The sequence below is a fragment of the Paenibacillus sp. 481 genome (genome assembly GCF_021223605.1).
In the GTDB taxonomy this organism is placed as follows: domain Bacteria; phylum Bacillota; class Bacilli; order Paenibacillales; family Paenibacillaceae; genus Paenibacillus_B.
This window is the reverse complement of record NZ_CP075175.1, coordinates 57672-288357: the sequence shown is the minus strand read 5'-3', so window position 1 is coordinate 288357 and position 230686 is coordinate 57672. Positions and strand designations below refer to the sequence as shown.

At 43.6% G+C, this 230686-nt stretch carries 199 protein-coding genes, 2 pseudogenes and 5 CRISPR repeat arrays (1 of these 206 running past the window's edge); of the genes and pseudogenes, 164 read left to right on the top strand and 37 right to left on the bottom strand.

Translation table 11 applies throughout. The annotated features are described in order from the left end of the window. On the bottom strand, nt 1-269 hold the 5' end (the start) of the coding sequence (locus KIK04_RS01095; RefSeq protein ID WP_332329990.1) for a FecCD family ABC transporter permease. 832 nt of this gene lie to the left of the window's left edge; 269 of the gene's 1101 nt are visible here — the first part of the coding sequence; it begins with the start codon at nt 267-269; the stop codon falls past the left edge of the window. Between the two features lie 165 nt (nt 270-434). On the opposite strand from KIK04_RS01095, the gene KIK04_RS01090 reads away from it, so the two are divergent. From KIK04_RS01090 to KIK04_RS01075, 4 genes are all read left to right on the top strand, one after another. Continuing rightward, entirely contained in the window at nt 435-1391 is a 957-nt protein-coding gene (locus KIK04_RS01090) for an ABC transporter substrate-binding protein (protein WP_232276519.1), read from the top strand. A gap of 170 nt (nt 1392-1561) precedes the next feature. Further along, on the top strand, nt 1562-3361 hold the full coding sequence (gene pepF / locus KIK04_RS01085; protein WP_232276518.1) for an oligoendopeptidase F: 1800 nt from the start codon (nt 1562-1564) through the stop codon (nt 3359-3361). 202 nt (nt 3362-3563) lie between these two features. After that, entirely contained in the window at nt 3564-5609 is a 2046-nt protein-coding gene (locus tag KIK04_RS01080) for a serine hydrolase domain-containing protein (RefSeq protein WP_232276517.1), read from the top strand. A gap of 224 nt (nt 5610-5833) precedes the next feature. Continuing rightward, nucleotides 5834-7927 (top strand): serine hydrolase domain-containing protein, encoded by a 2094-nt coding sequence (locus KIK04_RS01075; protein WP_232276516.1) that lies wholly within the window; start codon nt 5834-5836, stop codon nt 7925-7927. Between the two features lie 137 nt (nt 7928-8064). Here KIK04_RS01075 and KIK04_RS01070 read toward each other — a convergent pair whose 3' ends face one another. Continuing rightward, nucleotides 8065-9891, bottom strand: coding sequence for a helix-turn-helix transcriptional regulator (locus tag KIK04_RS01070; RefSeq protein ID WP_232276515.1), 1827 nt, complete (start codon nt 9889-9891; stop codon nt 8065-8067). Between the two features lie 198 nt (nt 9892-10089). Here KIK04_RS01070 and KIK04_RS01065 point away from each other — a divergent pair, with 198 nt between their 5' ends. Further along, entirely contained in the window at nt 10090-11763 is a 1674-nt protein-coding gene (locus tag KIK04_RS01065) for a PASTA domain-containing protein (protein WP_232276514.1), read from the top strand. 143 nt (nt 11764-11906) lie between these two features. After that, nucleotides 11907-13112 (top strand): macrolide family glycosyltransferase, encoded by a 1206-nt coding sequence (locus tag KIK04_RS01060; RefSeq protein ID WP_232276513.1) that lies wholly within the window; start codon nt 11907-11909, stop codon nt 13110-13112. A 255-nt stretch (nt 13113-13367) separates the two neighbouring features. Here the strand turns inward: KIK04_RS01060 and KIK04_RS01055 are convergent, their stop codons facing one another. Continuing rightward, on the bottom strand, nt 13368-14288 hold the full coding sequence (locus KIK04_RS01055) for a LysR family transcriptional regulator (protein ID WP_232276512.1): 921 nt from the start codon (nt 14286-14288) through the stop codon (nt 13368-13370). Between the two features lie 136 nt (nt 14289-14424). On the opposite strand from KIK04_RS01055, the gene KIK04_RS01050 reads away from it, so the two are divergent. The 5 genes from KIK04_RS01050 to KIK04_RS01030 all read left to right on the top strand — a co-directional run bounded on the left by KIK04_RS01050 (nt 14425) and on the right by KIK04_RS01030 (nt 20812). Then, the gene (locus KIK04_RS01050; protein ID WP_232276511.1) at nt 14425-15699 is read left to right on the top strand and encodes an amino acid permease; all 1275 of its coding nucleotides are present in this window, start codon (nt 14425-14427) and stop codon (nt 15697-15699) included. A 54-nt stretch (nt 15700-15753) separates the two neighbouring features. Beyond that, nucleotides 15754-16248: a DinB family protein gene (locus KIK04_RS01045; protein WP_232276510.1), complete on the top strand. Its 495-nt coding sequence runs from the start codon at nt 15754-15756 to the stop codon at nt 16246-16248. A gap of 66 nt (nt 16249-16314) precedes the next feature. Continuing rightward, on the top strand, nt 16315-17376 hold the full coding sequence (gene hisC, locus KIK04_RS01040; protein ID WP_232276509.1) for a histidinol-phosphate transaminase: 1062 nt from the start codon (nt 16315-16317) through the stop codon (nt 17374-17376). A 734-nt stretch (nt 17377-18110) separates the two neighbouring features. Continuing rightward, nucleotides 18111-19859: an ABC transporter substrate-binding protein gene (locus KIK04_RS01035; RefSeq protein WP_232276508.1), complete on the top strand. Its 1749-nt coding sequence runs from the start codon at nt 18111-18113 to the stop codon at nt 19857-19859. 38 nt (nt 19860-19897) lie between these two features. Continuing rightward, nucleotides 19898-20812 carry a patatin-like phospholipase family protein gene (locus KIK04_RS01030; RefSeq protein ID WP_232276507.1) on the top strand — a complete coding sequence of 305 codons (915 nt, stop codon included), beginning with the start codon at nt 19898-19900 and terminating at the stop codon, nt 20810-20812. Between the two features lie 139 nt (nt 20813-20951). Here the strand turns inward: KIK04_RS01030 and KIK04_RS01025 are convergent, their stop codons facing one another. After that, a complete protein-coding gene (locus KIK04_RS01025; RefSeq protein ID WP_232276506.1) occupies nt 20952-22097 on the bottom strand; it encodes a DUF418 domain-containing protein in 1146 nt (381 codons plus the stop codon). 143 nt (nt 22098-22240) lie between these two features. Here KIK04_RS01025 and KIK04_RS01020 point away from each other — a divergent pair, with 143 nt between their 5' ends. The 5 genes from KIK04_RS01020 to KIK04_RS01000 all read left to right on the top strand — a co-directional run bounded on the left by KIK04_RS01020 (nt 22241) and on the right by KIK04_RS01000 (nt 25931). Continuing rightward, a complete protein-coding gene (locus KIK04_RS01020; protein ID WP_232276505.1) occupies nt 22241-22603 on the top strand; it encodes a hypothetical protein in 363 nt (120 codons plus the stop codon). 192 nt (nt 22604-22795) lie between these two features. Further along, complete coding sequence (locus tag KIK04_RS01015) at nt 22796-23278, top strand: PH domain-containing protein (RefSeq protein ID WP_332329989.1); 483 nt, start codon at nt 22796-22798, stop codon at nt 23276-23278. Continuing rightward, a complete protein-coding gene (locus KIK04_RS01010; RefSeq protein WP_232276504.1) occupies nt 23265-24857 on the top strand; it encodes a PH domain-containing protein in 1593 nt (530 codons plus the stop codon). Before KIK04_RS01015 ends, KIK04_RS01010 begins: the two co-directional genes overlap by 14 nt. A 145-nt stretch (nt 24858-25002) precedes the next feature. Continuing rightward, nucleotides 25003-25566 (top strand): GNAT family N-acetyltransferase, encoded by a 564-nt coding sequence (locus KIK04_RS01005; RefSeq protein ID WP_232276503.1) that lies wholly within the window; start codon nt 25003-25005, stop codon nt 25564-25566. A gap of 11 nt (nt 25567-25577) precedes the next feature. Next, on the top strand, nt 25578-25931 hold the full coding sequence (locus KIK04_RS01000; protein ID WP_232276502.1) for a VOC family protein: 354 nt from the start codon (nt 25578-25580) through the stop codon (nt 25929-25931). A 211-nt stretch (nt 25932-26142) separates the two neighbouring features. Here the strand turns inward: KIK04_RS01000 and KIK04_RS00995 are convergent, their stop codons facing one another. Together KIK04_RS00995 and KIK04_RS00990 are read right to left on the bottom strand one after the other, a co-directional pair. Then, nucleotides 26143-30651 carry a S8 family serine peptidase gene (locus KIK04_RS00995; protein WP_232276501.1) on the bottom strand — a complete coding sequence of 1503 codons (4509 nt, stop codon included), beginning with the start codon at nt 30649-30651 and terminating at the stop codon, nt 26143-26145. Nucleotides 30652-30922: 271 nt separating this feature from the next. Continuing rightward, on the bottom strand, nt 30923-31897 hold the full coding sequence (locus KIK04_RS00990) for an aldo/keto reductase (RefSeq protein WP_232278536.1): 975 nt from the start codon (nt 31895-31897) through the stop codon (nt 30923-30925). A 183-nt stretch (nt 31898-32080) separates the two neighbouring features. Here KIK04_RS00990 and KIK04_RS00985 point away from each other — a divergent pair, with 183 nt between their 5' ends. The 7 genes from KIK04_RS00985 (at nt 32081) to KIK04_RS00955 (ending at nt 40922) form a co-directional block, all read left to right on the top strand. Further along, the gene (locus tag KIK04_RS00985; RefSeq protein ID WP_232276500.1) at nt 32081-32800 is read left to right on the top strand and encodes an SDR family NAD(P)-dependent oxidoreductase; all 720 of its coding nucleotides are present in this window, start codon (nt 32081-32083) and stop codon (nt 32798-32800) included. A gap of 579 nt (nt 32801-33379) precedes the next feature. Further along, complete coding sequence (locus KIK04_RS00980; protein WP_232276499.1) at nt 33380-34480, top strand: amidohydrolase/deacetylase family metallohydrolase; 1101 nt, start codon at nt 33380-33382, stop codon at nt 34478-34480. Further along, entirely contained in the window at nt 34458-35561 is a 1104-nt protein-coding gene (locus KIK04_RS00975; protein ID WP_232276498.1) for a DgaE family pyridoxal phosphate-dependent ammonia lyase, read from the top strand. Before KIK04_RS00980 ends, KIK04_RS00975 begins: the two co-directional genes overlap by 23 nt. Nucleotide 35562: 1 nt before the next feature. Continuing rightward, nucleotides 35563-36318: a 2-dehydro-3-deoxy-phosphogluconate aldolase gene (dagF, locus tag KIK04_RS00970; protein ID WP_232276497.1), complete on the top strand. Its 756-nt coding sequence runs from the start codon at nt 35563-35565 to the stop codon at nt 36316-36318. After that, nucleotides 36311-37327: a sugar kinase gene (locus KIK04_RS00965; protein ID WP_232276496.1), complete on the top strand. Its 1017-nt coding sequence runs from the start codon at nt 36311-36313 to the stop codon at nt 37325-37327. The genes dagF and KIK04_RS00965 overlap by 8 nt, the downstream gene beginning before the upstream one ends. Nucleotides 37328-37333: 6 nt before the next feature. Continuing rightward, on the top strand, nt 37334-38062 hold the full coding sequence (locus tag KIK04_RS00960; protein ID WP_232278535.1) for a GntR family transcriptional regulator: 729 nt from the start codon (nt 37334-37336) through the stop codon (nt 38060-38062). Between the two features lie 694 nt (nt 38063-38756). Beyond that, complete coding sequence (locus KIK04_RS00955; RefSeq protein ID WP_232276495.1) at nt 38757-40922, top strand: hypothetical protein; 2166 nt, start codon at nt 38757-38759, stop codon at nt 40920-40922. Nucleotides 40923-40996: 74 nt separating this feature from the next. Here the strand turns inward: KIK04_RS00955 and KIK04_RS00950 are convergent, their stop codons facing one another. After that, nucleotides 40997-41458 carry a hypothetical protein gene (locus tag KIK04_RS00950; RefSeq protein ID WP_232276494.1) on the bottom strand — a complete coding sequence of 154 codons (462 nt, stop codon included), beginning with the start codon at nt 41456-41458 and terminating at the stop codon, nt 40997-40999. Nucleotides 41459-42057: 599 nt separating this feature from the next. Continuing rightward, nucleotides 42058-42815: direct repeats of the CRISPR family, unit length 32 nt; unit sequence GTCGCTCTCTATGTGAGAGCGTGGATTGAAAC. Nucleotides 42816-43079: 264 nt separating this feature from the next. Between KIK04_RS00950 and KIK04_RS00945 the strand changes: the two genes are divergently transcribed. Together KIK04_RS00945 and KIK04_RS00940 are read left to right on the top strand one after the other, a co-directional pair. Beyond that, nucleotides 43080-43610, top strand: coding sequence for a DinB family protein (locus tag KIK04_RS00945; RefSeq protein ID WP_232276493.1), 531 nt, complete (start codon nt 43080-43082; stop codon nt 43608-43610). Between the two features lie 344 nt (nt 43611-43954). Further along, nucleotides 43955-44314: a CRISPR direct-repeat array (repeat unit 32 nt). A gap of 189 nt (nt 44315-44503) precedes the next feature. Then, on the top strand, nt 44504-44926 hold the full coding sequence (locus tag KIK04_RS00940) for a helix-turn-helix domain-containing protein (RefSeq protein ID WP_232276492.1): 423 nt from the start codon (nt 44504-44506) through the stop codon (nt 44924-44926). 409 nt (nt 44927-45335) lie between these two features. Here the strand turns inward: KIK04_RS00940 and KIK04_RS00935 are convergent, their stop codons facing one another. Beyond that, entirely contained in the window at nt 45336-45794 is a 459-nt protein-coding gene (locus tag KIK04_RS00935) for a GNAT family N-acetyltransferase (RefSeq protein ID WP_232276491.1), read from the bottom strand. An 850-nt stretch (nt 45795-46644) separates the two neighbouring features. Here KIK04_RS00935 and KIK04_RS00930 point away from each other — a divergent pair. From KIK04_RS00930 to KIK04_RS00915, 4 genes are all read left to right on the top strand, one after another. Continuing rightward, nucleotides 46645-46845 (top strand): aspartyl-phosphate phosphatase Spo0E family protein, encoded by a 201-nt coding sequence (locus KIK04_RS00930; protein WP_232276490.1) that lies wholly within the window; start codon nt 46645-46647, stop codon nt 46843-46845. Between the two features lie 3 nt (nt 46846-46848). Continuing rightward, nucleotides 46849-47088, top strand: coding sequence for a helix-turn-helix transcriptional regulator (locus tag KIK04_RS00925; RefSeq protein ID WP_232276489.1), 240 nt, complete (start codon nt 46849-46851; stop codon nt 47086-47088). Nucleotides 47089-47287: 199 nt separating this feature from the next. Continuing rightward, the gene (locus KIK04_RS00920) at nt 47288-47860 is read left to right on the top strand and encodes an SMI1/KNR4 family protein (RefSeq protein WP_232276488.1); all 573 of its coding nucleotides are present in this window, start codon (nt 47288-47290) and stop codon (nt 47858-47860) included. 63 nt (nt 47861-47923) lie between these two features. After that, the gene (locus tag KIK04_RS00915; RefSeq protein ID WP_232276487.1) at nt 47924-48112 is read left to right on the top strand and encodes a hypothetical protein; all 189 of its coding nucleotides are present in this window, start codon (nt 47924-47926) and stop codon (nt 48110-48112) included. A gap of 340 nt (nt 48113-48452) precedes the next feature. Then, nucleotides 48453-49208: direct repeats of the CRISPR family, unit length 32 nt; unit sequence GTCGCTCTCTATGTGAGAGCGTGGATTGAAAC. A gap of 171 nt (nt 49209-49379) precedes the next feature. Here the strand turns inward: KIK04_RS00915 and KIK04_RS24365 are convergent. Next, a pseudogene (locus KIK04_RS24365) lies at nt 49380-49667 on the bottom strand (transposase); the annotation flags it as partial. Nucleotides 49668-49907: 240 nt separating this feature from the next. Here KIK04_RS24365 and KIK04_RS00910 point away from each other — a divergent pair. The 9 genes from KIK04_RS00910 to KIK04_RS00870 all read left to right on the top strand — a co-directional run bounded on the left by KIK04_RS00910 (nt 49908) and on the right by KIK04_RS00870 (nt 63544). Then, nucleotides 49908-50375: a hypothetical protein gene (locus KIK04_RS00910; RefSeq protein WP_232276486.1), complete on the top strand. Its 468-nt coding sequence runs from the start codon at nt 49908-49910 to the stop codon at nt 50373-50375. Between the two features lie 49 nt (nt 50376-50424). Continuing rightward, nucleotides 50425-50853, top strand: coding sequence for an SRPBCC family protein (locus tag KIK04_RS00905; protein WP_232276485.1), 429 nt, complete (start codon nt 50425-50427; stop codon nt 50851-50853). A gap of 109 nt (nt 50854-50962) precedes the next feature. Further along, a complete protein-coding gene (locus KIK04_RS00900) occupies nt 50963-51394 on the top strand; it encodes a GNAT family N-acetyltransferase (protein WP_232276484.1) in 432 nt (143 codons plus the stop codon). 1085 nt (nt 51395-52479) lie between these two features. Beyond that, a CRISPR array of direct repeats spans nt 52480-52975; the repeat unit is 32 nt; unit sequence GTCGCTCTCTATGTGAGAGCGTGGATTGAAAC. A 240-nt stretch (nt 52976-53215) separates the two neighbouring features. Beyond that, on the top strand, nt 53216-54496 hold the full coding sequence (locus tag KIK04_RS00895; RefSeq protein ID WP_232276483.1) for a helix-turn-helix domain-containing protein: 1281 nt from the start codon (nt 53216-53218) through the stop codon (nt 54494-54496). Between the two features lie 646 nt (nt 54497-55142). Continuing rightward, nucleotides 55143-55382: an aspartyl-phosphate phosphatase Spo0E family protein gene (locus KIK04_RS00890; RefSeq protein ID WP_232276482.1), complete on the top strand. Its 240-nt coding sequence runs from the start codon at nt 55143-55145 to the stop codon at nt 55380-55382. After that, nucleotides 55348-55620 carry a helix-turn-helix transcriptional regulator gene (locus KIK04_RS00885; RefSeq protein WP_232276481.1) on the top strand — a complete coding sequence of 91 codons (273 nt, stop codon included), beginning with the start codon at nt 55348-55350 and terminating at the stop codon, nt 55618-55620. The genes KIK04_RS00890 and KIK04_RS00885 overlap by 35 nt, the downstream gene beginning before the upstream one ends. 831 nt (nt 55621-56451) lie before the next feature. Next, nucleotides 56452-57816 (top strand): NBR1-Ig-like domain-containing protein, encoded by a 1365-nt coding sequence (locus KIK04_RS00880; protein WP_232276480.1) that lies wholly within the window; start codon nt 56452-56454, stop codon nt 57814-57816. A gap of 47 nt (nt 57817-57863) precedes the next feature. Beyond that, nucleotides 57864-62897, top strand: a complete 5034-nt coding sequence (locus KIK04_RS00875; RefSeq protein ID WP_232276479.1) for an RHS repeat domain-containing protein — start codon at nt 57864-57866, stop codon at nt 62895-62897. 11 nt (nt 62898-62908) lie between these two features. Beyond that, a complete protein-coding gene (locus KIK04_RS00870; protein ID WP_232276478.1) occupies nt 62909-63544 on the top strand; it encodes a hypothetical protein in 636 nt (211 codons plus the stop codon). Between the two features lie 115 nt (nt 63545-63659). Here KIK04_RS00870 and KIK04_RS00865 read toward each other — a convergent pair whose 3' ends face one another. Next, nucleotides 63660-64772 (bottom strand): FRG domain-containing protein, encoded by a 1113-nt coding sequence (locus tag KIK04_RS00865; RefSeq protein WP_232276477.1) that lies wholly within the window; start codon nt 64770-64772, stop codon nt 63660-63662. 308 nt (nt 64773-65080) lie between these two features. Between KIK04_RS00865 and KIK04_RS00860 the strand changes: the two genes are divergently transcribed. Next, on the top strand, nt 65081-65743 hold the full coding sequence (locus KIK04_RS00860) for a helix-turn-helix domain-containing protein (RefSeq protein WP_232276476.1): 663 nt from the start codon (nt 65081-65083) through the stop codon (nt 65741-65743). Between the two features lie 114 nt (nt 65744-65857). Continuing rightward, complete coding sequence (locus KIK04_RS00855) at nt 65858-66766, top strand: phage/plasmid replication domain-containing protein (RefSeq protein ID WP_232276475.1); 909 nt, start codon at nt 65858-65860, stop codon at nt 66764-66766. Nucleotides 66767-67028: 262 nt separating this feature from the next. Here KIK04_RS00855 and KIK04_RS00850 read toward each other — a convergent pair whose 3' ends face one another. Beyond that, entirely contained in the window at nt 67029-67235 is a 207-nt protein-coding gene (locus KIK04_RS00850; RefSeq protein WP_232276474.1) for a helix-turn-helix domain-containing protein, read from the bottom strand. A 172-nt stretch (nt 67236-67407) separates the two neighbouring features. On the opposite strand from KIK04_RS00850, the gene KIK04_RS00845 reads away from it, so the two are divergent. From KIK04_RS00845 to KIK04_RS00795, 11 genes and pseudogenes are all read left to right on the top strand, one after another. Beyond that, nucleotides 67408-67674 (top strand): hypothetical protein, encoded by a 267-nt coding sequence (locus KIK04_RS00845; RefSeq protein WP_232276473.1) that lies wholly within the window; start codon nt 67408-67410, stop codon nt 67672-67674. Continuing rightward, nucleotides 67671-68447, top strand: coding sequence for a recombinase family protein (locus tag KIK04_RS00840; RefSeq protein WP_232276472.1), 777 nt, complete (start codon nt 67671-67673; stop codon nt 68445-68447). Before KIK04_RS00845 ends, KIK04_RS00840 begins: the two co-directional genes overlap by 4 nt. A 227-nt stretch (nt 68448-68674) precedes the next feature. Then, a complete protein-coding gene (locus tag KIK04_RS00835; protein WP_232278534.1) occupies nt 68675-69913 on the top strand; it encodes an IS110 family RNA-guided transposase in 1239 nt (412 codons plus the stop codon). A 91-nt stretch (nt 69914-70004) separates the two neighbouring features. After that, a complete protein-coding gene (locus tag KIK04_RS00830) occupies nt 70005-70751 on the top strand; it encodes a DUF7587 domain-containing protein (RefSeq protein WP_232276471.1) in 747 nt (248 codons plus the stop codon). Then, nucleotides 70748-71056, top strand: a complete 309-nt coding sequence (locus tag KIK04_RS00825; protein WP_232276470.1) for a hypothetical protein — start codon at nt 70748-70750, stop codon at nt 71054-71056. Before KIK04_RS00830 ends, KIK04_RS00825 begins: the two co-directional genes overlap by 4 nt. A gap of 271 nt (nt 71057-71327) precedes the next feature. Next, nucleotides 71328-71645, top strand: coding sequence for a hypothetical protein (locus tag KIK04_RS00820; RefSeq protein ID WP_232276469.1), 318 nt, complete (start codon nt 71328-71330; stop codon nt 71643-71645). An 83-nt stretch (nt 71646-71728) separates the two neighbouring features. Then, nucleotides 71729-71842, top strand: a pseudogene (locus KIK04_RS24360) (RHS repeat-associated core domain-containing protein); the annotation flags it as partial. A gap of 650 nt (nt 71843-72492) precedes the next feature. Continuing rightward, complete coding sequence (locus KIK04_RS00810) at nt 72493-72816, top strand: hypothetical protein (protein ID WP_232276467.1); 324 nt, start codon at nt 72493-72495, stop codon at nt 72814-72816. 158 nt (nt 72817-72974) lie between these two features. Continuing rightward, entirely contained in the window at nt 72975-73301 is a 327-nt protein-coding gene (locus tag KIK04_RS00805) for a hypothetical protein (RefSeq protein WP_232276466.1), read from the top strand. A gap of 175 nt (nt 73302-73476) precedes the next feature. After that, nucleotides 73477-73734, top strand: coding sequence for a hypothetical protein (locus KIK04_RS00800; protein ID WP_232276465.1), 258 nt, complete (start codon nt 73477-73479; stop codon nt 73732-73734). Nucleotides 73735-74114: 380 nt separating this feature from the next. Beyond that, nucleotides 74115-74402, top strand: a complete 288-nt coding sequence (locus tag KIK04_RS00795) for an SMI1/KNR4 family protein (protein ID WP_232276464.1) — start codon at nt 74115-74117, stop codon at nt 74400-74402. A gap of 587 nt (nt 74403-74989) precedes the next feature. Then, nucleotides 74990-75948: direct repeats of the CRISPR family, unit length 32 nt; unit sequence GTCGCTCTCTATGTGAGAGCGTGGATTGAAAC. A gap of 554 nt (nt 75949-76502) precedes the next feature. On the opposite strand, the gene KIK04_RS00790 is transcribed toward KIK04_RS00795, so the two are convergent. Beyond that, the gene (locus KIK04_RS00790; protein ID WP_232276463.1) at nt 76503-77204 is read right to left on the bottom strand and encodes a DsbA family oxidoreductase; all 702 of its coding nucleotides are present in this window, start codon (nt 77202-77204) and stop codon (nt 76503-76505) included. A 117-nt stretch (nt 77205-77321) separates the two neighbouring features. Between KIK04_RS00790 and KIK04_RS00785 the strand changes: the two genes are divergently transcribed. Genes KIK04_RS00785 through KIK04_RS00775 form a run of 3 tightly spaced genes read left to right on the top strand, consistent with a single transcriptional unit; the run spans nt 77322 to nt 80403 of the window. Further along, nucleotides 77322-77909, top strand: coding sequence for a TetR/AcrR family transcriptional regulator (locus tag KIK04_RS00785; protein WP_232276462.1), 588 nt, complete (start codon nt 77322-77324; stop codon nt 77907-77909). Nucleotides 77910-77929: 20 nt separating this feature from the next. Further along, nucleotides 77930-78616 carry a hypothetical protein gene (locus KIK04_RS00780; RefSeq protein ID WP_232276461.1) on the top strand — a complete coding sequence of 229 codons (687 nt, stop codon included), beginning with the start codon at nt 77930-77932 and terminating at the stop codon, nt 78614-78616. A gap of 17 nt (nt 78617-78633) precedes the next feature. Further along, on the top strand, nt 78634-80403 hold the full coding sequence (locus tag KIK04_RS00775) for a hypothetical protein (protein ID WP_232276460.1): 1770 nt from the start codon (nt 78634-78636) through the stop codon (nt 80401-80403). A gap of 128 nt (nt 80404-80531) precedes the next feature. On the opposite strand, the gene KIK04_RS00770 is transcribed toward KIK04_RS00775, so the two are convergent. After that, nucleotides 80532-81113: a TetR/AcrR family transcriptional regulator gene (locus tag KIK04_RS00770; protein ID WP_232278895.1), complete on the bottom strand. Its 582-nt coding sequence runs from the start codon at nt 81111-81113 to the stop codon at nt 80532-80534. Nucleotides 81114-81393: 280 nt separating this feature from the next. On the opposite strand from KIK04_RS00770, the gene KIK04_RS00765 reads away from it, so the two are divergent. From KIK04_RS00765 to KIK04_RS00750, 4 genes are all read left to right on the top strand, one after another. Beyond that, nucleotides 81394-82671, top strand: coding sequence for an MFS transporter (locus tag KIK04_RS00765; protein WP_442951125.1), 1278 nt, complete (start codon nt 81394-81396; stop codon nt 82669-82671). Between the two features lie 169 nt (nt 82672-82840). Next, nucleotides 82841-83902 carry an LLM class flavin-dependent oxidoreductase gene (locus tag KIK04_RS00760; RefSeq protein ID WP_232276459.1) on the top strand — a complete coding sequence of 354 codons (1062 nt, stop codon included), beginning with the start codon at nt 82841-82843 and terminating at the stop codon, nt 83900-83902. 70 nt (nt 83903-83972) lie between these two features. After that, nucleotides 83973-84911: an alpha/beta hydrolase gene (locus KIK04_RS00755; RefSeq protein ID WP_232276458.1), complete on the top strand. Its 939-nt coding sequence runs from the start codon at nt 83973-83975 to the stop codon at nt 84909-84911. A 242-nt stretch (nt 84912-85153) separates the two neighbouring features. Next, on the top strand, nt 85154-85660 hold the full coding sequence (locus tag KIK04_RS00750; protein ID WP_232276457.1) for a DUF1579 family protein: 507 nt from the start codon (nt 85154-85156) through the stop codon (nt 85658-85660). 128 nt (nt 85661-85788) lie between these two features. Here KIK04_RS00750 and KIK04_RS00745 read toward each other — a convergent pair whose 3' ends face one another. Continuing rightward, nucleotides 85789-86424, bottom strand: coding sequence for a TetR/AcrR family transcriptional regulator (locus KIK04_RS00745; protein WP_232276456.1), 636 nt, complete (start codon nt 86422-86424; stop codon nt 85789-85791). Nucleotides 86425-86745: 321 nt separating this feature from the next. Between KIK04_RS00745 and KIK04_RS00740 the strand changes: the two genes are divergently transcribed. The 4 genes from KIK04_RS00740 to KIK04_RS00725 all read left to right on the top strand — a co-directional run bounded on the left by KIK04_RS00740 (nt 86746) and on the right by KIK04_RS00725 (nt 91815). Then, nucleotides 86746-88152, top strand: coding sequence for a cytochrome P450 (locus KIK04_RS00740; protein ID WP_232276455.1), 1407 nt, complete (start codon nt 86746-86748; stop codon nt 88150-88152). Between the two features lie 219 nt (nt 88153-88371). Continuing rightward, entirely contained in the window at nt 88372-89562 is a 1191-nt protein-coding gene (locus tag KIK04_RS00735) for a dicarboxylate/amino acid:cation symporter (RefSeq protein ID WP_232276454.1), read from the top strand. A gap of 284 nt (nt 89563-89846) precedes the next feature. Beyond that, complete coding sequence (locus KIK04_RS00730) at nt 89847-90671, top strand: MBL fold metallo-hydrolase (RefSeq protein WP_232276453.1); 825 nt, start codon at nt 89847-89849, stop codon at nt 90669-90671. A gap of 319 nt (nt 90672-90990) precedes the next feature. After that, the gene (locus tag KIK04_RS00725; protein ID WP_232276452.1) at nt 90991-91815 is read left to right on the top strand and encodes an MBL fold metallo-hydrolase; all 825 of its coding nucleotides are present in this window, start codon (nt 90991-90993) and stop codon (nt 91813-91815) included. A gap of 88 nt (nt 91816-91903) precedes the next feature. Here KIK04_RS00725 and KIK04_RS00720 read toward each other — a convergent pair whose 3' ends face one another. After that, nucleotides 91904-93268, bottom strand: a complete 1365-nt coding sequence (locus tag KIK04_RS00720; RefSeq protein WP_232276451.1) for a glycosyltransferase family 2 protein — start codon at nt 93266-93268, stop codon at nt 91904-91906. 502 nt (nt 93269-93770) lie between these two features. On the opposite strand from KIK04_RS00720, the gene KIK04_RS00715 reads away from it, so the two are divergent. Continuing rightward, entirely contained in the window at nt 93771-94373 is a 603-nt protein-coding gene (locus KIK04_RS00715; RefSeq protein ID WP_232276450.1) for a hypothetical protein, read from the top strand. A 100-nt stretch (nt 94374-94473) separates the two neighbouring features. Here KIK04_RS00715 and dhaK read toward each other — a convergent pair whose 3' ends face one another. After that, entirely contained in the window at nt 94474-96240 is a 1767-nt protein-coding gene (dhaK, locus tag KIK04_RS00710) for a dihydroxyacetone kinase subunit DhaK (protein WP_232276449.1), read from the bottom strand. Nucleotides 96241-96670: 430 nt separating this feature from the next. Between dhaK and KIK04_RS00705 the strand changes: the two genes are divergently transcribed. Further along, entirely contained in the window at nt 96671-98302 is a 1632-nt protein-coding gene (locus KIK04_RS00705; protein WP_232276448.1) for an RHS repeat domain-containing protein, read from the top strand. A 107-nt stretch (nt 98303-98409) separates the two neighbouring features. On the opposite strand, the gene KIK04_RS00700 is transcribed toward KIK04_RS00705, so the two are convergent. After that, a complete protein-coding gene (locus KIK04_RS00700) occupies nt 98410-100356 on the bottom strand; it encodes an RHS repeat domain-containing protein (RefSeq protein ID WP_232276447.1) in 1947 nt (648 codons plus the stop codon). 309 nt (nt 100357-100665) lie between these two features. Between KIK04_RS00700 and KIK04_RS00695 the strand changes: the two genes are divergently transcribed. The 3 genes from KIK04_RS00695 to KIK04_RS00685 all read left to right on the top strand — a co-directional run bounded on the left by KIK04_RS00695 (nt 100666) and on the right by KIK04_RS00685 (nt 107730). After that, nucleotides 100666-105984: a polymorphic toxin-type HINT domain-containing protein gene (locus tag KIK04_RS00695; protein WP_232276446.1), complete on the top strand. Its 5319-nt coding sequence runs from the start codon at nt 100666-100668 to the stop codon at nt 105982-105984. Continuing rightward, on the top strand, nt 105968-106387 hold the full coding sequence (locus tag KIK04_RS00690) for an Imm8 family immunity protein (protein WP_232276445.1): 420 nt from the start codon (nt 105968-105970) through the stop codon (nt 106385-106387). Before KIK04_RS00695 ends, KIK04_RS00690 begins: the two co-directional genes overlap by 17 nt. Before the next feature lie 497 nt (nt 106388-106884). Beyond that, nucleotides 106885-107730 (top strand): replication initiation factor family protein, encoded by an 846-nt coding sequence (locus KIK04_RS00685; RefSeq protein WP_232276444.1) that lies wholly within the window; start codon nt 106885-106887, stop codon nt 107728-107730. Nucleotides 107731-107741: 11 nt separating this feature from the next. Here KIK04_RS00685 and KIK04_RS00680 read toward each other — a convergent pair whose 3' ends face one another. Then, on the bottom strand, nt 107742-107945 hold the full coding sequence (locus tag KIK04_RS00680) for a helix-turn-helix domain-containing protein (RefSeq protein WP_232276437.1): 204 nt from the start codon (nt 107943-107945) through the stop codon (nt 107742-107744). Between the two features lie 155 nt (nt 107946-108100). On the opposite strand from KIK04_RS00680, the gene KIK04_RS00675 reads away from it, so the two are divergent. From KIK04_RS00675 to KIK04_RS00650, 6 genes are all read left to right on the top strand, one after another. Then, nucleotides 108101-108367 carry a hypothetical protein gene (locus KIK04_RS00675; protein WP_232276443.1) on the top strand — a complete coding sequence of 89 codons (267 nt, stop codon included), beginning with the start codon at nt 108101-108103 and terminating at the stop codon, nt 108365-108367. After that, nucleotides 108364-109140 (top strand): recombinase family protein, encoded by a 777-nt coding sequence (locus tag KIK04_RS00670; protein WP_232276442.1) that lies wholly within the window; start codon nt 108364-108366, stop codon nt 109138-109140. Before KIK04_RS00675 ends, KIK04_RS00670 begins: the two co-directional genes overlap by 4 nt. Nucleotides 109141-109260: 120 nt before the next feature. Continuing rightward, a complete protein-coding gene (locus KIK04_RS00665) occupies nt 109261-110499 on the top strand; it encodes an IS110 family RNA-guided transposase (RefSeq protein ID WP_232276441.1) in 1239 nt (412 codons plus the stop codon). A 45-nt stretch (nt 110500-110544) separates the two neighbouring features. Continuing rightward, entirely contained in the window at nt 110545-111219 is a 675-nt protein-coding gene (locus KIK04_RS00660; RefSeq protein WP_332330026.1) for a polymorphic toxin-type HINT domain-containing protein, read from the top strand. 23 nt (nt 111220-111242) lie between these two features. Continuing rightward, nucleotides 111243-111581, top strand: coding sequence for a hypothetical protein (locus KIK04_RS00655; RefSeq protein ID WP_232276439.1), 339 nt, complete (start codon nt 111243-111245; stop codon nt 111579-111581). 524 nt (nt 111582-112105) lie between these two features. After that, nucleotides 112106-112951 carry a replication initiation factor family protein gene (locus tag KIK04_RS00650; RefSeq protein WP_232276438.1) on the top strand — a complete coding sequence of 282 codons (846 nt, stop codon included), beginning with the start codon at nt 112106-112108 and terminating at the stop codon, nt 112949-112951. Nucleotides 112952-112962: 11 nt separating this feature from the next. On the opposite strand, the gene KIK04_RS00645 is transcribed toward KIK04_RS00650, so the two are convergent. Further along, nucleotides 112963-113166 carry a helix-turn-helix domain-containing protein gene (locus KIK04_RS00645; RefSeq protein ID WP_232276437.1) on the bottom strand — a complete coding sequence of 68 codons (204 nt, stop codon included), beginning with the start codon at nt 113164-113166 and terminating at the stop codon, nt 112963-112965. A gap of 381 nt (nt 113167-113547) precedes the next feature. Here KIK04_RS00645 and KIK04_RS00640 point away from each other — a divergent pair, with 381 nt between their 5' ends. The 15 genes from KIK04_RS00640 (at nt 113548) to KIK04_RS00575 (ending at nt 125689) form a co-directional block, all read left to right on the top strand. After that, nucleotides 113548-115374: an NBR1-Ig-like domain-containing protein gene (locus KIK04_RS00640; protein WP_232276436.1), complete on the top strand. Its 1827-nt coding sequence runs from the start codon at nt 113548-113550 to the stop codon at nt 115372-115374. Nucleotides 115375-115393: 19 nt separating this feature from the next. After that, on the top strand, nt 115394-116179 hold the full coding sequence (locus KIK04_RS00635; protein ID WP_232276435.1) for a hypothetical protein: 786 nt from the start codon (nt 115394-115396) through the stop codon (nt 116177-116179). Nucleotides 116180-116324: 145 nt separating this feature from the next. Then, entirely contained in the window at nt 116325-116906 is a 582-nt protein-coding gene (locus KIK04_RS00630) for a hypothetical protein (protein ID WP_232276434.1), read from the top strand. A gap of 24 nt (nt 116907-116930) precedes the next feature. Next, nucleotides 116931-117056, top strand: coding sequence for a hypothetical protein (locus KIK04_RS24150; protein ID WP_269670984.1), 126 nt, complete (start codon nt 116931-116933; stop codon nt 117054-117056). 280 nt (nt 117057-117336) lie between these two features. Beyond that, the gene (locus tag KIK04_RS00625; RefSeq protein ID WP_232276433.1) at nt 117337-117864 is read left to right on the top strand and encodes an NUDIX hydrolase; all 528 of its coding nucleotides are present in this window, start codon (nt 117337-117339) and stop codon (nt 117862-117864) included. Nucleotides 117865-117903: 39 nt separating this feature from the next. Continuing rightward, entirely contained in the window at nt 117904-118464 is a 561-nt protein-coding gene (locus KIK04_RS00620; protein ID WP_232276432.1) for a nucleotidyltransferase family protein, read from the top strand. Nucleotides 118465-118535: 71 nt separating this feature from the next. Then, nucleotides 118536-119078 (top strand): GNAT family N-acetyltransferase, encoded by a 543-nt coding sequence (locus KIK04_RS00615; RefSeq protein WP_232276431.1) that lies wholly within the window; start codon nt 118536-118538, stop codon nt 119076-119078. Between the two features lie 18 nt (nt 119079-119096). Beyond that, nucleotides 119097-120581: an amidase family protein gene (locus KIK04_RS00610; protein ID WP_232276430.1), complete on the top strand. Its 1485-nt coding sequence runs from the start codon at nt 119097-119099 to the stop codon at nt 120579-120581. A 51-nt stretch (nt 120582-120632) separates the two neighbouring features. After that, a complete protein-coding gene (locus KIK04_RS00605) occupies nt 120633-121166 on the top strand; it encodes a DJ-1/PfpI family protein (protein WP_232276429.1) in 534 nt (177 codons plus the stop codon). Nucleotides 121167-121234: 68 nt separating this feature from the next. After that, complete coding sequence (locus tag KIK04_RS00600; protein ID WP_232276428.1) at nt 121235-121726, top strand: 8-oxo-dGTP diphosphatase; 492 nt, start codon at nt 121235-121237, stop codon at nt 121724-121726. Nucleotides 121727-121954: 228 nt separating this feature from the next. Next, nucleotides 121955-122407, top strand: a complete 453-nt coding sequence (locus KIK04_RS00595) for a GNAT family N-acetyltransferase (protein ID WP_232278893.1) — start codon at nt 121955-121957, stop codon at nt 122405-122407. Nucleotides 122408-122526: 119 nt separating this feature from the next. Further along, the gene (locus KIK04_RS00590; protein WP_232276427.1) at nt 122527-123708 is read left to right on the top strand and encodes an MFS transporter; all 1182 of its coding nucleotides are present in this window, start codon (nt 122527-122529) and stop codon (nt 123706-123708) included. Between the two features lie 192 nt (nt 123709-123900). Further along, nucleotides 123901-124977, top strand: coding sequence for a helix-turn-helix transcriptional regulator (locus KIK04_RS00585; protein WP_232276426.1), 1077 nt, complete (start codon nt 123901-123903; stop codon nt 124975-124977). A 248-nt stretch (nt 124978-125225) separates the two neighbouring features. Next, complete coding sequence (locus tag KIK04_RS00580; protein ID WP_232276425.1) at nt 125226-125525, top strand: hypothetical protein; 300 nt, start codon at nt 125226-125228, stop codon at nt 125523-125525. A 5-nt stretch (nt 125526-125530) separates the two neighbouring features. Continuing rightward, nucleotides 125531-125689, top strand: coding sequence for a VOC family protein (locus tag KIK04_RS00575; protein ID WP_232276424.1), 159 nt, complete (start codon nt 125531-125533; stop codon nt 125687-125689). 245 nt (nt 125690-125934) lie between these two features. Here KIK04_RS00575 and KIK04_RS00570 read toward each other — a convergent pair whose 3' ends face one another. After that, nucleotides 125935-126828 carry a MurR/RpiR family transcriptional regulator gene (locus KIK04_RS00570; RefSeq protein ID WP_232276423.1) on the bottom strand — a complete coding sequence of 298 codons (894 nt, stop codon included), beginning with the start codon at nt 126826-126828 and terminating at the stop codon, nt 125935-125937. A gap of 148 nt (nt 126829-126976) precedes the next feature. On the opposite strand from KIK04_RS00570, the gene KIK04_RS00565 reads away from it, so the two are divergent. The 4 genes from KIK04_RS00565 to KIK04_RS24355 all read left to right on the top strand — a co-directional run bounded on the left by KIK04_RS00565 (nt 126977) and on the right by KIK04_RS24355 (nt 132404). Continuing rightward, complete coding sequence (locus KIK04_RS00565; protein WP_232276422.1) at nt 126977-128902, top strand: beta-N-acetylhexosaminidase; 1926 nt, start codon at nt 126977-126979, stop codon at nt 128900-128902. A gap of 405 nt (nt 128903-129307) precedes the next feature. Further along, entirely contained in the window at nt 129308-130339 is a 1032-nt protein-coding gene (locus KIK04_RS00560) for a S41 family peptidase (RefSeq protein ID WP_232276421.1), read from the top strand. A gap of 313 nt (nt 130340-130652) precedes the next feature. After that, nucleotides 130653-131951 (top strand): helix-turn-helix domain-containing protein, encoded by a 1299-nt coding sequence (locus KIK04_RS00555; protein ID WP_232276420.1) that lies wholly within the window; start codon nt 130653-130655, stop codon nt 131949-131951. A 258-nt stretch (nt 131952-132209) separates the two neighbouring features. Continuing rightward, a complete protein-coding gene (locus KIK04_RS24355; protein ID WP_442951124.1) occupies nt 132210-132404 on the top strand; it encodes an aspartyl-phosphate phosphatase Spo0E family protein in 195 nt (64 codons plus the stop codon). 164 nt (nt 132405-132568) lie between these two features. Here the strand turns inward: KIK04_RS24355 and KIK04_RS00550 are convergent, their stop codons facing one another. From KIK04_RS00550 to KIK04_RS00535, 4 genes are read right to left on the bottom strand one after another with little or no spacing between them, the layout of a single operon-like run. Further along, nucleotides 132569-133681, bottom strand: coding sequence for a GerAB/ArcD/ProY family transporter (locus tag KIK04_RS00550; protein ID WP_232276419.1), 1113 nt, complete (start codon nt 133679-133681; stop codon nt 132569-132571). A gap of 22 nt (nt 133682-133703) precedes the next feature. Next, on the bottom strand, nt 133704-133943 hold the full coding sequence (locus KIK04_RS00545; protein ID WP_232276418.1) for a hypothetical protein: 240 nt from the start codon (nt 133941-133943) through the stop codon (nt 133704-133706). 28 nt (nt 133944-133971) lie between these two features. Beyond that, nucleotides 133972-135129, bottom strand: a complete 1158-nt coding sequence (locus KIK04_RS00540) for a Ger(x)C family spore germination protein (protein ID WP_232278892.1) — start codon at nt 135127-135129, stop codon at nt 133972-133974. Continuing rightward, the gene (locus tag KIK04_RS00535; protein ID WP_232276417.1) at nt 135129-136664 is read right to left on the bottom strand and encodes a spore germination protein; all 1536 of its coding nucleotides are present in this window, start codon (nt 136662-136664) and stop codon (nt 135129-135131) included. The genes KIK04_RS00540 and KIK04_RS00535 overlap by 1 nt, the downstream gene beginning before the upstream one ends. Nucleotides 136665-136824: 160 nt before the next feature. On the opposite strand from KIK04_RS00535, the gene KIK04_RS00530 reads away from it, so the two are divergent. The 12 genes from KIK04_RS00530 (at nt 136825) to KIK04_RS00475 (ending at nt 146739) form a co-directional block, all read left to right on the top strand. Next, complete coding sequence (locus tag KIK04_RS00530) at nt 136825-137151, top strand: DUF3221 domain-containing protein (protein WP_232276416.1); 327 nt, start codon at nt 136825-136827, stop codon at nt 137149-137151. Between the two features lie 47 nt (nt 137152-137198). Then, nucleotides 137199-137870 carry a ribose-5-phosphate isomerase RpiA gene (gene rpiA / locus KIK04_RS00525; protein WP_232276415.1) on the top strand — a complete coding sequence of 224 codons (672 nt, stop codon included), beginning with the start codon at nt 137199-137201 and terminating at the stop codon, nt 137868-137870. Nucleotides 137871-137976: 106 nt separating this feature from the next. Further along, entirely contained in the window at nt 137977-138435 is a 459-nt protein-coding gene (locus KIK04_RS00520; RefSeq protein ID WP_232276414.1) for a DIP1984 family protein, read from the top strand. A 450-nt stretch (nt 138436-138885) separates the two neighbouring features. Next, entirely contained in the window at nt 138886-139701 is an 816-nt protein-coding gene (locus KIK04_RS00515) for a MerR family transcriptional regulator (RefSeq protein ID WP_232276413.1), read from the top strand. 39 nt (nt 139702-139740) lie between these two features. After that, on the top strand, nt 139741-140760 hold the full coding sequence (gene namA, locus KIK04_RS00510; protein WP_232276412.1) for an NADPH dehydrogenase NamA: 1020 nt from the start codon (nt 139741-139743) through the stop codon (nt 140758-140760). A 128-nt stretch (nt 140761-140888) separates the two neighbouring features. Continuing rightward, the gene (locus KIK04_RS00505; RefSeq protein WP_232276411.1) at nt 140889-141707 is read left to right on the top strand and encodes a lipid II flippase Amj family protein; all 819 of its coding nucleotides are present in this window, start codon (nt 140889-140891) and stop codon (nt 141705-141707) included. A gap of 26 nt (nt 141708-141733) precedes the next feature. After that, nucleotides 141734-142099, top strand: a complete 366-nt coding sequence (locus KIK04_RS00500; protein ID WP_232276410.1) for a VOC family protein — start codon at nt 141734-141736, stop codon at nt 142097-142099. Nucleotides 142100-142271: 172 nt separating this feature from the next. Beyond that, the gene (locus KIK04_RS00495) at nt 142272-142592 is read left to right on the top strand and encodes a hypothetical protein (RefSeq protein WP_232276409.1); all 321 of its coding nucleotides are present in this window, start codon (nt 142272-142274) and stop codon (nt 142590-142592) included. A 209-nt stretch (nt 142593-142801) separates the two neighbouring features. Further along, nucleotides 142802-143851 carry a lytic polysaccharide monooxygenase gene (locus KIK04_RS00490; RefSeq protein ID WP_232276408.1) on the top strand — a complete coding sequence of 350 codons (1050 nt, stop codon included), beginning with the start codon at nt 142802-142804 and terminating at the stop codon, nt 143849-143851. A 195-nt stretch (nt 143852-144046) separates the two neighbouring features. Continuing rightward, complete coding sequence (locus KIK04_RS00485) at nt 144047-144763, top strand: DUF1361 domain-containing protein (RefSeq protein ID WP_232276407.1); 717 nt, start codon at nt 144047-144049, stop codon at nt 144761-144763. Nucleotides 144764-144789: 26 nt separating this feature from the next. After that, complete coding sequence (locus tag KIK04_RS00480; protein WP_232276406.1) at nt 144790-146334, top strand: hypothetical protein; 1545 nt, start codon at nt 144790-144792, stop codon at nt 146332-146334. 90 nt (nt 146335-146424) lie between these two features. Next, nucleotides 146425-146739 carry a nucleoside triphosphate pyrophosphohydrolase gene (locus KIK04_RS00475; RefSeq protein ID WP_232276405.1) on the top strand — a complete coding sequence of 105 codons (315 nt, stop codon included), beginning with the start codon at nt 146425-146427 and terminating at the stop codon, nt 146737-146739. Between the two features lie 81 nt (nt 146740-146820). Here the strand turns inward: KIK04_RS00475 and KIK04_RS00470 are convergent, their stop codons facing one another. Next, nucleotides 146821-147609, bottom strand: coding sequence for a YheC/YheD family protein (locus KIK04_RS00470; protein WP_232276404.1), 789 nt, complete (start codon nt 147607-147609; stop codon nt 146821-146823). Nucleotides 147610-147735: 126 nt separating this feature from the next. Here KIK04_RS00470 and KIK04_RS00465 point away from each other — a divergent pair, with 126 nt between their 5' ends. From KIK04_RS00465 to KIK04_RS00355, 23 genes are all read left to right on the top strand, one after another. Beyond that, entirely contained in the window at nt 147736-148995 is a 1260-nt protein-coding gene (locus KIK04_RS00465; protein ID WP_232276403.1) for an AMP-binding protein, read from the top strand. 52 nt (nt 148996-149047) lie between these two features. Then, the gene (gene sbnA / locus KIK04_RS00460) at nt 149048-150052 is read left to right on the top strand and encodes a 2,3-diaminopropionate biosynthesis protein SbnA (protein WP_232276402.1); all 1005 of its coding nucleotides are present in this window, start codon (nt 149048-149050) and stop codon (nt 150050-150052) included. Continuing rightward, nucleotides 150040-151056 carry a 2,3-diaminopropionate biosynthesis protein SbnB gene (locus KIK04_RS00455; RefSeq protein ID WP_232276401.1) on the top strand — a complete coding sequence of 339 codons (1017 nt, stop codon included), beginning with the start codon at nt 150040-150042 and terminating at the stop codon, nt 151054-151056. Before sbnA ends, KIK04_RS00455 begins: the two co-directional genes overlap by 13 nt. A 211-nt stretch (nt 151057-151267) precedes the next feature. Then, nucleotides 151268-152287 carry a serine hydrolase domain-containing protein gene (locus tag KIK04_RS00450; RefSeq protein WP_232276400.1) on the top strand — a complete coding sequence of 340 codons (1020 nt, stop codon included), beginning with the start codon at nt 151268-151270 and terminating at the stop codon, nt 152285-152287. Nucleotides 152288-152321: 34 nt separating this feature from the next. After that, complete coding sequence (locus KIK04_RS00445; protein WP_232276399.1) at nt 152322-152786, top strand: GNAT family N-acetyltransferase; 465 nt, start codon at nt 152322-152324, stop codon at nt 152784-152786. Between the two features lie 39 nt (nt 152787-152825). After that, nucleotides 152826-153794 (top strand): 5'-nucleotidase, encoded by a 969-nt coding sequence (locus tag KIK04_RS00440; protein ID WP_232276398.1) that lies wholly within the window; start codon nt 152826-152828, stop codon nt 153792-153794. A 21-nt stretch (nt 153795-153815) separates the two neighbouring features. Then, a complete protein-coding gene (locus KIK04_RS00435) occupies nt 153816-154328 on the top strand; it encodes a hypothetical protein (RefSeq protein ID WP_232276397.1) in 513 nt (170 codons plus the stop codon). 81 nt (nt 154329-154409) lie between these two features. Then, complete coding sequence (locus tag KIK04_RS00430; RefSeq protein WP_232276396.1) at nt 154410-155516, top strand: saccharopine dehydrogenase family protein; 1107 nt, start codon at nt 154410-154412, stop codon at nt 155514-155516. Between the two features lie 30 nt (nt 155517-155546). After that, on the top strand, nt 155547-155903 hold the full coding sequence (locus tag KIK04_RS00425; protein ID WP_232276395.1) for a nuclear transport factor 2 family protein: 357 nt from the start codon (nt 155547-155549) through the stop codon (nt 155901-155903). A 3-nt stretch (nt 155904-155906) separates the two neighbouring features. After that, nucleotides 155907-156497 (top strand): HD domain-containing protein, encoded by a 591-nt coding sequence (locus KIK04_RS00420; protein ID WP_232276394.1) that lies wholly within the window; start codon nt 155907-155909, stop codon nt 156495-156497. Beyond that, nucleotides 156494-157075 (top strand): class I SAM-dependent methyltransferase, encoded by a 582-nt coding sequence (locus KIK04_RS00415; RefSeq protein ID WP_232276393.1) that lies wholly within the window; start codon nt 156494-156496, stop codon nt 157073-157075. Before KIK04_RS00420 ends, KIK04_RS00415 begins: the two co-directional genes overlap by 4 nt. 314 nt (nt 157076-157389) lie before the next feature. Next, nucleotides 157390-158157: a glucose-1-phosphate cytidylyltransferase gene (gene rfbF, locus KIK04_RS00410; protein WP_232276392.1), complete on the top strand. Its 768-nt coding sequence runs from the start codon at nt 157390-157392 to the stop codon at nt 158155-158157. Between the two features lies 1 nt (nt 158158). Next, on the top strand, nt 158159-159223 hold the full coding sequence (gene rfbG / locus KIK04_RS00405) for a CDP-glucose 4,6-dehydratase (protein ID WP_442951123.1): 1065 nt from the start codon (nt 158159-158161) through the stop codon (nt 159221-159223). A 13-nt stretch (nt 159224-159236) separates the two neighbouring features. Then, entirely contained in the window at nt 159237-160466 is a 1230-nt protein-coding gene (locus KIK04_RS00400; protein ID WP_232276390.1) for a class I SAM-dependent methyltransferase, read from the top strand. Nucleotides 160467-160469: 3 nt separating this feature from the next. Then, nucleotides 160470-161375, top strand: a complete 906-nt coding sequence (locus KIK04_RS00395) for an NAD-dependent epimerase/dehydratase family protein (RefSeq protein ID WP_232276389.1) — start codon at nt 160470-160472, stop codon at nt 161373-161375. A 163-nt stretch (nt 161376-161538) separates the two neighbouring features. Then, nucleotides 161539-162003: a hypothetical protein gene (locus KIK04_RS00390; RefSeq protein ID WP_232276388.1), complete on the top strand. Its 465-nt coding sequence runs from the start codon at nt 161539-161541 to the stop codon at nt 162001-162003. Nucleotides 162004-162210: 207 nt separating this feature from the next. After that, nucleotides 162211-162996, top strand: coding sequence for a 5-oxoprolinase subunit PxpB (gene pxpB / locus KIK04_RS00385; protein ID WP_232276387.1), 786 nt, complete (start codon nt 162211-162213; stop codon nt 162994-162996). Next, nucleotides 162993-164225 carry a 5-oxoprolinase subunit C family protein gene (locus KIK04_RS00380; RefSeq protein ID WP_232276386.1) on the top strand — a complete coding sequence of 411 codons (1233 nt, stop codon included), beginning with the start codon at nt 162993-162995 and terminating at the stop codon, nt 164223-164225. Before pxpB ends, KIK04_RS00380 begins: the two co-directional genes overlap by 4 nt. Before the next feature lie 17 nt (nt 164226-164242). Beyond that, complete coding sequence (locus tag KIK04_RS00375) at nt 164243-165034, top strand: LamB/YcsF family protein (protein ID WP_232276385.1); 792 nt, start codon at nt 164243-164245, stop codon at nt 165032-165034. Between the two features lie 163 nt (nt 165035-165197). Continuing rightward, nucleotides 165198-166004: a class I SAM-dependent methyltransferase gene (locus tag KIK04_RS00370; RefSeq protein ID WP_232278891.1), complete on the top strand. Its 807-nt coding sequence runs from the start codon at nt 165198-165200 to the stop codon at nt 166002-166004. A gap of 144 nt (nt 166005-166148) precedes the next feature. Further along, nucleotides 166149-167171, top strand: a complete 1023-nt coding sequence (locus KIK04_RS00365) for a Delta(5) desaturase DesA (RefSeq protein WP_232276384.1) — start codon at nt 166149-166151, stop codon at nt 167169-167171. A 118-nt stretch (nt 167172-167289) separates the two neighbouring features. After that, nucleotides 167290-168426 carry a sensor histidine kinase gene (locus tag KIK04_RS00360; protein ID WP_232276383.1) on the top strand — a complete coding sequence of 379 codons (1137 nt, stop codon included), beginning with the start codon at nt 167290-167292 and terminating at the stop codon, nt 168424-168426. Further along, nucleotides 168423-169022 carry a response regulator transcription factor gene (locus KIK04_RS00355; RefSeq protein WP_232276382.1) on the top strand — a complete coding sequence of 200 codons (600 nt, stop codon included), beginning with the start codon at nt 168423-168425 and terminating at the stop codon, nt 169020-169022. The genes KIK04_RS00360 and KIK04_RS00355 overlap by 4 nt, the downstream gene beginning before the upstream one ends. A 97-nt stretch (nt 169023-169119) precedes the next feature. Here KIK04_RS00355 and KIK04_RS00350 read toward each other — a convergent pair whose 3' ends face one another. After that, complete coding sequence (locus KIK04_RS00350) at nt 169120-169683, bottom strand: SLOG family protein (protein WP_232276381.1); 564 nt, start codon at nt 169681-169683, stop codon at nt 169120-169122. A gap of 195 nt (nt 169684-169878) precedes the next feature. On the opposite strand from KIK04_RS00350, the gene KIK04_RS00345 reads away from it, so the two are divergent. From KIK04_RS00345 to hutG, 13 genes are all read left to right on the top strand, one after another. Continuing rightward, nucleotides 169879-170733: a DUF6612 family protein gene (locus KIK04_RS00345; RefSeq protein WP_232276380.1), complete on the top strand. Its 855-nt coding sequence runs from the start codon at nt 169879-169881 to the stop codon at nt 170731-170733. 204 nt (nt 170734-170937) lie between these two features. After that, nucleotides 170938-171579, top strand: coding sequence for a hypothetical protein (locus KIK04_RS00340; protein WP_232276379.1), 642 nt, complete (start codon nt 170938-170940; stop codon nt 171577-171579). 29 nt (nt 171580-171608) lie between these two features. Then, on the top strand, nt 171609-173054 hold the full coding sequence (locus KIK04_RS00335; protein WP_232276378.1) for an SWIM zinc finger family protein: 1446 nt from the start codon (nt 171609-171611) through the stop codon (nt 173052-173054). A gap of 11 nt (nt 173055-173065) precedes the next feature. After that, entirely contained in the window at nt 173066-174913 is a 1848-nt protein-coding gene (locus tag KIK04_RS00330; protein ID WP_232276377.1) for a HEAT repeat domain-containing protein, read from the top strand. Between the two features lie 196 nt (nt 174914-175109). After that, a complete protein-coding gene (locus KIK04_RS00325; protein ID WP_232276376.1) occupies nt 175110-176213 on the top strand; it encodes an AAA family ATPase in 1104 nt (367 codons plus the stop codon). Then, nucleotides 176210-178633: a DUF5682 family protein gene (locus KIK04_RS00320; protein ID WP_232276375.1), complete on the top strand. Its 2424-nt coding sequence runs from the start codon at nt 176210-176212 to the stop codon at nt 178631-178633. Before KIK04_RS00325 ends, KIK04_RS00320 begins: the two co-directional genes overlap by 4 nt. Before the next feature lie 2 nt (nt 178634-178635). Beyond that, nucleotides 178636-179859, top strand: a complete 1224-nt coding sequence (locus KIK04_RS00315) for a VWA domain-containing protein (protein ID WP_232276374.1) — start codon at nt 178636-178638, stop codon at nt 179857-179859. Nucleotides 179860-180053: 194 nt separating this feature from the next. Next, nucleotides 180054-181127, top strand: coding sequence for an undecaprenyldiphospho-muramoylpentapeptide beta-N-acetylglucosaminyltransferase (locus tag KIK04_RS00310; RefSeq protein WP_232276373.1), 1074 nt, complete (start codon nt 180054-180056; stop codon nt 181125-181127). 129 nt (nt 181128-181256) lie between these two features. Next, complete coding sequence (locus KIK04_RS00305; protein WP_232276372.1) at nt 181257-181844, top strand: GNAT family N-acetyltransferase; 588 nt, start codon at nt 181257-181259, stop codon at nt 181842-181844. Between the two features lie 231 nt (nt 181845-182075). Then, nucleotides 182076-183632, top strand: coding sequence for a histidine ammonia-lyase (hutH, locus tag KIK04_RS00300; RefSeq protein WP_442951202.1), 1557 nt, complete (start codon nt 182076-182078; stop codon nt 183630-183632). 151 nt (nt 183633-183783) lie between these two features. Next, nucleotides 183784-185472, top strand: coding sequence for a urocanate hydratase (hutU, locus tag KIK04_RS00295; RefSeq protein ID WP_232276370.1), 1689 nt, complete (start codon nt 183784-183786; stop codon nt 185470-185472). Nucleotides 185473-186080: 608 nt separating this feature from the next. Then, a complete protein-coding gene (gene hutI, locus KIK04_RS00290; protein WP_232276369.1) occupies nt 186081-187394 on the top strand; it encodes an imidazolonepropionase in 1314 nt (437 codons plus the stop codon). Next, entirely contained in the window at nt 187391-188380 is a 990-nt protein-coding gene (gene hutG, locus KIK04_RS00285) for a formimidoylglutamase (protein ID WP_232276368.1), read from the top strand. Before hutI ends, hutG begins: the two co-directional genes overlap by 4 nt. A 99-nt stretch (nt 188381-188479) precedes the next feature. Here the strand turns inward: hutG and ablB are convergent, their stop codons facing one another. Further along, nucleotides 188480-189361, bottom strand: a complete 882-nt coding sequence (gene ablB, locus KIK04_RS00280; protein ID WP_232276367.1) for a putative beta-lysine N-acetyltransferase — start codon at nt 189359-189361, stop codon at nt 188480-188482. A 356-nt stretch (nt 189362-189717) separates the two neighbouring features. Here ablB and KIK04_RS00275 point away from each other — a divergent pair, with 356 nt between their 5' ends. From KIK04_RS00275 to KIK04_RS00250, 6 genes are all read left to right on the top strand, one after another. Next, the gene (locus KIK04_RS00275; protein WP_232278890.1) at nt 189718-191076 is read left to right on the top strand and encodes an aspartate aminotransferase family protein; all 1359 of its coding nucleotides are present in this window, start codon (nt 189718-189720) and stop codon (nt 191074-191076) included. Nucleotides 191077-191356: 280 nt separating this feature from the next. Then, entirely contained in the window at nt 191357-192067 is a 711-nt protein-coding gene (locus tag KIK04_RS00270) for a CoA transferase subunit A (RefSeq protein WP_269670983.1), read from the top strand. A 227-nt stretch (nt 192068-192294) separates the two neighbouring features. Beyond that, on the top strand, nt 192295-192933 hold the full coding sequence (locus KIK04_RS00265) for a 3-oxoacid CoA-transferase subunit B (protein WP_269671041.1): 639 nt from the start codon (nt 192295-192297) through the stop codon (nt 192931-192933). A 130-nt stretch (nt 192934-193063) separates the two neighbouring features. Further along, a complete protein-coding gene (locus KIK04_RS00260) occupies nt 193064-194368 on the top strand; it encodes a peptidase (RefSeq protein WP_442951201.1) in 1305 nt (434 codons plus the stop codon). Next, nucleotides 194355-195719 carry a 4-aminobutyrate--2-oxoglutarate transaminase gene (gabT, locus tag KIK04_RS00255; RefSeq protein WP_232276365.1) on the top strand — a complete coding sequence of 455 codons (1365 nt, stop codon included), beginning with the start codon at nt 194355-194357 and terminating at the stop codon, nt 195717-195719. The genes KIK04_RS00260 and gabT overlap by 14 nt, the downstream gene beginning before the upstream one ends. A gap of 219 nt (nt 195720-195938) precedes the next feature. Next, on the top strand, nt 195939-197363 hold the full coding sequence (locus tag KIK04_RS00250; protein WP_232276364.1) for an aldehyde dehydrogenase family protein: 1425 nt from the start codon (nt 195939-195941) through the stop codon (nt 197361-197363). A 214-nt stretch (nt 197364-197577) separates the two neighbouring features. On the opposite strand, the gene murI is transcribed toward KIK04_RS00250, so the two are convergent. Continuing rightward, nucleotides 197578-198360 carry a glutamate racemase gene (gene murI, locus KIK04_RS00245; RefSeq protein ID WP_232276363.1) on the bottom strand — a complete coding sequence of 261 codons (783 nt, stop codon included), beginning with the start codon at nt 198358-198360 and terminating at the stop codon, nt 197578-197580. Nucleotides 198361-198365: 5 nt separating this feature from the next. Further along, a complete protein-coding gene (locus KIK04_RS00240) occupies nt 198366-200102 on the bottom strand; it encodes a proline--tRNA ligase (RefSeq protein WP_232276362.1) in 1737 nt (578 codons plus the stop codon). Nucleotides 200103-201234: 1132 nt separating this feature from the next. Here KIK04_RS00240 and KIK04_RS00235 point away from each other — a divergent pair. The 8 genes from KIK04_RS00235 to KIK04_RS00200 all read left to right on the top strand — a co-directional run bounded on the left by KIK04_RS00235 (nt 201235) and on the right by KIK04_RS00200 (nt 210707). Further along, on the top strand, nt 201235-201411 hold the full coding sequence (locus KIK04_RS00235; protein WP_232276361.1) for a gallidermin family lantibiotic: 177 nt from the start codon (nt 201235-201237) through the stop codon (nt 201409-201411). A gap of 78 nt (nt 201412-201489) precedes the next feature. Beyond that, nucleotides 201490-201666, top strand: coding sequence for a gallidermin family lantibiotic (locus KIK04_RS00230; protein ID WP_232276360.1), 177 nt, complete (start codon nt 201490-201492; stop codon nt 201664-201666). 220 nt (nt 201667-201886) lie between these two features. Further along, entirely contained in the window at nt 201887-202615 is a 729-nt protein-coding gene (locus KIK04_RS00225; RefSeq protein ID WP_232276359.1) for an ABC transporter ATP-binding protein, read from the top strand. After that, nucleotides 202612-203409, top strand: coding sequence for a DUF2705 family protein (locus tag KIK04_RS00220; protein WP_232276358.1), 798 nt, complete (start codon nt 202612-202614; stop codon nt 203407-203409). Before KIK04_RS00225 ends, KIK04_RS00220 begins: the two co-directional genes overlap by 4 nt. Nucleotides 203410-203421: 12 nt before the next feature. Further along, nucleotides 203422-204189, top strand: coding sequence for an ABC transporter permease (locus KIK04_RS00215; protein ID WP_232276357.1), 768 nt, complete (start codon nt 203422-203424; stop codon nt 204187-204189). A gap of 76 nt (nt 204190-204265) precedes the next feature. Next, entirely contained in the window at nt 204266-207448 is a 3183-nt protein-coding gene (locus KIK04_RS00210) for a lantibiotic dehydratase (protein WP_232276356.1), read from the top strand. Beyond that, nucleotides 207445-209328 (top strand): ABC transporter ATP-binding protein, encoded by a 1884-nt coding sequence (locus tag KIK04_RS00205; protein WP_232276355.1) that lies wholly within the window; start codon nt 207445-207447, stop codon nt 209326-209328. The genes KIK04_RS00210 and KIK04_RS00205 overlap by 4 nt, the downstream gene beginning before the upstream one ends. Then, nucleotides 209325-210707 carry a lanthionine synthetase C family protein gene (locus KIK04_RS00200; protein WP_232276354.1) on the top strand — a complete coding sequence of 461 codons (1383 nt, stop codon included), beginning with the start codon at nt 209325-209327 and terminating at the stop codon, nt 210705-210707. The genes KIK04_RS00205 and KIK04_RS00200 overlap by 4 nt, the downstream gene beginning before the upstream one ends. 148 nt (nt 210708-210855) lie before the next feature. On the opposite strand, the gene ablA is transcribed toward KIK04_RS00200, so the two are convergent. The 5 genes from ablA to KIK04_RS00175 form a co-directional block, all read right to left on the bottom strand. Beyond that, nucleotides 210856-212280, bottom strand: a complete 1425-nt coding sequence (gene ablA / locus KIK04_RS00195) for a lysine 2,3-aminomutase (RefSeq protein WP_232276353.1) — start codon at nt 212278-212280, stop codon at nt 210856-210858. Nucleotides 212281-212719: 439 nt separating this feature from the next. Continuing rightward, nucleotides 212720-213079 (bottom strand): DMT family transporter, encoded by a 360-nt coding sequence (locus KIK04_RS00190; RefSeq protein ID WP_232276352.1) that lies wholly within the window; start codon nt 213077-213079, stop codon nt 212720-212722. Next, complete coding sequence (locus KIK04_RS00185) at nt 213079-213408, bottom strand: DMT family transporter (protein ID WP_232276351.1); 330 nt, start codon at nt 213406-213408, stop codon at nt 213079-213081. The genes KIK04_RS00190 and KIK04_RS00185 overlap by 1 nt, the downstream gene beginning before the upstream one ends. A 17-nt stretch (nt 213409-213425) precedes the next feature. Next, on the bottom strand, nt 213426-213965 hold the full coding sequence (locus KIK04_RS00180; RefSeq protein ID WP_232276350.1) for a TetR/AcrR family transcriptional regulator: 540 nt from the start codon (nt 213963-213965) through the stop codon (nt 213426-213428). Between the two features lie 200 nt (nt 213966-214165). Then, a complete protein-coding gene (locus KIK04_RS00175) occupies nt 214166-215824 on the bottom strand; it encodes a sigma-54 interaction domain-containing protein (RefSeq protein ID WP_232276349.1) in 1659 nt (552 codons plus the stop codon). Between the two features lie 237 nt (nt 215825-216061). Here KIK04_RS00175 and KIK04_RS00170 point away from each other — a divergent pair, with 237 nt between their 5' ends. The 4 genes from KIK04_RS00170 to KIK04_RS00155 all read left to right on the top strand — a co-directional run bounded on the left by KIK04_RS00170 (nt 216062) and on the right by KIK04_RS00155 (nt 218843). Then, the gene (locus KIK04_RS00170; RefSeq protein ID WP_232276348.1) at nt 216062-216499 is read left to right on the top strand and encodes a hypothetical protein; all 438 of its coding nucleotides are present in this window, start codon (nt 216062-216064) and stop codon (nt 216497-216499) included. Between the two features lie 25 nt (nt 216500-216524). Continuing rightward, nucleotides 216525-217073 carry a GNAT family N-acetyltransferase gene (locus KIK04_RS00165; protein WP_232276347.1) on the top strand — a complete coding sequence of 183 codons (549 nt, stop codon included), beginning with the start codon at nt 216525-216527 and terminating at the stop codon, nt 217071-217073. A 21-nt stretch (nt 217074-217094) separates the two neighbouring features. Beyond that, entirely contained in the window at nt 217095-217559 is a 465-nt protein-coding gene (locus KIK04_RS00160; RefSeq protein WP_232276346.1) for a GNAT family N-acetyltransferase, read from the top strand. A 117-nt stretch (nt 217560-217676) separates the two neighbouring features. Continuing rightward, a complete protein-coding gene (locus KIK04_RS00155; protein WP_232276345.1) occupies nt 217677-218843 on the top strand; it encodes an epoxide hydrolase family protein in 1167 nt (388 codons plus the stop codon). Between the two features lie 2 nt (nt 218844-218845). On the opposite strand, the gene KIK04_RS24350 is transcribed toward KIK04_RS00155, so the two are convergent. Both KIK04_RS24350 and KIK04_RS24345 read right to left on the bottom strand, forming a co-directional pair. Continuing rightward, a complete protein-coding gene (locus KIK04_RS24350; RefSeq protein ID WP_442951200.1) occupies nt 218846-219010 on the bottom strand; it encodes a tubby C-terminal domain-like protein in 165 nt (54 codons plus the stop codon). 22 nt (nt 219011-219032) lie between these two features. Continuing rightward, complete coding sequence (locus KIK04_RS24345; RefSeq protein WP_442951122.1) at nt 219033-219200, bottom strand: tubby C-terminal domain-like protein; 168 nt, start codon at nt 219198-219200, stop codon at nt 219033-219035. A 400-nt stretch (nt 219201-219600) separates the two neighbouring features. Here KIK04_RS24345 and KIK04_RS00150 point away from each other — a divergent pair, with 400 nt between their 5' ends. Together KIK04_RS00150 and KIK04_RS00145 are read left to right on the top strand one after the other, a co-directional pair. After that, entirely contained in the window at nt 219601-220500 is a 900-nt protein-coding gene (locus KIK04_RS00150) for a serine/threonine-protein kinase (protein WP_232278887.1), read from the top strand. A gap of 38 nt (nt 220501-220538) precedes the next feature. Beyond that, nucleotides 220539-221225, top strand: a complete 687-nt coding sequence (locus tag KIK04_RS00145) for a 3'-5' exonuclease (RefSeq protein WP_232276344.1) — start codon at nt 220539-220541, stop codon at nt 221223-221225. 586 nt (nt 221226-221811) lie between these two features. Here the strand turns inward: KIK04_RS00145 and KIK04_RS24340 are convergent. Beyond that, entirely contained in the window at nt 221812-221982 is a 171-nt protein-coding gene (locus KIK04_RS24340) for a helix-turn-helix domain-containing protein (protein ID WP_442951199.1), read from the bottom strand. Nucleotides 221983-222836: 854 nt separating this feature from the next. Here KIK04_RS24340 and KIK04_RS00140 point away from each other — a divergent pair. From KIK04_RS00140 to helD, 4 genes are all read left to right on the top strand, one after another. Then, nucleotides 222837-224759, top strand: coding sequence for a P-loop NTPase fold protein (locus tag KIK04_RS00140; RefSeq protein ID WP_232276343.1), 1923 nt, complete (start codon nt 222837-222839; stop codon nt 224757-224759). 182 nt (nt 224760-224941) lie between these two features. After that, a complete protein-coding gene (locus KIK04_RS00135; RefSeq protein ID WP_232276342.1) occupies nt 224942-225769 on the top strand; it encodes an AraC family transcriptional regulator in 828 nt (275 codons plus the stop codon). Between the two features lie 97 nt (nt 225770-225866). After that, nucleotides 225867-226232, top strand: coding sequence for a cupin domain-containing protein (locus KIK04_RS00130; RefSeq protein WP_232276341.1), 366 nt, complete (start codon nt 225867-225869; stop codon nt 226230-226232). A gap of 587 nt (nt 226233-226819) precedes the next feature. Continuing rightward, entirely contained in the window at nt 226820-229237 is a 2418-nt protein-coding gene (gene helD, locus KIK04_RS00125; protein ID WP_232276340.1) for an RNA polymerase recycling motor HelD, read from the top strand. The last annotated feature ends 1449 nt before the right edge of the window (nt 229238-230686 follow it).

The window sequence follows — 230686 nt, the reverse complement described above, 5'->3', positions numbered from 1 at the left end:
TTTGTAATGATCAGATGTTCATTTGTGCCGTTAGGTATCAGATGAGCATCCCAGACTTGTTGCAAATTAAAGTTATAGTATCCGTACAATACGCTGGCCATCATGCACCCTAGCAGCATGACGAATCCTGCCAACAGTACAACTATTTTTGCACTCCGGCTTTGTAGTAAACAAACCACGACAGTTCCCCTCTCTAGCAGTTCGTTGCAAATATCTATATTGTAAAAATAGGATGAACGGTTGTCAACGCAAATGATAATCGTTGTCATGTATTGCCGAACGATATCGAACTTGAAAAAATATTGGCAAAAATTATATTGACAGATTTCCCCTCGTCGTATTTAATAGTGATTGAGATTGATTATCATTTTCTCATGTGAATATCCACATGTATCCACATGGACACTTTTATACTCTGAGGGGAGAACTGTAAAATGCAACGTAGAAACAAGTTTGTTAAACTAAGCTTACTCCTGATGTGTACAGTTATTGCGCTATTTTCCACAAATATTGGGGGCAACACGAGCGTAGAAGCTGCTGGTGGAGAGCGTGTTGTTAAACATGGAATGGGTCAAACGACAATCAAAGGAACGCCTAAGAGAGTAATCGTGCTGACTAACGAAGGCACAGAAGCAGTATTGGCGATGGGCGTTACGCCAGTAGGCGCTGTTACATCTTGGGAAGGCGACCCTTGGTATCCTCATATCGCAAAAAAAATGAAAGGCGTTAAGCCGCTTGGCGACGAGACGCAACCGAACTTGGAATTGATTTTTGCGTTGAAACCAGATCTTATTATTGGTAACAAAGCGCGTCACGAAAAAATTTACCCGCAATTGTCCAAAATTGCTCCTACTGTTTACGGTCCAGACTTGACAGGTAAATGGAAAGACAATTTCAACGTTTATGCGGATGCATTGAATAAGAAAGCTGAAGGTAAAAAAGCATTGGCTGCTTACGACAAGCATGTTGCAGATGTGAAGAAACAACTGGGCAAAAAAGTAAACAAAAAAGTTTCCATCGCTCGCTTCCAAGCTGCACAAGTTCGTATTTACCAATTGGATACATTCAGTGGTGTTATTTTGAAAGACTTGGGCTTGCAGCGTCCTGCTGCACAGAACAAAAACAGCTTTATTGAAAAGATTACAAAAGAGCGTATGGCTGATCTAGATGGCGACATTATGTTCTACTGGGTAGCTGAAAAGCCAGGTAGCACAGATGCAGCTAACAATGTAAAAGACTGGTTCAATGACCCACTCTTCAAAAACTTGAACGTTGCAAAAACGAAGCAAGTACACAAAATCAGCGAGTCGATCTGGAACTCTGCTGGTGGTATTATGGCAGCTAACTTGATGTTGGACGAGCTTGCTGGATTTTTCAAAAACGTGAAGTAATACAACTAATCTCTCTAAACAGAAAGCTATCCGAAACGTCATCAGGCGTTCGGGTAGCTTTTTTACTAGATTGTATTGTATCCGTTTTCAGTCTTGCCTAAATATGGTACGCTATTCGGGTAGAGGTTCATATTCATATGAAGGCGCGAACTAGAGAGGAGACTAACAAGATGCATAAGAGACTTACGAGAAGTGAAGTGCCAATAGAGGTTACTTGGCAATTAGAAGATATGTTTTCGTCAACAGAGGTATGGGATGCAGAGTTGAAAGCTTTGCTCAAAGATGTACACACGGTAACGCAGTACAAAGGTCAGCTTCATCAAGACTCCGCGACGTTGTTAGCTTGTCTTGAGAAATTAGTTGTTCTGAAGGAGCGCATTAGTAGAGCTGGGGCATATGGGCAATTGCGCTATACGGAAGACAGTACGAGTCCGGTTAATCAAGCGAACCATACTAAGGCGAAAGATGTGTTGGCACAATTAAATGCCGAGCTATCTTTTTTTAAATCCGAATTGTTAGCTTTACCAGCTGGAACGATTGAGCGTTACTTGGACGAGCAGCCAGAGCTGCACGTGTTCGGCAAGTTTTTGCGCGACAATTTGGCGACTAAAGCGCATCAGTTGTCTCCTGAAACAGAAGCGGCATTGGCAGCACTTGGTGGCGTTCTTAATGCACCTTACAGTATTTATTTAAAGGGTAAGCTATCCGATATGACGTTCGCGTCCGTTCAGGATGGAGAAGATAATGTGCGTCCCGTTTCGTTTGCATTGTACGAAGGGAATTATGCGATGTCGTCGGATACGAAGCTTCGTCGCGAAGCGTATCAATCGTTCTCGCAAACGTTGCACGTGTATCAAAATACGTTTGCCGAAACGTATGCAAACGAAGTAAAAAAACAAGTCGTCTTATCTAGACTTCGTAACTACCCGTCTGTAACGGAGATGCTGTTGCAAGATCAAGATGTTACGCTTGACATGTATAACAACATTTTGGATATCATTCAAACAGATTTGGCTCCTCATATGCGCCGCTTAATGAAGCTGAAACAGCGCGTGCTTGGCTTGGAGAAGATGACCTTCAGCGATTTGAAGGCACCGCTCGATCCAGCATACAGCCCGCATGTTAGCTACGAAGAAGCTTGTAGCCTAATTGAAGAAGCGTTGCAAGTGCTCGGTCCGGAATATACGGAAGTTGTGCAGCAGGCGTTTACGCAGCGATGGGTAGATTATGCGGACAATGTCGGTAAATCAACGGGCGCATTTTGCTCTTCGCCTTATGGTTCACATCCGTACATTCTCATTTCGTGGGCGAACAATATGCGTGGTGCTTTTACACTGGCGCACGAAGTAGGTCATGCTGGACATTTCGTACTCGCTCACCGCAATCAAAATGTGTTGAATGCAAGACCTTCGCTGTACTTTATTGAGGCTCCATCGACGATGAACGAAATGCTGCTTGCTCAGCATCTGTTGAATAAGTCGGACAATCCGCGCATGAAGCGTTGGGTCATTTTACAATTGTTGAATACGCACTATCACAACTTTGTCACGCATTTACTAGAAGGTGAGATGCAGCGCAGAGTGTACGATGCAGCGATGAAGGACGAGCCGATTACGGCGAAAAAGTTGTCTGCACTGAAAGGAGACATCTTGTCTTCATTCTGGGGCGATGCCGTCGAGATTGACGAGTATGCAAGTTTAACATGGATGCGTCAACCGCATTATTATATGCAATTATATCCTTATACTTATGCGGCAGGATTGACTGCTTCAACAGCTGCTGCAAGTTTAATTCGTGACCAAGGTCAACCTGCTGTTGACCGCTGGTTAAGCGCCTTAAAAGCAGGCGGAACGTTAAGTCCGCTTGAGCTGATGAAGCTCGCAGGTGTAGATATGGCCACTGAACAGCCGATTAAGGCTGCTGTACAATACGTAGGCTCCTTAGTTGACGAACTAGAGAAGCTGTATTAATAAAAGACTCGAACCTTTTTTCGCATAAAGGTTCGAGTCTTTTTGTATACATATAAAGGAAATAAATGTAATATTGTATTTCGTCATTCATCGACAGGGCAAACGGATTAGTCGTCTTTTTTTGTTTTGTACGCATTTTACTATTCGTTGAAATGAGGGAACGCACATGAGGGACTGTAGGAAGTCTAATCCTTTAAAGAGGGTGGGATTTATACTATTAACAACACTGCTGCTATTTTCACATTCACTGGGTACGCTGCCGATTGCCCATGCTGTAAGTTCGGAACGTGCAAAGGCAATTGAAGCGTCACCTCTCTCCAGTGTAACGAAGCCTGCACACAAGACTACGCATAAGGGGCCGACTGATCCGAAAGAGGTGGAGGCGTTTGCGGATCAATTGTTTAATAGACCCGAGTATAAAAAAGTAGCGGGTGGCGTCATCGTTATCGTCAATGACGGAAAAGTATTATTAAGTAAGGGCTACGGTTATGCCGATGGTGTCAAAAAAGTTCCAATGGACGCCAAACAGACGCTCTTGCATATCGGTTCTACGACAAAAGCACTTACAACTACCGTATTCATGAAGCTTGTGGAACAAGGGAAAGTGGATTTGGATCGCGACATTCATGCGTATATCGACTTTAAAATACCGAACGAAACGAAAGTTCCACTTACGGCAAGACATTTACTGAGTTATTCGTCAGGCTTTGATTTTGCAGACAAAGGAATCTCGAGAGCATTTGAATATGGTGATGCACCCGCTATTTCCTTGGAGCAGTTCGTGAAGCAAAATGTACCAACAGTTGTTCGTACACCAGGCACCAGTTATTCGTACGATAACTATGCTTTTATGCTGCAAGGTTATATCGTCGAAAAACTTACTGGGGTTCCTTTTTATAAATACGGCAATGAACATCTGTTAAAGCCACTGGGCATGACGAGCAGCAGCTTTGCAGAGCTTCCTGATATGCGTGCTAACATTGCAGTAGGCCATTTGAGCGGGAAAAGACTTCAGCCATTTCGCAACAATCCGGTAGACTTACCTACTGGCGGTATGCTTGCAACGGGCGATGATATGGCAAAGTTTATGCTTGCGATATTGCAGAAGGGGGTGTTTGGGAAAGCACGCATTTTAGAAGAGAAGTCTGTTCAACATATGATTACGCCAGCAGTAACGATTCATCCGTTAATAACCAATGCGGGACTTGGCTTTGAATCCTTTTATCATCCCACTCATAATGGGCAGCATGTGATCGGAAAAGGGGGAGATACACCAGGTTTCAGTTCATGGATGTGGCTCGTTCCCGAGCAGAACGCGGGAGCATTTATTATTTTTAATGAGGAAGATGAATCAGGACTGCGCTTGCGTTACACAGCAACAAAAGCGTTTATGGATCATTATTACCCACAGCATAAGCAAGAAACGGTTTATTTGAACCCAACAATGGAGCAATTAAAGCGATATGAAGGGCACTATCGAGATTTGCGTATCGGAGCGTTTCTTACGAATGTAACCGTTACTTTAGATAAGCAATTAAAAGTACAAACGGGAAGCAACATTCGCTTGTTCCGTCAGGTGGACGAGAGTCTGTTTAGTAGTATGGAAGGGGAATGGATCGGATTTAAACAGGCAGCCAATCATACGCTATCTTATTTGTATAATGGAAAGGCAAGTTGGGCCGAAAAAGTAGGGACTAAAGTCGATGTTTTCTCGGATATTGGGGATAAACATCCTTATGCTGGCTATATTTTTGCACTTAGTCGAATAGGGGGAGCACAGCCGAAAGCTGACGGGACGTTTGGTGCTACAGACGTGTTAACGCGTGCTCAATTTGTTCGTATGCTCGCAAAAGCGATAAATGAGGAACCATCCGCTTCTAAAGTAGATATAGAGGATATTAAACATATTCCCGAAGGACCATTTATTCAAAGCTTTATGGATCATGGCATTATTCCACACGTCACTAGCGGCAAATTTGAACCGCATAAGCAAATTACTCGGCAAGAGGCCGCACATATGCTGTATTCACTCCATAAGCTGATCGGCAAAAAGGCTGGGACAGCTAAACTTAGCGGGAACACAGATGATTGGGCGCTGGAAGCGGTGCAAACGTTAGTTGCTGAGAACATCTATGGGCCGGAAGTTAGCATACAGCCAGACGGAGCAGTTGATTTTAAATCCACGCAGCCTCTGCTGCGGCAAGAGGCTGCTGCGCTCATTACACAAAGTTTTGTCCCCATCCATTGAACGTTCATATCTGAACATATCAATAGCTGAAATGACTACCCCAGACAAATTGGCGCGATTGTGTACATGTAAGTCTCGAACCTTTCTTGGCAGATGGTTCGGGGCTTTTTTGTATCCACAGCAAGGCGATAAAATGTCATATGACATTTTATCACTCGTCGATATGACGGTTAGCATGATAACGTTTCAGCGAAGTTAACTATTCGTTGAAATGAGGAATGTACATGATGCACTATCGGAAGTCTAATCCTTTAAAAAAGGGTGGATGTATACTATTAACAACGTTATTGCTACTTACTAATGCTGTGGGGGCACTGCCGATTGCCCATGCTTCCAATTCGGAACGTGTACAGTCAATGGAAACGTTACCTGTTTCTAAAGCTTCTAAAATAACAAAGCCTGCGCAGAAAATCGTGCATAAGGGACCAACTGATCCGAAAGAAGTGGAAGCATTTGCGGATCGATTGTTCAGCAGCCCCGCGTATAAAAAAGTACCCGGTGGTGTCATCGTAATCGTCAATAACGGCAAAGTGGTGTTAAGTAAGGGCTACGGTTATGCCGATACTGCCAAAAAAATACCGATGGATCCTAAGAAGACGCTGTTGTATATCGGTTCTACGACTAAGGCACTCACCACAACCGTATTTATGCAGCTTGTGGAACAAGGGAGAATTGATTTGGATCGCGATATTCATAATTATATCGATTTTAAAATTCCGAACGAAACGAAAGTTCCACTTACGGCAAGGCATTTACTTAGTTATACGTCAGGCTTCGATCATACGGACAAAGGGATCGGTAAAGCATTTGAATATGGCAATGCGCCGTCCATCTCCTTGGAACAGTTCGTGAAGCAGAACGTACCGACAGTTGTTCGTACACCAGGCACCAGCTACGCGTACGATAACTATTCGTTTATGCTGCAAGGTTATATCGTGGAGAAGCTAACAGGTGTTCCTTTTTATAAGTATGGAAATGAACATTTATTAAAGCCGCTAGGCATGACGAGCAGCAGCTTTGCAGAGCTCCCTGGTATGCGTGCCAACGTTGCAGCTAGCTATAGTAATGGAAAAGAGCTTCCGCGATTCCGCAACAATCCGGTTGACTTGCCTACAGGCGGTATGCTCGCAACTGGAGATGATATGGCAAAATACATGATCGCGATGTTACAGGAAGGGAAGCTTGGGAAAGCACGTATATTAAAGGAGAAATCCGTGGAACAAATGCTCAAGCCAGCAGTAGCGATCCATCCTTTAATAACAAATGGCGGATTCGGGTTTGAATCCTTTTTTCACACTAATCATAATGGGCAGCATGTGATCGGAAAAGGAGGGGATACGCCGGGATTCAGTTCATGGATGTGGCTCGTTCCTGAGCAGAACGCAGGAGCATTCATTATTTTTAATGAGAGTGATCCTATGGTGTTGCGTGATACAGCTACGAAAGCGTTTATGGAGCATTATTACCCGCAGCGCAAGCAAGAAACGGTTTATTTGAACCCGACGATGGAGCAATTGAAGCGATACGAAGGGCAATACCGAGATTTGCGCGCCGGATTGGTCCTTACCAACGTCACCGTCACTTCAGATAAACAGTTAAAAGTGCAAACGGGAAATGACATTCAATTGTTCCGCCAGGTAGATGGGAGTCTGTTTACCAGCAAAGAGGGAGAATGGCTCGGATTTAAACAGGAAACAGATAGAACCATATCGTATTTGTATCGTGGAAAAGTAAATCCGGCAAGTTGGGCGCAAAAAGTAACAAACAAAAAGGTAGTTTACACAGATATTGGGGAGAAACATCCTTATGCTAGTTATATTGATGCATTTAGTCGGTTAGGTGGATTACAGCCGAAAAAGGATGGTACGTTTGGGGCTACAGATGTGCTTACGCGCGCGCAGTTTGTTCATATGCTGGCGAAGGCGATTAATTGGGCACCTTCCCACAAGGTGAGTATTACAGATATTAAACATATTCCCGAAGGGCCTTATATTCAGAGTTTAGTCGAAAGTGGTATTATTACGCGAATGAACAATGGTCGATTTGAGCCGAATAAGCAAATCACGCGGCAAGAGGCCGCGCATATGTTGTATACACTTCATAAAATGATTGGAAAAGCGCCTAGAACAGCTAAACTTAGCGGCAAAACAGATGATTGGGCGTTGGAAGCGGTGCAAATGCTAGTGGCAGGGAAAATGCATGGGCCAGAGGTACGTGTACAGCCAGATGGAGCGACTGACTTTAAATCCACGCAGCCTTTGTTACGGCAAGAGGCGGCAGCTCTTATTGTACAAAGCTTTGCTCCGATTTCTAAATGATGATTTGAATCTGAACACGTAACGACTGAAAAGACTGAAAAGACTGAAACGACTCAAAGCGGATACCCCTGTAATATGGTGTACTTTAGGGGGTATCCGCTTATTTAGAAGCCGTTTAGGAACGAATTACGAGCTGTTTAGGAAGTTGAAGAAAGAAGCTGTTCCTGTTCTGCTTTAGTGACAGCTTCCGAGCGATTACGGACGTGCAGCTTCGAATAAATAGATGAAATATAATTGCGCACTGTGCCTTCTGATAAATACAATTTACCCGCGATCATTTTATAGCGGTGCCCTTTTACAAGATGACCGAGAATCTCCAATTCTCGGTCTGTTAATTGATAAGGATTCGTGCCAGCGGGCCTTGAACTCCTATCAGCCAGCTGCTCGGTGAGACCGTTTTCTTTGAATAACTGGTCTGCGATGTCTCTAGAAATGATCGTGCCGCCTCGGTACACTAAGCGCACCGTATGTGCTAATTCTTCAGCTGGAATGGATTTCAGTAAGTATCCTTCTGCACCGATACTCATGGCTTGTTGGGCTAAGGCTGGGTTATCCATTGACGTAATCATAATAATACGTGTCTCTGGAAAACGCTCTTTTATGAAACGTGCAGCCGTAATGCCGTCCATGTCAGGCATGTGTACATCCATCAACACGATATGGGGCTGCTCTTGCTCACAGCGCTCAATAGCTGTCGGGCCGTCATGGGCTGTGAGGATGTTAAAATCTCGCTCAGCTTCCAGTAGGAGCCCTAGGCTCTCACGCATTAGAGGCTGATCATCTACTAGTAATATTTTGATTTCTTGCTTATTTAGATACGTTTGTTGCGGAATCACACATGTAATAATGGTGCCTTCATTTGGTTTACTATCCGTATACAGTTTACCTTGTAAGCTGTATAGCCGCTCTTGCATTGCGGACAGGCCGAAGCCATATTTCATTTCTTCCTGTCCGCTTCCGTTGTCTTGAACTTGTAACAAGAGTTGATTAGGTTCATAGTGCAACAATACGTTCACAGAAGTGGCCTGACCGTGACGAAGTGCATTGGTCAATGCTTCCTGCAAACATCGAGCGAGCGTATGCTTGACTGGATTATATACATCATAAGCCTCACCGATAATACGCAGTGATACTTTTGTCTCTGTATGATCCATAAATTGTTCGGTCAAGTGACGAAGTTGTTCATCTATCGTCGCGTCTTCTTCCGTTGCACGAATCTCATGCACTTGCCTCCGTACGTCTGCCAATCCGGTTCGTGTAAGTCGAACTAGACGTTCTACCTTTTCCTGACTAGCATCTGGCGCTGCTGTTGCTTTAATCGTTTCTAACCCCATGATAATGGAAGTAAACGTATGTCCAATCGTATCGTGGAGTTCTTTGGCCATGCGATTCCGTTCTTCCAAGACGACTAAGCGCTCAACTTGCGAAGAATATTGCTGTAAAATGGTATATTGCTCATTAATAATTTGAAGTTTCTGTTGTTTCTCTTCATTAGAGTGACGTAATGCACTAATTGCAAATCCGAGTGCGTATACGCACATCGTATTAAAAATACCGAGAAAAGTATGTACAGCGGGCTGCGAGTCTAATATTAAAAATTCAACGAATGGAAGTATGATTGTAGTAAGCGGCGCCACAATGAAATGTAGAGACTTCCGGTTAACATAATATCCGAGTGAAAGATTAATAGCAGTTAGCCAAAGTGGTGCCCCAAACTCATATGTCATAAATAAAGATACAATTCCGCTAACGAGCAATTCCGTAATGATATATTTTTCAACACCAAAGGCAACTAATGCAAAGAGGGGGATGAAAAATACGCTAATAATGCTTCCATAAGTAATCCAATTTATTTCGATTTGCTTATCAAAGTGTATATGTCCGAGAAAAGCACATACTGCTAGAAATCTAAAACTAAGCTGAATCCAGTCGAATTTGGACCAACTCTTTAAATAGGTGAACATAAACAACCCCCTGATATGTATTAAGCCTATTGTAACTGGTAATCGTTGTAATGAAAAGGAGTGAACTCCTTATATGTTTTTTGCGAGAATAGACTAATTTCGACATAAATTGATACCCTTTTCACGCGCTACCTTTGCAAAATAGGTGAATTTCCGGCATAATGACAGCATGAGTGTTCATGGAGAGGGAGAGATTTAATGCTCGCGAATATCGGAGATCGTTATGAAATCGTGAATGAACTTCATTCATTAGCCGAAGGAACTTTATATTTAGCCAAGGACGTGTCCTTGCAGCGTGATGTGTTTGTATACGTAATGGAAAAAGAGGGTGTACATAGCTCCGATGCGTTTAAGCATGCGTTTGCGCAAGTATCCCATTTTGCGAATCAACGCTTTTTTCATATATTAAATGCAGGCACAACAGCACAGGTGGCCTATGTCGTGTTCACGGCGTACTCAGGCATGCCATTATCCGAATATTTGTTACAACGTAAATTGAACGCCTCTGAAATGCTGACCATGCTATTTGACTTGGGCATTAGTATGCAAGATGCGATGGAAGCTAAAGTAAGTGGATTTTCGGTCGCTTCCAACAATTTGTGGATCACAGGCGACAATCACTTGTTAATTGTTGACTACTGGTCTTCCGCAACTGCGGATGAGCAAGGGGCCAAAGGAATTAGCCGACTATTGTACCAGCTTGCTACAAGACAGACTAGAGTTCCTGCTTCGCTCGACCTATTTATGGAGCGTTTGTCGTATGAACTGGATGATCTTCCTATGGATCAAAAGGAGCCCTTGCTGCAAGTAGCACGACGCGGCTACACAGGGGAATGTTCCTTGTTCGCTTTCATGCTTTCGCTGCGCGAAATTTTGGAACGTTCTGTACGTGGTGGCGGAGAAGTTGCACGGTCAAGTGCTGATGCAGGTACACCGATACATACAAGTACGAGTGCTGAACCGATGAATAGCGCTACACAGCAACCAGTTATCAATAAGCCAGTATCGAAGTCTGCATCGAAGCCTGTATCGAGGCCTTTGGAGGTAGAAGATACAGTAGATGACGAACCAGACGAACCGCAAGCGGCTGGGCGAAATCATAAACTGTGGATGATTGGCTCTGTTGCGGGGCTGTTTGCTGTAATCATTGCGGGCTTTATGTGGGCAGGTGCTTCTTCTTCGACGAAAGAAGCTACGTCGATGCCGACTGAACAATCAGTTGCTGGGGCAGAAAATAGTGCAAACAGTGAAGCGCAGCAAAATAATGAAAGTAATTCAGCTGAATCAACGTCCGGTCAAGGAGAGGGCGGCAGTGAGCCAAGTGAGCCTTCATCGGAAGTAGGGCAGGATCAAGGCTCTAATGAAACAGGTGACCAGCACTCACGTGAACCTGAGAGGCAGACTGAATCTGACAATCGAAATGAGTCAGAGCAACCGAACTCTAGCGGTGAGCAAAGTAGCGGCAATGGCAGTAGCACGGAAACGGACAGAACGCCAGTTCCTGGACGACCAGGTGCAGTGGACGACAATGCGCCAATCGAGTCTACTGACCCAACTGATCCAACAGATGCAACAGATCCAACGTCAACTCTAGATCCGAACGGCACAGACCCGACGACATCTGTTCCAGATACGCCTAGTGAACAAGGTGGAACTACCGCAACGAATGAAGTTGTGATGCCCAACTTAGTTGGACTTACACGCGATGAGGCAGAGAAACAAATTCGTGCCGCAGGCTTAAAATATGATTTTGAAATTAAGAACAGCGATGAGCAGCCAGCAGGTATGGTGTATCAGCAAGAACCAGCAGTCGATACAGCATTGAAAAAAGGTCAGAGAATTAAATTTTACGTGTCTCGCGAAAAAAAATAGCGAAGTAGAAAGAAGAAGTCGAGTCTCAAATGAGACCTCGGCTTCTTTTTTCGTGATATTTATGCAATTTTTAATTTGTTAAAAGTAATCTGTTATGCTATTATTTTCTATGGAATGAATTCTCATAATTGGAGGCGAAGAAGATGGCTCGTATTTTGTTTGTCAATATTCCTGCTGAAGGACACATTAATCCAACACTTGGGTTAGTCAAACAATTAGTAGACAACGGTGAGGAAGTTGTGTACCTTTGCACAGAGGAATACCGCTCTAAAATTGAACAGACAGGAGCACAATTTGTAGCTTATCCCTTTTCGTTTGATTCGAGTTTTGATCCAGCTGAGAGGAAGCATCCATACGAGTTTCCGAATATGGTGTTGCGCGGACTTGTCCGGCAGATCGTTCCTGAGGTACTCACGATCGCGAAAGCTAGTGAGTATGATTATGTAATCTATGACTCTTTAATGTGTTGGGGAGGTTCAATTCTTTCCGATAAACTAGGTATTCCTGTTGTCTCCTCCATTACTTCCTTTGCATTCACAGATCCTTTAACTGACATACAAACAGATGATTTCCCATCTAATGACGAAGCATACGCACAGCAGCTTTATGATGGCATCGTGGAACTGGCGTACCAGCTATCTCAGCAATTTGACGTTCCTACTCCTACGTTATCTGATATTACTGCACAATATGGAACGATGAAGCTCGTTTACACAAGTCGTTATTTCCAACCTCAAGTTGATCGATTAGATGACAGTTATATTTTTACGGGTTCGTCTATCGTGCCGCGTCATGATGCACCACCTTTTCCGTTTGAGCAGCTTCAAGCTCATGACCAACCAATTGTATACATTTCTATGGGCACTATTTTAAATAGAGATTTGAAGTTTTATGAACTTTGCTTTGCAGCATTACGGGATGTGCCCGTTCAAGTTGTGCTTTCCTCCGGTAAATATACGGATATGGAGCCTTTGGCGGATTGTATTCCTGACAATTTTACGATTGCGCCCTATGTTCCGCAGCTAGAAATGCTGCAACGAGCTGACGCCTTTGTTACGCATGCTGGAATGAACAGTACAAGCGAAGCCATGTACTACAGTGTCCCATTAGTGATGATTCCATTAACATCGGATCAGCCAGCCGTAGCGCATCGTGTGCAAGAGCTAGGTGCCGGTATTTCGCTGAATAGCAAGGAATTGACGCCGGAGATGTTGCGTGATGCCGTATTGCAAGTATTGAATGATCCCGCTTATAAGGAGCAAGCTCATGTGATTGGAGAGTCGTTGAAACACGCAGGCGGATACAAAAATGCTGCAGATGCGCTGTTGAGCTGTTTCGCAAAGGCTTAACGCAATTAGTCGGCGTCCGCGTGGCGAACGCAACATGTTCGTTGGTTGCTGCTTCGCCTCTTGTGTGAACTTTGACCATAGTGGCGGTTATGAAACGGCATCTCATAGGTATAGGGTGAGATGGTCGGTCGATGTGTAGATGGAAGTCGTATCACGGAGCCGCAGCTCGGGTATTTCCGAGCTGCGGCTTTTTCAATAGGGTAAGGGTGTTACCTAGATAGTTAGATAGATAGTTAGATAAGTCAATACATAATCTCATAATCGCTCATTATCATTTCGCGTAGTGCCAAAGTACTCCATGGTCATATCCATAAACCGAGCAAGCGTGGGCGACAACCATTTGTCTTTATGCCTTAACACTTGAATCGTAATTGGAAAGTCAGGGCCTACCCAATTCAGTGTTTTTAAGAGGCCTTCGTTAAGCTGGGTTGCCACACTCATTTGCGGGAGCAAGGTAATTCCCAGTCCAGCTATCGCACACTGCTTAATCGTTTCGATGCTAAAAAATTCAAGATTGGTGCAGCTTTTTACGTTTGCGGCATGCAAAGCCTGCTCTAGCATGATGCGATAGCTACAGCCAGCTTCCGTTGTAAGTAATGTCTCGTTAAGAAAATCGCTTGGTGCCACTCGCGCTTGCTGTGTAAGACGATGCTCCGGATGGACGACTAGCATCATTTGAATCTGCTCGATCGTTGTCTCGATCAAGGGCCCAACTGGATCGGTCTCAGTAGGGGACTCCATCGTAAAGGCGATGTCTAGAACACCTTCTTGTAGCATTCGGCGCAAATCGGGACAGATTCCGGTGCGAAACACAATTTGGACGCTTGGGTACCGTTCACGAAACATTTTTAAGAGCGGTGGAAGTCGGTATGTGCATAAGCTCTCCGGTGCACCAATTGTCAGGATGCCTGTCGGCTCTGTCTCGCCAGGCACATAAGCATAAGCCTCATCAGCAAGCCGTAACATGTTGTCTGCATAAGGCAGCAACCGCTGGCCGGCTTCAGTTAATAGGATGCGTTTGCCTAACCGCTCAAATAGCGGCGTCGCAAAGTGCTGTTCCAAGGCTTGAATTTGAGCGGTGACACTGGACTGAGCATAATTTAATCGTTCCGCCGCACGTGTAAAGCTTAGCTCTTTAGCAACGGCTTGGAACGTCTGCAATTGTTTGAGTTCCACCTTGTATCTCCTTTCAAACTACGTATCGGTTTTATCGATAGTTATATTCTTTTTTATCGTATGACACGATTATAACATTCGTGTACGCTAAATGAAGGTTATTTTTTACTACGGTATGAAGGAGTGATTGACTACAATGGAAGAACAACAATTGAAGCGTTCGATCGGCTGGGCCCAAGGGACAGCGATGTCAGTAGGCGCTGTATTAGGCTCGGGTATTTTAATTCTTCCGGCGATTACAGCGCAAGTAGCTGGTCCTGCTTCCTTAATAGCGTGGATAGTGATGGCAATCTTAGCGTTTCCATTTGCCCTAACGTTAGGGCGCTTAGCAACGCTTATTCCGAATGCAGGAGGTATTGCTGCTTACGCGCGTGCCGCCTATGGACCGATGGCAGGAAAAGCAGTAGGGTGGTTGTTTCTGGGGACCATTCCGATTGGAGCTCCAGTCGTGGCGCTCGTGGGTGCCAATTATGCAGGTACACTCTTTCAGCTGTCTCCTTGGGAAACGACCGGAGTAGCTGCGCTAATGTTAGCTGTATCGCTACTCTTAAATGCAAAAGGGATTCATTTTTCAGCTTCGATTCAAGTTATTATCGTAATTGTTATTGCGCTGTTAATCTTAGCGGCGATTATTGCAGCATTCCCCTTTGTGCGGCAGCAGTCGTTTACGCCATTTGTGCCCAACGGCTGGCTTTCGGTTGGCACATCTGCGCTACTCATTTTTTGGTGCTTCGTAGGTTGGGAAATGGTCACTCACTTAGCAGAAGAATTTCGAAATCCGAAGCGGGATATTGCCCTCAGTCTGCTGTTAGCTGCGGCAATCGTAGGCTTACTATATGTCGCTTTAGCCTTCGTTACAGTTGGAACGAAGGCATACGGAGCGAACGTGGGCGTTGCGCCGCTAAGTACGTTGGTAGGCATCGCATTTGGCCCAATCGCATCGAATTTCACAGCATTGTTGGCGATACTCGTGTCGTTTGCAGGGCTGCATACGAATATCGCTGGCTTTACACGCATGGTGTACGCACAAGCACGTGAAGGGGATTTTCCTAGCGTATTTGCGAGGTTGCATCCTACTAACCACACTCCGATTGTAGCGATATACAGCTTAGCTGTTATTTTTACGGCGATGTTAGCGCTCAATGGCTGGTTGGTGTTAGATCTGGAACAATGGATGAAGTGGCCGAGCGTCGTCTTTTTAACCCTATATATGGTTGCGATGTTGTCTGCGATTCCATTGCTTCCAAAAGGTGATGCGGGAAGATGGCTGGCGTTCATTGGTTTAGTCGTTTGTGTCGTATTGTATCCGTTCAGCGGTTGGGCGTGTCTGTATTCGCCATTGCTTGTAGGCGTTGGTTGGGCGAGTGCAAGAATTAGGCTTGCGCGTAAGGAATTGAAATCTACTTATTGATCGTCGGGCGCTCGCAAGATACACTAGGATCATCCTAAATATTGGAGGGCGCCTATGAGCAACGGTAAAAAAGAATTGCTGCTGGATCAGTTAGCTACTTGTCAAGATGATGAAAGTTGGTTTATGCCTTTAAGCCGTGCAGTGCAAGATTTATCGGTTGAGCAGGCGATTTGGCACGAGGGACGTTCCAGTCATTCGATATGGCAGCTTGTTCATCATCTCTATGTTTGGAACTCGGTGTGGCTGGAGCGTTTTCGGGTTAACGAAGTCGTAAGTACGGGTTATCGCAACGAGGAGACATTTGACGTCAAGGACATTTCTGAGGAGGCATGGCAAGCTGCCGTCAGCAAGTTGAATGACTGTCTCAGCGAGTGGAGAAGCGAGCTTGCAGCGCATGAGGAATCAAAGTTGGATGAAACGATTGATTGCTATGGTGAACTCGTTCCTTGGTGGCAATGTATTTCTAATCTATGTACGCATAACGTCTACCATATTGGGCAGATTATTCAGCTTAGAAAACAGCAAGGTAGTTGGAATGCACCATCATAAGGCAGGACGTCAGTTCATTCGATGATTTTCATTATATAGATGAAAATGGATAGGGAGTGCAGGTGTATGAGTAAATACTGGAGCGAACTAGCTAGTTCACTAACCCCTTATATTCCAGGTGAGCAGCCGCAGGATAAGAAGGTTATCAAGCTAAATACGAATGAAAATCCCTACCCTCCATCCAGTCATGTTCTGGATGCCATAAAAGCGGCGAGTGATAGCGATTTGCGCTTATATCCCGATCCGAATTGTACTACATTGCGACAGACGATTGCTGCTTATCATGGACTGCGTGAGCAGCAAGTTTTTGTCGGTAATGGATCAGATGAAATATTAGCACTCGCGTTTGCTGCTTTGTTCAAGTCCACAAGCCCGATTTCTTTTCCGGATATCACGTACAGTTTTTATAAAGTGTATGCACAGCTGTATAACTTGCGTTATGAGCTCATCCCGTTAGACGATGAGTTCAATATCCCGTTAGACCAGATTCATCGTCCAAATGGCGGCATCATAATTCCGAATCCAAATGCTCCGACTGGGAAGGGGATTGCTGTGGGCCGGATTGAACAGTTAGTAGCCGAACATCGAGAACAAGTCGTCATTATTGACGAAGCGTACATCGATTTTGGTGGTGAGTCAGCTGTTCAATTAATTAAACGTTATCCAAATGTGCTGGTTGTACACACGCTTTCGAAATCTCGCTCCTTGGCAGGGTTGCGTGTTGGTGTAGCACTCGGGCATGAGGAGCTTATTGAAGGGCTGAATAGAGTCAAGAATTCATTTAACTCGTACACCCTCGACCGGTTAGCAATTGCAGGAGCAGTGGCAGCGTATCAGGACGAAGCTCATTTTATACATCATATTCAAAAGGTAATCCATACACGTGAACGCACGGTTGCACAGCTGCGCACACTCGGCTTCAAAGTTATTGATTCACAAGCGAACTTTGTATGTATGACACACGTAGAGTTTGAGGCTGAAACGTTATACCTTGCTTTACGAGAGCGAGGTATATTAGTTAGACATTTTAATGAGTCACGTATACATAACTATTTGCGCGTGAGTATAGGTACAGATTCAGAAATGGATAGCTTTATTGAAGCGCTGACGCAGCTTTTACGTGTATGAGAGCGGCAATAAGTTAACCTAAAATAGGTCGATTAAGTGTTTATTTTAATTCTATATCTAAACAATAAACACTTAGAGGTCTTCCTTCTATGCCAGCATCTGCACCTTACAATTCGGTGTTTCATCATACACTGAAAGTGGGGCAGCGCCTCATAATCATGCCAACACAATATCGTACCTACACCTGTTAAGCTCATTAAAAAGATCGCACCGTTTGCCTACTCTTATAAGCTATATTCTCCGAATTTTTTGATGAAAACAATTAATTGCCTCGGGATGTATATGGTAGTCATGTTTCTATATGATGTCTGAATAGAATGGAATATAGCATGTTTCACATGAACGCTCAAATGATACGATTCAGGTTCTGCATATGCACGTAAACCATCGTATATATAGTTAGATATTATAATAATTCCGATATTCAGAGTAACTCAATATTTGTGAGCGCTTACTTTGGGGGAATCTTGTTTGTTTATTCAATTTCATGTATATATAACCTAAACTTCAAAGTGTTACTGTGCTAAAACTTTTTTTGTGAAACAGTATTTACAAATTAAAATTGCTCAAGTACATTAGTTGTTAACCAACATCTTCGAACCTAACATAAATTCTATCAACGTATGTAAGCTTTAACGCGTCACTTACATTTGTTTAATCATTTTCTAAACATAGATGATTAAAAGCAAGGCTCAACGTTTTGCAACTAACATGAATTTTAGGGGGAGAAGACAATGAAGAAAAGACTAACACTTCTCATTAGCATCACGCTGCTCATGTCTTTAATTGTATCGGCATGTGGTGGTGGCGGAGCACCGAAAGAAGCGGCTCCGAAGACTGAAACGAAAACAGAGCAAGGAGCGAACGATGCAGCTAAGACACCTGAGCAACAAGGTGAGCTTTTGACCGAGGGTGTATTCGCAGCAGCAGACAAAAGTAAGTCCCCAGCAGTAGCAGCCAACCGTAAAGATACCGTTATTATCGGTATGACGGCACCGGCCGGTGTTTTTAATCCTTTATTTGCAGAATCAGCTTACGATAAATACATCACACAAACCATTTTTGAACCATTAATGAAATTTAAAAAAGACGGGACCTTTACTGAAGGTCTAGCACAAAGTTATGCACTTTCAGATGACAAGCTGAAGCACACTATCAAGTTGAAAGAAGGCTTGAAGTTTAGCGATGGCACAGATTTAACTGCTGAGGATGTTGCTTACTCCTTGACAATCATTCACGATAAAGGGTACGACGGCCCGACTGACGCACTGACAGTTGCCAAGATTAAAGGCGGTAAAGAATACAAAGAAGGTAAAGCTAAATCGGTTGAAGGTATCAAAGTGATCGATCCACTTACTGTCGAAGTAACGACAGCTGAAGTAACTGCACTTGCATATGCATTCATTGCTGAAACGTATGTAATGCCAAAAGGATACTATGGCAAAGCTGATTTTGGAAAAATGAAAGAAATGTTCACTACTCCAATTGGTGCGGGTGCGTACAAACTGACTAAGTTTGTTCCAGGTCAAGAAGCCCAATTTGTAGCAAATGAGCATTTCCACTTAGGGAAGCCTCCAATTCAAAAATTGATTTATAAGTTTACTACGGATGAGACTAATATCCAGTTGTTGCAAACTGGTGAAACAGATATGGACTTCATCAGTGTTAACCAAGACAGTGTAGCGCAATTGAAAGATCTTGGTTTTGCTGATGTGACGATGTACCCGACTAACGGCTATGGCTATATTGGCTTTAACCATGCTTTAGATAAATTCAAAGACAAGCGCGTACGTCAAGCTTTGACCTACGGTCTAAATCGTCAAGAAATTGTTGACGCTGTATACTCAGGTTATGCGGATGTTATTAATATCCCGCAATCGAAGCTTTCGTGGGCTTACACAGACGAAGTAAATCCTTACGCATATGATTTAACAAAAGCGAAGCAATTACTGGATGAAGCTGGCTGGAAAGTAGGCGCAGACGGAATCCGTGAGAAGGATGGCCAGAAATTCAAAATTAATTTCGTGGCGACAACACCTAACCCAGTAAATGAAGCGATTATTCCAGTTGCACAAGCAAACTATAAAGAGCTCGGCATTGACTTTGTACCTGAACAGTTGGACTTTAATGCAGTATTGGAAGCACGTAAAAAAGGCGATTTTGACATGGTATTCTTAGCTTGGGGCTTAGATCCAGACCCACAAACAGGTCAAAATACGTTCAAGACAACTGGCTACCAGAACGATTATAAGTACTCCAACAAGAAGGTAGACGAATTGTACGAAAAAGCAGACAAAGAGCTTGATATTGAAAAACGTAAGGCAATCTATAAAGAGTTGTACAAAGAAATAAATGAAGATTTGCCGTACATGTTCTTGTATCAGCGCCGTGATATGTGGGGAACGAATGCCCGTATCCAAGGATTCGATATGTCTCCTTACCGTGACTTCACGAATGATGTAGGCGGTATTAAAATCAATTAATTCATCGTTGTACGCTACACAACATGGAGGTTGATTGAATGAAGGCTGACGCGGTGTTTGAAGGTGGAGGCGTTCGTGGAATTGCTTTCGTTGGCGCTATCGAAGTGTTTGAGCAGGCAGGCTATGAATGGGATCGAATTGCAGGAACATCGGCTGGCGCAATTGTAGCTGCCTTGCTAGCCAGTGGCTATCGTGCTGATGAGTTGAAGCGAATTATGTTTGAGCTTGATTATGCCGGATTGCTCGGCAGGTCATGGCTAAATCGGATTCCGCTCGCAGGGCCATTATTGTCCGTTCTGTTCAGACTAGGTATATTCAAGAACGATGTACTCGAAAGATGGATTGCCAAATTGTTGCACGCCAAAGGTGTCGATACATTCGCTGACTTGCCAGACAATAAGCTGAAAATTATCGCATCAGATGTCAGCAGCGGGAAAATGATTGTTCTCCCGGACGATTTGAAGCAATACGGACATACACCACAATCATGTACTATCGCGTCCGCTGTGCGGATGAGCACGACAATTCCGTACTTTTATCAACCGTATAAATGGAAGCCGGCAAAGAAGAAAAAGCCTCACTATGTATTGGACGGGGGATTGCTGAGCAATTTCCCGATCTGGATATTCGATGTACCTGGCAAGCCGCGGTGGCCGACTTTCGGCTTGCGGCTGTCAGAACAGAAGAGCCTCGCCAAACCGTACAAAATTGGCGGTCCGATTACGCTTTTTACCGCTATTTTTAGTACGATGTTGCGTGCGCATGACAAGCGTCATGTCGATCAGCATACGGAGAAGCGAACGGTGTTCATTCCGACAGAAGAGGTGTCATCGATCCAATTTGATCTAGCTGAGGAAGATAAAATGTATTTGTATGAGTCAGGCAAAACTTCTGCACAATCATTTTTGACGACTTGGAGCTTTGACAACTATGTGCGCTCGTTTCGAATGTAGGGATGCAGGTGTTCAAGTCGTTCATATGTAAATAAAGAAAGTCCCCATCAAGTGCTACTCGTACACAGCTAGTTGTGTGCGAGACTCGATGGGGATTTTCTTTTTCCAATCATGAGCTTGTTCGTGAGCTCCTTGTGTATTAATTCGAAATTGAACTTTTTGAATGTTTGGACGGAAGCTGTGACAACTGTCTCCAGACCCATTCCACAGGACCTAAAGAGAAATAGCGTAGCCATATGTGCGCAAAACCAATGAGCAAGCACGAAATGAAGGCCCACATCGCGATCGTAAAGGCAGAGCCATACATATTTCCAAGGCCAAATCCCCATCCATAAAAAAGGATCGAAGCAAGAATGTTTTGCAGCATATAACAGCTAAGTGCAGCCTTGCCTACTTCCTCAAAGCGGGCCCACAACCAAACTAAGCGCCCGGTTTCTACCATTTTAGCAATGAGTCCAATATAGCCTAACGCCAAGATCGGAGCAGCAACGTAACGAATAAATAAATCGGCATACGCTCCAGGAACGAACAGTAACAGGTTTAACGGTAGCCCGATTCCTATCCCCCAACGTAACATTTTCCTGCGTATGACTTGGCCGCGTTCATCTGGTGCGAAAGCCCCACTACGTACCAAGCGAATACCTAATAAAAACAAGCATATATTCATTGGTAGTATAATAATCGATTCTGTACGGTAAAACCAAAAGTTATTGAAGCGAAATTGAAGTTGCTCTAACCATGTACCTTCTTTAAACAATAACGCGACTTCATTTACGCCACTCGTGCCGCCACCAGCCGCCGTTGCAAGCACAACGTGTATCAAGAGCAACAGGAGCAGATGGATTCCGCCTGCGATGTACATTCCTCTTTTTACTGCGCGATCTCCACCTTTAACAATGTAGGCTACGATTATTGCTGTTACCGCATAGCTCATCAAAATATCATATTCCATGACGAGAAAGTAATGAATGGCACCATCAAGCAGTAGTAAAAAAGAGGTCCATAAATAGATGCCAGGCCATACTTGGCCTAAGCGTTCTGCTTTTCTACGTTTAAACTCCAACCCGATCCCAAACATAATGGTAAGCATGCCTAAAAATTTGCCATTCACAATGAACATCGTAAATGTACGCAGCGCATCGTCCACTGAAGTCCACCAAGCCTCCTGATTAAAAGTTAAGATGCTTCCGAAATCCCCCAAGCTGGCAAATAGCCAAATGTTCGTGCCTAGTGTTCCGAGAATGGCAAAACCACGTAGCACATCAAGTAGTCGAACTCTCTCCATCTTTAGCCCTCCTTTTTCCAATAGGTAAATTGTAGGACCTAACGTAACGTGATGTGCAAGCTTTTTTTGAAACAGGGGATCGGGTTTAGTTCAATCGTTTTAGGAAAAAATAAGTTGTATGAATCACATAAAGGAGCGTTTAAATGGTAAATCATAAACCCGTTATCCAAATGCAAGCTTTTATTAAACAGGTTGGAGAGGATATACAAGTTCACGAAGTTAGGTACCATCAATTGCATATTCATGAGATCGTAGTCATAAATGCCGAAGGTATAAAGGTGTCTGAAATTAGTAAAGAGATGGACGTTGTAATCCGTTATGGAGATTCTGACGGAATCGCAGCACCTATTGAAGGTCTTGAAGCTGGAAAATCACTGGAGCTAAAGGGTGTCTATTTAGAGCAAAATGGTGATGCATATCCATCTTTAGCAGCGGCTGGGCCGGTGTTGCATTACACTCATCAACCTATCGGATACATCGTATACAACGGGCAACGTTATGAATAAGTAGCTAAACAATCGCAGTGAACCGCTCTTGGAGCGGTTTTTTTGCGCGTCTATATATAATGAGAAGCTTATGGAAAGGGGAGTCCATGTATGCGATGTCCTTATTATTGTAGAAAAAGTGACAAATCTTATCTTTTACGATACGATAATATATTGTAAATATTTGATTGCTAAATATAGGGGGGACTTACCATGATTGACACAAAGCTTACACAGCGATTACACCCAGATTGGGTAAAATCTTCTCGATTGGCCTCGTTCATTTTTAATGGAGTTTGCCTACTCCTGTCTATTGCTTATGTAACCGTTGCTTACTTTAGGGAATGGTCGATGCTGCCTGGCTGGATTGCGCTAGGTCTATTTGCTGTTTCGTTTGCTTTATTTGGATGGGTAGTACCAAAAGTGGAGTTTCGCATTTTTGCCTTTGACGTGTATGAAGAGGAAATTGAGATTCAATCCGGTTTTATTTTTATTAGCAATGTACTTATTCCGATGGTGCGTGTACAGCATGTAGAGTTGGAAAGCGGCCCTATATCACGTATGTACGATTTGGCCGAGATTAAAATTGTGACGGCAGCGACAACGCATACGATAAAAGGTGTGAAGCGTGAGCAGGCTGAAGCATTAAAGCGTCGTATAGGGGATTTGGCGAAAGTGGTGGATGAGCATGAATAAGGAGCAGCGCCTTCATCCGCTCTATATTTTGTTCATTCTATTCGATTTTGTTAAAGCGCTGTGGCCAATTGCGGTTATTGTCGTGCTGCAGCGTCCAGATGTTGCGAGCATCCCTTGGTGGTGGTATGCGTGCATCGCAGGCGGTACAGTTGTGCTGCTCGGATATGGATGGATCAGATGGAAACGCTTCGAATATGTACTGGAAGCAGACAAGTTCGTTATTCGTAAAGGTGTACTGTTCCGTGAGGAGAAGGCTATTTACTATAAACGAATTCATTCGGTGAATACGGAACAGCCATTCTTTCAACGGCTGCTAGGTGTTATGCAGTTGAAAATTGAAACACCTGGCGGTAAAACAGAAGGTGATGGCGTACTGCCTGCTGTTACGATTGCCGAGGCGACGCGTTTGCAGCAATTGCTGCGTGAGCGATCGGAGGGAATGGCCGCTGCTGGCGGCTCTGCCGTCGCTGAGCACACGGAGGTTGAGGCGCACCCAGCGGGAGAGTTGGCGTCAGATGCTAGCTCTAATCGCGTTACAACAGCGTCTCATGCGGATTCCGGAAATGCGTCTCATGCACAAGCAGGAAATGATGCTCATGCGCAATCAAGACATGCTGGTCATACGCAAGCTCATGACCAGCGTCAAGCGCCTCTCGTGCAGCTAACGCTACGTAATTTACTTTTAGCCGCTGTGTCTACTGTCAATATCGGGCTCGTCATTACGTTTGCCTTAGGCGTGATTTCATTTGCGGATGATATTTTACCCGCGCATATTTATAAAGGGATCATTGATCAGCTGAACACGTTTTTACCGGGCTGGTGGAGCAAAGTGGCGATAGGCTTACTCGTCGCGTGGCTACTGTCAGCAGTGCTATTTGTGATTAAACATGGAGGCTTTACGGTTCGTTACGAGGGGCAGCAAATAAGTATAGCGTATGGCTTGCTGGACAAAAAGAAGCATTTGTTTGCGCCAGAGCGAGTACACGCCGTTGTTGTAAAGGAAGGCGTCGTACGAAAATGGCTCGGATATGCCTCTGTGGAGCTGCAAGTTGAGACTTCGACAAAGCAGGAGCGACTTATGCTCCATCCGCTAGTCAAACTTCATGAAGTAGCGGAACTTATGAAGCTTACGGTACCACAGTTTACGATGGATACGGTTCAGAACCGTCCGCCTACACGGGCATGGGCGTTCTACATCAGATACGATTTGTTGTTTGCGATTGCGGTGTGCTGCGGGTTGATTTGGTATTTCGGCTCGAACGCATTGTGGTCACTGGTGCTGGTGCCGCTCCATATACTGTACGCCCACATTTGCTATCGAGATGCGGGCACAGCGTTGACAGACCGACAACTGACGTTGCGTAACCGTCACTTAGCGAGAAACACGCACTATATTCGTCGCAAGCATGTGGTAGCATTGAACATAAAGGGTACGCCATTGCAGCGAAAATTACGTTTGTTCACGATTAACGTTCATTTATTGGGTGGCTCTTCAGGCACTAGCTGGACAGTGCCATATATGGAACAGCACGATGTAGAAGCGATTTGGAAATGGTATAGTCGTAGAAGCAGTAAATAAAGAACGGCGACACCAATGAATTCAAAGGGGAATTGAGGATCTGATCTGCCTATGAGGTAGAATCAGATCTTTTTTTATGTGGAATAGAGGAAAAGATTTCTATTTATTTGGTTTGTATTATAATAGTTCCTATGAGGAGGTGTCTATGGACACAGTAGACAAATGTAAGACATCAGGTGCACGGGGTGCATCTGATGCATCGGACGAGCAGGAGTTACTTATAAAGGCCGTTCAAAGCGAAGAAAAGCCCATTTTACAGCATTTGATGCAATTTTATTTTTATGATTTTTCTGAATATGTGTACTGTGACGTTGAAACAGACGGATGGTTTGGTGCTTATCCAGCATTAGATAGTTACTGGGAGGATAGCGGTAAGTATCCATTTTTCATCATGCAAAATGGGAAATATGCTGGGTTTGTATTCGTCAGGTGGGTGGAGAAATTAGTGCCGGAGAGCACAGAGCAACTTCAGCAGGGGCATTATTCGATTGCCGAATTTTTTGTGATGAAAAAGTATCGACGATCTGGCATCGGCCGTGTTGCTGCGGAATGGGTCTTTAATCAGTTTAAAGGGAATTGGGAAGTGTTCCAAATGGGGAACAACAAGCCTGCACATCAATTTTGGGTAGCTATTATTAACGATTATACGAATGGCAACTTCAGCGAGCGCACAGAGAATGGAAGAACGATTCAAACTTTTATAAGTTAGGGGATTTCATAATGGGACGTGTCGTATCGTTTGAATTAAACAGCCAAGATCCAGAGCGTGCGAATTCATTTTATTCTTCGGTGTTTGGGTGGACTATCCATCAACCGAATTGGGACTACTGGCCGGTTACAGCGAAGCAGGAAGGCGAAGCGGGCATCGACGGAGGCATTGCATTAGGGCCACCTGATTATCCGCACGGCGTCCGGATGATTGTACAGGTTGAATCTGTTGATGACGCACTTAAAAAAGCTGCCGAGCAAGGGGCACGTACGATTCGTGAAAAGATGGAGTTTGATGAGTTCTATCTTGCCTATATGGTTGACCCTGTTGGTTTGTGCTTCGGGCTGATTCAATACAAGAGCTAGTTGGACTTAGGAGCGTACAGCGCTAGGGGCAAGTGGATAGAAAGACATGACGAGTGATAGAAGGACATAGCGAGTGTTAGAAAGACATGACGAGCGATAAAAAGACATAGATAGTGTTAGAAAGACACGGCGTGTGCAATTAAAAAAGAGAGCGGGCAGATGGTATTCTGCACGCTCTCTTCTTGTGTAGCCGAGTTGTTATGCGTTAGAACTATTGCAACGATTGTAGCACACGGTACAAAATGATTGCTGCCTCAGCACGGTTTAATGTGCCATTAGGATTGAATTCATTTTTGTGCGTACCTTTGATGAAACCGTTGCTTACCGCATAGGCGATAGCAGCTTGGGACTGAGCTGAAATCTTGCTCTTGTCTTTGAAGCTGAGATTGCGATCGACTTTGTTCAGATCGGCTTTAAGTGCTTCTGCCAGCTTCGCGACGACTAGCTCACGCGTAATTGGTTGTGAAGCATTTGCTTCTTTGCTCCGCTGCTCCCAAGTGATTCCTGTTCCGAGCAAGCGGTCAAGCAGTGCTGTAAATTCAGCGTGTGTCACTTTGTCTTTAGGAGCGAACGTTGTTTCGCTGTTCTTTCCTTTGATTAAGTGATGAGTTGCAATAACTTCGATTTCGGCTTTAGCCCAGTGTGAAGTGACATCTGCGAATTGCTTCGTATATTCGGCAGCTGAGTAAGTGCCAAGCTGTGTCACTGTAAAGCGAACGAAATCTTTTTTCGCTCTTGAGCCTGGTACAGCGTATGTCCAATCGCCTTTAGCGGATTGTGTATATACGCCAACCTTGCGCGCATCTTTTACGTTTTCAAGCTTAATTGTTGCTTGCAGCGGTGTTTTGAGCTTAGCTTGCGTTCCGCGGATCGTTAACGCTTGCGATGTAAATTGCAAGTCAGCTTTGTTATCCGTGGATTTTTTGTGTAAGCCAAGCACAAGGGAGAACCCATCTGCGCTAATAAATTCAGAAATGGCAGCGCTAGGGATGTTGAGTTCAAATTCTCCTGCTTTAATGAGCAAGTCTTTTGTAGACTTTTCTACTTGCTTCGCTAATGCAATGAGCATACGAACATCAAGCTCTCCGTATTTGTCAAACTTCACTTCAGAAAAGTCGACTACGATATGCTTCGCGTTTTTGTCTTGCAATTGCGTGTGAATAGCCGCGCTATCCAGATCAACTTTCGCGTTCGTCTTTCCGTTTGACAGTTTTGATTCTGTTAACAGCCCATTGCGTAATTTCTGTATGATTGGTGAAGCGATTGTAGTAGCAGGTCCCGAAGAGGACCAAGATGATGAGCTACTGTCTGAATCTGAAGGCCGACTTGGAGCGCTTTTTACTGCAACCGTGATCGGTAGTGAAATGTTCGTACCGATTTCGGCTTTATCATTGAACAATTTAGCCTCGGTAACATCAAATTTGTATGCTCCTGCTGTGTTGCTCGTAAACTTAACATGGGCAATTGAGCCTTTACCTGTGTAACCTTGTTTCTTTAATTCCACAGAATATTGTAGCTGCTTCTTACCGTTGCCTAAATTAATCGTTTGATGCTTTTCAACTAATGAAACGCCTTGGTTGTATACAGCAAATTGAACGCTAGGCTTAATTTCATTAATGGTTAAGCTTGCATCAAATTCTAATTTGAACGAAGCTTTATAAACCGCATCTGTAGCTGAGAAATTCACGTCAACCCCGAACGGTGTACCGATGATTGTTTCGCTAGTTGAAGCAACTGCATCGACTTTTATGTTGTTAGGGTTGTAATTGAAATGAATAACTTGTGGTGCGAATTTCGAATAATCAAGTCCGTTTTCCGCAGCGTCATAAGATACTACATGGAACGTATTTGCACCAGATTTTAAAGGTACTCGTATTTTAAAGTTCCGGTTTGAGTCGATCGTGCCATTGATTTGTGTAGGAGTTCCATTAACATCTGCTATAGCAGCAATGCCCATGACTTCTCCTGGTTGACGCCCTTTAAATAAATCTAGCAATAATTCAGATGTGATTTTACCGGTAATAAAGCCTGCTTGTTGTGAGTCAAAACGAACTTCAGGTTTATCCAGTACGAACTGTGGTGCTTGACGATCAATAATGAATGGTACAGCTGAGTTGTTCAGTTTCGATCCACCAACAACTGGAACGAAGCTATATTGACCATCTACCAAGCTTTTTCCGTTCGGTAATGTGCCATTCCAATTCTGAAATAAGAATGCGTCAGGCTTGATCGGTGTGTTTTTTTCAATCATCGTTCCAACCACACCGTAGACGGCATGCTCCACGCTAACTGCCACTTTTTCAACAGGTTTATTTACTAAAATAGAAACGTTAGCTGTATCCTTCCTTTTATCACCATTTGGCGTGAATAAAGTAGGATCTATGCCTACAGAAACTGGCGGACGAGCATATTCTTTACCTACATACGCACTAACAGGTAGTCGCAGCTTGGTTACGCCAGTCGTTTCTGTCAAAGTAACGCTGCCCTCATAGATGCCTGTCGGAGCATTGTTAGGTACTTGAAGCCTAACTTTAAACGAAACTTGTTCGCCAGCTCTTACAGAAACTTGTTGTGTATCCGCTGTAATCTGGATACCAGCTGGGTTAGGAAATTGAGTCGAGATCTGATAAATTTGAGCTTTCTTGTTAATATCTTTAACGATAATTTCTTGTTCCAGCGTTTCGCCAGCAGCCAGTTGACCGAAGGACACACTGCCTGTAAAGTACTCGTCTTCAGCTCGCTCATACGTCGCGCCAGTAACCGATTTGGTTACGGCATTCGTAGTAGCTTTAGCCATGGCGATATCGCCAGCTAGCAAGATCTTCTCAATATCGACTCTTCCAGCACCTTGCTCTGTAACGGAATACTGCTTTTTAGTACGGTCGGAGATTTGTTTGGCGTTGTTCATCATCAACGCTTTTACTTCATCATTGGTGTAAGTATGTCCGTAAGTTCTCTTACCATGTTCCAGCAACAAAGCGGCTACCCCTGCAATATGTGGAGCTGCCATACTCGTACCTTGAGAATCTTTGTAGCCTTTTGACCAGTCAGGCTTAGTAACTGAGCCTGTTGCCCAAGCAGGAGCAGCAGAACGAATAGCTACACCTGGAGCTACAATATCTGGCTTAATTGTATAATCTGGAAGTGCTGGACCGCGAGAACTGAAATCCGCCATCAAGTCTTCCTCAAGCACATTACCAAATTTTAATTTTACTTGTCCTGATTGCAAAGCTTTTAATATTTGTGCACCTGATGCTTGCGTAATAGAGTAAGTAGGTACATAAGTAATATTTTCAGGACCTAAACTCATCTTAATTTCGCCTGCTTGGCTGTTGTACATAAGAAGTGCGGCGGCGCCTGCATCAGTAGCAAACTTGGCTTTTTCTTGGAAACTATTTGTGCCGCGTGAAACGAGAACAAGTTTACCTTTTACATCTTTACCTTTGTAGTCAGCTTCTGTGCCGAAGTTGGCATGAATAACTTCCAATTCTTTACCAAGCGCTAATTCTTGTGGATGGCTAGATTGCATGGCAAACAAATTACTTAAGTTATTCCCTAGAAAAATTGGCGTCTGCAGCGGTGGAGTTGATGCACCTACAGAAATCGCTTGATGCGCGCCACCTGGTGCACCTACAGTATAGCCATTCGGGCCAGCGTTACCGTTCGCAACAACCACTTTAACACCAGCCATTGCGGCATTGTTGACCGCGATCGAATTCGCTGTATATTGAAAGTTAGAATCAGAACCTAATGATAGGTTAATAACGTCTAAATTCAATTTAGTAGCGTGATCGATGGCTGCAACGATATCACTCGTCTTACCGCTTCCATGAGGGCCAAGGACGCGATAGGCGTACAAGTCTGCCTTAGGAGCGATACCACGAAGGGCTCCCTTTGGGTCATTTGGAATACTTGGATTACCTTGACCAACAATCGTGCCTGCCACGTGTGTACCGTGATCAGTTTCGTAAGGTCTGCCTTGAGCATTCGGTCCTTTACCTGCGACTGGCTCTGTCTCCATAGGATCGGCATCTTTGTCTACAAAGTCATAGCTGCCATCGGCTTTATATGCACCTTTTAAGCTAGGATGATTGTAGTCAACACCAGTATCAAGGACACCTACTTTGATACCTTTTCCTTCAATGTCTTTGCTCCACAATTTATTCGTACCAATATGTCCAGCACTTTGATCCATGTAAGGTTTTACAGTTGAAGTATCAACGGGCAGAGCTTTATATTCCAAGTCAGGATACACAGCCTTCACTCCAGGAAGTGAAAGAAGCTTATCAAGCTTATTTTCTGCGATTCTTACAGCAAATCCGTTAAACGCTTGTGAATATTCGTGCTCGATTTGAGCACCAAGATCTTTTAAGAGTGCGTCCTTAAAAGTGTCTTGCTCTTTAGCCAACTCCTCTTCAAAATTAACAGGAGCAGTCATGAAGCTATCCTTTGCTTTCGCTTCAGACACTTTAACGGGTTCTTGCTTCAACTCGACGATTACCGTGATAACTTTGTTCGTGTCCGTTAAAGGAACATAGTTTTTAGGTTCTATTAATTCGGATAATAAAGCTTGTTGGTCTAGCGGTTTTAAAAATTCAGGCTTAATTTGGGGTAGGTCCGTATTTGTTGACGGTTGTGCACCAGATACAGCAGGAAATAATAAAGATGCCGTCAATGAAATACTTAGTAAAGTTGCTAATGTTTTTTTAGAAGATGTCATTCCCAAGCAGTTGCCTCCTCAAAATGCTTAATGAAATTGATGGTCAACTTATGTAGGATCGATGGTGTAAGAGGGTGTCTCCTTTCCATTAAATATATAATAGATCATATACCAATGTATTCCTTTTGGTATATAGAGATATTCTAACTATAAGAGCTAGGTCTGTTATGAGTATAAATACCTATTTTTCTGATCGGAAAAAATAAAAACCTTGCCAAAGTAAGCAAGGTTTTGACGAATTATATATAATTTTGTCGAAACGTTATGATGTCTATGGAAGAGGGTTTCCACGAGAATATATATAGAGAGAATACCATTCTTCTCTCGTTAACGAAATTCGACCCGCGTCTTTACATGCACGGATGCGGTCAGGGTTCGCTGTTCCAATCACAGGCTGAATGCCTGCTGGATGGTACATGAGCCAAGACAACACGATCGCTTCCGGTGTTGTGTCTTTTTGCTCGGCCAACTGTTGTACCAGTTTGGCTGTAGCTTTAACGTTGTCCGGTTGGTCATCCAGCGTCCGACCGGAGTAAATGCCTTGCGCAAGCGGTCCCCACGCTTGCAGTTGAATGTTCTCCAAGCGGCAATATTCCAGCGTACCTTCAGGAAACGTGTCGTGTGCGGCAGCGTCGGTATTCACTTGCACGCCAGTGTCCAGCCAGCCGCTCTTAGCCAGGCTCATTTCGAGCTGGTTAATGACGAAAGGCTCATTGCTGTACGCTTGCAGCAGCCTTATTTGACCGGCGCTCATATTAGAGACGCCGAACCAGCGCACCTTGCCAGAGGCCTTCAACTGGTCGATTGCTCGTGCTACTTCTTCGGGGTCCATCAACGGATCAGGACGATGGAGAAGTAAGAAATCGATATAATCAAGCCCTAATCGTTGTAGAATCCCGTCCACACTGCGTAAGATGTGCGCCTCAGAAAGATCGTAACGGCCCGGTATACCTGGTGCTTCACTAGGGCGAATGCCGCACTTGGATTGAATGAACATCTGTTCTCTCCATTCAGGTCTTTCTTTAAGTAGACGGCCAAACACTTCCTCGGCCTTGCCTTTCGTGTAAATATCAGCATGATCGAACATATTGATGCCGATCGACAAAGCTGCTTCTACTGCATGGTGAGCTTGTACAACATGCTCCGCTGTTACAGGATCATGGTTCCAAGAGCCGCCAAGCCCCATACAGCCGAGTACGAGCTGGCTGACAGGAATGTTGCGGCGATTTAATGGGGTTGCTTTCATTGGCTTCACTCTCTCTTCTCCCTTAGTTTCTGCTAAACTAGCTAACGCTATCAAGCTACTTCAAGTTTACTATACATCTCTTATCTACGTCGAACACTATTTTACAAACATAATTGTTTACAAAGTTTAAAAACTAGATTACTATCTTGGTTATGGAATGAAATAAATCCCAAGGAGGTAGACATGAAAAATTTTATTATTTTTGGTGCAAGCAAAGGGTTAGGTGAAGCGTTTGTCAAAGGATTACCAGAACAGGGTGATCACGTATGGATCGTTTCCAGAAGTCGCCCGGACAGTTTGAACCTCAACAATGGTGTTCATAAACATTGGATCGAAGTTGACTTATCGTCATCTGAGGCAAGCAAGCAGATTGCGAATACATTGAATGGCATTACCTTGGATGTACTCATTTATAATGTGGGGATATGGGAGAGCAGAGGATTTACAGATGACTACAATTTTGAGGAAGATGCACCAGAAGAAATTGCAAATATCGTTCATGTAAATGTAACATCGGCCATTACTTGCATCCAAAAACTGTTGCCGAATCTTAAACAATCAGCTAACGGAAAGATCATCTTAATCGGCTCTACAGCAGGTCTTGACAACAGTAATTATACCCAAATCTCATTTGCCGCTTCAAAATTCGCCTTGCGTGGGATTTGCAATTCGTTACGGGAACATGTGAAGCAGGATGGAATAGGGGTAACGTGTATTAACCCTGGTGAAATTGCTACCCAAATTCCTTATGAAGAAGGAGTGGACAAAGTGTTAGCGGCTCATGGCGGTACACAAATCCCCCTTCAGGATATCGTTTCACTAGTAAAATGCGTCATAAACCTCTCAAAGGCGTCTTGTGTGAAAGAAATACATATGCCTACGATGCTGGATACGAATGCATAATGGACAGTGAGTGCAGAAAATATTTGTACATCTAGAATGGTATTCAAGCTGAACAATTAGCATAGAAACAGCGTGATCTAAGAACTTCGATCATGTTGTTTCTATTTTTGTATGTTTGGATATGTAGGTAGGAAAAAGCGGAGGAGATGAATGATGCCTATCCTGCCTCGATCCATTTTGAACAGACATCAAGGATATGTGACGAACCGTTCCGATGACATGAGGGATATGTCTAGCGTGAAAGCTAGCCTTGAGCCCCATATGCTTATGCAATTGCAGAGTGCGTTGGGTAATCAAGCATTATCGCGCCTAATCTCGCATAGCGGACCAGCGGATTGTATACGAGTTTTATTGGAGCTATCAAATAACAGCTGCTTAAAAGGATGAAACAGACTTGTGCTTAAAGTAGGAGTCTGTTTCTTTGCTTCTTTTTCATAACGCGATTTAAACATTATAACGTTATATTTACTAAGTAGATTTCGTATGCTATTCTACAGTTGTAAGCATTTCGAAAGTGAGCGGAACTAAAGCTCGAATAAGCATCAAAAATGCAAAGAAAATGGAGAGAGGAGGAAGCGAATGAATGATCGGTATGTCCTACACAATGTGAAGCGCGTGAACGAAGACGCAATCGATATCGTGATTGAAAATGGAAAAATTGCTGAAGTGACAGCGTCTGGGAGTGGACGTGGGCGTAGAGTAGTCGATTTTTCAGGCATGTACGTGTCGAGTGGATGGATTGATATACATGTGCATGCTTTTGCGAAACTAGCGCCGTACGGTGATGAAATCGACGAAATCGGAATCAAGCACGGTGTAACGACGATTGTGGATGCAGGAAGCTGCGGCGCAGATCGGATCGCGGAGTTGATTGCGAGCAGCGAACAAGCGAGAACGAATGTGCTTGCCTTTTTGAACATTTCGCGGATCGGTCTGAACCGAATCGATGAATTATCGAATCTAGAGTGGATAGATAAGCATCGGGTCGCACAGGCGGTGGAGCAACATAGAGATAAGATAGTTGGCTTAAAGGCGCGGATTAGTAAAAGTGTTGTCGGCGGCAACGGCATTGAGCCTTTGTTCATTGCAAAACTGCTGTCCAGAGCAGCGGATCTACCCTTAATGGTACACATCGGTTCCGGCCCTCCGTCGATTGAGGAAGTCGTTTCGTTGATGGACAACAGAGATATCATTACGCATTATTTGAACGGTAAGGCTAACAATCTTTTTGATGCAACTGGAAAGCCTCTGCAAGTGCTCAAGGATGCTATCGAGCGTGGTGTGCATTTGGATGTCGGCCATGGGACGGCAAGCTTCTCGTTTCGGGCTGCGGAAGCGGCTAAGCGACATGGTATTGGTCTACATACGATTAGTACAGACATCTATCGCGGTAATCGCTTGAACGGGCCTGTGTACAACATGGCGCACGTACTCTCGAAGTTTCTGTATCTCGGCTACTCGCTAGAGGAAGTGATCCTAGCCGTTACCTCCAATGCGGCAGACTGGCTTCGCAAGCCGGAACTCGGGCGTATACAGGCAGGCGACCCTGCTTATTTAACCCTCTTTACCCTTAATCGTGAACCCCTTGAACTTGTTGATTCTGAAGGGGATAAGCGAGTCACAGACATCAGCATACAAACGAAGGGAGTCGTTGTAAATGGCGAACTCATGGAATGCTAAATATGGACTTAAACGTGTCATTAATGCTAGTGGACGAATGAGTATTCTCGGTGTATCTGCACCGACGGATACGGTTATGGAGGCCATGAAGCAAGGTGGTCAACGTTATGTAGAGATAGCTGATTTAGTCGATAAAGCAGGAGATTATGTAGCGCGTATACTTGGCTCCGAAGCAGCCGTTATCGTCAATTCGGCTTCGAGCGGGATTGCCTTGTCTGTGGCGGCGCTCGTGACAAAAGGAAACCGCCGCAAGAGTGAGCGCCTCCACCAAGAGCATATTTCCCGCAACGAGATCATCATGCTCAAAGGCCACAACGTTCAATATGGTGCTCCTGTTGAAACGATGATTTATTTGGGCGGCGGCAAGGTCGTTGAGGTGGGCTACGCCAACGAAGGTCGTGCTGAGCATATTGAAGATGCGATCACGGAATGTACGGCAGCTATTTTGTATGTGAAGTCTCACCATGCTGTTCAAAAGAACATGATTTCGGTCGAAGAAGCATGGGAGATTGCGCAGCGTAATGGCGTTCCGCTGATCGTGGATGCGGCGGCGGAGGAAGATATTCAGAAGTATGTGAAATACTCGGATCTAGCGATTTACAGTGGGTCAAAGGCGATAGAAGGACCCACATCAGGTATTATTGGCGGCAAGCGCATGTATATCGAGTGGGTCAAAGTACAGTTGCACGGAATTGGCCGTAGTATGAAGGTCGGTAAGGAAACGACTTTTGGGCTTCTTCAAGCACTGGATGAATACGGTGTCAAAGAAGATAACAGCGAGCAAGAAAAAGCGGCACTCCAAACTTTGATGCCGTTGAATGAACTAGCAGGTGTCACGGTGACGATTGTACAAGACGAAGCAGGCCGAGCAATCTTCCGTGCGCGGATTCAAATTAACCCAGAGCAAGCGCATACAACAGCGACAGAAGTGAATAATGGACTGCGCGAAGGTGAGATTGCGATTTACACACGTGATTATGGGGTTAGACAAGGCTATTTCGATATCGATCCGCGTCCGCTTCAAGGCGATGATATTCAGGTTATTGCATCTACAATTCGTACATTACTAGGGGGAAACTAACATGTCTAATCTAACAAATCGTTTTTACAAAAATCGTGTCGCATTGAATGTATTAGCTAATAGTGTTGAAAATGCAAAAGGGATTTTCGAAGCAGCAGAAGGCTATGTCTTCGTCGGCGTGCTGTCGAAAAACTATGCAACGGTGGAAGAAGCGGTTACAGCAATGAAACAATACGGAGCGGAAATTGAGGATGCCGTATCGATCGGATTGGGCGCGGGTGACAATCGCCAAGCGGCTGTTGTTGCAGAGATTGTGAAACATTACGCGGGCAGCCACATTAACCAAGTGTTTACAGCGGTAGGTGCAACACGCGCTAACCTTGGTGGCAAAGAGAGCTGGATTAATAGCTTAGTGTCGCCGACAGGTCGCGTTGGATATGTGAATATTTCAACGGGCCCGTTAAGCGCAGCACAGGATGAGCCTGCTTTCGTGCCGGTTAAAACGGCGATTGCAATGGTGCGTGATATGGGCGGTAACGCGTTGAAATACTTCCCGATGAATGGGTTAAGCTGTGAAGACGAGCTTCGCGCTGTCGCACAAGCGTGTGCTGAAGCAGGGTTTGCTTTAGAGCCGACGGGTGGCATTGATAAAGAGAACTTTGAACCGATTGTTCGGATTGCGCTGGAAGCGAAAGTGCCACAAATTATTCCGCACGTCTATTCATCGATTATCGACAAAGAAACAGGCGACACGAATGTCGATGACGTACGTGAGCTGCTTGCGGTCGTGAAGAACTTGGTAGACCGCCATGGCTAAACGGGTCGCGGCATTTGGCGAGGTTATGATGCGGTTGCAAGTGCCAGGGCATGAGCTATTGTCGCAGGCGAACACCCTTAAGTACTCCTTCTCGGGCACAGGGGTAAATGTTACGGCGGCGCTTGCGCGCTATGGGCATGCAGGCTACCTTGTGTCCACCTTGCCAGCCAACGCGGTTGGCGATGCGGCAGCAGCGTACTTGCAGAAGCTAGGTGTAGCTGGCTCTTTTATGAATCGTGCTGGCAAGTATGTCGGCATGTACTTTTTAGAAAACGGATTCGGGGCGCGACCTAGTCGGGTGACGTATTCCAATCGATTGGAAAGTAGCTTCAATACGGCCCCAGAAGGTGCCTATGATTTTACTGCGATTGCGAGGAGCATCGATGTCGTTCATTTTTGCGGCATTACGTTGGCGATGAATGACGCTGTGCGGGGGCATATGAAAGCCTTTGCGCGCGCTGTCAAAGAGCAAGGCGGCACCGTCGTCTTCGACTGCAACTATCGTCCGACCCTGTGGGGTGAAGACGGCTATGAGCAGGCGCGAGCGCATTATGAGGACATGCTGCACTTGGCCGATATTGTGATGATGAACGAGAAGGACGCGATGTTCGTCCTCGGTATGAAGACAGACAAGCAGGAGCGGCACGAACAGCTTGTAGAGCTGATTCCAGCTGTAGCGCAAAAATATTCGATCTCGGTAATCGCGGGAACGCACCGTTCGATTAACAGTGATAATACGCATATGCTGCGCGGCTTTATGTTTAAGCAAGGCGCATTCGCATTTTCATCAACACTCACGTTTTCGGTCTATGATCGAATTGGGGCTGGAGATGCTTATACGAGTGGTATCGTACATGGTGAGCTGGAAGGTTTCTCCGTCGAGAAGACAGTCGAGTTTGCCGCAGCAGCAGGAATGCTGGCGCATACGATTGTGGGTGATACGCCGATGTCCTCAGAAAGTGAAATTTTACGCGCGATGACTGAGGCTGTGGGGGATGTAGAAAGGTAGTGAAGGATTCAAGTGTACGTATCTCGGAAAAAAGGTCCACTCTATTTACAAATTAAAAAAATATTAAAAGATCGCATCCTGCACGGGGAATATCCCTTGGAGTTGAATATCCCGTCAGAGCCACAACTAGAAGCTGAATTTCAAGTCAGTAAAATAACGGTTCGAAATGCGATCACCGAGCTTGTTCAGGAAGGATATTTGGAAAAGCGAAGTGGTAAAGGGACGAAAGTCATTCGAAATACGTCCATTTCCAAACTTTCTAAAGGGAAACGCTTTACGGAAGTGTTAGTGGAAGAACGGCACAAAATTCAAAAGCAGCTGCTGAAAGTCGCAGTTGTGCGCAGCGAAGAGGGAACAGAGCCGCATCGCTTATTCGGGGGTGATGTACTCTGTATAGAGCGTCTGTATCGCCTTGATGATGCACCGTATATTCATTACACGCACTATTTGAGTGCTAGCCTGGGGGATATCGTGACGTCGGAAATTTCGGACATGCAGCTTCAGTCTCTGTATGAGCTACTAGAAGAGCACGGGATTTCCCTCGAAAAATTCCGCGATGAGTTTGCGGTTGCTGTAGCACCTCTTCATGTGGAGAAGGTGCTGCAACTTAAGGAAGCAGCTCCGTTGTTGAAGCGCTCGCGCTATTCTTACGACGCATCTGGCAAGGTGATCGAGTATAGCGAAGGGTACTATAACACGGGAATGCAGCCGTATCTGGTTAATTACGATGCATAGCTGTTGTGGATGTGTGGTAGGAGGGTAGGAAATTGTACACCTACTCATGCTGTTAAGTCGCGTTGGACATGGTTGGACATGATTACGTCTCACTTTTGATTCTAACGGTCGCCACTGCCGTTATTTCTACGGATGAGATACGATTAGGAGATTAACGGTTCTGGCAGCGCTTATTGCAATGAAAACGGCCGAATTTTCTAATCCGTTCATCAAATAAGTTCTCTGACATCCGTTAGAAATCGAAACCGTGTAAATCGGGCCAAATAGCTTCTGTGGTAACCATTAAGAGCTGCTATTTACGCATCTGTGTGCAAGCAACAGTAAAGTGGGATGCGATGACCAGATGCCAATACCATGCCTAGACATATCATGCATTTCCAAATTCCTTCTGGCCACCCGTTCATGTGGGAGAACCCCAATCAAATGAATGATGAGATTCTAACATGAGGGTCATCATACGAATTATGAAAAAAAGCCCCATGTAGTCTGCTTTGAATGTGTTGCACGCTTGAGCCAAGGGTGTGTCTCAAATGGTCTGTTCAGACTTTTTGAGACACACCTTTTTTGTTGTGTTTATTTTGCTTGGAAAATGTGTGATTAGGTCAGATTCAACATATCAATTTGTATATTAATCTAGTCTTTTGAAATAGATGTATGTAGAGATATGATTCTACTTATAGGGAGGGTGATGAACATGAGTGATCAGAAGCCGACAACAAGAGTAGATAGTCATGCTATTGAGGATGGTCTATTTGGGAGTAAGGCGGATTCTACCCATTTTACAGAGTCTCTCTTAAATGCAACTGCGGTACAACCCGCGATACAATCCCTTAGTGGGTTGTATACATGGAGCGATCAGCAAGTCCGCGAGGAGCTGCGCCTTGATGTAGACGGGCGCTATCCGCAAATGGTGGCGAGTGGGACGACGATTTCCAATTTTAACGCGGCTGTTCACTGGATTGCGAAACTGTCGGCTGATGGACCAAATCGATGGGCAGGCATTATCAAAAATTACGGCAACCCCACATTCCCATACACAAATGTGCAAATAGAAGCAGCAGCGAGCGCATTTCCTGATCAGGGAACCGCAACAGCGGTATTTTTCGCAGGAAATCAGTCGGATCGAACGATCTCGTACCGATTTGAATCTCCTTATTTTCATCGCGTCCAATTTGAATTTGATGCTGAAGAGGGCACGACACCCGCAACGACCTTCCACACCCACTCGCTGGACAATCGACCTGCAACTTTGCCAAATGAGACTTTAACGATTTCGGATGTATTCAAGCGAGCGGGCTTTGATGTCAGCATATCAGAGGGAGGGAGTACGATTCCGCGGGAGGATGCTGGGGCGGATACGAAATGGACCTTTCAAGAACTGAACGATGCGATGCATGCGCATTGGTCACATTACAGCGACAAGCCTAACTGGTCGTTGTGGACTTTTTTTGCAGCCTCCGAGAGCAGGGAGTATGGGCGTTCCCTTGGCGGGGTTATGTTTGATAGCAGTGGTGCGAACCAACGCCAAGGTACGGCGGTGTTTAACAACTCTTTTATTGCAGAGCCACCTCCGGGCAGTCCTAATCCTGCGGCTTGGGTGCAGCGTATGCGTTTTTGGTGCGCGATCCATGAAATGGGGCACTCTTTCAATTTGGCACATTCTTGGCAAAAGCACTTAGGCAGCCCTTGGGCACCACCCGATGGTCCGCTCCGATCAGAGCCAGCAGCGTTAAGCTTTATGAACTATCCGTACAAGGCGGAGGTTGGTGGGTTGGTGCCATTTTTCAATCGCTTCGAGTATCGCTTTAGCGATCAGGAGCTGTTATTTATGAGGCATGCACCTGAGCGATTCGTTCAGATGGGGAATACGGATTGGTTTGTCGATCATGGAGCTCGTGGTGCTTATGATGCTGGTTGTTCTCATAGTGGTGGTCAACTGAATGCGGTTCACCATGATGCTTTTCGTTTAGAGGTAAGAGTTAACCGCGACACGCCTTTGTATGAATGGATGGAGCCGGTTGTGGCCGAGCTAAAATTAACGAATACGTCGGATCAGCCGCAGTTGGTCAAAAATGATCTCTTATCTGACCTAAGCGGGATGACAGTCGTTGTTAGAAGAGAGGGAGAGCAAGGCAAGAGGCTGCTCCCGCATGCGCAATATTGCAGGAAGCTAGAGCATAAAATTCTGCTGGCAGGTGAATCTCTTTACGATTCGATATTTGCATCCGTTGGTAATCATGGTTGGTTAATTGCGGAGCCGGGATTCTATACGATTCAAGTTGTGTTGTCGATAGAAGGAAAGTCTGTTGTATCCAACGTGCTGAAAATTCGCGTTGCTCCACCTACTGGGTACGATCAGCAATATATTGCTCAGGACTACTTTTCGGATGAGGTGGGGCGGATATTGGCTTTTGACGGCAGTCGGTATTTGGAGAAGGGGAACGACATCCTTCGTGAAGTAACGGAGAAGCTAAGCGACCGTGCGGTTGCTTTGCACGCGCATATCGCGCTCGCGAAGCCTTTGGCGTTCGATTATAAGTTGCTTGACTATACGGGTGATGCAGACACTCTAACGGCAAGAGGCGGCCAAATCAAACGATTACCTGCGCAGCCGGATGAGGCGCGTAAGCAATTTGATGCTGCTCTCACGCAGCAGCGGAAGCTTGCCGCTACGACTTTAACGCATATTGATTACAATGACTATATGCGAACGTACAGCAAATTTCTTGCTACGCAAGGGGAAGAGCAGAGTGCCGCAGAAGTGCAGAGTGTGCTTTATCAGACGCTTGCTGAGCGTAGTGTACGGGAGCCGGTGTTGCAGGAAATCGAACATAGACGTATGCGTTACGAGCAGGTTTAACAGTATTTGATATGTAGGGTTGTCTCGAAAGGGCGGATGACTTTTTCGGACAACCCCCGTTATTTTTGCAAGATTTAGCTGTTGCGCTGCCTATCCATTAACCAATTAAAAAGTAGTACTAAGTGGTAATAAAGCAGAGACGCGACACTAAAAGCAATGATATAAAATGGCGGTATGTTTACTTCCCCAAATGCTCTTCCAGCTATGAGATGCTCAAGGCATACAGGAATGATCCATAATAAAGCACCAATAACAGCGTAAAGTGTAACATCGAATATATACTTCGGTAGCCTCGATAAACGTACTTTATCCCCAATGATCATGTCTATAAGCACTGAACAAGGAAGTCCAATGAACACATAAATAGGCGTGATAACAGCGGAATATAACATGAAGTAGGTCAAATATGAAAAAGGATCTACATCTGACTGACGAGCATAATGAATACCTGCAATTGACGGGCAAAATAGGAATGCCGCAGCAAATGCTGTAAACAATCGAACCTTAAATTGTGAAATTCCAGCTCTTGCTTCCATTTTCTCTAACCTCCCACCCTTGTGAAATAAGAGTATAAGCTTTTTTTAGAGACATGATACAACCGAAGCTAGAACATTGAAGTATTTCTTCATTTAACCGTCCCCTTATTCATAAAATGATGATGAATGTTCTAAGGTGACTAAGCACTTTTGAATATAGTAATATTTCTTTGAGTTGTCAATATGTTTCAAATTGATGCATTTGAAGCGGTGGACTTAGAATCGTTCGAAGGTTAAAAAGCATTGCAAACGGTACGGTTGAAAAGTTGAATACGGTGGAGCTTGGGCCTGTTGTGGCTGATTTTTTTCAGTTTGTATTTATTCGCCTTACTTGTGCGCGATTTGATAATGTTATCGATCCTACCCATTTTCGAGATGTAACTAATCTGCGAGTATGTAGTATGATAAAATGAGGAAGAAAGAAGCTCTCAGGTGCGAATGTGTAGCTCACATGAAATCCCTAGGGGATTCGCACCAGCGCAGTGGCGCGGGTTGAGAGCGTTTTGGTGCTGTTTATTCATGTACAGATAGGCAATAAAAGCGGGATTCGCACTTTTGGGGCCGCGAAGCCTTATGTGGCGCGGGCTAAAAATGCCGCTGTCGCTCTCTATATGAGAGCGTGGATTGAAACTGAATGGGAGAACATGACCTTTCATAAAATTAAGGTCGCTCTCTATATGAGAGCGTGGATTGAAACCTGTCGCCCGAACTTGGTCATTGCGTCATGATCTCGTCGCTCTCTATATGAGAGCGTGGATTGAAACTCCTACAATTACTGGTGGATTGTTAAGAACATCTGTCGCTCTCTATATGAGAGCGTGGATTGAAACTGTCAGACGAAGATTATAAATGGAACTGAAGAATAGTCGCTCTCTATATGAGAGCGTGGATTGAAACGGCGGAACTGGCGCAGTTATTGGCAGCGCGTTCGGCGTCGCTCTCTATATGAGAGCGTGGATTGAAACTCCTTTGCTCGTGTTGGACCCGCAGCTGCAAATAGTCGCTCTCTATATGAGAGCGTGGATTGAAACGCTCCCCTGATTGGAGTTGAAATCATTGGAAAGTGTCGCTCTCTATATGAGAGCGTGGATTGAAACTATTGAATGGAGGATGTGGCAATGCAGATGTTAGTCGCTCTCTATGTGAGAGCGTGGATTGAAACTCACGCCTGGGCGCGGACTCAAAAACAACAGATGTCGCTCTCTATGTGAGAGCGTGGATTGAAACCAATGAAGTATTTGACTTCAACGTGTCGTTTTGTGTCGCTCTCTATGTGAGGGCGTGGATTGAAACGCAGCTGCTTACGCTCTGGGTAATAGATCACATTGGCTCTCCATACGAGAGCGTGAATTGAAACTAGAAGCACATAATTTTTCCTTAGTGCTTATATTAATTTAAGGGTCGTTGTAAAGAAACGCATGCTACTCGCATATATGCTTTAACTCATTTTTGGAAATAGTAATACAATTTAGAAGACGTAGCCCAAACGAAGGAGTGGGAGCGTTCTTTTTTTATGTACGAACACGCAGTTTAATTGGAACAAGCATTATAATTAGATTACACATCAAGAAAAATGAATATTAAGCATAAATATGCTCTAAAACGAGGAGGATGAACTAGGATGCTGCATGATTTACAAGGTGAAGCTAATATGTCTTCTATTGTGGGAATGTTATATTCCGCTGTAAAAGAGAATAGCCAACGCCTACAATTAATCACGCATGGCATGTTGCAAGAAGAAGTAGATTACAAGGGACTTAATAACAATTTCAATAGTACTGCTCAATTAATCAAACATATCATGTATGTTGATCTGAATTGGGTGTATAGAATAAAGGGACAACCACTTCCACAGTCACTAAAAGAACAATATGGCCCCATGATAGATGAAAATAATAGGCTTCCGATGGTCAAAGGAATGTCTTTGAACACACTTATGTCTAACTACGAAGGTGTATTAGGAATGTTGAGAGATTCTTGTACACAATTAACAGATACTGATCTAGATAACATTGTCATATTTGGACATGAAAATGAAAAGCAAGCAACCATACGGTGGGGCCTATGGCATATGGCTGACCATAGTCGCTATCACCAAGCTCAAATTAATCAGCTCAGAAAGTGGTATAGTGAAATTTTTTTGGCCAAATAAAAGGGGGAATCCCCCAAAATGAAACCTTTCTTCATGACACTAGCGGAGAACATACGGTTAATATTACATTAGAAAATTATCCATAAGTTATTTGAAAATGTGGGGTAATATTATGTATGACGTAGGGAGTGGTTTAACCTATGAATACACCCTTAAAATAGGGAGGACGAAGTTCTACGGTGCGAATGTGTAGCTCACATGAAATCTCTAGGGGATTCGCACCAGCGTAGTGACGCGGGTTGCGGGCGTTTTGGCTCTTTTTTTGATGGAAAAAGAGGTGCTAAAAAGTCGATTCGCACTTTTGGGGCCGCGAGGCCTTATGCGGTGCGGGCTAAAAATGCCGCTGTCGCTCTCTATATGAGAGCGTGGATTGAAACAATTCCCGTCAACTGACGCACAAAACGTTTCTATGTCGCTCTCTATATGAGAGCGTGGATTGAAACTCCCGCTTTATAGCATGTGTTGCATGCTAAGTCGCTCTCTATATGAGAGCGTGGATTGAAACAACAAAATCCTGTAATGCCTCACGAATTACTTCTGTCGCTCTCTATATGAGAGCGTGGATTGAAACAAGAATACCAATACGTAAAGTGCTGATGGAATCAAGTCGCTCTCTATATGAGAGCGTGGATTGAAACCAATCCTGTGTGATTAACTTATAGTGAAGATGTAGTCGCTCTCTACCTGAGAGTGCTTATTGAAACTTTAAAGTAATGAAAGAATCTTAACTCCTGATGGGGCACTCCACATATAAAAACAAGGACTGAAACAGCTACAAGAGGTTCCCTCTAAAGTAGCGCAATGAAACAAAATATGGATTTACAAGTATAAATATCAATGGTAATATCGAGAAAATGTGTTAATTTGGTATTTATTCGAGAGAAGGTGAGAACGTGGCGCGAAATACGACACCTTTGGGAGAGCTTATCCAGCAATACCGAGGCAAATCTGGCATGACGTTAGCACAATTGAAAAGCAAGATTAGTATTACAAAAGGAACTTTATCCAAAATTGAGAACGGTGAAACGAAGAAACCTGAATTTAAAACGGTTCAATCTATTTCATCCGTGCTAAATATCCCCTTTCATGAATATGTTGAAAAATACATCGAGCTTGAGCAAAAATCAGAATCGCTGATGGGAATTTTAGAAATTGCAATTGCCGCACTAGAAAACACCATAGTCATCCCCAAAATTGCAACAAAATTGCTTGAATCAGAAAAAGAAGATAGCTTAGAATTAGTGAAACAATGCCTAAAAACAACACTGTATACTTCTTTTCTACATAAGTCCAAAAATTATTTCTCCAAACAGTAATACTCCCAATTAATAAAATTAGACTCGCCGAAATGGGTAAAACAATAGCACCGAAACTTTTGCCAAATTCAATAGCTGCTATTAATACAGATAGTACGATTATTAATATTAATTTTTTCATAACAGTTTCACACCAGACTTAAAATATTCTATATGAAAATATAACATAAGTAAGATAGTTCTAAAGCATAGTTGATAGACTTATTGTCACAAGCAGCCAAAATACCCTCTATTCAATTGAATAAGGGGCATTGTTTACCAAAGTGGCATTTGGGAACGTTATTTACGTTTGTTTTGTATACGATATAAATCCTTATTGCACTAAAGCACCCCGTTAGTGAAACAAGAACGCTTATGAAACAATCGCGCCCTTTTATGGAAACTTGTTCCCTTTTTTATATGCTCAGACCTATTTTTCTGGTATGTACAACCGCATATAAAGATAACCATCCTCTATATCGTCTGTTATTTCAAAGCCTATGTTGCTCCAAAATTTTTGTGCGGTTATATTTTCTAGATTAACTGGTAAGGAAATCCTACTTGCATTGTATTCTTTCCACAAATATTCAACACAAAGCCTAGCCGCTGCTGTTCCATAGCCTCTTTTTTGAAAACGGCTATCTATCATAAAATTTATGATTTGGGGGTTATTTTCGCCAATATACATTAAAACATAGCCCACCATCACATTATCGGCATAAATTGCAAAGGGGCGTGAATCATCATAAAACACCCACGCTTCGGCTAAAGACCACGCTACAGGGTCTACAAAGTCCACATTGGTATCAGTTGCATGCAAGTTTAAACATTCTTTATAATTGTCCCCATTAATTTTTCTTAACTCCAACAAAGAAATATCTCCTTCCAAACATAGTTAATGATGTTTAATGTAAATAATTCAACTTTTGAAAAGTGGGATTAGAAAATAAATCTTAATACAACCTGGCAATCCTAGAACTTAATGCTCCAATTGATTTTGAATCAGTTCTCCTTGATAATAGTCATTCATATAGTCGCATTGAACTTTTCTCCTCATCAACCGAACCCGTTACCCATAAGAGCGAGATTCCTTATGTACCCAAACTTTCATTTCGGTTCAATCATTAATACAACAAAATGGACCGATTGTGGAATAACGAAAATGCACCCAAAGCAGTGTTTGGGGGCGTTTTTAAAACACTTACTACTAAAGAATCCACTAGTTTGAAGTTTGATTCCTTATTAATTCATCGACGTTACCTTCAACGCTTACAATATCATTTTTCACACCTCTTTTATAAATTTTTAAAAATATATTTAGTTTTCTTAATGTAATAACCTGCTATTTTAATTAAAGTATAACCTTCCCAAACCGTCGTTTGGTAACTATTTTTTTCTTAGCGTTGTAAACAGCTTAAATCTGACGTGACCACATAATAGATAAAATCATTTTTATATACATCTGAATCAAAAAAGTAATTGCTACTGCTTCATAAATCATTTGTAATTATATTAACATATTTAACAATTATTAGGTGATACCCTTTTTGGATTATTTAGTTATAGAGCTTTATAAACATTTACTTGACTTTTAATAAAACTTAAAGGGCGTCTTTTTTTATTTATCTAAATAAAACTTGCAACAAAAGTTTCGTCAAAATTTTGAAGAAATGCTGCCTACGAAACTATATTTATTATTTAAATTAACAAATTATTAAAGTATTAGTGGGGGTGAGCGCATGATTCCTACATCTCATGTTACCCGTTATGCCAGCGAAGATGATTCTCCACTACTCTCAAATATCAAACATCTTCAAGCACAGCTTGTGCAGGCAGTAGACGAGCATAAGAGTTTCACAGCCCATCCTGTTGTTCAGCTTAGTCAGGAACTCGATCGATATATTTTACAATTTCAAAAGCATGCTTGCGAAAGGAGGTGAAGCATGATGACGCATCGCAAATGGTTAATTCAATGTAGGGGATGCAAAACTCAAAAAGAAGTCGCAGCATTATCGGGTATTAACCGCAGCTCCTATTCGAACATCGAAACGGGGAGGCGAACGCCAAGTGTAATTGTTGCGCAACGAATTGGGCAAGCACTGGGCTTTAAATGGCAGAGGTTTTATGAGGAAATCAGCAGCTATGAGGATGCAAATGAAAAAGACTATGTTTACGGTCAATAAACACAGTCTCATAACGAATTTATCCAAATAAATGATAAGCCAGATTGCATGGCACTCTTCTATTGTTGTCTTACGCACAAACAACCAGCATGACTAACCTTCAAGCTTTGTAGCCCCATCACATACCCATGTACAACATTCATCTAAGTCGATTCGACAGGATAGAGAGACAACTACATATTCCGAATGGGGAATGATTGTGAATAGCGAATATCGGGTAACCGAAATCATAAACCGTTTAAAACAGCGTACAGCTTTAAGGGAAAGCCTACTTGTACCACATATTTTAGGTGAGTTGTATGTAGGTCAATTTACATTTGAGCCGCCTGCGACCAAGCGGGAAATGAGAGGATTTACGAATCGTTTTAAGATTCAGCTTGCGGATGAGTACGTCGAATTTCTGAAATGCTGCAATGGCGCAATCCTATTTGACATTGGGGAAGGGATGCGCACTGAGATATATGGATTAAGGATGCTTACCACATTTATAAGCACAATCTCTGAATATTGCCCTCATTTTCTACCTATTGCCTCGAATCCGAAGGCTAATTTCTTTGTGGACATGACAAGTCAGGCAGGCCATGTATTTTGGAATGATGGAAGCCCGAACTATGTTTGCTTAAAGATGAGCTTTGCTGAGTGGTTAGCGCATGTTGTCACAGCTAGTAAGTCTGATAATGGGTCTGATTTTTGGAACTGGAGTCCGAGACTACAGTGTAGGGGCATTTATGATGCTGTTCATTCAGCTTGTATGGAGCGGAAGCAATACTGATGGGAGTATGTAAATGGAAAATGAAAAAGACTACAAATGGTCGGCGTGATAACCTCTCAAATTGTGAAAAATTCAGTTGTATACACATCAGATGGTGTGTTGTATGAATCGGTATGTGTATGGAATCAACCAGCCATAGAGCATGAAAGTGATCGGATTTTCGACTGGAAGGGTTGGGGTGTGCCTACAGATTTCAAATCATTTTTAATGATTCAGATATGGGATTACTACGATAAGCTGAAGTTTAAATGAAAATAGGTGAGATGTAACGTTGCAATATGTTGCTTCAAATTCAAGCTTTATGATTTGCACTAGAGGGAGCTTTGGCTCTTTTTAGTGCATTTTCATGATAGGGTGAGGCCCAGTAGTGGTGTAGGTAACTTGTGAACAGTATGTATGGTAAAATAGGGGTGAAGATGTCCCGAGGTGCGAATGTATAGCGCACATGAAATCCCTAGGGGATTCGCACCAGCGTAGTGACGTGGGTTGCGGGCGTTTTGGCTCTTTTTTTGATGGAAAAAGAGGTGCTAAAAAGTCGATTCGCACTTTTGGGGCCGCGAGGCCTTATGTGATGCGGGCTAAAAATGCCGCTGTCGCTCTCTATGTGAGAGCGTGGATTGAAACTATGTCTTTGCCGTCCAACATCTTTTTTGCGTAGTCGCTCTCTATGTGAGAGCGTGGATTGAAACCTTTACCACAAGAAGAATGGGACATAATTGATGATGTCGCTCTCTATGTGAGAGCGTGGATTGAAACACAAAAACTCTGAAAGCAATGCCATCTTTTACATGTCGCTCTCTATGTGAGAGCGTGGATTGAAACTTCATGTTCGCTAATCCGAACGAATGGACTAAGAATCGCTCTCTATGTGAGAGCGTGGATTGAAACCGATCAGCTACCGCCCTTAAGAGCGGCTATTGCAGTCGCTCTCTATGTGAGAGCGTGGATTGAAACAGTTTTATATTCACCATCACCATAAAAATCAGTTGTCGCTCTCCATGTGAGAGCGTGGATTGAAACCTCCCATCCACCAGAGATTTGATCCTGCACCCATGTCGCTCTCCATGTGAGAGCGTGGATTGAAACCAAATTCTCAAAAATTTCATCTAACTCCTTATCGTCGCTCTCCATGTGAGAGCATGGATTGAAACACTACCCGATAATACAACAGGTCAAAGATTAATGTCGCTCTCTATATGAGAGCGTGGATTGAAACACCTCCTCCCATGGTAAAATTATCATGGCTTGAAGTCGCTCTCTATGTGAGAGCGTGGATTGAAACTGCTTTTTTGTAAGGTGTACCCATTACAGGCCATGTCGCTCTCAACATGAAAGTATGGATTGAAACATTAATCCAACACTTGTTTCAGGCTCGGAATCCGTTTGCAGCCGCCTTATCTCTGGCTTCCATTTTGCTATGGATAAATGAGGTTTGAAGACACTCGCTAGTGCAGCGGAGCGGATTGCAAAAAAGCCGCAGCAGGCAAGCTCGTTGCGGCTTTTTTTAATTGACGGATTGTCAAGTTAAGTGCGACAGTTCGACCATGAAGGCTTCGTAAGCAGACCTCCAGCCCAAACATTTACGTGGGCGAGAGTTGATGAAGCGGACAGCTTCTGCTAGTTCCTCGTAAGATACCATTGTAAGATCCATGACCGTTGGGGGGAACTCCCGTAGAAGGCCAATTTCGTTTTCATTGGAGCCTCATTGCCAAGATGAATAGGGATCTACCAAATAAATCTTGATGTCGTGGGCGTTCTCTAAAGCCGTATAACAAGCGATTTTTCCACGGTCGGTTGTTGCCGTCTGACCACGCTTCATTTCACATGCTATGGTGGAAAGATGGCATCCTAGCTCTCCGACCTATTGCTCGTTTCGACCAACCCAAACGATGTAGATTCTCTAGTTGTCCGCATTCAAGTATGCTAAGATGAGAATAGCTCATGTCGGATTTTCCTGTGAAAAATTGTGTTGTGGTATCTTCCAATCTACACGAATCCAAGCATGGGCTTTTTATGTTTCAAGAACAAGTAAAGGGGCATCTAAGATATGAGTTCTCAGTTAGATGGGGCATCATTAACTAACGCAGGTAAATATAATATGATTTCACTTTTGTGTATATCGATTATAGTCTTAAACTGGTTTATGAATATAGGATTATTTCGAGTATTTTACTCGGTACCGATGATCATCCACGTCATTCTTTTTTATTTTTCAAATCGTACCTTTCATAGAATGGAATATCAAAAGTCAAACGTAATGAAGCTGGTTAACTACGCTGTCTATGTATCTTTTTTGCTGTTTCATATTTTATTGCCTGATACTATGGGGACGGCTGGCTCAGACAGAGTTTTTTTCGGTTTAATCACAGATACGGAATTAATAGATACAGCTAGCGTTGCTGCAATATTGTTATTTGGTGTCAATTTTATTTTGCTGCTTGTACAAATTGTCTACAATTGGAGAATCGGGCGAAAGCTAAGGACAGAATTGTATAAAAAAGCTGGCCTACTATAGCAGCGCACGCAACGCGTATCTAAAATCGAAACCCGAGGAGGTTTTTGCTATGCCCGACATTGAACATCTTCAAATCGTGAATGTGACGCCATCGAAAATGTATGATGTGTTAACAACCGCTGAAGGCTTGTCAGAAGTATGGACGAATGAACTAACCGTTAAAGACCAGATCGGATTTATAAATGAATTTCATTTTGGAAGCAAGGATATTACGAAGATGCAAGTGATCGAACTTGTGAGAGACCGTAAAATCGTTTGGAAATGTGTAGAATCTGATCCTGAGTGGATGGGTACGTTTATTTCATTTGAAATCGAAGAAAAAAATAAGAAGTCTCATGTTACGCTGAAGCATACGGATTGGAGAGAGGTGACAACATTTTATCGATTTTGCAATTATAACTGGGCCATGTTTCTTTATAGTTTAAAGTCATATTGTGAAGACGGAGTAGGGCTGCCTTATCAGAAGCGTAAGTTCTAATTGGTTTTGGCAAAGACTCATAGGTTTAAATTGTAAACGGAATGCGCTGCGTGGAACGTTATATGAAATTAATGAAATGAACGTGAAAATATGAGATAGGGTGAGCGCTTTGAGTGAATCAACTATTCAACTTCGATGGGCAACGGCTACTGATGCGCAAGCTCTTGTTAAGCTGAATGATGAATTTAATGGAGTAGGGATTACGGAAGAAGAAGTTGCTGATAACTTATCTTATTCAAATGAGCTTGTTGCACTGGCCTTTATTAATGAGTTGCCAGTCGGATTCGTATGTGCGCAATATTACAAATCTATATGCTATTCCAGTCCCTATGCTGAAATTACGGAACTTTACATTCGGGACGGTGCACGACGAAGAGGGGTAGCAACATTGCTGTTAGGTTTTGTGGAAGAGGAGCTCAAGTTAAGAGGAGTTAAATCGGTGAAAGTGTTAACAGGAAAAAAGAATGGAAGTGCTATACGTACATACGAAAAATCCAATTATGTAAAGAAAGAGGAGCAAGTTCTACACAAAAAATTATGATTTCAAGTGAGTTAACTGATTGTTACTGAAACCTACGAGGTTTAGTGCTGCGCACACGTTCGCAATTTAACAATTGTCTAATGTAAATGAGGTGTTGCTGATTGGTTAGTGCATCAACATGGTTCAGTCCTTATGCATTTGAAGTGCTTGGCATACCACTTGGAATTTTATTGGGAACTTTGTCAGCGTGGTTATGCAAGAAAATAATGATAGGCCCCCTTATTCATCTTCTTATATCCGTAATTTGCTACTTGTTTATATGGATTTATTTTTATTCTGAAAATACAACTGAGTTTTTTGCGATACACATGAATAGCGTAGATGAATACATAATGGAGTTGATTTTTATTTGTATGACGTGGGTGTTATCTTACGCTGTGGTTACAAATAGTAAAATGAAGAATAAAAAGATTGCGGAACAATGAATGAAGGAGCTTTTTCCAAAAGACAAGCATGATGTTGAAAGAGTCAATAATTGAAACATACTGGGAGAAAAAAAGTTAATAGACCTATTACGAGAATAGCTAAAATGGCATCTGAATGGAAACAAGCTTATGTGTCTTCATAATAAAAGATACTTCTAGATATTTGCAGGACATCGCACATTTCTGATATTGTTTAATCCATCGATCTAAGGCAGATGCACTTCGTTCATATTCGACTATAATAGCTGCTTTCTTTTTTTTCATTTTCGTGCAATTGAACCATTTTATTGGTAAACTCCGTTGTGAATGTACGTCTTTCTCTTGGCGTAGTAGATCTGCTCCTTATTATATGGCTTTTGTTCTACTCCACTAGTCCTTCTTTTTTATGTCTAACTAAGTGTAGCCTGTCCAATGCTTTGAGGGTTCTCAGTAAGATTAGTATAGGAGCGGGGATGCAGAGTCAGGTTATTATGTTTACGGGTCATAGGCTGAAAGTGCGAATGTGAAGCTCACATGAAATCCCCGGGGTATTCGCACCAGCGTAGTGGCGCGGGTTACGGGCGTTTTGGGTCTATTTTTTGTGAAAAAATTGGTGATAAAAAAGAGATTCGCACTTTTGGGGCCGCGAGGCCTTATGTGATGCGGGCTAAAAATGCCGCTGTCGCTCTCTATATGAGAGCGTGGATTGAAACTGAGATCACTTTCAACCCTAGACGATGTTTGACTGTCGCTCTCTATATGAGAGCGTGGATTGAAACATCAATAATTTCCTCGGCTTTTTTTTGAACGTATGTCGCTCTCTATATGAGAGCGTGGATTGAAACACTGCGCATTCGCTTAAAGCAAAGTTCGCCTTCCGTCGCTCTCTATATGAGAGCGTGGATTGAAACAAAAATATGACTACGGATTTCAAAGGGACAGCATTGTCGCTCTCTATATGAGAGCGTGGATTGAAACAACAACCCATTACTTAAGTACATAGGTATATAGGTGTCGCTCTCTATGTGAGAGCGTGGATTGAAACTTAATCGTCGTCGCGAGAACACTAATGAAGTTACGTCGCTCTCTATGTGAGAGCGTGGATTGAAACGCCTTCTGCGAGTAGTTGATACGGTCTGTTTGTGGTCGCTCTCTATATGAGAGTATGGATTGAAACGCAAGTGCTTTATTTGTTATCACTATTGATTTAGGTCGCTCTCCATATGAAGCATCATCTATCAACAATAAATCATACATAGAGGAAATTTAAGCCCACAAATTCAATACAACTGTGATCTGGGGATTTTTCCCTCTCAAGTAGCGGAATGAAACAAAATATGGATTTACGAGAAAAAATGTCTATGGTAAAATTGAGTGAATATACAAATTTGGTATTTATTCGAGAGAAGGTGAGAACGTGCCCCGTAATACGACACCTTTGGGAGAACTAATCCAGAAGTACCGGAATAAAGATAAAATGACATTGGCACAATTGGAAAGCAAGATTAACATCACAAAAGGAAGTTTATCCAAAATAGAGAACGGCGAAACGAAGAAACCTGAATTTAAAACGGTTCAGGCCATTGCATCCGTGCTAAACATCCCTTTTCATGAATATGTTGAAATATACATCGAGATTCAGCAAAAATCGGACTCACTCCGGGGAATATTAGAAATCGCCATTACAACACCAGAAAACACCTCAATAGCCCCCAAGATTGCAACAAAATTCCTTGAAAATGAAAAGGAAGATAGCTTAGAATTAGTTAAGCAATTGTACTCCACGACAGCCTCCATCACAGACACTACTATCCAACTAGACTTGTACAATAGCATCATTGATTACTCCCGCGCTCATGGAATTATGCCATATATTGCACAAGGTATGTATCAGGTATATATGATTGAACGAAATGATTTTAGTAGGCTGAACAGTACGTATCATACAGGCAAGAATATTTTAAATTATGCTAATTACCTAAACAGCAACGAAAGAGTAGTTTTACATTATTGTCTAGCAGTACATGCGTATAGTCTGATGTTGTACGAAGATTCTATTCAGTTTAGTGAATACGTAATTGAACATACAAATAAAAATGAATACAAGGCAGCCACAATAAACAATATAATTTTTTGTTTTTACAATCTTAAGCGCTTTGAACAGAGTAATCATTACTTGGAAGAGTACAAAAAATTTAATTTCCCCTATATAGCGGACAATTCAAGGATGTTTCAAGGAATTTTGAATATGAAAACAGGAAATGGGGAACTTGCGTTAATTCAACTAAGCTCGTATTTAGAATGCGCATCAGAATACAATTTGGTTTATGTTGTTTCGGAATTAATGAACATCTATCTACAAAAATGTGATTTTGATACTGCACTTACCTTACTTAATTATGAATCGAAAATGGAAGAGTCTCTTGAAGATGCTCGCACGACACCTGATAAATGGGCTAGATTGGCTAGTTTTTATCAATTAGTGGGCAACGTGCTTTTGAGACTAGATACAAACAGAAGCTTTGATTACTATCTTAAAAGTGCCAAGGAATATTTAAAAATTGGAATTACAAATCATGCACTTGAGAGTTTAGCATTAATCAATACGGCCATCATTGAAGATAGTTCGCGTTTCAGTATTGAGATTGCAAGAAGAACAAATGAAATGTATTTTCAGATAATAAACAAAAAATATTAGAAAGGATTGGTTGGCATGAAAAAATTCTTGTCTAAGATGCCGATTCTTTTTGTAGTTGCTTTATCTGTTGGGTTAGCCACTGATATTATTGCTTTTACCGCTCCTTGGATATTACCTAAATGAAACTGATGAAAGGATTGGTTGGCATGAAAAAATTCTTGTCTAAGATGCCGATTCTTTTTGTAACAGTTTTATCAATTGGGATTGTCTCTGATATCATTGCCTTTACTTCTCTGTGGGTTTTGCCAAAATAAAACGTATAGGAAGGGTTGGGTGACATGGGGAAACTTTTGACGAAGTTGTCGATTATTTTACCCAGTATGGTGTTATTAACAGTCGTAATTATTGGGAATATTATGTTGGATGCTCCTTGGACACTTCCTAGATAAGTATTATTTTTTATGGAAGTAATATGTCTAATCTAATTTTTTATTACTGGTGAATGATAACTGTTTTTGCGAACATATTTACAAATTAAAGATGCCTCAAAAGGGCATCTTTTTTTGTTGGGTGTAATCTGAATTTGATCCAAATGGTTGTCAATTTTAAAACAAAAGTTTCATGGACACTCATACTGCTATTACCTACGAAACTATATTTATGATTGAAATTAACAAATTATTAAAGTATTGGTGGGGGTGAACGCATGATTCCTGCATCTCACTTTATTCGTTGTGTCGGCAGTAATGATTCTCCACAAATAGCAAACATCCAACAGCTAAGAGAAAAGCTTGTTCAGGCGGTAGACGAACATAAGAGCTTCACGGCTCAGCCTGTCGTTCAACTTAGTCAAGAGCTTGATGGTTATATCCTCGAATTTCAAAAGTATTCTTTACGAAGGGAGGTGAAAAATGATGAAGCATCGCAAATGGCTCATTCTATGTAGAGGATGTAAAACCCAAAAAGAAGTAGCGGTACTATCAGGCATTAACCGAAGCTCCTACTCGAACATTGAGACGGGAAGGCGCGATCCAAGTGTTTCTGTAGCAAAACGAATAGGACAAGTCCTTACTTTTGATTGGAAGCGATTTTTCGAAGAAAGTGAGATCAAGGATGAAAGAGAAAAGACTATGCTTACGGCTAATAAGCACAGTCTCCTTACAAAATTACCAACTCAATCATAATTCATTTTGCATGGAATAGGTTGTTTCCATTTTACACACAATCCACCATCACGGCTCAACTTCCAACTTTGTACACCCTGCAAATACCCGTGTAATTCCTATATAACAAACGATTGGATAGGATAGAGAGCGAACTAAATATTCCAAATGGGAAATGATTGTGAGGCGGTTATATTGCGTATCCAACATCATGAACCGCCTACAGCATCGTACATTACGAAGTGAGAGCTTGCTTGTGCCAAATATTTTTGGTGAATTATATGTTGGTCGATTTACATTTTACCCGCCTGCGAGCAAGAGGGAAATTAGAGCGGTTACTAATCGTTTTAAGATTCAGCTGTCGGATGAATACATCTGATTCCTGAAATGCTGCAATGGCACAATCCTATTTAATATTGGGGTGGGTATGTGTACTGAAATATATGGATACACAACACATCTCGAATGGTCTGTTCCATGTTGCTGTCGTTGAACAGGTCAACCTTTGAGATTGCACGTTTCTGACTTTAGAGTGAAATGAAACCATTCAAACGGGGCATTATCAGCGGGAGTTCCTTTGTGGGGATCTCTCAAGATAATGCCTTTTTATTGCTAATTAATGATGAGGTCACTTCCTTTTTCCTGTGGGATCTTGACGGTTTTTTGCCATCAGCTAACGCTGATTAAATTTCATTTTTATTATATCTTAGGGAATTAATGAAACTTCCTATATATTTTAATAGTGCTAATTAAATCTAATAAAAGGAGGAATTCATTTTGAAACCTAATAAAGGATAATTAGATGTAGAGCTAGCATCAAAGTTGAACAAACGAAAATGAGGAGAGTAGCCAATGAACACATTTTGGATGAAATGGATAAGTAGCTTTATGTTGGTTGTTTGTGTAGGTATGATTCCTAACGTTGTGCTTGCAGATTCTACACAGGCGCAGCAAACGGAACTCGTTAATTCTGAAAATGCTAACACCGCCCATGCAGCTCAAATCATATCGCATACAATTCCTGATCGAATGGTCGCTAGGGAGTTATATCCGGTGTCAGTAACGGTTAAAAACACAGGGAATCTGGAGTGGACAGAGAAGCAATGGTTCCGTCTTGGTGCGGTAGGTGACAGTGATCCTCTGTCGTGGCAAGGGAGAATAGTGATTCCGAATGATAATAAGATCCTAAGCGGCCAAACCTACACGTTTCATTTTACAATGCAAGCACCTACTCAGAAAGGTGTATATACGACCGATTGGAGAATGGTGCAGGATGCTGTTACGTGGTTTGGAGAAACGCTTACGTTGAATGTACAGGTTCTAGGTGCGGAGGAACCGATTGTTTCGCATACGCTTCCAACTGGGTTGCTCGTAAATGAGAAGAAATTGGTCTCTATTAAAATTAAAAACACATCAAATGAAATATGGACTACGGATCAATTGTCGTTGCAAGGTCAAGGGGCGGCAGCCTCCTTTCAAGCGGGACGAGTGAAGCCGCAGGCGGGCATTTCGATTAGGCCAGGGGAGTACTATACATTTGAATTTCCTGTTGTTGCTCCACAGCAATCAGGCATTTATCCGTTAGCTTGGCAACTTTTTAAGGGAAATGTAGCGATTGGACTGGCGTTGTCTACTTCCATTCAAGTGAGTGCCCCTATGATGACCTCGCAGTTGCTGTATGATAAAAACAATCAATTAACTGATGTCATTTCGTTAGACAAAAGAATGCATATGAAATATGATGCGCAGGGCAATATGATGTCAACATTAACGACGAAAAACCTCGTTCCGAATCATGATTTTGAGCAGCATGACCTACATTGGTATATGAGCAATCATATGAAGGTAGGGACTCATTTTGCTAATAAAGGATCGCAAATTCGTTTTCATTCTACGGAAGCAGTGGTGGGTACGACTTCAGAGAGTCCTATGATTGCGGTCACGCCCAATACTCAATATGTACTTAAGTTTGATTTCTTAAATCGATTGAGTAAAGGTTCTTTTTACGTCGATACGATCGAGTTAAACGAAAAAAATGCTGTTATTTATGACGGTATCGCAGTATTAGCTAACAAATACGGAGAGTGGAGTTCAAATTCGATCACGATTACCACGCAGCCTACTGCTCGAAAAATAATTGTGCGCGTTGTCGCGGATTCACAAGCAACAGGCGAGGCATTTGTTGATCAAATCGAGCTGCGTAGAGTCGTAAATTGAAATTGAATAAGTTCATGAGTTCATTATCATATGAAGGAGTACGTAAAGTGAAAAAATATATCTCTGTTATTCTCGCAATTGCACTCGTTCTGACCAGCCTACCGCTCGCTCCAGCAGAAGCAAGACAGGCTGCGAGCCGTACAGCGGCGAAGTCTTTGTCGTCTGTGACTCAGGCGGTCTATCCACCTTCTTTCAAGTTGAATTCAACCGATCAAACGATGAACGCAGACGATCTGGATAACCTGATTACGGTCACCTCTGTGACGTATCAGTTCGATGTCAACCGAGATTGGGTCCTTCAAGAAATGGCGAAGGGCTACCAGCTTCATCATATTTACCAAGGCTTAGAAAAGAAGCAGCAGGGCAACTCCTACGAGAAATTCATGACAGCTCAGTACCCCAACCTTCCACTAGATCCAGTAACCCTACACAACACGAACTTGAACCATATGAACAAAATAAAGAGTGTAACGGACGCGGTCTATGCCAAGGCGAAGGCTGTACCTAAACCTAAGCCTATTCTGGACAAGGCAAGCGCCAACTCTGTCACGGACCACGTGTACAGCTTGCAGGACGGGCTATTTAACACAAGTCCATATGATCAAATTGCACTCAAACAGAGAGCGCATAAGCCCGATCAAGCGCCTTATACCATCGGCTCGGACAATGAGCAAATCTCGACGATCGACGGTTCGCTGCAAGTATCCGCCACCGATTTGGTCATGTCCGGTGCTAATGGCATGGGATTTGCGCTTCGGAGAGTGTATGACAGCAGCCGCGCGAAGGATGATATCTACGTCACCAATGATACCAACAGCACGCGTCCTACTCCTGAAGATGAATTGCACGCGTTAGGAAAAGGGTGGATCTGGGATATTTCCTATATCCGAAATGCCTGGAAAGTGAATGAAGAGCGTTCCATTTACATCGCAGGTGTCGGCTCCTATCCCCTTGGCGATCCTCATGGGATCAATAAGCTATCGTTGCTCGGTTATCCTTATAAGGACTTGACGTTTGATACTGCAACCGAAGAAGAGAGATTGGTCACCAAAATAAGTGGTAAAAGACCAGATTCTGTCCTGAAGGATCATAAAAGTGGCATCAAACAATATTTTAGCTTAGACGGTAAGTTGGTTCGAATGGACGACAAGTTTGGCAACTGGGTCGAGTTTATGTATCAAGGGCCCTCTCTGGAAGAGGAGGTGCTTTGGTTTATTGTCAGTTCTTCCAAAGACGGAAAGGTTAATAACCAAATGTGGTTTGCTTACGATAAGATCAATCATACGGTGACAGTAAGCATGGATGATAAGAAGGTTATTTATAAGAAACGTAAAATCGGCGATGGGCCAAACGGAAAGTTTCGTGAACTGGAAGTGCTAGACGAGGTTATTGACCCTCTAGGTCGTTCAACGAAATACGGATATCGAGAATGGAATAACTTGCAGTTTAATCTGATGGAGAAGTACCGTTACGTAGGCCACCCTTCCGAGAAGCTTGAAACGTATGGACAGAACAAAGCGATCTTACTGACATCTATCGAGCATCCGACCAAAGCGCTCTCTCAATTTGGCATCCTCGGTGCATGGGAAAAGAGTATTGGGCCTTATGCGGTGGAACAAAGCATATATTATTCCTCCCGACACGTGTCGTACAGTTCGGCCTCCCAGACGAAGATGAACTCGACCGCGCTAACGTATAAAATACACGGCAGTTCCAAGTATGACGAAAAATATACGTTAACGACGACTGTAGATGATGGCTTGAAGTCAACGATGCACACGTATGAGCGACGGCCTGCTGGTTTCTATGAACCACCTAAGGTTTTTAATACTGAGGTGGTAAGTAAGGTAAACAACACGAACCAATCGAAGCGTGTCCAGTACAGCTATGAGAGAGAGAAGCCGAACCCAACGCGGATGGAGGAAAGCTTTCAGGACGGTGCTCTTCATGCACCTAAGAAGACGACCGTCCGACAATATGATACCGCCGATTGGGGCTTGGTCGTATCGGAAACGAACCCGCTTAACGTAACCAACCGCTACGACTATTCGTTGCCGGCAGCTACGATTTCCAAAAGGGTTGGACGCGCGTTACTAAGCAGTGTTCAAGCGCTGAATGCGCAGACACAGTTGGTGACCGAGTACAAGTATGATCCGAACCATGGCGAGATGACGCAAATGCTCAGCAAAAATAATCAAGGTGCGTTATTGCAGCAGGTTCAGCGGGAATACGACCCGAATGGAAATCCGATCACGGTTCGGATACGGGGAGAGCAACAGGATACCGTCGTCAAGCAGGAGTTTAGCCCACAATTGGGTGCTTTCTTCCCGACTAAGCAAACGGTGGATGTCAAGAATGCAGAGGGTCAGGTGACGACTATTGTGAAGGAGGCCGACTATAATCGGTTCACGGGAGATATGATCTCCTACACCGATGGCAACCGTCACGCGACAACGTCTACGTATGATAAACTAGGAAGAGTCATCGCGGAGAAATACCCAGACAATACCCAAACGACAATCGTGTACAATGATGTCCAGAACACGATTACCGTCACCGATCCACGGGGCCATGTCACCGAGAAGGCTTTTGATCCGATCGGTAACCTTATCCGGGAGACAAACGGTCGCGGCACGGCGCATCATACGTATGATACACACGGGAGACTGCTCCGCAAAGGGACAGTCACGGGAGCTGGGATCGATTATGTCTATGACGCTTGGGGCCGAGTCATCAAGGAAACCGCAGGTAGCCAAGTGAAGCAATACGAGTACAACGACATTGTGAACACGAAGGTCAGCATCGACGGAGTAGGCAACAAGATTCGAGAAACGTATGATGTGCTAGATCGTGTTGTAAAAAGAGAAGAGCTCAAGCCAGCAGGAGCAGTCGTACTGGCCCAGTACACGTATGACTTCGTAGGCAACGTCGTCTCGATGCTTGATGCCAAAGGCAACGAAACCAAATACGAGTACGATTCCTTAAGTCGCTTGACCGCTGTCATTGACGCCGATGGAAAAAAGGTGTCCTACACCTACAATGTAGCCGGAAATTTGGTTCAGATTCAGTATGCAGACGGAACCGTACTCAAGAAGAAATACGACGAAATCGGCCGCCTGATCGAGCAGATCGATCCGAAAAACTTGAGCAAGCGATTCTATCACGATGCGAACAACAATTTGGTCAAAAGCATCGACCGCAAAGGTCAGGTTCATCAGTTCGGCTACAGCAACCGTAACTTCCTCACGAGCAGCACGACGCCAATCCCAGAAGAAGGCGTTACGTATGCGTATGATGAGGGCGGCAATCGCATCGCAATGACCGATGCAACGGGGACGACGAGATATGCGTATTTTCCAACGGGAGAATTGCGAACGATCACGTATCCCGACCAAACCACGTTGAGCTATGAATACGAGGCGAGAAGCTTACGAACGAAGCAAAACGTAACGACGCCGACGTTTAGCTCGTCGATGACGGTGAACTACGGCACGATGTTTTCGCATCCAACGTCGTTGCAAGTCACCGATCGCAACAATTCGGCGCTAGCCACGATGAACTACACTTACGACAAATCCGAGACGAACTTAGCGAAGCTAAGCATGTCCAACGGAATCACCGAGACCTACACCTACGACGGCTTAAATCTAGCCCACATCCAACAGCATCAAGGCGCGACACCATTTGGGCAGTATCAATACAGCTACGACAACAATCGCAATATCACCAGCAAAAATGAAAACGGCACGCCGTTCACCTTCACCTATGACAAGCTCAATCGCATCCAGACGAACAGCCAGTTCAGTGAGACGTACACCTACGACGCACGTGACAATCGCAGTACGCTAACGACGGCCAATCCACCTGTGCAGAAAGGCGCCCAATACAGCTATGACTCCCGCAATCGCTTAACACGTGCAGTTATCGAAGACGGCAACGTTGTCACGTACCGCTACAACGGCGACGGCCTGATGGTCGAGCGCAGCCAAGCTGGCGAGACCACCCGCTACTACTACGACGACCGCAAAATCATCGTCGCGGAAGGCAAAGTCGAGCCTAGCGGAACCGTTACGATCACGTACGCCTATGCTCATGACCCAAAAGGCCGCTTACTAGCTCGCCAAGTCGCGAGCACCAATCAAATGCAATACTACGTGACCAACGGCCACGGTGATGTCACTGAAATTCGCGACAGCCAAGGAACTGTGCTGAACACATACACATATGACATTTGGGGCAAGCCGCTCACCGCGTCGGAGCAAGTGCCGAACATTTTTCGCTACTCGGGCGAGTATTGGGATAGCGCAACGAATCTTCAATACTTGCGTTCTCGTTGGTACGATCCGAGTATTGGGCGATTTACTACGGAGGATACGTATGAAGGTAAAGCTAACAATCCGTTAAGTTTGAATTTGTATACCTATGTTCACAATAATCCGCTTAAATATACAGATCCGACTGGAAGATGTGTTTGGGATGCTTGTATAGCAGAAGGTGCAGCGATCAGTTGGGGGGTTATAGCTGCTGCTGCAAGTGTCGGTGTTATAGCTGCATTTGTTGATGATTTTTTATTTGGTAATGAACCATATCCAGTTTCTCAAAATCATTCAATTCCTAAAAGTGCTGCACAAGCCAATAAGTTAGCGGATACTTTGACAGCGGAATTATCGAATGCTTCTGATTTAAGAGATTATGATAAAAGAAGAAAGAAAACAGAAGTTTATTTATGGGGAAATAATACTCCAAATAACTTAACACCTCGTTTATCCGATATTGAGGGATGCAGTACGAATGCTAATTGTGGATTATCAATGTCTTTATTGAAACCTAAAGAGGGCAGTTATGTTGTTTTTCATTTGCAAGATTTATTGTTAAGAGGATTTGAGGCATACAATGATACAAAAAAACATGTCACTGTACGGCCAAGAGGTAATGCAAATCAATCAAGTATCGGTTTACTTAAAGAATGGACTTCTTCACGCTTTGGTGTAACACTAAATGATTTTAATAAAGGTAAGAATAACTCACGGTACACCAAAGAATTGCAAAAGCTTATTATTGATATAGTGAAAAAAAGATAAGGGGGGATTGGATGAGTGATAACGGTGTTATAAACCACTTTTTAACCAATTTTAATTCAAATAACCTGCAAGACTTTTTGAAGTTATTTGAATTGTTACAACAAGCTTACCAAGAGCACGATGAACATGCTGATTTGTTGATAAACTTTTTAAGCTCACACGATGAAAAGTTAGTTTATCCACTCGTGTTTTATATATCAAATGAATATGACGTGGATAAATACTATGAACATTTTTCAAGTATGTTTGAAAACCTTCAGGAAAGTCAATTGAAACAAATCGAAAGAAACATTATCGAAAATACCCCTTTTCATAATGAGTTGAACCTTGAGGCTGTAAGACAATTATTGCAGCTTGGAACTCAAAGAACAGAAGATTGGAAAAGGATTTTGGAGTGTGAGAAACAATATGCAGAAAACAGAATGAGAGAACTGCAAAATCGTGCCCAACTCAATTATCAAGACTTAATTAAGTTTGGTAGACATTCTCTCATGGGAATGAGCTATCATCTCAAATATAAGTATCAAGTTGAGCAATCTAGTTTTAATATTTGGTTAGAAGAGAGCGATGAATACAAAGTAGTATTACAACAAGCTTTGGATGGGTATGTGGGCGAAATCAATGATATAATGAGTGCTTTAAAATAAGCAATTGTATTTGACTTTAAAAAATCATCCCAATTCACAGAAAAGTGAGTGGGATGATTTTTATGTTTATTAATTAAAATTTTTGATGAAACCAGTTTAATTAATAAAGGTTTTGTCAGGTGAAATTTTTCTTGATGTAAGAGGCTACATTATCATAATCTCCATAAATAAACTTTTCATTGATTCCGATGAAATCAAGTTTTTTATAGATTTGTTTTTTATTTTCAACTACGATAATTTTGTCCGGCCAAACTCTTTGTCGTGCTACTATTTGGGCATTATATACTACTTCAACGTAGTTTAAGTAAGTTTGATATATAAATAGTCCTTGTTGATTACGACCACGTTCAAAGGTCAAAATGGGAGCGTATTTGAAATTAGGCATGATATTAAACCACCATATAGGCTCTGTTAAGTCTAATATTTCTTTTAAAAACCTTTGAAGGTATATTGTATATAAAAAAACTTCATAAGAAATATTACTATACGCACTTTCTATCTGATTCAGTAGGTTTTTAGCTTCTTCACTATCATTCACAATATCAATAACATATTTCCGTATCTCCCATTTATATTCTCCTTTACAATAGGGAGTGAATCTTTTAGGAATAGTATTTTTTAAAAAGCCATTACCAAAATGGTAATGGTAATCTTCGTTTAGCGTTTTTAAGTATGTATAAAAAGGGTATGGTTTCTTTTTTTCAAACTCTAAAAATAACTTATACATATCAAGCAAGATATTATTTCTGTTATGAGCATATAATTCTAAAAGATTGTCATCTTCATACTTTGCTAAAATCTTTGTAATATCAACAAAATGATCTTCAAATAAATACACATAACCTCTTTCTTCGTCATATCTTTCACCAGTTGGATTTTTATAGTTTTGACATGCAAAATACAAGGCAACTAGTGGAGAAGTAGATACATCAATGAGGTTTGTAGGAATTCCATGATGTTGTGAGAAAGCAGTGAAATGTGTCCGTTCATCACTTGATAATTTATGCCAAACTTCACGTTTGAATTGATTTTGCATTTCCCTAAAAGGGTATATAGCATCTCCTCTTAATGCTGATGATGAGGTTTCATCGTAATTAGTTGGTTCTCCTCTAAATAAAAAATCTCTATATTTCCCATCTGTGAATAGTCGAATATAACTAGCTAAATCCTTCACAACTATTTCTTTAGGAACCGGAAGCCCCTTTAATTTACGTTTTGAGAATCTCATGTTAACCCCCAATATGCATTAGAAATATTAATGAATTTTGGATATAAAACAGCTACCTTCACTTTAATTATAATATCCACTAGAGACTAGTACTAATAATATAATTAATACATTTCATTGTCGTACGATGTTTGTTAAACCAATTGCTTTCAAGTGAATATAAATTGCCTTATATTAAGCTCGTGTCAACTACACTACGACTAACCATCGTAGTGTGGTTTTTTTGTGAAGATAATGTAAAATAATAGTTGACGACGATCGACGCCAGATGATATATTGTCATCAAATCAAGTTGCGGAGGGATACATATGATAGGTCTTGAATACATCGTCAAGTTATATCACATTTCATACGCAGGGTTATCTGAAAAGCTGGGGCTTACGCCATCTACGGTGAAAGATTGGATAAGTAAGCGTAGACGAATACCGACAGCTAAAATAGAAGCGCTGTCTAAGTTATTCAATATTGATAAGGAATACTTTCAAAAAGAATTAACTAAAATCGAAGAAATCGAACTTGAGTTAGATTACTTGAATCGGATCTCTAAACGGGATTCTATCGAAATAGTTGATACTACACCTGATGACAATGGAATTGAACAAGAGTATCTTAGAGAAATTGATGTGTATCAAGCAGAGAAACAAATGAAGTATGAAGAACTTAAGATTGAAACACTGAGCTTGAAGTTAAAAGAGGCACTGTATTATGAGCTTTTTGATGAAGAGAGAGGAGGTAAAGCGCTTGAGATATTAAATAACCTATCGGGTATTTTAAATGAATCTGCTTCAAAAAAGATGGATGATAAACAGCAACAAGAATGGTTTGATAAGCAGAGACGGAGAGTAAATGCATTGCGTTCAATGGTGTATCTGATGTCGTTGGGATTTTACGCATGGGACGAAGAGGAAGTAAACTTTCAAACAGAACTGCATGCGCTATTAAAGAAGTACGATTTGCTTTGGTCGGAGTAAGAAGGGATGTCGTCCATCCCACTTTTCTTATAACATATCAAATTACATCCAAGATTTTGGAATAGCATCAAATAAACATAAAAAATATATATCAAAATAGAAAGAAGGTTATAGATGTTCGATACGATAGTCCTTAAAGCTTCTGGAATCCCTTTAAACGAAGAATCCATTACACGACATACATCTATCTTATCCAAAGCTACTACGTATCTGAATCGTGATACTAGAGCATTACATACGAATTATGTCATGCATGACGAACAGATACCGTATATAAAGTATGCAGATATGAGTCACACAATAGAACTGCAATTATCTATTCCAAAGTTTTTATATGGTCATAATATAGCTCTCATAACGGAAACAGATATTCAAACATTCTTTAGTAAACTGCAAGAGCGTTTATATGAATTATTTTCAATTAAAGTTAATCATTTAGATTGGATCGTCAAACGAATTGACGTGTGTAGGAATTTTCAAGTAGATAAACAGGTTAGCGACTATATACGAATGTTAGGCAAGCAAAGGTTTGCTTATAAGAATACGAATCTCACTAACCAAGATGAAACGGTTACGTTCTCTAACAAAAGCAGTAGTATCATGTTCTATGACAAACAAAAAGAAGTGAAGGACAAAAAAGGATCTAGTGACCTTGTCAAACTAGCAAAAGGAATCTTACGGCTAGAAATTAGACCAAGCTATAACGATTTAAAAAAGTATTCACCTAAGAGAAAAGCAGTCGAACTCCTATGTCCTTCGTTTTCAGATGAGGTCATAAATAAAGCCCTAAGAAACGTTAAATATCCCTCCGAAATAATCAGCCTAGACTTAGCTTGGTTAAAGGAGAATAAAGAGGACATATCCAAAATTGAAATGTATCTAGGTTTTCAGACTTTGTTAATGATGTATGACGAATCAACGTTACGAGAAATATACACACCGTCAACGTTTGCAAATCGAAAGAGCTTAATAAAAAAAATGACAATTCCCCAAGGGAACTGTCTAAAGCCATTGATAAGTTAAAATACATATCTGCACTAATGGACACGTTATTTTGCCGATAACGATAAAAATCATAATATGCTAAATAAAGTATTGAGAACTCACTCTTTATATGAGTTGAAATGATACAGAAATCAAACGCTCGTCTTCTAAAAATGTTACGACATACGATACCCATTTATCGGTGGTGGGGGATAGTTTAAAGCATTTATAGTCATTGGAATTTACAAAAAGGGCTGTACATACCCAGCGACCGAATCATATTGAAAATAGACAGGGTTAGTTAATTATCTTCCAATACAAGAAGTTCGTGAAGTGGAACATCAAGTGTCTTACAAATCTGCTCTAGTGTATCAAAGTAAGCAGCATTAAGTTTATCAGAGCAAAGATGACTTACTGTGCTTGGTCGAACATTCATTCTACGAGCAAGTTCTCGTTGACTGATTCCACGTTGCTCAAGTATTTCTCTAAGGCGTAATCGAACTGGCATACGAATCCTCCATATTAGTTTACCGTTACAGGTAATTAAAAATCATAGAAATTATAACATGTATATTTCATCAAAACTATTGAATGTAACGGTATTCCGTAATAGAATAAGATAAATAACGGAATACCGTTACATTAATCTCAATTATCGTAACGGAGGGGGAGGAAACAGTATGAATCATCTAATCGAGAAGCTGGAACAGTTATATGCAAAAGAAGCTGTTCTTGATGAACGATTGTCAACTTGTCTTGCTTATCAAACTGCAATCTTAGATTTTACGATTCAAGAAGGTTATCGTTCTCATCGTACAGTTATAGAAGACATTATGTTCGCTGTTCATCGCGTTGAAATGGACTTACGCATGGAAAGTTGTCGCCTCAAGCTAGAAAAGGTACTCCTTTCAAGTGAGATACGGTCTACGGAAGGGGCAACAACATGAATGTTATCGGTTATGTCAGAGTTTCAACAAGTGGACAAGCCAAGGATGGTTACAGTTTAGAGTATCAGCAAGATGAAATTCGTTTGTATTGTCAGGAACAAGGTTGGAACTTGCTTCACGTATTCACAGATGAGGGTATCAGTGGAGCGAAGGTTGATGAAGATACCCTTGAGGTGGACAGAATTGGCTTCCAGAACATGCTAGAAGCTCTATCTAATCAATCCGTAGATGCTGTCGTAGTCCTCCATACAAGCCGTTTATGGCGGTCTGACATCGTGAAGGTTCTTGTCCATCGAGAGTTCAAAAAATACGGTGTAGATGTCAAAAGTATTGAACAGCCTACATACTCGATTTATAAGAAAGACCCGAATGATTTCCTCATCAATGGATTAATGGAATTGCTTGACCAGTATCAGCGTTTAGAAATTGCCCTCAAGTTAGGCAGAGGACGGAATAAGAAAGCACAGAAAGGCGGTTATGCAGGAGGGAGAGCGGCATTCGGTTACCAATCTCGTAGAGGGCATAAACGTATTGAAGTCCATGATAAACAGGCTCAAACGGTAAAAAGACTTTTTGAAATAAAAGAACAATTTCCGACATGGTCATTATCAGAACTGGCTTCACAACTTAACCAAGAAGGCTATACCACGCAACAAGGTAAATCTTTCACCAAAGTACAAGTTAAACGCATTTTAGATCGTAAAGAGTTATACCAAGGCTTATATCGCTATGGTGATATTCAAGCAGTGGGGGTTCACCAAGCCATTATATAAATGAAGCAGGAATAAACATTCGCTAACGTATCATTGCGGCTTTGTCCGCTCGAACTGAGGATGCGAGTTTATTCAATAAAGTTGTTTCAATACGGATTCATATTGGATGGTTACGTATGGGTTGGAAATCTGCTTACGTATCGTTGTGGCGGCGTTCACTTGAACGGAGGATGCAGTTCTAGCCTATCCATAACCATCCAAATCATAAAACTACGGAGGGATTGCCAATTATACAACCAGATAAATATATTTACATAGGAGTAGATTTACATAAACAACATCATACTGCTGTCATTATTGACTGTTGGGGTCATAAACTAGGTGAAATTAAATTCGATAATAAGCCGTCATCTTTTCCGTTGTTTGTGAAAGAAATGAAGAGGTATGTTAAAAAAGGAATGTCTGTCGTCTATGGCTTAGAGGATGTAGGCGGCTACGGCAGAGCATTAGCGGTTTACTTAACAGAGAATGGTCACTGGGTGAAGGAAGTGAACGCCAAGCTAGCTAATGCTAGACGTAAAAGCCATGTCACCGTTCAAAAGTCTGATAGTTGGGATGCGGAATGTGTAGCTAAGGTATTAAGAGAAGAATTACCCCATTTACCTGATGCGAAGCCTATAGATTTATATTGGGCAATCAGTCAACTTGTCACGCAACGGAAATGGCAAGCGAAGAACTTGTCAGGCTTGGTGGTGCGACTTCATCAACAACTAGGCTATCACTATCCAAGTTACAAGAAATTTTTTTCTGAAATAACGGGGAAAACCGCGTTAGACTTCTGGTATACGTATCCTTCACCTAGACATTTAACAGGTGTGAAGGTGGAACAGTTGGCCTCATATTTACGTCAATTAAGCAACAATGGTCTATCAACTAAAAAAGCGGAGCAAATATTATCTTTGGTCGTCAATGACGGTGATACATATCGTGATTTTCAAGACAGACGGGATTTTATGATCAGGCAATTTGTCCGTAATATTCGATTCACTCAAGATGAGTTGGAGCAAACGGAGAAAGAGATTAAAGAACTCATGCAGGAGCTTGGTTTTCAGCTTGAAAGTATGACAGGAATTAATGTGGTCACGGCTGCTGAGTTGGTAGCAGAGATAGGAGATATTCACCGATTTTCTACTGCTGACAAACTAGCACGCTTTTCAGGAATAGCCCCGATTATATGCGGTTCAGGGAACAAAGTAAAGAATCGTAAGAGTAAGCAAGGAAATCGAGTATTGCACGAAATTATTAAAGGTCTTGCCGCCCGTCAAATTATTACAGCAAAAAATACGAAAGTACCACGAAATCCATACTTCCACACGTATTATGAACAACGAATAGCAGCAGGAAAGACCAGACGACAAGCGATAGTTTGTATTATGCGTAAACTGGTCAACGTCATTTATTATTTGATGAAAACGAAAGCGGCTTATGTAATGCCGATAGTTAACGAGGAGAAAGTAGCAATTTAATAGAAGGTTATAGATGGGCGGTGATTAATAGAGTCATCGTCCATTTTCACAAAAAGTACGCTTTATAAACTAGGATACGTATGAAGGTAGTTTGGGAAGTACATTAAGCTTAAATCTATATACCTATGTGCATAACAATCCGTTGAAATATACTGATCCAAGTGGCTTTGCTCCAGTAGGACCTGGTAAAGGTTCGGTTTTTGATCAAAACCAATGGAAGTATTTAAGTAACCTTGCACAAAGGGGAACGGAAAGACAGTCGAAGTGGGCAAATAAGCAGATAAAAAATCAGTTATACTATAAATCACAAAATAACGCTCAGAAAGGCAGTACTATGGCTTTACCCGCGGCAGGTGCTGGTGGAGGAATTGCTGCTGGAGCATATGCTGCGGCTGCACGCATAGCAGGAACAATTGGAACGCTTTTATCAATAAGTGGAAGTTCATCTGAGAGAGAACGAGACCGTCAAAATATGGTCTATAGGGCGTTAACTCCTTCAGATGCAGCTTCTTTGGCTGCTGGTAAAGGAATCTCAGCAAGAAACCCTAAAGGTACAGTCTCAATAACAAATCACATCATGCAAAGTGATGCAAAAAATAGTCCTTGGATATCAACAACTAAGAGTCTTTCCGTTGCAACTGGTCGATATGGTTCTGGCAATGGCATAGTAAGTATTGATTTAAGAAAGGTCACAACTAAAGTAGTTTATGCACCATTGGAAATTCCTACAGACGGTAATATGTATGATGAAATGGCTCTTGAGATGGCGCAACGAGATCAAGAATATTTAATTCATATGTATATTCCGCAATCTGCGATAACGGGGTATGTAGAATGAGCGATGTGAATTTGTTGGAAAAAGATATGGAACCTTTAATTCAAAGAATTATCGTGGAATTAAAATTAGAAAAGACAATTGATGGCTCCGCACTTGCAAGCTTAAACGACAAACTAAGTGTATACAAAACACAAATTAAAGAACAGAACGTTATACCTCGTTCTTTCGTCGGAAAGCTGTTTTATTTGTTCAGCACTATGGTTTGGCACGCTCAATACGTGAACTACAGAGATGACATTATGTTAGAAGTTTTCCGATTAAGAACTTGTCTTCTAAGTGTATTTGACGAGTCAAATTTCGGATGAGTTAAAGTTTACCAAAATATATTCTACAGTGATCTAACTAAATACTAAAATATGTGTGCTGTTACATTAGGTAATTGAGAACCTTGATAGGAGATCTCTCCGAATCAAGGTTCTGCTTTGATATTCAATTATTTAACGTGTATTCTAAAATCGTATATGAGGTACATGATGGAAGTTATATGAATAATTAGGTGCGTGATTTTGAAGAGATAGATCACAAATATTTAATACATGGGCATATCTCACAATCTGCGATAACGGGGTTCGTACAATGAAAGAAAATAACCTTCTTTGTAATCTGGAAAAAGAAATCAGTCAGGTAATAAAAGTGATACTTTTAGATTTAAGACCTGAAAAAAAAGTAGAGGAAGAAAAGTTCAAACAGCTCTACAGCAAACTTGATGAATATAAAAAACAGATCAGTGGTGCCGAGCAAATACAGCGTTCAATTGCGACAAAGATATTTTACTTATTTAGCACTATGGTTGTAGAAGCGAAATATACTAATTATGACGACGAGATAATGAAAGAAGTTTTTCGATTAAGAGTTTATCTTTTAAGCTTTTTTGATGAAGATTCATTTGGATAAGAATAATTTGTGAGTTGCAATTATTTTATACCACATGTGAGTTCAACTTCTTGTGGTATTTTTTGATGTTTAATAGACTTACAGGACGTTTTATAAACTAGGATACGTATGAAGGTAAGCTAGGTAATCCTCTGTCATTGAATCTTTATGCTTATGTAATGAACAATCCGCTGAAGTATATTGATCCTTCGGGGCATGAAGCAGCGCTCAAGATTGATTGGCGTCAATTTCAACGAGAAAGTTTTCGAGTAATTGAAGGTGGGGCAAAAGGAGGAAGCAAGGGAGGTAGAGCGGGCGGTTTCCTTGGTGGTGTTCTAGGGGGATTTTTTGGGTCGTTGTTTAACCCAAGTCCAGCTGGGGAGAGCCAACAAGATATTAATAAAGATTTTTCTAAAATAAGTAAATTACCGTTATTATCACTACAAAGTGCTGAGAAGTATAGAAAGGATAAAACGGGGAGATATGTGTATCGAGCTTTGAATACAACGGATATGGGGAACTTAATGCAGGGTAAGGGAATACTATCTAAGCATAGAATCCCAAATATAGAATGGACCTTGCTTCAGCATATTACTTATACTAAGTCATCGTCTGGTGAAGGTAGGTCAATTGGATTTGATCCATGGATATCGACAACTAGGAACTTAGATTATGCAATGAAGCTAAATACAGTAGGTGATAAAAGGGGGGTTGTAGTAATAGATATTACAAAAGCAACCTCACGGCGTGAGGATCCATTCTTCGTATTTGATGGAGTTAATGAATATGCATCTGCTCTTGCAACTGGTGAAGAAGAATTGTCTTTTTATCAGTATATAAACCAATCTGCGATACAGGGGTATTTACCATGAATGAAGAACGAATAACTGAATTGGAAGGTATTCTTTATAAGCACATGATACTGTTTTTTCCGCATTTAAGAGTTCATAAAGAAGTATTAATGGATGAGCTCACAGCAATATCCCATTGTTTAAAAAAATTGTTTCCTTTAATCCATGGTCAAAAATATGTACAAAGAAGCCTAGTGGAAAAATTATTTTTGTTATATACAACACTGCAGGCTGAATCTGGCTATTTATCTAGTGAGGAATCTGCTAGAAGTAGTGAGTTAATTATTAGAGTACTGAATGAAGTTTGCGATATTATTAGTATCGAAAGCAGATATATGTAGTAAGGCTGTTGGATTGACAAAGATCTTGTGTATTTACCACATGCGTATTTTTAGGTGCATGTGGTTTCTTTTTTTCACTAATAGGATACGATTGCTGGTGAAGAAGAGCTGTCTTTTTATCAGTATATACACCAATTTGCGATAAAGGGGTATTTACCATGAATGAAGAACGTATAACCGAATTGGAAGGGATTCTTAAGAAGAATATGATTCCATTTTTTCCGCATTTAAGAGTTCATGGTGAAGTATTAATGGATGAACTTACAGCAATATCTGAATGTTTAAAGGAGTTATTTCATTTAATCCATGGTCAAGAATATGTAAAAAGGAGCCTAGTGGAGAGACTATTTTATCTATATACAACACTTCAGGCTGGATCTGGCTATCTATCTGAAGAAGAATCGGCTAAAAGTGATGAACTAATTATTAGAGTGTTGAATGAGGTTCGCGATATTATTAGTATCGAAAGTAGGTATATGAAGTAGTGTTGTTGAATTGACAAAGCCCTTGAGCATTTACCACATGCGTATTTTTAGATGCATGTGGTTTCTTTTTACTCTACGACAGTACGCTTTATAAACTAGGATACATATGAAGGGGAGATTTATCAGACCTGACCAGTCTGAAAAAATTAAAAGATCAAAAAAGAGGAGATAACACATGCCCGAAGAGATTGATGGAGCAAAAATAATAAAACGCACATGTCCGGGTAGCTTTGGATATGTTGAGTGGGAAAGTGGTGAAGAAAAAGAAATAAAAGTCCTAGCCATTTGTAATTACGATGACCAAGAAGAATGTTATCTATTTGCATGTGACGAACAGTTTAATGTGTTGGGAGATACACTGCACGCCTCCATTAATGAAGCAATGGAGGCTGCTTTACAACTATACGAACAAGAAAAAATTGAATGGCTATAGGTTAAATATAATAAAAAGAAACCTTGATTGCGTATACCTTTCAGGGTTTCTTTTTATTAATAATAATACTTATTAGCGTTTGCGTAAGACCTATTAAGAAATATTTGGCAGAAGATACCTTGCAATAAAAGTGAACTGTAACCCGTAAGGGGTTGCTTTTTTCCAGTGTCCATATTAAGGGTTGCAGTTCATCCAATGAATACAAATTACAAAAAAATACATGTATATTTGTGATAAGTACACACATTTAGAGCACAGCAGGTCTTTACGCTGTGATTTTGTAACTTGGCTTGATAGATTTATCATGTGCAATGTTCATACATTTTGGAGGTGGGGAGCAGTTAGGGATTAACTAATTTCCTGTTTAAGGGGGGATCGAATTGGAAAACGAAAAACTAGTACAAATAATTAGTGCAATTCATACTCAACTTGCGAAAAATCCTTTTGTGTACACATCAGAAGGTAAATTATATGAGTCTGTAGGTATCTGGAATCATCCAGCAACCGAGAATGAGATCGATCAATTTTTTGAAAGCAAAGGTTGGCTTGTACCTTCTGACTTCAAACATTTTTTAATGATTCATAATGGATGTACGATGTTTTCACATGCTGATGCAGGCGGAGGAACGCAAATTTTAAGTCTTGAGCAAATTGATCTTATTAAGTGAGAGATTGATGGGCTTCCGGATAGTTGGTATCCTATTGCATGCACAGATATCGTAGTCGGTGGAATTTACATTGACTCAGAAAATATAAGAGGAATGAGTTCCTCTATATTTATTTTCTGAATGCAATGCTTCATATTGAAGAGGCGATACCAATCAGACTTGACTTTACAACGTGGTTATGCCGACTGATTTTGTGCCAAGGTGATGAATATTGGGTCTGGGATTACTACGACAAGCTGGAGTTTAAATAAAAATTGGCGAGATTAAAGCTTCCATATCTTGATTTTAGACGCATGACAAAAAAGATGAGGCCTAGTTATGATGATAAATTTGAACTACAATATGATCATATAAACTTTTAGTCAGAGTTGTTGCGATTAAGCTGTCAAAAGCCTGTATGATAAATGGGAAAAGGTTTGAGGTGCGAATGTGAAGCTCACATGAAATCCCTGGGGGATTCGCACCAGCGTAGTGGCGCGGGTTGAGGGGATTTTAGTTCTGTTTTTATTGAAAAAATGGCTGCTAAAAATGAGATTCGCACTTTTGAGGCCGCGAGGCCTTATGTACTGCGGGCTAAAAGTGCCGCTGTCGCTCTCTATGTGAGAGCGTGGATTGAAACAAAAATCACCGGAGCCAAACAGTTAAGTTTTCGGGTCGCTCTCTATGTGAGAGCGTGGATTGAAACTGTAAATGCTGAAGTGGCGACCGAAATCCAAAAACGTCGCTCTCTATGTGAGAGCGTGGATTGAAACGAAAAAAATAATGAAAATGCGGTGTACATGGACAGTCGCTCTCTATGTGAGAGCGTGGATTGAAACATACTCACCTTTGGTTGGCACACACTCCCAGCCAGTCGCTCTCTATGTGAGAGCGTGGATTGAAACCTCGCGCTTGCCACCATTTAGCACCCAAACCGGAGTCGCTCTCTATGTGAGAGCGTGGATTGAAACCACTTCTTTCTGAAGTTTCTTGCCGAAATCTCCATGTCGCTCTCTATCTGAGAGCGTGGATTGAAACCACCAAGTAGTTTTAAATCGGCTTCTATCGCTGCAGTCGCTCTCTATGTGAGAGCGTGGATTGAAACTTCTCTCCCCTTGCCCGTAGGCTTAATTAATCTTGTCGCTCTCTATGTGAGAGCGTGGATTGAAACCCAAATGCGGCCAACGTCTTCCATTGCTCTGTAAAAGTCGCTCTCTATGTGAGAGCGTGGATTGAAACGACGTAGTGAGTTGGTTCCTTGTACGTGCCTTTGTCGCTCTCTATGTGAGGGCGTGGATTGAAACTGTTTTTGTCATACGCATCCAACATGATTTGTTCGTCGCTCTCTATGTGAGGGCGTGGATTGAAACATGGTGCGGTGAAATCTGTAAGGAGCTGCGTAGGTCGCTCTCAATGTGAGGGCGTGGATTGAAACACTCGCGATCGCTGGCGGCCACAATGGCACATCTGTCGCTCTCCATGTGAGAGCGCGGATTGAAACATCTCGATATTGAGTAGCGTCAATAATCGTAATCGTCGCTCTCTATGCGATGGCGTGTATTGAAACGCCGTTTCCGTTGTGCGTATTGGATCATAATGGGGAGCTCTCCATGTGAAGTCCCTTTTTCAACCATAAATTACACTCAGCAAATCAGACACAGCAGAAACGTATATACGCAAATTGAATACAGCTTTGAGCTGCAAAGATTCCCTCTAAAATAGCGCAATGAGATAAAATATGGATTATCAATAAGAATGCCGATGGAAAAATCGAATAAATATGTGAATTTGGTGTTTATTCGAGAGCAGGTGGGGGCGTGGCGCGTAATACGACACCTTTGGAGAGCTAATCCAGCAATATCGGCAAATATCGGCGCAAAGCTGATATAACTCTCACACAATTGGGAAGGCCAAACTTGTACCATGCGGGAAGCCCGAATGATGTCAGATTAGCGCTGATCATTGCGAAGTGGCTGAGTAGACCGAATAGACCGAAGAGAACAGCTAAAAGCGATTCGTCTGCGTGGAAAGCAAATGGTGGTTGTAGCTAGCTTAGCTATCCAGAGGCTCATACGAGCCTCTGCGCTTTAATCTAGCCTAAAATGATTAATTCATCATTTGTTAATTACATTGGCCATCCGAACAGGTTGCGCCACTATTGCCAACGATCTTAATTGATTTTGTTAATCCTGCTTCAGACGCTGCTTTTTCAATCGTTTGTTCAAATAAGCTTTGAGGTTGTGCACCTGAAATGCCGTAATTATTATTAATTACAAAGAACGGCACACCGCGAACTCCAATTTGTTGAGCTGCATATATGTCTTGTTCAACTTGATTTTCATAAAGATTTGTGGCCATCATTTGCTCTACATTTTCCATATTCAATCCTAATTCCAATGCAATTTCCTTTAGTACTTGAGGCTGACCAATCGCCTTATTTTCAGTAAAATACGCTTGCATAAGACGCTCATTATACGCGCTGTCTTTTCCTTCCTCTTTTGCAAGCTTCGCTAAGCGATGTGCTAAATTCGTGTTTGCTGCCAGCATGTTATCAAAATGGTATTCAAGTCCCACTTCCGCCGCGCGTGCCGCAACACTAACCGTCATCTTTTTAACTTCTGCTTCACTCATACTGTATTTACGTTCCAACACGGCGTACATTAACTCGTTCGTGTCTGTTGGGGTAGTCGGATCTAATTCAAAGCTTTTATATTCTACTTCAATTTGATCTTCATAGCCCGAGTCTTGGATAGCCTTTTCAAGCTGACGTTTACCGATATAGCAAAATGGACATACATAATCTGACCATACTTCAATTTTCATAAAGTTGAACCACCTTTTGTGCTATACTAAACCAACGAATGTTGCTTTAATATTATTTTATACACAATAAATTTAAGATACAACCAACAATATGAGCGATATGTTGCGATTAGCAAAATGAATCCCATCGCAGTCATTGTAGGAAAGGTGAGCAAAATGAGTGCGAAAGTAGGCAATCTACGTCATACGAGGACAAGAAAATCATTAATTGATGCTTTTATTGAATTAGCAAGTGAAAAGGATTTTGAGAAAATTACTGTACTTGATTTAACGGAACGAGCTTCGGTTAATCGAGCTACTTTTTATGCTCATTTTCAAGACAAGGTTGACCTTATTGACGCGGTTATTAGCGATTCAGCGACATCGATGCTCGAGAAGCGCACAGAAGAGAGGGTGCAATTCAATGTGCAATTCCTACAGCAACTTGTGTTGGCTGTTTGCGACTATCATCAACATTTAAAGGGGCAGTGTAAACGGAGTTATATGAGTATCGCTCCCTTATTAAAGGAAAAAATGTTAGAAGCGTTACAGTTATATCTGACTAAGAGTTTAGCCGACATCTATACGGAGTCGGAGCGTCAGTTATACGTACCTATATATGCAGCTATATTGTATGAAGCGGGACATTTATGGGGAACGGAGCAAGTCGCATATAATAGTCGTGAACTTGCCGAAAGAACAGCTAAATTAATCTTACCCTATTAGAAGGAGGCATCTGGGTAGACATGAAGTCGAAAGTTATTCTTTTTACGATAATGATTAGCTTGCTAGGACTCTTAACTGCTACCCTAACACCTACCAAGACCAAGCTAGAACGCTCGGATGCGAGTAAGCCGTCAATCAACACCACGACATCCAATAAAACGTGGCATGAAGTGAAGCCTTATTTTAGGGAGGTGCCCAAAGCCGAAGCACGCTATGAGGTGTCGAATCTAATCACGATTGATTATCCTTTAGCGAATAGAAGAAGTGAACCTTACGGTGAAAGTACATTGCACCATCAATTTGCGACGGTAGCCCAGTTTACCAAAACACCGTTTTGGCGGGATGATGAAGTTGTCTTTAAAGGGGAGTCCAGAGGGTTCTGGGATACGCCTCCTGCATATGCAAATTACCCCATAACGTTGGCTAGAAGCGACCAATTCGGCATCACTTATTTAGGTTCGTCAGCCCGTTTTCATGTAACGCCGACCCCAGTTCCCACTACGGATGTGACCATTACAGCAGGTGACAAAGAAGTGACTTTAACTTATGCACAAACCAATCGAAATTACTCCGCTTCCTCCTACAGTCAAATACATGCTAAAGCTTACAAAATAACGAGCGTAAATCAAACATCAAGCACAACTGTCCTATACGGGGTTAGTACGATTATGACATCGGTCTCTGATAGCCGATCCGTATACCACTAAGAGCGGAAGGGGTTAGGATGAAAAGGGTATTTTATATAAGTAGTGCCGCATGTATAGGCGCATTATTATTCTTTGCGACCGGAATTTCTCACCGTTCACCGGACACCACGTCAATTCGTCCTCACCACGAACTTACTGTTGATCTGCACAACATAGTCACTCATTCATACTACGAGAATCCCAATTATAGTCTGTTCAGTTCTGTCTCCATGACGAAGGAAAATCCTGATTTGTATACGCTATATTGGACGATAAAAATGATAAACCTTCGGGATAACAAGATGCTTGCTGAGCAGCGTGTACTACTAACCAAGCATCTAAGAGAAATAAACAAGAACGCTACTAACTTTGACTTCAATCAATTGATGATGCTAATGGAGTTAAATAATCAATTTAACATAACGGACAATGTGGACTACGCCTACAACTACCTTGTGCAACGGTATGACAGCAAGGAGGGATTGTTTATGTGGAGTAAACAGGAAGATTCCCTTCAATTGAAAATGGCTGCCACGTACAATGCCATAACATTATGCAAAGCGATCACATGTCAGTTTGATTTTTCAAAAGTGAAGGCCAAGCTAGTTAAGCTACTAGCAACAAAAAAGCTTAGTGACAACGTACATGAAGCTTTCCAGACTGAACTCATTTATCTCAAATTACTTCACGAATTAGAGTACCCATTTAATACGAATGCGAAGTTAAATAGCAATTTAATGGATTGGTTAATGACAATCAACGAGCAAGTAAGTCGACTAGATAACCAACTGCAATCCGTAATCCTATTGTCTTATCTCGATGAAATCAATCATCTATTTGGTACGAACAACCATGCTGACGAAATTGGAAAAATGCTGGAATCGCTTGACCCAAGCGTGATATATAATGGCATGATTATCGAACCGCAAATTTATTATGTATATACGAAGCTCTTACATGGAAGGATGATGGAAATTGACGATGACGCAATCGATACATATATAAAGACACAGATTTCAAGTGATTTTAAACGCAACTCCACCCCCAATATCAACTACGCACATAATTACTATGGAGTTCTTTTAGCAACTGAATACGCCAGAATCCATTTTAATAAACAAAAGATGATGAACTTGCTATCCGATAAATTAACCGATGTTCAATATTTGCAAGACATGTCTATCGAGGAACTCTATTATTTTTATCTTACGAACAAGCAACTTAACAACAACACACACCAAGTAACTCATATGCTAAAAGAACGATTTTTAACCAAGCTCTCCGCATACAACTCGAGCATTCCACGAAATGAAGCGTTTAGAGCTTCCCATTTGCTGTCACTTTCGTACGTGTTTTTTAAAAGCGAACATTTGCTCGACACCGGCTATATTCAAACCGTTAAACCGATCGTGAGTCACTTGTTACATGCAGAGATGATCACCAACTCGGACATTATTTTTGATATTGTAGAATTGAGTAGGTTTATTTCTGCTACAGATGAGAAGACGCTAATGGCACTCGTGAACCATGCTTTGGCTTCTTTGTTTGATTCTCGTAATGGAGGGTTCAAAAAGATAAATGAGGGAACGAACGAGAGTGATGTTGGAACAACGCATAAAATCGTTACGTATTTGTTAAAGCATTATAGCTACCACGATATCAATCAAACATACAAAATTAACGATTTTATAGCCAAAATCTCTAAAATAGGGCGCTTTGTGCTTATGCCATCGCATAACAGCACTGATTTACGTACGATGTATGACGCTATGCAGCTAGCCCATTATGCTGAAAGTCAAAAGGAATGATAGAAAAGGGAAAAGTGCTGGCCGTACCGATAGCTGGTACCTGTGGAATGATAGGCACCAGCTTAGGGGGTGAGAACCGTTTAGACTGTGAACAAGACCATGAGCAAGACCGTGAACAGTGTCTCGAATTACTTCAACAAGGTCAGCGTTACATCGATCGTATTTTGAACAAATGATCGATTCGGACGAGCTTTCAAAATGACGGATAGTCCAATTAGCGATGTGATTAACGCTTGTGCTAAAGCTTTTGTGTCGAGATCGGTCTTGAGCTCACCGGATTGTACACCTCGTTCAATCGTTTCTTGAAAAATGACCGCTAGGTACATTTGATGTTCCCTTGTAAGAACCTCGAATTTCTCATCATGAGGCGCAAGTTCGACCATGGTGTTAATACAAAAGCATCCGCGGCTGCGACTTTCTGCATATTGTTCAGCAACCACATCTTCAAAAAAAGCGCGAAATGCTTCTTTTACCGATGGATAATGTTGAAGCTTGGTTCGTATCTCGGCAGCCCGGGACATCGTGTATGTGCGCAGCGCGGCTTCAAACAATTCTTTCTTGTCTCCAAAGGCTGAGTATATGCTGGGCCGTGTAATTCCCATTCTAGAAGTTAAATCGCTTAATGAGGTTGCCTCATAGCCCTTCTCCCAAAATAGCTGCATAGCGGCATCTAGTACTTTTTCTTCGTCAAATTCGCGAGTTCTTGCCATCATAAATTCCTCTCGTTACGCTTAATTTTCCTCTTTATGTCCTTCTTTATTTTCGTACCAAACAGTACGTTATTATTTTATAATTAGCCGTTTATTTTGTCAAATGAAAGCGAGTAAACTTTGAAGAGTAAAGTTTGATTACGAGGATGCGACGAGTGAGCTCTAAAATTATGATTGACAATAATCGGATCGGCGCGTTATATTTGCTGAGCGAAATAACATACCGATCAGTACGTTATTTTGATCGACAATAAACAGGAATGGAGGCAAGATGCTCAAAATGGAAGAGGTTATACAAAAAGATACAGCCCGTGCCGATCAAAAGGCGAATGTGCCACAGGGGGCGTTGGTTACAACCGACTCCAGTCATAGTTCTGTTATGTCTCGCTATGTGACACTATTGTTTGCGATTGCCTGCGGGATGTCGGTTGCGAATATATACTTCGCACAACCCTTGCTCGATCATTTATCGAGGGAGTTCGGTATTGATCATGCCATCATTGGCATTCTGATTACGATTACGCAGATTTTTTATGGCTTGGGCTTGTTTCTACTCGTGCCGCTTGGTGATTTACTGAACCAGCGCCGCTTGATTATCGGTCAGATGTTACTATCCATGATAGCGCTAGTTATAGTAGGGACTGCCTCCACCAGTACGATTCTATTTGCAGGTATGGCTTTGGTAGGGCTGCTTGCCGTTGTCACACAGACTCTTGTGGCGTTCGCAGCGACAATGGCTGATCCTGCCGAACGAGGTCGTGTCGTAGGTGTCGTAACAAGTGGAATCGTTATCGGCATACTGCTTGCGCGAACCATATCAGGCGTATTAACCGATCTTGCGGGTTGGCGTTCTGTATATCTAGTCTCGGCTGCGGTCCTGTTGCTTATGGTGGGGGCTTTATGGAGAGTGTTGCCTAATGTTGAGCGTAAAATAACATCATTGTCCTACCCTCAGCTACTTAGGTCGGTGTTGATGTTGATTGCACAAGAACGAATATTACGTATCCGCGCTATGTTGGCCCTGCTCATTTTTGCGGCTTTCAACATTTTGTGGACGCCATTAGTCCTACCGCTTAGCGCGCCGCCCATATCATTATCGCACACTGCAATTGGGGCGTTTGGTTTCGTGGGAGTTGTCGGAGCGTTGGCGGCAGCAAGGGCGGGCAAGTTGGCAGATCGCGGATACGGACAGCGAACGACGGGCGTAGCATTATCCTTGTTATTGCTATCATGGTTGTTCATCAGTTATACCGAACAGTCGTTGTTCGCATTGATCGTGGGCATTATTTTGCTAGACTTGGCGGTGCAGGCCGTGCATGTCACGAATCAAAGTATGATCTTCACCTTGCATGCGGAGGCGCGTAGTCGGCTTACTGCGGGGTACATGATGTTCTACTCCATCGGCAGTGCGGCTGGTTCTATTACTTCGACCTACGTATATGCCCATTATGGATGGAGTGGGGTATGTTTGCTCGGGGCATTGGTGAGCGCTTTAGCACTTCTGTTGTGGGCGATGACCAGCCGCGTTACGGCTAATAAGGCTACTACTGCTGCATAACGTCAAATGGTTGATAGAAGATAGTTAATAGCTAATAGCTAATAGCTAATAGCTAATAGCTAATAGTTGATAGTTGGCAAATGTCTCGAATTAAAGATTTATGAAATTGAAGTGATTTGAATAGTAGAGCTGCTGACATAGAAAAATGTTGAAAGAGGAGAGATTGACCGTGGAAATAGGAATTACTTCGTTTGTAGATACAAAGCCGGATGTTCACACTGGTGAAGTGATCAGTCACGCACAGCGATTGCGTGAAGTAGTAGAGGAGATTATTCTTGCCGACCAGGTGGGGCTAGATGTGTTTGGCGTAGGTGAGCATCACCGGGAGGATTATGCGGCCTCTTCACCAGCAGTTGTGCTGGCTGCGGCTGCAACACAGACGAAACGGATTCGGTTGACCAGTGCAGTGACTGTGCTTTCTTCAGCTGATCCTGTGCGCGTGTTTCAGGATTTTGCTACGCTCGACGGCCTTTCAAATGGGCGAGCCGAGATTATGGCGGGTAGGGGTTCTTTTATCGAGTCGTTTCCGTTGTTTGGCTATGATTTGAAAGACTATGAAGAGCTGTTTGAGGAGCATTTGGAATTGCTTCTGAAAATACGAGCGTCTGAAAAAGTAACCTGGGAAGGCGGGCATCGACCAGCAATTAACGATAAGGGCGTATATCCGCGGCCTGTTCAGAATCCTTTACCCGTATGGGTTGGCAGTGGAGGCAATCAGGAATCTGCGATCCGTGCAGGTCTGCTAGGACTGCCGTTGATGTTGGCGATCATTGGTGGAAATCCCCTACATTTCGAACCACTCGTGCAGTTGTATAAGAAAGCGGCAGCACACGCTGGTCATGACGAATCGCAGCTGAAGGTGGGAGCGCATTCGATCGGATTTATCGCAGAGGATACGGAACTAGCGGCTGATACCTTTTTTCCATCTACTCAGTATGGGATGAATAAACTTGGCAAGGAGCGGGGCTGGTCGCATTATAGCCGTGCTAGCTTTGATGCCGCGCGCAGCTTTGATGGTGCGCTGTACGTTGGTGATCCGGAAACGGTTGCTCAGAAGATCATTCATCTTCGTAAACATGTAGGAGTTACACGCTTTATGATGTATGTCCCGTTAAGCACGATGCCGCATCATCAAGTGATGAGAGCTATTGAGTTGCTAGGAACTGAGGTAGCACCTCGGGTTCGTGAAGAAATAGCGAAGTGGGAAGCGGAGACGGAACATGGAGCATAAATCAATGGTGATGAATAAAACTGCACTGGAATCGGATACGAAAGTACATTCAATTATTGGAGGGATTCACATGGATTTTGAAAGTCGAGTATTGCCACAACTAAGGTCGGTATTAGCACAATTTCCTGGTTTTCAATTAGAGGAAAATATAGAGTGGAGCAGGAGCTTGTTATCGAATCCTCCTATTGAGAAGTCGGAGCACGTACATACAACAAGCCGGATGATTCCGGGCGCAGCAGGTGAGATGCTGGTCAAAATTTATGAGCCTGCCCAGCGAACGGGCACGAAGCTTCCGGCCATGTTGTGGATACATGGGGGAGGTTATGTGTTGGGGCACCCCGATATGGATGATGCGTTGTGCGAACGTTTCGTACAGGCAGCGAATTGTATAGTCGTATCGGTCGATTATCGACTTGCGCCTGAGCATCCCTATCCAGCTGCTATCGATGACTGTTATGCCGGCTTGACGTGGATGACGGACGAAGCGGAGTCGCTGGGCATCGATGTGGGACGGATCGCGATTGCTGGTGCAAGCGGGGGCGGCGGACTGACCGCAGCGCTTGCTTTAATGGCTCGCGACAAAGGTGGGCCAGCGCTTATCTTCCAAATGCCGCTGTATCCGATGATCGATAATCGCAATGTGACGGCATCGAGCCATGAGATTACGGCTCAGAATGCAACGTGGAACCGGACGAACAATGTGGAGGCATGGCGGATGTACTTAGGCAAGCATAGCGACGACAGCGTGATTTCCCCCTATGCGGTGCCGGCGAGAGCGGATAGCTTGGCGGGGTTGCCGCCGACGTATACGTGTGTGGGCCAGCTCGATCTGTTTCGAGATGAAACGATCGAATATGTAACGCGCCTTGCACAGGCGGGCGTAGATGTCGAATTCCACCTGTATCCTGGCTGCTTCCACGTCTTTGAGGTGTTCGTTCCGCAAGCGGAAGTGAGCCAGCGCGCTAGCCAAAGCTATATCGATGCGATGGCGAGAGCGCTTAATCCATAACATAAATACAGGAGCTGTCTCCAAAGGTCTGAAATTATCTGGGAGATAGCTGCTTTTTTAATGTTGTTCGATTAGAGATTACTAGTTAAACGGATTTATGGCACAGACACGGTATCCGTTTCTCCATTTCAGAAATTAGCATTTCCTAAGAAAACGTACAACCTGTTGTATGCTAATAGTGTGTAATCAGATTTTATGTCATGAAGAACGGCAACGGTTAGGCTCGAAAGGAGTGAAAAATAGTGACAAATCATAATCATTCCCCTTCCTCGCAGCATCCTCTCACGCCAGATCCTACGCTCATGCGTTTAAATGTGTTCGTAGGCAAATGGAATACAGAAGGACTTATTAAGGAAGGGCCGTCTGGGGCTACAGTAAGATTGAAGGCAACCGATACTTACGAATGGTTACCGGGTGGCTTTTTTCTTATTCACCACGTCGATGGTTATATGGGGGACGCTGAGGTTAAAGCCATCGAGATCATCGGCTATGATGCTTCTAGCCAGACCTACACAACGCACTCTTTTGACAACCAAGGAATCAACAACACCTATCAAGCGAATTTGCTCGACGCCGTATGGTCAATCGTAGGAAAAACGGAACGTTTTACGGGTATGTTTAGTGATGACGGAACTACTTTAACGGGCAGCTGGGAGCGCTTAAGCGAGAATTCGAACTGGGTACCTTGGATGGATATCAAATTGACCAAGGTTATCGAGAGTGATCATGCAGGCGTCATATGGGACTAATGTAACAAAGGAATTCGTTGAGAATTCAATAAGAAAGGACCTCAATAAATAGGAGAGGTCCTTTTTTCGTCTTCAATGTAGCTAAGCGGCTTTTTCATGTACTTATGACTAAAGAGAACTAAAGAGAGCTAAGGCTTGCCAACCATGCCGTAAAAAAGCAGTGTAGTCAGGTCTTGCAACAACGTTGGGTTCGTCCGCGAGTAGAATTCAGGCTTAGTGGCAGCTTCTTTAAACATGGAAATGTACAGCATAATCGATTCTGTAGATAGATTGTTGTTGAGCGCGCCTTCTTGTCTCCCTTGCTCAATTAGCTTGTGCAATAAAGGGACTACCCGTTGGTAGTATAGCTCCATATAATATTGCTGCAATGGTTCATATTGTGTCAAAACCACTTCTAAAAATGACATACTGAACATTTTGGCAGCTTCGTTGCGCTGAAAGATAAGCGTTTCTATTTTAGTGGAAAAAGGGCTGTCCTCATCCACTAATTGTACAAATTGCACCATTTCTTGTTCAGCATAATGAATAAAAGATTGAATGAATAGCTCGTCTTTACTCCCAAAATAGTTATAAACGGTGACGGGAGAGACGTTAGCTTTTTTTGCAATTTGAGCCATACTAACCTTTTCTACACCATGCTCTGTAAAAAGGGAAAAGGCAACTGTACGGATAGTCGCTTTTTTACGCTCCGTTCTGCGCTGATAGCCGTCTAATTCGGTATTCATATTCGTGTTTGTATCCGTATCGTCCAAGTTTGAACTCATCTATTATCCACCTTTTCCCACAATCTATATAAAAAATATACTAAACATTTTGAAATCAAACAATGAATGTTGTACAAAATGTTGTTGAAATAGGGATTCTTATTCCTTATAATGGAATCAAGATTTATGTTTTGAATAATATTAATTCATTTTATTCATTTCATTGAAGGGTAAGGTGTAATCATTATGCCTGATCAAAAAAATAGTACCAATACGACCAACACCAGCGCCAGCACCTACACGAACACCAACACGAGCACCAACACCAACGCGAACACCAGCACTTCATCCAATCCCTCAACTAGATTCGCAGCACGTTCGATGACGAATTCCACAGCTAACGCAGTAATACCAGGACCGCGTGGGTGGCCGCTCTTAGGATGGAGAGGCAACACACTCCGATTTTTTCGCCAGCCTTTTTCGTATTCCCAACACCTGTACCATACGTATGGTGAGATCGTATCGCTAGCACGAGGAAGTACGGCATCTCTCTTTGCTTTCGGGCCTGAAATGAACAATCAAATCTTTACGAACCCTGCACTGTATGAAGTCCGTCCCAATAAATTGTTTCGCGTGCCTCCAAACACACCATTAGGGAAAATAACGCGCAATAACTTACTTATGATGAATGGGGAAAAACATAAGCAGCAGCGGCGACTTATGCAACCTGCTTTTCATCGGCAGCAAATACAAAAATACGCGGAGGACATGGTGTCATTAACCGAGTCCATGCTGCACAGGTGGCAAGGGAAAGCTCACATCGATTTAAGGGACGAAATGAAGCAGTTGACCCAGCACATTGCGGTGAAGACGTTGTTCGGTCTGCATGAAGTCGGGGAGCTGAATCGTATTTCGGAGCTACTTGAACGCATGCAAAATTCTTTATTCCTGTCTGCGATCATTCCCTTCAACTTGCCGGGTATGCCGATCAAGGGCGCCAATCGTGCGGCGGGTGAAATTGACGCGTACTTGCAAGCATTAATTACGCGTAAGCGAGGCGAGCTTGAAGCGATGGATGTATTGGCTTCGTTAGTAAGGACGCACGACGAGGACGGCTACCAGTTGAGCGATGATGAGCTGATCGGTCATGCGTTTACGTTATTCGTTGCCGGACATGAAACGACGGCTAACGCCTTAACGTGGTCGGTCTTTCTGCTCAGCCAGCACCCGACCAAATTGGCCGCTGTGCTCGACGAGCTGGACAGCGTGCTCGGCGGCGCGGCGCCAACTTTGGAACAGCTTCCACGGCTGAAGCAGCTGGACTATGCCATTAAGGAGAGTTTACGTTTAATGCCGCCAGCTATCGTCGGCACACGTGTTGCCGCCGAAGCTTGTGAATTAGGCGGCTATGCGATTGCCCCAGGCTCAAGTATTATGTTTAGCTCGTTTATTACTCATCGTATCTCCGAACTATATGAAGACCCACACACCTTTAAGCCAGAACGATGGTCATCCATGACGCCCACACCTTATGAATATCTTCCGTTTAGTGCTGGCCCGCATATGTGTATAGGTGCTGGCTTTGCCTCACAAGAAATCAAGCTTGTACTCGCAATGTTGTTGCAGCGTTATCGCTTTGGTATTGATCCGAATTCGAACATTTCAACGGATGTGACGATGCGGCCTGTGCGCGGTATGCCGATGCAGTTGCTCCCAGTCGATCACAAACTGAACTATGTACAGGTAAAAGGGAATATTAATCAGCTGATAAAATTTAATGGTGGTTAAATAGAAGAAATCCCGATTAGCTTCGAGTAACAAGGTGCTAATCGGGATTTTTCGTTCATACGCATATTTAATGAAAGAGTTAGAAACCTTAAATTGGAAGTGTTTTTTTCAGAAATTTATGTTAATATCATTTTTGTACTCAATTGAAGTACATATGTGCACTGTGAAGAGACAAATAAGTGATTTTTCCATGAAAACAACAAGTAAGGAGATACAGTTATGAAACGAATTGGACTTTTTATGCGCATCGTGATCGCCATTGCGCTCGGAATTGGCCTTGGGCTGATTACACCGGACTGGTTTGTCCGTATTTTTGCTACATTTAATAATGTGTTTGGAGAATTTTTGAGCTTTATCATTCCGCTTATTATTGTAGGATTTATTATTCCAGGTATTGGGGAACTAGGTCGTGGGGCGGGCAAGCTCGTCGGTTTAACGGCTGGTATTGTGTACGCTTCGACTATTATTGCAGGTTTCCTAGCCTATGCAGTCGCGTACTTTACGTTCCCGATGTTCCTCAGCGCTACAGCTTCTGGTCATGCTGCGCAGAACCCGGGGCAGAAGTTGCTGGAAAGTTATTTCGAAATAGGGATGCCGCCGGTGTTCGACATTATGACAGCTTTGCTGCTAGCCTTTATGATCGGAATCGGGATTACGGTTGTACAGGCAGACGGATTAATGAAAGTTTCACTTGAACTAAAAGATATCGTGAGTAAAGTTATTTCTACGATTATCGTGCCGTTGCTGCCTATCCATATTGCGGGTATTTTTATGAATATGACGCAAGCGGGCGAGGTCGCCATGATTTTACAAGTGTTTATTAAGGTGTTCGCGATTATTTTGGTGCTGCATTTTGTCATTCTTGTCCTGCAATATTCTGTTGCTGGCGCACTAAATAAGCGCAATCCGTTCAGCATGCTGCGGATGATGCTGCCCGCTTACTTTACAGCGTTAGGTACGCAATCTTCAGCGGCAACGATACCCGTAACATTGAAGCAGGTTAAGCAATTAGGCACGGATGAAGAAGTCGCTGACTTTGTCGTTCCACTGTGCGCAACGATTCATATTACAGGGTCGACGATTACGCTGACGTCGGTGTCAGCAGCCATCTTGCTGCTGAATGGACAAGTCCTTTCGCTGGAAGTGATGCTGCCGTTTATTTTGATGCTAGGCATCACGATGATTGCTGCGCCGAGTGTTCCAGGCGGTGGAGTTATGGCCGCACTTGGTCTATTCACATCGATGCTCGGCTTTGACGAAGCGATGGTCAGCTTGGCGATTGCGTTGTATATCGCGCAAGACAGCTTCGGCACAGCGACGAATGTAACCGGAGACGGTGCAATCGCGCAAATTATTCACTATTTTAAGAAGAAGAGTAAGGTCACTGCTAAGCACAAAGCAGCTTCATAAAGCAGACTTACCGCTACAGGTTGAGAGCCAGGCGATGCATGATGCATTGCTTGGCTTTTTTTGTTGCCCATGTCGGAACTGGAACTGGCGAAAAGAGCAGCAGGCATGTGCCCACCATGCATAAAGCAGCTTCATAAGAACTACAAGTTGGCATCCAGATTCGACGCATACTTCGTCGCATCGGGCTTTATTTTATGGATAAATGAACCATTCAATAGGGAAATATAGTAAAATAGAGTTATAGTTTTATCTGTTTTCTATCACTTTTAGGGAGGAAGTAGCTTATGCAACAACATGTTTGTACGACATGCGGGGTGCAATACTCTTCAACTTTAGAACCCCCAACGAGATGTGCTATATGTGATGAGGAACGGCAGTTTATTCATTCAGAAGGTCAAGTGTGGACAACATTAGAACAGCTGCGTGATAGCAGTAAGTATTCGAATGAGATTGTCAATCTGGAGGCGGGGTTGTATCGAATGACGACGAAGCCGGAATTTGCCATTGGTCAATCGGCATTCGTCATTCAGAACGACGGTTTTAACCTTCTTTGGGATTGTATTACCTATTTCGATGAGCACACATTAGCAGAATTGAGACAGCTTGGTGGTATTCAAGCGATTGCACTTTCTCATCCACACTATTATTCAACTCAGGTCGAATGGGCGGAAGCGCTCGATGTTCCGATTTATATTCATATGGATGATCACAAATGGGTGATGAAACCAAGTGAACGTATTCAATTTTGGTCAGGAGAGACGCTTGAGCTGGCACCTGGCTTGACTCTGCACCGACTTGGTGGTCACTTTAAAGGTGGAACCGTCGCACATTGGGCAAATGGAAATGCTGGAAAAGGGGTACTCTTTACTGGTGATATTATTCAGGTGGTCGCAGATCAGGACTGGGTAAGCTTTATGTACAGCTATCCGAATCTTATTCCACTGCCCGCGAATAAAGTGGCGGAAATAGCTGCCAAGGTAAAGGCGCTGCCATTTGATCGCCTTTATAATGCCTTTCAGCGTGCTGTACAGCAACACGCGAATGAATCGGTACAAAAGTCGGCAGATCGATACATTGCCGCACTTGAAGGTCGCTTGTTTGTTACATAATCTCATATAAAATCCGACGTAGCGCTGCAACATTTGGGCTATAGCCGAAGTGTTGAACGGTATTTATTCATTCATATAAGACAACAAATGACATCCAATTTTTTTAGATTGCCGAGGCGGCGAAAAAAGAAAAAGGTGGATGTGCCCATCATGCATAAAGCAGCTTCATAGCCATTTTAAGTAGAAATCCAGGTAGGATGCACGTTGCATCGTATCTGGATTTATTTATATTAATAAATTGACCGACGGTGAGAAAAATATGGTAAAATGAAAATGTGGTACTATTTTACTTCTATCATAGCTTAGGGAGGAATTGCTTATGCAACGAAATGTGTGTATGACTTGCGGTATCCAATATGCTTCAACTACAGAACCGCCAACGAGATGTGTCATCTGTGATGAAGAACGGCAATATATTCCTGCAAGAGGTCAAGCATGGACAACGTTAGAGGAGATGCGTGATAGCAACCGTTATTCGAATGAGATTGTCAATGTGGAGGCTGGGTTGTATCGAATGACGACGAAGCCGGGATTTGGCATTGGTCAATCGGCATTTATTATTCAACACGATGGTTTTAACCTTATGTGGGATTGTGTTACCTATTTCGATGAGCACACATTAGCAGAGTTGAGACAGCTTGGTGGTATTCAAGCGATTGCGCTTTCTCATCCGCATTTTTATTCCACGCAGGTCGAGTGGGCAGAGGCACTTCAAGTTCCGATCTATATACATATTGATGATCAAAGATGGGTGAACCGACCGAGTGAACGTATTCAATTTTGGTCAGGTGAAACATTAGAGTTAGCACCGGGTTTGACGATTCACCGCCTTGGAGGTCACTTTAAAGGGGGATCCGTCGCTCATTGGGCAACGGGCAACGCTGGTAAAGGTGTGCTCCTCACGGGTGATATTATTCATGTCGTTGCGGATCAGAACTGGGTGAGCTTTATGTACAGCTATCCGAATCTCATTCCACTTCCCGCAAGTAAAGTGGCGGAAATAGCGGGTAAAGTGAAGGCGCTGCCATTTGATCGCCTTTATAATGCTTTCCAACTTGTTGTGAAGCACAACGCGAATGAAGCGGTGCAAAAGTCGGCAGACAGATACATTGCCGCGCTTGAAGGTCGTCTTTTCGATACATAATTACGATTTGATTACGATTGCTATCGACTAGAGCCTTGGAACGCCAAGGCTCTAGCTAGGTTGTACCCTTTTACTCGCAGTGTATGAATTACCTCGAACTTGACTCTACATTTCCAAGCCGTTTTACTTTGTTCCAGTTATGTTTATTTTTTTGCGTGAAATAGGAGATCGTTCCGTACGTATAGTAATAGACGTCAAGCAATCGATAAGTAGGAATTTCAATGATCGAAAATAGGGATACCTTCATATAATCAGAAAAACTTAGCCTGTATCCGTGCTGTGCCGCTGCATAGAATCCGACGTAGCGCTGCAACAATTGCGCTAAAGCCAGAATGATAAGCAGGCTAATTGTGAGTTCGTTGATCCCCTGGGACAGGAAAATAAATGGAAGCAGTAGGATCATGATTTTACCTGAAATACCAAGTACGACGAACTCCCACAACATAAACAGTGAGTACTTTACCCCGAGTTGTTTAAAGAAGGCTGCTTTATACATGTTCAGGCAATCAATTAATCCCTTTTGCCAACGAATACGTTGCTTTGTTAAATCGCTAAAGTTCTCAGGTACTTCTGTAAAGCAGACGGCTTCAGGTAGAAACACGAGTTTAGCTTGTTTATATTTTTCATGAATTATTTGTTGAATATGAACGGTCACTTCCATATCTTCGCCAAGCGATTTCTTGTAGCCATTTATCTCATAGACGAGTTCCCGCTTAAAAGCACCAAAGGCTCCAGACACGACGGTAAGCAGATTGAAGCGGGATTGGGTTACTTTTTTTACATAAAAGGCAGTTACATAATCGGCTACTTGATATTTTAATAGGCCCTTACCTTTAAATGTTGGCTTGCCATCAGCGTCATACATTTGCCCGACGTGGATCATGCCACCTGCGGCAATGATGTGACGATCATGGAAGCAGGTATTTATGTGGTGTAGGGCTTGACGCTCTAAGATACTATCCGCATCTAGTGTGATCAGGATGTCGCCAGTGGCATAGTCAGCGCCAGCATTAAGGGAATCGGCTTTGCCACCGTTATATTTATCAATCACAATAAAGTTCGGATATAAACTCGAACGGTAAACGCGCTTCACATGCTCGAAAGCCAGCATGCCAGAGGGTTGTTTATCTGTAACATAAAGTTCTAACTTTTGGTGAAGCAGGGGGAGAGTATCGTCTGTAGAACCATCGTTGATAATAATCACTTCGTAGCGTTCATAGTGAAGATTTAACATGCCTTTGATACAATTCGAGATCACCTTTTCTTCATTATAGGCGGGTATCAGCACGCTCATCGAAATTTGATCCAAGCTTTTATCTAATGATTGCGTTAACGCCGCTTTGTTGGCTCGTCTTGTTGTCCATGCATGGAAAAAGGTCGTCACGATGTAAAAGCCTTGAATGAGTAAAAACGAAACAAATAGAAGTACACCAATAATTAATACCGCATTCATAGATAATTCTCCTCTCTAAATCGGAAACTCTATTTATAGGATGGTATGATCGTATTCATTTAGATGCAGGTCATCTATGTGTTTAACACCCTCTTTCATGAATTATAAACTTATCATAAAATTATGTAATACAATATTTTACTTTAGAAAATGAAACTTAACCCATCATAGTCGAATGGTCATATTTGCACAAGTTAGGAAAGCGCTTTAATTAGGCTGGAAAATTGATTTTATGCAATCTTTAGCTTTCATTGGGTACAAGGGAACAGAGGGAAGATGAGCAGAGGTGCAGAGGAATGGAGTCGCTGAATCATTGTGTTATTCCATTGCTCAAGGTCGAATGGGCGTATAATATGGGGAATGGTTATGTTTTTCTAAATAAAGAAAGGGGCTTCACGCTAAGTAAGCGCAGATAGGATCGTGATGCTCGCGGAGTTGGAGCGATTGTGCGAGAAGATAGTGACGGTTTTTTGAATATGTATTCGTCGGGGAGACAGTATCTATGCTAAAAGAACGGTTGTTACAGCAGCCAAGCACCTATGAAGCTGAAGTGAAGTCCTATATCATGAATTACGGTGCAAAGCGTATCACAGGAATTATTTATTATCCAGGGAAAGAATATGAAGCTTTGATGTACATATATAGAAGTGATAAATCCCAGTATGGCGACCCGTTAGAGGCATTTGCTTCACTATGGACGAATGCACTTGTTGATACGGAGGAGTGGCATTCTTATTTCGAGCCGACGCTTGAATTTGGGCATGACATTTTTGAAAACTTTTTTAAAAAGGACGTTCGTACGTATACGTATAATGATTCCACGGTTGAAGACATGCGAGAATATATTTGTTATCGGTTGAAAAGAATGAAGGAGCTTGTACAGAAGTGTCGTAAGCGAGAACCGTTGGAAATTGATGATCCTATTTGTTATCCGACTGTGCGTGGCATATATGTGAATACTGTATTGGTCGATGAGACTAAATTTGAGCTTGTATTGCCGGCGCAGATTCTTGCAGGAGTAGAATTGAGTTATGATGCGAGCTGGGCGGGGTATAAGACATTGTTTTTAGAAACGGAAGCGGAATATATCTTTTTTACGGAGTAACCGAATGGGATGAGTTTAAGTAGATGGACTCGTTGTTAAAAAGTGAAATATTTGAAGCCCCTGACAACAGCATTGTCAGGGGCTTCGTCTATCCAATCATTTATTCTATAACTTGAGCCAACTCCGTGAAGATGACGCCCAGTGCAAAGGCCCCGGCGTCTGGGTAGCCCAAACTTCTTTCTCCAACCGTACCTGCTCGACCCATTCTTGCAACAATGGATTCCGTGTACTTCGCACCTTGTACCGCAGCTTCCGCAGCTTTAGCAGCTGCTGTCTTCACATCGTCTCCTGCTTTGGCACTTTGCTCCCATGCATCGGAGAACGGAGCAAGCGCATCAATCAACGTCTTATCACCAACTACAGCGCCTCTTCCAAAAGAGCGCTCTCCTGTGTCTTGAATACCTTTGACGACGGCCTGCATCATGCCGGCAAATTCGGTGACGCTCAGTTCGGTTTTGTCCCCAGCATATTTACTTGCCGCACGGAATGCCGATCCCCAGATTGGACCGGAAGCTCCACCACAGTGTTCCATAATGATCAGGGAACACTCATTTAGGAACTCACCTATACTATTCGCATGATGCTCCGTGATTTCGTGCCATTCTTGCTTCAATTGCTTGAAGCCTTTTGCTACGCTCATGCCAAAGTCGCCATCGCCTGCATGTGAGTCCAGTTCGCAGAAAGGCACTTCATTTTCAATAATAATCTCACTCATCTTATCGAGCAGATACATCAAATTGGGCAGCGTAAACGTATTATGCTCGATCTTTGCATATTTCTGATCCGTTTCGCAGCGATACGATACGCTTTGAGAATCCTGTTCCTCAAATGATGTCTCTTCATCAACATGCAGCGGGCGGAATGATCCCGTGATCTGAAGAGCAGGTGTATCACAGCTTGCCTCCAAATAATGCTTCAACTCATCGTCTAACTGAATAACCGACACAGAAGCTCCAGCCATGTCAATGCTCGTCATATAGTTGCCGACGAATACTTTAAAAATGGATACACCACTGCTGCGCTTCACTTCACGAACGACAGCGTTAGCAAGCAAATACAATTCTTGCAGCGGTGTTCCGCCGAACCCGTTTATAAGCAGGGCGATTTCTTGCTTCGAACTATCGGTTATGTTTAAGTCGCGGAACAAATCCGTGACCATTTTGTTCGCCAGCTCGTTGGCGGACGTCATTTTTTCTCGGCGAATTCCAGGCTCGCCATGAATGCCTACGCCATATTCAATTTCATCGTCATTCAGTTCGAACGTTGGCGTTCCTTTGGCTGGAACCGTACAGGAAGTGAGTGCAAAGCCAATGCTTCGTGTGTTATTGATTGCTTTCTCAGCGATTTCCTTGACTTCGCTTAATTCTTTTCCTTCTTCTGCGGCAGCACCGGCAATCTTATGCACCAAGACGGTACCAGCAACGCCTCTTCTTCCAACCGTGTACAGGCTGTCCTCGACAGCAATATCGTCATCGACTTTTACATAATCCACAAGCACGCCATCTTCGCTTGCAAGATGTGCGGCATTTTTAAAGTTCATAATATCGCCGCTGTAATTTTTGATAATCAATAACGTTCCTTTTTTACTAGCGGATGCTTTAATCGCCTGATAAATTTGAATTTGGGAGGGGGAAGCAAACACGTCTCCGCACACCGCAACATCCAACATCCCTTTTCCGACAAATCCAGCATGTGCAGGCTCATGCCCACTTCCGCCGCCGCTAATAAGCGTTACTTTGTTAGGGTTCATTTCTTTTTTATGTACAATTTTATATTTACTATTAAAATCCAATTCGGGATGTGCGAGCACGAGTCCGTTACACATTTCTCTGACGAGTGTTTCTGGCTTATTTATTACTTTTTTCATAAATAATCACCCTTTTCTTTTTACTTCTGTCAATTTTAATCTGCTCTTCTAAGGACTATTTAAGTATACAGGAATTTTAAGCGATATTCAGTAACGGGGTTCGGGGGTACACCGGGTAGAGTAGGTAACTCATAAATTGACTTTACAAACCGTTCATAACTACGTAACTTTATGTGAGGGGTTAACTCTAAAAAATGAGAAGCAATACCGTCAACTTATTTCTGTAAAGGACAGATAGGGATTGATAGAAGGGTGAGAATATGGGCTGGTAAAAGTGTCAGCAGGCACAAATGATTTGGTTGTGTCCAAGCTTGTATGTCGGGTGTATCTTTCTAGTGCTTGGTGTTATTCAAGCCTTCTCTGATTGAGGGAAAAGCAGAGGTACGGACTCAACAAAAATAATCCATTGAAGTGAAGGATGTCAAAACATATGAAAAGGTTTATCATTTCAACCATTGTATTTATAGCGCTAGTTACGAGTATGCTGTTTACGGATGATGTGGTGTGGTCGGCCCCTAATAACGGAAAAAATGTGTACAAAGCGAGCGCTGATTATAGTACGAAACAAGGGGATAACAATTGGTACTATCAAGAATGGAACGGAACGACATTTACGGATTTAAAATGGAATGAATCCGAAAAATTGTGGCGAGGAAACGGGCCTTTTCCATTTATTGAAACTAATTTATATCATCCTTCCACCAACGATATTGTTCGCAAATGGGTTGCTCCGAAATCAGGAATGGTACGGATAAGCGGCATAGTTAAGAAAAGTAACACGTCATGTGGTGACGGTGTCAAAGTTATGATACGTAAAAACAATAAAATTGTGTGGTCCACGGATCTTGAATACAATGACCTAACAGGTGTGTCAGCAGACCATGTAACACATATCGCTAAAGGTGACTCCTTTTATTTCATGGTGAATCAAAAAGCTGACGCGTATTGTGACGGAACGTTCTGGGACCCAACGATTACTTATGAAGAAAAGAAACTGATGAAGTATAAAGCTTCAGAAGGATTTAGTTCGATTCAAGGACAGAACAATTGGTACTACGAGGAGCGGGAAGGGGACAAGTTCTTTCCTTTGACTTGGGTGAAAGGAGAAGTCTTGTGGAGAGGTCTAACAGAGTTCTCAATGATTGGACATCACTGGCAGCATCCTGATACAAGAGACACGGTACGGACATGGTCAGCTCCAACCTCAGGCGTCGTGAAAATTACAGGACGGCTAGGCAAGAACAGCGCAGTATGCGGCAATGGAGTTGTTGCAACACTCTACAAAAATAATTACGCGGTGTGGTCGACGCCTCTCCTGTATAATGATCAGACGGGTTATCAGTTGGAGCATGATTTGACGGTTCGTGCCGATGATAGATTGCGATTTATGGTTTCCCAGCTTGACAAAGATAAGGATTGTGATGGTACGACATGGGACCCAGTCATTACATATTTAGATCCTCAGCTTAAGCTGACATATTCATCTATAGCTGGATTCGGCTCTGCGCAAGGGCAATCGAATTGGTACTATCAAGAAGGGAATGGCCAGACGTATACGGATATGAAATTTGATCCGAAAGAACAGGCATGGAAGGGGAGCCGCCCATACTCTATCCTTACATCTACAATGTATCATCCAGACCCTTCCGAAGCAGTCCGGAAATGGGTTGCTCCGAAGTCGGGAACTGTTCGCTTAACAGGGCGTGCTTTTAAGGACAACATCGGTTGTGGTAACGGTATACAAGCCATTATTTATAAAGGAAAGAACAGGATATGGGAGCCAACGCTAGCATTTAATGATAATAAAGGGGTTATGCTTAATGTGAATACGCCAGTAGCGGAGGGAGAGTCATTGCATTTTGTTGTAAATGCTATTGGAGCAGATAACGGATGTGACAGCACGTTCTGGGAAACGGAAATTGAGTATGTTTTATCATCAAAAACTTCAGGTTATTCCTATGATGCAGCTAATCGGCTCGAGTCAATTACGCTCCCGAATGGTCAGATCATTAATTTGTATTATGATGAAAACGGGAACTTGGTCCGGAGTGAGAAAGGCTGAGTATGTGGTTACAGTAAGCGAGGAGATCGGTACTCAGTAAATTTCGAGTGCCGATCTCCTCATTTTCAGGTTAATCAGTTGATGATGTCGTATTTACGGTACATCTCTTATTCATTTGCACGAATGGTTCTCAATACATTTCCATTAGGGTCATACTCATAATATTTTTGTTTGCCATCTGCTTGAATCCATTGAATTAATCGTCCATTCTTGTCATAAACATACTCGTCTACGAGTCTAGCTTGACTAATTTTTATATTTCTTAATTTAACAGCGCTGTCCCCATACCAGAACACTTTAAATTCTAGCGGCTGTCCTGCGTCTGCATTGTTTTGAAACTGAAGATCAAAATTTTGAAAATGATTTCTCGCCATGAACTGCTGACTATTGATAGTTTTAGAAGCTAGAATTTCGCCCGTTCCAGAATTATAAACCTCTAATCGCAAGAGGTTACCCTTTTTAACGTTGCTACCTTCCAGCATCATTGACCAGGTTACTGTCCAAGTTCCCTTACTCAAATTTTTCTCATATGGACCATAACTCATATATCCTGGTATTTTGTCCTGAATAGGATCAACGGACCAAACACCTTCAATGTTTTTACCTATTTGATGACTTATTGCTGGATCAAACATATTCCACACTTCACCAAACAAGCTTGGCGAGATGTATTTGATTTGAACATCTTTTAATTTGATATAAGCGTTACCGTACCAATATGTGCGAAACTCTAGTCTGTGACTGGTGTTAGTATGGTTAAATCTCAGCTTTAAATTTTTGAATTGTTGGGAATCAAGTTGTTGCCTATGAATTTCGCGAAATGCTAAGATCTCACCAGTCTCATAATCATATACTTCTAGCCTAGCTACTTTTTCATTATCTGCAACGTTATTGTCGATGAGAAGAGGCCAGCTAACTTCCCATGTGCCGACAGGTAAATCTCTGGCATAAGGACCAAAGTTCAAATGACCTTCTTTGTCTTGTTGAGTGTTTGCTGCCCAGCCATCTCCATCCACTCTCCCGGTATTATGCCCAATCGTAGAATCATTCATCTTCCAACTTTTTTGATAATTTATCTTTACCGTTTTCATTGTAGAAATATTCTTTACAGTTATTTTAGCATTGCCATACCAATATACCCTGAATTCCAAGCGGTGGCTGGGTGTTAGATTAGTAAACTTTAAGTCAAAGTATTGGGTGGTATTGGGTTGGGAAAATTGCTTTCGGCTTATTTCACGAGAGGCTAGAATTTTACCAGTCTCATAATCATACACCTCTAGTCGAGCCACTTTTGCATTATCTGCTGTATGATTGTCTATCATTAACGACCAGCTTGTCTCCCATGTTCCTGTTGCAAGATCTCTTACATAAGGACCATAATTCAAGTGACCTTCTTTATCTTGTTGTGGAGTTGCTGACCAGTTAGCGCCATCTTTTCTTCCCGTATTATGACCAATCCCATCATCTGTCATGTTCCATGTTTTCAACGTATCTACCTTCGTGATTTGATTGGCTGTGATATGCTTTAATTGTAAATTTACTTCGCCATACCAAAACACTCTGAATTCCAAGCGTTGATTCTGTCTACTTCTTTTAAATTTCAGATAGAAATCTTGATAGGTATTGCTAAGTGTAAACTGATTTCTCTCTATCTCTTGAAACGCTAACATTTCTAATGTATCCGGATCAAATACTTCTAGTCGAGCTACTTTTTTGTTGTCAATCTGATTGGTATCTACTTTTAATGACCATGTAGTAACCCATTCTCCTAAATTTAGATTATTTACATAAGGCCCGTAGCTCAGGAAGCCAGGTTTATCATTTTTGATAGTCGCTGACCATCCATCGCCCTCCGCTCGACCTGTTTGATGCCCAATGCTTGGATCCAGCATCTCCCATTTTTTAAAGTGTTCACTACTTGAACTTATTTCAGTGTAGTTCAGCTTCTGCTCAGATTGCTTACTGGCTTCAGCTTTGTGATGTAACACGAAGAACATAATAAACATAAAACAAATTAAGAGTGTTTTTTTTCTTGCCGTATAGTAGAAAGTCATATTTTTACCCCTTTTTAATGAAATAACCTTTTATAGATTAATCATTAAGTGGGAATTTGTCATGGATAATATTGTGATTAAGCTAAAACAGACAGTATGAATAATATTTATATGGATTTAATTATATATTGCAGGGGAAATGTAATAAAAATACATGGACATGTAGCCAACAAAAAAATATGATTCTATAGGGTCTAATAGTTAACAATATTAAATAAATAAACTAGAGGTGAACGTAAGCTGCAAGTACATTAGAAAGTCGGTTTCCATATGATTACGCAACACAGCTTACTTTAAAGGGAGAGAAAAATGAAAAAGTACATATCTGTCATTCTCGCGTTCATGATGGTGTTTACAAGCTTGCCACTAGCTTCGGCACAGCCACTATGGTCGGAGGATAACTCCACGTCAACGCCACGCTCGGTAACCGAGGCGGTTTACGATTCACAGCCAGCAGACTTAAAGCCGGAAGACATCATTACGATATCTTCGGTAGCAAATCAATTCAATGTAACAGGTGATTGGGTTTACGAAGAAATCAAAAAAGGGTATCGACTGCATCATATATACGAAGGTTTGCAGGAGAAGCAAAAAGGCGGCTCCTATGAGCAATATATGAAGCAATTATATCCAAATGTTATACAAAAACCGCTGGATGAACGGAATACAGGTGTTACATCTAGCGTGTATGGAGATTTGAATAAAGATGCTAGCGTCGAAGGAAATAGCAGCGTCACAAATGCTGTTTATCCGGTAACGAATAGCCGCAAAAAGCGTTCTGCATCTGGTGAATACGATAATATTGCACTTAAGCAGAAGCAGCTGAAATTCGATCATGCACCGTTCTCGATAGGTGATGTGAATGAACAGATTTCAACGGTCGACGGCTCGCTTCAGATTCAAAACACCGATCTCATTCTTCCAGGTCCTAATGGATTAGACTTTGAACTTCGCCGTGTCTATGACAGCTCCCGCGGTAAAGATGATACGTTTTACGACTGGTCGGAATATAAGCAGTCTACAAAGAGAACAGAAGAGGATTATCGTACTTCGTTAGGAAAAGGGTGGATGTGGGATATCCCTTACTTTAAAGAAGACGGGGATCAAAAGTTTATATACATACCCGGAAAAGGGACATTTGGAATAGCGGATAACTATGAAATATTAGGGTATCCATTCGGCGATTTAAGCTTTGGTCCAAGTTATGGAGAACCAGAAGGTACCGTGTTTGCTCTTACTGATGCGACCAAAGGATTAAGATATACCTTTAGTGCAGATGGATTTTTGAAGCAAATTAATGATAAACACGGAAACTTTACTGAATTTGTCTATGATGGATACAAGTTATTTATGGTTGCTACTTTCTCCAACCAAGATGTAGCCAGACAACAATACAATGTACTATTTATTAAAGATTATGATGACTATACGCTTGCGACTGCTTCATACAAAGACCCTGCAACGAATACATATCAAGAGCGAAAAGTTAAATATGTAAAAAATAAGATTAATATTAACGGTCGAGAGCATAACATTTTGAAAGAAGTCATTGATCCGGTCGGCCGCTCTACTAAATATTATTATGATGTAAGAAACACGATGTTCTTCAATATTTTGAAAGGATATGATATATTTACAGATTTTTCTGATAGAATGATGTATTGGGGTAAGAATACATGGGTAACGTTGGGTATGATCGAACATCCAACAAAAGCACAGACAAAGTTTGAAACGTCTGAAGTTCTCCGTGAAATTGGTGTTTACGCCCAAGAAGAACAAGTTCGGTATGAGGGACGTAAACGATTGTATAGTACAAATACCGGAGCAGAGGTTGCAGCAGACATTCAGAAATTAACTTTTCACCGGGATATCGGCCAAACATATGGAGATCAGTCCTTTAGCGTAAGTGTTGACGATGGCTTGACTCTAAGTAAATATAACTATTCTTTAGATTATAGAGAAGATTATCACAATTTAGATGACAGCTCGACGTACCAATTTCCTCCAGATTCCCCGTTGATGTATACGGATTCTGTAGAAGTTTCATCTAAACGCAGCAATGAAAGAAAAGTGACTGGCTATGGTTATGATACTTACTCTAATAGAGAGGAACGGCATACTAATCCAACTCAAGTTACTGAAACTAGCTATGGTCCGACTGGTGCATCACATTCAAAAGCGACGAGGTACACGTACGATGACTATGGATACGTACTGACGGAAACAAATTCACTGAACGTTACAAGTCATCTTGAATACGGCTATGCGGCGGGATATAAAAGATTAAAGAAAAGCACGGTTCCTGTTGGACCGAAGTCGAATTTAGTAACCGAATATGAATATGATCAAAAAACGGCGAGCGTGACGCAGGTAGCGGTACACAATGGTCAAGGTCAGCAGCTAAGTCAAGTCAATTATGACTATGATTTGCTTGGCAACCCGACAACGATTCAAATAAAGGGCGATGGCTCCAGAAATACGGTCGTTAAGCAGGAGTTCAATCAAGAACATAAGTATAGGTTCGTGAACAAGCAGACTGTTACAGTAACGGACGCAAACGGAAACGCTTCTGATATAGTGAGTCAGAATAAAATAATTCCTGAGACAGGTAACCTTTATCAATTTATAGACGGTAAAGGACAGGTTGTTACGTACAGTTATGATCATCTGAACCGAATTACGTCTGAAACGTACCATGACGGTACACAGACGAAAATCGTGTACGATGATGCTCAAAATAAAGTAACGGTAACCTCTCCAACCGGAGAGCAATCTGAATGGTTGTTTGATCCGTTTGGCCGTCTTATTAAAGAAACGAACGGACGGGGCTCTGCAAACCATACTTATGATGAATTTAATCACGTCATTGTTAAAGGAAATGCCAACGGTTCCTCTACACATTATAAATACGATGCATGGGGACGAGTCATTGAAGAGAAGCCGGGTCATTATGAGGCAACTCGCTTCTTATATGATGATGGAGCAAACACAAAAACGACGATCGATGGCGCGAATAACACGTTTAAAGAAACGTATGATGTACTAGGAAGATTACTGCTTAAAGAAGAAGTAAAGCCTGGTGGCAATGTCGAACTGGCTCGTTATGTGTATGACTATGCAGGTAATGTTACAAGCATGGCGGACGGCAATAACAATGTGACGAAGTATGAGTATGATGCTTTGAGTCGTCTAGTTGCTGTAACGGATGCCGAAGGAAAGACGACCAAATATAAATACAATTTGACTGGCGATATGGTCGAAGTGCAATATCCGGATGGAAATATCGTGCAGAAGAAGTACGATGAGATCGGACGATTAGTTGAACAGCTTGATCCGAAGCAGCAGAGTAAGAAATTGTACTACGATGCAAACGATAATGTAGTTCGTTCCGTTGATCGTAAAGGTCAGACACAGCAGTTCGAATATAACAATCGTGATTTATTGACAAGCAGTATAACAGCGGATGAGACGATCACCTATGCGTACGATGCCGCAGGCAAGCGACTTTCGATGAAAGACAACACAGGTACCACGAATTACAACTATCATCCGACAGGTGAACTGAAGACGATCACGTATCACGACGGTATTATGCTAAGCTACGATTATGAAGGACGCGGCTTGCGGACGAAACAAAGTGTATCAGCTGGAAGCTTTAATCTAACATCTAGCATTGACTATTTATTTGATTATCCAACACCAACCAAACTTTCAGTTATGGATGGAAGTGGGAATGCATTATCTCAGTTTACGTACGAGTTCGATCAACGTTCTAAATTTTTGTCCAAGCTTAGTGGATCAAATGGTTACACGGAGTCATATAAGTACGATGGTCTGAACATGATCGATATTCAGCAGCAATTGGGCGGAAACACATTTGGCCAATACACGTACAATTATGATAAGAACCGTAACATTGTTGGAAAAAATGATAATGGTGCAGGGTATCAGTATACTTACGATAAGCTGAACCGTATTCAAACAAACAGCCAGTTTAACGAGACGTATGCGTACGATAATCGGGATAATCGGAGTACCCTAACAACGGATCATACACCTGAAATTAAGGGTGGCAGTTACACGTATGATCAACGAAATCGTCTGACATCTGTTACAACAGATGAAGGTAAGACCGTTACTTATCGCTACAATGGCGACAACCTGATGGTCGAGCGTACGGAAAACGGTGAGACAACACGTTATTATTATGATGATAACGACAAAATCGTAGCTGAAGCTAAAGTAGAAAACGGTTCAGTTACCATTTTGGCAGGTTATGTGTACGATGCGAACGATGATATTTTAGCGCGTCAAGTTCCGGGTAAAGGCATGCAGTATTACATTACGAACGGACACGGCGACGTCACTGAAATTCGCGACGAGCAGGGTAATGTACTAAACAAGTACACGTATGATATATGGGGTAACCCATTAAATACGCCTGAGGAAAAAGTTCCTAACATCTTCCGCTACTCAGGCGAGTACTGGGATGCAACTACAGGCTTGCAATATTTGCGTGAAAGATGGTATGACCCGAGTATCGGTCGTTTTATTAACGAGGATACGTATGAGGGTGAAATAGATAGCCCGCTTAGTTTGAACTTGTATACGTATGTATTGAACAACCCGTTGATTTTTGTGGATCCAACAGGAAACGTAGCACAGTTTGCAAAAAATGCTTGGAACGGTGTGAAAAAGGGAGCAAGGGTAGCTGGAAGAGCAGCGGTAAGCACAGCCAATTTCCTAGTGCTGGATGATCTGCGAGTTATATCTGATCCGAACACCTCTATGGCACAAAAGGGTATGGCGATTGCTACTACTTTAATACCAGCTGGAAAAGTGCTTAAAGCAGGTAAGGCAGCTACAAATGTTTATCAGGCAAGTAAGGCTAAGAAAGCCCAGAAGGCTAAAACGGGATGTAATTGTTTCGTTGCTGGAACAATGGTTCTCACAGACGAAGGGGAGAAAAATATCGAAGACATTGAAGTCGGAGATAAGGTTCTCTCGAAGAATGAAGAGACTGGCGAGCAAGCGTACAAGGAAGTTACGCATCTGTATAGAAATGATAAGGAAATCATCTACGAATTGACCGTAGGCGACCAAGTCATTGAGACAACCGACAATCATCCATTCTGGGTGGAAGGTAAAGGTTGGGTGCTTGCGGCTGACTTACATGCGGGGGATAAGTTACAGCAGAGTAATGGAAATATCTTGACTATTGATAAGATTAATATCGTTAAGCACGATGAAATGGTTAAGGTCTACAACTTTACTGTTGCTGACTTCCATACTTATTTTGTAAGCGATTTGGGGATTTGGGTTCATAATATTAATAAGTTCTGCGGTTCAGCTTCCGACTTAGCAGATTTGGCTAGGAAATCCAAGAAAAATGATGGTTTACAAGGTGCGAAAGTTTCAGCCGACTTGATATATGATGCATCAATTGATTTTGTTGGTAAGGGAGCGAAAGTACAGAAGATTGATGGAGGAATGCTCTATACTAGCAAAGATGGGTTAAAGTCAGTTAGAACAGGGAAAAAGTATGGTAAGGGCGTGTATGAAGCCAACTTTGAATCGTTTGATAAGAGAGGGAACAGACTCACGAATTACCATGTTGAAATTGAGTAAATATTTATGGGGAGTGATTATATTGATAGTTCCAGTTTTAAAAAGAATTCTGTTGCGTGGTGAGCCTGAGATAACAGATGATTTTGTACTCCCTGCAAGTGCAGATATAGGAACTGCTGAGTCAGAGGGTGTTGAATACTTTTATTTTAGGATTATGACACCTAAGAGATTACTTTCAATTTTAGAAGAAGATAAGATACTGGATGGCAGAGCAACTTTCTTAGTGAATGAACTTGATTTGACACTGGTGGAAAAAGAAATAAATTTAATATTGGAAGATTGTGTGCGACCGACTTGGGATGAGGTGGCTAAGGCTATTAATCGTCACCTGAATTGGGAATATGATAACATCCAATACGAAACACTTGATGAAGCAATGGGAAGACTAAACAAAGATACCTGATTTATAAGATCTTGAGGGCGGCAATCCTCAAGGTCTTTCTTTTACCCCCACCCAGTGCCGAATGAATCGGGTGGCACGTTCCACAAGAACTTAACTCTCATCAGCCCTATATAATATTTTCCTTAAATGGCGGTACGTACGAGAGAGGTCAACAATTATACCCTAAATAACGTTATTGCGTTACGACATTCAGGTTGATTATGGTCAGATACCACCATGATTGACCTGTTTTTTGCTATCTTCGCTTTCTCGCAGTTTCTTCAAAATAAATTGCATCAATTTCCGTATTTAAAACGATGTATAGGGTGAGGGAGGAACAAAAAAATTCATTGCAACAAAATGAGAGGATGTTCCGATTGTTTATTGTGTAAGGGTCAAAAATTATTCTGGTAACGTGCCAGTTTACATAGAAGCAGGTAAGGAACGTTTTAGGCTAGCCACCTTGCCCTCTAATATAGTCCGAAATTCGTTAAAAAATTTCGGGTTGGGGGCTGATTATGGAAGACGTACAAGTTTCGATTGACCGAATTGTAGTAGATTTTACAGATGTATTTTGGGACTTCTTCAACCGATTTCATCTAGCTTTACGTACCCATTTTAATGCTAGCTTCCATTTGCAGGAGAAAGGGTTTAAGTATCATTTACATGTGAGAGATGGAAGTCATTACTTACATGTTTCCTATCAGCTTACGTTTGTTCCTAAGTCAAGAAAGAATTTGCTAAGAATTGAATGTCATCCTGATAGTTTAGTTCATTTCAAGTCATGGCTGTTGCCTTTAAAGAAAATATGCCGTGAAGTTTTGTTTGTTCGATGTGATGTAGCCTTCGACATTCCGTTATCCATAACTGAACTGTTTACACTATCTCTAACAGGGCGGAATATGCACACGTGGAAGGGGACTCGATATTCCAATCAGAAGCATCAACGACAAGTCGCAGGGTACTGTAGAGTTTACGATAAGAAATTAGAGAGAGCAGAGAAGCAAGGGAAGAAAATATCGGGAGAATTGACGAGGTTTGAAATTGTGTATGCACCTAAGGAGAAGATACCGCTCCACGTGTTGGTTCAGTATCCTCCCTCATTTAACAAATATTATTTGTGTTCTCGTTTGGTATCACTTGAGAAGCTAAAACCTAAATTGCTCGAAAGAGTTAATGGACTGATGAATGGTGAACTTGAGCAACGACAAGTAACTGGATATTACCGTAGGGAGATTGAAAAAGAAATGAGAACACGCCCTAGTCTTAATTTTGATAAAGTTGCGGCGGAGCAATGGGAAAATGCGATTGCAATTCCGTGTGCAATATTAGTCGGTGTTGTGAGTAAAGTACCAGTAGCGTAATCATATTTATTTCAATCTTCCATGACGATCAATTCATGAAGTTGAATATCGAGTGTCTTACAGATAACTTCAAAAGTGCTTAGATGCACTCTGTCAACTTCATTTGAACATAAATGACTAATCGTGTTAGGTCTTAGCCCTGTAAGTCGGGCTAGTTCACGCTGTGACATGTTCCTTTCTGCAAGGATTTCTCTTAGTTTAACAACGACAGGCATGTTTAACCTTCTTTCTTCGCACAATCTTCTTTTATTATACGAAGAATTAAACGATGATGAAAGTTATTGTATGTATCGCTTAGTAGATATATAATGTATTTGTATCTACTAGGCGTTACAATAATTCAGGTTATCGTAACGGAGGGGGAAACGGCATGAGTCACTTAATAGAAAAACTGGAACAATTGTATGAAAGAGAATCAGTTGTTAATGAGCGATTGGAAACTTGCATTGCATATCAGTCTGCTATCTTAGATTATACGATTCAGGAAGGATTTCGTTGTCATCAAACAGCAATCGAAGATATTCTATTAGCCGTTCATCGTGTTGAAATGGACTTACGAACAGAAGTTTGTCACCTCAAATTGGCGAAGGCATTAGTTTCTAGTGAAGTACGCTTTGCTAAAGGGGAAACAGTATGAAAGTCATCGGTTATGTCAGAGTTTCAACGAGTGGACAGGCAAAAGACGGTTACAGCTTAGCGTACCAACAAGATGAAATTTGCTCCTATTGTCAGGAGCAAGGATGGGACTTGCAGGACATCTTTACGGATGAAGGTATTAGTGGGGCAAAGGTGGATGAGGATGCTCTTGAGGTGGACAGAATCGGCTTTCAGAGCATGTTAACCGCCCTGTCTACTCGAACCTATGATGCTGTTGTTGTCCTCCATACAAGCCGTTTATGGCGGTCTGATATTGTGAAAGTGTTGGTTCATCGGGAGTTCAAGAAGTATGGTGTGGATGTAAAGAGCATTGAACAGCCGACTTATTCTATCCATAAGAAAGACCCAAGTGATTTTCTTATCAATGGTCTTATGGAACTGCTTGACCAGTATCAGCGGCTTGAAATCGCCCTCAAGCTAGGCAGAGGGCGTAACAAAAAAGCCCAACAGGGCGGTTATGCAGGAGGACGGGCGGCATTTGGCTATAAAGCCCGTAAAGGACATAAGTCAATTGAGGTTAATGATATGCAAGCCCAAGCAGTAAAACGACTCTTTGATATACGGGAACAGAACTTGAAATGGACGTTATCTGAAATCGCATTTCAACTGAATGAAGAAGGCTTTACGACACAGCAAGGCAAGCAGTTCACGAAAGTACAAGTCAAACGAATACTTGACCGCAGAGCGTTCTACGAAGGTCAGTATCAATATGGTGGCATTACGGCAACAGGACGACATCAAGCTATTTTATAGCGATTAATGAGGAAGAATGGACACGCTTACCCTTCAATGTATCCCTTCGGGAGAATACTAAACAGACGATGCGGCTATTCTTTTTCCCTAATCGCTATAAGAAGCTAAGGGGGAAATCATATGAAACATCGTAAAGAGCAGTTTATTTATGTTGGCGTTGATTTACATAAGCGGTCACATACGGCAGTTGTTATTAATTGCTGGAATGAGAAGCTGGAAATCATAGAGTTCGAGAACAAACCCTCTGCATTTCCAGCGGTAATTAGTAAGGTCAAGAAGCATGTTCAAGACGGAATGACTATCGTATTTGGGCTTGAGGACGTGGGCGGCTATGGAAGATCCTTAGCCGTTTACCTAGTCGAGAATCATTTCCTTGTCAAAGAAGTTAATGCCGCTTTATCTAACTGGAAGCGTAAAAGCTATGCTATGACGGAAAAGCATGACAGTTGGGATGCGGAGAATATTGCTAAACTATTGCTTGACGAATTAGATAGATTACCAAATGCCCACCCACAAGACGACTACTGGATTCTGAAACAGCTAGTGATGCGGCGGTATAGCTTGAGAGATACGCTTGTCATGCTCAAGAATCAATTACATACCCAACTAAGCTACAACTATCCCAGCTACAACAAGTTTTTCTCCGAAGTGGATGGGAGAACAGCGTTAGCCGTATGGCATGAGTATCCTTCACCGTATTTATTGGAGGGCATGACACTGGAAGATTTGGCGGAGTTTCTAAGGAAGAACAGTAACAATGTGTGTTCAACGAAGAAAGCCGCTCTTATTCTTGAAAGTGTGCAAGCAGATGGCAATACGAAGCGGAACGGACAGGAATATCGTGATTTCTTAGTCCGGAGTCATGTAAACCAAATTCGTGATGTTCACCGTGAGATGAACGATGTTGAGGACAATATTCGTCTCATTATGCAGAAGCTAGACTTCAAACTGAACACGTTTACGGGCATAGATAATGTTACTGCTTCGGCTATTGTGGCTGAAATCGGTGATATTTCCCGATTTACCAGTGCTGATAAGCTAGCCAAGTATGCAGGACTGACGCCAAGTCAAATGAGTAGTGGTGGCAGAGGTAAAGAGCGTAACCAGCGACAAGGAAACAGGACATTAAACAAGGTTCTGTGGGGGTTAGCGGTAAGACAAGTTCAGACGGCTAGAACGTCCAAGAAACCACTTAATCCTTTATTCCACGCTTACTATGAGAAGCGACTAAGTGAAGGCAAAAAGAAGAAGCAAGTCATCATCTGTATTATGCGAAAGTTAGTCAATATCATTTACAGCATGATGAAAAATAAAACGGAGTATAGACTCGCCCCTTTACCCGAATTGGCGGCGAGTTGATACTATGGTGGTAGCTTAAAAGTTGCCACCTTCTTTCTTCCCTGAATCAAGTTTATAACTAACGAAGGGGAGAAGAATATCGAAGACATTGAGGTCGGAGATATGGTTCTTGCTAAGGATGAGAATAACCCTGACGGTGAATTAGCTTATAAGGAAGTAACGAATCTTTACCGTAACCAACGTGATGATATAATTAAGCTGTATGTTGGGGAACAAATCATCGAGACGACAGATAACCACCCGTTCTGGGTTGAAGGTAAGGGTTGGGTCTTCGCAGATGAACTCCAGGTGGGCGATAAACTCCAAAAGGCTGACGGAAGCAATCTAACGATTGAAAAGCTTGAATTTATTATGCTAGATAAGCCAGTTACAGTATATAACTTTACGGTGGCAGATTACAACACGTATTATGTAACTGATCTGGGAATTTGGGTGCATAATACAGAGTGTAATGTATCAATTTCTAAATCAGCGGCTAGAACTGCTAAGAAGTTATCACCAGAAGCGAAAAAAGGTTATGATGCAGCAATTAAAGGTTTAGAGTCTGGAGATTTAAGGGGTCTACATGCACACGCACTTTCAGGAAAGAGGAAGGGACAGTGGGCAGTGGATATTAAAGGGTCTGGACGTAAACGTGGTGATGCTAGAGTAATTTACACTAAGGAATCTAATGGGGATATTAATGTAATTGAAGTGATAACAACCCATGATGATTATTGAGCATATGAAGTGGAGATGGTTTAATGAAAATGAGGCATGTTTTACTAGAAGTATATTGTGAGAATAATACTACTGAGCCCCCATTGTGTTGTAATGAAGGGCTAGGAAAGCCTGGGTATCATTGCCTAGCTGGAAATTGCCCTAATGTTAGCTATACACAGGCTCCTTTTGAATTGGCTTATGCAGGAGAGTATGGGGTAGTGCCGGATCCAGATGCAAGAGTAGGATTTGGGGGGGATATGTTTCCGATTGACAAAGATGAAGAGAAGGAAGTTAAGTTTAAAGAATTGTGGGAACGTATATGTAGGCAGAAGATTCAGGAGGCCCATGATGAATATATGAAACAAGTTAAAGAAATTTAACTAGAATCATTGCAATGTACAGGAACAGTTGAAAGACCTTGAGGGCGGAAATCCTCAAGGTCTTTCTTTTAACCCCACCCAGTGCCGAATGAATCAGGCGGCACGTTCCACAAGAACTTAACCCTCATCAGCCCCGTATAATATTTTCCTTAAATGGTGGTACGTACGAGCGAGGTATACAATTATACCCTAAATAACGTTATTGCATTACGACATTCAGGTTGATTATGGTCAGATACCACCATGATTGACCTGTTTTTTGTTATCTTCGCCTTCTCACAGTTTTTTCGAAATAAATTGCATCAATCTGTGTATTTAAAACGATGTATAGGGTGAGGGAGGAACAAAAAAATTCATTGCAACAAAATGAGAGGATGTCCCGATTGTTTATTGTGTAAGGGTCAAAAATTATTCTGGTAACGTGCCAGTTTACATAGAAGCAGGTAAGGAACGTTTTAGGCTAGCCACCTTGCCCTCTAATATAGTCCGAAATTCGTTGAAAAATTTCGGGTTGGGGGCTGATTATGGAAGACGTACAAGTTTCGATTGACCGAATTGTAGTAGATTTTACAGATGTACTTTGGGACTTCTTTAACCGATTTCATCTAACTCTACGTACCCATTTTAATGCTAGCTTGCGTTTGCAGGAAAAAGGGTTTAAGTATCATTTACATGTGAGAGATGGAAGTCATTACTTACATGTTTCCTATCAGCTTACGTTTGTTCCTAAGTCAAGAAAGAACTTGTTAAGAATTGAATGTCATCCTGATAGTTTAGTTCATTTCAAGTCAGGGTTGTTGCCTTTGAAGAAAACATGCCGTGAAGTTTTGTTTGTTCGATGTGATGTAGCCTTTGATATTCCGTTACCCATAACTGAACTGTTTACACTGTCTTTAACAGGGCGGAATATGCATACATGGAAGGGGACTCGATATTCTAATCAGAAGCATCAACGACAAGTCGCAGGGTACTGTAGAGTTTACGACAAGAAGTTAGAAAGAGCAGAGAAGCAAGGGAAGAAAATATCGGGAGAATTGACGAGGTTTGAAATTGTGTATGCTCCTAAGGAGAAGATACCGCTCCACGTGTTGGTTCAGTATCCTCCCTCATTTAACAAATATTATCTGTGTTCTCGTTTGGGATCACTTGAGAAGCTAAAACTTAAATTACTCGAAAGAGTTATTGGAATGATGAACGGTGAACTTGAGCAACGACAAGTAACTGGATATTACCGTAGGGAGATTGAAAAAGAAATGAGAACACGCCCTACTCTTGATTTCGATAACGTTGCGGCGGAGCAATGGGAAAATGCGATTGCGATTCCGTGTGCAATATTAGTCGGTGCTGTGAGTAAAGTACCAGTAGCATAATCACATTTATCTCAATCTTCCATGACGATCAATTCATGAAGTTGAATATCGAGCGTCTTACAGATGACTTCAAAAGTGCTTAGATGCACTCTGTCAACTTCATTTGAACATAAGTGACTAATCGTGTTAGGTCTTAGCCCAGTAAGTCGGGCTAGTTCACGCTGTGACATGTTCCTTTCTGCAAGGATTTCTCTCAGTTTAACAACGACAGGCATGTTTAACCTTCTTTCTTCGGATAATCTTCTTTTATATATACGAAGAATTAAACGATGATGAAAGTTAGGGGAATTCAGGTTTATAAAGGGTGAAGATTTAGAGTAGTATTTACTAAAATACCATACTTCGCAAGTGTAAAGTTTCTTAAAGACTTTTGGGGTTCCCAAGGGTCTTTTTATACATATCTCAGTAAAATAGGGCAGTGAAAATACATGGACCGCAGTTTAGTCTCATATTCACCATAGACAACAACCTTACAACAAAATATGATAGATAGGGCAACAATGAGAGACAAGGATGTGAGCATTTTGATAAGAAAAATAAGTAGTGTTTTAACTGTACTAATCCTATTGACGTCTACATGCTTTGTACCCGTCAGTATGGCTAATACGGCTGGTCAGTCCACGCAACGCATGTCGATTAACAATACGTTTGAAGCACATGACAATGACGCGCTGGCTATGCAAACCGAGATATCCTCTAATGTTGGGGGATACTTTCCAAACATACCACCTGAAGCTTTTACGGTTTACAAGGGGGATATGGAATTGACACCGCGCAGCGGTGAATTATTTTATCGTGTGGCTGGAACAGACACAAGCACGACCGAGAACAGCTTTATTTACTTTAAACTGTACGATCATTTACATTTGCCTGTCCAAGCTGGCACAAAGCTGAAATATTGGGTTTACCATGCGGGTGGCTCACATAGCGGCAAAATGGCGGTTGATCTTATTTTTAGCGATGGTTCGAATCTGCGGGAGGCCGCGCACGTAACAGATACTCATGGTAATCGACTTCACCCTGCACATCGTAAAGATCCGCTCAATCAATGGGTACAAGTTGAAGTAGATTTATCACCGTTAGCAGGAAGGTACATTCAGAAGGTGCTAGTCGCTTATGATGACGACGATGTCAACAATACAACAGGCAAATTCCGCAGCTACTTTGATGATTTATACATAGGTCCGGAGCAAAATGTATCCGCTAAAATCGTGTCGCATACGATTCCCGATAAGATGATAGTGGGAGAAACGTATCCTGTTTCGGTCACAGTTAAAAACACGGGTATGCCAGAGTGGACTGAGCAGCAAATGTTTCGTCTTGGCGCGGTGGATGATGGCGACCCGCTGTCAGTAACCGGGCGCATTGTTTTGCCTAACGACACCAAGGTGACATACGGAAATACACATACATTTCATTTTACAATGATAGCACCTCCTAAGAAGGGGGTCTATACGACAGATTGGCGAATGTTACAAGAACAGGTCACATGGTTTGGTGAGAAACTAGCCGTGAATGTACACGTTCTAAGTAAGGATGAGCCAATCGTTGCTCACACGGTTCCTACAGTAATACCAGAAGGGGGAAAGCGAACCGTTTCCGTCCAGATTCGTAATACAACGAAGGGTACGTGGAGCAGCGATAACATATCACTGCATGGACAAGGCGCGGCTGCATCTTTTCAAGCAGGAACAATAAAGCCACAGCTTGGCATCCAGCTCAAATCTGGTGAGGCCTACACGTTTGAATTTCCGATTACAGCGCCGCAGCAATTTGGTACATATAAGCTTGGATGGCAGCTTTACTTCGGGGATACATCTTTTGGACAAGCACTGCAAGTTCAAGTTCATGTGAGCCGTCCCGGACAGCAGACACAGTTTCTATACAATGCGAACAATCAGTTAACCGATATGTTAACGATGTATGAACGCATACATATGAAATACGATGCGCAGGGTAATCGGGTGTCCCGTGTCAAAACGAACAATTTGCTGCCTAACCATGATTTCGAACAACAGGAACTTCACTGGACGTTAAGTAGCTTTATGAAAATAGACGCTCACTCCAAGGACAAGGGAATGCAAATTAAATTCCATTCTACTAGTCCGGTTGTAGGTACAGCTTCTGAGAGTTTCGTGCTGCCTGTATCTCCAAATACGAAATATGTGCTCCAGGCAGATTTTTTGAATCTTTTAAAAGGTGGGATAGTTTATGTTGATACCGTGGAGTTTAATGAACGAAACGAATCTGTTTATGACGGTGCGGCTATTTTTTCAACTAGACAAGGTGAGTGGACGACAAATGCATTAACGATCACCACCCAGCCTACAACGAAGAAGGTTATTGTTCGAGTCGTTGCGGATTCGCAAGCAATAGGTGAGGCATATGCAGATAATGTTCAGTTCTATAGAGCGGAGAATTAAGTTGATTACCATAAAGAACATGATGTGGTACACAACGATATTCATTCTATCAATCTGTGTGATTTCCGTTAACAGCATGCAAGCATATGCGAGCAGTGGTTCACAATACCGTTACGACCAGAATGGAAATATAACCGAAGTATTTAACGGTGACAGCAAAATTAAATTCACGAGTGATAAGAATGGGAATACCATTAATCAGACCGTGTTGAAAAATTTCGTTGTGCCGCCTGTTAACTTGCTGCAGAACGCTAATTTTGCGCAAGTCAATCAAGAGTTGGTGAACAAATGGGAGAAGGCTATCTGGGGAACACCAACGACTAACTATCATACATACACCTATGAAAATCGGAATGTACAAAAGGTTTCTGCATCAAACATGTCCCTTCACCAGTATGTAGGAATAAAGCAGAGAGTACCTATTACAGCTGGTAAGCCTTATGTGGCGAACACCTCTGTTGGAATTGAGCATTTGCAAAACGCTAAAGTGCAGCTGTATTTAGACTTTCTCGGGCCCAATGATGAGTTCATTGGAGCAAACGTAATCGACCACCAAGCCCTAACGTATGGTTCGTTTATTACGCTGTCCACGTCAGGAATCGTGCCAGCAAAAGCGAAATCGGTAGTCATCTACGTCCTGATTCGCGCCGTTGACGATAATGCTGCTGGAATGATCGTGGTAAGAGGGGCCAACCTTTCATATGAACATTCTCGAAATGAGGTAGTGAACTATGATTTTCAGGCGGTCGCGCCTAATGGAAACGGAATGCCAGATATCTGGGAAATAGGATCTTGGGAAGCGTAAACTGCGAATATATTAACGGTTACTCATGGAAATAACAACATGCGGAAGCTTTCGGGATCAGGAATAAAAGCATATGGTCTTATTTCTGTTAACCAGCGATTAGCAGTAAAGCCTTCACAGCATTATCGTGCTAGTGGATTGTTCCTTGCAGAGTTTAAAAGATGCGTCAGTTCAATTATATTTGGATTTTATCGACAAGGATGGCAAGTGGATTTCGAATAATATAACAGAACACACACAGCCATCTAACGGAACTTTTATGACGTTCAACCTTACAGGTCAAGTCCCTGCGAACGCAGTAGCTGTTAAGGTTTACGGGATTCTTCGCTCACTAAAAGACGGCGCAACAGGTACGATGTATGTAGATGATCTGCATTTCGAGCATATCACAAGCAAAGAGAGGACGCATAACTCTTCATTTGAATCGTTCAGTAATGGTGACGAAATCGCGAATGGGTGGAAAAAAGAAAACTGGGGCGCGGCACGGGCTCATTTTCAAGTCCAAAAGTTTAATGATCGGATCGTGCAGTGTATTGAAGGAAAAGGAATTGGTCATAACGGAATTGCGGCAATCAGTCAAAGTGTCAAAATGACTCCCAATCAACCTTATTTACTCAAAGGATCATTAAACGTCTTGTCTCTAAACAATGCAAAGGTACAATTGTATATGGATTTCTATGATAAGAACGACAGGCATCTTGGGGTTAATATTATTGACCACCTATAGCCTACGGATGGCCATTACATTACTTTGCAGCAAGAAGGTGTCGTGCCTCCTGATGCAGCTCGTGCTATCGTGCATGCGATTGTTCGCGCTACCAAGGATGGTGGTGAAGGAGTCATTTTAGTAAATGAACTCAGTGTTGCTGCTCAATAACTTTGTATAGGTTAGATGAATGACTCTTTTGCGGTCTAAAGTACACCCCTTACTTCGACACTGAAGCACATGTTTCAGTCCGTTGTAAGGGGTTATTTGTTTAAATATGATATGGGTGTGGTTTCTTTTAACTTTTATATCGTTACTTCGTTCATCATAGCTGAAATTAATAGGGCGCTTGCCTTGCGGTAGATTTTGGAATCCTATAAACTATTCAACAATAGGACAATTTATCCTATTTATTAGCAGATCTTAAAGTCAGAAGGAGTTGAACTGCGGCGTGCACACAGAATCAGTCAAACTAATCGAACGCAATGGAATTACGGTATATCAAGAGCGCAGTGGGAAAGTGTACTGGAATCAGGAATCCAATGAACATGTCGTGATGTTAGCTAACAGAGCAGGGTATTTCATTTTAATTAAGCAGCTGAGAAAAGCGGTTGACTCCGTCGTTATCCAATTGCCTGGAGGCAAGGTCGAACGTGGAGAAAGCATCGAAATGGCTGTGCGCAGAGAGCTTGTAGAGGAGACGGGTTACGAGTGTGGAGCGGTTTACTATCTTGGTAAAATGTATCCAGCCTCATGGCGATGCAATGAAATTGCCCATGTGTTTTATACGGATGAAGTTCTGACGCGATCTGAACAGCGTTTGGATAACGATGAACAGATTGAAGTGCTAGAAATTGAGGTAGCGCAATGCTTGCAGCAGATACGAGACAACGAACTTCAAGATTCTGAGTTAACGTTCGCGGTGCTACAAGCGGGTTTGAGGGGATTTATTAGTAAGGAATTTTCTAATCTATTCTGATGACGGGTAGGGTTAATGGTATGGAGAGTGGGGCTGTACATGCTAGATTCAGGACTTGAAACGCGACTGCAACAATATGTACGAGAGCATGAACAACTTATGGAGGATTTACGGTTAGTAAGCAGCTTGAGTTTGTCTCAATGCTATATTGCGGCTGGATATATTCGCAATTACGTGTGGGATCGTTTGCACGGATATGAATATCGCGCGAAGCATGAGGACATTGACGTTGTCTATTTTGATTCGTATGAATTATCGGAACAACGTGATAAAGAAATCGAGAATGAACTCATTGCACACACCGGAAATGAGCAATGGTCGGTTAAAAATCAAGCGCGAATGCACGTGAAAAATGGAATGGAGCCTTATCAATCGACAGCGGATGCCTTAAGCAGGTGGCCAGAGGTTGTAACCGCCATAGGTGTTCGGATAAATGACAGGGAGCAAATCGAATGCTGTCATCCGCATGGCTTGGACGACTTGTTTAACTTGGTTGTACGACGGAGTCCGTTATTTCATGATCGAGCGTATTATTTGGAGCGCGTTCGTAAGAAAAATTGGAAACAGCAATGGCCAATGCTTACGATAATGGAAAACTAGACGAGCTAGACGAACTAGACCGAACTAGACCGAACTAAGTGAACCATCAACTAGCCAAGGAGTGATACATAGTGGACGTTAAGGTACGACTAACAGCGCCAGACGAAGCCTACAAAATTAAAAATATGTACCCTTTATATTTACATGATTTGTCCGAGCATCTTCAGAACCTTCCTAACGAGCATGGGATCTATGAAGAGAGTGATGATTATCGAACGTTAACCGATCAGTACGAAGTACAGCAAATTTGGTGGGATAAGCCGAATATTTTGTTTCCTTTTATGTTTACAGTAGATGAGCGACCAGCAGGGTTCGGTCTTGTGGCGACACCACCGCATTGTACCCCTGGCATTCAATATTTTGTGAACGAATTTTTTGTGTTGCGGCCATATCGAGGTAAGGGGGTAGCGCAGCAGGCAGCTGTACAGCTCTTTAATCAGTTTAAGGGAAAATGGGAGTTGTATACGAGTCCGGCGGAAGCAAACGGTAGAGCGCAACAATTTTGGCGGCGTACGTTAGCTGAGTATGGGGCAGGTAAGGTTGAAGAAACGCGGGGAAATACATTTGCAGGAGACAAGATCATATTTAGATTCCATAATACAGACGACACCTAGAGAGGGGATTTAGATTAGATGAACCTGAAGTTAGATGAGTGGATTATAGAAGCTGATATTTCGAGTATGCAGGTTGCTTTGGAGTCAGGTAGGTTGAGCTCGGAAGAACTTGTTACCGTTTACATGGAGAGGATTCGCAAATATGATTCAACCCTAAAGACGATATTGGAGCTTAACCCTGATGCACTTCAGATTGCAAAGGCGTTAGACCAGGAACGTAAGGAACAAGGAAGTCGTGGCCCTTTGCATGGTATTCCTATTTTGTTGAAGGATAATATCGATACTCACGATAACATGCATACGAGTGCTGGATCGATCGCGTTGGCGGAATCATTTGCCGCGGAAGATTCCTTTGTCGCTGCGCAGCTGCGTGCTGCGGGAGCTATTTTGTTAGGAAAAGCCAATATGACCGAATGGGCCAATTTCATGTCTCCTACGATGTGGGCAGGATACAGCTCGCGAGGCGGACTAGTGCTCAACCCGTACGGACCGGGTGAGCTATTTGTAAGCGGATCAAGCTCAGGTTCAGCGGCTGCGGTGGCGGCCAACTTAAGTGCAGCCGCAATTGGCACGGAAACAGCGGGCTCTATCATTTGCCCAGCAAGCTCCCACTTTCTGGTCGGGATTAAACCGACTGTTGGACTAGTTAGCCGCTCGGGAATTATCCCGATTACGTACAGTCAAGATACGGCGGGGCCGATGGCAAGAACCGTGAAAGATGCGGCCATTTTGCTAGGCGCGCTGACTGGAGTAGATGAGCGTGATGAACTTACCTTAGCTAGTAAGGATCGTTATTATACAGACTATACGCCATTTTTAGATGCTAGTTATTTGAAGCATGCCCGAATCGGGATTCCTCGATTTTATTACAGTAGCTTGGATGAGGAACGGCTTGTGCTTATGGAGGCTGCGATTGAAACGCTTCGTAACGAAGGCGCGACGATTATCGATCCGATTAGTCTACCGTGTGATGAAGTGAACTGGAGCAATCAAGTGCTGCGTTATGAGTTTAAGAAATATGTGAACGACTATTTAGCGAAGTTGCCCGAATCGGCACCCGTACATAGTATACAAGACGTTATTGCATTTAATGAACAGCATGCGGACGTTGCGTTAAAATATGGACAAGACATACTTATCTGGTCAGAGCAGACGAGTGGAACCTTATCGGAACAAGAATATTTGGATAGTTTACAGCAGAACTTGGAGTTCGCGCGAGCACAAGGAATGGATTATGTGTTGCAAAAATATGAACTTGATGCCCTCATGCTGCCTGGGAATTATAATGGAAGTGTACTTGCGGCAAGAGCGGGCTATCCTATCATAACCGTTCCGGCGGGGTATACCACGCAAGGGATTACTGACCCAGAAGGTGGATTTTCCACCAAAGGACCTTTTGGCGTAGCTTTCTCGGGTACGGCTTATAGCGAACCGACTTTAATCAAGATTGCATATGGATATGAGCAAGCGACCCTCCATCGCGTTCCGCCAACAATGGATTAGTGAGGACAACCGGAGTACCTTCAGCATGCATAAAGAATGGGGAATGAACCGATGAAAGCAACCGCCATTTTACTATATTCAAATTTTAGCGAGTACGAATTAAGTATCACACTGTCTGTCTTGGAGCAAGGAAAGAAGCGTATACAATTTGTAGGCTTAAATGATGAGATGGTCGTGGGCGAAGCGGGGTTAAGATGTGTTCCACAATTAAGTTTGCGGGACGCATATGTTGATCAATTTGATAGCTTTGTTATTTCAGGGTGTAACGACTTCGAACATATGGTAGAGCAGCAAGAGCTTTTTAACAAAATTAGTGAATTTTCTGGAAAAGGACACTTAGTGGCCGCAATTTCCAGTGCACCTTATCTACTTGCTAAGGCTGGCATATTGCATGGGAAGAAGTACACCGTTGGTTTGAATGAGGAACAAAGAAGCTTCTTAGGTGTGTTTAATGAAGAGCAGTATTGCCACGAAGGTGTTGTCCAAGCTGGAAATATCGTGACGGCGCGCGGGAGATATTACAAGCAATTTGCCTTTCAAGTGGCTGACTATTTAAATCTATCATATAGTAAAGATTGGTATTAGACATTTCTAATCGCATACAAAAAAAGGGCGGAAAATGTATTATTCAATAAGATGTGGAGCTGAATCATATGACGACAGAGATGAAATGCCAAATACTAACGATGTGTATGGTTCAACATGATGATAAAGTACTGCTACTGAACAGACCAGATAAGCTCGGATTTCCAGGATATATAGCACCGGGTGGAAAAGTTGATTTTCCAGAAAGTATCGTAGATGCGGCCATTCGTGAAGTGAAAGAAGAGACGGGCTTAACCGTTAAACATATTGTGTACAAAGGCTTGGACGAGTTTTGTGAGCCTAATGATGGGCTTCGTTATATGGTGTTTAACTATTTAGCGACATCGTTCGAAGGGGAGTTGCTCGAGTCGCCGCCAGAAGGTGAATTAAGCTGGATTCATATCGACGAAGCACTCTCGTTACCGATGCAAGATTGGTTTAAGCGCAGATTTCCTTTGTTTTTTACACCAGGTACGTTTGAACTTAGCAGCGTTTGGGATGGGAAAAAGAAAGAAACGATTAAAGAGACGATCAGACATTATGAAGAGTTGCTACCATAAGGTCCAGTATTCGAATCGGACATGTAGCGGACTGTGATTTTTGAGGTTCGTCGAACAAAGAGGATAACAGAGGTAACCCCCTACTCAGGTAAATACGGGGATTCTTATTTTTATTTCAAGCAAGCGGGTTATTGTCTAGCAAAAATGTTACCAGAATAGCGAGTATCCCGATGTTGTCACAAGACATATGTAGCTTGCTAACGATAGTAAGGAGTGGAACAATTGGAGATCGAAATTCGTCAACTGCAATCGGATGAAACGCCGCCCATGGATCTGCTCTTGTTAGCGGACCCTTCTACACGGATCGTGGAAGGGTATTTGAAACGCGGTCAATGCTTTGTGGCGGAAGGGGAAGGCTGCATTGTAGCTGTCCATGTATTATTGCCGACAAGACCAGATACGATTGAGTTAGTGAATGTGGCCGTCAGCGAGCGTCATCAAGGAAAAGGGGTCGGGAAACAAGTTGTGCGTGCTGCAATTGAAAAGGCGAAGCAACTCGGGTATGCCACGATCGAGGTTGGCACAGGAAATTCAAGTACGGGCCAGCTTGCTCTCTATCAAAAATGCGGATTTCGCATCGTCGGCGTAGATCTAGACTTTTTTACGCGACATTATGATGAAGAAATTGTTGAAAATGGCATTCCGTGCCGAGATATGATACGTCTTTCGCAAGATTTATAACTGTGACATAAACGATAATAAAATCCCTCCTGCGTCTGTCGGCTCCGTGTCGGGGCAGATGTTCTGTACCCGCTTCTTTACAATAAAAGACGGTATAGAGAAGGAGGGAAACATTAGCCATGCAACCACAGTGGACTATTTTTATGGCCGTCTTAATCGCTTATATTGGTTTAAGCGTGTTGAACCCGATTATGGCGCCGCTTATTCGAGCGTTGGGGCTTCAAGAAACGGATGCGGGGTGGATTGTATCCGCCTCATCTTTGATGGTGATGCTCAGCTCTGCTATGTGGGGAGCGTTAAGCGATAAGATCGGGCGGAAGCGCGTCATTTTAATCGGAATGACAGGGATGGTCATCAGTTATGGCATGTTTGGGTTCGCATCCCAAGAAGGGCTAGCTGGCGGCTTGCCGATTATTCCGTTATTTGTACTGTTGCTCATATCGCGCATTTTGCTCGGGGCTTCGTTTCCGGCTATTTTATCAGCTAGTCAAGCGTATATGGCGGATCTCACATCTGAACGAGACCGCTCCGCGGGAATGTCACTGATCGGCGCAGCCAATGGGATTGGCTTTGTAATCGGCCCAGCGTTGGCGGCGGTTCTTTCCGCAATTGGGTTTCTTGCTCCTATTTATGTAGCGGCTATTTTACCGCTGTTAGCATTAATAGGGATAGCTTTTGCGCTGCCTAATACAGTATCCGCAGGGCCTACGCGAGGGCGACAGCAGCAGCCGTTTCAGCGGCGTGCCGTAGCTCCTTTTCTAGTCGTCGCGACGGTATTTATGATGGCGCTCATTCAGATTCAAATGACCGCCGGTTTTTACTTTCAAGACAAGCTAGGCTTATCGACAGCACAGACTGCTCAAGCGGTAGGAGTAGCGCTGTTGTGCATCGGGATTATGATGGCGCTGGTGCAGCTTGTTATCGTAAGAGCCTACAAGCTGAGCCCCTTCCAGCTGCTGCGATTCGGGGTTCCTATTTTTGTTAGCGGAATCCTGCTGCTTATTAGTTACGACCATATCGGGGTGTATGCGGCGGCGTTTGCTTTGCTCGGAATTGGTGCAGGACTAGTCATTCCAGGCTTTACGTCGGGAGCTTCATTGGCGGTTGCGCAGCACGAGCAAGGTGCAGCAGCGGGGATGATTGCGATGGCAATCGGAATCGGCTCGCTCATCGGGCCGTTAAGCGGAACTTTTTTGTACCAGATTCGTCCCGAAGTACCGTTCTGGTTATTAATCGTCCTACTGACGTTATTAACGTGTTACATATGGAGCAGTCCATCCATTAAAAAGTGGAAGTCGTAACGGAAGCATAACGAAGTTAGCGCTATACAGTGTGCCCCTTTTGGATAACAAGTATCGTGGACATCGTTTACGATGAGCCTGCTTGTTAGCTGGAAGGGGAATTTCTGTTGATATGTTGTACGAACGACCGAGAAACATTATCATTTAGAAAGGGGAGTTGTCATTTTCGAGGAAGAGGAGCGTAGACATGACATGAAAGCTACAGACTTTCATCAACTGTATGATCAATTTTTTGATCATTTTCACATCGAGCGGCGTCCTGCGAACGAATTGAGCTATTCGAACCAACAGAACCAACAGAATCAAACAAATCAAGCAACTCAAGCAAATTCAATTACTCAAACCAAGGACCCAGTCCATCCATTCGCCGCAATGACCATACCTTCCTTTATGGGCCAAGGAACGATTCGGAGAATGGTGCCACGCTCTGATTTGGAAATCGTTATCTCCAACTATACGCTCCATAAAGTGAAACAGTTCAATATTCACGCCGATACGCCGATGATTGAACTAAACTTCTGTCTACAAGGGATGAGAAATGTACGCGCATGTGAGACCACGTACACATTTCAAGCGAATCGCTGCGCCCTACAGTTTATGGGGAGCTTTGACGCGCAGCTTGAATTCGACAATAGCGAGCCGATAGTAACGCTCGGAATCGGCATTCCCGTCACAACGTTCCAACATTTTATGGCATACACGAACGGTAGGCAAAGCGATGCGGTGTCCAAGCTGCTTGCGCAGCGCTCTTTTCATCTGTTAGAGCAGCCGATTGATCCCACAGCGTCGGTCATCGTAGAGCAGCTAATGAATCCTCCAGCTGGTGATAGCACGCGCAACATTTATATGGAATGCAAGGCATTGGAATTGTTGTCGCATTGCTTTGATACATTTATCCTCGATCGCCCGCCTATGAACGACTCACAGCGCTCTCTATTAAGCAGAACAGATCTTGAAAAAATAAAGGAAGCGCAAGTCATCTTGCTGCATCGCATGGCGAATCCGCCATCTTTGCTGGAACTGGCCAAAATGGTAGGTATCAACGATTTTAAGCTAAAAATCGGGTTCAAAGAAGTGTACGGCCACACCGTGTTCGGCTATTTGCGCGACAAAAGATTGGAAAAGGCTTGGCTGCTATTGCAGCAAGGGCAGATGAACGTGATGCAAGCAGCCGTAAGGGTCGGATATTCGAACCCTAGTCATTTTGCACAACTGTTCCGTGAAAAATATGGGGTGAATCCGAGTCAGCTCATACGTGGTTTTACATAAAATGTGAGATGGAACTATTCCGTTCGCTGATGTATGGCGGTTGAATGCAGTTGTAAGGTAGTCGCGGACGGAAGTTCCGCAAAGATAGGTATAAGCTTTAAAATGAGCTAAATAGCGGATCTACAGTCCGTATTAAGCGAGAAACCAATGAAGGGTGTATCCCTGTATACCTTGTATACTAAAGTCATATAAATGGTATAGAGATACCATTGTTTCGTTTAGAAATGACAGGACTTGGAGGGAACGTCATGTGGGCAACAAATGCACCGTGGGTATGGGTACTGTTTTATGCGATTTTGGGTGCGAATGTCATTGGTAGCGTTGTGGGTTTATTTAAAAAGAATATGCGACTGCTGTCGTCCTTGCATCTTGCGGTCATTGTGTCAGGTTTTGTCGTTGGATTTATGAATGCAATCGGGAGAACAGAGGGACAGACTGAATTGCAATTTTTTATGAATCAACTTATGCAAGGCTCCTTATGGGCCATTTATGTGCTGTTCTGCATCTTGTTTTCTATTATCTGGTGGATTCAATTTGTGAAAAAATAAGGAGTGTGGAGCAGGCTTTTGAACGTGCACTGCAAGCAGGCGCAACAATCGATCAAGGAATCGAGGTGATGCATTGGGGGGAGCGCCTATTTTATATGGAAGATCCGTTCGGAAACCCACTGTGCATCGTCGATCAAAGGACGATTTTTACCGGAAGCCAGTAATGCTCATGTTGTAGTACGTAGCGAACCTTTAACGAGTTAGCTGTGTACGCTTTTAGTGAACAGTCAATAGCCAATACATGAAAACAGGCCATATAACGACTCTAGCAGCTCTAAGTCGTTGTATGGCCTGTTCTTAACCGTTCACTATCGTTGACGGAGCGACGACTTGAACTCGTATGGTTAGTTCCTGTTCGCAGCAACCCCTGCTCGAAGTAGCTCCTTTTCGCAGTAGCCCCTATGTTGCTTCAGTCGCTTCGGTGTCGATCGATCGCATGGGTCTCCTGACTTGCTTTCCTTCGATCCTGCCGAATCATCGTATGTGTCTCTTCCAACTGCAAGACAGCATCGTTAAAATTACGGCTAATCATGGTCATATAGAGGATGTCAATCACATGCGCTTGGGCGATACGTGAACCAATGTCGCCCCGCTTCATGCCAGCCTCCGTCGCGGTCACCCACAGTCCGATGTCAGCCAATTGATGCAACGAATTGTTGCCGACTTGAGTGATGCTAATAACCGTGGCGCCATGTTCTTTAGCCATGCTGGCCACTTCCAGCGTTTCTCTCGTCTCTCCGGAGTAAGAGATAGCGACAAGTACATCGCCTGGCTCAAGCAGCACGCCCGAGAGCAGCATCACTTGTGGATCGTTGTATGCAAAGCTCCAACGATTGAGACGCATCCACTTGAACGAGGCATCCATCGCCACGAAAGATGAACTGCCAACGCCAAAAAAGGCTGTCTTATGGGCACCGAGCAGCGCTGCGACAGCTTGATCAACCAAATTGGCACATAGCACAAGTGCCGTATCCTCCAAGCATTGCTTAGCCCAATGGGTAAGCTGGCGTATCACTTGCGTAGAATCCATCCCAGAATGGATTCCTTCAAAAGATGCCGCGCCTTGCTCAGGATGGACGCGCGCGGATAACAAAGACAGCTTTAGCTCACGAAACCCGCTAAAGCCTGCGCGTTGGGCAAGGCGGGCTACAGTCGCCACGCTCGTGTGTGTGTCGGCGGCAAGCTGCTGGACAGAAATATGACCGATCCGTTGCTCATGTTCCAAAATATGTTGCGCCGCACGTTTTTCAGCTGGATTGAGTGTATCCAGCATGCCTTGCAGCAATAGTCGGGCATTTTTCATTCCATCACCTAATTTATAGAATCGAGTCTTGCGTAATAATTTTCCACGCCATATAATGATACGTGTAATAATATTACATTTACAGCCGTTTGTCTCTATGAATTTACTTAAATCGACTATTCCATAACTCATGGTGGAGGGAAATGTGATGAAGTTCAAGTTTGAAGGAGAAATAGGACCATTATTGCCAGGTATACAATTGTTGTCTCAAGAATTAGCTTTTACTTTAGCCGACGATGGCTTGCCCGTGCATGTGGAGCAAGTTGCTGGCGTGTTAGATATTAAGCTTGAGCAGGGGAAAGGCAGCATTCGATATGGTAAAAAACATGAGTTCTTCCGTGCGCTCGGTTTGTTTGTCCAGCATGCCGCGCACTCAGAATCGTTCTTGATCGAGCAGCAGCCGCAATTTGACGCGGTCGGGCCAAGCCTTGATTTATCCCGTAATGCTGTGCTGACGGTACATAGCTTTAAGCAATTAATTCGCACATTTGCCCTCATGGGATTGAACTCTATCGTGTTGTATATGGAAGACTTATATGAAGTCGAAGGTGAGCCTTACTTCGGTTACATGCGCGGCAGATACTCGTATGCAGAGTTAAAGGAAATCGACGACTATGCGGATCAGTTCGGGATTGAAGCGTATCCAGGTATCCAGACGTTAGCGCATTTAGAGGAGTTTTTGAAGTGGGATGCGGCGGTTCACTATCGCGACACGAAAGGTGCACTGCTCATCGATTATGCGCCTTCCTACGAACTGATTGAAAAAATGATTAAGGCGGCCTCGGCACCGTTCCGCAGCAACAAGATTAATATCGGGATGGATGAAGCAGAGGAAGTCGGTAGAGGTCGATTCTTAGACCGCTTCGGTCACAAAGAGCGGTTCGACATTATGATCAACCATTTGTCCAAAGTGTTGGAAATGGTGCGTAAGCTGCAATTAACACCGCTTATGTATGGCGACATGTTCTTGAAGATGGCTTCTGCCTCCGAAGCGGAGCACTATGTATTCGCGAATGAAATTAACATTTCGGAACATATGCTGAAGCACATTCCAGAAGATGTTCAATTGGTGTATTGGGATTTTTTCAATACGAATGAACAAAAGTATGCGCAATTGCTAGATACGTATTCGAAACTAAATCGTGGTGCATATCCGGTATTTCTGGGTGGCATCTGGACGTGGAACTGCTTCGGCACCAATTACGGACTTTCGCTGCAAGCATCAGATGCAGCGCTTAAAGCGTGTAAGAAGAAAGGCGTCAAACAAGTACATATCGCCATTTGGGGCGACGATGGATTTGAGAACAACCATTTTAATGCGCTGCTCGGCTTACAATTTTATGCAGAACATGCATACACGGGTGCGCATGATGTGGCGCAAGAAGTGTTGAATGAACGCGTTAAATTTTGCACGGGCATTGATGCATCTGCATTTATGCAGTTGAAATACTTAGATGAGACACCAGGTAGTGTTCCAGATAATGTGGAACAGAGCAACCCTTCTAAATTTTTGTTGTGGCAGGATGTGTTGTTAGGCCTGTTTGACAGACATATTGAAGGCTTGGAAATGAACGCGCATTATGCGAATTTGGAAACGGCGATTCAGCAGCAGCGCGACCAGACGGCCAAGCTGGATTATTTGTTTGAAGTGCCTGCACAGCTGTGCGGTGTCTTGAAGATGAAAAGCCAATTAGGCATTGAGATCAAGCGAGCTTATGATGACAAAGACTTGATTACACTGCGTCATATTGCGGAGCACGTGCTTCCAGAGCTGGCGAAAAAAGTGAACGATTTGCGAATCGCACACCGTACGCAATGGTTTACGATGTACAAGCCATTCGGATGGGAAGTGTTAGATATTCGCTATGGCGGTGTGCTCACAAGGCTGGATAGTGCGGGTGCCCGTTTGCTGGATTATGTAGCAGGTCGGATTGAGTCGATTGAGGAGTTAGAGCAGGAACGGTTGACGTTCAGCTATCGCAATCCTTCTAATGACAAAGGAGCGGGTTGGAGCAGCTACTACTTCAGAATCGCTTCACCGAATGTGTTTTTCCATGTCGTTCAAATTTTCTAGTTTGATGTCCATTATAAATTAACCTAATCCATTGAAGTCTCGTACCCAGTCTAACAAGGCGCTGGGGTACGGGACTTTTATTTATTTGCAGGATTTTTGCTAGGTTCCTCATTTGCTTTGATTAGATAGCCTCCTATTTTAACCTATAGTAGTCATATACATTCATCCCAACACCTGCTTATTTCTTCAATAAAAAACGAGCATCATATTCATATCTATCACGTGCAAAAATGAGCACAGAACATAAACGCTGGGAGAATAGCATTATGGCAACCAAACACCTCGTTATTATTCACGGTCGCTGTCCTCTCTTTTGCGTTCGAAAATGAAAGGGCTGAGATTGTATCATCTGCTCAATCCCTTAGCGTCAATTTCCACCCTTATTCAAAGTAGGAGCAGCATGAAATGCATAATAATGGTATGATTGAACTGTTTTTATTGCATGTGATCATACTTAAAATGGGGGAAGAAGCAATGGAATTGCAATTCGAACAAGTAAGTGATCTATGTACACGTTTGGCTGAACGTATTCAAACTATTTATATCTTTCCAGAAGTTGCAGACCAACTCGCTAGCCGGCTGATCCAGTTACCAGAAAGCGAGCACAAAGATTCATTTTCGAACATAACGCGGGAAGCGTTGTTCCTAATCATTAATCAAGAGCTGCTGGCCATAAGTGAGGATAAGCATTTAAGACTCATTAGCACCCCGGATTTTATGAAAAAAGAGGCAAGTGAAGAGGACGAAGCAGCTCAGGAAGCACGTGAACTTGCGGAAGCCATGCATCATAATTATGGGCTGTACCGTATCGAAAGACTAGAAGACAATATCGGCTATCTCGATTTGCGACGTTTTGCCTCCGCCCCACATGCGTCTGAAAGTATTGCGGCCGCGTTTACGCTCTTGCAGCATACAGATGCCTTAATTATTGATGTACGAAACAACGGCGGGGGATATCCCGACACCGTTGCCTTCATTTGCAGTTATCTTCTGGATTACCCTACACATTTGGAAACGTTCTATACTCGATCCGATGTAGAAACGATTCAAACTTGGACGGTTCCGATTCACCCTTCACGTAAGTATCCGCTTGAGAATCCTGTTTATGTGTTAACAAGTGGAAAGACGTTTTCAGCAGCAGAGCAATTTACGTATGACCTGAAAAATCTAAAGCGCGCGACCATTGTAGGCGAGCAAACAAAAGGCGGTGCTCATCCAGGTTCGATCCATCGAATGACGGATGACATTTGCATCGTTATTCCAAATGGTAGACCGGTTAGCCCCATTACGAATACGAACTGGGAAAAAGTTGGGGTTACGCCTGATATGGTGGTGAGCAGCGAGGATGCGCTCGACGTGGCGTATCAGGAGGCGCTGCGAGTCGTTCGCAGCAAACGGGATACGAAGCAGCAGAGCGAACAGCTGCTAGAGGCGTAAGACGTTCGATGTGGAAAATATGAACGTGGAGCCGTCACAATTTCCAATCGATGTGAAGCCTTTTTTCGAAAAAAAGCAGGAATAAGCGTTATATTGCAGCTGAAGAAGGGCGACGAACAGGTGAGTAAGCTGTATCGTTGCCTTCACACTGTATAACCGACAAATATCTTCATTTTCTCTTATGGAATACCGACAAAGATTTCAAGAGGTAGAACCGAGGACTCATTTTTTGTAAAAAAGAAGGGGAAATATTGATCTTGCCGAACATAATTAAGAGCAAGAAGTGATAATTAAGCATAAGGAGGGTTGGAGTATGCCGACGGCGTCGATGCAATCCATGACTCTTGGCGACCTCATCAAGAAATACAGACTAGATTCCTTTTTAACCCAATCACAAGTGCAGGAAATGTCGGGGATTACGACAGCGAGTATTTCACGAATTGAAAGCGGAGAGACGAAGCACTCTGACATTAAGACGATTAAGGCCATAGCTACAAGTTTGAACATTCCGTTTGATATATACGTCCCACTTTATATCAAGAACGAATATAAGCCCTACATACTTTTTGCACTTCTACAAGAATCGGTTAAAGTCACCACGGATCTATCCGTCATTCTTCATATTGCAACTCAGTTTCTGAATTCACCGCAAGGAGACAGCTTTGAATTAATGGAACAATTATTCACAGCAACAACGCTCTCAGTAGAAGATACCACGATTAAGCTTGCCCTATACAACTGTATGGTTGAACACGCTCGCAGCCACGGTATTATGCCTTTTATCGCGCAAGGCTTATACCAACATTACTTAATTGTACGCAATGATTTTTCTAACTTGGAATCAACTTTCCATACAGGCAAAGCCGTGCTTAGCTACGCTAATTTCTTAACGATGGAAGATCAACTGACCTTGCATGAGCAGTTAGCTGTGCATGCATTTAGTTTGATGGACTATGCTGAATCGATTCAACTAAGCAAATTCGTCGTTAAACATGATGCACGCAAAGGGGAGCGCAAAGCCAACGCGATCTTTAATCTGTGCAACGCCTACTACTATCTAGGTCAGTATGAAATGAGCCGTCGTTATTTGAATGAGTGCAGTAAATATCATTTTCTGCACATTACGGATAGTATTAAGCTTGTTAATGGTGGAATTAGTGGAAGAACAGGGGACATAGACAAAGGAATTCGTCAGTTAGAGCAGTATTTAACAAGCCCGTCTTCCTACAATCTCGTGTACGCGGTTATCGAATTGATGGATTTTTATATGGCCAAACAAGACTTTGAATCTGCAATACGTCTGTTGCAGTATGAAGCAGAGATCAAGGCTTCAATGGAAGGCGAGCACTTGTCACCTGAGCGGCGTGCGAGATTGGCTTACTTCTATATGCTCACAGGAAACGTATGGTTACATAACGGTGATGTTGACCAAGCATTTGAATACTACTTCAGAAGTTCTTCCGAATATGCGCAGATCTCACTAGAGAAGAAAGCCTTCGAAAGTTTATCTTATATTACACATGCAGCAAGTGAATCAGCTAACCTCAGTCATAAAGCGATTCAAATCCTACATCGGGCACTAACCTTATTAAGTATTAACAAAGCCATTTAAGTAGGGGGTGAGGTGGTTGCACAGGACGCCTAGTCATTCCCTACCCGCGCTCTATGTTGTGCAGGCAGACTTAAAATACCGTTCATCGAGAACCTATTTAAGACGCCGTGGCGTCTTTTCTTTTTCAAAAAATTATAAAATATTACATCTGTAGAATTTACGACAGAATTCTATGTAAGTTATGCTATGATTCCTTCAAGAACCATTTTATGGGTGAAATTTGTAAAATGATTGTTGTAGAAGTGGGGTGGAAAAGCGATGTGTTTGTTGCATTATGCGAGCGATGGTGAGGACGTATTAAGGTATAAGATTGATAGCCTTAGAAGTCAGTTAGCGAATGCGGTGAGCGAATATAACAGTTTTACGGCTGGACCAGTGGTCCAATTAAGCCAAGCACTAGACATTTATATTTTAGAATCTCAACAGAAACAATCTAAAAAAGGGAGGAAGTGAGCTGGGGTGAAAGCTCTTTGCCAAAGGCGATGCTAGCATGGAGGCCAAATGGATGTTAGAACGTAATATTATCGGATTAATCCCTCCATTATTAGGTGTATCTGATTCTAAAGTCACGACAAACACGGAGACTGGAACGATGTAAACGGCACAAGACCTATCTATTAGTTTCCAGTCTTTGTTGATTTTGCATGTAATCCCTTTTTGACTAGCGTGACAAGGAACAACACAATCGGAATTACAATCGTCGGTATGACCGCAGCAAATGGGAGTATCGTATATTCAAAATCGACAATATCAGTAGAGCTTTGGGAAAAGCTTTTTTCGCTTATTGCAAACAGCAGTAGAGCGATGGGTACATTAAGCCACTTTGATTGTTTAAGCGCAAATAAGTAGCGCAACCCCTTCACAACCACGTATTGAGCAATAATGACCTCAAATATGACAAACATCGTCCAGAACCCGATCGCGCTAATTTCAAAGCGTTCAATGTCATCTCCGATTCTAATCATGCTTAGTGAGGTGAAGTACGGATACGTTTTGATCGAGGACAAATAAGCGCCGACTGACCCCAGTGTTAAATAAGTAGCCGCAAATAAATAAACTCCTGATAATAGCAAAGCAAGAATCGAACTGCGTATTAACTTTTTTTGATGCTTCACATAACCAAATAAAGCGGCAAAGACAATGATTTTACTGAACGGAAATGCAAAGCTGAACAAAGTGGCGTAGACGATTTCATTGAATTTGCTTTGAAAAGCGGGCAGAAACGGGTTCGTGTCCACAATTTTGAAAATTAATAAGTTTAGGATGAGCAACGAAATGACCGTTACCGGTAATACGACTTGTACAGCTCTTGCAATTGCTTCAATCCCTAAATAAACGGCGTAAGTCGACACAATAAAGATAGATACGCTAAATACATAGCTCGGCGTGCGTGGCATGATTGCTGTCGAATAAAAAGCGGTTAACGCTTTGCTCGAAAGAATACAAAGCTGCGCTGTGTAATAGACCAACCATAAAGTAAACAATTTGGCGAGCCACTTGCCGACAATTTGTTCGGAATAATCGAAAATTTGCCTTCCCGGGTATTGGGTTTGAATATAAATAAGCATCGCCGCCAAGACGATTCCACCACATGTACCGAATAAAATGGACATCCAGGCATCGGCATCAATAATTTTAAGCTGAAGTAAATATAACGTGGAAAATCCAGACAAAAATGAAAAAATGAGATATCCGAGCTGTAACGCTGAGATGTGAATACGTTCCACCATGTGCTGTATAACTCCTTATCGTTCAAAGTCCTAATGTCTGATGAATGATGAAATCGGATACCGCTTGATACATAAGGCGATCGGCTTTCTCTGGAGTTGGGACAGGAAAGTCCGCAATGATCGCAAGCATATACACGATCCCCATAATCGAGAAGACGGCTACGATTTGTGCGGTTCGACGTTCTTGTTTTCGCAGCAAAAAGGGAATGCTCCAGCACGAGTAGGCGATAAAAATAGCTAATAGCACGCATAGCAGGCTCATGTGCTTCCTCCGTTCCATTTCATCATCGTTAATCAATGGTTCCCGTGTTCCATATCGTAAGATCGACGTTTACATGGACAGGCATCGTGGCAAATACGTCGTCCCAATTCGATTTTAACTGGTTCCACTTCGTCGGATGATGCTTATAAAATTGTTCGCTAAAGCCCAAATAATCGACCCTTGTCTGTTGTTGTGCTTTTTTAATGATGGCCGTTACTTGCTGCTGGACATAAGTTTCAATATGTTGCTCTAGCGTGGAAATGTCTTGCTGGCTAAGCGTATGTTTGTTGGCGATTTCATTAATTTGGCACAACAGATCAAAATCAATATCGATATGTGGGCGGTTGCGCACAAAATAGGGTCGGATGCTTCTTGATTTAATCGTTGACAATGACGTTATCGCCCCGAATGGTTTGGCGCCGTCTTTGATGACGCACGTGAATTGGACTTTATCGGTATCCCTATCCGTCAACAAGCGAGCCACGGCCGTTTCCTCACTATTTAGCCAGCCAATAAATTTGCCGTTTCTTAAAATAGATGTTCCTTCAAGCGCGAGCACATCTTCTGACTTTTCTTTAGGCTGATAGGCCACTAATCGGCCTGTTAAAAAGCCCTGCGTTGCGTTGGCATTCCGATTAATCATATCTTTAACCGAAATGCCGAGGCTTTTCCCGGTTTCATCCTGATTGCGAATCATACCGAACAGTTCGTTTACTAATAGATCTTTCGTTTCGGGCCGAACTTTCAGCATTTGTTCCGCTGTCCCGTCGCTAACGAGCATGAGGCTTGTGTTACGAATTTCACGATTGCGCTGCAAAAAGTCAACAATTTCAGGTAGCGAATGCTGTGCGGCTTCTTTGCCGATTACAAAAATACGATTATGAAACCAAAACAGCTTTTTGCTGGCGCGATTGCGTAAGCTCTGCGCGCTTTCCATCACAGAATTTCCATTACCTGCGCCCAGCCATTCCATAAGCCCATTGCTCTGGGCACTCGAGCCTTTACTGGCAGGTTGCAGCGCATATACGATGATACGATGTTTGTTCGTATTGGCATCCCAATCAATCCCCGTTGCCATGACAATCGAAACCTCATCTAACTCCCGCACATCGAGGGAACAGCCTGGCCCCACAACGAATAAGCAAAGGCACAAAGCGAGTTTAAGGCTCCAACTGCAACGAAACATCATGAAGACTCCTCTTCTTTTTGAAAATGGACCGTTTCTTCGGTATGAATATCCGAAAACGGTGAAGGAATATGTTTGGATTTACGTAATGGATAAGGAAATACAAATATATCATTGAGCCAGCTCTTCCAACGCACAGGTGCAATGGGCGAAAGAAATGGAATGCCGAATGAGCGCAGTGAGCTTAGATGCAGCAGCAAAAATAAGGCGCACAAGGCAACGCCGAACACCCCAAGTGAAGCGGACACGAACATAAACGGAAATCGCAGAATACGAAACGCAATGGCTGCATTAAAAGCAGGAATCGCAAAAGAGGCAATCCCGGTCGTTGCGACGACAATAACCATCGGTCTGGACACGATTCCTGATTGGACGGCTGCTTCGCCGATAATGAGCGCTCCAACAATACTAATCGTTTGCCCTACCGTGCGTGGTAAGCGGACGCCCGCTTCACGCAGCAGTTCAAACGCGATTTCCATAATGAGCGCTTCAATAAAGGTAGGAAAAGGTACGCCTGCTTTAGCCGCAGTAAACGTAAGCAGCAGCGGTGTCGGCAGCATTTCCTGATGGAAGGTGGTCAACGCAATATATAACGATGGCCCAAGTAAGGAAATGACTAAAGCGATCAGGCGCAACGCGCGCGTTAAGTTGGCAAAGATGTAACGCTCATAGTAATCTTCACTTGCTTGTAAAAAATCGGTGAACACCGAGGGGACGATTAACGCTGAAGGTGTCCCATCCACAAGCAGCACAATTCGGCCTTCATTAAGTGCGGCCACAATGCGATCGGGTCGTTCCGAGAGCGCAATTTGCGGGAAGGGGCTATAGACGTGATCTTGGATCACTTCTTCAAGCTGAGCGCTTTCGATCAGAGCATCCAGCTTCACCAGCTTCATCCGACGCTCCAACTCGGTGAGCACCTCACGATTGACGAGGTGTTGCAAGTATAACGCTTGCACCTCTGTTTTACTGTTACTGCCGATTTTGTATTTGACGGCGTGTAAATCAACAGATTTTAAGCGACGATACACCATAGAGAGATTCGTTTGAATCTGTTCGGTGAATGCTTCCCTAGGCCCGCGCACGACAGGTTCTATTTTCGACTCTTCAATTGATCGCGTCTTATAGCCTGGAATTTGCACGCCGAAAGCTTCTAGTTCCCCCTCTATACAACAGATAAAGCCAGCCTCCAATAGGTATGCCGTCATTTCATGAGGGGTTGAAAGTCGCTCGACACTGCCCATTGCTGACAAAAATGAGAGTACGGCCGACTTGCGGTCGCTGTCTGACATATGGCTGTCGTCTGCCGTCAGCTCGGTCAAATGTAGCAGCTGCTCGTTTACATATTTTTCATCAATCAGCGTATTCAAATAAGCCACACAACTAGCAGCCTCCCCTTGTTTCACGCCCAGTTCGCGCACAACAAAGTTCGCGTTATTGCGAAATAGATGAGCCAACATCTTTTTGTTATCCGCAACATGAACGCTTAACTGGGTATGTTCGGGCGTATCGTTATCGTCTGGCTGTTCAGGCATCCATTGCACCTCCCTCCAAATAATGTCTGACATAACGAATGTTCTTATTCATCAGATGCCGAACGCGGCGCTTGCCTCCCTAATAAAAGGACTGAAATGGGAGGGGATTTACTCGAAATAGCGAATATTTCAAACAAGCAGAGATGAGGTGATCCAACCGATGAAGCAATCGGAAAGAAAGCGAAAATGTGGAGCGGACGTGGAGTCGAATGTGGAAGGGATCATTTTTAAAATAGAAAAATCGAGCAATCGGATATTAGTGGTACAAGGTTTAAATGTGGAAAATATGCATATGAGCATAGATGATTTGCTACATAAAGCTGCCCAATATCCCGAGGCGTACTGGATCAGTGGAGTGGATTGTGAAAAATATAAGCTAGGTGATATTGTGAAAGTATGGTTCGAGCAGGTTGAGGAGTCATATCCAGCTCAAGCAGTCGCAACCTTGTATGAACTTGTAGAACGAACAAGAATGTGGGAAACTTAATCGTACGCAGGGTAACACTATACTTTATAGAATTAAGGTGAGTCAGAATGAATGCTAAACAGCTTGCTGCGGAAAAGGCAGTTGCATATATACAAGACGGAATGGTAGTCGGTCTGGGAACAGGCTCGACAGCGTATTGGGCTATACACAAAATAGCTGAGCGAGTTCATGCGGGGCTACATATACGCGCGGTGGCAAGCTCCGAGCAATCGGAACGCTTGGCGCTCGAATTAGGCATCCCCATTGTACCTTTTTCACAAATTGATGAAATAGACATCTCGATTGATGGTGCTGACGAAGTCGATACGGAGCTAAACCTCATTAAAGGTGGTGGGGGCGCCCTGTTACGGGAAAAGGTGCTGGCTGCCAATAGTAAGCAATTTATCGTGATTGTAGATGAATCGAAGCTTGTGAATAAGCTGGGCAAGTTCCCGTTGCCTGTTGAAATCGTACCGTTTGCTGCGAATCTGACGATAAATAAGCTAACAGAGCTGGCGGGCGAGGTTAACGTTCGATCGGTTCATGGGCGCGAGTTTGTGACGGATAACGGTAATTTAATTGTCGATTGTTATTTTCAAGAAATTGCGAATGCGAAGCAGTTGAATCAGCAGTTGAATTTGATTCCTGGAGTCGTGGATAACGGGTTGTTCGTCGGTATGGTGCAGCAAGTTATCGTTGGTTATGCCGATGGGACGGTAACGGAAATGGGAGTTAGTTGAGTCTTTTGAGTGATTTGAGTGATTTGATAACGAGTCTACTTTATGGTTAAATATAGAAGTAGACTTCGTTCGTCATTACATCTTCCCCAATGTAGGAGGGCTCATATTGAAACTTGCAGAAGCACTCGTTCATCGTGCCGATTATCAACGCAAAATACAACAACTGAAAAATAGATTAGAACGAGTTATAAAAGTTCAAGAAGGCGAGGAACCCGCAGAAAATCCGACGCTGCTCGTTGCCGAGCTTGATCGTACGGTGAATGAACTTACACTCATGATCCAGAAAATAAACAAAACAAACGCCTTAACGCCGTTTGATGCGCAGTTCAGTATTGCAGATGCACTGGCCGAGCGTGACAAGTTCATGCAGAAGCGCAATCTACTTAATGAAATGATCGAACATGCTTCTATTAAGCAAGATCGATATAGTCGCTCTGAAGTTAAGTTTTTCCGAACGGTTGATATTATTGATCTGCAGCAACAAGTGGATACGTTATCCAAGTCATACCGTGAACTCGATTTTAAAATTCAAGAAAAAAATTGGACGATAGATTTGCTCGATTAAGAGTAGCGACGATTAAAGCGATGGTAGCTAGACCAATAAAAACGAGCACGACCCGCCAACTGGGAAAGTTGGATGACGTAGATGCAGGGCCATATCTGCACCATTTATAAATTAGCCCAGTATTGTTACATATGCCACCGGCATAACGTAATTTGTACCTTTTAATGTAACTACCATGTGTTGGTTTATTGGTCATAGCGAGGGTGGGGAAGGGGAATATACGTATTCAATTTCGTTATTTTTCGTCGTCGATTTACTTCACATCAGACAGTTAAGCTATCGTGTAACCGTGAGACATCAAGCGCCATGCCTTGATGTCTTTTTTATTTTCTTTTTTTACTTGACTTTCCCCTTAACTGGAAAGTATACACTTTCATTAAGCGAAAAGCGAAGTGATATGCTGTGAAGCTTGAAAGTTGCTAAAATACAGCGGCTAGGAGAAAAGCACATATGTTCAAAATTAGCGAGTTTTCAAAATTAAGCAAGGTATCCGTTAAAGCGCTCCGCTTCTATGACCAGATGCAACTGCTGAAACCAGCTCATATTGATGACGTTACGGGGTACCGTTACTACGCTGCGGAACAATTATTGGAGCTTAACCGCATTTTAGCGTTTAAGGAGCTTGGTTTTACGTTGCAGCAAATCGTTCCGCTGCTGCAAGAACAAGTGAGCTTGGAACAAATTAAAGGCATGTTTAAGGTGAAAAAGGCAGAGATTCAGTCCGTGCTGCGCAACGAACAGGAGAAGCTTGCACGCTTGGAAGAACGATTGCAGCAGCTCGAAGCCGAACAGGAGATCAATCTTCAGCATGTTGTTCTCAAAGAAGTAGAACCTCAATGGGTAGCTTCTTTTCGCAGTAAGGCTACAATTGTTGACATTCCGCACTTATTTCAGCAATTAGACAGCGCGTTAGGGAAGCATGTGTCTAACGTTCAGCCACGCCTCGCTTTGCTACATGGCTGCGCAGCGTGCGATGAGAAGATGGAAATCGAAGTTGCACGTCCATTATCGCGTGAGATTAACATGCATGCGCCATTTACCGTGCAGTGCATCCCTCACCATCCGCTGATGGCGACGATTGTGCAGCGTTTGACGCATCGTTGTGAAATTAGCACGGCAAGTGCAAGCTTAGCGATGTGGATTGAAAAGAACGGCTATGTGTTAACAGCGGGCGAGCCACGACGAGAGCTCTATTTTTTCGAAGATGAGCACGCGATGGAACCGTTTATGACTGAAATTCAACTTGCAATTGAACCGAAAGCTTAATGGAACGTAAAGCTTAAATGGGGCGAAGGAGTGGGAACGATGAGTTTACTGTTTACACCGATTACGATTAATGGCTTAGCGTTGAAAAATCGAATCATGATGTCTCCGATGGTCACGAGCATGGCAACACCGGATGGGATAGCTACAGAGTGGCATACGTTGCACTATGGTGCACGTGCACTTGGACAGGTGGGCTTAATTATGGTGGAATCCACAGTCGTTGTCGATCCAGGGCCCAATAATTACGCTGGTGTTCTCGGGCTATGGCGTGATGATCATATTCCACAATTACGTGAGCTCGTACGTGTTCAACACTTATACGGATCTAAAGTAGGCATTCAACTCGTACACATCGGTCTCAAAACAGAAACCGAGCGCGAATCGGTTGCGCCTTCTGCGGTACCTTTCCAAAGTCGGATGCCAAAAGTATTAAATGAGGAAGAGATTCAAGATCTCGTTCAGGCCTTTAAGCATGCAGCCAGAAGAGCGGTTGAAGCGGGCTTTGACGTGATCGAAATTCATGCTGCGCACGGATATTTGGTGAACAATTTCCTTTCCCCGTATACGAATCACAGAGAGGATAAATACGGTGGAACTCGCGATAAGCGCTACCAGTTCCTGCGCGAAGTAATCGATGAAATTCGCAGCTTCTGGAGCGGTCCGCTGTTCGTACGTGTATCAGCTGTCGAATACGGGGAAGGGGGCAATACGGTAGAGGATCATATTTACTTTGCGAAATTAATGAAAGAGCAAGGTGTTGACCTGATCGATGTGAGCAGCGGGGGCGTGCTACCTATTGTGCCCCAATCATTCCCAGGCTATCAAGTGCCGTATGCAGACGCTATTCGGCGGGAGGCTGGTATCGCCACCGCTGCTGTAGGCCTCATTAAGAACGGTTTACAGGCGGAAGAAATTGTGCAAAATGGACGCGCAGACCTTGTAGCGATTGGCAGAGAGTTGCTTAATGATCCATTTTGGGCACGTACAGCTGCGAGGCAATTAGGGGAGACGATTGAGGCTCCAGGACCGTACGGGCATCATTGGTTCTCAACTCCATAATCGAATGCAGACTAAACGTCTGTTAAGCCAGAATGAGGTGTAAGCCTAGCGTTCTGGCTTTTTTTGGGATTATCATTGCCTTCATAATTCATGTGCTGGTAAAATTGGGATGTGACGAGCGTTGTAAAATGTGGAATAGGAGGTTTGGGGTTCTGTTCGATAAAATCATTCTTATCGCTGGATTGACGATGCTCATACATTTGGTAGAAACGTTATCCTATGCATTCCGACTCGCGGGTGTAAGGGTTGGGAAGATCGTCGTCGCCATTTCACTCACAGGCATTATCGTCCTTATTTCTCGCACTTCCAACTTAATTCAAGCGCCTCTAACGGGTAAAATGATTGATCACGCGATCGCGTACAACGACTTTAATATTGAACTCGTATTTCGGATATTTATTGGCTCGGCATCGGTGGGTACGTTACTTGCGTTGTTCTTGTTCCCATCTGCTGTTCGTTTAGCCAAGCGAATCATTACGCATTTGGAAGTGACGGGTTCTGTGCCCAGACTTATTTCTTCCGTCACAATCACGAAGGTGAGGCATGCCGGCCATCACTTGCGCAAACCACGCTTTAGTATGCTAAAATCATTGCGCCTGATGGGCATCCCTAAACGTTTATTAGTATTGAACTGCCTCGTGTCAGGCATTTATACCGTCGGCGTGCTCGCAGCGTTATATGCTTCGGTGTTGCAGCCTGAATTTGCTGTAGCCGCTTCCATGTCTTCAGGTGTCATCAATGGCGTAGCGACCATTTTGTTAACTATATTAATTGACCCACAAATGGCGTTGTTAACAGAGCGTGCGCTGCACGATGAGCGGGAAAAGCACCGACTCGGTAAAATTTTTGCGCTATTAATGTGTTCCCGTTTAGCGGGCACGATATTGGCGCAGGCTTTGTTCGTTCCAGCAGCAAGCTTAATAAGCTGGATCGTGGTGTATTTGTAATCAACTCATCTCAGGGAGGACTTACGATGATCAAAGGATTTCATCATGCGCAAATTACGATTCCAAAAGGAAAGGAAGAGGAAGCGAGAAGCTTCTATTGCGGCGTATTGCAGCTGGAAGAGCTACCTAAACCTGTTTCATTGCAAGGCAGAGGTGGATTTTGGGTGCAGGTAGGGAATAGTGAGCTGCATATCGGCACCGAAGATGGGGTGGATCGTACCTTGACAAAGGCGCATCTGGCGTACGAAGTGATGAATGTCGAGGCGATACATAACCGATTAGTAGAACACGGAATTGAAGTACTCGAAGCCGTTCCTATTCCAGGCTATGATCGTTTTGAATTTAGGGATCCGTTCGGAAATCGAGTGGAATGTATTCAGCGGCTCCATTAGTCAAAGAGGCGGGGGGATAGCTATTTTTCAACGAAAAATAATGGCCGCATCGATTTCAGGTACGTGCTTTGCCTTCATATTAGGACTGATTGTATCAGATCCATTTAGTGAGAAAAGGTTTGATACCATCCAAAGTTTCATATTTTCGTTTATTTCGTCTTTACCTGTGTATATGATGTTTAGCTTTCCAGTTATTCTCGTTTATGGCGTATTAACTTCGATGCTTAGCGATTATATCGGGAAACGGGTAGCGATGAAATGGAAAAAGAAAAATGCGGAGTTGTTCGTATCCGCGGCGCTGCATCTCGTATTTGGTCTTGTATTACTGTGGGTTAGCTTGATTGCTGCGCTATTATTTTTAATTACCGATATCCTGCTTAGAAGAAAGAAAACACATTATTCGTCGTTATCTGCGCTTATAAGTCTAGGCTTACCGGTATTCGTGTGGACCTTTTGTTTAGGGATTTTGTGGATTAATGAAAAATTTTGGTGATAATGGTTGCAAAAAACGACAAAAAGGCTGCCAAAAGAGCAGCCTTTTAATTTTTATATGAAATCAAGTGAAAATGGAGTGTTAAATTTAGGAATCTTCTATTATAATAAAACTTGTAAGGGAGGTGCATAGTCGATAAAAAGAAATACTCGTGGACAGGTAAATGTAAGCGCTGTCCTTATCTAGCCAAATTAGAGGAGGTAAATGACATGATTCAACAAACTTTTTGGAACAAACTCTCGTTAAAAGCAACACCACTGCTCGTTACAGGTGGAGTATTGCTAGGTTTAGCTGGTACATTGGCCGTGGCAGAAACAGCTTCTGCACACGGTTATATTGAAGCTCCTGCAAGCCGAGCTTATTTATGTAAGCAAGGAAATAACAACAATTGTGGACAAGTCCGTTACGAGCCGCAAAGCGTTGAAGGCAAGAAAGGCTTTCCGGCAGCTGGTCCAGCAGATGGCCAACTTGCAGGTGTAGGCCTGTACCCTGAGCTGGATGCACAAGGCACGAATCGCTGGCAAAAAGTGACGATGAACACAGGCCAAAATACGTTTAATTGGCATATCACAGCTCGTCATAGTACTTCACAGTGGAGATATTTTATTACGAAAACAGGCTGGGATCAAAACAAGCCGTTGTCACGTGATAGCTTAGAGCAATTTTGTAGCTATCAAGATGGTGGCAAACAACCAGCTGAAAAAGTAAGCCACAGCTGCACGGTTCCTTCTGATCGCAGCGGTTACCATGTGATTTTAGGTGTCTGGGATGTTGCAGATACGCCTAATGCTTTCCACCAAGTTATTGACGTGAACGTCATTAACGATGGATCGGGTGTAAAGCTTCCTTCTGTTCCTACTAATGTAGTTTCTCAGTCCCAAACGACTTCTAGCATTTCGCTTTCTTGGAGCGCTTCCTCTGCAACAAACGGCATTCGCTTGTATGAAGTATTCCGCAATGGTAGCTTAGTCGGAACAACTAGCCAAACGTCGTTTACTGACTCTGGTCTAGTGGCGAATACGTCTTACACGTATACGGTTCAAGCTGTTGATGGTTTAGGCAACAAATCGCAGGCATCCCTTGGAATTACAGCCAAAACATCGACCAATGGTGGCGGCACGACTACACCTGCTTGGGACGCGAATACCGTGTATACAAAGGGTAAACGAGTGCTCTACAATGGTGTTGTTTACGAAGCACAATGGTGGGTACAAGGTGAACTTCCAGGTAAATCAGGTGCGTGGAAAACAGTGAACTAATCGTGAGGTAAGAGACTGTACCATAGTCTAGTAGACTATGGACAGTCTCTTTTTTTTTTGCCACTACACCACACTCGCATACGATTGCAAAAGTTTCCTTTTTTCGATACAATTCGAAGAACCATTTGCGCTTTAGTCTTGTTGAGAGCTATTTTTGAAGGTGGCAAATAGAAAGGAAGGAGAGATTTTGTTAGGATGATCGGTCATGAACATCATAAATCTATCGTTAATAAGCTAAGTATCATAATCGGATTATATGTTGTGTCCATCTTTTTTGCTCAGGATCACTTTCTTGGCTATATGGTATGGAATATAATGCTCGCTGCGATCCCTTTTTATATGGCGGTACTTATTTATCGCAATGTAAGCAAAGGGGTTACAACAGAAGTGCGCCACAAAGTCGTACTTGCTATTTTGTCACTTATCTGGTTTTTGTTTTATCCGAATACCTCATATATCATTACCGATCTCATCCATATTCAAAGCCAGAAATTTATTGTAGTAAATCCGAATTACACCCCTTACTCCAACGAGGCACGATTATTGTTCAATCCGGACTTTGCACTTTGGCATCATATGTACACTATCGTTATGGGGGTCTTTATCGCTGTTGCGCTAAGCTTCGTTGCCCTTTATGTCATTCAACAATTGCTTGCGGACAAGTGGAATCGTACAATTGGCTGGAGCTTCGTCATCACGATGCAGCTTCTCAGTGGGTTTGCGATCTATTTAGGCAGATTTATTCGCTGGAACAGTTGGGACATCCTTACCGACCCTAGCAATATTTTGGTCATTATCACGCGTGACATACATCTGGAGTCAATCCAATTTACACTGCTTTTCGGCACTGCTAATTTGGTGATTTATATCATTTTGTATGTTTTGGTTCATCGTCCGATAGTAAGAACATAAGCGATACACGAACAGCATATATCGAAATGAAGGAATATCAAGCAACCATGGTGAGCGCATGCAGCAGCCATGGTTGTTTTTTGTATGCAAACAAAGACAAGTTGAGGCTCCTATATTTCTGTATAGGAGAGGCATTAACCGACGTTGCCGTTTATACATATGTTAGTAATGATCGATATTTGGAGGAGATAATCTATGTAGAAGCCCTATCCTGTATATCCATTTATCGGTTACCAGCCTCATTCGGTGAACTTGTAGCCATCCAAGGTGCCGCATTCCGTTCGGGCGTAAAGGGGAACAGAAACGAGATGAACATCAAAAATGTATGGGCAAAAAGAGGAACTTTAAAAGTTTCTAACCAATCTGAACTATTAATAGGTTTGAAGAAGAAGGTTCCAGTCATTGAGATAACTCAAACCTTAAAAGTGAATAACACCATTACGATACCGGAAAAAGTAACGCTAAAAGGGGCTACTACAGACACGAGAATCATATTTGAAGCAGGAATGGATGGTATTGAAGTCACAAATAACAATACCCTATCGGATTTATGTATAGAGGTATCGCCCAAGAACAGAGCCATTTTCAATTCATATAACCAAAAATCTATGGGAAATCTGAAAATCAAAAATGTAAAAACAATTGGAAGTGTACAGATTTTAGCGAAATCAAAAATCCAAAACGGACATATTGAAATGATAAATCTACATATTATTGAAGCTGATGTGCTGAATAGAATGGAAAGACCCGAGGGGTTCGGTGTATCGGTGATTCAAGGAGCATTAACGATTTGGAATCAACAACAATCAAAGGACTCCGTACTTTCGGTTTCCATAAATGGGATTCAGATAGGGGGAAAAGATAAACCGGTTTTAGGGAGCGGGATTTTCTTAAGTGGATATGGGCCTAATGCTTTGCCGAATCATAATGGGATTTTGACTGCCGATGTTATCGATACGGATGAAATTCACTCAACAGGAAAAATAAGATTGGGAATTTCCGACGTTATTTCTGGCGGTCTGTTTATCGTGCATGGTGTGAAGGTTAAAAACATGACGAATCGTGGGACAGTCACAACATATGGGGTTAATGATATGGTACTGGATAATTGGGGTGAAGTATCACAATGGATTGCAAAAAAGTCCATTACCTCGCATGGAGCAAGTGGAATTGGGTTTGTTAATTTTGGTAAAATAAGTGTTCTTACCATACAAAGTACGATAGAAACATTTGGTCAGGGAGCTCGTGGTTTTAATGCATACACGGGTGATATTGGAACGGCGTGTTTCAAAAAAGTGATTACGCACGGGGATGGCGCAATTGGTATTCAAACAAGCACACGGATTGATCGTTTAATCGTGAATGATGGTATCTTCACGTATGGAAATATAGGAGATTCGCTTGTTGAAGGTATCATAAAAAAAATTCCAGCTCAAGGACTGAGTATATTAAAAGGAACAAAAGCTAATTCTTTTGAAATTCATGGCGGTATTCACGTAAAAGGAAAAGATGTAGACATATTGAATATAGAAAATAATGCAGCTATAAAATCATTAATGGTCAAGGAATAGATTAAGGGTTACCTTTCGAGTTCCATGGTCACGAACGATCTCATTAGCACATTTAAAATGTCATAAGTGACGACAATGAGGATGGTCAAGATGAAACATTACAATAAACTTGTTAGAGATCGAATTCCACAAATTATTGAGGCGCAAGGTCAGGTGCACGACACGATTACGCTGGATGAGCAGCTATTTGTGAAGGCGTTGAAGGAGAAGCTTCAGGAGGAATTAAACGAATTTTTAGAGGCAGAAGAAGTGTTGGAGCTGGCAGATATGTTGGAAGTCATATATGCACTTGCGGCAGTGAAAGGTGTCTCCCGAGACGAACTGGAACGTTTGAGGCTGAAAAAAGCGCAGCAAAATGGTGGATTCGGTGATCGACTATTTTTAAAAACCGTGATGGAGAAGTAGTATCTCGTGTACCTGGTTTAGGAACCATCCATTAGGTTGATGCATATATGAGTATTAGAGGAAAAGGGGGGATTCCCCCCCTTACTTCTCTAAGCGGCGGTAGCGCATAATACGGTGGAACATGGTTTTGTCGGAAAGCTTGGCGAACGGTATGACTTCGGGATTCGTATTTACTTCTAAAATCCATGGATGCAGCTTCTTATCGAGGGCGATGTCAAAGCCAAGCTCACGCAAAAATGGATATGACTTATGCAACTGTCTTGCGGATAATAGGCAACACTCACGCAGCTTAGCAGTTGCCTGTTTGAAATCACGTACGTTACGTCCATGGGATAGGAGAACGGCTTTGACTGTTTTGATATCGGCACCTTGACTGCCGTTTGTCACTGCTTTGGATGGTTGCGCAACGCGTGCTAACATCCCCGTTAGCTGCCATTCTTGATTGCGATCGAGCTGTGTGACGACACGAAAGTCGAACAGACGCCCGTGATAGCGGAGCATATTAATGCCTTGTTGGACGAGGTATGATTCTTTGGAAGTACGAGGTCTTAAGGCTCTACGTAGTGCATTCCATGTTAGGCGTGAGTGGATTTTTTTGCCTGTGTGCGCCCAGTAGGGAGAACGTTTATTGCGCTTAGACGGCCGTTTCTCGACACGCATAACACCACGGCCATGCGAGCCGCGTTCAGGTTTCACATATACGATTCGATAATGGTTCACTAGTTTGCTAAGTGAAGAGTCGCTATATCGCAATGTGTAAGGGACGTAACGACGGACGTGGCTATTTCGGACAAGCACTAAGGTTTTTTTCCACTTGCTAGATACACCTTTTCTGCGACTTCTTGCTTGATAAGAAATCTTCGCTTTCACTCCATACACCACCTTTTTTTAAAATTATTCTATGCCTGTCATTGGCTGTACGATTGGGCCGTGGGCGGACAAATTCGCGAACTTTGCATAAGATGGGATGAAATCCGTTGAAAGCGGGGGAATGCCATGCCGAATACCGTTGACGATGCGCGGATTCATGCGAAGTTGCAGGAAGTCAAACAGTTATACCCGTGGTACAACGACTTGCTCCAAGCCTTGAGTCAAGGGGAGAACGTCGGCGCATGGTCGTCGATCCCGCTGCTTACCCATGAGCGGCTGCTGCCTTATTTTGACCAGACCGAGCAGCAGCAGGAGCCGAATTGGAATGTGTACCGCACCTCGGGTACAAGTAGTAACCGAAGAAAGGCGATCGTGTATGATCCAGATGATGAAGCAGCCTATGTGGAGCATAAGACTCGCTTATTCGGAGAGCTGTTGCACGATTTGAACGCCACACGGGCCATAAGCGATATGGGAACGGGGCATGCCGCTGCGACTGCGCAGGAAATTTTTGAACAGCTTGGCATCTCCTGTGTAGTCGTCCCTTTTCAGCAGCCGATTGACGAGCATCTGGAACAAATCACCCAATTTCGGCCGGACGTATTGTATACGATGCCGTCCATCTTAGATGCTTTGGTCAAGGCGGCTGCGCCCGATTTGAATTGGGGCATTCGCCGAATTATTTTAGTTGGCGAGCCTGCCTCACCAGCTTGGAGACAGCGAATTGCTGAACGGATGAGCATACGACCGAACGACATCGTAGATACGTACGGCAGTATTGAAGTAGGTACGATGGCCTATTTTGATTCGCAGATCGGGCGGTATGTACTGATGGACGGGTTATTAGCGGAAGGGATTACGCCTCAGCAAGCTGGCCTCAACGGGATTACGCTTCCAGTTGGGGAAGAGATTCTTGTGTTAACTTCCTTTGTGCGCCGTCGTTTTCCGGTACTTCGCTATGTGACCTACGATGTTGTGCGCGATCTGCGCACGGAGTTAGTAGACGGGCAATTGCAGACTACATTTGCCGCACTCGTGAAACGAATCGGACCAGAGCTAAAGCATGGTGAGAAAATTAGCGTTTACGATGTGGAGAATGCCGTGTTTCGACATGTGCAGCAGGCGGACGTCCGTATCTTGGTACAGGACAATCGATTACGCGTGTACATTCAATGTGTAAATCCGCTCGATAAGCACACGATTGAGGATATTCGCAGTGATATTCATGAGGCGATACCTGAGATCGGAGACATGATTCGTTCCCAACTGTTAGAGGAAATATGTATTATTCCGTTGAATTTAAACGACCCGCAACACCAACTTCGTTGGCAAATTCTCACCCCCTCTACTTCCGTAAAGCAAAAAAAGCTTTACATTCAACCCTAAACGATAGCGGAAAAATAGGAAGGATGCGATCGATTTGAGCGCTCACGAGCATATGATGTCGGTAATTGGCCACACACCGATCGTGAAGTTGCAGCGCATATTCAAAGATTCGCCATTTGAAACATATGTGAAGCTAGAAATGCTTAATCCTGGTGGCAGTACGAAAGATCGGCCCGCACGAGCAATGATTCTCGCAGCGTTGGAGGAGGGCCGGCTGCGCCCCGGTTCTGTCGTTGTGGAATCCAGCTCTGGGAACTTAGCCATCGGCCTAGCGCAAATTTGCAATTTGGTAGGCTGCCGGTTTATTTGTGTCGTCGATCCACGCACGACGACAACCAATTTGCGCATATTGCGCGCCTATGGCGCACGGATCGACCTTGTGCGCAAGCCTGATGCAGCGACAGGCGAATTCGTGCCTGCGCGACTGCGACGTGTGCGCCATTGGCTGCGCAGGCTGCCGAACGCTTTTTGGCCAAACCAATATGCCAACAGCCATAATGCCTTATCCCATCAGCAGACAACCATGACAGAAATCGCGGCTGATTTGCCGCGGATCGATTATTTGTTCTGCGGTGTTAGCACCTGTGGCACGCTGCGCGGCTGCGTAGACTATATCCGCGAACACGGCTTGCGGACCAAAGTGGTGGCCGTCGATGCCGAAGGCAGCGCTATTTTCGGCAAGCAGCTCAAGCAACGCCGCCTGCTGCCTGGACTTGGCGCGGGCATTCGGCCCTCGCTATGCCCAACAGAAGGTATTGATGAGCAGATAGATATTAGCGAGCTGGAGTGCATAGTAGGCTGTCGCAAGCTTGCTCGCATCGAATCCATTTTAGCAGGCGGCTCATCGGGTGGCGTGATTGCAGCTGTACACAAATATAGGGAGCGCATCCCAGCGGGATCTGTGTGCGTACTTCTGCTACCTGATCGGGGCGAGCGTTATTTGGAAACGATTTACGATGATGCTTGGATTGCGGAGCAGTACGGTCACTCCTTTCTGGCACGCGTACATGCGCAGCTCGAAGGTGAGGGAGGTGATGAGCAGCGATGCGTTATTTAAATGAGGCAGATATACAACGTATTGGCATTGATTGGAAGGCGCTGGCCGATGTGATCGAAGCTGTTGCAGGTGCTTATAAGCGTGGCGAATACGCGCAGCCGATTAAGCCTTATTTAAAGTTTGGCAGCGACAAAAATCGTATTATTGCGATGCCTGCCTATATTAGTGAGCCTATTCGTACGGCAGGTTTGAAGTGGATTGCGAGCTATCCAGACAACCTATTGAAAGGTTTGCCGCGAGCGAACAGTATTACCGTGCTGAACGATGCCGACACGGGTGTGCCTTCGTTGCTTATTAACGGCAGCTTAATCAGCACGATTCGTACAACTGCGGTAAGCGCAGCGCTGTTGCGCAAGCTTTTGCAGCAGTCGAAAGGAGACTTGGAGGGAGACTTGGAGGGAGTGACCGCGCGACAGGGGCGAGACTTAGAAGTCGCGGTCATCGGTCTTGGTCCGATAGGGCAAATGCATATTCGGATGGTTGCCAGCTTGTTCAGCGATCGCGTTGCTCGTATACGCGTCTACGATAAACGCCCCGTTGAACTGCATCAGCTATTCGATCACGAATTGCGGACAGCGGTCGCGATTGAAGTGTGCGAGACTTGGCAAGAGGCTTATGAGGATGCCGATCTCGTATTTACTTGCACCGCATCGAGCGAGCGCTATATTGACGTACCGTCAAAACAAGGCAGTATCCTGATGCATATTTCATTGCGTGACTATAAGCTGGAAGCGCTTGACGGAATTAGCACGTATATTGTCGATAGCTGGGACGAAGTGTGCCGTGCAGACACAGAGATCGAGCGACTCCATGTGGAGCGGGGACTTCGTCAAGAGCAGACCGTGACGTACAGCGATGTCCTATGTGGTGCTGCGGAACATCAAATAAGCTCACAGGGGCGCATCTTATTTACACCTATGGGCTTAGCGGTGTTCGATGTCGCCATTGCAGCATGGTACGGTTCGCAAGCAGAGCAGCGTAACATCGGGGTAAATTTGGATTGAACATGTAAGAAGTGACGTGAAGCGGCGACTAACCGCACATCATTCAGGCTTATCGGCGTAGGTGAAAAAGCCGCTTCACGCAATGATATCTGATGACATTCAAGATCGTAAGACTGAAAAATGTGTTTAAATTGGAGGAAGAATTAGGTTATGATGGACTTAGTGTCTGGTAATTTACGACATATACATACAAAAAGCGAGGGACGTACATATGTTAAGGCAGAAGATTGATCTGCAAGCAACTGAAATTGACTTTTCAGGTGTTGTGCTACTGCGTGATAAGAGTGGTGAAGGTGTAGAAGCCGCTTATGGCTATGCCAATCGAGCCGAACAAATCGCCAATACGATCCATACTCGATTTGGTATTGCTTCAGGCTGCAAATTGTTTACCGCGATTGGTATTTGTCAGTTAGTAGAGCGTGGATTGCTTTCATTTGATAGTCTGCTCGCGGACTGTGTACCGCATGATTTCCCGCAGTTTGGCAAGCAGATTACGGTTCATCATTTATTGACACACAGCTCGGGCATACCGGACTACTTTGATGAAGACGTCATGGGGGATTTTGAAGACCTTTGGAAGACAAAGCCCATGTACTTGATGAAGCAACCAGTTGATTTCCTCCCGATGTTTGCGGATTTGCCGATGATGTTTAAGCCAGGTGAACGTTTTCATTACAATAATGCTGGTTTTATTTTGTTAGGCTTAATCATTGAGCAGCGGACAGGCCTTGCTTTTTCACAATATATCAAAGAGCATATTTTTGCACCTTGTGGAATGGATGACTCCGGATATTTTTCACTAGATCGATTGCCGCAGCGGACGGCGATTGGCTACATCGACAACGAGGAAGACGGAACTTGGAGAACGAATGTGTATTCCCTTCCTATTACAGGTGGAGCTGATGGGGGCGCCTTTGTTACAGCAGCAGACATGATTAAATTATGGGAAGCTTTGTGTAGCTACAAGCTGTTAAGCCAAACGTATACGGACATGTTGTTAGCTCCACATATTCATCATGAGGATGACGAGTTCTATGGCTATGGGGTTTGGATAACGAAACAGAACGATGCTATTTATAAATGGCATGTAATGGGTTACGATCCCGGGGTATGTTTTCATGCGGCCATTTATCCGAGCTTGGGCAAAACGGCTGTTGTGATCGCTAATAAAAACGGTGGTGCTTGGACCCTTACGAAGGAGCTAGAAAAAAGCTTTACACACACAAACTAGATTATAAATATATGAATGATAAGGTGGATTTGCAATGGTTACGATTAATAAAGTAGAAATCGATCAATTACTAGAATTAAAAGCATTATATGAACAATTAGTAGAAAACGATACGAACTTGAACAAAATGACAGAAACGTACAAGCTTATGTTACAAAATCCTCATTATTATGTGCTAGGTGCGCAAATCGAGGATCAGTTAGTCGGTACCGTGATGGGCATCATTTGCTATGATTTGATCGGCGACTGCTTGCCATTTATGGTTGTGGAAAATGTTGTCGTATCGGACAAGCATCAAGGAGCTGGAATTGGCAAAAAATTAATGAATGCGATCGAGGAAATCGCTAATGAGCATCACTGTTCCTATATCATTTTCGTTTCCAGCGGCTTTAGAACGGATGCGCATAAGTTCTACGAGTCGCTAGGCTATTGCAAGGAGCCTGTGAAAGGTTTTAGAAAGCAGCTCAATGGCGGTGTGGTTCCTAAGCAAACGAGCTGATGTAGCGCGCAACGGTATGTGGAAAGGAGAGTGCAAAGCGTGCCTTACGACATTGAAGACAAATTTGTGATCGCGGTCGCTTCGAGTGCATTGTTTGACCTAACCGAGTCGGATCGTGTGTTTATGGACAAAGGGGAGGACGAATACCGGAAGTATCAACGGGAGCATGAACATCAGGTGCTACAGCCAGGAAATGCTTTTCCGCTTATTAAAAGGCTGCTACATCTGCATACCGGTGAAACGGAAGATCAACCTGTTGAAGTCGTGCTGCTATCGCGTAACGATCCCGACACGGGGTTGCGTGTATTTAAATCGATTGAGCATTACAAGCTTCCGATCAGCCGTGCTGTTTTTGTGACGGGAAATAATCCGTTTGCTTATATGGAGGCGTTCAATGCGACCTTATTTCTGTCCGGCAATCCAGCCGATGTGAAGGAAGCGGTTGAACAAGGGTTTCCTGCTGGCTGTATTTATCCGACGGATTACATTGATGACGACGAAGATAGTGAGCTGCGCATTGCATTTGATTTTGATGGCATTATTGCTGACGATTCAGCTGAATCGGTATATCAGCAAGGCGGGGCGTTAGATTCATTTCATCAGCACGAAAGGCTCAAGGCAGGAGAGCCCTTGCCGCCAGGTCCGTTGCTGCGCTTTTTTACCGAAATATCAAAGTTACAGCGTAGAGAACTCGAAAAGAACCGTTCCAATCCCGATTACAAGCCTAAAATTAGAGTAGCCATTGCAACTGCGCGGAATGCCCCAGCTCATGAAAGGGTCATAACGACGCTGCGGCAACTTGACATTCGGGTCGATGAAGCTTTTTTTCTCGGTGGAATTGATAAAAATAGAGTGCTCCGCATTTTTAAGCCACATATTTTCTTTGATGATCAGGTTGGACATATTGAAGGGGCTTCAAGAATTGTCCCGTCTGTACATGTGCCGTTTGGGATAACGAACAACAAGGGACGTCAAGCAGAACAGCCGCCAGGAAAGCAGTCAAATTAACCTTTTTGAAGGAGTGAAGCGATGTTAATATCTATTGAAAAACAAGACTTTGAAGCGTTGGATCGGAGCCGTTTGTGGAAATGGTGTATGGAACCTACTATCCTGCAAGTTCGTGGGAAAAACGCTGCCTATAAAGCGGAAGTGTATGGACAGCTAACACCAAGTCAGCAGGCGTTGTTTATGTTTAGCATATTGCACGACCATGCGGATAATGCGGCGGATATGTATTGGTATGTTTCCTATTATATGAGTGATTTAAAAGCTTGGCCTGGCATCAAGCGGGCGGCGCAATTTTTTGAGAATGATGATCTGCTTAGCATTTATAAGGAAATGGAGCAAGTCGTCGAAGCGAAAAATAGACAGGCTGACGGAACGTGGCGTGCCTATACGATCTCGGATTTGGATAATGACAGTGAGTTGTGTTTGGCCGTAGGCCATATATATAAGCGATATACCACTCTTACTCCAACCCTTATTGAACAAATCAACCGTTACATTGAGCAAAATCCATCTGAGTTTGTCCGTTTTGTGTAGTCATTCTAAAAACGGGAAGCTTGCGATGATATAGTTTACACACAGCACGAAATAGCCTATACAGATAAGCAGGTGTCCTTCATGAAAACGGTGCTCGTAACTGGTTCGTCCGGTGGTTTAGGCAGACAGATTTGTAGACAAGTTGTGTCTCACCTTCAGCATGTTCACCTCATTCTGGGTGACTATAATACGACGCGAGCGGATGCGTTCGCGTCGGAACTCGGTGTCCACGTATCGATCCAATACGTTAATATTCATGATGAGCAGAGCCTCTTACAAGCTGTTCAAATCAGTGACCTCATTATAAATACGCTTGTTTCCGACACGTCTATACTCGTTGAAAAATGTATAGAGTACGGAACACCGCTCGTTGATGTAACGGTCAATCTAGCACAAATTCAACGTTATTTATCGTATGACGAGCAGGCCCTTGCTTTGCAAGTTCCGATCATAATCGGTGCGGGCTTTATTCCAGGTCTGTCCGGATTGCTAGTCAAGCACGCGGTGTCCCAGCTGGATGAGCCGCATTCGGCTGATCTTGCCTTTTTACAAAGTGCGAATGCTTCGTCGGGTTTGAACGGTTTTGTCGATATGCTCGGCATATTATCAAGTCGCGTGGTATACAAGGGCCGCCATGGTGAACGGCTGTACGCTGCTGTTTCACACAAGCGCTCTTTTTTATTTCCGTCTGCACATATCGATCGTTCGATGTGGTTGGCTCATTTTTTTGAAAGAGATATCGTGTCTGAAAAATTGCGTCTACCCGCTATCAACTATTGGACTGGTTTTGATAAATCCGCACTTCCTTTCTTACTTTATGTGCTAAGTCGCTTGCGTGTCCTGAACGTATTTCAAGATCCAACGAAAGCTGCCCGCTGGGGGAAGCTACTATATTCGCAAGTGAAGCACAATCCACAGCAGCCGGAAACGACGAGCATCGCGGCTGAAGCGCATGGCATCGTAAATGGACAGTACGTGCGGCAAACCTATGGCTTAACGGCACCATCTGATTATGCGATTACTTCTTTGGTCGTTGTGACTATTGTGAAGCTGTTGGAGGAGCGTGAACCAATGGGTGGTGTCGTTTTTCCATTTGAAGTATTTTCACTGGAAGAAGTTATGGCTCATCTCAGAGAACATGGTATTGAATTTGTTGAGCATCAGCTCAAGCTTGCGCAGCATGTATAAACGCTTTTATTTGAATCGGAGGGTTATCCCATGTCTAATCATCTGACTCCTGAGCAAATTGTCCAGCTACAACTTAATTACTATAACAATCAGGATATTGACGGCTTTGTCTCCACGTATGCTGTCGATGTTCTTATTATGGATCATCCTAGTGGAACAGTGAGTATTCGTGGGAGACAACAGTTGCGAGAGGTGTATGAACAAGTATTTGCAAATCATCCAAATAGCCGCGCCCAGATCAAAAATCGTATGACGTTTGCACATTTTGTAATCGATTTGGAAGAAGTATCAGGTAGAGTAGGGAGAGAACCTTTCGAGGCTGTTGCCATTTATGAAGTCGTAGGAGAGGTGATTACGAAGGTTTGGTTTCTGGAAGGGGCTGAATAACATATGGATGCCAAATTAAGGAGTCAAATTCTATTTATTATTGAAATCGATAAACTTAAACAAGTTTACCGCAAGACGAAAATAATCGGGCAGGCCCGATTGGAAAACGATGCGGAACATAGTTGGCATTTGGCGATGATGGCCATGATTTTGGTCGAGTATGCAAACGATCCAGCACTGAATTTGTTAAAAGTCATGAAAATGCTACTCATTCATGACCTTGTCGAAATTGAAGCTGGGGATACTTATGCGTACGATGAGACGGGTAGACAAAATAAATTTGAACGTGAAGATGCAGCTGCGCGTACCATTTTTTCGCTGTTGCCTGCTGAGCAATATGAGGAGACGTATGCGTTATGGCTGGAATATGAGGCACAGCAAACGAGCGAGGCGAAATATGCAGCAGCGATGGATCGTTTGCAGCCATTATTAATTAACGATAGAAATGGCGGGGAGTTGTGGCGAGAACATCAGATTACGAGTGAGATGGTGCTGAAGCGTAATCAGGATATTCAGAGCGGATCAGAGCAGCTTTGGGTGTACGCCCAACAAGTCATTCAGGAGTCGATAGAGCAAGGGAGACTGAAGCTATGACGGTCAAGATTGATCTTAGTCAAATACCGCTCGGCGCGCCATTGAACATCATTATAGGCGCCTCTTCTCAATCTTACCCTGGCTGGATACAGACACAGGAGGATCAGCTGAATGTATTGCATGACTTAGATTGGAGCTTGCACTTCCATTCACGAAAAATAGACGCTATTTTAGCCGAGCATGTGTGGGAACATCTTAATTTCGAGGAAGGTGTAGCGGCGGCACGAAATTGCTTTGCCTTTATGAACCGAGGGGCGCATATTCGCTGTGCTGTGCCGGATCGCTTTTTCCGAAATGAAGCATATCAGAAGCTGGTGCAAGTTGGCGGTCCCGGACCAGCGGATCATCCAGCGGCAAGTCATAAAATTGTCCATGATTATCAATCTTTGACTAGGATGTTTGAGGAAGCAGGCTTTGATGTGAAGCTACTGGAATATTGCGATGAACAAGGGCGGTTTCATTTTCATGAATGGAATCCCGAGGAGGGTTTTATTTATCGCTCGAAACGATTTGATCACCGAAATCAGGACGGGGAGCTTGGTTTTGTGTCCCTTATTGTGGATGCGATCAAGCCTTAGGTAAAAGATGTAAATCAATACAATCCTACTGAAAGGTGGTTGTATATATTTACAATATGCGTACTTCACGGAGGATCTTCGTTTAATTCCCGAATACCAACAGTTGTTTTTAAGCCACATCTAAGCCCGCACGTGAAACATACCTAAAGTTGGCTACTTTCATCAGCCAAAGGCCTCCCTAGCAGATGTATTAGACACAGGAAGGAGCAACAACACCATCTGCGGAGGCCTTGCATAACATGTTGAAACGAAAATCAGCACGAAAGCAGGAAAGGTCTTCAAGTCTGCAATGGCGCAAGGATGGAGGGTAAAGCATGAAAGCAGTCATTCTAGCAGGTGGATATGGGACGAGAATAGGTGAAGAGACGCATCTGAAGCCGAAACCGATGATTGAAATAGGGAGCAAGCCGATTTTATGGCACATTATGAAATTGTACAGCTTTTACGGCATTAACGAGTTTATCATTTGTTTAGGCTATAAGGGGCATGTCATCAAGCAATATTTTTCTAACTACTATTTATATATGTCCGATTTCACGCTTGATATGGCTAAGGATGAGGTGATTAGTCATTCCAACAATGTGGAGCCATGGAAGGTTACGCTTGTCGATACGGGGGAGGATACCGAAACCGGTGGGAGAATCAAGCGAATTAAAGATTATGTGGGCGACGAAGCGTTTTGTCTGACTTACGGAGACGGTTTAAGCAACATCAATATCAATGAGCTGATTCAATTTCATCAACAGCAGGGGAAACTTGCAACGGTTTCTGCGGTGCAGCCACCTGGCCGATTTGGCTCACTTATGCTTCAAGATCAAATGGTTGCCGACTTTAAAGAGAAGCCCATTGGCGACGGCGGCTGGGTAAATGGCGGCTTTTTTGTCATCGAGCCGGACGTATTTCATCATATTTCGGACGACAGAACCGTATGGGAAACCGATGTTCTAGTCAAGCTGGCACAACAGCAGCAGTTAGCTGCTTACCAGCATAATGGATTTTGGCATCCGATGGATACGCTGCGGGACAAAAAAAAGTTGCTTGAATTATGGGATACTAAAAATGCGGCTTGGAAGGTTTGGTAGGATGGGCGACAAGCATTTTTGGCAGCAAAAAAAAGTGTTGATTACTGGCCATACGGGATTCAAAGGCAGTTGGCTTACGTTATGGTTAACCTCGCTTGGCGCACACGTCACAGGTTATTCTTCTCATGCACCATCGAATCCATATCTATTCGATGTAGCGGACATCGCTACGGAATGTTGTTCCGTACAGGGAGACATTAATCATTTTCCGCAGCTGTTACAGGTTATCTCCGAGCATCAACCAGAAATTATTTTTCATCTGGCAGCCCAACCGCTCGTTCAACAATCGTACACTGATCCGCTCCATACGTTTAAGACGAATGTATTAGGTACGGTTCATCTATTAGAAGCTGCGCGACGTACGGCAAGTGTTCGCGTCATTATTAATGTGACAAGTGATAAATGTTACAAAAATGATGGCTTGGGCATGCGCTCCTTTCAAGAAAGCGATCCCCTCGGGGGACATGATCCATACAGCGCCAGCAAAGCGTGCGCGGAGTTGGTGACCGAAGCTTATCGACAATCGTATTTTCACGAACAATTATCATATCCAAGGCTCGCCTCCGTAAGAGCCGGCAATGTCATCGGTGGCGGAGACTGGGCCGCCCAGCGGTTGTTTCCAGACATCGTGAGTGCATATACCAATTCCACAAGACTGAGCATAAGAAATCCGAATGCGGTTCGCCCTTGGCAGCATGTGCTCGATCCGTTGCACGGTTATTTACAACTTGCCGAAAAATGTTGGGACGACGCTCAATTTGCTGAAGCTTGGAATTTTGGTCCGGTGGATCAAGCGAATGTAACGGTGCAGGAAATCATTCATATGGCGACTGCAAGTTGGGGGGAGCAAGTCGAGCTAGATGCGCAGGATCCGACGGGCACACTTTATGAAGCACCTGTATTAGTACTTAATAGTAGTAAATCTATACATGAATTAGGTTGGCGGCCCAAATTGTCAACCGAAGAAGCTGTTGCATGGACAGTGAAATGGTATCAGCAGTTCATAGCAGGTGAGGACATGAAATTAGTGACCCAACAGCAAATTCATTCGTTTACAAATGTATAAGGAGCCTATTGGAATGCCACATACAAAGTGTCGTTGTTGCGATTCGCTGCTTCATCAAACGTTTGTAGATTTAGGGGTTTCCCCGCTTGCCAACTCGTTTATAACGACAGAACAGTTGAATAAAATGGAGCCCTTTTATCCGTTGCATGCCTATGTTTGTGACCGTTGTTTTTTAGTCCAGCTGGGCGAATTTGAATCTCCGGATCAACTTTTTAATCATTATCTTTATTTTAGTTCGTATTCGTCAAGTTGGTTATTACATGCTGAACAATTTACAGAAATGGCAGTTGAAAGATTCCAACTGAACGATGATTCACAAGTCATTGAAATCGCCAGCAATGACGGCTACCTGCTGCAATATTTTCAGCAACGCAATATTCGCACGCTCGGGATTGAACCCGCCAAAAATGTGGCGAAAATTGCTGCCGCCAAGGGGATTCCTACTAGAACGGATTTTTTTGGTGAGAGTTTAGCTAAACAGTTGGTACGAGAGGGCTATCAAGGCGATTTAATCGTTGCCAATAATGTATTAGCGCACGTCCCGCAACTGCATGATTTTATAGCAGGGTTAAAAGCGTTACTACAACCCGATGGAGTCATTACTATTGAGTTTCCTCACTTGTTACATCTGATTAAGGATAAACAATTCGATACGATCTATCACGAACACTTTTCTTACTTTTCACTCCACACCGTGCAATCCCTTTTAGCTAGACATGACTTAAAAGTTGTAGATGTCGAACAATTGAATACACACGGAGGATCGTTACGACTATTTGTGCGGCATCATGAACATCGTAAGCCCATTCATATAAATGTGGCCAAAGTCATTCAACAAGAGCAAGCGAGTGGTCTCGATGATCTAACAACGTATGTACAGTTTGCTGGACGAGTTAAGCAGATGAAAGTCGATATTTTAACCTTTTTGGTGGAAGCTGCGACAATGCACAAGAAAATAGTAGGCTATGGAGCTCCAGCCAAAGGGAATACGTTGTTAAATTATTGCGGTATTGGACCACATTTTCTCCCCTATACGGTAGACAAAAATCCATATAAGCAGCATTTATACTTACCCGGCTCTCGCATTCCGATTAAAGAACCAGACGAAATCAGGCGCACCAAACCAGACTATGTCGTCATTTTAGCGTGGAATTTAAAAAAAGAAATTATGGATGAATGTTCCTTTATCCGTGATTGGGGCGGGAAATTTGTTGTCTTTGTTCCAGAAGTGGAAGTGATATAGAGTATGGAAAAAGTATTGGTTACGGGCGGAACGGGCTGGATTGGCAGCTATGTTGTCCGGCTGTTACTTGAAAAAGGATACGAAGTCCACGCTACGTGCTATAGAACGGCCATGCCCGAAGCTAAGTGTAGATGGCACCAAGTCAACTTGTTATGCAATGAGGAGGTAGTCGCTCTTATTCATAAAGTAAAGCCTTCTCATCTTGTTCATCTTGCTTGGGAAGCGGTACCTCCGCAGTGCTACCAAGCGCTGAACAACTATTATTGGGTGCAGTCCAGCATGACTTTAATCCGATCCTTTATAGAATGCGGCGGCAAAAGATTGCTGGTCGCAGGCACTTGTGCAGAATATAAGTGGGAGAATGGATATTTATCAGAACAGGTAACACCGCTTTCTTTTGACACCCCTTATGCTACCTCTAAAAATACATTTCGTTTATGGTTGCAATCTTACTGCGAACAAGTGGGCTTAAGCACATGTTGGGGGAGGATTTTTCATGTATATGGTCCTCATGAGTCCGGCAAACGGCTTATCTCAACGCTTATTACTTCTGTATTAAAGAACGAGGAAGCGCTATGTACGCATGGAAATCAAGCTCGTGACTTTCTGTATATTAGGGATGTAGCTGCTGCGCTTATTACTTTGTTAACAAGCAATATTCAAGGGACAGTCAATATAGGTTCTGGGCAGCCCGTTCAAGTGAAACAAATTGCAGCTATCATTAGTGGGAAAATAGGGGGGGCGCATTTGATGAAGTGGGGAGCAATTCCATTCCCGCAACGTGAGCCTCTTTTTGTAGGAGCGGATGTTCAACGATTGCAAAAAGAAGCGCAGTGGCAGCCCGCGTACACTTTAGATGCAGGTCTAGAAGAAACGATAGGGTGGTGGAAAAGTTATTTACATGTATAGCACAGCTCATGTTGTGCCCCATCTCAAAAGTCGCAGCTCGTTGAGGCTGTGGCTCTTTTTGTCGTGAAGTTATCGTATACAAACGAGATGAAATGTGATATTTTGTAAAAGGTTAGATATGGAATTTTACTCGAGTAAACGAATGGAATAGGAGGGTTTCTTTATGAAAATGAAGCTCAAACAGCTGTTAGCTGTAACGATGATAACAGCTAGTTTAACTGCTATGGCACCATCTACATTTGCTGCTACAGGCGTTGGCGATTCGCAAAATGAGGCCATCGCACTTATTCCAGGCGAATTCCCAGAGCTACATCTTTCCAGCCATGACGATGTCGATTGGTATAAATGGACGAACACAACGGGCAAAAATCACCTTATGAATGTTTCTTTAATGAACCATAACGCTTATTCTACAGTAGAATACCGATTTGGTGTGGTTATCAAATATGCAGATGGTCGTCAGACAAACAAGCAATATGCTCCACCTGTTGATAGTCAAGGAAGATCCAAAGCTGTTACTAATTTGCAGGTACCAAATGGGGCAACTGTATATTTTGTCGTCGAATCGGAACAGTTCGATGCCGGGGTATACTATATACCATTCAGCGTTACACCGGTAGCGAAATAGATCGTATACATGAACTGTGAAAAGCACCCCAAGTGGTGCTTTTCATTTTGTATTCCGAGATTATTCATTTTCGTTCTCGGAGGTCAGCAGGAATTCTTATACTATTTTCAGTTGAATCGATATGTTCGCCAGCTTGATTTGATAAAATGAGAAGTGAGAAATGAGTCTGGGAAAGATGCTAAGCCATATTCAACAAGGGAGAAGTCTATGACGGAGAATTACGAAGTCGAAGTGGCGGGCGAGACGAAGGTTCGCTTGCAGCCGCTAGGAGAATGTGCACTTATTGTGGATTGGGGAGGAACCATACACGAACATACGCACACAAAGATTCGCGCCTTTTGTTCGCAGTTGGAACGAAATCCTGTACATGGGATTGTTGAAGTCGTTCCCGCGTATACGACGGTCACTGTATTTTATGATCCGATAAAGCTGTGGAAGCGGGCGACGAGTGAGACATGGCAGTCGAGCTATAATCGTGACACCGAGTTCCAATCTCCTTTTGCTATAATGGAAGAGATTATTCGCGAAATGGTTAATCAGTTGGAAGAAATACATATAGGCAGTTCCACAATTGTGGAAATACCGGTGTGCTATGGGGAGCAATTTGGGCCTGATTTACAAGATGTTGCCGCTTACGCGGGGCTTAGTATCGAAGAAGTGATCGAGCTTCATTCCGGTCATGATTACTTGGTGCATATGGTTGGCTTCGCTCCCGGTTTTCCTTATCTCGGCGGTTTGCCCGAACGAATTGCTGTTCCGAGACGCAGCTCGCCTAGAACGAGTATTAAGCCAGGTTCGGTTGGCATAGGAGGCAAGCAGACGGGAGTTTATCCCATTGCCTCTCCAGGTGGATGGCACCTAATTGGACAAACGCCAGTACAGCTGTTTCGACCGCATCATCCATCACCTAGTTTGTTGAAAATGGGAGACACTGTGCGATTCCGTCCCATTACGCCTGAACAATTTGCGATGTGGAAAGAGGATGCCATATGAGTCTGGAAATAATAAAGCCAGGGCTGCTTACTACGATTCAAGACCGAGGGCGATTCGGCTACCAGTTGCAAGGAGTCATCGTAAGCGGAGCAATGGACTCATTTGCACTTCGGACAGCGAATGTGCTGACAGGCAATGATCAGGGGGCGGCCGCATTGGAAATGACGATGCGGGGGCCCGCAATTCGCTTTGAGATCGACACGCTGATTGCGATATGTGGCGGTGATTTTTCACCGAGCATTAGGGGGCAGCGGGTGCCGATGTGGAGGCCCGTCCTTATTCGCGCGCAAGAGGTGCTCGAATTTGGGCCTTGTGTGTGGGGAGCACGAGCTTATTTAGCGGTTGCGGGAGGAATCGACGTGCCGCTAGTCATGCAGAGCCGGAGCACATATTTGCGGGCTGGGGTAGGGGGGCATGAAGGAAGGGCGCTGAAGGCGGGTGATGTACTGCGCTTTGGCGCAATTTCTGATGTCGCAGCAGCTTATATGCGTCGTAGTCGGGTAAGGCTGCTAGATGAGCTTGGCGGGATTAATGACCAGCGCGAGCTTGATGGTCATATTGATCTTGATGATCTTAGCAAGCTTGATGGGCAGATTGGTCTTGATGATCATAGCGAGCTTGACGGGCAGATTGGTCTTGATGATCATAGCAAGCTTGATAAGCGTATTGGTCTTGATCATCCTAACGAGTTTAATAGACCTACCATGCTTAGTGGACAAAGCAAAGGGAACACCCCCTTTGTGGCACCTTCTTGGTTTGTCGGTTACACATCACGTCCAGTCGCATATGAGGCCAAAGAGCCTATCGTCCGCTTCGTCAAAGGCCGCGAGTATAACTGTTTTACAGAGGATAGTAAAACATACCTGACAAGTCAGCCGTTTCGTATTAGCCCTCATTCGGATCGAATGGGCTATCGCCTCCAAGGGGAGGCCCTCCACTTGATTGAGCCTGTTGAACTTATATCGGAAGCGGTATCGTTCGGTACGGTTCAAGTTCCCCCAGAAGGCAATCCGATTATTTTGATGGCCGACCGACAAACGGTAGGCGGCTATCCTAAAATGGCGCAAATCGTAAGTGCCGATTTACCTGTGCTGGCTCAAGTGAAGCCGGGGGAAAGCGTACGATTCGCTGAAATCACATTCGAGCAAGCCGAACAACTATACATGGATGCCGAGTTTTCATTTATGCATTTGGTGAACATGATCGGCCTTTATCTAGCGAAGAGTTGAAAGAAGGAGGTCGCAACATGCTTAGCGTCGATCTAAATTGTGATATGGGGGAAAGCTTCGGTGCCTATACGATAGGTAACGATGAAGCGATACTCGATCTTGTTACGTCTATTAACATCGCTTGCGGATATCATGCAGGTGACCCAAGTACGATGCGAAAAACAGTCGAAATGGCCTTGAATAAGCAAGTAGCCATCGGTGCGCATCCCGGATTGCCTGATTTAATAGGTTTCGGGCGCCGCAACATGAATATTACGCCCACAGAAGCGTATGACATGACGGTATACCAAATTGGCGCGCTCGACGGATTCGTTCGCTCCGAAGGTGGTGTTATGCAGCACGTGAAGCCGCACGGCGCCCTATATAATATGGCTGCGCAACATAAGCAGCTTGCCCAAGCGATAGCGGAAGCGGTGTACAAGGTCAATCCCGAGCTTGTGTTATACGGTCTTTCAGGTAGCGAATTCATTCGTGCGGGAGCGAGCATTGGGCTGAAGACGGCAAGTGAAGTGTTCGCAGACCGGACTTACTGTCAGGATGGAAGCCTCACACCGAGGAACGAGCCGGATGCGTTAATTAACGATGCTGCTCAAGCCGCCAGTCAAGTTATACAGATGGTGAAAAAGGGCACCGTATGCGCACGCAATGATATCGAAATAAACATGAAAGCCGAGACGATATGCATACACGGAGATGGAGCGCATGCGCTGCACTTTGCCAGCACAATCAGAGAAATGCTTATATTAGAAGGGATTCAACTTAAATCGATCAGATCCATACATAATGTAAACGAATTGAAGCAGCAGTAAACGGTTAAAAGCCCTGTACAATGGTACAGGGCTTTTACTTGTTGTATGAATAATTTCATCTTCGTTATAAATAACGTATTGATATTCCCTCGCTTCCACAGTATGATCATTTTATATAGCGGAACTTAGTTTCATACAATGAAACTTAAAGGGGATGATGTTGGTGTCAATCCATTTTCATGATGAAAAAAATCGTTCTACCTATGCAAAAAGAGAAGCAGATGCAACATGGATCGCAAAAATAAATGACATCGTTAACGTTAGGCAAAAACAAGTTGTCGATATAGGGTGTGGAGGTGGAATTTATTCCAAGGCACTTGCTGAAATGGGCGCGGAGTGTGTAACAGGAGTTGATTTTTCAGAGCAGATGCTCGTTTCAGCTAGAGAAAACAGTCAATCTTATCCCAACATTCAATTTTCGGTGGGCAACGCCTTAGATACCACATTACCTTGTGAACAGTATGATATCGTGCTGCAACGGGCAATCATACATCATATCCAAGACCAAGATTTGCAAGTTTGTTTTGAAGAAGCGTATCGGCTATTAAAACAGGGTGGAACCCTTGTTGTCCAAAATCGAACGCCTGAGGATTGTTTGTTAGAAGGTACTTCAACCCATATCAGAGGATATTTCTTTTCTACATTTCCTGAATTGGCGACAATAGAGGTAGCTCGTAGACATTCAAACCACATCGTTGTTCAAGCTTTGCAAGCAGCCGGGTTTAAATATGAATGTATTGAAGTACATCAGTTATGGGAAACAAGGCAGATGTATTCCGATATCCAGACGCTGACTGACGATTTACTCCATCGGACAGGGCGTTCAATCTTACATGAATTAAGCGATGTACAACTTGCAGAGCTCGTACAGGTTGTGCGCGAGCAACTCAGTGACAATGATCAACAGATTGTTGAAAAAGATAGATGGACCATTTGGAAAGCCGTAAAAGAAGGGGATTCACCTATATGACATTTGTCATGCCCTATACTTGACGTTTATGACTTCAACACGCCGCCTGCATTTCTTATAATAAACTCAGAAAGTAAACATTAATGCACGGATACGTTTGCAACGCGGCGCGTGTCGCGTCATATTTAGGAGGAATACATAAACATGACTCAAGCCAAACAATCCAACTTGAAAAAAAGCATGGTACCTTATGAAAAGGTTGATATGAGGAGAAGTGTTCGACAGATTATAAACACGCTAGGACCTTTATTTTTACTATGGTACGCCGCTTATTTAAGCCTTTCGGTATCTTATTGGATTACTCTTCCGATTACGATTGTTGCTGCTGGATTTGTGATTCGAACGTTTATAATTTTTCATGACTGTTGTCACCAATCGTTCTTCAAAAGTCGTGTAGCAAATGATATATTAGGTACCATCACGGGGGTATTGACCCTATGTCCGTACCAACAATGGAAAAATACGCATTCTATCCATCATGCAACAAGCAGCAATCTGGATAAACGCGGAGTAGGTGATATGTGGGTTCTGACTGTGGACGAGTACGTTGCGTCTCCGTTATCCACACGTATTGCATATCGTATTTATCGCAATCCGTTCGTCATGCTTATCCTTGGACCGATTTTTATTTTCCTAGTTACTTACCGTTTCAATCGTAAAGGAGCAAAGACGAAAGAACGTGTGAGCACTTATATTACGAATGTGTTGTTGGTAGCTTTGTATGCTTTCATGTGTTGGCTTATTGGTTGGCAGGCGTTTGTGATGATTCAAGGACCGATTTTCCTTGTATCTGGAATGTTAGGTATTTGGTTGTTTTATGTACAGCATCAGTTTGAGGACTCTTACTTTGAGCATGATGATGAGTGGAGCTACGTGAAAGCAGCTGTGGAAGGTAGTTCTTATTATAAGTTGCCAAAAGTGTTACAATGGATTACGGGTAACATCGGTTTCCACCACGTGCACCATTTGAGCCCGAAAGTGCCGAACTACAATTTGGAGCAGGCGCATAATGAGACGCCTCCGTTGCATCAAGCAACGACGATTACGTTGCGTACAAGCTTGAAATCACTTCGTTTCAGCTTGTGGGATGAGGAGACGAACACTTTTGTAAGCTTTAAACAATTGAAGCACATCCTTCGCAATCCGAACCGGATAGCGACCAAATAAATAAGTACTTGCACAGCGTGTCTTACAAATAAATAACGTGCAAGCGTATCGGTGCATCACTCCATACGCTTGCACGTTACTATTTCTTTAGAGACAATCTGCGAGAGCGGAGGGAACCATGCAGAAATGGTATCAAATTTTTCAAAAAAGCACAGGTCTTAGTCCATATGTATGGGTCGTCTTTTACATCCTCCCCTTTTATTTTATATTTCGTTCCTCTTCCACTTACCAAATCGTCATCGGCGTAGTTATGATTTTGGTGTTTTTCGCCTGTTACATGCTTGCTTTTGCTTCTAGAGGCTGGCTGGTCTATTTTTGGACATCCGTCCAATTGTTAATTTCCGTTACGATGACGTTGTTGTTCAGTTACGTGTATTTCTCCCTATTTCTAGCGTTTTTCATTGGGAATATACAACATCGAATCGGCTTTTTTACGCTATATACCGTTCATTTGGTCACGACAATTACTGCGATCAATTATGGGTTAGTGACGAAGAACCCGATTCTAGTTTCGCAATTTCCGTTCGTCATTGTTTGTCTGATTGGCATTATTCTTCTGCCTGTAACGACTTACAACCGTAACAAACGCGAACAACTTGAAGGTCAACTTGAGGATGCGAACAAAAAGATTTCCGAGCTTGTGAAGCTGGAGGAGCGGCAGCGGATTGCTCGTGATTTGCACGATACATTGGGGCAGAAGCTTTCCTTGATTGGGTTAAAGAGTGATCTGGCAGGTAAACTGATCACGAAGAACCCCGCCCAAGCGCAAGCCGAATTAAAAGATGTGCGTCAAGCAGCACGAAGTGCGTTAAAGGAAGTTAGGGAAATGGTTACCCAAATGCGTGGCACGCGGCTTGAGGACGAGATGTTTCGGGTGCGACAAATTTTGAAGGCTGCGCAGATGGAGTTTACGCTAGAAGGCGACGTTGTATTGACGAATACGTCTTTATTGAACGAAAACGTATTGAGTATGTGTCTGAAGGAAGCTGTAACGAACGTTGTCAAGCATAGTAATGCTTCTGCTTGTTCGATTTCGATCGAGCCATCGCGCACGGAGCTAAGCATAAAAGTCAAGGACAACGGAATTGGCATCCAGAATAATTCCCCATACGTAAGCGGGAATGGGCTCAGGGGTATGAAAGAACGGCTTGAATTTGTAAATGGCAGTTTGGAAATGGTATCGGATAACGGAACGATGGTTATCATCAAAGTACCAAACGTAGTGAAACAACCGGAAAAGGAGGAGGGGATATGATTCGAATCGTAATTGCCGAAGACCAGCGAATGCTGCTAGGCGCGCTCTCATCTTTGCTTGATCTGGAAGAAGATATGAGCGTCGTTGGCAAAGCAAGAAATGGCGAGGAAGCCGTTGAACTCGTTCGACTGCATAAACCGGATATTTGTATTATGGACATTGAGATGCCAGCGAAAAGCGGCTTGGAAGCGGCAGAGGAACTGAAGGGCTGTGGCTGCAAAATCATGATCCTTACTACATTTGCGAGATCGGGGTATTTTGAACGGGCGCTAAAGGCTGGCGCGCATGGGTATTTGTTAAAAGACAGCCCGAGTGAAGAATTGGCGGATTCAATTCGTAGCATCATGGCGGGTAGACGCATTTATGCGCCGGAGCTCGTTGATGACGCGTACAGTGAAGAAAACCCGTTAACCGAGCGTGAAAAAGAAGTGCTCGGTCTGATCGCTGATGGTAAAAATACGAAAGAAATTGCAGACCAATTGTTTATTACAACGGGCACAGTTCGCAATTATATTTCGGTTATTTTGGATAAGCTTAACGTTAGTAACCGAATCGAAGCGATTATGCGTTTCAATGAAAAAGGTTGGTTTAAATAAAATAAGATAAACGTATACGATGGCGAGGCAGTCAGGAGTGTGTAAAGATGTAGACACTTCTAACTGCCTTTTTCGTGTTTCTATGGATCAATCCCATTTAATATTCACTAATTTCATTAAGAGCCTCATCATCGGCGATTGCCTGAATTTCCTCTGAACCGATATTTAAATAAATATAGCCGTCTTGCGCCTGCTTGCTCAACGCGCGCTCTTTTACAAATTTGGGGCTTGCTTCACGAGCATCATCGTCATACACGAGCAAAATGCCGTCTGTCTTACGGAACAACAAATCATCGCGGGCAACGAACTGCCATTTTCCGCTATACGGCCCTTTGCTCACTACGCCATAATAATCAACTTGTTTCCGAATTTCCTCGAAATAAGTTTTTTTCTCCTCGCTCCATTGCTCCTCAGGTTGACTGTAGGCCGTAATCATCGAACATTTTAAATGTGGGTATTGTACTTGTAAGGAAATTGCAGCTTCTAACGCCCACAGATCGATCCCGTATTGTCCAGGTGTAATCACCCATTCCAAGCCATCCTCGACTAGCGGAATAAGCTTAGCCGTAATTGCTTTGCGGATGTAGGGAATTCCTTTGTGTTTATTGTTGTAAATACCAAGCTCGTGCGCACGATAGCCTGTAATTAAAAGATTTTTCAAGTGAAGACTCCTTTGTGGATGAGGTCAAACCTATTATACATTTGCAAGCTCGGAATGGAAATGAAGAGGAATATAGTTCCAAATAACTATATTATTAGGGCTCTAATTTTGTCGCATTAGGTCCGTATTCCCTGTCAGTGACTATGGTACATTTTGTATGATGATTAAGAATACAAATCTTAGGAGGAACTTCACTTGAAGAAATGGACAGCAGTGCTATTAGGAGCAATTTTGTTAGTAGGGCTTACAGCTTGCGGGAACGACAAGAACACTAACGGGGGTAATACGAAAGCAGCAGACCAATCGGGTGCGTCACAGACAGCAGATAAAGCAGCGGCGCTACCAACGGTTGATGAATTCATCCAGAAATCTACTGAAGCAAGCAAAGGCTTGAAGAACTTTTCAATGGATGCGCAAATTAAACAGAACATTGTCATTAAACAAGGTGAGCAGAAGCAAGAGCAAAAGATCGATATCAAATCGAAAATCGATATGACGAAAGATCCGCTACAAATGGTGCAAGAGATGCAAATGACACTCCCAGGACAACCGGAGCAAAGTATTAAGCAATACGTCACCAAAGACGGCGTGTTCATGCAAATCAATGGACAATGGACGAAGCTTCCTGCGGAGGCAACGGCTGAAATAACAGCTCAGATGGAAGGCTCGGCTAATCCAGAGAAGCAGCTTGAGCAATTCAAGACGATTGCTAAAGATACAAAAGTATCGGAAGCTGGCGGTGAATATGTGTTAGCAGCTGAACTTTCTGGTAACGGCGTCAAGGAGTTAGCGAAATCATTGATGAGCCAAGCTGGTAATAATCCGCAAACGGCTTCCATGTTGGAACAGATGAACATTAAGAGCATCAAGATGTCGTATGCGGTAAACAAAGCAACATTTTTACCGACCAAATCCGATGTGAATATGGTGATGGATATGGAGCAAGACGGCCAGAACGTGACGTTGGATATGGTCATCACAGGAGCATTTTCGAAACATAACGAAGTTGGCGAAATCAAAGTGCCGCAAGAGGCGCTCAACGCCAAGTAAGTAATATGGTGCTAACCGCTGGACCCTTTAGGTCTAGCGGTTTTTTACGGACAGCGACGCGAACAAAAATGTCGATATATCGGGGAAAATAGCATATATAGGAGAAAAACTGCTATAATGTGGATAAGAATCATAGGGAGGAGAGAAGTGAGAAAGAGATTCATTACCTTCTAGTCAATATGTTGTCATAAGGAGAATGAACACTTGAGTTCTACGCAAAAGAATTATGTTTCTTTATCCCTTGTATTTGTCATTAGTTTGACCATGTTCTTGATGGATGTAGAGACATGGTTGGTTTTTGTAACTATTTTTGGGGTTGTCCTTTTTGGGTTTATACCTACCGTTTATACGATTTTATGGACGACGAATGTGAATCGAATCGAAAAATATTTATTGAACGAGAAGCAAAATGTCGACATTTACCTCATTTATGCGTTGGGCAACCAGCATGATGATGAAGTGAAGAGATGTATCGAACAAATATTGCACAAGCATAAGCAGCCTGATCGGCAGGCGTTATATAAAGTTTTACATGCGCTGTACAAAAAAGAGATTTTAACGGCGGCAGATGAAATCGAGTATATTAAGCCGCTAGTTTATAAGCAATACTACAAATCTATCATGCTAATTGAACAGGGACAGTTCGATGCAGCAAGCCGGCTTATTGAGCAAATTTCAAAGCCTTGGATGAAATATGCACTTCTATCCGAACTTGAGCTGCGTCAACATAATCGCGAGCAGGCACTGCATTTTGCCAAAGTAGCGTTGGATCGGGTTAGAGGTTTGCAGAGATATGTCATGTACAAGTCGTATCAGCGCGATTTTCCAGAATTGTTTTTTACCTAACATGCAATTGGGAGTAGGAGGGGTTTGAATTGATCGAAATAACAGAATCGTATGTTGATTCCCTTGCACCAAATAGCGCAGCCATCAAAAATGCGCAAGGACTCGTTAAAAAACGCAGCTTCGTTCAACTGAATCACTCGGAGGATGGAGCATTGCTATTCGGGGAATGTTCGGGCAGCGGGAAGTCCAATTATGAATGTTCAGCTGACTTTATTCATCCGGAAAAGCCGGTGCTGCGTTGTTCTTGCCCGAGCCGTCAACTTCCATGCAAACACGCGCTAGGCCTATTATACGCTTATATTCAGGGCGAGAAGTTCGTTGTCGCTACGATTCCTGAGGATATTGTTGCAAAGCGTGAAAAAGCAGAGAAGCGTGAAGAGAAAAAAACGAAAGAAGCTGCTGAGGGTGAAGGCACACCAGCTAAGCCGAAAAAAGTAAATAAATCAGCGCTCAAGAAGAAGATTCAAGCCCAATTAGAAGGATTAGATTTATTAGAAAAGTTAACGCTATCACTCGTTCGTGGCGGGCTAGGCACCATTGATAATAAAGTGTTAAAGACGATAAACGAGCATATTAAGCAGTTGGGCAATTATTATTTATCAGGCGCGCAAGCAGAGTTGCGTCTATTCGCTTTACTGATCGGTAAGGCGAAGGATCGAGAGGTTGGTTACACGTATGCGATGGACCAATTAACACTTATACATGCCTTTATTAAAAAAGGGCGGGCACATTTAACGGCTAGACTCGCTGATCCAGACTTAGCGCTTGATCACGAATCTACCATTGAAGAATGGCTTGGTCATGCATGGCAATTAGCCGAACTCAAGCAATTCGGCCTCATGACGGAGCAGGTCGAGTTAGTCCAACTCGCTTTCATAAGCATGGACAATCCAGCGCGACAAGAATTTGTTGACGTCGGCTATTGGGTGGAAAAAGAAAGCAACGATATTCATCGCACGGTGCAATATCGCCCTTATAAAGCAGCGAAGCATATGCACGAGGATGACAGCTTTTTTGATGTGGCCCTCGTGAAAGCGTTGTATCGCTATCCAGGCGACTACAACCGCAGAGTGCGCTGGGACGAAATGACCTCTAGACCGATCACACCGCAAGATGTGGCGGCAATTCCAGCGAAGGCGCATCAATCGTACGCTGAAGTGATCAAGCTAGTTAAAAATCAGTTGAAAAATCCACTGGCTGACAAACATCCCGTTATGCTGCTCCATGTCGCGGATATTAGGCAGACCGATCAAGGTCAGTTTGCGATTACGGATCAGTCTGGGCAGCAGCTTATGCTGGATAATATCGTAAAAAGATGTCATGAGACCGTATCATTGCTGCGTTTCCTGCCGGCAGACAGCTTAACCGATACGACGATGCTCGTTATGTTCGAGCATCAGCTTGAAAGTGGGCGACTCGTCGCAAAACCATTATCAATTATTAAAGGTGCGGACATAATCCGCCTCTTGTATTAGGAGGAACGGCGATGAGTACAGCATTACTTCAAGAGCTTAATCAAGAAGTTAGACGGCTTTACATAGCAGGCAGTGATCTTGCTGTTGGAGATTTTCGCTTGAAGCGTCTATTGCCGCAATTCCAGCAACTAGGTGAACGAGCGCCTATATTTAAACGGCTTGGCGAAGGCATTGCTGAACTTATAGAGCCAACAGATCCCTCAGCACACTCCGCACAACAGTTGCAGGAGCTTGGCTTGCTGCTTGGATCCGTGCTCTATACGCAAGGGAAAACGACACCAGACGGTGAACTATTGCCGATTCAGACTCGGCCAACATCTTTATCGACCAAAGCATCATATCGTCGATTAGCAGCCGTTGAGGAAGCGTTAACGACGACAGGTAGTGGCCGTTACGAAATTGTGAAAGAAGCGTTTAAAGACGGATTGTTTCAAGATTTACGTTTGTTACAACTGGCTATCGGGGCTGTTAACGATCCGTACGTGGAAATTGCGGATTTTGCGATGAATGAGCTGTTGCCTTCCTATGGTCCAGCAATTGTTCCTTTGTTAATCGAACAATTCGACCCTGCTGGTGGCAAAGCAGACACCAGAAAGTTGCGTGTCATCGGTCAGGTTGGCGGAGCGGAAGTGCTAGATCTCGTTTTCCAAGTATCCGAAACAGGTGCAGATGATGTTCGCGTAACCGCAATCGGTTTGCTAGCTGGCTATGAGCAATATGAAGCGGCATTAATAGATTTATCAAAAGATAAGAAGAAGCCGATTCGTGAAGCTGCTTATTTAGCTCTGGCCAAGAGTGAGTCTGCGGTTGTACTGGAGCGTTTATATGAGGCCTTTTTCAGTAAAGATATGGAGCTTGCAGCAGAAGCAATAGATCGGTGCTCATCCAGCGAGCTTAAGGAAAGACTCGTTCGTGACTTTAGTCGTGATCTCATGACCGTTACAGCAGAGTTGAAAGAAGATAAAAAGCGAGCAGAAAAAAGTTGGGAGCGCGTTTATTGTTATTTGGAAGCGTTGGGAGACACGCGTACAAACTACCTAGCAAGTTGGAGTAGTAGTCAAGTTGAGGCGTTGGATGAAGTATACATGTACGTGTTGAAGAACTATGTGCTGTTTATGTCTTTAGGCTGGGGACGTCTCATCGATAGGGCGGCATCATTTTTAGAAGAGATTGATTCAGAGGCTGTATTGGCATTGCTTGACGATTTGGAACAACAGAATGCTATCTATGTAGCTCATGCATTCCGTGCTTCTTTCCGTCAATTAGAACCCGCGCAATTGTACGATAAGTATGCGAACTACTTGCGCATGAAAATTACGAAAGCAAGCAGCGAGCGGAAAAAGCAATTGTTGTCGACGATTGAGCATTTCGTGATGAAACGTCAATATAAATCGTATCCGACGCTGTGGAACAATTCCAGTGAGTCGAGTATGTCACTTCTTACGATGCAATTGATAGCGACGGAACAGCTTGCCGAGCAGTGGGATCAGCGCTGGCTAAGCTTGTTTATTGAACAAAAGGAGCTTGGGCTTGTGAGCGCCTTCGCAAGACCGGATCATGTAGTCGCCGAGGAGTTACTTTTGCACGCCTTGCAAAATAACCGAGTATTCCGCAATGATACTGCAGAATTGCTGTTCCAAGGGTTAGAACGATTAGCATGTAGCGCGGAAACTCGTCGGGAAGCACTAATGACTGCACTTGAAGATAAACAAAATAAGAATTGCTATGCATTTGATGGCTATGTGCTGGAGCAGCTCTATCAGCTTCCTGCGACATATCGTGATCGTGTGGAGGCGGTATTACCGCAGTACAACTATACAGCTGGAGAGCAGCTTCGCTATGTCCTGCGCAACATGTAAGACAATGAGACTGGCTTGAAATGAACGTTCTGAAAGACCTGAAAGACCTGAAAGACCTGAAAGACCTGAAAGACCTGAAAGATCTGAAAGATCTGAAAGATCTGAAAGATCGGAACAAATTGAACGAACTATACAATTTCAATAACCTAAACAACTTTATTAACCTGATCAATCTATTGAAAAAGGGGATACGTATATGGCAGCGAAGGAAGAACAATTGCAAGATTTAATGCGTCAACCAGCGGAGCTACTCTATCAAGATGAACTCGAAGCACTGCGCAAGGCCGATAAAGGGAAAATTCCAGCAGGCTGGCAAATGTCTCCGCAGGCCGTGCTTACTTTTATTACGGGTGGTAAAGCGGGCAAAACCGTCATCACTCCTAAGTATATCGGCAACAAGCGATTGGTCGAAATGGCGATCGCAACCTTAGTGACCGATCGGGCACTTTTATTAATTGGTGAGCCGGGAACAGCCAAATCATGGTTGTCTGAAAATTTAACAGCAGCGATATACGGGAACTCTGGACTCGTCGTGCAAGGGACAGCCGGAACGAGCGAAGAACATGTTCGTTACTCTTGGAACTATGCGATGTTGCTTGCTAACGGGCCAACACCAGAAGCGCTTGTGCGAAGTCCGATTATGCGGGCGATGGAAGCAGGCGGGATTGCACGGTTCGAGGAAATATCCCGCTGTGCTTCGGAAGTTCAGGATGCGTTGATCTCCATTTTGTCCGAGAAGACGATTTCGGTTCCTGAGCTAGGAAAAGAATCGAGCGCGCGCAAAGGATTTTCGATTATTGCGACGGCTAATACGCGGGATCGTGGTGTTAATGAAATGTCGGCAGCTTTAAAACGCCGCTTTAACATTATTGTGCTGTCAACCCCTTCGGATATGGAGACTGAGGTTGAGATTGTGAAAAAGCGTGTGCGTGAAATTGCGTCGTCCTACGACTTGCAAGCTGCTGTACCAACAGATGAAGCGCTGCTTAAAGTCGTTACCATTTTCCGTGAGCTGCGCAGCGGTATGACCCTAGATAAGAAAGAAAAAGTAAAATCACCTGCGGGCGTTATTTCCACTGCGGAAGCGATTTCGTTGCTGACGAACAGCATGGCGTTAGCGGCAAGTTTCGGTAGCGGTGAGCTTACGGATGAAGATTTGGCGGCAGGATTGCAAGGGGCCATCGTTAAAGATGATGTGAAAGATAAGCTCATCTGGAAAGAATACTTGGACAATGTGATGAAAAAGCGCGGGGCAGAGTGGCGTGGTTTGTATACGGCATGTAGGGAGATGAACGAGTGAGCGTGACGGCAGAAGCAGCTGTTCATATTTTTGGTGTACGGCATCTTTCACCTGGTGGTGCGAAGCATTTGTTGGATTTTTTAAATCAAATTCGACCTACGGCTGTGCTCATTGAAGGGCCTTCTGACGCCACGCCGGAAATTCGTCATCTTACGAACGAGGTGACGAAGCCGCCAATCGCGATCTTAGCTTTTACCGATCATTTGCCTGTTCGCACCGTCCTGTGGCCGTTTGCAGCTTATTCACCTGAATATCAAGCGATGAAATGGGCCGCACAAAATGGGGCGTTGGCCGCATTTATTGATTTGCCCTCTTCAGCGACGATTGCCTTGCAGGATGTGCGTGCCGCAAGCGGCGATGAAAGGGAAGCGGGCGATCAATTCGAAGCCGAGTCCGATTCCGAAGCCGAATCTATATCCAAATCTACATCCAAATCAAAGACCAAGTCAGAACAACACGACTCACATCCTTTGGCACAATCAGCAGAGGAGGAAAGCTATAAACAGCAGTCCATTTATGCGCGTATTGCCGAGATCGCTGGTGAGCACGATTATGACATGTACTGGGAGCGAAACTACGAGCACAATTTAAATGTTGGCGCTTATCAAGAGGCGATTATCGCTTTCTCCTCACAGATGCGTGAGCTTTCGGAGGAGAAGGAGCAGCAGCATGATCGTGCCGAATACGCCTATAATCTAGTGAGGGAAGCTTATATGCGGCGGCGTATTCAAGAAACGATCCGTTCGGGTCATGACCCTAATAAAATCGTGGTCGTATGTGGGGCGTACCATGCATCTGCACTCGCAGATCTTACAGATGCGATGACCGATAAGGAGCTAGAAGGTTTGCCTTCTCGCAGTACAAAGCTTACCTTAATGCCTTATTCCTATTTTAAATTGTCATCGATGTCTGGTTATGGCGCTGGCAATATGGCTCCCAATTATTTTGAAATGATGTGGGAGCGTATGATCACGGATACGCTGGATGATTTGCCGGAGCATTATTTATCTGCTGTAGCTAGATTGCTGCGCGATACGGGTACCCATCGCTCCACTGCTGAAGTCATTGAAGCGGTGCGGCTAGCAGAATCGCTTGCCGCCTTGCACGGCGGCAGTGCGCCAACGCTGCGTGATTTGCGCGATGCAGCGCAAACGTTGCTTGGCCGTGGCGACCTGTCTGTTGTAGCCGATGCGCTTGCGCGTATCGACGTAGGAACAGCTATAGGCTCGCTCGCGGAAGGCGTTAGCCAGACGCCGATTCAGGACGATTTGAATCGGCTGTTGAAGCAATTGAAGCTTCAGTCATACAAGACGACCGTGGCGACGGACGTATCGCTAGATCTTCGCGAAAATCGCCGCGTGGCATCTGAAGAAGCAGCCTTTCTCGATCTGAACCGATCGAAATTATTCCATCGGCTAAAGCTGCTTGGGATTTCATTTGCGACGCTGCGTCCAAGCGGACAAGAGCGGGCATCATGGGCTGAACATTGGGTACTTCAATGGTCACCAGAAGTGGAAATCCAGGTCGTCGAATCGACGCTGCTGGGCGAGACCGTTCACATTGCAGCTGCGTATGTGCTGCAACAGAAGCTCGATGGATGCAGCTCGATTGCCGAAGCTTCCGCATTTATACGCGTTGCTTGTGAGTGCGGAATGATGACGCAAATGGAAGCTGCACGTCAAACCTTGCAACGGCTTGCTGTTGATAGCCGTGACGTTGTGCAGATTGCAGCGGCAACGCGCGAGCTATCGATCATCATTAGCTACGGCGATATTAGACGAATTGACACGGCTCCGTTAGTGCCGTTGTTAGAGCAGTTATTTATGCGAGCCTGTCTATTCCTGCTCGATGCAAGCAACTGCAATGATGAAGCATCGAACGGCATGATCACGGCGATGAATGAGCTGAACAGTGTAGCCCTCGATCATCATGAGCAGGTGGATGAATCGTTATGGCTCCAAGAGTTGCTGCATCTAGCGGAGCGAGATGACCGAAATCCGCGTCTTTCCGGCTTTGCCTGTGCTATCTTGCTGGAGCGTAACGCGATTACGGCACAGCAATGCACCGAAGAAGTATCTAGACGTCTATCACCGGGTATTCCTGCTGACCTCGGTGCAGGCTGGTTCGAAGGTCTTGCGCTGCGTAATCGCTATGCCCTGCTCTCGCGGATGAGCCTATGGGAGCAGTTGAACCAATATATCGTATCGTTGGAAGATGAAGAGTTTACACGTGCGCTCGTATTTTTGCGGCGCGCATTCAGTTCATTTTCCGCACGAGAGAAGACGATGATTGCCGAATTGCTCGGTGAATTATGGGGTGTGAACACGGAACAGGCGGCTGAGGTATTGACAGGCGACTTGAAGGAGGACGAAGTGAAGATGATTGACGAGTTGAACGATTTTGACTTTGAGGACTTTTAGCGATGCCGACACCTACATCTGTTGAACCCAATATCGTGTCGCGTTGGCGGCTTATTCTTGGTCAAGCGGCTGAGCAGCAGCTAGCTACTTGCAATACGAGTGGCCAGATCGATTTGACAGAAGAACAGCGCATTATGGATCAGGCACTTGCAGCTATTTACGATGATACAACCGAGGGAGCGGAAGCCAGTAGCAACCCTTCTTCTGGAAATAGAAGAGGGGCTGGTCAAGGGAGCTCGGCACCTCGTCTTTCGAAATGGTTGGGAGATGTACGGACCTTTTTCCCAGATGATGTTGTCTCGATTATTCAAAACGATGCGATGGAACGAAAAGGCTGGAAGCAGCTACTGTTTGAACCAGAAGTCTTGGCAAAAGTGAAGCCGGATATCCAGCTCGTCGGAACACTGTTGTCCTTAAAAGGAAAAATTCCGGAGAAGACAAAGGACACTGCTCGCTTGCTTGTGCAGGCAGTCGTTGACGACCTCGTGAAACTGCTGGAGAACGACATTCGCCGTGCTGTAACAGGCGCCTTGAATCGCAGGCAGCACTCGCCACTTCCGTCCGTAAGCGGCATCGATTGGAAGCGAACGATTCAGCGTAATTTAAAGCATTACGATAAAGAACGGCGACAAATTGTGCCGGAAAAATTCTACTTCTTTGATCGCGCACAGCGCAGTAAGGAATGGACCGTCATTGTGGACATTGATCAGAGCGGGTCGATGGCGGATTCCGTCATATGGGCGTCGGTCATCGGTTCCATTTTTGCGAGTATCCCCTCACTAGATACACGTGTCGTGGTGTTTGATACAGAAGTGGTGGACTTGACTGAGCAATGTGCGAATGATCCGGTTGATATGTTGTTCGGTATTCAGTTAGGCGGGGGCACAGATATTAACAAGTCGGTCGCCTACTGCGAGCAGTTCATCGAGGAACCGAAGAAAACGTTGTTTATTATCATTTCCGATCTGTATGAGGGCGGCAATCAAGCAGCATTGATTCGCCGAATGCGCGAACTGCGGGAAGCGGGGGTCAGAACGATGTGCTTGCTGGCGTTGTCTGACCAAGGACAACCATTTTACGACGAGCGGGTTGCAAAGCTACTATCCCGCGACGGGACTCCTTGCTTTGCCTGCACACCTGCCTTACTTCCGATGTTAGTTGAAGGGGCATTAAAAGGCTTGGATCTATCTGAATTGGCAAAGCGGATCGAATCGAAACAAGTCTAGTGTTGCTGGTTAAAACGAATATAATCGAATACGCTGCTTGAAAAGGAATGGACAGCTCATCATTGCTCTACAAGAGTGGACGAGGGCTGTCCTATTTTTACAGGTGAAGAAGGGTTTTTCATCTGAAATGTGGAACTTGTTTAAACAGCGGATTGAAAGTCAGTACCGTTTGTAAATCGCCCAGAGGTGCATCTATGACGAAGCGAATATTGTTTACCGGAGGGGGATCGGCGGGTCATGTTACGGTAAACCTAGCTCTAATCCCCCTATTTTTAGCTGCGGGTTGGGAAGTTACATATATCGGTTCTAGAAATGGCATAGAATCGCAATTAATCGAACAAATTCCAGCTGTTAAATACGTTGGCATCTCGACAGGGAAGCTGCGTAGATATGTCGATATGGAAAATGTAAAAGACCCTTTTCGTATAGTAAAAGGGGTGTTTGAAGCTTATCGTGCCATTAAAAAAGTAAAGCCGCATGTTGTGTTCTCAAAAGGCGGTTTCGTATCGGTGCCTGTTGTGCTTGGTGCTTGGCTAAATCGAGTTCCAATTGTCATTCATGAGTCCGATCTGACGCCAGGGCTAGCCAACAAGATTTGTGCCCCTTTTGCAACGACTATTTGTACCACATTTCCTGAAACCTCAGCCTATTTGAATCGCCAAAAGGCCCTTCACGTAGGGGCAATTGTACGTGAGCAGCTGCGAGAAGGTAGTGCAGCCACAGGTTTAGCGCTATGTGGATTTCACACGGGCAAGCCTGTCCTCCTATTTATGGGCGGAAGCCTTGGCTCACAGCGTATAAATGCGATGTTACGCACCAATTTGTTGCGACTCGTCAATCATTTTCAAATCGTACATATTTGTGGGAAAAATCAATTAGACCAAACGATAAACCATCCTAACTATAAGCAGTTTGAATATGTTAATCAAGAGCTACCACATGTGCTAGCCATGGCGGATTTCGTCATTTCGCGAGCAGGCTCGAATACGATATTTGAATGCTTAGCGCTTCGGAAGCCGATGCTGCTCATTCCGTTGTCTAAGCAAGCGAGCAGAGGCGATCAAATTTTGAATGCCCAATCCTTTCAGGAGGCAGGCTTTTGCGAGGTGCTGTTAGAGGAAGAGATGAATGATACGACCTTTGTGCAAGCGATTCAACATCTAGTATCCCGACAAGCTGAAATTCAGGATGCGATGAAAAATAGTCAAGCTGATGCTGCCGTTAATCGCGTTGTTGCGTTAATTGAGCAAACTACTGCCCATAGGTAAACCTAACATTCGTAGGTTGGCGAAGTTACTAGGTGAGAAATCATGGTCACAATAAATAAATAGCATGCTTGAAGTTGTGGCGGATTGTATCTCGACAAACGAATGTAAGGACTCAGGAGGTCGAAATGGATGTTCGGACAAATCGGAAGTCGTCATATCGTGTTAGAAAATAGTCGTGTTAAGCTCGTCCCTTTCTCGGGCAAGTATACGAGCGGTTTAAAAAGCATCATTTTTGATGAGGACATTACAGACGCGGTACATTGTACGACAGAGCAGCATTTTCACGATTACATCCGTCAAACGATGCATAGCAAAAGAGAGCAGAACAACTATCCGTTTGTCATTATAGATAAGCAGACCAGTGAGGTAGCAGGCGCGACGAATTTTCTTCATATCTCACCGCAGCATAAACGACTCGAAATCGGTTCGACATGGCTTGGACGACCGTTTCGGGGGACGGGCTTGAATCTTGCGGTGAAGTTCGAATTGCTTAAATATGTATTTGAAACGATGCAGTTCAGTAGCGTACAATTTCGAACAGCTGTCGATAATGTGCGAGCACAGCGAGCGCTTGAAAAATGTGGGGCCATACGTGATGGTGTACAGTGCAGCACTGAGCTTGATCATGTGGGAGAAGGCAAGAACGACGTGCATTACAGCATGGTTGAATCACAGTGGAAAGATGTTAAACAGACTGTTTTTGCAGCTTATTTATAAATAAAAAGCTGCTTGACAATCAAGTTGCTCCTATGTGACAATGGGAAAAAGTGACATCAATATTTCGTGGAAAGGGCGTGCGTTTAATGAAGAGGTATAGCCGTATATGTGTGCATCGACATAATCGCATAGAGCCCGTTTTTAAAGGGACTGTATGGAAGTGAACAACTTCCGTACAGTCCCTTTGTTTTGCTAAAGCAGGAAAGGAGCAGACAAATGGTCGTAAATAAAATGATTCGCTCAACGGTTGCGGGTTCGCTTCGTCCGGTTGTGTTGGATGGAGCAACAATTACGTTGGAGCAAGTAGGTTCAGTTGCTTTGCATAGTGCTCCAGTTGTTATCAGTGCGGAAGCGATGCGCGAGGTACATCGCTGTCGTCATATGGTTGAGCAATTAGTTGAGGCTGGGGAAATTGTATATGGTGTCACAACAGGATTCGGAAAATTCAGTGACGTTTCTATTTCGCCTGCTGATGCAGCGCTGCTGCAAGTTAATTTGATACGTAGCCATGCTTGTGCGGTAGGAGCGCCTTTGCCGATTCCTGTCGTGCGCGCCTTAATGATGCTGCGCGCAAATGCACTTGCCAAAGGACACTCCGGTATTCGACCGGAGACCGTTCAATTACTCGTCAATTGCTTGAACCGAGGCGTGCATCCGGTCGTTCCGGAGCAAGGTTCACTAGGTGCAAGTGGAGATCTGGCGCCATTGTCCCATCTGGCGCTCGTCCTTATGGGCGAAGGCGAGGCATTTTACAACGGGGAGCGAATGTCCGGTGAGGAGGCGTTGATTCGGGCGGGGTTAGAGCCGATTCAACTGCAAGCGAAGGAAGGCTTGGCGCTCATTAACGGGACGCAAGTGATGACAGCGGTAGGAGCGCTTACTCTTATTAAAGCGCAACGACTCGGTAAGATAGCTGATGTTATTGCGGCTATGACCGTGGAATGCTTGCACGGTATTACGGAAGCGTATGCAGAACAGCTGCATCGTGTGCGCCCTTACCCTGAGCAAATCGGGGTAGCACAAAATATGCGCACGCTGCTGCACGGCAGCCACTTAACGACGAAGCAAGGCGAAATTCGCGTGCAGGACGCTTATTCGTTGCGCTGCCTGCCGCAAGTACACGGCGCGGTCCGACAGACGGTGGCCTATGCACAGGATAAGATAGCGATCGAAATGAATGCGGCAACAGATAATCCGCTCTTATTTGTCGAGGAGGATCTGGTGCTATCTGGCGGTAATTTTCATGGTGAACCGATTGCCTTTGCCATGGATTTGTTGAAAATCGGTATGAGTGAACTCGCGAACATTGCGGAACGACGGACAGAACGCTTGGTGAATCCCGCGCTGTCTGAGGGATTACCTGCCTTTTTGAGCCGACAGCAGGGTATGGCATCAGGGATGATGATTCCCCAATATGTGAGCGCTTCCCTCGTGTCAGAAAATAAAGTGCTGTCTCATCCGGCCAGTGTTGATTCTATTCCATCTTCCGCTAATCAGGAAGATCATGTGTCGATGGGCACGACGTCAGCGCGTCATGCCGCTCAAGTCGTAAATAACACAGCAAAAGTTCTGGCTATTGAGCTGATTTGCGCCGCAGAAGCGGCAGAGTTCCGCGGCCCTGCTGATCTGGCTCCTGCAACGAAGGTACTGTACGATAAGGTGCGTGAAGTGGTCGCCCCATTATTGCAGGACCGCTCCATTAGCAGCGAAATTGAAGCTGTGGCGAAGGAATTATGTGAGGGCGTCTGGTTAAGCGCAGTCGAGAATGTCAGCGGAGAATTGTATTAATCCATATTTTAAAAGATAGTTTCTAAATTTGTACACGGTGTCCTATTTCAGTTCATGTCTATTGTTAATTCGTTCGGCTTCCGTAATTATTCTAGTTCGAGTAAGTGTATCGTTAGGTTCCCTAATTTGATGTATAAGTGGAGGAATGGCCATGCATTCGACAAGTCCAATCAATAACCAGCATCAGCCACGCACAATTCGTGCAGCACGAGGAAATGAACTTTCTTGCAAAGGGTGGGTACAAGAAGCTGCTTTGCGTATGCTGATGAATAATTTGGATCCCGATGTTGCTGAACGACCTGAGGAGCTCGTTGTATACGGAGGCATTGGCAAGGCAGCACGCAACTGGGCGTCGTATGACGCAATTGTTCGAGAGCTGCAACGATTGGAGAGCGATGAGACCTTGCTTATTCAATCAGGTAAGCCAGTTGGTGTGTTTAAGACGCATGATCGGGCGCCACGTGTGCTATTGTCTAATTCGGTACTTGTGCCTAACTGGGCGAACTGGGAGCATTTTCGCGAGTTGGAGCAGAAGGGATTAATGATGTACGGGCAAATGACTGCGGGCAGCTGGATATATATCGGTACGCAAGGCATTTTGCAAGGAACGTATGAAACGTTTGCGGAGGCAGCGCGTCAGCATACGGGTGGAACATTGCGTGGAACGCTAACACTTACAGCAGGACTAGGCGGTATGGGAGGCGCGCAAACGCTGGCTGTAACGATGAACGAAGGGGTCGTTATCGCAGTCGAGGTAGACCGTACTCGAATTGAGCGTCGCATTCAGACGAGATACTGTGATGTGCTAGCTGAAACATTGGATGAGGCGCTTGCTATTGCAGAACAAGCTGTAGCTGATGGGAAAGCGCTTTCTATTGGGTTGCTCGGCAATGCGGCTGTCATTTATCAGGAAATCGTGCGTCGCGGGATCAAGCCTGACTTTGTTACCGATCAAACGTCAGCACATGACCCGTTAAATGGCTACATTCCAGTCGGCTACAGCTTAGATGAAGCAGCAGCGTTACGAGCTAATGAACCTGCACAATATATCCAGCTCGCAAAGGAGAGCATGGCAATTCATGTGCAAGCTATGCTTGATTTGCAGCAGCTAGGTGCCGTCGTTTTTGACTATGGCAATAACATTCGCCAAGTGGCGTTTGATCAAGGTGTAAAAGAAGCATTTGCGTTCCCAGGTTTCGTACCTGCGTACATTCGCCCTTTGTTTTGCGAAGGCAAAGGTCCGTTCCGTTGGGCTGCTCTTTCCGGCGATCCCGAGGATATTCGTAAGACGGATGAAATGCTACTGCGCTTATTCCCTGACAATGATCATTTGCATCGTTGGATTACGATGGCGCAAGAGCGCGTTGCCTTTCAAGGATTGCCGGCTCGTATTTGCTGGCTTGGCTATGGCGAGCGCGCAGCCTTCGGCGCAGCCATCAATGATATGGTCAAACGCGGCGAACTGAGTGCGCCGATCGTCATTGGGCGCGACCATCTAGATTGCGGCTCAGTTGCTTCGCCGAATCGGGAAACGGAGAGCATGAAAGATGGTTCCGACGCAGTGGGTGATTGGGCCATTCTGAATGCGCTAGTTAACACCTCGGCTGGAGCGTCTTGGGTGTCCGTACATCATGGCGGCGGTGTTGGAATGGGCTATTCATTACATGCAGGAATGGTTGTCGTGGCAGATGGAACAGACGAAGCGGCGGAGCGATTGCAAGCGGTATTAACGAGCGATCCAGGAATGGGTGTTATTCGACATGTAGACGCTGGGTACGATGAGGCAGTGGATACGGCAGAAAAGCATGGAATTCGGATTCCTATGCGTGAGGAGTTATAAGGTACAGTATGAGCACAACACATGAACATGAGCGCACGAACGTATGGGCGTGAACGAATGAATACGAATGCACGAGCATGAACGTATGAGCATAACGCATAAACACGAATGCACGAGCATGAACGTATGAGCATAGTACATGAACACGAATGTACGAGCATGAACGTATAGGCATAACACATGAGCAAGAATACTCGAACGCATGAACATAACACATAAATATGTAGTCCTACACGCACAAAAATAAATACATGCCATGAGCCTCCTGCTACTTGTACAATGTCTCCCCATCATGGAATAGGTGGCTTCGATGTCTTTTAAATAGGAGACACCTTTTTCAGAGGGAGATATATGAAGTGAGACGGAAGTGAATGTTACATCACAGTCAACGACCCGTATATAGATGTTATTCAAAAAACTAACACCATATATAGTGTATGCCACATTGGAATTCGATTGATTCTGCTCCAGCCTGATATACCCTTGTTGTCCACCTTTGTATAGACATTTATGCATAATGTCCACTTAGGAAGAACGTTCATTCACTTTTATCGATTAATTTCAGTTCATAAATCCCAAAACAGCACGGTAAGGAGGGGCAAACGAGAATGGAATTCGCAAAAGGAAAAATCGATCTGTTGCTCACCGGCATTGGCACATTAGTCACACCTGTAGGTATACATCCGCGCCGCGGGGAAAAGATGAAACAATTACATACCATTAACGGTGCGGCGATCGCAATTCGTGACGGCTACATTGTGGACTTCGGTCAAGAACAAGAACTACTGCATCGGCTTCAACATGCCGAAATTACGAATACCGTTGATGTAGGTGGGCGCTTAGTGACGCCCGGTCTCGTCGATCCGCATACGCATCTTGTCCATGCCGGATCGCGCGAGCATGAGCTGGCGCTCAAGCGAGCGGGCGTGCCGTATTTGGACATATTGGCGCAAGGTGGCGGCATTTTAAGTACGGTGAAAGCGACGCGAGCGGCGACTGAACAGGAGCTATATGCTAAAGCTCGGCGCAGCCTTAACGAAATGCTGCTGCAAGGTGTGACGACTGTAGAGGCGAAGAGCGGCTACGGCTTGACAGTAGAAGATGAGCTGAAGCAACTTCGTGTGGCGAAGCAGTTGGATGACACGCATCCGATTGATCTCGTGTCGACATTTATGGGAGCGCACGCCGTTCCTGTTGAATACAAGGAACGTACAGATGCATTTGTAGAGCTGATTATTAGCGAAATGTTACCACGGGTAGCGGCGGAGCAACTGGCGCAGTTTTGCGATGTATTTTGTGAGCAAGGGGTATTTTCGATTGAACAATCGCGTCGTATCTTGTTGGCAGGCAAGCAACTTGGATTAAGGCCTAAAGTGCATGCCGATGAAATCGTCCCACTCGGCGGTGCGGAGTTGGCTGGAGATGTTGGCGCCATTTCTGCCGAACATTTGCTGGCGGCATCTGACGAGGGGCTAGCACGGATGGCAGCTGGAAACGTTATTCCTGTGCTGCTGCCAGGTACCTCGTTTAATCTAGGGGTCAAGCAGCATGCGCGGGCTCGCGATATGATCGATCGTTATAACTTGCCCGTAGCGCTTGCTACAGACTATAACCCGGGATCGTGTCCGACTGAATCGATTCAACTTATAATTATGCTTGCTTCGTTACATCTAAAAATGACGCCGGAAGAAATATTGACCGCCTGTACGTTGAATGCCGCGTGTGCCCTTGGACGCGGAGGCGATATCGGCTCCGTTGAAGTCGGGAAGCGTGCCGATCTGGCTGTATTTGATGCGCCAAGCATATCGTACTTGCCTTATCATTTCGGCATTAATCATACGTTCGGCGTCATTAAAAATGGTGTCCAAGTCGTATGGAACCGTGAAATCATGACAGAGCAACATGGGGTAGGTGTACGATGATGCAATCGAATCGAACCGACGAAATTCCTTATTTGCATTCGCCTGAGCAAGCGATGTTTCGTGATCAGCTCGAAATGAAGGTTGCGCACTGGCTTCGTCCGTGGGACAGAACCGAACAACTGTTGGCGGGTGTGATTGGTGTTCCGCTGTCCAAGCCGTCTATTTCACATTCAGGAGCATCCACGACTCCGGCAGCTGTGCGCGCAGCCTTTCGGTCATTTACAACGTACAGCATGGAGTACGAGGTGGATTTACAAACGATGCCTGTTCGTGACCTCGGCGATATTCAAATGCACGTTACAGATTTGGCAGAATGTCATCGCCGGATCGAAGCAGGACTATATGGGCTATTGCAAGCTCAGCCGCAGCTCGTTCCTATTATTTTCGGTGGGGATCATTCGACCACCTTTCCGTCAGTGAAGGCATTTGCGCAAAGCCGTCCTGGTCAAAAAATAGGTATCATCCACTTTGATGCCCACCATGACGTGCGCAACTTTGAAGACGGAGGCGTCACGAATGGGACGCCGTTCCGCAGTTTATTGGAATCCGGCCTGATCGAAGGCCGGCATATTGTCCAAATCGGCATTCGCGGCTTTATGAATGCGAAGCCGTATCATGAGTATGTAAAAAGCAAGGGCGTACACGTCTACAGCTCACGTGACGTGCGCCGGCTCGGTATCGAAGCGGTACTCGATCAAGCGCTTGAATGGACAGCTGAAGCGGATGTGCTGTACGTAAGCTTCGATGTAGATGTCATCGATCAAGCCTATGCGCCAGGCTGTCCAGCGATTGGAACAGGCGGCTTACAACCGTGGGATGCATTGGATGCTTTGTATCGACTAGGTCAATTGGAGCGAGTACAGGCGATTGATTTTGTATGTATCGATCCGACCGTTGACGTTCGAAATGTGACTTCGCGGTTGGCCGTGCAATTCATGCTCAGCTTTTTAAGTGGCATGGCACATCGCGAAGAACAAGCTAAATAAATGGGTTAGGGTATCCACTGGCGTACTTAACAATCTTGTTGTTAAGCGGAGCGGATACCCATTCCCGTCTTTGTCGAACGCGAACATATTATAATGTCCTCATTCGGAACCTTCCTCAGCTGTCACACGCGACAGCTGTTTTACCCACAAATTCATATCTTCAAATTTGTCATAAATATTGCAATTTTTCGTCATCCGCCCGTTGTACCGATAACCTAGTTGGGCAAACACCGCATTCATCCCAAAGGAAAGCGCTCTCGCTAGGGCGTACACGCAAAATATGTGCCGCTGCTGCAAATCGTGTTCCAACGCTTGCATAAGCAACTGCATCAATCCGTGTTTGCGCATGCGCGGCAGTGTCGCGCAATCCCCCATTTCTGCATTTTGATACTTGCCATTGATGGCCGCCGATGCAGCACTGACAAGTTCTCCTGCTTGCTCCACTACGTAAAAAATCGTGTCCTCTGCTATTATTTTTCGAATATAAGCCGGATCGTTCATCGGAGTTGGATACGTCAAAAAAACCGAACGGTATAACGCTGCGAGTTGGGAAGCATCTGCGAACGTGGCCGCACGCAGAGTTACATGGCTCGGCAGATCAAGGCGCTCTTTTTTTGCCGGAATCGCTAGAACTTCGTTTAAAATGTGATCCTCCTCCAACCAATAATCGCTCGTATGACGCACAAGATCGAAATATTTAGCCATGCTGTACGCATCGCTGCCGCTATAATATTTTTCAAATACGCCTTCTAGCATAAATCCTTGTGACAAAAAATACGGCCAATCCTGCTGGCGCGCTTTAATAAACACCTTCGTAAACGCGTTGCCCCGTGTAATTTCGATCATTCGCTGTGCGATCTTTTCCGTATTTCCGGCATAATCGTCGACGCGCAGCCGCTTATTAAAATAATCAAGACAATAATCGAGCTCGTATTCGTTATGATGTTCCTGTTGCTGGCGGTAGTATGGATTCGTTAACAATATTCGCGCCTCCTTTTTACACAACTTACAAAAAACTTCTCCTCTAATGTTAGGAAGCAAGAATGATGCCAAATGCTAGGTGTGAAATGCGGGATAAAAGATGCCGATCGGCAAAGGAGTAAGCAAGTAACTGTGCATATTGCATGTGCAAGAGCAAATCTTTGGGCGGTAACCGTGAGGCAGTGCCAAAAATTTTGCTGCATAATGCTCGGCATGGCGCAGTGGTGTTCCTTTTTAGATATATATGAGGGTCTGTGCTTCATGTTTGATGTTGGCATCATTTTTGCTTTGTTTATTTGGTAGCAGTGGAAAAAGATCAGCAGCTGAATGGGAAACAGGACGGGGAGGCGTCAGCAATGAATGCAAAGGGGCGAGCATGTAGCCATCTCATCAAACCGATACTCGATTACAACTATCCGAGCGTCACGCATGGCAAGGGCATTTATTTGTACGATGCAGAAGGAAAAATGTATGTGGATGGCTGCTCTGGAGCAGTGACGGCCAGCATTGGTCACGGGGTGCAAGATGTCGTGCAGGCGATGCAGGAGCAGGCGGCAAAGGTGTCTTTTGTGTATCGATCACAGTTTACGAGTGAAGCGGCTGAACAATTGGCTCATAAGCTAAGCGATGCAGCACCTGGTGGGGAGTACTGGTCTTTTTTCGTCAACAGCGGCTCGGAAGCGACGGAAACAGCAATGAAAATTGCGATCCAGTATTGGCAGGAAAAAGGGATACAAGGAAAATACAAAATCATTTCCCGGCGGATGAGTTACCACGGCATTACGTTAGGGTCCTTGTCGATGTCGGGGCATGTGCTTAGAAGAAAGCGATTTACGCCATTGCTAGAAGATTTTCCGATAGTGGAGCCGGCCTTTTGCTATCGCTGTCCATTTGAGCAAACTTATCCTGCATGTGACCTCATGTGCGCAGGTGATTTGGAAGCCGCGATTAAGCGGATTGGTGCGGAACATATCGCGGCCTTTATTGCAGAGCCGATTGTGGGTGCCGCTGGTGGGGCGGTTGTGCCGCCAGCAGGCTATTACGAGCGGATTAAGCACATATGCGAGCGCTATAATGTGCTGTTTATTGCTGATGAGGTCATGACGGGAATCGCCCGCACAGGCAAAATGTTCGCCATGGAGCATTGGAAAGTGGAGCCGGACATTATCGCACTCGGCAAAGGGATGAGTGCCGGATATACGCCGATGGCGGCAACACTGGTGAGCGAGCGCGTGATGGAGCCGATTTGGCGCGGCAGTAAAAGTATTATGTCCGGACATACGTATAGCGCTAATCCGCAATCAGCAGCCGTGTCATTGGCTGTACTGAATTACATTGAACAGCATGGGCTGGTCGAGGCGGCCGAAGTGAACGGCCGCTATTTGCTGGAGCGGCTTCAGCAATTGGCACAGCGCTGCGAGCTGATTGGTGACGTCCGCGGTAAAGGGATGCTGCTCGCCTTCGAGGTTGTGGCACATCGGGCGGACAAACGTTCTTTTCCGCCCGAGCGCGGTGTAACATCGCTCATAATCGCCACCGCGATGGAAAAAGGGCTGCTGCTCTATCCAGCAGCAGGTGGCTTGGACGGAACAGGTGACGCGGTCATTATTGCGCCACCGCTCATTATTACGCAGCCTGAAATGGATATGCTGCTCACGCTGCTGGAAGAAACACTGCGGGAAGTAACAGCGGAATTGCTTCGAACTACCGGCTGAAAAGGTGTAGAGTTCACGTCTGATTCTGAATCTGGAACCGGATCGGGGTCTGAGCTCGAGCCTGAGCCCGAATCCGAGTCCGAGTCCGAGTCCGAGTCCGAGTCTCAGGTGCATCGAACGTTTGGCTAAATGGACAGCGATATGCGTGTGAAATCATGGTGGCACGAAGCACTAAGCGGGACCCTTTGTTGGATGCTTAACGGCTTGATTAGCAGCTAGAACTTCAGACGATCAGACGTCGTAAGAGACAAACGGGAGCAGAGGAGTGTGATGGAGGGAAATGGGAGACGGCAAAGTCAGTACGCTTGAAGCGGCGCTGAAGTATATTAACGACGGCTGTGTGCTTATGTTTGGTGGATTTGGAGGAATCGGAACTCCACCCACTCTAGTAGAAGGAATCATGCAAAAGAAAGTCACCGCACTCACGTTAATTGGAAATGACACTGGATTTCCGCAAATCGGGATTGGGAGATTGGTCACGGCGGGCAGAGTTAAAAAGGTTATCGTGTCCCATATCGGTTCCAACCCCGTAGCAGGGCAGAAGATGAACGCGGGGGAAATGGAAGTTGAGTTCTACCCACAAGGGACGCTTGCCGAAAAAATTCGTGCTGGGGGAGTCGGCCTTGGTGGTGTGTTAGTGGATGTAGGTGTAGGCACGTTGTTGGAGCAGGGGAAGCAAATGATAACCGTGGACGATAAGACGTATTTGGTCGAGCCGGCGCTAACGGCAGAGGTTGCAATTGTGCACGCGAAGCAAGCCGATCCGTTCGGCAATGCCGTCTACGATAAGACGGGGCGCAACTTTAATCCGCTCGTTGCGATGGCGGCGAACTTCACAATTGTAGAAGCGGATGAAATTGTTCCGCTCGGGGAACTTGATCCGGAGAGCGTTGTAACTCCGGGGGTATTTGTTGATATGGTCATACCGAGTCGGGGGGTGACGTGGAAATGGGCGTGGGAAAAGGATACGGTACCAACGAAAACGACGTAGTGACGGAGCCGAATGAAGTGGATGGAGCGAACGAAGTGAATGAAGTGAAAGAAGCGAATAAAGCGAATGAAGTGAATGCAGTGAATGTAGTGAATGCAGTGAATGTAGTCAATGAAGGATATGAAGCTAACGAAGCTGACGAAGCGGATAAAATAAGACATCAAGACGCTCTACTCGTTAACGCTAAGCAGCGGTCAGTTGGGCCAACAAGCGGGGAGCAGGCCCGCATTCGGATTGCGAAGCGTGCTGCACAAGAAATGACGAGCGGAATGATCGTCAATCTGGGCATCGGTATCCCGACGCTGGTGGCCGATTATATCCCAGCTCATATGCAGGTCGTATTTCATGCGGAGAACGGCATTTTGGGAATGGGGCCGGCACCGGAAAGAGGGAGAGAAGATCCATTCTTATGCAATGCAGGTGGATTTCCTGTAACCGCTGTCAAGGGGATGTCTTATTGCGATAGCGCGGTTGCGTTTGCGATGATTCGCCGTGGGCGACTTGATATGACGATTCTTGGCGCACTTGAAGTGAGCGCAAAGGGCGATTTGGCCAACTGGATCGTCCCCGGTCACCGTGTCTCGGGAATTGGCGGTGCGATGGAGTTGGCACAAAAGGCCAAAAAAGTCGTGGCCGTCATGAATCATGTTACTCATCAGGGCGAGCCCAAAATTAAACGGCAATGCGCATTGCCGCTCACAGCAGCGACATGTGTCCATGTCATTATTACCGATATGGCTGTCATTGAAGTATGTGCGGAAGGCCTAGTGCTAACAGAGCGGATGGCACCTTACACGATTGAGGATATCATCCGGCTTACAGACGCGGAATTGATTGTTGCAGACCATGTGACTGTAATACCGTAAAGGAGGTGTAGCCAAAATGACTGAGAAATTTCAGGGAGTGAAAACGAGAGTTGCAGCAGGAGAGGCAACAGAGTGTTCAGATGCAGAACATTCGGCAGAGCACACAGCGGAAATAACGAGCGCAGTACTTATCTCTAAGCTTCAATCTGACATCCACGCTTGGTTGCAAGCAAATCGCGATGCAGGTACGGCATTGCTGCAACAACTTGTCAACATGCCGACGCTGCAAGGGAACGAGCGCAACGCACAGCTATTCATGGCCGATAAGATGCGTAACATCGGATTGGAAGTAGATATGTGGGAATTGGATGGAGAAGACGGAGAAGATGGAAAACGGCTAAAGATGCATCCTTATTTTTACTCGCCGCGAGACGATTTTAAAGGCAGCCCTAATGTGGTTGGAGTATGTAGGGGGACGGGCGGCGGGCGTTCTATCATTTTAAATGGGCATGTGGATGTCGTGCCTGAAGGGAACAGGGAGCTGTGGGACGATGATCCGTTCGGTGGCGTAATTAAGGATGGGAAGCTGTTCGGCAGAGGCGCAACAGATATGAAGGGCGGGTCTGTATCGCTGTTATTAGCTGTGCAGGCGTTGCAGGAGCTAGGCGTAAAGCTGCAAGGGGATGTTATCGTACAGAGCGTGGTGGAGGAAGAGAGCGGGGGAGCGGGTACGTTGGCCGCTATTTTGCGGTCGTATAAAGCAGACGCTGCGCTCATTCCTGAGCCGACGAATATGAAGATTTTCCCGAAGCAGCAAGGGTCGATGTGGTTTCGCTTGCACATTAAAGGGCGCTCTGCACACGGAGGCACCCGCTATGAGGGTGTGAGTGCGATTGAACTTGCGATGCCTGTCATCACGCATCTTCAAACGTTGGAACAGGTCCGCAATGCACGAATAACGGACCCATTATACGCAAGTAATCCGATTCCGATACCGATTAATATCGGAACTATCACAGGTGGTAATTGGCCTTCATCTGTGCCTGATACGGTCCAGCTTGAAGGCCGAATGGGCGTTGCTCCAGACGAGTCGCTGGAGCAGGCCAAGCAAGAAATGGCGGATTGGTTAGCGCGATTAGCTGAACAGCATGTATGGTTCCGCGACAATCCCCCAATCCTAGAGTGGTTCGGTGCCAGGTGGGTGCCTGGCAGCGTTGATGCTGACCATGAATTGCTGTCCATTCTTGCCCAGCAATATCGAAATGTCCGGCATGAAGAGCCGGTCATTGAAGCGTCGCCGTGGGGAACGGACGGCGGCTTGTTGACCGTGCTTGCCGAAACGCCATGTATCGTGTTCGGACCTGGGGAAACGAAAGTGGCCCATTATCCGAACGAGTATATGGAACTGGAGCGGATGTTTGAAGCTGCTGAGATCATTGCTTTAACGTTAGTTCAATGGTGTGGAGTGGAGGGATTTACGAATGAGTGTAAATAACACAAATAACACGATTAAATATATATCCCTGAAGACGGCGCTGCCAGGCCCGATGGCGGAGCAGCTTATGCAGCGGCGGAACGAGCATGTGCCGCGGGGCCCTTTTAATACGGTCGCGACATTCGCCGCTAAGGGAGAAGGGGCGTTGCTGACCGATGTGGACGGCAACACCTTTATTGATTTTGCAGGTGCGATCGGAACCTTGAATGTGGGGCACTGCCATCCTATAGTCGTTGAGGCGCTTAAAGACCAATTAGAACGTTACATTCATCCTTGCTTCCACGTTATGATGTATGAACCTTACGTCGCGCTGGCGGAAAAACTGAACGCATGGACACCTGGCAACCATCAGAAGCAAACGTTCTTCCTGAACAGCGGTGCGGAAGCAGTTGAAAATGCGGTTAAATTGGCCCGAAAATATACAGGCCGCAGAGCGATCATTTCTTTCGAGCGTGGCTTTCATGGCAGAACGTATATGGCGATGTCGCTCACAAGCAAGGTCAAGCCGTATAAAGATGGTTTCGGGCCTTTTGTTCCAGACACGTACAAAATGCCGTACCCGTATTATTACCGTGCGCCTGTTAATATGACATCTGATGAGGTTGATGATACGATTTTGGCGCAGTGCGAGCAATTATTTTTGACAGAGGTGCCCGGGGAAGATGTTGCGGCCATCATTATGGAGCCTGTGCAGGGCGAAGGTGGCTTCGTGATGCCGTCTGCACGGTTCGTGCAAGGCATTAAAACGCTTTGTGAGCGGTACGGTATTTTGTTTATTGCCGATGAAGTCCAGACGGGCTTTGGACGAACGGGCAAACATTTTGCAATCGAGCACTATGGGGTTATCCCTGATTTGATTACGATGTCAAAATCGATTGCAGCAGGACTGCCGATCAGCGCGGTCACAGGACGGGCCGAAATTATGGATGCAGCCAATGTTGGCGAAATCGGCGGGACATTCGGTGGTAGCCCGTTAGGTTGTGTGGCGGCGCTCAAAGTGATTGAAATTATCGAGAGCGAGCGGCTGGCTGAGCGGGCACTTCATATCGGGGCGGTGGTCGATGAACGCTTTAGGCGTTTGCAGCAACTTGTGCCGCAAATTGGGGATGTGCGAACGCTTGGAGCGATGAGTGCGATTGAGCTTGTTCAAGATCCTGCAACGAAAGCTCCTGACAAGCAGCTAGCGCAGCGAATTTTGCGCGAGGCGCATAGTCGAGGCGTCATCGTGATGGGGGCAGGACTGTACGGTAATGTGATCCGCTTGCTTAGCCCGCTCGTGATTACAGATGATCAATTGAACGAAGGGCTGGAAGTACTAGAAGGCGCGATTCTGGCTGCTGTCGCACACTAGATGTAATATGGAACACCTTTTATAAAAAAAATAGGCTATTCCCTAATCGTCGTATATCGTGGTATATAGTTTAGGTAGTTAATCGTAGTAAAACGTATCAAGGTGCGTCAAATCTTTTCAAATCTTATAGAATCATAACAAATCGTATCACATTGGATCAAAGCCTACACATACAGATGTACCGCTAGAACTGGTCAAACGGTGCAGGAGGGGGAGAGCATGAAGACGCGGCTATATATAAATGGAAATTGGGTAGAGGCAAAAACGTACCGCCCACTTTATTCTCCGTTTAGTGGGGAACAAATCGCTGAGGTTGCTGTTGCGGATGAAGCGGATGTCAATCAGGCGCTTGCAGCCGCTGAACAAGCAAGGAAGCAACTGGCGCGAATGGCTGCGCACGAGCGGGCTGCGATTTTGCATAAGGTCGCTGTGCTACTGCGGGAACGGAAAGAGGAGTGCGCACGCACGATTGCGCTTGAGGCAGGGAAGCCGATCAGCGCGGCCCGAGCGGAAGTCGAGCGAACAATTATGACGTATACGTTTGCGGCAGAGGAAGCAAGGCGTATTCACGGGGAAATGATTCCACTCGATGCCGCTCCAGGGGGAGAAGGGCGTGTTGCTTACACGCTGAGGCAGCCACTTGGCGTAGTTGCGGCGATCACACCCTTTAACTTCCCGATGAACTTAGTCGCCCACAAGGTTGGGCCGGCCATTGCAGCGGGGAATCCGCTTGTCATAAAGCCGGCTTGGCAAACGCCGCTAAGTACGTTGCTGTTAGGGGAATTGTTTGCGGAGGCAGGTCTGCCAGCTGGTGCTTTAAACATTGTCACGGGCAGCGGAAGTGTCATCGGGGATCGGTTAGTTACGGATCAGCGCGTAAAGGTGGTCACATTTACGGGTAGCCCCGAGGTCGGCATCGCGATTCGCAGCAAGGCTGGATTAAAGCGGGTCACGCTGGAACTAGGATCTAACTCCGCCTTGATTATCGATCAGGATCAAGCGGAACATATCCCCGCCATCGTGCAGCGGGCGGTAGGTGGCGCCTTTGCGTATGCAGGGCAGGTGTGCATTTCGGTGCAGCGCGTGTTTGTGCATGAGCGGTTGTATGAGACGTTTGTCGAACAATTTGTGGCGCGTGCTGCGGAATTGAAAATAGGTGATCCGCTGGACAACGATACGGATGTATCCGCGGTTATCAGCGCTGCTGATGCGGAGCGGTGTATGAGTTGGATCGACGAAGCGGAGCAGCTTGGTGCCACAGTCGCGTTAGGTAAACGCCGTGAAGGGAATCTTGTGTACCCTACCGTGTTGCTGAACGTTGATCCGCAAGCGAAGGTCAGCTGTCAGGAAGTGTTTGGCCCGATCGTAATGATTAATCCTATATCATCTATAGATGAAGCCATTGCTGCCGTCAACGATTCCAAATATGGGCTGCAAGCGGGTCTATATACGAATCAACTTTCTGTGGCGTTTCATGCGGCCGAAGAGTTGGAAGTCGGTGGCGTGATGATCAACGATATCCCGACGTTTCGGGTTGACCATATGCCGTACGGAGGCGTGAAAGAGAGCGGAATGGGACGCGAAGGTATTAAGTATGCGATTGAGGAAATGACCGAAATGAAGCTCGTATGTTTTAAAAAATAAGGCAGCTCATAATCAACCTTGCTGTCTGATGCATACTAAAAAGACAATCACCCTGAACAAGTCGGAATGACGACCTGGGTGATTGTCTTTTTTATTTAGCTATAAAAATGAAATAGAGGCTAGGGTATATCTTTAAAATAAGTAATCAATGCTGTTCTGACCTGCTCCGTCAATTCTCCGTTTTAATCTTGTTGGTCTTGGTTTGCTAAAGGATCTATTGGTTGCGCAGTATATGAAGCGCTGTTTCCATCTTGTGAATGTATGCCTGATCTTGACTTGAACACCTAAAATCAACACGGTCATACCCATCTTTTTGTAAGCTACACGAAACCGGACCCTCATGTTCCAATATTTGTACAAGTCTGCTTACAGTTCCGGCACTTCCATCGACGATATCAATGTGGCTCGGCAATATCTCTCTTAATATGTTGGTATAAAAAGGATAGTGCGTACATCCAAGTACAACAGTGCCAACATGTTGAAGAGGATAGGATGATAGTTTGGTATGAAAATAATTGCTCATGAATGATCGATCAAAGTTTAACTGTTCACAATAGTGAACTAATTCCGGTAAAGGTAGTGAGTCGACGATACTTTGGTCATCCAAGCGAGCGATTAAATCCTTAAATTTAGACTGCTTTAACGTTAATGGCGTGGCAAGAACGAGTACTCTTTTTCCAGTGGTCCGATTTAAATCTAATGCGGGCTTTACGGCTGGCTCCATGCCAATAATCGGAATCGAATACGTCTGTCTTAATTGAGAGATCGCGATACTCGTAGCGGTATTGCAAGCAACAATTAGCGCTTTGACTTCCTCTTGCACGATAGCGGCTACTGCCTCATTCACATGACGCATAACATCTTCTTTGGATTTCGTACCGTAAGGCACATGCAACGTATCTGCGTAATACAAAAAATGCTCATGGGGCAATCGCTTCATCGCTTCATGCAATACCGTAAGGCCACCGATCCCTGAATCGAAACATGCAATTCTCAATGTGTTCACCTCAGTTGTTGAAAAATAGATTCGACGGCATCATCGACATGTAATAGGACGCGCTCGTTCGTCGCGCGCATCACGAGTTCAACTTCATGTTGCGCGGCATGTTTGCCAATGACGACTCGAATAGGAATTCCGATCAGATCGGAATCTTTAAATTTTACCCCAGGACGCTCATCGCGATCATCCAACAGTACCTCGATATGCTTCTCTTGCAAGCGATGGTACAGTTGTTCTGCAAGTTTCATTTGCTGCTCGTCTTTGACGGATATGGGTACAACGTGAACGTGAAACGGAGCAATGGACTTTGGCCAAATGATCCCATGCGCATCATGGTTTTGTTCCACAATCGCAGCTAGGATGCGAGAAACGCCAATCCCGTAACAGCCCATGATAAGCGCTTGTTCAGCACCTGCTGCATCTAAATAAGTGGCACCGAGCTGCTCACTATATTTGGCACCGAGCTTAAAGACGTGTCCGACTTCGATCCCACGGAAAAATTGCAGTTGCCCAGACTCACAGCGTGGACATCGATCACCTGCAACGACATTGCGGAAGTCGCCCGTTTGCGCATGCGGCAGGTCCCGTTCCGGCCAGATATTTTGGAAAAAGGAGCCCTGTTCGTTGGCGCGCAACATTCCATTTGTTACATGTACGATCGATTGATCGATTAACACGGGTATGGTCAATCCAAGCGGATCGACGAAGTGAAGTGGGGTACCGATGATCTGTTCAATAGCCTCATGATTTGCTATTTCAAGTTGCTCAGTCCCAGTTGCACGTTTCACTTTGATTTCATTTACTTCGTGATCGCTACGAACGATTACGGCTATAGCATTTCCGTCTGCGAGGTAAAATTCCATCTTCAATCGTTGTGATTGATGGGATTGCTGCGACGGAATGTGATTAGCACTGCCCAACTGACTCAACGGATTCAACTGATCCAATTGAGAGATGTGAACCTTTTCTGCATTCGCTATCGTTACATCAGATTGGGATGGGGTGAGAGCAGGGTCAGTCCCTGCCTCTGCCTTTTCTAAATTAGCTGCGTACGTACAGCATGTACATACAGCAACTGTGTCCTCGCCGATCTCGGTTATGGCCATAAATTCGTGCGTTCCAGCCTCGCCGCCAATCGCGCCTGCATCAGCTTCGACCGCACGATAATTCAAGGCGCAGCGCGTAAATATGCGTTGGTACGCATCAAACATCCGTTGATACGATTGGTCTAGTCCTGCCCAATCGGTATCAAATGAATAAGCATCCTTCATTAAAAATTCTCGGCCTCTTAACAGCCCAGAGCGGGGACGTCGTTCGTCGCGAAATTTGGTTTGAATTTGGTATAGTATGGTTGGCAGTTTCCGATAAGAGTTTATTTCATTACGAACTAAAGTCGTAATGACTTCTTCATGTGTAGGTCCTAGCGCAAATTCCCGATTGTGCCGGTCGTGCAAACGAATTAATTCAGGGCCGTACACGGAATAGCGGCCAGAAGCTTTCCATAGCTCAGCTGGTTGCAGTGCTGGCATTAATATTTCTTGTCCGCCTGCACGGTCCATTTCTTCGCGCACAATGCGCTCCACTTTGTGCAGCACGCGGCGACCTAATGGCAAATACGTATAAATACCAGCCGCCAGCTGACGGATCAGGCCAGCCCGCAGCATCAATTGATGGCTGATTACTTCTGCATCGGCTGGTGCTTCGCGCAAAGTGGTTAGTAAAAGTGTCTGTTGTCTCATCTGGCTCTGCCCCCTAAGTTACATGACTCGTTTTAACACGCAAAAAGACACATCCGTCAGGGACGAATGTGTCGTGGTACCACCCTAGTTTAACCGCCATTACATATAGCGGTCCTCAATCGATAACGGTAGATTCCGGCAACGGTCTGTGATTACGATATACGCTAACGTGATTTCCCGCTACAGCTCGCAAGGTAGGAAGTATTCACTCGTTTCAAGAAACCTTTCAGCCACTGGGTTTCCTCTCTGGGTCAACGATGCATGAATCTTATGTCCTTGGTCGATGCTTTTCCTGTATGTTTCTGTGAATTGGTTTCAGCTAATTTACATGATTTGCTTGCAATAGTCAAGATGCTCAGTAAATAGATTGTTCATGAAATAAGTTGTTCATTAGACCCGTTATTCATCAGTCTAACGGAGAGGAGTAAGAGGGAATTAAACCAAATCGACATAAATGTAAATATATTCAATTTTACAAGGGAGGGAATTCAAAAAAATGTTGTATATTGTAAAAATATAGGTTGACATTTACGTTTCATATGGTACATTTAAATTAATAGAGTTAATTATATGAAATTTTATTTGTTGTAGTAAATAATGTGCTTCCATTGGAAGTGATGCGAGAGCGATAACAATAATTTCATTGAAACTAACTTATTAATCAGGTATATACTACTCCAAGTTTCCACACACCACAGTGAATACGGCTTGTAGGCGAAGTTCACAATATTTTATATACATCTTCTGAATTTTCTTCTGCCTTCTATTGTATTATCCAACTCTCAGCTTTAATGATTGCTTCCTGTTCTATTTCATCTTCTGCTAAACACTATGGCTTGTCCGTATTTTCTCGAAATAAGTTTGAAGTTAAAGGTTGTAACTGATTCTTCTTTTTCATAATATAAAGCGCTTCCAACACAGCCTGATCAAATCAAAACGCCACAATCGGCGGGATTAATTGCTGGATATGTCAATATTCTCATCTGATAATAATCAGTTCGAGATATTGTTCATATATAATCTCCTATGGATTTATTAATAGGGGGAGAGTAAAAAAGTGGCGGAGAAGAATAAATTTACTCCGTCATACTTGGAGAAATCCAAGAATTAATCAAAATTGAAGGAGGTGAAAATGATGGCTAACAATCAATTTGATTTGGATGTGCAAGTCAACAAAACACAAGGTGATGTTGAACCGCTTTTTATAAGTGTATGGAATTGCAGCGGTGGTTGTGGTAACGGTAACACTGCTGGTACTTGCGTTGAGACTTGTGGAAAATGTTTCTCTAACATTGGAGCATTGTGCTAATTAACTAGGTTAACAAAGGTTACGGTGTAGCATGTTCGTTAACAAGTATTCATAACTGATGGCAATAAGGAGGTGAAAATGATGGCTAACAATCAATTTGATTTGGATGTGCAAGTCAACAAAACACAAGGTGATGTTGAACCGCTTGTTACAAGCGTGTGGAATTGCAGCCGTGGATGCGGTAACGGTAACACTGCTAATACTTGTGTCGAGACTTGTGGAAAATGCTTCTCTAACATTGGAGCATTGTGCTAATTGACCAGGTTGACACAGCTTGCTGTGTAGCAAGTTCGTTAACAAGTATTCATAACTGATGGCAAGTGGACGAACATGTCCGTTGTTATACGAGAAAGGGGGACTATTATGGTCCCTCCTTTCCTGTTTGAAATTTAAACTATCAGATTATATTTAAGTGTAGGGTCTGGAATAGCGCGAAGCTATAACCCAAATTGAATGGATTCGGGAGGAAGGAATCATGTCCAACATCATTCTCGAAGTTAACGCGGTAACAAAAAAAATTGGAAAGCGGAATCTTATTACGGAAACTACTTTTTCACTTGAAAAAGGAAAAATATACGGTTTTATTGGACCGAACGGGGCAGGCAAAACAACGTTGATGCGTATGATGACAGGATTGATTCGTCCAACAAGTGGCAACATCTTGATTGACACATTTGATTTGCAAGCCAATCGAGAAAAGGCGCTGTCCAAAGTTGGTGCAATTATCGAATCTCCTGTCTTCTTTGAATATATGACAGGTCGGCAAGTATTGCGAAATTTGTCACGGTTACATCCTACTATTGCTTCATCGGAAAGAGAAATGCACATTGAGCAGTTGTTAAAAACGGTCGATCTTCATACGAGGGGAGATGACCGTGTCAGAACATATTCGCTCGGTATGAAACAAAGACTTGGCATTGCGCAGTCTTTGCTTGGTAATCCAGAACTTCTTTTACTTGATGAACCTTCTAATGGTTTGGATCCAATGGGAATGCGGGAGTTGCGTGACATTATTTTTCGTCTGCGTGACACAGCAAACTATGCTTTTTTTATTTCGAGCCATTTGCTAGATGAGCTGCAACAAATGTGCGATGAACTAGTCATTATTCGAAATGGAGCTATCGTTTGGAAAGGACCAACCCATCAATTGGTTCAAGATGGACAACGTTTAGAAGATGCTTTCATGGAGTTGATGCTCTCATGAAAACATTACTATATTGTGAATTCACTAGACTGTGGCAAAGACGGTGGCTGTGGCTGGTAGTTCTCTCCTCTCCGATCCTTGCATACATAACGGGAAGTTATTTTTTATGGTTGCACGCAATTGATTCTTCGGCTGTATCAGATACCTTATTTCCTATCGTTGGATTGCGGGAGAACTTGCATCTGATTTGCAATATTGTTATTGCTGCAATAGTGGCTACGATTTTTACCGAAGAATTCAGGGGTGGGCAACTGCGTCTATTATTTTTACGTCGTTTTACTCGTGGACAAATATTTTTCAGCAAACTGATTGTTGTCTATTTGTCGGTATTTATTTTACTTGTTGTCTTAGGTCTCTCCTTATGGGGTGTTGGGGAGCTGCGATTGCCGGATGAGGAAAATAGCGTTCGATTATCACTCGCGTTCAAATATACGATTTTATACTATTTACTCGGCTATGCAACGCTGGTTTGCATCGGTAGTTTATTCGCTTTCATTGCAATGTACAGTAAAAATGTAACGTATGCACTCGGCATTTGCATGGCCTATATTTTAGCAGCACTCTTATTCGATGGGTTTTATTTGAAATTAGCTGCTCTTTTCTCGGGAATTCCATATATTCATGAATTGATTTCATATATGCTAATTCCTTATACACAGCGCGTTGGATTAGACGCATCATTCTCTGGTGTTGCCACGACGAATGGGGCGCTATTGACGATTTTTATTTTGCATGTGACCTTATTTAATTGGCTTGCATATCGTCGTTTTGTTGCAGATGATTATACGTACTAGGAGGAAACCCTAATGTTTGGAATCTGGGTGAGTGAACTTGAACGTATTTGGAAGAGAAAATCAATGCTCTTTTTAAACAGCATCTTATTATTTTTAGTATTAATCAACATATGGTCCTTGAAGATTAACGGTTTCGGAGAATTCCGTTTTGGAGAAGGCCGTATACTCATGCACGACTTAAATATGCCATGGTTTATGATGAGTGGCGTTTCTTTATTTTTCGTATTGGCTATCTTACCTGTCATCTATGTCGATCACTTAGGAGGTGAGATACATTCTGGCGCTTATAGATTATATATGTTGCGGCCTTTTCATCGTTATCAACTATGGCTTGCTAAGTTATTGGCCTTAGCTGTTACGACTGTTATTATGATAATTTTCACATATATAATTGCGGTTATTTGTGCTAAATTATTTTTCCCACAAAGTGAGACTCTCGTTAAATACGGTGAATCCACTGCCGTAGGGAAGACAGAGGCGTTGCTGTACACGGTTAAATTTTATGCGTTGTTTACAGTGACGTGTCTTACCAAGCTGATGTTCAGTAGTGTTATATGTTTATTCGTGCCAAAACCAATTATTGCTTATATTGTTTTATTTGCTGCTTCAATTACGCTTTACCAAATCGCAAAGCCTCTCATCATCGTTTTTGACCCTTTTCAGCAAATTCTTCTGGCACTAAGAACGGAGGGGGCTCCTGAATTTTGGATATATGCATTAGGAACTACAGCAGTATGTACAGTTGTTAGTTTCCTATGCTGGCAAAGAAAAGTGGTATAGTAATTGAACAAGGGATTGTGCGGAGGTAAGTATATATCAATTTATTATTAACTTTATTATATAAAGGGGGATGCATATGACATCAAATAAAAATGTATATAAGACGTTGGACTTTTTTATGGTAAGGACTCCTATATTGCCGCTTAATCTGTTCACAGCGAACTTCCCCTCAGAGTGGGACAATAATAATGATGATTTGAAACGATTCTCCTTGAATTGTCTAATCCAATTATCTAATGATCCGATCATTCGTGAAGCGATTATAGCCTCGAGTCCTAGCTTACTGCAATCTTTATCCCATCTAAGCAACGAGGACAATTTACGAAAACAAGGACAAGTAGTTAAGGGATTTATGCGCTATCTTTTAAGAATGATGTCTCGACCAACACCATTTGGCTTGTTCTCTGGAGTGACACATGGTCACTTCGCCAATCAGTCACAGCTTAACTTGGAGGGGATACATCAATATCGCAAAAGAGCTAGGCCTGACATGGAATGGCTATTAAAATTAACTGGAAAGTTAGAGAGCCAGCGTGAAATTGTGTCCCAGCTACGAATTCAACGGAATACGCTAATTTATCGACAAGGTGATCGTGCCAAGATTCCGTATACAACAAGATACGGTAGGCTAAATTCTGGGGAAAATGATAGTGTATCTGTGCGGGCGTCTGCAGTGTTCGATAAGGTGATGGAAGTTTGTGCGAATCAAATCCCTTATTTAGAATTAATTTCTATCCTACAGGTAGAGTTCGTTGAAGCTAGCATGGAGACGATTCATCAGTATGTTTGGCAGCTTTTTGAACAAGAGTTTTTAATTTCGAATTTGCGTCCTCCGACGACGACGACGGAACCGTTCGATCATATTTTATCTGTATTAGATCCAGTAACAGGAATTGAGGAACTAAAAACGGAGTTAAGGCAAATTCGTATCGACATTCGTCAATATGACGATCTTCCGATAGGTCAAGGTGAACAACAATTATTAAACCTTCGTCAAGCGATGGATAAAATTGTTGAAGCGAAATCATCGTTGCAAATCGATTTGTCCTTAGAAGATCAGTCAATAACGTTGCATAATAGGATTCGTGAAGATGTTGAAAAAACGGCTGATCTAATGAGTCGAATGGCGACCCAAAGCAACCGACATTTACAGGAATATCAATTAGAATTTTTAGAGAAATATGGACCTTATCGTGAAGTTTCTCTCCTTGAATTGCTTGATGAAGAGATAGGATTAGGGCCACCAGTGACTTATGATAACCCTCCGAGCTATCAACGAAGAGCGAACCATTCGGCATCCGTCATTGCGAAGCGTGACCAATTGCTCCTTAATTGGTTTATGACATCCTTACATAAAGGAGTCACGGAAGTAGTGTTAACGGACGAGATGATCGAGCAGCTTCTGGAAAACTCGGATTCCGCTGATATCATGCCTGCTCCTTCAATGGAGCTGTACTTTTTGCTAGTTGCACATAATGAGGATGAAATTGAAAGAGGGGAGTATAAACTCGTTTTAGGACCAAATCCAGGATCAGTCGGTGCTGGTAAAACGTTTGGAAGGTTTATAGATATGCTTGGAGATTCGTTTAAAGAAGAGTTCGGTATTATTAATGATGAAGAACAACGATTATCTCCACATAAGATATTAGCGGAAATATCGTATTTACCAAGTGCGGGAAGATCGACGAATGTTGTACTTACCGAAAACTATAGAAAATATGAAATTGCGATTGGTACGAATCATACTGTAAGCGCAGATCGGCAAATCCATGTATCCGATCTTGTTGTCGGTGTGCGAAACAATGCGTTTTATTTAAAATCTCGAAAAAATAATCGAGAAATTGTGCCTAAAGCAGGTCATATGCTTAACTATCAAAGTGCACCAAATGTGTATCGCTTCCTGATGGAAATGGGTCAAGAAGGATGCAAGCAATGGACAACATTTGATTGGGGAGCGGCAATAAAGTCTCCTTTTTCACCACGTTTAAGATATAACAATGTCATACTTAGCCCAGCTACATGGAGAATTCACATTCATCAAAAACCGCCCGAGCAAGACAATGGTGCTTGGATAAAACGCATCGTGGAACAATTCCGCATGGAATGGAAAGTACCACGATATGTATACATGGTTCAATTCGATAATCGTATCTTGCTAGATTTGGATCATCCGTTACATATAGAAGAGGTTTACAAAGATTTAAAATCAAGTTCAACGGTTACGTTAATTGAGCATGTTGGAACGTTTGAGGAGGCACCTATTCAGCGAAGCGATGGGCGCTTGACCGCAGAATTCGTCTTCCCACTCGTAAAACGCAACGAGTCGTTCAGCAGTTCTATTGAGGAAGTCGCGGGGACAATTGACAATTCTGATGCTCTAAACTTACCTCCAGTTAATAAAATGGAGCGAGTCCACTTGCCAGGTGGAGAATGGTTCTACGTCAAACTATATGGTTTGGATAGTCGTCAAGATGAGTTTATTGGCCGATATTGGGAAGCGTTCGTTCAGCAATGCCGCGAAGCAGGTGTTATCGAACACGCATACTTTATTCGTTTTTTGGACCCGATCCGTCATATTCGTGCACGCTTTCAAATGCCAAGTGAAAATAATCAACATCAATTCCTGCCGATTTTCCATAAGTGGACAAATAATTTATTAAGTGAAGGTTTAATTACAAAGGTAGTTATTGACACATATGAGCCTGAGATTGAACGTTACGGCGGACCGGAATTAATGGTATGTGCAGAGCGTATGTTTGCTTTTGATAGTCATGTAGTTGCAAATTTGGTTCGTCTTACCCGATTTAATCAGATTCAGCTCAGTCAAGAAATAATTTCGATTTTGAGCGTCATTGAACTATTTTACCAATTTGGTTATAACGATGAACAGATTGTTCATCTACTAAATCGACATTTTGATGTTAAGGAATATTTAGATGAGTTCCGAAAGGAACGTGCATTGTTGTTCCGAATTTTAACATCGGATAAATCTGAATTAAAGTCTGTACACCCTGAAGGAGATATGATAGCTCAGATTTGCAAACTGAGAGAAACAGCGGTAAGCGATTATCAGGAGAAGATTGTTGATTATGAACAAAAAGGTATGCTGATGAACACGAGAGAAGATATTTTGTTCAGTGTTATACATATGCATATTAATCGTTTGCAAGGAACTGATCGAGATAAAGAACGTAAAGTCATGATTATGGCTCGTCATACAATGAATAGTTTGGTGCAATATCGGAGGAAATGCAAATGACAAGCAGTCAAGAAAATTTGCAACAGAACTCAGTTCATTCGTTTTGGAAGTCGGCTCGGAATGGACTCCAACTGTTTCAGTTAATATTTCGTTTGAATAAGCGATATATGATTCCAAGCGTGTTCTTGTATATTGTACAGGGGGCATTGCCTGTTGTTACTTTGCTTGCCATACAAAATTTACTGAATAGTATTTCAACTGCAGGGGAACAAGGTCATTCTGTCGTATTTACTCACTTCGCTATTTTTGTATTTATTTTCATATTTAAAAGTATTGTTGATCTGATGAAGACATACGTGGAAGGTAATCTTCAGATTGCACTTTCAAATTCAATGAATGTGATGATTTGTGAAAAGTCAACTAAGCTTGGTCTAGCTGACTACGAAAATTCAGAAATAAATGATCAACTAAAGCGTGCTCATCAAGAATCATCGTATCGACCGTATCAATTGTATACACAAATGGCGGGTATGATGTCTAGCTTTATTACGATATTCTCATCAGCAATGCTGTTGATGGTCTGGAAATGGTGGATCGTTCCTATCATCATAGTCGTTTCTTCATTATCTTTGTTCTCCATACTGAAATTGAATCGTGAACAATTTCAAATTTACATGGATCGAACACCACAAAATCGGCAAGCTTGGTATATGACCTATTTGTTAACGAATGATAGCACATTTAAAGAGATTAAACTGTTTCAGCTAGGTCCCTTTTTACTGAATCGATACCGTGAATTGCTGAACCGCTTTTTTCTAGTCGATCGACGAATGCTTGTAAAGCGTACTCGAATTACATTTTTGTATGACATGCTGGAACTTGTTTTGTTTTTCTGGCTCATTTGGCTCGTGGTTCAAGAAGCCTTTGTAGCAAAAATTTTAATTGGAAGTGTGTACGGCTACATTCAAGCAATTATGTTAACGCAAAGCCAAATGCAGACGATGATTTCAGGGATTGTACAGTTTTCTCAGAACAATTTATACATGGAGCAGCTGCTATTATTTTTAAAATTACCTTCATCAGATCCTGTTTATCGGCAAAAGCAGCTTGCTGTTACAACAGGGTTGCTAAGTGAGAAGAGCAATCGGATTGAGGAAGTTCGTTTTGAGAAAGTTTCTTTCCGCTATCCAGGAAATGCTTCCGATACAGTTCGTAATTTGAATTTAACGATGAGAAAAGGCCAGACGACAGCGATAGTTGGGAAAAATGGTTCAGGAAAGTCAACTCTTGTAAAGTTGTTGATGCAATTATATGGGGATTACCGTGGTGATATTACGATTAATAACCGTCACATTTCAGACTATGATCTGGAACAGTTTCAAAAGCGGCTGGGAATTGTGTTTCAAGATTTTGTCCATTATGAAATGTCAGTACGGCACAATATTGGATTTGGCGCATTAGATGAGCTTGAGCGAGATGACCATTTGATGAATGCGACCAAGTATGCTGCGATTGACGATGTTATTCAACAATTACCACAAGGATTGGATACACAGTTAGGAAAATGGTTTAAGGAAGGATATCAACTTTCTGGTGGGCAATGGCAGCGCATTGCTATTGCTCGTGCGTTTTTACGAAATGCAGACCTGTATATTCTGGATGAACCGAGTTCGTTCTTGGACCCGATCGCAGAGCGGGATTTACTTCAATTGTTTAGAAACATAATGGAAGACAGAATAGGTATTTTCATCACACATCGTATTTCGTCGGCACGTTTAGCTGACCAGATTATTGTGATGGAAAACGGTGAAATTATTGAGCAGGGAACGCATGGGGAATTGATGCGTGCCGATGGTGTATACGCGCAAATGTATCAAATTCAGGCTAGCTCATTTGCAGAGGAAGCGGAAACGAATGTAGTGGGAGGCGCTCGGATATGACAACGGTAAAAACGGCAGCAGCAAACTGGCTCCCTTTAGAGGGAGAACTAAAAGCTAGAGCATTGCAGGTATTAAACGAAATTAAAGTCAGGTATAAGGATCCTGAAAAAGTTCGCTCGTTAATGAAGCAAGTTCCCAAGCAAGAAGTAGATGGAATTAAAATTGACAGGTGGTCGGATGAAACCATTGGGAGTGGTTTTACAGGTATTTGTTTACTTCTTGCACAGCTGGATCAATTGTTTCCAGACGAAGAATGGGATTTAGTTGGCCATCAATATTTACAGCAAGTTCAACAGGTTCTTGAACAGGATGGAGTTAATCGGTTATCGCTTTATAGCGGATTAGCTGGCATTTTAGTAAGCATTCGGGCTTTATCACGGGGTGGAACACGGTATCAGGGAATGGTGAATGCGATTGCAGAATGGTTTGAACAATTAATGCTGCAAAATATTCAAATGTGTAAGCAAGAATGGGAAGCTGGTCGCGTGCAAATGAGTCAATATGACACGATTGAAGGATTTGCAGGAATGGGACGAGTTGCTATGTTATTCCCAGAACGACCACAAATGAAATTGGTATTGGATCAAATGATAGATTTATTCCATGTTCTGTGTGGAGATAAGGATCTAAATGGATCCAATATGCCTAGATGGCATATCGAGGCACAGTATCAATTTCAAGATCGGGAGAAGAAGCAGTATCCGAACGGGAACTTTAACTTAGGCCTGTCTCACGGAATTACAGGACCTTTATCTTTTTTAAGTCTATCTGCGTTGCACGGTGTAACAGATGATTTACTGGTTTCCAATATTTCAAAATTGGCGGATTGGGTATGTAAGTGGCAGGTGAATAGCGAGAGGGGTGCCGTTTGGCCTGGACGAGTAACTTTTGAGGAATTCATGCAAAATGAATTGCAGTCTAACAGTACAAATGATCATAGGGACTCATGGTGCTACGGTGTACCAGGAATAGCAAGATCAATTTGGCTAGCTGGGAAAGCTGTACAAAATGAAGAATGGGTTTCGCTAGGCTTAAATGCGTATCTTGGGATTGAGAAGCGAATAGAGACGAATGGCGGATTGACGTCAGCGACCTTATGCCACGGTGTGAGCGGACTATTGCATCTTATTCAGCGCATGTATTCGGATACAGGGCATGAGAGTCTTGGTAAAATGCGTGATGATTTGACTAGGAAAGTATTGGATATGTATGTTCCGGAATCATTGTTCGGCTACTATGACCATAATTTTATTGATGGAAAATTGCAAGAAGTAGATGAGGCTGGATTTTTAACGGGGACGGCTGGGGTAGCAGTTGTATTAGCATCTTTAATCGGAGACGAAAGTCCAGACTGGGATCTTGTGTTATTGATTCAATAGCTTACGGTATAAAAGAAGGTACAGACATACACCAGCTTGTGGTATTAAGGTGTTGTGCGCTGTACCTTCTCTTTTACATGATGAACTTTGTTCATTTCCGTGTCAGACATTCACTAGTAGGCGCCATTCAATCGTCACTCGAACGAGTTCAACTTTTATTTTCTTTATTCTGCTTGGCTTGCATCAGCTTCTGTTTCATTTCGTCCCGTTTAGGGCGGCGATCCTTCAATGTAGCATGTGCTTGCGATGATTCATACGTTTGCCTTTTGCCAATGCGGCGCAAGTTTTCGGGCACAAGATTGAATCTTTCATCTTTCATCAACGCGATAATGCCGGTATGTTCGGCGTGTTCAGTAATTCCGTAAATGTCGTTGAAATATTCATCTGCTCTGCCGGGAACATAGTTCTGGGGCTCCGGATAGCCGACGATAACGCCTTCATAATTGCGCAAAATGACTTTGTCCGCGCTATGCGAAATGACATAGTTCGGCTGGAGCGAAATTTTACCGCCACCGCCAGGAGCGTCGACGACAAATGTTGGCACCGCATAGCCCGAAATATGTCCCCGCAGCGACTCGATAATTTCGAGCCCTTTAGAGACAGGAACACGAAAATGGCCGATTCCTTCAGATAAATCGCATTGATAAATGTAGTACGGACGCACACGAATTTTGACCAAATCGTACATGAGCCGCTTCATAATTTGGGTGCTATCGTTAATCCCCGCCAAAATAACAGACTGGTTGCCTAAAGGCACACCCGCATCTGACAACATGTCACAAGCTTTTTTTGCCTCCTCCGTAATTTCTAACGAATGGTTAAAGTGCGTATTCAACCAGACGGGGTGATATTTTTTTAAAATCGTGCACAATTGCTCCGTAATCCGCTGTGGAAACACCACGGGGGCGCGTGTGCCGATACGAATAATTTCGACGTGCGGAATGTCGCGTAAATTTTTTAAAATGTATTCCAAAATGGTGTCGTTAATGAGCAGGCCGTCACCGCCAGACAGCAGCACGTCACGAACCTCGGGCGTATCACGAATGTAAGCGATTGCATCATCGAGCTGTTTTTTAGGTACCCCCATGCCAACCTGGCCGGAAAAGCGGCGGCGCGTACAGTAACGGCAATACATCGAGCATTGATTCGTGACAAGAAACAGGACCCGATCCGGATAGCGGTGGGTGAGACCAGGCGTTGGCGAATCTTCATCTTCGTGTAAAGGGTCTTCTAGATCGTACTTGGTCTTTGTCAGCTCCGCCGATAATGGAACAGACTGCATTCGAATGGGGCAGCGGTCATCGTCTGGATTCATGAGCCAAGCATAGTACGGTGTAATGTTTAACGGAATCGTCTGGGTTGAAATTCGCACGCCTTCCTCTTCATCAGGTGTCAAGTTGACGACTTGCTTCAACTCATCTAGCGTGCGAATTGTATTCGTCAGTTGCCATACCCAATCATTCCACTGTTCATCCGTGACATCTTTCCACAGCGGAACCTCTTTCCAATGCCGTTTGCTGCTTAAGGGGACATTGGGATACTCCGTATGCTCATGCTTCGTAAATGTATTCATCTTCCGCACCTCCATCATGGATCGTTTACACCATATAAGGAAGCAAAAACAATGCCAACTAGGGGAGACGTTAAGGAGTGGTTGAGCAGATGAAGCGACACGACAACACTTGATGAGCATGATGATGAAAAAGGAAGGTTATTGATGCGTAGGTAAGTAGTTTAATGAACCAAGCTAAATGCAAGTAGCTGTGAGGTTGGGTAAAGTGGTGGAGTTAGTGCCAAAAATTTGGCGGGCTTCAAGGCATCGTTCTTTGGAAGAGAAGGCTTCATAGTGAGGCATAAGCTGAAAAGGATTAGGTCAAACCCAAATACGTAATCCCTTGTCTGCAACGCAACCATTATGGACAGGGAATCCGCTATTAAGCCAATAACGGACTCCCTGTCCTCCAGATTCATCGGCTACATCAGCCCACATAGCGGATCGTCAGTCCGCGACCTCAAGCGGATTGTGCTTGTTCTTGGTCAGAGGAGGTGCGATTTGAAGTTGAGGCGTTCAACAGCGTGACGCCACCGATGATAAGCACTAAACCTAGCAAAGTCATCATACTAAATGGTTCTCCCCATATAAAAATACCAATAAGGGCGGTTAACGCAGTTCCTACACCTGCCCAGATCGCGTACGCCAAGCTGAGTGGAATGGTTCGCATGCATAGCGACAACAAATAAAAAGTAGTACCAAATCCGATAAGTACGCCTATAGAAGGAAGCAGATGCGTAAACCCATCAGACAATTTGAGCATCGAGCTGCCAAGTAATTCAAAGGCAATTGCGCCTGATAAATACCAATAACCTTTCATTAATGAGCACCACCATTTGCAAAATTTAAGACGACTGTGCCACCGATGATCAAGGCGAGGCCGAGAAATGTTTTCAGATTGGAATGTTCTTTCCATATGACAATCCCGATAACAGCCGTTAGTGCAGTTCCCACGCCTGCCCAGATCGCGTATGCTAAACTTAAAGGCAGCTCTTGCAGCGCGAGCGATAAGGTGTAAAAAGCGACCCCGTATCCGATAACGACCCCTAATGAGGGGAGCCATTTGGAAAATCCGTTCGATACTTTTAAAAAGGTACTAGCTATAACTTCACTTACAATAGCAATGGCTAAAAACAAAAAGGTGTACATGTTGTTCTCCTGTTCTCTTAGGCTGTCATTTCCATGAGCCGTTGAAAAATGTGCTCTCGCATCTGTGACGATATCGGTGTTAAATGGACCATTTCCGCGTAGTATAAGCCGTCAATCGTTGTAGTGATTATCGCGGCTGATACAGGATCGATTCCATCCTGCTCCATAGTTTGCCGTATCTGGAGCAGACTATCATCGAAAATCGTGAGCCAAGACGGATTATGGGCCGAAGCGGCTAACATACCCGCATACACGCCTGATTGATTCGTTAAGTCCAATTTCGATGCTTGAATATACGCACGGCACCATTTTCCTTTTTCAACGGGATCTTGCGCGGCAATTGTCTGAAAGGAATGCATAAACTCGTTCAAGATATGCGTCACCATGCTTTTAATCAGCGATTCCTTATTCGGAAAATGATAGAGCAGGCCACCCTTGCTAACACCGGCTTTCTTCGCAACAGCTTCCAATGTGAGGGCGTTAATGCCATCGTTGAGAATGGTGTTGACGGCCGCCTTTAAAATTTGGTTGTTCGTTTTTTCTGCTTTTGCAGACATCACTTCCACCTCAAAAAAATACCGTCTGGACGGTTTTTTAGTTGCAGTAGTATTTTATGATTAAATCATGGCAGTTGTCAAATGAAGAGCCTTAGACCTGATTCGTATGCATCTCACGAAACTCACAAATTCATGAATCTCACGAAATTCACACGAGACGTGTAAGGCTCCAAGGCTCTAATTAGTTTGCCGTGCGATGGTTATGGCTTTCTAACAATTCCATACCGACTCATTTTGTATTGTAAAGATTGTCGAGTGATGCCTAAGTCTTGAGCGGCGTTGCTCACATTATATTGTTGCTGTTCTAGAGCGTTTATGATGGCGTTGTATTCCATTTCCCGAATCATCTCGGTCAATTTTTGCGGACCGGACTCTGGTTCAGAAGTAGGGGACGGAATAGATGCATGCGTTGTGGAACAGGTCGCCATTTGGGCGTTGTTGGGTGGCATATGCGCTGACTGTCCCAAATAGGATTCGAGCACGTGCTCTGCGTGTGAGTCGATCCGCTGTCTAAGGTAAGCAGGTAAATGATGCTCTTCGATGAATTCGTCGTCCAGTTCCATCATATTGTAAGCCGATTCGACGGCATGGCGCAGTTCACGGATGTTGCCAGGCCAGTCATAGTGCTTAAATCTGCGCAGTGCGTCAGCGCTAATGCTCGTAATTTTCATACCAAAGCTATCGTTAAATTGGTCGATAAAATGTTGGATCAGCAGCGGAATATCTGCTTCCCGCTGCCGCAACGGTGGCAGGCACACATTGACGACGTGCAGCCGAAAATACAGATCGTGCCGCAAAATGCCCCGCTCCAGCGCTTCCTTCGGCTCCATGTTCATCGCGGCAATAATGCGCACGTTGACTTGCTGTTCCTTCGTAGCGCCGACACGACGCACGCAGCCATCTTGCAGCACGCGTAGCAGCTTCGCTTGCAACATCGGATCAAGGCTGTTCAGCTCATCCAAAAACAGCGTACCGCCATCGGCCTGCTCGAACAAGCCTGCGCGATCAATAGCTCCCGTAAACGCTCCGCGGACTGTGCCGAACATGAGTCCTTCCATTAACTCCGCCGGAACCGCCGCACAATTTTGCGCAATAAACGGCTCATTTCGCCGGATGCCTGCATTGTGTATACTCTGGGCAATCAGCTCTTTGCCTGTTCCGGTTGGCCCACAAATAAAAACAGGCGAATGGGATCGAGCTGCCTTTTTTGCTAAAGAAAGCGCATCCAAGAAAAGCGGGCTTTGTCCAATTAAATCACTAAAATGATACTTGGCGGTACCCGAATTCCATGGCCGTACCTGTCGGCGGTTCGTTCTGTGACTGGTAGAACCTTGCTGAAGGTGCTGACTATGCTCGTTGTACAAGCGATGTGGACTGTACTCACCGTCGCTTGATTGCCGATAAAGCTGGTCCTTCAGATCTAAAATTTGATCATAGAGATGGGTGATGCTCGTAATATCTTTGGCGACTTCAAGTGCGCCAATAATGTGCCCTTCCTCATACAGTGGATAGGTACTGTTAATCGTCGTAATGCGTTTGCCAGCTAAAGTGACATAAGTTTGGATATGGGAAGGAATAAGCTGTCCCGAGCCAAGTACTTGTGCAAGCGTACTTGTGTCGCTTGTCAGGGAAGGGTAGAGATGGAACACACTTTTACCGATTACGTGTTGGCGGTCGAGCCGATCAATTTCGGCCATTTTGTCATTGTAAAATATCGTAATTCCATCTTGATCTACAAGATGAATCCCAACATCAATCAGATGAAGGATGGATTCGAAAAATTTGGCGCCATAATCGGCTTGGCTGAACATGATTTCACCATCCAATTGAGATAAAATTGTCGTTATTAACCATATCATAAGTGCCGTTGCGCTTATTTGAGTTCCATTTTCAACAAAACATCTTTCTGCATCGTATATTGTATGTAACTGCTGCTCGTCATAACACGGGAACATGGGGGGCTACGACTAAACATTGATCGTATGTGTAAGGGATTCCAACGCCCTTATCGATCATATGATTGCACCTAATTATGTGGTATTATATGGATTAAATGTGGTGATGGCAGTCTGGATACGAAAGTGGGGGAACCGGTAATGAATTCTTTTTTTTCAATTGTGTTGGCGCTTGCGATTATGTGTAGTGGATACAGCAATCCGGGTGTGAACACGGAGGGAACACCAATTCCAAGTGTTATGTCTGGCTTAGCAGAAGATGACACATTGAAAGTGAGTATCCATGCGACAAAAGAAAAGAATAGCTTACTGTATAAGACGAAAATCACATTTACGAACAAAACAAATACAGGTATAGACTTGATTTTTGATTGCGGTTCGCTTATTTCCAGTGCCTCTATCTCAAAGGGGGATATTTGTCCAGCCGTTTACTCTATGTTGTTGAAAAAGAGTAGTACAGAGGAGAAAGTCGGCATGTATGACAAAAACTTTTTTGAAGGTAGAACACTATCCGTGACTTACGAGCAAGAAGAGGGTGTTAGGAAGGTGTTGGAAATTAAATTGAAAGCAAAAAAGTGAAGTGGCAACCAATAAGGAGGCTAATATGATCGACATCAGGGAAATGCAACTAGACGAGTATACAAAGTTAAACGAGATTGATCGCTCCGAATCTATCAATCTTATTTATGTCAATCAAGGTAATACGGTCGTTGAAGTCAAAGCACGGAATGAATGTCCAAATTGGGACGACACGCAATTACAAGAGATACAAGATCGATTTCAGCATGAAATAGCAGCCGGGGGATTGGCGTACGGAGCTTTTGTAGAGGATCGCCTTGTTGGCTTCGGAGTGCTCGGGCATAAATGGAGAGGCAGAAATCAAGATCAACTCCAAGTCGATTTAATGTATGTGTCGCGTCAGTATCGTAGACAGGGAATCGGTGCACAGCTCATTCGACATTTACGTGATGCTGCGCTTTCCAGAGGAGCCGCGTATTTATACATCTCGTCTACGGAAACGGAATCGGCTGTTAACTTTTATCGAGCTTGTGGGAGTCAGTTAACGCCGGAAGTAGACTCCGAATTGTTCGCCAAGGAACCGGAAGACATTCATATGATTATACCTTTAACGCGCTCGGCTGCATCAAATTAAACGATAACGGAGGACGAAACGATGAACGAAATAAAGCTAGACGATAAAGTGATTTTAACAGCAGCTTGTGGGTCAAATGAAGAGGAAATCGATGAAGCAGACTATGATCTCGTATGCGACAACTTATATGAGTACAATGTTCAAGCAACAAATGGACTGCTGGAGAAGCCGGGGAAAGATATTAATTTATTTCTGAAAAATGAAGCGGGAACGGTGATTGGCGGTATATTTTGCGAGACGTTTAACTATTGCTTATATATCGATGTGTTTTGGATTGAGGAAGCGTACCGGAATAAAGGCTACGGCAAGGTGATGATGGCGGAGGCTGAAAAATTAGGCAAAGAGTTGGGCTGCGTATTTGCACATACGAATACGTTTAGCTATCAGTCGCCGCATTTTTATACGCGGATGGGGTACGAGCAATTTGGCGTTATCGATGATTATCCAGACGGAATTAAACAATTTTTTCTGAAAAAGAAATTGTAGACCCTCCTTTTCAAAACACCATCTACCAAGACCGATCATAATTAGATATATAAGTGTTGCGGGGGGATCGTATGTTCGCTATACTATGTTCAACTTGAGATAGCGAGGAGCAACCCTATGAACATCAAACCGTTTCAAGTCCACATTACAGATGAAGCCTTGACAGACTTACAGCATCGATTATCGCTCACAAGATGGCCGGATGAAGTTGTCGGTGCGAAGTGGGACTATGGTATTCCACTCCAAGTCATGCAAGGCATCGTGAGCTATTGGGCGAACGATTTTAATTGGCGTGCTGTTGAGCAGCGCATCAATGCGTTGCCTAACTTCACCGCAGAGGTGAATGGAATGAGCATTCATTTCATTCATGTGCGGGGGAAGGGGCCGAATCCACAGCCGTTGCTGCTTCTACATGGCTGGCCGAGTTCATTTTATGAAATGCTCGATATGATTCCTTATTTGACGGACCCAGCAAGCTTTGGCGGTGATGCGGAGCAATCATTTGACGTCATTATTCCTTCCATTCCGGGGCACGGCTTTTCCGATGTGAGCGTGGAGCCTGCATTTGAGGATCGTCAAGTCGCGCATCTACTCGTTTCCCTTATGCAGCAATTAGGCTATGACCGCTTTGGCATTCATGCTTATGATTTAGGGTCAAGCATTAGTGGCTTGCTATGCTTAGATGTTCCGCATGTTGTGACAGGCTATCATACGACCAATCCTGGTAATCCGAGCCCTCCTTTACCGCAAGATCGTTCACAATTAACGGTAGAAGAGCAGCAGTTTTTGTCCGTTATGAAGAGCTGGGATCAAGAAGAGGGCGGATATTCACATATTCTTGGCACGCGCCCGCAGACATATGCTTACGGGCTTAACGATTCTCCAGCTGGCTTAGCGGCGTTTATTTTGGAAAAATGGTATGCATGGACTGCTCCTCCGAATGGGCAGCTCGATACGCATTTTAAGTTAGAGGATTTACTAGCTAATGTCTCTATTTACTGGTTTACACAAACGATTAATGCAGCAAATCGTTATTACTATGAAGGCAAACATATTAAATGGCCAGGTCCTGCGGACACCATCACCGTTCCGACAGGTGTTGCTTTGCCTGCCACGCAACCGAATGATCGTGCACCACGAGCCTATGTAGAGCGCTTGTTTACGAACATCGTCAAATGGGACGAGCTAGGCAAAGGTGGGCATTTTGTCGCCCTTGAAGATCCGCGACTCGTGGCGAGCATGATTGCTGACTTTTTCAAAAAGCTGGCTAAATATTCTGAATGACCTTAATGACCTACATAAAAAATGCATTGAAAAAGGCACACAAAAAAGGCAGGGTCTTGGATAGGACAATCGTCTGCTATTTCTAAATGAGTCTGGAACCATTCGGACAGCTTCATTTTCCATCTAACGACTTCTTGGCCTCGATAGTATACCTTTACCCAGTCCATTAGTTCTTTTTTGATTACAAACTCATCTGCAAGATAAGTCATTGAAGTCTAAAAAACAATCTGCGATTCTAGTTGTGAGATTGCTATAGTTTCTTCTAAATGAACATACGACCTGACCTTCAGAACTGAGTACATTTGTTAATTTGGTTGATGTTTTTATTTTGGGTGGTGAATACGAATATTTGTTCATCGTAGGCGTCCTTTCCGGAATCCACATATACCCAATGTAGTCTGATTCCATTATAATACAAGTGGAATGATAAACGGCATTAACTTTTTGTAAAATAGGGGGCTGTATGACGTTGCTCCAACATTATGAAGGTCAATATATAAGAATAATGATGCGAGATCGGGGTTGGTTCATAGGCCAACCTCAACCGCTACAAGCTGATCAGCAAGATGATACGTGTTCTCTCGTTCATATTGTGATTTCACCAGATATGGAGTCGTATCCCTTGGGTGATATTTGGATTGAGCACGATGCTATCGACAGCATTGAATTGTTGGATCAAGACGTCCAGCAAGGCATCCAACTAACCTTGGATTACGTTCCAGATATTGCTAATTATGATCATGCCGTCAAGGAGACCATCACGAACGAGTTTACTCCAATTACCACCACACGAGATGGCGTTACGTTTCAATTAAAGCAAGAGCATCATTTTAGTTGGCTGTCACGACTTGGGACTGTATTTGCTGTGTTTGACCAGCAAGATTCAGGAAATATTAGCTTTGGAATTCAGGCAAAAGGGCAGAAGATATTTGTTAAGTTTGCTGGAGCACGCACGATCAATTATGACGGTGACCCACAAGATGCGGTGATCCGTCTCAAGCGAGCCGTACGTATTTTTAGTGACTTGCAGCATCCGCATCTTGTGAATATCATCGAACATTTTGCAGTCGATTCTGGATATGTATGCGTTTACGAATGGTTCGAGGGAGAAAGTCTGTTTGTACACGCTCACGCGGCGTCATCCATGTCAGCTACAAATGGGCAGCTTGATTCTCCCATTACCCGGTTTAGAAAGCTGCCGCTTGAACAGCGGTTAGCTGCCATAGCTAGCATTTTCAACTTTCATCTTCAGGTTGAGGCATGTCAATATGTAGCCGTTGATTTTTACGACGGCAGCTTGCTGTATGATTTCGAGCAGCACATCATTAAAATATGTGACATCGACCTCTATGAGAAACAGCCGTACACGAATGTAATGGGGCGAATGTGGGGCTCGTCACGTTTTATGGCACCGGAGGAGTTTGAGCTTGGGTCCATACTCGATGAGACGACGAATGTGTATCGAATGGGGGCTACTGCGTTCGTATTGTTAGGTGGAAGCCTTGATCGTTCTTTGTCCAAATGGGAAGCAGGGAAAGACTTATATGACGTTGCATTACGTGCTGTAGCAAGTGATCGTCAGGATAGATACGCATCTGTGGCTGAATTGGTAGCAGCTTGGGAATTAGGGCTTGGCCACGCGGTGCAACCATTGTAAGTAAATATAAGAGCGAACAGGGAAAAGGGGAGTGTACAGTGAAAATCACGGTATATGAGAATGAGTATGTCGTAGAGGGTGTTGTTGTTTCAGACTTACAGCAGCGTACATTTTGCATCTTTGATTTTGAAGGCACAGGCATTGACTTTCGAACGGAGTGTATCACACAAATTGGTGCACTTCGTGTTGAGGGTGAGGAGCCTAACCATTCACAAATATCGTTCAATTCCTTAGTGAAGTCACCTAAACGAATTCCTCCCCAGATTGAGGAGCTGACCGGAATTACGAATGACGCGATGACGGACGCCCCTTCGTTTCCCGACGTGTATCGCCAATTTGCTGAATTTGTGGACGGGACCGTGCTTATCACACAGGCAGGCTATGAATACGATATTCCGATGTTGGAAAAGTATTGCGAACAGCACCAGTTACCGATGCTGACTAACCCTGTTATCGACACGAAAGCGTTGTTTACGAACATTCATCCCGAAGTAACAGATGTCGTCTCCGCTGATTTTTTAGTCCAGTACTATCAGATTGAGACCGCACATTTAAAAAGACATGACGCTCTAGATGACTGTATTTTAATCGGACACATTTTAAAGCATATTTTAGACGAGTACACTGAAAAAGGCCTGACAACGTTTGATACAGCGGCTGGATTAAAGGTGAAACGTTTTATTATGCCAAGTATGTATTTGGAAAATAGTCCGACTACAGAATAACGCGCTGAATGTGCAAAAAAATAAATCGTTCGCCGTGTTTCGCCATCGATTGAGACCGCGATTGTCTAATTGGCATGGCCTGTAGCGAATGCTGCGCTTACCCGGGAAATAGGGAAATGATTTAAATTGACTCTTTTCTTTGTAATAGCTCCCCTTGTAATATTTCATCTAATAGTGGGCGTGTTTGGTTTAACAATCAAAGATGATGAACTTGTATACAGTCTACTTCTGGTTATTATAGGATTATTGTTTAGTATTGATTACAAGGTATCGCAAAAAACAATAATGTTAAAAGCAGCCCCTATTGCTGGGCTGCTTTATTTTTCTAGTAAGTAAAGTTGTAACGGTCAAAGTATTCTGATTAAGTAACACCGCCAAAATCAATACTAACAGGAACGAAAGAAATTCCAATTTTCCCAGGCAAGTTTCTGTGTGCATATCCTACTTGAAAAGCTCCACTGCTACCTTCATATTCCTTTCTAGCCCTGATTGTTTGTTTTCAAAGCCATAATTACCATCTGATGCACGTATATCGACATTCCAACCAGACCCATAAAGTGAAGAACTGGCATTTAGTTCATTGTCCTCATGATATTTGGTCTATTTCAATATACCGTTCAACATACTCATCAAACGGTATATTAAGCGCGGTTGCAATGGATTTAACCGTTTTGAAATCTGGAAGTTTTGTTTCCCCGTTTTCAATCCTAGACAAATGGCCCTCATGAATACCAGTTAAATCCAATAATTCGCTAATGATAATTCCGCTTAACGTCTAAATTACTGGATAAGTTCTCCCAAAGGTGTTGGTGTCGGTTCACGATTCACGTTATCACCTTCCATATATAAGTTACATATTAACTTATATATACTATAATCAACTATTAATGTAAATATTTTTTAGATTATTTTTCGTGTAGAGTGAGACAGAAAGTGAGAGATAATAAAATAAACAGATGAACAAATATCTTGTCCAATCTGTTTTGAAAATGTTTTTTATAGTTGTGTAATCACTATGTTGTTACGTATATTTTATTCTCATAATATGCTTTGTGCTTAGATACACTACGGGGGATCGTACCATAAGTAACGGCGAAGAATATTGTTGGGAGTAAGCATGTGAAATGTTGTAGGATATGATAATGGGCCTCTAAACTTACTAGAGTTCCTATGATGAAGTCCAGTGTAAGGGGTGACCCATTATTATAGCTTTTAATATGCACTTGATTCTTTATCGGTGTACTTAAAATTATCGAATTTTATTGGATTGGGATTAATTTTGCTTTATGATTTGAATCCCTAACCCAAATCTCATTTCAAAGTGGGAAAAATTCAGTATTTCTAGTAAGTGGATATTAACTCAAAGGATAAGAACCTTATCTAAAAGGTTCTTATCCTTTGAGGCATTATCGACAACTCTCTATATTCTTTTATCTTCACAGTAAACTATCATCAATTTTAATAGTCAGTCTGTTCAGTTTGTATTTTTGCTAACGATTTGCTTTCGATATTCAAATAATAATTTTATATTTATTGGAACAGAGCAACATAGCTTGCAGGAGGGATTGTAGAAATTGTTGAAATATAAGAATAATATTTGTAGAGAGGTGTATGATGAAGCATATAGAAAAAGCGGTAAATGATTATTTAGAGATTAAAGAAACTACATATTCTCTTTTGATTGATGGCAGTTGGGGCACAGGGAAGACGTTTTTTATTCAAAATAAGTTAATGCGAAATATAGAAGTGAAAAAATACAATTCTTTAAATGATACATCTATTTCTAAAAATATTAAAACAATTATGTACAAACCGATTTATGTTTCTTTGTTTGGCCTAGAATCAATTTCGGATTTGGAAAAAGAAATATTCCTTTCAATAAAACCACGTGTGAAAAGTAAAAGAAATTTGATTAATACAGGCTCACAAATTGGGAATTTTATACTTAATATAGTGGCGGCATTTGGATATCGAACTGGTAATAATAATGTAGATATTCAGCCATTCATCAAAGCTTGGATGGGTATGAAGAGTGAGATGCTTCTTATTTTCGATGATTTAGAAAGATGTAAAATAAATTATGTAGAGCTCTTTGGATTTATCAATAAATTTATAGAGCAAGATAAGATAAAAACAATATTCATTACGGATGAAAAACAAATAATCCGTACAATAGATGCAAAAAGGAATAGAAAAGATACGAGGAGCGACACAGTAGAAGATATAAATATACAGGAATATAAACGATTTAAGGAGAAGGTTATTGGTAAAACCCTCAAGTTTTTTCCGGATGAAGAGATAAGTATTTTATCCTTGATTGAGAAGTACCGATTCCAAGATAATTACTATAATTTTTTAAATTCTAATATGAAGTTAATTTCAAATATTTTCATAAAGACAGTTGATAAAAATCTTAGGTCACTTAATCAAGCATTATCTGATTTCCATTTTATTTATCAACAATTAAATAAAATGGAAAAAGAACATTTAGAATATGCTGCTGAAAAGCTTCTAAAATATACAATAGCCTTTACATCGGAAATTAGATCTGGGAAATATAACAATGAACAATTATTATCTATGAAAAAATTAAAAATTACATCAGAGTTAGTTGGATTAATTAATGGAAAGAGTAAAAAAAACCATCAGGATCAAGAAATAATATTTTCTGATATATTTGTATCCAAGTATTATGACGAAACATCATCTTCACTTATCGGATATGCTTCAATTACTGAATACCTAATTACTGGTTATTTTGATGAAGTTCAATTTACTACTGAAACAAAGTTACCTGAGATCCTAGAGAAATCACCGGAAGTAAAACTATTTGAAAAATACTACGAAATGAGTCAACAAGAGTTTAATGAATGCTATAGTGCAACACTTCAGCGTATTAAGAAAGGTAAACTAGGTACAGCTTACTTAGACGAATTTTATAAACTGTTTGAATACTTTATTGAGGAAAATTTAATAAATGAGTCTAAAGTAGACATACAACTCATATTCCAAGAAGGTATTATTAACATTATAAATGATAATTTTGTTGATCTAAAAAATACAGTAAAAATTGAGCGAGAATACATTGTGAATTTCCGAGTTTATATACAGAATTTGCTTTGGGAAATTAATCAGGAGCAACTTGCAGTTTACCAGAAAAATAAATTAGATGAAGCAATTATGGCAACTGCCTCAGATCCTGATAAACTAATAGGATTATTACAGGGACGTGAGCAAATCACCGAATTATTTCAATATGTAAGTCCGGAGGAATTTGTACAGGCGATAGGAACTATTAAAGATAATTGTAAATTAATTACTTTGCGCAACGCATTTATATATCGATCAGAGTATATAAATACTACTAATACTAAAGAAAAATCCATCGTTTATGAGAGAATGGGAGAACAACTTCAGAAAATGATTCAGGAGGAGGATCTACAGCCTCTTCGTAGACATAATCTCAAAACTATGCTTAACTCAATTCGAAAAATTGAACAAGATCTTATGAGTAAGGAAAATGAACTAGCGTGAAAAAGAGGGTTAGTTTTTTATGTTAACTTTGGACTGACGAAGGGTACAAAACAATTATGGGAAGGGGTCGGGTCTGTCAATATTTTTGTGTAAACTCAAAATGAAATCAAGAGCTGCACAGGATGTACAACGATCGATCGCAGGATTAACAGCCAACTACTATATGAAAGGAGGTATGCAATGTGACAATCGACGTTAATCAGTTAGCAGAGCATCTTGCACATACTCCTTTTCAAGTAGAAGGGGTATATCGATATGCTAGAAATCCAGGTGTGCCTCACGCTGACTATACAGATGCTTTTCCTGGATTTGTGTTTCCACTTGCAGGTAAGGTGCAATTTGAATTTAATGGCACGCCTTATATTTTTTCGCCTGGAAAAGTTGTGCACGGCGGTGCAAAAATGAAACTAGCTCAAAAAATGTTCGGCAAAACCGACTGGGAGTATATTCTTGTGCTATATCGGATATGTAACTCGGAACGAACAGAGTCAAGCTTTTCTCAGCAGCATTTTGAATTATCAACAGGACAATCTCCGCGTCTTATTGAATTAATTAGGCGTCTTTGGCATGTGTATAATCAGCGAGGAGGCATTTCGATGTTTCAGACCGAAATGCTGTTCCGCGATGTACTGAATGAAGCCTTACTATGTGTTGATAACAGGCAAAATAGTTGTGAATCGCAACCTTTATTCGAACGGGTAGCTCATTATATTCATGAATACTATGATCAAAGCCTTACAATAGCATCGCTTGCAGAACAACATAACGTTAATCGAAATCGACTTTCTTACCTATTTAGAAGACATGCAGGTATGGGACCAGCAAAATATGTATTAGAATATCGTTTAAACATGGCGCAAGAAATGCTAGCTACAAGTGATCTGCCGATACAACAAATAGCGCAAACGGTAGGGATTGCGGACCCTTTTTATTTCAGTAGAGCGTTCAAAAAACAATGCGGTATTTCTCCTACTGAATATCGAGCAAAGTTCATCAATAATCCATGCTAATTTCAACAGGCATCCATTCTAATCTAAAAATTCCTTTACTATAATAATGGCAAACATTAAACGCCCTACATAAGCGCTAAATAAAGGAGAGGTTCATATGCATTACCAAGCTATTAACTTGAATGAGAAGCTATCTACATTCAACGATCTTTGGTCTCTGAAAGTCATTGGTGAAATGAATGACTATCAATTTAAGCTCATTAAGATTGCTGGGGATTATGTATGGCATGTGCATGAAGATACCGATAAGGTATTTATCGCGCTCGAAGGGGAGATGGTCATTGATTTTCGTGATGGTCAAGTGAAAATTTCTAAGGGTGAGATGTTTATTGTCCCGAAGGGAATTGAGATGAAACCTTCTGCTGAAAAAGAATGCCATATCATGTTGGTGGAGCCCAAAAGAGTAGTAGACAGTGGCGGTACGGAGTCCGAAATAACAGCAGCCAAAGATACTTGGATCTAGTGTTTCAAGATTAGGGCGTGACATCGCCCCTTTTTAAGACAGTTCATGTTGCATCTCAGCTACGAGCGTATGAATCAAAAACAGAGAGGTTATCATGATATGAAGTAATCAACCGATGACTTGTATGAACTAGTTATTACAACTATATTTGAACTAACCTCTGCAATGCGTACTTGACGTTTATTTAACCTGTCGAATTGGCAGGTTTTTTTACGTGGTAGAACAAAGAATATAATACCTAACACGCTATATTTGCTGGGAGATCGGGAGACGTTGAAACAAGGCTAGTGAATATAAAAAAAGATGCCCTCGGATAAATTCAAGGTCATCTCCTAGCAGCTTAACTTCAAGGGGGTTTGTTAAAATGACTCGCGATCCGGGTCAGTGTTCAGTTCTGCCGGAGGTAAGGATAAAATAAATTTGAACACAAATAAACGCTGTGATATAATCAAGAGCGTAATTTACAAATTAAAATTATATGTATGTAAATTTCTATTCGCAATTTAATTGTACATCTAAAACCTTGATTTGTCAATGATCATTTTTTATCCCATAAAAATGGTAAAAAAGGAGTGTGTTCAGGAGAGATGGATACGAAGGATTGGCAGCAAGAGCAGAAGCGGTTGGAGCGGGTCAGGAACAAACTACAGGCGAGAATAGCTGATCTGGAGCCGAAGGTTGCCGGACTGAGTGATCAGGCTACGGACATCCGCAAGCGGTTCTGGGAAGAGGTTACGATCAACACAAGCACGTACGAAGATTTCGAGGAGACTTTCTATACGATTAACCAACAATCCGCGGTATTGGCCGAGCGGGAGCGCAGCCACAAGCGATTGACGCAGCAATGGAAAAGCATGAACCGTCTGCTCCCGTCTCCGTATTTCGGACGTGTCGATTTTCAGGAGGATGGACTAGGCCTCAGCGAGCAGATCTATATCGGTGTATCTTCCTTCATTGACGAAGACGGTTTGAGCTTTCTGATCTATGACTGGCGCACGCCCATCGCGAGCCTGTACTACGACCATTCCCCCGGACTGGCGTCTTATGTCACGCCGGACGGACGAATCGAAGGAACGATGGAGCTCAAACGGCAGTTTCAGATTCAAAATGGGCAAATCCGCAATATGTTTGACGCGAGCGAAACGATCGGAGATGAATTGCTGCAGCAAGTGCTCGGCAAAGGTGCGGACTCGCAAATGAAGAGTATCGTGGCAACCATTCAGCAGGAACAAAACGCAATTATCCGTAATGACAAAAGTCGGATGCTTATCGTACAGGGGGCGGCCGGTAGCGGTAAGACTTCCGCGGCATTGCAGCGGGTGGCGTACTTGCTGTACACACACCGCCAGACGATCAAGGCGGATCAGATCGTTCTTTTTTCACCGAATCCGATGTTTAACAGTTATATTTCCACCGTCCTTCCGGAGCTGGGCGAAGAGAATATACAACAGACGACTTTTCAAGAATATCTCGACTATTGGTTAGGTTCCTCGTTACGGCCGGAGGACCCCTTTGATCAGATCGAATATGTACTGACCGCACAAGGAGCACCGGGGTATGAGGCCCGTCTTCAGGGGATCGAGTACAAAACTTCCGATACTTTTCTGCAAGCCCTCCAGCACTATGGAAAGTGGTTGGGGCAGGAAGGTATGCAATTCAACGGAATTCGGATGCGGGACCGCGATTTGATTAGCGCGGAGCAAATGAAAGCGAAATTTTATGGTTATGACCGTTCTCTGCCGTTACTTAATCGTGTCGTTCTCTTGCAGGAATGGCTGCTGAAAGAACTGGCTGCATTGGAACGTCTGGAACGGGGAGCGCCTTGGGTAGAGGAGGAGTTGAATTATCTCGATACCGAGCAGTACGCGGAAGTGTTTAGAATGCTGCATAAAGAGAAGGAAGTACTCGACGTTGCGGAACAATACGCCGCAGTTCGCGAGAAATTGAACAACAAGCTCCGGGAAGATGAAGCCGACTTTAACTTCGCGACGAGGGAGGAAGAGCTGCTCTGCCGCAGGATTGTGAAACAATATTTTACACCGCTAAGAAAAAGCGTAAAGAAGCTATCTTTTGTAGATATCAAAGGCATATATGGCCAATTGTTTGTGGACGAAGCTGCTTATCGGGAGCAAACGAATGGGGCCGTCATTCCTCCGCTGTGGCCTGAAATATGCAGGCAAACGAAGGAAGCACTGCACCGGAACGAGTTATTGTACGAGGATGCGACTCCGTATTTGTATGTTAAGGAACTGATCGAAGGCGTCCAGACGAACACGGAAATCCGGTATGTGTTCGTTGATGAGGGGCAAGATTATTCATCATTTCAATATGAATATCTGAAAAAGCTGTTTCCCCGTGCGCGGATGACGGTGCTCGGCGATTTCGGGCAAGCGATCTTCATGCAGGCCACAAGTCTGGACGCGTCCGATTCGCCGCTAGTGCGCCTTTTCGGCGAAGCCGAAACAAGCCTTGTCCGCCTAGTACGCAGTTATCGTTCAACCAAGGAGATTGTTGAATTTACGAGAGAGATGCTTCCAGGCGGGGATGAAATTGCACCGTTTGAGAGGAGAGGCGAAAAGCCCCTTCTGACGAGACTGGGCGGTGGGGAGAAGCGCGATGCGCAAATCGTGGCCGACATCGCGGCGCTTAGGGCCGAGGGCTTCGAATCTATCGCAGTCATTACGAAGACCGCAGCTGAAAGCCGAAAGGCCCATGAATCGTTACGGATTCAAGGAGGCGAAGCTCTGCAGCTCATAACGAAGGATACGCTCAACTTTGAAAAAGGAGTGATGGTCATTCCTGTGTATCTCGCCAAGGGTGTCGAGTTCGATGCAGTCTTAATCTTTGATGCTTCGCCCGAAGCTTATGGCCGGGACAACGAACGCAAGCTTCTGTATACGGCGTGTACGCGAGCTATGCATCGGCTTCATCTTTACACGACGGGCGATTGGTCGCCGTTCGTGCGTGCCTTGCCTGCGAATGTGTACGAGATAGCGCCAAATTGATGGATCGGGGGTGACGTTGGCCGCGCTGCGCTGCTGCACTTCATTCAGCACATCTTCGGCGCAATCTATAGCCCGTCATCAAGGCCGTTCGGAAGCAAGAATCCCACGACGGCTCCTATTTCCGCATGTCGACGTCGATCAATGAACAGAGCGATTTGTTCCTCGACCATTCTTTCCTTTTTATAGACGATACCTTTAAATCAATATTTATCAATATTTCCAGATTGTCGAGAAACCTCAGTCTTTTTCTCAAGACTTGGGTTTCTCATTTTTTTCAGATACAGAAGCGAAGCGAATGGGAGTTCCCCGCGTTTCGCTAGGCGATTGATATGCTCCCCTTACTGTCTTCCCAAACATGTCGAGTAATCACCTTTCGGTGATTTCGAGAACGTGCACACGTGTTCAGTAGGGAGTAGTTCTTGCAACACCCCGGATCAGAGGCATACTGCCTGTAATCCTCACGGTTGGTTGTTCGGTATGCAAGCCGTTGCTTAACTGGACAGACGTAAACATTTTGCTCGGCATCATACGAAAATGTCCACTTTGGAACTAATCCCTGCACAGGGTGGAATCTACGGTGCGCAATCACAGCAAAAATCCCTCGGCTTTGTAGCCCTTTACAGATAGGTGTAGTCAAATAACCAGAATCCAAGGCTACTGCTTCGACTTCAAAACCGAATCGCTTCCTCACTCGTTTTTAGCGCTTTTTTCGTTTCCCTTCCGATCTTCCTCTACTGTTGCATGAAGCTCGTTCATATCTTCTTTCATGTTTTGCAGTCCTAGCCCTAAGAACTAGCGGTAAGCTAGATGGGTTTGAATATCGTATTCCAGTTGGCGTTCAGAGCAAATGCCATAAAAATAATCGAGAAAGCAAAGTTAGTTCTTAACGGTTGCCACAGTGACTATATCGTCAGATTTACTTCGTTTTGATTTCTAACGGTTATAGGTGAGCTTATTTGTCGAATTCATTCAAAATCCAGCTGTTTTCATCGTAATAAGCGCCCTCATAACCGTTAAATTTGGACTGGGTTCGTATTCGCTGCAATAACAACTGTGGCGACCATTAGGAGAGGAGGCATAGTGAATCAGCTAACCATCAACGGTTAGGACATAATTAGATCAACTGACTACCAACCGATAAGTGCGAAGCTGCTTGCCGTTTTCTCAATGAAGAGAAATCCTCGTCTTAACAAACAGAGCTTTATCAAAAATGTCAATATTTATAAATATTTCTATAAAAATGCGAAGGAGAATGTATACAAGTTCATTATCATTCATACCTAATCCAGACAAGCCTACGATTTAATAAAAGATTACAAGAGAAGCTACTACAAAAAAAGGTCATCTACATCCCATATTTATGATCGCTTGTTTCCTGTACGTGTACTTGCCAATAGCGCATTCATCATTGTTACTTAAATGATGAGCCACCCCCCATGCTCAAAGGCA

What these genes read in the sequence shown, in the direction of transcription:
- KIK04_RS01090 (WP_232276519.1), top strand. Translation starts at nt 435, where the DNA reads ATGCAACGTAGAAACAAGTTTGTTAAACTAAGCTTACTCCTGATGTGT.
- pepF (WP_232276518.1), top strand. Translation starts at nt 1,562, where the DNA reads ATGCATAAGAGACTTACGAGAAGTGAAGTGCCAATAGAGGTTACTTGG.
- KIK04_RS01075 (WP_232276516.1), top strand. Translation starts at nt 5,834, where the DNA reads ATGATGCACTATCGGAAGTCTAATCCTTTAAAAAAGGGTGGATGTATA.
- KIK04_RS01070 (WP_232276515.1), bottom strand. Translation starts at nt 9,891, where the DNA reads ATGTTCACCTATTTAAAGAGTTGGTCCAAATTCGACTGGATTCAGCTT.
- KIK04_RS01065 (WP_232276514.1), top strand. Translation starts at nt 10,090, where the DNA reads ATGCTCGCGAATATCGGAGATCGTTATGAAATCGTGAATGAACTTCAT.
- KIK04_RS01060 (WP_232276513.1), top strand. Translation starts at nt 11,907, where the DNA reads ATGGCTCGTATTTTGTTTGTCAATATTCCTGCTGAAGGACACATTAAT.
- KIK04_RS01050 (WP_232276511.1), top strand. Translation starts at nt 14,425, where the DNA reads ATGGAAGAACAACAATTGAAGCGTTCGATCGGCTGGGCCCAAGGGACA.
- KIK04_RS01045 (WP_232276510.1), top strand. Translation starts at nt 15,754, where the DNA reads ATGAGCAACGGTAAAAAAGAATTGCTGCTGGATCAGTTAGCTACTTGT.
- hisC (WP_232276509.1), top strand. Translation starts at nt 16,315, where the DNA reads ATGAGTAAATACTGGAGCGAACTAGCTAGTTCACTAACCCCTTATATT.
- KIK04_RS01035 (WP_232276508.1), top strand. Translation starts at nt 18,111, where the DNA reads ATGAAGAAAAGACTAACACTTCTCATTAGCATCACGCTGCTCATGTCT.
- KIK04_RS01030 (WP_232276507.1), top strand. Translation starts at nt 19,898, where the DNA reads ATGAAGGCTGACGCGGTGTTTGAAGGTGGAGGCGTTCGTGGAATTGCT.
- KIK04_RS01025 (WP_232276506.1), bottom strand. Translation starts at nt 22,097, where the DNA reads ATGGAGAGAGTTCGACTACTTGATGTGCTACGTGGTTTTGCCATTCTC.
- KIK04_RS01020 (WP_232276505.1), top strand. Translation starts at nt 22,241, where the DNA reads ATGGTAAATCATAAACCCGTTATCCAAATGCAAGCTTTTATTAAACAG.
- KIK04_RS01015 (WP_332329989.1), top strand. Translation starts at nt 22,796, where the DNA reads ATGATTGACACAAAGCTTACACAGCGATTACACCCAGATTGGGTAAAA.
- KIK04_RS01010 (WP_232276504.1), top strand. Translation starts at nt 23,265, where the DNA reads ATGAGCATGAATAAGGAGCAGCGCCTTCATCCGCTCTATATTTTGTTC.
- KIK04_RS01005 (WP_232276503.1), top strand. Translation starts at nt 25,003, where the DNA reads ATGGACACAGTAGACAAATGTAAGACATCAGGTGCACGGGGTGCATCT.
- KIK04_RS01000 (WP_232276502.1), top strand. Translation starts at nt 25,578, where the DNA reads ATGGGACGTGTCGTATCGTTTGAATTAAACAGCCAAGATCCAGAGCGT.
- KIK04_RS00995 (WP_232276501.1), bottom strand. Translation starts at nt 30,651, where the DNA reads ATGACATCTTCTAAAAAAACATTAGCAACTTTACTAAGTATTTCATTG.
- KIK04_RS00990 (WP_232278536.1), bottom strand. Translation starts at nt 31,897, where the DNA reads ATGAAAGCAACCCCATTAAATCGCCGCAACATTCCTGTCAGCCAGCTC.
- KIK04_RS00985 (WP_232276500.1), top strand. Translation starts at nt 32,081, where the DNA reads ATGAAAAATTTTATTATTTTTGGTGCAAGCAAAGGGTTAGGTGAAGCG.
- KIK04_RS00980 (WP_232276499.1), top strand. Translation starts at nt 33,380, where the DNA reads ATGAATGATCGGTATGTCCTACACAATGTGAAGCGCGTGAACGAAGAC.
- KIK04_RS00975 (WP_232276498.1), top strand. Translation starts at nt 34,458, where the DNA reads ATGGCGAACTCATGGAATGCTAAATATGGACTTAAACGTGTCATTAAT.
- dagF (WP_232276497.1), top strand. Translation starts at nt 35,563, where the DNA reads ATGTCTAATCTAACAAATCGTTTTTACAAAAATCGTGTCGCATTGAAT.
- KIK04_RS00965 (WP_232276496.1), top strand. Translation starts at nt 36,311, where the DNA reads ATGGCTAAACGGGTCGCGGCATTTGGCGAGGTTATGATGCGGTTGCAA.
- KIK04_RS00955 (WP_232276495.1), top strand. Translation starts at nt 38,757, where the DNA reads ATGAGTGATCAGAAGCCGACAACAAGAGTAGATAGTCATGCTATTGAG.
- KIK04_RS00950 (WP_232276494.1), bottom strand. Translation starts at nt 41,458, where the DNA reads ATGGAAGCAAGAGCTGGAATTTCACAATTTAAGGTTCGATTGTTTACA.
- KIK04_RS00945 (WP_232276493.1), top strand. Translation starts at nt 43,080, where the DNA reads ATGCTGCATGATTTACAAGGTGAAGCTAATATGTCTTCTATTGTGGGA.
- KIK04_RS00930 (WP_232276490.1), top strand. Translation starts at nt 46,645, where the DNA reads ATGATTCCTACATCTCATGTTACCCGTTATGCCAGCGAAGATGATTCT.
- KIK04_RS00925 (WP_232276489.1), top strand. Translation starts at nt 46,849, where the DNA reads ATGATGACGCATCGCAAATGGTTAATTCAATGTAGGGGATGCAAAACT.
- KIK04_RS00910 (WP_232276486.1), top strand. Translation starts at nt 49,908, where the DNA reads ATGAGTTCTCAGTTAGATGGGGCATCATTAACTAACGCAGGTAAATAT.
- KIK04_RS00905 (WP_232276485.1), top strand. Translation starts at nt 50,425, where the DNA reads ATGCCCGACATTGAACATCTTCAAATCGTGAATGTGACGCCATCGAAA.
- KIK04_RS00890 (WP_232276482.1), top strand. Translation starts at nt 55,143, where the DNA reads ATGATTCCTGCATCTCACTTTATTCGTTGTGTCGGCAGTAATGATTCT.
- KIK04_RS00885 (WP_232276481.1), top strand. Translation starts at nt 55,348, where the DNA reads ATGATGAAGCATCGCAAATGGCTCATTCTATGTAGAGGATGTAAAACC.
- KIK04_RS00880 (WP_232276480.1), top strand. Translation starts at nt 56,452, where the DNA reads ATGAACACATTTTGGATGAAATGGATAAGTAGCTTTATGTTGGTTGTT.
- KIK04_RS00870 (WP_232276478.1), top strand. Translation starts at nt 62,909, where the DNA reads ATGAGTGATAACGGTGTTATAAACCACTTTTTAACCAATTTTAATTCA.
- KIK04_RS00865 (WP_232276477.1), bottom strand. Translation starts at nt 64,772, where the DNA reads ATGAGATTCTCAAAACGTAAATTAAAGGGGCTTCCGGTTCCTAAAGAA.
- KIK04_RS00860 (WP_232276476.1), top strand. Translation starts at nt 65,081, where the DNA reads ATGATAGGTCTTGAATACATCGTCAAGTTATATCACATTTCATACGCA.
- KIK04_RS00855 (WP_232276475.1), top strand. Translation starts at nt 65,858, where the DNA reads ATGTTCGATACGATAGTCCTTAAAGCTTCTGGAATCCCTTTAAACGAA.
- KIK04_RS00850 (WP_232276474.1), bottom strand. Translation starts at nt 67,235, where the DNA reads ATGCCAGTTCGATTACGCCTTAGAGAAATACTTGAGCAACGTGGAATC.
- KIK04_RS00845 (WP_232276473.1), top strand. Translation starts at nt 67,408, where the DNA reads ATGAATCATCTAATCGAGAAGCTGGAACAGTTATATGCAAAAGAAGCT.
- KIK04_RS00840 (WP_232276472.1), top strand. Translation starts at nt 67,671, where the DNA reads ATGAATGTTATCGGTTATGTCAGAGTTTCAACAAGTGGACAAGCCAAG.
- KIK04_RS00825 (WP_232276470.1), top strand. Translation starts at nt 70,748, where the DNA reads ATGAGCGATGTGAATTTGTTGGAAAAAGATATGGAACCTTTAATTCAA.
- KIK04_RS00820 (WP_232276469.1), top strand. Translation starts at nt 71,328, where the DNA reads ATGAAAGAAAATAACCTTCTTTGTAATCTGGAAAAAGAAATCAGTCAG.
- KIK04_RS00810 (WP_232276467.1), top strand. Translation starts at nt 72,493, where the DNA reads ATGAATGAAGAACGAATAACTGAATTGGAAGGTATTCTTTATAAGCAC.
- KIK04_RS00805 (WP_232276466.1), top strand. Translation starts at nt 72,975, where the DNA reads ATGAATGAAGAACGTATAACCGAATTGGAAGGGATTCTTAAGAAGAAT.
- KIK04_RS00800 (WP_232276465.1), top strand. Translation starts at nt 73,477, where the DNA reads ATGCCCGAAGAGATTGATGGAGCAAAAATAATAAAACGCACATGTCCG.
- KIK04_RS00790 (WP_232276463.1), bottom strand. Translation starts at nt 77,204, where the DNA reads ATGAAAATTGAAGTATGGTCAGATTATGTATGTCCATTTTGCTATATC.
- KIK04_RS00785 (WP_232276462.1), top strand. Translation starts at nt 77,322, where the DNA reads ATGAATCCCATCGCAGTCATTGTAGGAAAGGTGAGCAAAATGAGTGCG.
- KIK04_RS00780 (WP_232276461.1), top strand. Translation starts at nt 77,930, where the DNA reads ATGAAGTCGAAAGTTATTCTTTTTACGATAATGATTAGCTTGCTAGGA.
- KIK04_RS00775 (WP_232276460.1), top strand. Translation starts at nt 78,634, where the DNA reads ATGAAAAGGGTATTTTATATAAGTAGTGCCGCATGTATAGGCGCATTA.
- KIK04_RS00770 (WP_232278895.1), bottom strand. Translation starts at nt 81,113, where the DNA reads ATGGCAAGAACTCGCGAATTTGACGAAGAAAAAGTACTAGATGCCGCT.
- KIK04_RS00765 (WP_442951125.1), top strand. Translation starts at nt 81,394, where the DNA reads ATGGAAGAGGTTATACAAAAAGATACAGCCCGTGCCGATCAAAAGGCG.
- KIK04_RS00755 (WP_232276458.1), top strand. Translation starts at nt 83,973, where the DNA reads ATGGATTTTGAAAGTCGAGTATTGCCACAACTAAGGTCGGTATTAGCA.
- KIK04_RS00745 (WP_232276456.1), bottom strand. Translation starts at nt 86,424, where the DNA reads ATGAGTTCAAACTTGGACGATACGGATACAAACACGAATATGAATACC.
- KIK04_RS00740 (WP_232276455.1), top strand. Translation starts at nt 86,746, where the DNA reads ATGACGAATTCCACAGCTAACGCAGTAATACCAGGACCGCGTGGGTGG.
- KIK04_RS00735 (WP_232276454.1), top strand. Translation starts at nt 88,372, where the DNA reads ATGAAACGAATTGGACTTTTTATGCGCATCGTGATCGCCATTGCGCTC.
- KIK04_RS00730 (WP_232276453.1), top strand. Translation starts at nt 89,847, where the DNA reads ATGCAACAACATGTTTGTACGACATGCGGGGTGCAATACTCTTCAACT.
- KIK04_RS00725 (WP_232276452.1), top strand. Translation starts at nt 90,991, where the DNA reads ATGCAACGAAATGTGTGTATGACTTGCGGTATCCAATATGCTTCAACT.
- KIK04_RS00720 (WP_232276451.1), bottom strand. Translation starts at nt 93,268, where the DNA reads ATGAATGCGGTATTAATTATTGGTGTACTTCTATTTGTTTCGTTTTTA.
- KIK04_RS00715 (WP_232276450.1), top strand. Translation starts at nt 93,771, where the DNA reads ATGCTAAAAGAACGGTTGTTACAGCAGCCAAGCACCTATGAAGCTGAA.
- dhaK (WP_232276449.1), bottom strand. Translation starts at nt 96,240, where the DNA reads ATGAAAAAAGTAATAAATAAGCCAGAAACACTCGTCAGAGAAATGTGT.
- KIK04_RS00705 (WP_232276448.1), top strand. Translation starts at nt 96,671, where the DNA reads ATGAAAAGGTTTATCATTTCAACCATTGTATTTATAGCGCTAGTTACG.
- KIK04_RS00700 (WP_232276447.1), bottom strand. Translation starts at nt 100,356, where the DNA reads ATGACTTTCTACTATACGGCAAGAAAAAAAACACTCTTAATTTGTTTT.
- KIK04_RS00695 (WP_232276446.1), top strand. Translation starts at nt 100,666, where the DNA reads ATGAAAAAGTACATATCTGTCATTCTCGCGTTCATGATGGTGTTTACA.
- KIK04_RS00690 (WP_232276445.1), top strand. Translation starts at nt 105,968, where the DNA reads ATGTTGAAATTGAGTAAATATTTATGGGGAGTGATTATATTGATAGTT.
- KIK04_RS00685 (WP_232276444.1), top strand. Translation starts at nt 106,885, where the DNA reads ATGGAAGACGTACAAGTTTCGATTGACCGAATTGTAGTAGATTTTACA.
- KIK04_RS00680 (WP_232276437.1), bottom strand. Translation starts at nt 107,945, where the DNA reads ATGCCTGTCGTTGTTAAACTAAGAGAAATCCTTGCAGAAAGGAACATG.
- KIK04_RS00675 (WP_232276443.1), top strand. Translation starts at nt 108,101, where the DNA reads ATGAGTCACTTAATAGAAAAACTGGAACAATTGTATGAAAGAGAATCA.
- KIK04_RS00670 (WP_232276442.1), top strand. Translation starts at nt 108,364, where the DNA reads ATGAAAGTCATCGGTTATGTCAGAGTTTCAACGAGTGGACAGGCAAAA.
- KIK04_RS00665 (WP_232276441.1), top strand. Translation starts at nt 109,261, where the DNA reads ATGAAACATCGTAAAGAGCAGTTTATTTATGTTGGCGTTGATTTACAT.
- KIK04_RS00655 (WP_232276439.1), top strand. Translation starts at nt 111,243, where the DNA reads ATGAAAATGAGGCATGTTTTACTAGAAGTATATTGTGAGAATAATACT.
- KIK04_RS00650 (WP_232276438.1), top strand. Translation starts at nt 112,106, where the DNA reads ATGGAAGACGTACAAGTTTCGATTGACCGAATTGTAGTAGATTTTACA.
- KIK04_RS00645 (WP_232276437.1), bottom strand. Translation starts at nt 113,166, where the DNA reads ATGCCTGTCGTTGTTAAACTGAGAGAAATCCTTGCAGAAAGGAACATG.
- KIK04_RS00640 (WP_232276436.1), top strand. Translation starts at nt 113,548, where the DNA reads ATGGCTAATACGGCTGGTCAGTCCACGCAACGCATGTCGATTAACAAT.
- KIK04_RS00635 (WP_232276435.1), top strand. Translation starts at nt 115,394, where the DNA reads ATGATGTGGTACACAACGATATTCATTCTATCAATCTGTGTGATTTCC.
- KIK04_RS00620 (WP_232276432.1), top strand. Translation starts at nt 117,904, where the DNA reads ATGCTAGATTCAGGACTTGAAACGCGACTGCAACAATATGTACGAGAG.
- KIK04_RS00610 (WP_232276430.1), top strand. Translation starts at nt 119,097, where the DNA reads ATGAACCTGAAGTTAGATGAGTGGATTATAGAAGCTGATATTTCGAGT.
- KIK04_RS00605 (WP_232276429.1), top strand. Translation starts at nt 120,633, where the DNA reads ATGAAAGCAACCGCCATTTTACTATATTCAAATTTTAGCGAGTACGAA.
- KIK04_RS00600 (WP_232276428.1), top strand. Translation starts at nt 121,235, where the DNA reads ATGACGACAGAGATGAAATGCCAAATACTAACGATGTGTATGGTTCAA.
- KIK04_RS00590 (WP_232276427.1), top strand. Translation starts at nt 122,527, where the DNA reads ATGCAACCACAGTGGACTATTTTTATGGCCGTCTTAATCGCTTATATT.
- KIK04_RS00585 (WP_232276426.1), top strand. Translation starts at nt 123,901, where the DNA reads ATGAAAGCTACAGACTTTCATCAACTGTATGATCAATTTTTTGATCAT.
- KIK04_RS00580 (WP_232276425.1), top strand. Translation starts at nt 125,226, where the DNA reads ATGTGGGCAACAAATGCACCGTGGGTATGGGTACTGTTTTATGCGATT.
- KIK04_RS00570 (WP_232276423.1), bottom strand. Translation starts at nt 126,828, where the DNA reads ATGAAAAATGCCCGACTATTGCTGCAAGGCATGCTGGATACACTCAAT.
- KIK04_RS00565 (WP_232276422.1), top strand. Translation starts at nt 126,977, where the DNA reads ATGAAGTTCAAGTTTGAAGGAGAAATAGGACCATTATTGCCAGGTATA.
- KIK04_RS00560 (WP_232276421.1), top strand. Translation starts at nt 129,308, where the DNA reads ATGCATAATAATGGTATGATTGAACTGTTTTTATTGCATGTGATCATA.
- KIK04_RS00555 (WP_232276420.1), top strand. Translation starts at nt 130,653, where the DNA reads ATGCCGACGGCGTCGATGCAATCCATGACTCTTGGCGACCTCATCAAG.
- KIK04_RS24355 (WP_442951124.1), top strand. Translation starts at nt 132,210, where the DNA reads ATGTGTTTGTTGCATTATGCGAGCGATGGTGAGGACGTATTAAGGTAT.
- KIK04_RS00550 (WP_232276419.1), bottom strand. Translation starts at nt 133,681, where the DNA reads ATGGTGGAACGTATTCACATCTCAGCGTTACAGCTCGGATATCTCATT.
- KIK04_RS00545 (WP_232276418.1), bottom strand. Translation starts at nt 133,943, where the DNA reads ATGAGCCTGCTATGCGTGCTATTAGCTATTTTTATCGCCTACTCGTGC.
- KIK04_RS00540 (WP_232278892.1), bottom strand. Translation starts at nt 135,129, where the DNA reads ATGTTTCGTTGCAGTTGGAGCCTTAAACTCGCTTTGTGCCTTTGCTTA.
- KIK04_RS00535 (WP_232276417.1), bottom strand. Translation starts at nt 136,664, where the DNA reads ATGCCTGAACAGCCAGACGATAACGATACGCCCGAACATACCCAGTTA.
- KIK04_RS00530 (WP_232276416.1), top strand. Translation starts at nt 136,825, where the DNA reads ATGAAGCAATCGGAAAGAAAGCGAAAATGTGGAGCGGACGTGGAGTCG.
- rpiA (WP_232276415.1), top strand. Translation starts at nt 137,199, where the DNA reads ATGAATGCTAAACAGCTTGCTGCGGAAAAGGCAGTTGCATATATACAA.
- KIK04_RS00515 (WP_232276413.1), top strand. Translation starts at nt 138,886, where the DNA reads ATGTTCAAAATTAGCGAGTTTTCAAAATTAAGCAAGGTATCCGTTAAA.
- namA (WP_232276412.1), top strand. Translation starts at nt 139,741, where the DNA reads ATGAGTTTACTGTTTACACCGATTACGATTAATGGCTTAGCGTTGAAA.
- KIK04_RS00505 (WP_232276411.1), top strand. Translation starts at nt 140,889, where the DNA reads ATGTGGAATAGGAGGTTTGGGGTTCTGTTCGATAAAATCATTCTTATC.
- KIK04_RS00500 (WP_232276410.1), top strand. Translation starts at nt 141,734, where the DNA reads ATGATCAAAGGATTTCATCATGCGCAAATTACGATTCCAAAAGGAAAG.
- KIK04_RS00495 (WP_232276409.1), top strand. Translation starts at nt 142,272, where the DNA reads ATGATGTTTAGCTTTCCAGTTATTCTCGTTTATGGCGTATTAACTTCG.
- KIK04_RS00490 (WP_232276408.1), top strand. Translation starts at nt 142,802, where the DNA reads ATGATTCAACAAACTTTTTGGAACAAACTCTCGTTAAAAGCAACACCA.
- KIK04_RS00485 (WP_232276407.1), top strand. Translation starts at nt 144,047, where the DNA reads ATGATCGGTCATGAACATCATAAATCTATCGTTAATAAGCTAAGTATC.
- KIK04_RS00480 (WP_232276406.1), top strand. Translation starts at nt 144,790, where the DNA reads ATGAAGGAATATCAAGCAACCATGGTGAGCGCATGCAGCAGCCATGGT.
- KIK04_RS00475 (WP_232276405.1), top strand. Translation starts at nt 146,425, where the DNA reads ATGAAACATTACAATAAACTTGTTAGAGATCGAATTCCACAAATTATT.
- KIK04_RS00465 (WP_232276403.1), top strand. Translation starts at nt 147,736, where the DNA reads ATGCCGAATACCGTTGACGATGCGCGGATTCATGCGAAGTTGCAGGAA.
- sbnA (WP_232276402.1), top strand. Translation starts at nt 149,048, where the DNA reads ATGATGTCGGTAATTGGCCACACACCGATCGTGAAGTTGCAGCGCATA.
- KIK04_RS00455 (WP_232276401.1), top strand. Translation starts at nt 150,040, where the DNA reads ATGCGTTATTTAAATGAGGCAGATATACAACGTATTGGCATTGATTGG.
- KIK04_RS00450 (WP_232276400.1), top strand. Translation starts at nt 151,268, where the DNA reads ATGTTAAGGCAGAAGATTGATCTGCAAGCAACTGAAATTGACTTTTCA.
- KIK04_RS00445 (WP_232276399.1), top strand. Translation starts at nt 152,322, where the DNA reads ATGGTTACGATTAATAAAGTAGAAATCGATCAATTACTAGAATTAAAA.
- KIK04_RS00435 (WP_232276397.1), top strand. Translation starts at nt 153,816, where the DNA reads ATGTTAATATCTATTGAAAAACAAGACTTTGAAGCGTTGGATCGGAGC.
- KIK04_RS00430 (WP_232276396.1), top strand. Translation starts at nt 154,410, where the DNA reads ATGAAAACGGTGCTCGTAACTGGTTCGTCCGGTGGTTTAGGCAGACAG.
- KIK04_RS00425 (WP_232276395.1), top strand. Translation starts at nt 155,547, where the DNA reads ATGTCTAATCATCTGACTCCTGAGCAAATTGTCCAGCTACAACTTAAT.
- KIK04_RS00420 (WP_232276394.1), top strand. Translation starts at nt 155,907, where the DNA reads ATGGATGCCAAATTAAGGAGTCAAATTCTATTTATTATTGAAATCGAT.
- KIK04_RS00415 (WP_232276393.1), top strand. Translation starts at nt 156,494, where the DNA reads ATGACGGTCAAGATTGATCTTAGTCAAATACCGCTCGGCGCGCCATTG.
- rfbF (WP_232276392.1), top strand. Translation starts at nt 157,390, where the DNA reads ATGAAAGCAGTCATTCTAGCAGGTGGATATGGGACGAGAATAGGTGAA.
- rfbG (WP_442951123.1), top strand. Translation starts at nt 158,159, where the DNA reads ATGGGCGACAAGCATTTTTGGCAGCAAAAAAAAGTGTTGATTACTGGC.
- KIK04_RS00400 (WP_232276390.1), top strand. Translation starts at nt 159,237, where the DNA reads ATGCCACATACAAAGTGTCGTTGTTGCGATTCGCTGCTTCATCAAACG.
- KIK04_RS00395 (WP_232276389.1), top strand. Translation starts at nt 160,470, where the DNA reads ATGGAAAAAGTATTGGTTACGGGCGGAACGGGCTGGATTGGCAGCTAT.
- KIK04_RS00390 (WP_232276388.1), top strand. Translation starts at nt 161,539, where the DNA reads ATGAAAATGAAGCTCAAACAGCTGTTAGCTGTAACGATGATAACAGCT.
- pxpB (WP_232276387.1), top strand. Translation starts at nt 162,211, where the DNA reads ATGACGGAGAATTACGAAGTCGAAGTGGCGGGCGAGACGAAGGTTCGC.
- KIK04_RS00380 (WP_232276386.1), top strand. Translation starts at nt 162,993, where the DNA reads ATGAGTCTGGAAATAATAAAGCCAGGGCTGCTTACTACGATTCAAGAC.
- KIK04_RS00375 (WP_232276385.1), top strand. Translation starts at nt 164,243, where the DNA reads ATGCTTAGCGTCGATCTAAATTGTGATATGGGGGAAAGCTTCGGTGCC.
- KIK04_RS00365 (WP_232276384.1), top strand. Translation starts at nt 166,149, where the DNA reads ATGACTCAAGCCAAACAATCCAACTTGAAAAAAAGCATGGTACCTTAT.
- KIK04_RS00360 (WP_232276383.1), top strand. Translation starts at nt 167,290, where the DNA reads ATGCAGAAATGGTATCAAATTTTTCAAAAAAGCACAGGTCTTAGTCCA.
- KIK04_RS00355 (WP_232276382.1), top strand. Translation starts at nt 168,423, where the DNA reads ATGATTCGAATCGTAATTGCCGAAGACCAGCGAATGCTGCTAGGCGCG.
- KIK04_RS00330 (WP_232276377.1), top strand. Translation starts at nt 173,066, where the DNA reads ATGAGTACAGCATTACTTCAAGAGCTTAATCAAGAAGTTAGACGGCTT.
- KIK04_RS00325 (WP_232276376.1), top strand. Translation starts at nt 175,110, where the DNA reads ATGGCAGCGAAGGAAGAACAATTGCAAGATTTAATGCGTCAACCAGCG.
- KIK04_RS00315 (WP_232276374.1), top strand. Translation starts at nt 178,636, where the DNA reads ATGCCGACACCTACATCTGTTGAACCCAATATCGTGTCGCGTTGGCGG.
- KIK04_RS00310 (WP_232276373.1), top strand. Translation starts at nt 180,054, where the DNA reads ATGACGAAGCGAATATTGTTTACCGGAGGGGGATCGGCGGGTCATGTT.
- KIK04_RS00305 (WP_232276372.1), top strand. Translation starts at nt 181,257, where the DNA reads ATGTTCGGACAAATCGGAAGTCGTCATATCGTGTTAGAAAATAGTCGT.
- hutH (WP_442951202.1), top strand. Translation starts at nt 182,076, where the DNA reads ATGATTCGCTCAACGGTTGCGGGTTCGCTTCGTCCGGTTGTGTTGGAT.
- hutU (WP_232276370.1), top strand. Translation starts at nt 183,784, where the DNA reads ATGCATTCGACAAGTCCAATCAATAACCAGCATCAGCCACGCACAATT.
- hutI (WP_232276369.1), top strand. Translation starts at nt 186,081, where the DNA reads ATGGAATTCGCAAAAGGAAAAATCGATCTGTTGCTCACCGGCATTGGC.
- hutG (WP_232276368.1), top strand. Translation starts at nt 187,391, where the DNA reads ATGATGCAATCGAATCGAACCGACGAAATTCCTTATTTGCATTCGCCT.
- KIK04_RS00275 (WP_232278890.1), top strand. Translation starts at nt 189,718, where the DNA reads ATGAATGCAAAGGGGCGAGCATGTAGCCATCTCATCAAACCGATACTC.
- KIK04_RS00270 (WP_269670983.1), top strand. Translation starts at nt 191,357, where the DNA reads ATGGGAGACGGCAAAGTCAGTACGCTTGAAGCGGCGCTGAAGTATATT.
- gabT (WP_232276365.1), top strand. Translation starts at nt 194,355, where the DNA reads ATGAGTGTAAATAACACAAATAACACGATTAAATATATATCCCTGAAG.
- KIK04_RS00250 (WP_232276364.1), top strand. Translation starts at nt 195,939, where the DNA reads ATGAAGACGCGGCTATATATAAATGGAAATTGGGTAGAGGCAAAAACG.
- KIK04_RS00240 (WP_232276362.1), bottom strand. Translation starts at nt 200,102, where the DNA reads ATGAGACAACAGACACTTTTACTAACCACTTTGCGCGAAGCACCAGCC.
- KIK04_RS00235 (WP_232276361.1), top strand. Translation starts at nt 201,235, where the DNA reads ATGATGGCTAACAATCAATTTGATTTGGATGTGCAAGTCAACAAAACA.
- KIK04_RS00230 (WP_232276360.1), top strand. Translation starts at nt 201,490, where the DNA reads ATGATGGCTAACAATCAATTTGATTTGGATGTGCAAGTCAACAAAACA.
- KIK04_RS00225 (WP_232276359.1), top strand. Translation starts at nt 201,887, where the DNA reads ATGTCCAACATCATTCTCGAAGTTAACGCGGTAACAAAAAAAATTGGA.
- KIK04_RS00220 (WP_232276358.1), top strand. Translation starts at nt 202,612, where the DNA reads ATGAAAACATTACTATATTGTGAATTCACTAGACTGTGGCAAAGACGG.
- KIK04_RS00215 (WP_232276357.1), top strand. Translation starts at nt 203,422, where the DNA reads ATGTTTGGAATCTGGGTGAGTGAACTTGAACGTATTTGGAAGAGAAAA.
- KIK04_RS00210 (WP_232276356.1), top strand. Translation starts at nt 204,266, where the DNA reads ATGACATCAAATAAAAATGTATATAAGACGTTGGACTTTTTTATGGTA.
- KIK04_RS00205 (WP_232276355.1), top strand. Translation starts at nt 207,445, where the DNA reads ATGACAAGCAGTCAAGAAAATTTGCAACAGAACTCAGTTCATTCGTTT.
- KIK04_RS00200 (WP_232276354.1), top strand. Translation starts at nt 209,325, where the DNA reads ATGACAACGGTAAAAACGGCAGCAGCAAACTGGCTCCCTTTAGAGGGA.
- ablA (WP_232276353.1), bottom strand. Translation starts at nt 212,280, where the DNA reads ATGAATACATTTACGAAGCATGAGCATACGGAGTATCCCAATGTCCCC.
- KIK04_RS00190 (WP_232276352.1), bottom strand. Translation starts at nt 213,079, where the DNA reads ATGAAAGGTTATTGGTATTTATCAGGCGCAATTGCCTTTGAATTACTT.
- KIK04_RS00185 (WP_232276351.1), bottom strand. Translation starts at nt 213,408, where the DNA reads ATGTACACCTTTTTGTTTTTAGCCATTGCTATTGTAAGTGAAGTTATA.
- KIK04_RS00180 (WP_232276350.1), bottom strand. Translation starts at nt 213,965, where the DNA reads ATGTCTGCAAAAGCAGAAAAAACGAACAACCAAATTTTAAAGGCGGCC.
- KIK04_RS00175 (WP_232276349.1), bottom strand. Translation starts at nt 215,824, where the DNA reads ATGATATGGTTAATAACGACAATTTTATCTCAATTGGATGGTGAAATC.
- KIK04_RS00170 (WP_232276348.1), top strand. Translation starts at nt 216,062, where the DNA reads ATGAATTCTTTTTTTTCAATTGTGTTGGCGCTTGCGATTATGTGTAGT.
- KIK04_RS00165 (WP_232276347.1), top strand. Translation starts at nt 216,525, where the DNA reads ATGATCGACATCAGGGAAATGCAACTAGACGAGTATACAAAGTTAAAC.
- KIK04_RS00160 (WP_232276346.1), top strand. Translation starts at nt 217,095, where the DNA reads ATGAACGAAATAAAGCTAGACGATAAAGTGATTTTAACAGCAGCTTGT.
- KIK04_RS00155 (WP_232276345.1), top strand. Translation starts at nt 217,677, where the DNA reads ATGAACATCAAACCGTTTCAAGTCCACATTACAGATGAAGCCTTGACA.
- KIK04_RS24350 (WP_442951200.1), bottom strand. Translation starts at nt 219,010, where the DNA reads ATGGACTGGGTAAAGGTATACTATCGAGGCCAAGAAGTCGTTAGATGG.
- KIK04_RS24345 (WP_442951122.1), bottom strand. Translation starts at nt 219,200, where the DNA reads ATGAACAAATATTCGTATTCACCACCCAAAATAAAAACATCAACCAAA.
- KIK04_RS00140 (WP_232276343.1), top strand. Translation starts at nt 222,837, where the DNA reads ATGATGAAGCATATAGAAAAAGCGGTAAATGATTATTTAGAGATTAAA.
- KIK04_RS00130 (WP_232276341.1), top strand. Translation starts at nt 225,867, where the DNA reads ATGCATTACCAAGCTATTAACTTGAATGAGAAGCTATCTACATTCAAC.
- helD (WP_232276340.1), top strand. Translation starts at nt 226,820, where the DNA reads ATGGATACGAAGGATTGGCAGCAAGAGCAGAAGCGGTTGGAGCGGGTC.